Here is a 201,648-nt window from a genome sequence, read left to right as displayed (position 1 = left end):
GGGACATCCTGCCCGGAGAGATCAACTGGTCGCCCGGCAACTACCTGATCCATGGCATGGAGCCCCGCGATGGTCATGTGCGCTTTGCCGAGTGGCTGGCGGCGGTCCATCCGGAGGACCGAAGCGAGGCGACGAGGGTGGTCAGAAGGACCTTGGCGTCGCGGCGTGCCAGTTATGACGTCGAATACCGGGTCGTTCTCCCGGACGGCGGCATCCGGTGGGTCGCCGGCATCGGCAAGGCCGATTACGACGAAGCCGGCCAGCCGGTCTGGATGTCCGGCCTTACGGTAGACATCACCGATCGCAAGGCGATGGAAGTCGCCTTGAGGGCAGCAAAGGAGGAGTCCGATCGGGCAAACAGGGCGAAGGCACGCTTCCTGGCCGCCGCAAGCCACGACCTGCGCCAGCCGCTTCAGTCGATGGCTCTGTTCGGTGGCGCGCTGCACGCGCATGTGAAGGATGAGCGCGGAAAGGACATGCTGCTCATGCTGGAGCGCGGGACGGAAACCATGAAGGCGCTTCTCGACAGCCTGCTCGACGTCTCCCGCCTTGACGCCGGCGTGGTCAATCCGCAGCTGTCCAGCTTCGACTTGGACACACTCATCAAGGAAATCGCCGACTCCTACCGGCCGCTCGCTGCCACCAAGGGGCTGTCCGTCTCGAACGACGGATCGTGCAGTGGCGTGGTGGTCCGCAGCGATCGCACCATGCTCGGGCGGATCATCCGCAATCTCGTCGAGAATGCTGTCCGTTATACCGAACGTGGAGTGATCACGACCTCCTGTCGGATCGACAATGAGAATGCATGGATCGACGTTGCCGATACCGGAATCGGTATTCCTGAAGACCAGATCGCCATGATCTTCAACGAATTCCACCAAGTCGGCAATCCTGAGCGCGACCGCAGCCGCGGCCTCGGCCTGGGATTGTCGATCGTGCAGCGCCTGTCGCGAATCCTTGGCCACGAGGTCAGGGTCCGATCAAGGCTGGGAGAAGGGTCCGTCTTTTCCATCCAAGCTCCAATCGACGCCGGTGCGGACGTGGCGGAGGCTGTATCGGAGGACGACATGACGCCCCTTCCCGTTGGACGCGGCCGCTTGGCGCTGGTGATCGATGATGACACCATCGTCCTGATGTCGCTGCGGACCTTGTTGGAAGAATGGGGGTACGACACGCTGATCGCCGGCTCCTCCGAGCAGGCGGTAACCATCGTCACCGAGGCTGGACGCCGACCGGACGTGATCGTCGCGGACTATCGCCTGCGGGCCGGACGAAACGGCTGCGAGGCAATTCGGGACGTCCGCAGCCATCTGGGACAGGAAATCCCGGGTGTCATCCTGACCGGCGAGACCGGGGCCGAGTGCGCGCGCGACATTGCCCAGTATGGCCTGGGGATGATTCACAAGCCGGTCATGCCGGGCCAATTGTGGGCCGCCCTGGAGCGGCTGCTTGGCTCCACGAGCAACTCACGTCACGCACATGGAGCGGATTTCCCAACATAGTTTGTTATTGGCACGATTTATGTACATCTGCTTTGCGCTAAATAGGAAGCTTATTCCCTTGTTAGGATGTACTCTCCGCTGTAGCGTGGCGGAAATCGTCTGGCGCACCAAGGGCGCGGACCAACCAGAAATCCCACTCAATAGGCACCGGGCATCAACCGATGAAATGGCTAAAATCGCTTCTCGTCGCCGGCCTTATCCAGGTCGCCGCCGTCTCCTCCTCCGCCGCTTGGGCCCAGGCCGATCTGGACCGCATCAAGGCGGACGGTGTGCTGAAGATTGGGACCGAGGGCACATACGCCCCGTTCACCTATCATGACGCTTCCGGCGCGCTCGTCGGCTTCGACGTAGAGATCGGGCGTGAGGTCGCCAAGCGCATCGGGGTGAAGGCGGAGTTCCTGGAAGGCAAGTGGGACGGCCTGATCGCCGGTCTGGACGCCCACCGCTACGATGCCGTGATCAACCAGGTCGGCATCACCGAAGCGCGCAAGGCAAAGTATGATTTCTCCGATCCCTACATTTCCAGCCGCGCCGCTCTGATCGTGCGCGGCGACAATGACAGCATCAAGAGCTTTGCCGACCTGAAGGGCAAAAAGTCGGCCCAGTCGCTGACCAGCAACTTCGGCAAGCTGGCCGAGGCATCGGGCGCGCAGCTGGTCGGCACCGACGGCTTCGACCAATCGATCCAGCTGGTCCTGAACGGCCGGGCCGATGCGACGGTCAACGACAGCCTGTCCTTCCTGGACTTCAAGAAGCACAAGCCCGACGCCAACGTGAAGATCGCCGCGACCCAGGACAATGCCGACCAGTCCGGCATCATCGTCCGCAAGGGCGAGGCCAAGCTGGTTGCCGCCATCAACGAGGCGCTGGCCGCTATGAAGGCCGACGGCACCTACACGACGATTTCGCAGAAGTATTTCGGCGCGGACGTTTCCAAATAACCACCTGATGGTCCTCAATGCCCCCTGCTCGATCCGGGCCGGGGGCATTGTCGTTCCTTCTTCACGAGAGGCACCTTCCCCGTGCTGCACTGGCTTACCCTGATGGCGGACTCGCTTCCGTCGCTGCTGTGGGCGGCGCTGGTCTTCACCGTTCCACTGACGCTGGCGTCTTTCGCGCTCGGCCTGATCGTTGGGCTGGTGGCTGCGGTGGTCCGGCTGTTCGGGCCGGCGCCGCTTGCCGCCATAGTCCGCTTCTATGTCTGGATCATCCGCGGCACGCCGCTGCTGGTGCAGCTGTTCCTGATCTTCTACGGCCTGCCCAGCGCCGGCATCGTGCTGGACGCCTTCCCGGCCGCCCTGATCGGCTTTACGTTGAATGTCGGCGCCTATACCTCGGAGATCATCCGCGCCGTCATCGGCTCGGTGCCGAAGGGCCAGTGGGAGGCCGCCTACTCCATCGGCATGAGCTGGTCCCAGGCCATGCGACGCACCATCCTGCCGCAGGCCGCCCGCGTCGCCGTGCCGCCGCTCTCCAACAGCTTCATCTCGCTGGTGAAGGACACCTCGCTCGCCGCCGCCATCACGGTGCCGGAGCTGTTCCAGGCGGCCCAGCGTATCGTAGCGACGACCTATGAGCCGCTGATCCTATATGTGGAGGCGGCATTGATCTATCTGGTGCTCAGTTCCGTGCTGTCGGCGCTGCAGGTCCGGATGGAGCGGCGGCTCGGCCAATATGGCGGATTCTTGGAGGCCAAGTCTTGATCCGGCTGACGAACATCGAAAAGCGTTTCGGCGACCTGACCGTGCTGAAGGGCGTGTCGGTCACGGTGGAGGAAGGGCGCGTCACCGCCCTGATCGGCCCGTCCGGCGGCGGCAAGAGCACGCTTCTGCGCTGCATCAACCTGCTGGAGATTCCCACCTCCGGCACTGTGCAGATCGGGGAGGAGGAGTTGACCTTCCATTCCGGCGGCAAGCCCGGCTGGAAGGACATCCAGCGGCTGCGCGGCCAGACCGGGATGGTGTTCCAGAACTTCCAGCTCTTCCCCCACCGCACCGCGGTGGAGAATGTGATGGAAGGGCTGGTAACCGTGCAGAAATGGCCGGCGGAGAAGGCGCGTGACCGCGCCATGACCCTGCTTCGCAAGGTCGGCATGGACCACAAGGCCGACGCCTGGCCGGCAACCCTGTCCGGCGGGCAGCAACAGCGCGTCGCCATCGCCCGCGCGCTCGCCCCGTCACCGCGGGTGCTGCTGTGCGACGAGCCGACCTCCGCCCTCGATCCGGAACTGTCGGGCGAGGTGGTGGAGGTCCTTGGCACGCTGGCCGCCGAGGGCACCACCATGGTGATTGCCACCCACGACCTGCGTCTCGCCTCGCGCATCGCGCATGAGGTGGTGTTCCTCGATGCGGGACAGGTGGTGGAAGCCGGTCCATCGCAGGCGCTGTTCACCCATCCCACCCGCGAACGCACCCAACGCTTCATCGCCACCCTGACCCAGCAGGGGCAACAGGGGGAGGGGGTATGACAAGCAGGCGGGCCAAGCGTTTTCTTGAGGCGCTTTTCGAGGTTTCGTTACAAGTTTTGAAGGCGGGCGATGAGGGTCGCTGCAGGTACCAGCGCACCGTCCACAGGATCACCTCCGCCGTGAACGGCCGCCCCTTGAACGGGCTCTTTCCGCCACGCACCACCGTGTGACCCCAGCCGCCAAAAAGGGCTGGGTTTTACCCGATCGCCACCCGGACGCAAACGCTGCAACAGAACCGTCAGCGGCACTCTCATCCGACATGAAGCGCGCGCCCGAAAGCATCCAAAATCAAGACGGACTGCCGCGCACGGTAACGGAACGTCACCCGCGTCTTCCCGCTATCCTCCTCCGTCCCCTGTTCGTACAGCTGGTAAACCATGCCCCTTTTCAGTTCTTCCATAAACGCTCCGGGCACGAGCCCAAGGAGCGGAGCCACAAGTGCCGCATCGAACACGAGGCTGCCAGTGCTGTCCACTTTGGCGACCTCCATGCCGACGACTGTCTGCGGCACGCACTGAGAGTTGGTCATATGCGTCACCCAATCGCTGAGAGCGAGATACAGGAAAGCATAACGTGATCAGCAGAGGGCATCTTTGCGATCCATCAAACCTATCGTACCAAATCGTCTCAATGCCCGATCAAGCATCTGGTCGCATCATTATCCTCAAGATCAACGGGGTTTGGCCGGATCGCCGTACTGGATGGCCTGCCCCTCGCGATGGGTCTCGATGCCGAAGCGGCCGGCCATCTGGCGCAGGGCGTCGCTGTCCTTCTGGATGGCCACCAGGCTGGTGATGGCGAAGGTCGAAAGCTCGCGATCTGGCGAATTCGACGCCTCGGTCTGGTAGAGATCGACCAGCCTGTCGTGTAGCCGCAACTGGGCCTCGACATACGCTTTGCCGAAGGCCTCGCCGCTCGCCCCCGACAGCGATTGAACCGCCTTGGCGGTCAGATCCTCCCGAGCATTGGCCGGATTGGTGACGGCTCCGGCAGCACCGAAGCGGTCCGCGTCCTCCGGCTTCAGCTGGCTCGCCGGCGGCAGAGTGCGGGACGAGGTCAGACGCTCGAGTTCATTGCCAAGCGTCTTGTGGGTGTCCGCGATGCGCTGTGCCAGTGTGCGCAGGGCGTCGTCGGGTGCCTTCTCGGCGGCAAGGCGTCCCAATTCGGCCTGTCCGCGGCTGGCGAGGGCGGCTTCCTTGAGGAACAGGGCGTCCTCATAGGGGAGCGACTGGCCGGGCTGGGGCGGCACCCGCAGGTTGGAATCCGGCCGGATGTTGGCTTGCGACCAGGCGGGGGCCGGCATCAAGGCAAACCCCAACAGGGCGAGTGCGGCGATCTTGCGCATGGCGGCTCTCCTTCGGGGGTCCGTCACCCCGTCAATTGGCGGTAAAGGGCGGGCAGCGCCGCGGACAGGCGGCCCACATGCGGGAAGATGGCATAGGCGCCGGCGCCGAAGATGAAGGGAAGATAGTCGCGACCCTTCTCGTCCACCGTGACGCCGAACAGCTTCAGGCCGGCGCGGCGGGCCTCCAGCACCGCCATGCGGGTGTCCTCGACGGCGTGGCGGCCCTCGTAATGGTCGGTGTCGTTGGGCTTGCCGTCGGTCAGCACCAGCAGCAGGCGGTGTGTGTGAGGGCGATCCTTCAGCTGGGCGGTGGCGTGGCGGAGGGCCGCCCCCATGCGGGTGTAGCGGCCGGGCCGCAGCGCCTGGATGCGGCGCAGGACGCGGGCGTTCAGCGGCTGGCCGAATTCCTTCACGGTGCGCACCTCCACCCGCTGCCGGCGGTGCGAGGTGAAGGTCAGGATGGCGTGTTCGTCGCCGCAGGCGGTCAGCCCGTGGGTCAGGACCAGCAGCGCCTCCTTCTCCACGTCGAGCACGCGGCGGTCCTCCACGTAACTGTCGGTCGACAGCGACACGTCGACCAGGACGCACACCGACAGGTCGCGGGCGATGTTGCGCACGGCGGTGAACACCCGGTCCGATCCGCAGCCGCCGGCGTGGCGGTCGGCGACCGACGCAACCAGGGCAGAGAGGTCGAGTTCGTCGCCGTCGGGCTGGGCGGGCAGGCGCTGGCGCCGGGGGCGCATCGCTTCGAACTGGCGACGTACCAGGCGGATGCGGCGTAGCGCGCCGTCGTCCGGCCGCCAGTCCTCCCCTTCCGATGCGGCGGGTTCGGCGATCACGCGGCAATGGTCCGGCAAGTAGCGACGACGCTTCCAGTCCCATTCCGGATACAGGATCTCGGCGGTGAGCGGTGCAAGGTCGGCATCCGCGGGCGCAAGATCGAGGTCGAGCTTGAGGCGGGTGGCCGCCCGGCGCTCGTGTTGGCCGAGCGCGATCTCGTCGAGGTCTTCGGCGGCCTTGCGGGCATTCTCCGCGTCGTCATCCTCGACCTTGCGGTTCAGGTTGACCATCTCGGCCAAACCCAGGATTTTTTCGAAGCGGTTCAGCATCAGCGGGTCGTCGCGCTGCGTCTGGTCGCTGTTCCGCCGCGACGCCTTGTGGCGCTTGCCGTCGGCGTCCTCGCCGCTTCCGGCCTCCTCCTCCGTGCCGGCGGCGGGCGCGCTGCCGGCAGGCGGGGCCGATACCTCCCCCCACAGCGGCACCGGCAGGAAGGGACGATAGTCCGGCGCGGAGCGAATGCAGTCGAGCGGCGCCGCCGGGTCCGCGATCAAAGCCGACAGCGTCCGGTCGAGCTGGATGTCGGCGCCGAGCAGAGCCATGACCAGAGCCTCCACCGCGGCCTCCTGCCCGGTCAGGCGTCGGGCAGGCCGCGCCGCAAGAAGGGCGGCGCACAGGCGGTCGTGCAGCGGGCGCAGTCCGGCCAGGCCGTCGAGCGCCCGATCGGTTGCCATCCGGGCACTGCGCAGGCGGAAGAGGTCCGCCCGTAGAGGGTCGTCCGGGAGCGGAAGCGCGGGTGGCGCGTGGGCGAAGAAGGCGGCCAGCCACTCGTAGAGCCCGGCATTGAGCGAGCGCTCGTCGAACAGGTCGATGCGGTCCGGCAGGTGAAGCGTCACGCCGTCGTAACGCGGGCGCGGGAGTTTTTCGGCGTCCAGCCCAAGGCGCTGGCGCAGACCGAGCCGGTGGTGGGAGGTCTCGGCGGTGCCGGCGGCGAGGCGGACGGCGCCGGGGCCGCCGATCGCGCGGAACAGCACGCCAAGGCGGACGCGCATGTCATCCAACCGGACCGCGGCCTCGGGATAATGCCGGTAAGAGGCGGTGTTGCCGACGAAGCGGTGCCACAGGCCGCCGACGAATTCCTCCGGTTCCCAGAATGATGCCATGGCGTCCCTCACCCGATCGTGAGTTCGGCGGTCCGCAGCAGGGCCGCCTTCACCTCGTCGTCGTCGGTCAGCGGCTCCACCATGGCGGCCAGAACCGCCTCGTCGCGCGGCATGCCGGAGCGGATCAGCGTGGCGCAATAGATCAGCAGGCGGGTCGACACACCCTCCTCCAGATCCTGGCCCTTCAGGGCGCGAAGCGCATTGGCGAGGCGGACCAGCGGAGCGGCTTGGTCATGCTCCAGCCCGCTTTCCCGCGCGACGATGGCCGTCTCGGCCTCCGGTGCCGGGAAGTCGAAGCTGATGGCGACGAAACGCTGGCGGGTGCTGGGTTTCAGGGATTTCAGGATGTTCTGGTAGCCGGGGTTGTAGGAGACCACCAGCATGAAGTCCGGCGGTGCGTCCAGCGTCTCGCCGGTACGCTCCAGCGGCAGGATGCGGCGGTCGTCGGTCAGCGGGTGCAGCACGACGGTGACGTCCTTGCGCGCCTCCACCACCTCGTCGAGGTAGCAGACGGCGCCCTCCCGCACGGCGCGGGTCAGCGGGCCGTCGACCCAGACGGTGTCGCCCCCCTTCAGCAGGTAGCGGCCGGTCAGGTCGGCGGCGGTCAGGTCGTCGTGGCAGGACACGGTGTGCAGCGGCCGGCCCAGCCGCGCCGCCATATGGGCGACGAAGCGGGTCTTGCCGCAGCCGGTCGGCCCCTTCAGCAGCACCGGCAAACGGTTGCGGTGGGCGTGCTCGAACAGCGCCACCTCGTTCCCGGTCGCCGCATAGAAGGGGACCGCCATGCCCTCCGGCCCGGTCGTCATTCAGCCGGAGCCACCGAGGGCCGCGAGCGCCGCGGGAGCTGTTCGCGGGCCGGGCCGAACATCGCGTAGAGGAAGAGCAGCACCGACAGCGCCACGACGATGCCGGAGCCGAGCCGCATCCAATAGAACAGCGCCAGCTGTTCCTGCACCTCCATGTAGGTGATGCCCATGACGCGCTGGAGATGGACCTGGACGACGCCGGCGAAGGTCAGGGTGAAGGTCATGAAGGCCATGGCCGAGGTCATGATCCAGAAGCTCCACATGTTGAGCACCTGGTTGTAGGGCACACGGCCACGCAGGTTGGGCATGGCATAGGAGATCATCGACAGGTTCAGCATCACATAGGCGCCGAAGAAGGCGAGATGCCCATGCGCCGCGGTGACCTGGGTGCCGTGGCTGTAGTAGTTGACGAAGGACAGGGTGTGCAGGAAGCCCCAGACACCGCCCCCGAAAAAGGCCATCACCGGCGTGCCGAGCGTCCACAGGAAGGCCGCCTTGTTCGGGTGGTCGCGCCGCCCCTTCCAGGCCATGGAGAAGGCGAACAGCACCATCGCAAAGAACGGGGCCACCTCCAGCGTCGAGAAGACGGAGCCGATCCACTGCCAATAGCCGGGCGCGCCGATCCAGTAGTAATGATGCCCGGTGCCGAGCAGGCCGGAGAACAGGGCGAGACCGACGATGGCGTAGAGCCATTTCTCCACCACCTCGCGGTCGACGCCGGTCATCTTGATGACCAGGAAGGCGAGGATGGAGGCCATGATCAGTTCCCACACCCCCTCCACCCACAGATGGACGACGTACCACCAGTACAGCTTGTCCACCGCGATGTTGCCGGGATTGTAAAAGGCGAACAGGAAGAAGATCGCCAAGCCCCAGAGTCCGAGCAGCAGCACGTTGGTGACCGCCGTGCGGCGCCCGCGCAGAACCGTCAGCGAGACGTTGTAGAGGAAGATCAGCGCCGCCACGACGATGCCGATCTTGACCCAAAGCGGCTGTTCCAGGAACTCGCGCCCGCCATGGATGCCCAGCAGGTAGCTGCCGACCGCCCCCAGCGCGCCGACCATCAGGATCACCAGTTGGGCGTAGGCCAGCATTGGGCTTTCGATGTCGCGCTCCGCCTCCTCCGGGATCAAGTAATAGGCGGCGCCGAAGAAGCCCAGCAGAAGCCAGACGATCAGCGCGTTGGTGTGGATCATGCGCAGGATGTTGAAGGGCAGGATCTCCGACAGGAAGTTCGGGATCACATAGACGGTTCCGGCCAGGGCCCCGAACAGGATCTGGACACCGAACAGCGCCATGGCGCAGACGAAGTACCAATAGGCGATGCGTTGCGTGGCGAATCTCATCCGATGGTCCCTCCCTCAGCCCGCGTTGTTCGGTGGCCAGCCCTGGGTCTGCACGCGGCTGGTCCATTCCAGGAAATTGACCAGATCGTCGAGTTCCTGGTCGGTGAGGTTGAATTGCGGCATCTGGCGGCGCCCTTCGACACCGCTCGGCTGCGATTGCATCCACGCCTTCAGCGCGTCGCGTGCGCCCTGCGGATCGTCGCGTCCGCCATAGCGGACCCACACATTGCCGAGTTCCGGCGCGAAATAGGCACCCTCCCCCAGCAGCGTGTGGCAATTGATGCAGGAATTCTTCTCCCACACATGTTTGCCGCGAATCACGCTCTCAGTCAGCGTCGATTCGTCGGTGCTGACGGTTCGCATGTAATAGTGGCTGTGAGCGGTCAGAAGGACGAAAACCACAAGGAAGAATGCGGAGCCGCCGTAGAAGATGTTTCGCGTGGCCGATTTGGTCAGGCGTTCAGCCATCTTCACCCTCCTTCAGCATGCGCTGTCTCGGGTTGTAACGTGCTGAGTTGACCCTACAACTCAGCCGTGCTCACGGAAGGGTGGCATAGGGCTGACACCAAAGAGTGAAAGGGTTAAGTACTTTGATTTCATTCTTGGCGTCTCCCATCGTTGAACTGCTTGATGCCTTCCGAAAAACTCGGCGCCGTTCATTCATCAGGCGATGCTTCTGGATACCGCCTCCAGTGCCTGATCCAAATCCATGAGAAGATCACTTTCTCCTTCCAGGCCGATGGACAGCCGCAGCAGGCTGTCGTCGATGCCTGCCACCCGCCGCGCCTCGGCCCCCATACTGGCATGCGTCATCGTCGCCGGATGGGCTACGAGGCTTTCCACGCCGCCGAGAGACTCCGCGAGTGTGAACAGCCTGACCGATTCCACGAAGCAGCGTGCGCCATCGGCGCCCCCCTTGATGTTGAAACTCAACATCGCGCCAAAACCACGCTGCTGGCGCACCGCAATCGCGTGACCGGGATGGGACGGCAGCCCTGGATAGTGCACCGCCTCGACGCAGGGATGGCGATCCAGGAAGTTGGCGATGGCAATGGCGTTGCGCTGCTGGTGCTCCAGCCGGGGAAACAGCGTTCTCACGCCGCGCAACGTCATGTATGCGTCAAATGGCGAGCCGGTGACGCCGGTCGCGTTGGCCCAATCCTCAAGGCCTTTCAGGTCCTGCGGGTCCGCCGCGATGAGGGCTCCGCCCACGACATCCGAATGACCGTTGAGATATTTGGTCGTCGAATGGATGACGAAGTCCGCACCCAGGGAAATGGGTTGCTGAAGCGCGGGTGAAAGGAAGGTGTTGTCGACGGCAATCTTGGCTCCCACCGCCCTGCCCTGCTCGGCAATCCGGGCAATATCCGTGACCCGCATCAGCGGATTGCTCGGGGTTTCGAGAAGGATCAATGCAGGGCGCCGCTCGAGAGCCGCCGCCAGGCTGGCTTCGACGTTCTGGTCGACGAACACCACATCGAAATGGCCCTTTGCTGCGCGCATGGAGAGCAGACGATAGGTGCCGCCGTAGCAATCATGCGGCGCAACCACCAACTGCCCGGGACTGAGCGTCGTCAGCAGCAGATCGACCGCAGCCATGCCCGTAGCCGTGATCACGGCACCGGCGCCGCCCTCAAGTTTCACCAGGGTATCGGCAAGCTGATCGCGTGTCGGGTTCGCCGTCCGCGAATAGTCGTAAGATCCGGGTTTCTCGAAGCCGGGAAAGCGATAGGTGGTCGACAGGTAGATCGGTGGCGTCACCGCACCGAACGCCGCGTCGCTCCCGATGCCGTTGGCCGCGGCAATGGTCTGCGCAGTTTTGTTGTTTTTCATGCTCAGCCTCTTCGATTGCGTGTTCCAGCCTGTGCCGAAAGCTGAACCCCCGGTGCCTTCCGCATTTGCCGGCATCGTTGCACGGCGATCTCTGACTCCGTGCTCGGCAGTTCGTGACAGATCCTGTGAAGCCTAGGGTGCACTCGCAAAGAGCAACAGCGAATTTCCCCGATGATTCGTATCTGGAATTTCTATGGCTGGCGCTGAGGCCGGTGACGCGATCACATCAGCCTCGCCATCCGGTCCCCTCACTCCGGAAAATTGCAGTTTCTTGTCAACTCAGGGCAAGGCGTTGAGCAACGCCAGCAGCAAGGGCTTCGTTTTCCTCAGCTCATCCAGGTGGACTGCCGACAGGTCTTCCAGGACGGCTTCCGCCTGCGGCGTCAGGACAAGGACCACACGCCGCCGATCGTCGGCACTTTCCTGCCGGATGACCAAATCCGCCTTCACCAGCCGGTCTACCAACTCGCCGGCACTGTGATGGCGAACCAGAAGCTTGTCGGCCAAGTCCCCGATGCTCATTCCACCATCGCCATGCCCTTTGATCGCCAGGATTGCCTGATGCTGCTGCGGAGTAAGGCCGCTGTTCCGGGCCGCGGCTTCACTGAACGCCAGAAAGCGGCGGAGTGTGTGGCGAAACTCGGCCAAGGCTTGATAATCGCTCGACCTGATCGGGCTGTTGACCCGATCCATCCTGCTTCCGGCCGCCAATTCTGCGGCTGTCCTCTCATCGTCGCTCATTTCAACCCGACCGTTGTTCCAGCTTGAAATATATCGGATCACGATATAAACGCAAGGAACGGCGTGGGCGGCCAGTACCGCCGCTCACCCCGGATCGCCCGCATTTCCCCAACTCATTGGCTTTCTGCATGCTCCCGTCCTCAAGGGTTCAAGACCGTACGGCGCCGTCCAAGATGCTTGCCGACTTCACCACCGATCGCCGCGTCCTGATGCTGATCGCCATGGCCCTATTCGTCGGCAGCGGAGGGGCGGTGGCGGCCTGGGCGCTGATCAAGCTGATCGCCTTGGTCACCAACGTGGTCTGGTTCGGCCGCCTCAGCACCGCCGACGTGTCGCTGGGCGTGTTGGAGCCGTCGCTGTGGGTGGTGGCTGCTCCCGCCCTTGGCGGGTTAGCGATCGGACTGATGGCCCGCTTCGGCAGCGACAAAATCCGTGGCCACGGCATTCCGGAAGCCATCGAAGCGATCCTGATCGGCGGAAGCCGGCTGCAGCCGAAGGTGGCTGTCCTGAAACCGCTGTCGTCGGCGATCTCGATCGGAACCGGTGGTCCTTTCGGAGCCGAGGGCCCGATTATCATGACGGGCGGCGCGATCGGCTCGCTTTTCGCCCAATGCTTCCATCTGAGCGCCGCCGAGCGCAAGACACTGCTGGTCTCCGGAGCCGCGGCCGGCATGACCGCGATCTTCGGCACACCCGTTGCCGCGCTGTTGCTCGCGGTCGAACTCCTTCTGTTCGAATGGAAGCCGCGCAGTTTCCTTCCGGTGGTTGCCGGCTGCCTGATTTCGGCCGCCTGGCGCCCCCTGCTGTTCGGCACCGGCCCCCTGTTTCCTTTCACGGGACCGGTCGCTCTCCCCTGGTGGGGGCTGATTGCGTGCATCGGCCTTGGCATCGTCGCCGGTCTGCAATCCGGGCTGATGACGATCATGCTCTACAAGGTGGAAGACCTGTTCGATCGGTTGCCCATCCATTGGATGTGGTGCCCGGCGGTCGGCGGGATCGTTGTCGGCTTGGGCGGCTTGATCGAACCGAGGGCGATGGGCGTCGGCTATGACGTGATCCGCGACCTGCTGACACCTGGAACCGGAGTGCGCGAGGTCTTGGGTGTTCTGGTCGTCAAGCTGATCATCTGGGTCGTGGCGTTGGGTTCCGGCACGTCCGGCGGCGTGCTGGCGCCACTGCTGATCCTGGGCGGAGCCTCCGGATGGCTGGTTGGACTGGCTCTGCCCGGCGACCCGTCATTGTGGGCATTGCTCGGGATGGCGGCGATGATGGGTGGAACGATGCGCTCGCCGCTCACCGGGATCGTCTTCGCCGTTGAACTCACCGGCAACCTCGACACCCTGTTGCCGCTGCTGGCCGCGACCGCCGCGTCCTACGCGGTGACCGTCCTGTTGCTGAAGCGCTCGATCCTGACCGAGAAGATCGCACGCCGTGGCCATCACCTCACACGCGAATACAGCATCGACCCGTTCGAGCTTCTACGAACCTCCGACGTGATGGTAACGGCGGTCGACACCTTGCCGGCGACGATGACGGTGGACGAGGCCGTCGCCTTTTTCACGACCGCCGAACACCGCCATAAATCCTATCCGCTGGTCGACCGCGAAGGTCGCGTGATCGGCATGGTGGGGCGCACCGACGTCCTGCGCTGGACCGGTTCGGACCAGGATGGTGGAGCGACACTCGACGATGCCCTATCCGACCGGTCGATGGTCGTGGCGCATCCCGACACGGTGCTGGGCCGCTTGGTTGACCTGATGATCAAGCATGATGTCAGCCGGGTGCCGGTCATCGATCCGGTCAGCCGTCGTCTTCTGGGCCTCGTCTCCCGCAAGGACCTGTTCAAGTTCAGGAGCAACACGACCGAACTGGAAAATAAGCGCGCCGCATATTTCGGCCGTTCCCGGCAGCGGACCAGCGCTTAGCCGGCGGCTTTTGCCCTCGACCTAAAAACAAGCAAACAAGACGTGAGAAGACTGCGCCATGGAGACATCACGCTTTTCCGACCTTTCGCTCTCCATCCAGGAGCAGCACCGCCTCGGTCACGCTCTGCTCCATGCCGCCGCGGATGCGATTGTCTATTCAGACCGCAATGGCGTGATCCGCTTCTGGAACGCGGGAGCGGAGCGCATCTTCGGGTTCAGTGAAACTGAGGCGCTGGGGCAAAGCCTGGACATCATCATTCCCGAACGTCAACGCGACCGGCACTGGGAGGGCTATGACCGGGTCATAGCGAGCGGGCAGACCCACTATGGAAAGGGTGATCTGCTATCGGTTCCCGCCTTGCATAAGGACGGTCACCGCATCTCGATCGAGTTCACGATCATTCCGGCCTACAACGACCAGGGCATCGTGGTGGGCATGGCATCGGTGATGCGTGACGTAACGGCCCGCTTCGAGGAGATGAAGGCGTTGCGGAGGCAACTGGCCGGCCGCTAGTTCGCGGCGACGGCGTCGACCAGCTCCGCATCGACTGTGACGGCGCCGTCCGCCTGACGGTCGATCTGGTCGCCGGCGCCGATGTCCCCGCCTCCCATCATGGCCTGGATACAGAAACTGGGTTGTTGGCTCTCGTAACGGCAATCCACCACCGCAAACCAAAAGCCCGATTGCCATTGAAAGTCTGTCACCCCCAGTTCCGGATGGGCCGCCGCCGCGGGTGGAACTGGGGGTGACAGGACTCAAGACACCGCTGTTCACCAAGGGTCAAAGCGGGTCGAGCAGTCGCGGGCCCGGACCGGAGGCGGAGAGCACGTCCCAGGGATTCCGCAAGGGACAGTCACTGATCGACAGACAGCCACACCCGATACAATGGTCAAGTTCATCGCGAAGCCGTGCGAGCTTGGTGATCCGATCGTCCAGCTCATCGCGCCACGCACTTGACATCCTCCTCCAGTCCTCGGCGGTCGGCGAACGGTCCTTGGGCAATACGTCAAGGGCCGCCGCAATCGACCCCAGGGAGAGGCCGAGCCGTTGCGCGACCTTTATGACGGCAACCCGGCGAAGGACATCCCGGGTATAGCGACGCTGATTGCCATCACTGCGCCAGCTTTTTATTAGGCCTCTGTGCTCATAGAAGTGGAGCGTCGAAACCGCGACTCCTGAACGTTTTGCCACATCGCCTACGCTGAGATCCCGATCGTAGGTCACTGGATCGAGCATGGCCGGTCTCATCCCTTGTTGATCTGATGTCCGCTTGATCTGATGTCAGCCGGAAGCGGCTGACGGAACCTCCGCTGCGCCGACGGCGTCGGCTCGATGGCCATGATCAGAGGAGGCCGGCTGCACGGGCCCACTTGTATTTGGCCCCCAGCACGGCAACCGGCGTTTCGGTGGTATAGGGATAAGCGACGACGCCGTGTTCATAGAGGTAGGCGGCGGCGGCCTCCACCTGGACGTCGCCGGCCAGCGAGGCGACGATCGGTTTCTCGATTCCCTTCGCCTTCATCTCTTCCTTAACGTCGACGACGAGTTGGGCGAACACCATCGGCGGGGTGATGATCGTGTGCCAATAGCCCAGGATCAGGGCATGGATGCGGTCATCCTCCAGGCCGAGGCGGATGGTGTTCTTGTAGGTGGTCGGCGGCTCGCCCCCGGTGATGTCCACCGGATTGCCGGCGGCCCCGAAGGGCGGGATGAACTTGCGGAACGCCGTGTCGAGATCGGGAGGCATCGTCATCAATGACAGGCCGTTGTCCACGCAGGCGTCCGACAGCAGCACGCCGGATCCGCCGGCCCCGGTGATGATGACGACATTCTCGCCCTTCGGCGTCGGAAGCACCGGAATGCCGCGGGCGAACTGAAGCAGATCCTGAAGGCTGCGGGCGCGGACGACGCCGCTCTGAGCCAGGACATCCTCATAGATCTTGTCGTTGCCGGCGAGCGCGCCGGTGTGGGAACTGGCCGCCCGCGCACCCATCGAGGTGCGGCCGGCTTTTAGCACGACCACCGGCTTCTTCTTGGACACCCGCTTGGCGGCATCCGCAAAGGCCCGGCCGTCCTTCAGATCCTCGCAATGCATGGCGACGACCTGGGTGTTGTCATCCTGCTCGAAGAAATAAAGCAGGTCGTCCTCGTCGATGTCCGACTTGTTGCCGAGACCGACGATGGCCGAAACGCCCATCTTGGCCGAGCGGCTGAAGCCGATGATCGCCATGCCGATACCGCCGGATTGCGAGGAGAGGGCCGCTTTGCCCTGCACGTCATACGGCGTGCAGAAGGTGGCGCAGAGATTCTTTGGCGTATAATAGAAGCCGTAGATGTTCGGCCCCATCAGGCGCACGTCGTATTTGCGGGCGATCTCGACAATGGCGTCCTGTCCCTCGACATTGCCCGTTTCAGCGAAACCGGATGGGATCAGCACGGCGCCGGGGATCCGCTTTTCACCGACCTCGGTCAGGGCTTGCGCGACGAATTTGGCCGGGATGGCGAAGACCGCCACATCGATGTCGCCGGGCACGTCCTTGACGCTTCGGTAGGCCTTGTAGCCCAGGATGTCGTCGGCCTTGGGGTGGATCGGGTATATTTCCCCCTTGTAGCCCCCGTTGATGAGGTTCTTCATCACCGAGTTGCCGATCTTCCCGTCTTCCGACGAGGCACCGATCACCGCCACCGCGTCCGGCTTCATGATGCGGTTCATCTGCCGCACGATCTGGTCCGGCTCCGGCCGGTAGCGCGGCGTCTTCGCTTCGAAGTCCAGGACCACGCGCACGTCGGCGGCGATGGCGCCGTCCTCGCGGGCGAAGACCGGGTTCAGGTCGAGTTCCACGATCTCCGGCACATCGTCGACAAGGCGGGAGACGTTGACGATCAGGTCGGCCAGCGCGGCGCGATCGACCGGCTTGCCGCCGCGCACCCCCTTCAGCATGTCCGCGGCCTGGATACCGTCGAGCATCGCCTCGGCATCCTCCCGCGTCACCGGGGCCAAGCGGAAGGTGACGTCCTTCAGCACCTCGACCAGCACGCCGCCGAGACCGAAAGCGACAAGTTTGCCGAAGCTCTGATCGGTGATCGAGCCGACAATGACCTCGGTTCCGCCTGTCACCATCTGTTGGACCTGAACGCCGACCAACTCGGCTTTCGGATCGTAGGCGCGGGCTCGATCCATGATGGTCTTGTACCCGTTGCGCACCGCATCGGCGTCGGGAACGCCGACCAGCACGCCGCCGGCTTCCGTCTTGTGCAGGATCTGCGGCGACACGATCTTCATCACCACCGGGAACCCCATGCCTTCGGCGAGCCGGACGGCGTCATCGGCGCTGCAGGCCAGTCCTTCGCGCGGCACCGGAATGCCGTAGAGATCGCAAAGTTCCTTGGCTTCCGGTGCGGTCAAGGAGGTACGGCCTTCGGCCTTCGCGGCATCGAGAAGGCGGCGCACCACCTCGGTCGGGCGTCCGACGCGGGCCGGATCGATTAGAACAGTCATAATGGTCCCTCTCCTGTCTGTCAGTCTGGAATCCCGCAGGGCGGGCAGAGGCGAACGGTCGTTGGAAGGGGCGGAGTCTCGGTGCATGTTTTTTTGGGTCGCCGGTGCTGATTGCCCGGTCTTAATCGGCGGCGATGCGCGTCTGGGCCGGCCCCAGCGCGCCGCTTTCATGCGCCTGGATGATGCTCTGCTGATCAAAGCCCAGCACATCGCGCAGGATTTCGTCGGTGTGCTCACCCAGCAGGGGGGAGCGGGTGACCTCCGTCGGGCTGTCGGACAGCTTGATCGGGTTGCCGACCGTCAGGTAGCTGCCGCGGGTCGGATGCTCCACTTCGACCAGCGTGCCGGTCTCGTAGAGCGACTTGTCCTCGGCGATCTCCTTCATCGACAGGATCGGGCCGCAGGGAATGTCGTGCTTGTTGAGGATCTCCATGACCTCGAACTTGCTCAGAGTCTTGGTCCATTCCTCGATGGTCGCGAAGATGCTCATTAGGCGCGGCAGGCGGGCCACCGGGGTGGCGTAGTCGGGATCGGTGATCCACTCCTCCTTGCCGATGACCTTGCAGATCGACTTCCAAACCGGCGCCTGGGCGATGAAGTAGATGTAGGCGTTGGGATCCGTCTCCCAGCCTTTGCACTTCAGGATCCAGCCCGGCTGGCCACCGCCCGAGGCGTTACCGGCGCGCGGCACCGTGTCGCCGAACTCGCCGTTCGGGTATTGCGGGTATTCCTTCAGCGGCCCGTGGGTCAGACGCTGCTGGTCGCGCAGCTTGACGCGGCACAGGTTCAGCACGGCGTCCTGCATGGCGGCCAGCACCTTCTGGCCCCGGCCGGTTTCCTTGCGCTGGTAGAGCGCGGTGACGATTCCCAGCGCCAGATGCAGGCCGGTGCCGCTGTCGCCGATCTGGGCACCGGTGACCATGGGCGGGCCGTCGTCGAAGCCGGTGGTCGAGGCGGCACCGCCCGCACATTGGGCGACGTTCTCGTACACCTTGCAGTTCTCGAACGGCCCGGGCCCGAAGCCCTTGACCGACGCGACGATCATCGCGGGGTTCAGCTCCTGGATGCGCTCCCAGGTGAACCCCATGCGATCGAGCACGCCGGGGGCAAAGTTTTCGACCATCACGTCGCAGGTCTTGATCAGAGCCTCCAGCACCTCCTTGCCCTTGGGCGTCTTGGTGTCGAGGGTGATGGACCGCTTGTTGTGATTCAGCATGGTGAAATACAGGCTGTCGGCGTCCGGCAGGTCGCGCAGCTGGCTGCGGGTGATGTCACCCTCGCCCGGCCGTTCGACCTTGATGACGTCGGCGCCGAACCAGGCGAGCAACTGGGTGCAGGTCGGCCCCGACTGCACATGCGTGAAGTCGAGAATCCGCACGCCCTGAAGTGCTTTGCCCATGCATGCCCTCCCTATTACCCCAGGAGCACGCGGGTGCTCCGGAGTTTTCATTCAGCAGATTTTTTCGGAGAAACGCTCAGCGTACAGAATGTGTACAGCTGGTGATTGGAGATGGCTGAGGTGGTCCTATCGGAGCCAATCCCTTATCATTTGGATTTTCTGGTTGCCTTCATTCGTTCTGGCATATTGCAGACCGCAGTGCGTCGTGTATTCCCGAGCAAGGCCTTCTCTCACCAGATCAGTCAACATGGGCCTGACCACAACCGGCTTCAGGCGCACCGCCTGAGTTATTTCCATCAATGATGCTGTCGGTCTCAGGGCCTCAGGACCTGGCAGAGCACGCAGGGTGTTGAGCATCGTCCAATTGATAGACAACGGAGAGATCACGGAGTCCTCCTTTCGTACGGCAAAGCCGCGGCCGCCAATGGGCAAGCCAGTAAAATCGGATGGCGATCATGATCGATGGTTTTGAGCCTAGGACCTCAAGCTACCTTGAGGTCAAGGGGAGATTTCACGCACACCAGCAGGATTTTTCCGAACCCCGACATCGGTGAGAGCGTGAGGGGCAGATGCTCTGACGCAGAGAAAGAAGGTCCGGTCCTGTTGATCGGCTCGCATGCCGGGCATCATGGGTCCATTCGGCGCAAGCCGTTCCGCGAGATCTTGGCATGCAAATCGGCATGACGGCGGCGTCCACCGCGAGATGGCGGGCATTCGGGATCTTGTGGTGGCGCGGCTCGTTGGCCTTGTACGGCATCGGGTTTTCGGCGTCAGCGGGCCGCCTCTACACCCGCTCGCCCTCCCGACCGCCACCAGCCGGGCATTTTGCACCAACGTCTTGCGGGCGCCCTTCCCTTTTACCGCGATGCTTTGTCGCCGGATCAACCGAGGTTGATGTCGGAGAGCGAGAGCACCGTGCTGTTGTACACGCCGAGCAGACGAACCTCGGACGAAGCCACCTGGTCGTCGCCGTTGGTGTCGACCACCTGGTACAGAGCGGAGTTCGTGCCGTTGTTGGCCAGAACCAGCGTGCTCGCACCAGCCGACGAGTTCGTCAGCGTACCCAGAGCCTGACGGAAATTCGCCAGCGAGGCATCCGTCAGGCTGCCGCTGACCGCCGAGGACAGGCTGACCAATTCGTTGGTCATGCTCACCCCGTTGGTCGCCGCGGTCACCGTGGCCAGAGCCGCGTTGCCGTTCTTGTCCGCATCGGTCCGGGCCGCACCGGTCAACTGCACCTTGTCGGTGCCCGACTGGAAGTTCGACACCGAGATGAAGCCGGTGTTCGCACCCAGCGACGCGATGTCGCTGAAGGACGAGTACACGACCGCATCCGTGCCGCTGCCCGACGTCAGGCTGATGCTGTCGCCAGTACCACCCTGGAAGCGGATCGACCCGCTGGTCACCGTGATCGCATCGGGGCCCAAGCCGCCGATCAGCGTCTCGACACCCGGGACCGACATGGTCACGCCGGTGTTGCCGGTGGTGATCACGTCGTTGCCCGTGCCGCCGACCAGGGTCTCGATGATCTTGCCCCGGTTGGTTCTTGCGCACTTTGCGTGGATCACGCGGCCAGAAGGGTTCGTCTCCGGAGCAGATCCAGGCTGGCTCTGCCGTACATTTGACGCTTGAGCGGTTTGAGGCGGTTGATCTGCCCCTCAGCCTGCCCGCTGCTCCATGGCAATGTGAGTGCCGCCCGAACTGCAGCGCCATCCTGCTCCAAACCAGCAGCAAATGTCTGAACCGCGGTGATGCCGCAGGAACTTGCTTCGGTGAACCAAGCCTCCAGTCCGGCCGCGGCATGGTCGCTTTCCGCGGTTCGGCCGGCCGCACGCACGAGTGCCGTGAAGCGGCGCGCGAGACCGGCCACTCTGTGTGTTTCGGCATCTTGCTCGGCCTGAGCAACGGCCGCAGCCTCCTCGTCGTTGCGCGCTTCGGCCGGCTTTTCCAGAGCCCAGGCCAGACGCTTGGGCGACAGGAGGGCTGGTGGGCCGCCGGATGGGGTTGGCGTCTCCTTGCACCAGCAGTGGGGCGTCGTCTTCGCCCGGACGCTTCGGTGTTGTTGCAGCCAGAGATGCACCGCTTTTGCCCGGCCGGCGTAGCCCAGCGCACGAACCTCACGCCATAGTTCCATGCCATTCTCGTAGCCTGCAACCACACGCGCCGCCAAATGCGGGATGAAGGGGTCCAACGCGCTCCGCACCGGAGCCCGCAGTGCGCGTTCCGGAAAGCTTTGCGCTTGCACGTACTTACGGACCGTTCCCCGCGCCAAGCCCATCGACCGAGCAATGCCCAGCAGCGTCTCCCCTGCGGCATGGCGGTACCGGACCTCTTTATAGACCGCCCTCCAACGCTCGTCGCTTGCGACGCTCGCCACTCTCTCGGCACGCGGGCGCGGGAAGGCTCGGGTGCGTCGGGGTGCAATGGCCGATGCGTCGGTGTGGACCAGCGGCAACCGGCGAAGCCGACCATGGACGGCAAAGAGCCAGCGTTCAAACATCTGGCGCGTATTGGCGAGCAGATGTCGGGTAGCCGGGCTCCGTTGCCGAAGCCCAGCCCCCTCAGAACCGGACGTGACGATCTCCCGTCATCCGGCTCAAGCCTCCGCCGCCCGGTACCCGATCCGCGCGTGGTGCCCATAGTGGCACCACCGGTGTACCAGTTGTAGGTTGTCGATCTGGTCCGATCCGCCACGATGTCGCGGGATGTTGTGATGTTCGTCGATCAGAGGAAGATCCTCATCCGGATCAAAACCAACACGACACATCGCGCATTGAAAGTCTTGTCGCCGCAGCAAGGCCAATCGCATGGGAGAGTGCATCGTCACCTTCATGCGTCGTTGCTGCCGCTCTTCCCAGTAAGCCTGGTCGTCGGGATTGAGCGGGCTTCGCTTTCCTTGGACCTTGCTGTGCCGGGTGACCGGAGTGTCGTCGTGCCGAGCGAGCCGGGTACGGCCATCCACGAAATTCCATTTGGCGTCGAAGTAGCGCGACCGGACCCAGGCCGCCGACTTGGTCGGGTGGCGGCGCTTGGCCCAGTGCCACAGCTTCGCGTGGACATGATGGTCCATGGAATGGAACGTCCGCTTCGAGGCGCCATGCCGATAGTAGTTCGCCCATCCCCGGATCAGCGGGTTGAGCTCGCCGATGACTTGGCTGGCGGTTGCCTGACGATGGCTGCTCAGATAGTCATGGATGGTGCGCAGATGCTGCACCACCTTCGCCTTCTGAGGGGTCGTCAGGATCACGCCACGATACCTTCGCACGGTGAAGCCGAGGAAGTCGAAGCCCTCGTCGATATGAACGATCCGGGTCTTCTTCTCGCTCAGCGTCAACCCACGCTCTCCGAGAAATCGCGTCAGCGTGGGGACAACATACGTCTCCAAGACTTCACGTGTCGGTGCCGTCACCACCAGATCGTCGGCATAGCGCACCAGACCGAGGCCACGGTTGAGGCCGTGACGCCGGCTTGGACGAACGGGGCGGCCCCGCGTGTCTTCGGCTCCGAAGAGCCGCTCCATGCCGTCGAGGGCAATGTTGGACAACAGGGGCGACGCGATGCCACCTTGTGGTGTGCCGGCCGTCGTTGGCGTCCATGTGCCGAGTTCCACCGTACCGGCCTTGAGCCAGCGATGGATGGTGGTGGTGAACGTCGGCAGCTTCGCCAGCAGCGGATCGTGTCCGATGTTGTCAAAGCAGCCGGCAATGTCTGCGTCGAGTACCCATTCACTCGCGCCGGCAGGAGCTAGCATCGCGTGCAGGGCGACGATCGCATCCATCGTGCACCGTCCAGGCCGGAACCCGTAGCTGTTCGCCTCGAAGCGTGTCTCCCATTCGGGTTCCAGCGCCATCTTGACGAGCATCTGCAAGGCTCGATCCCGGATCGTCGGAATGCCCAAGGGCCGCTTCCGGCCGTCCGCCTTCGGGATGTACACCCTGCGGACCGGCTGTGGGCGGTAGTCCTTGAGGCTCAGATCAGTGCTCAACCTCATCCGGCCTTCGGGCGTTTTGCACACCACGCCATCAATGCCGGGAGTGTTGCGGCCAGTGTTCTGCTGGGTAACCCGGCGGACCGCCAGCCGTTTTGCGGATGTAGAGCGGACCAGGAGCTTCTGCAGGTTCTTCACCTGCCGCCCGTTCCCAGCCGCCGCGGCACGGTAGATGCGTCCTTGAAGGCGCTTCACGACCGCTTCCGTCGTGGTCCAATCGATCTCGGACCACGCCATCGTCGGCGGACGTTCACCGGTCTGTTCGGTTTGCACCATCCAACGTCTCCGGCAATTCCAAGCACCCCAAGGGGGCTCGACCGTTGAGACCATGGCGGAAGTCTGCGCCCTTTCGGGCTGGGTATTTCCTCATCACCGAGGCCCTATCCACCCCATTACAGGATGGCTTTCGCTTTCTCCGCCTTCCTCTACCCCCTTCACCATCTCCTTCCTTGCGGTTGGCATACCGTCGCCTCGCGGCAGACGGGATGAATGGGGCTTACCCTGTTGTCTGATGTGGAGAAGCGGATGGGGAGGCTGCGCCCTATGGTCCGGCGGGTCTTCGTGCCACCGTCGTCGGGGCTGGCAACCGACGATCCGACCCACGTGCCATTTTGGCGCCGGCCTGTCAGCACCTTTGGCCGGTTGCCGATGACGGACCTTAACGACGGGCATTCACATGCGTTCAGCCTTCCATCCTCTGCTGGGCCGCCTCCGGATTGGTGCTCCCAGATTGTGGCCGTTGTTCCCAGAGCTTCAGACGTCGGATTACTCCTTCGCCTGTCCAGGTAGCAGCACTTGGGTGGACAAGGTTCCTTCATAGGACACTCCAACATCAAACCTTGCGGACTGTCGGGAAGGTGTGTTTCCCGACAACCCTCAGGTCACACGCCAGCGGTCGGCAACCTGGGTCGCTTGACCAGCGCCGCTGGTGGCGGCACGAGCATATTTGGCGGATCGATCGGCCAGCAGGTCGAGATCGTGCCCCTGAGCGTGGTGTAGGAGTTGGGTCGCTCACCGGGTTCTCCGGCTGGTCTGGCCGGAATTGTCAGGCGGCCACGGCGGGCAGGCTGACGAGGGGATCATCGCCGAGCGGGGCGATTGTTTCCAGCGTCATGTAGCGTGCCCGCTGAACGGCCCATTCATCGTTTTGCTCCAAGAGGATGGCGCCGATGAGCCTCGTAATCGCTTCCTCGTTGGGAAATATGCCGACAACCTCGGTGCGCCGCTTGATCTCACCGTTGAGACGTTCAATCGGGTTTGTCGAGTGGAGCTTGGCCCGATGCTCCCTGGGAAAGGTCATGTAGGCCAGGACGTCTTCTTCCGCCTCGTCCATCAGGGTGGCCAGTTTCGGCAGCTTGGCCCGGACCTGATCGGCCACTTGCCGCCACTGCGTGCGAGCAGATGCCGCATCGTCCTGGGCGAAGGCCGTGGCGATGAAGGCCGCCACGACACGGCGCCCGCTCTTGCCGGCGTGGGCAAGCGCTGTCCTGGAGAAATGGACCCGGCACCTTTGCCACGTCGCCTGGAAGACCCGGGTGACGGCGGCCTTGATGCCGCCATGGGCGTCGGAGATCACCAGCTTGACGCCGCTCAGACCACGGCGCTTGAGCTTGCGCAGGAACTCGATCCAGAAGGTTTCCGCCTCGGACGGGCCGATGTCCATGCCCAGCACCTCGCGCCGGCCGTCGGTGTTGACCGCCACCGCGATGGTCACGGCGACCGAAACGATGCGTCCGTTCTGGCGCACCTTCACGTAGGTGGCATCCAGCCACAGGTAGGGCCAGTCGCCCTCGATGGGACGGCCGAGAAAGGTCTTCACCCGCTCGTCGATCTCGGCGCACAACCGACTGACCTGGCTCTTGGAGATGCCAGACATTCCCATCGCCTGGACCAGATCGTCCACTGAGCGCGTCGAGATGCCCTGGATGTAGGCCTCCTGGATCACTGCCGTCAGTGCCTTCTCGGCCATCCGCCGCGGCTCCAGAAAGCCGGGGAAGTAGGAGCCCTTGCGCAGTTTGGGAATGCGCAGCTCGACGGTGCCGGCGCGGGTCTCCCAGTCGCGATCCCGGTAGCCATTGCGCTGGACGAGCCGCTCGGCAGACCGCTCGCCATGACCGGCCCCGGTCAGGCCCTGCACCTCCAACTCCATCAGCCGTTCAGCGGCAAAGCCGATCATCTCACGCAGAACATCGGCATCCGCGCCCTTCTCAAGCATCGCGCGAAGCGCCATCATCTCGTCGGTCATCGTGGTCACCCTTCGGTCGGGTTGAGGTGTGGTGACCAGACTCTACCGAAGAACCGCGATGACCGCCCCGCTATGGATAACCGGCCCGCCTACGCCAGCCATCGGAGGGCGCTACGGCGGGCCGGTTCCCCACAGCTCCTACACCACCCCGTGGGGCACGACCCAGGTCGAGGACACGACGACGTTCCAGGTCGACCAAGATGGTTCTGCCATAGGTCCGCCCCTTGCGCAGCGCCCACTCATCCACGCCGACGACGCGTGGCGGTTTAACGGCCGGCAAGGGCAATGCCCGGATGACACGTAGCAGGGTGTCCCTGCTGACTGGCATCCCAAGCCCGCGGGCGAGCCGCGCCCCCGCAGCGCCACCGAGAGCAATCCCGACCCGGCCCAGCGCCTTGGCCAGACGCCAGGTGTGTCGGGCGTGAGGGGCTACAGCGCCGGCAAAGCGCTTGGCGAACGTGCGCTTGGGGCAGGTCGCTTGCCGGCAATAGAACCGCCGGACCAGCAAAACAACACGGAGCTCATGCCCAAAGGCCGCGAGGTCGGCAGGAGATCGCCGGTACCGGCTGTGAACCAAGTGGCTGACGGCGCCACAGTGCGGGCAACGAGCACTACCTCGGCGACTTTCTGCAAGAACGACAAAGGATCCGCGGCTGCCACGCTCGATCTGAAGCACGCGGCAGCCCGGAAGGAAAGAGAACATCTGCATGCTCCTTCCATGTAGGCAATACCCGATCTGCTCGCCACCGCAACCCGGACCATCCACGCAAAGTACGCAAGAGCCACCGAACCGGGGCAAGATCACTCTCTGCTTGCCCAGGCACAGGAGATCCTGGATCGCCTCGACGGGAAGTCATCCGCATAGGCGGCCGCTAAATATGGGGCTTGGCGGACAAGCTCAGGCGGCCGACGAGGTTTTCGCGGCGTCGGCACCCGACGGCGCCATCCCGGTCGAATCGGCCATGATGTCGATCTTACGCTCCAGATGCTGCCGCAGCAGAACCGCAATGGCGGCGCCGTCCCGCCGGACCAGGGCGTCCAGGATCTGTTCATGCTCGCGCACCGCCTGGTCCCACCAGTCGCGCGGCATATCGGCGACGTAGCGGGCGCGGCGGATGCGCAGCGCCAGGCTGGCGTGGGTGGCGATCAGCACCGGGTTGTTCGACGCCGTCAGGATCATGTGATGGATGCGCTCGTTCAGCCGGTAATAGGCCTGCAGGTCGCGGCGGGCATGGTGAGCCAGCATCTCGTAATGCAGCGCGCGCAGCTCGGCGATCTGTTCCTCGGTGATGTGGGCGCAGGCCAGCTCGCCGGACAGCGCTTCCAGGCAGGCCATCACCGTGAAGGTGTCCTCGATGTCCGCGCGCGTCAGGGTGGCGACGCGGGCGCCGCGGTTGGGCAGCAGCAGCACCAGCCCCTCGCTGGCCATCACCTTCAACGCCTCGCGCAGCGGGGTGCGCGACACGCCGAAGCGCTCGCACAGCTCGCGCTCGTTGATGCGCGAGCCGGGCGACAGGTCGCCGTCGACGATGGCGGTGCGCAGCCGGGCGACGACCTCGGCATGGAGGCTGCTGCGGTCGATCAGCGTCATTCCGGTCTTCTCCCCACCGCGGCCGTCCGGTCCGCCAACGCCTGTTCCAGCGCCTGTTCCAACACCAGGGCGACATGCACCGCCCGCCGGCCGGCGCCGTCCTGGATCTGGTGGCGGCAACTCGTCCCGTCGGCCACCAGGATGGTGTCCGCATCGGCGGCGCGCACCGCCGGCAGCAGGTCGAGTTCTCCCATCCTCATCGACACCTCGTGATGCTCCGCCTGATAGCCGAAGGCTCCGGCCATTCCGCAACAGGTGGATTGTAGCACCGAAACCGCAAGGTCCGGGATCAGCTTCAGCACTCTTTCCACGGGCGGCAGCGCGCCCATGGCCTTCTGGTGGCAATGGCCGTGCACCAGCGCCTTGCGTGCCGCCAGCGGCTTCAGCGGCAGGACCAGCCGGCCGGCGGCGTGCTCACGGTCGAGGAATTCCTCGAACAGCAGGGCGTGGTCGGCGATGCGGGCGTACTCCGCTCCGGGCAGCACCGCCGTGATCTCGTCGCGCAGGGTCAGCAGGCAGGACGGTTCCAGCCCGACGATCGGCACCCCGCGCTCGGCGTAGGGCATCAGCGCCTCGACCACACGCCACTGCTCCGCCCGCGCCTGCTCGACCAGACCGGCGGCGAGGAAGGTCCGGCCGCAGCACAGCGGCCGGCCACCGTCGGCCGGTGTTGCGGCGTGGACGGTGTAGCCCGCCGCCTCCAGCACGCGGACGGCCGCGCGGGCGTTGTCGGACTCGAACCAGCGATTGAAGGTATCGGCGAACAGAACCACCTCGCCGGCCGCGCCGGGTTTCGGGGCGTCGGGATGGCGGAACGGCGTCGCGTGCCAGCGCGGCAGCGACCGGTGGCGGCTCAGCCCGAGCAGGCGCTCCGTCAGCGCCGGCAGGCCGGGGATCCGCCCGTGCAGGTTCAGCAGGGGGGCGGCGACCGACAGCGCCGGGGCATAGCGCGGCAGCCACGCGACCAGCCGGTCGCGCAGCGACAGGCGGGCGCCGCGCCTGAGGCGCTGGGCCAGCACCTCGATCTTCATCTTCGCCATGTCGACGCCGGTCGGGCATTCGCGCTTGCAGCCCTTGCAGCCGACGCAGAGGTCCAGCGCCTCCATCACCCCGTCGGCGGCCAGCCCCTCGGGGCCGAGCTGACCGGTCAGTGCCAGCCTCAGCGTGTTGGCCCGGCCGCGGGTGACATGCTGCTCGTCACGGATCGCCCGGTATGACGGGCACATCACGCCTGGGTCGGACTTCCGGCAGGTGCCGTTGTTGTTGCACATCTCAACCGCGCCGAGGAAACCGTTCCACTCCGACCAGTCCAGCGCGGTGTCGATGGGCAGGGCGCCATAGCCGGGCTTGTAACGGAACAGGCGGCGGTCATCCATGCGCGGCGGATCGACGATCTTGCCGGGGTTGAACAATCCCGCCGGATCGAACAGCGTCTTGACCTCGCGGAAGGCATCGACGATGCGGCGGCCGTACATCGGCTCGTGGAATTCGGAGCGGACCAGCCCGTCGCCGTGCTCGCCGGAATGGGACCCCTTGTATTCGCGCACCAGGGCGAACGCCTCCTCGGCGATGGCGCGCATCTTCCGCACCTCCAGCTCCTGCTTGAGGTTCAGGACCGGACGGACGTGCAGGCAGCCTTCGGAGGCGTGGGCGTACCAGGTGCCGGTGGTGCCGTGGCGGTGGAAGACCTCGGTCAGCCGCTCGGTGTAGTCGGCCAGATGCTCCAGCGGGACGGCGCAATCCTCGATGAAGGAGACCGGCTTTCCCTCCGTCCGCATCGACATCATGATGTTCAGCCCGGCCTTGCGCATCTCCCAGATCGCCGCCTGGAAGGCTGGGTCGACCGCCTCCACCACCGCGCCGGGCAGGCCGAGATCGCCCATCAGCTCGCCCAGCCGGCGAAGGTTGGCCATCTCCTCGTCGCGGTCTTCGCCGGCGAACTCCACCAGCAGCAGGGCGTCGGGCTCGCCGACGATGAAGCGATCCATGGTGGCGCGGAACAGCGGGATGTCGCGGCCCAGCGCGATCATGTTGCGGTCAACCAACTCCACCGCCGCCGGCTTTAGCGCGACGATCGCCTGCGCCGATTCCATCGCCTTGCGGAAGGTCGGGAAGTGGCAGACCCCCAGCACCTTGTGCCGGGGCAGCGGCGCCAGCGCCAGCTCGATGCGCTGGAAGAAGGCCAGCGTCCCTTCCGACCCGACCAGCAGCTTGGCGAGGTTGGGGTGATCGCCGCCCAGCCGTTCGATGTTGTAGCCGCCGACCTTGCGTCGGACGGCGGGAATGCGGACGGCGATCTCGTCGGCCTCGCGGGCGTGCAGAGCCTTCAGCGCGGCTTCGAGCCGCCGATGACGCTCGGTCGACGGGGCGGATCCGTCGAAGCGCACCGGGGTGCCGTCGGCCAACACGGCGTCGATGGCGCGGACATTGTGCACCATATTGCCGTAGCGCAGCGACCGGGTGCCGCAGCTGTTGTTTCCGGTCATGCCGCCGATGGTCGCCTGAGCCGCGGTCGAGACGTCAACCGGGAACCACAGCCCCAGCGGCTTCAGCGCCTTGTTCAGATGGTCCAGCACGATACCCGGCTGCACCGCCGCCGTCCGCGCCCCGGCATCCACGTCGAGGATGCGGTTCAGGTGCCTGGAGCAGTCGAGGACCAGCGCCTCGTTCACCGTCTGCCCGCACTGCGAGGTGCCGCCGCCGCGCGGCAGGATCGGCACCCCCTCCTCCACCGCGACAGCGACCGCCGCCGCCACGTCCTCCGCATCGCGCGGGACGACGACGCCGACCGGTTCCATCTGGTAGATCGAGGCGTCGGTGCTGTAGCGCCCGCGCGTGAAACGGTCGAACAGCACCTCCCCCTTCACGGCGCCGCGCAGGCGGGCGGCCAGGGCGCTGTCACCGATGCGGGAGCCGCAGCGCGGCGGGACGTTGCGGTCGTCGAGCGGCATGGCGTGGGCTCCCCTGAAACGGATGGCGGCGGCGGATGGCACGGCCGGATCGCACCGGCAGACCGTCATTTTGAATTCAAAATTCACCTTGCGGTGACTCGTCCCTGCTAGCCGATGGATCGGAGCGTGAGCTTCAATCGTTCGCCAGACGAGCAAAATCCTTATGGGAACGCAGGATTTCTGTCGAGCCCCAGTGACATCATAGGCGCTATTGCCGATACACCCTTTCGGAAATGGGTAGGTCATGGCCGCAAATGACCGTTTGCAGAGCCCGCTATTTGAATGCAAAATTTGTTTGGTTGGCGAACCAATAGTCAGCGCATGCCGTCACCGCTCTGCGCCCGGATCCCGCGCACCGACCGGGCGCACCGATACTGCCCCCTAGTCACCGACACCGGGGTAACACCGACACCACGGCACCATCGATACAAGGGAGGAGGAGCCTTCATGGCCCATCGCAGCGGACGCCATTTCCTGCAAATCCCGGGTCCGACCAACGTGCCCGACCGCATCCTGCGGGCGATGGACCGGCCGACCATCGACCATCGCGGCCCGGACTTCGCCGCCCTCGGCCGTGAAGCGCTGGACGGAATCAAGACGATCTTCAAGACCGAGCAGCCGGTGGTGATCTATCCGGCGTCCGGCACCGGGGCGTGGGAAGCGGCGATCGTCAACACGCTGTCGCCCGGCGACCGGGTGCTGATGTTCGAGACCGGCCACTTCGCCACGCTGTGGCGCAATCTCGCCGAGCGCTTCGGCATCCACTGCGATTTCGTACCGGGCGACTGGCGCCACGGCGTCGACCTGGCCGCGGTGGAAGCCCGGCTGGCCGAAGACCGCGGCCACACCATCAAGGCGGTAATGGCGGTCCACAACGAGACCTCGACCGGCGTCGCCAGCCGCATTCCGCTGATCCGCAACGCCATCGACGCCGCCGGCCACCCGGCACTGCTGCTGGTCGACACCATCTCGTCGCTGGGCTCCATCGACTACCGCCACGACGAATGGGGCGTCGACGTGACGGTCAGCGGCTCGCAGAAGGGCCTGATGCTGCCGCCGGGGCTGAGCTTCAACGCCATTTCCGACAAGGCGATGGCGGCCAGCCGCAGCAACCGGATGCCGCGGTCCTACTGGGATTGGGCCGACATGGCCGGTCCGAACCGGGCCGGTTTCTTCCCCTACACGCCGGCGACCAACCTGCTCTACGGTCTGGTCGAGGCCATCGACATGCTGCACGAGGAAGGGCTGGACGCCGTTTTCGCCCGCCACGACCGCCACGCCGAGGCGACGCGACGCGCCGTGACCGGCTGGGGGCTGGAGGTTCTGGCGCTCGACCCGGCCGAATATTCCAGCTCGCTGACCGCGGTGCTGCTGCCGGACGGCCATGACGCCGACCGGCTGCGCCGCATCATCCTCGACCGCTTCGACATGTCGCTTGGCGCCGGGCTCGGCAAGCTGGCCGGCCGGGTGTTCCGCATCGGCCATCTCGGCGACTTCAACGATCTGACGCTGGCCGGCACGTTGAGCGGGGTGGAGATGGGGCTGGAACTCGCCGGCATCCCCCACCGCAAGGGCGGCGCCCGCGCGGCGATGGATGCCCTGCAGGGTGGAGCCGCCGCGCAGGCGGAAAGGACGGCCGCCACCGTCGCCTGACGCCGCAACGAGACACCAAACAAAAAGGGAGGGACAGTCATGAGCTACACCACCAAGGCGCTGGTCGCGTCGGTCCTGTTCGCCGGTTCGCTGATGGCGGGCGCGGTGCAGGCGCAGACCGAGATCAAGCTTGGCCATGTCGGAGAACCGGGGTCGCTGTTCGACCGCTCCAGCCAGGAATTCGCCCGCATCGCCAACGAGAAGCTGGGCGGCAAGGCCAAGGTGGTGGTCTTCGGCTCCAGCCAGCTCGGCGGTGATTCGGAGATGCTGAAGAAGCTGAAGCTCGGCACCATCGACCTGTCCCTGCCCTCCACCGTCATGTCGTCGGAGGTGCCGGTCTTCGGCCTGTTCGAACTGCCCTATCTGGTCAAGGACCGCGACCACATGGTCCGCATCCGCGACGAGATCGTGACGCCGACCCTGGTGCCGGCGGCGGAAAAGGACGGCTACCACATCCTCGGCGTGTGGGAGAACGGCTTCCGCCAGATCACCAACAGCAAACGCCCGATCACCAAGCCGGAGGATCTCCAGGGCATCAAGCTGCGCGTGCCCAAGGGGGTGTGGCGGGTCAAGATGTTCAAGGCCTATGGCGCCGATCCCAGCCCCCTCGCCTTTTCCGAAATCTTCGTGGCGCTCCAGACCGGGGTGATGGACGGCCAGGAAAACCCGCTGGCCCAGATCTACCCGGCCCGCTTCTACGAGGTGCAGAAGTACCTGTCGATGAGCGACCACGTCTACACCCCGGCCTATCTGACCGCCGGCCGCAGCTGGAAGAAATTCTCGCCCGAAATCCAGAAGGCGCTGACCGAGGCGGCGCAGGAAGTCCAGCCGACCGTCTACAAGATCGCCGCCGAAATGGACGAGGATCTGCTGAAGAAGCTGAAGGAGGCCGGGATGGAGGTCAATCAGGTGGACAAGGCCGCCTTCATCAAAGCCAGCGCCGGCATCTACAAGAGCTTCGAGGACGAAGTTCCGCAGGGTGGCGAGCTGATCAAGAAGGCGCAGGCGCTGGCCAGCAAGTCCTAGGGCCGGCACGCCGCGGGGGCGGTCATCGGCGACCGCCGCCCAAGCCCGTCGCCCGCCTCCCCGTCTCAGCCACCCCCTCCGGAGGGAACCGTCGTGATGCTCGACCGTCTGCGCACCGGCTTCGAGCGGGTGCTCGAAACCATCGTCATCCTGCTTGTCTCCGCTCTGACCCTGCTCATCATCGCCGGCTTCGTCTGCCGCTATTTCGGAAGCTCGCTGACCTGGTACGACGAAGTGGCGTCGATCGGGCTGGCGTGGCTGACCTATTACGGTTCGGCGCTGGCCGCGCTGAAGGGCGCGCACATCGGCTTCCCCGGTTTGGTCAACGCGATGCCGCCGTCCTTCCGCCTGCTGGCGACGCTGTTCGCCGAGGCCTGCATCTTCCTGTTCTTCGGCGTCCTCGCCTGGACCGGCTGGGAGGTGCTGATGGTGCTGGAAGGCGACACGCTGGTCAGCCTGCCGTCGGTGCCGCTGCAGCTGACCCAGTCGGTCATCCCGGTGGGCGCCGTGCTGTTCATGATCGCGGAAGCGCTGCGCCTGCCCAGGGTGCTGGCCGACGCCCGCGGCCATGGCTTCGTCGACCATGAGCTGGAAGACGCGCTGGGTGCCGATCTGGCGCGGCCCGAGCCGCCGCGAGCCGCCACCGGTGCCACCACCCCTATCGCCCGCGCCACCGCCTATCCGGAAGGACCGCGCCCATGACCATCGGCTTCATGCTCAGCGGGCTGTTCGCCCTGGTTCTGCTCAACGTGCCGATCGCCATCTCGCTCGGCCTCGTCGCTATGGCCGCCATCGTGGCGATCCAGGGGTCGGACAATCTGGTCAACGCGGCGCTGGTGATGTTCGACGGCGCCACCAACTTCCCGCTGCTGGCGATCCCGCTGTTCATCCTGGCCGGCGCCATCATGAATGCGTCGAGCATCTCGCGCCGGCTGGTCGCCTTCGCCTCTGCCCTGTTCGGCTTCGTCCGTGGCGGGCTTGCGATGGTGGTCATCGGCTCGTCGATGTTCTTCGCCGAGATCTCCGGCTCGGCGGTGGCCGGGGTGGCGGCGCTCGGCACCATCCTGATCCCGGCGATGAGGACGCGCGGCTATTCCAAGGAGTTCTCGGCCGCCATCTGCTCGTCGGCGTCGAGCCTCGCCATCATCATCCCGCCATCGATCCCGATGATCCTCTACGCGGTGATGGCCGAGACGTCGGTGGTCAAGATGTTCGTCGCCGGCATCATCCCCGGCGTGCTCGGCGCGATCGGGCTGGCGGTCGCGGCTTATATCCAGGCTGTGCGCTACAATTTCCCGGTGGAGGAGCAATTCCGCATCTCCCGCCTGCGCGAAACCGCGCGGGAGGCCGCCTGGGCCTTCCTGCTGCCGGTCATCATCCTGGGCGGCATCTTCGGCGGCTTCGTCACCGCGACGGAGGGCGCCGGGCTGGCAGTGGCGGCGGCGCTGTTCATCAGCATCGTCATCTACCGCGAACTCGACCTGCGCGAGCTGCGCAAGGCCTGCCTGGACGGCGGCGTGCAGACCGCCGTGGTGATGCTGCTGGTCGCGGCGTCGGCGCTGATCGGCACCTTCCTGACCGAGGCGCAGCTGCCCCAGGCGCTGGCCCGCAGCATCAGCCAGATCACCACCAACAAATACGCCGTGCTGGCCCTGCTGAACGTCGCCTTCCTGATCCTGGGCATGTTCCTGCATTCGGCGGCGGCGATCATCCTGGTGGTGCCGATCGTCATGCCGCTGATCCACGCGGTCGGCATCGACCCGGTGCATTTCGGGCTGGTGGTGACGCTGAACCTCGCCATCGGGCAGCAGACCCCGCCGGTGGCCAGCGTGCTGATCGCCGCCTGCTCCATCGCCCGCACCGACATCTGGGAAACCACCAAGGTCAACCTGCCCTTCATCGGCGTGCTGCTGCTGGTGCTGGCGATCTGCACCTATGTGCCCGCCCTCTCGCTGGGGCTGGTCGACCTGTTCTACTGAAACACTCAAACGCTGAGGACGCGTAAGCGATGGCCGATACGGAACAACGGCGCACGGGCGGACCGCTCGCCGGCATCAAGGTGGTGGAACTGGCCCACATCATGGCCGGCCCGGTCTGCGGCCTGATGCTGGCCGACATGGGCGCCGACGTGGTGAAGGTGGAGAAGATCCCCGGCGGCGACGACAGCCGCCGCATGGTGCCGCCGACCATCAACGACGAATCCGCCGCCTACATGGCGATGAACCGCAACAAGCGCGGCATCGCGCTGGACCTGAAGACCGACGACGGCAAGCAGGTGCTGCGCCGCCTGATCGCCGGCGCCGACGTGGTGATCGAGAACTACCGCCGCGGCACCATGGAGAAGCTGGGCTTCGGCTACGAGGCGATGCGCGCCATCAACCCCGGCATCGTCTTCTGCGAGATCTCCGGCTTCGGACGCAGCGGACCGCTGGCCGACCGCGGCGGCTTCGACCTGATCGCCCAGGGCATGAGCGGGCTGATGAGCATCACCGGCGAAGGCCCCGGCCGGCCGCCGGTCAAGGTCGGCGCCCCGGTGACCGACATCACCGCCGGGCTGCTGGGCGCCATGGGCGTCATGGCGGCGCTGGTCGAACGCCAGCGCACCGGCGAGGGCCAGCGGGTCGACACCTCGCTGTTCGAGGCGGGGATCATCCACACCTACTGGCAGTCGGCGATCCGCTTCGCCACCGGGGTAAGCCCGGGTCCGATGGGCTCGGCGCACCCGCTGAACGGCCCCTACCAGGCCTTCCCCACCGCCGACGGCTGGATCAACGTCGGCGCCGCCAACCAGACCAACTGGCTGCGCCTGACCGAGGCGCTGGACGCGCGTTCCCTGCAGGACGATCCGCGCTTCGCCGACAACCCCGGCCGCATGCGCCATCTGGCGGAGCTGGACGAGCTGCTGTCCGCCATCCTGCGGCGGCGCACCACCGCCGAGTGGCTGGCGGTCCTGGAGGCGGCCGGCGTCCCGGCCGGACCGGTGCTGAGCATCGCCGACATGCACGAACACCCGCACACTCTGGCCCGCGACATGGTGGTGGAGGTCGAGCACAGCCGGGCCGGGCCGGTGAAGACGCTCGGCCTGCCGATCAAGTTCTCCCGCACCCCCGGCGGCGTGCGCGGCCCGGCTCCGGCGTTCGGCGAGCACAGCCGGGCGGTGCTGGCCGAGCTCGGTTACGACCAGGATGCCGTCGAGGCGATGGAACGCGCGCGGGTGGTGGCATGACCGGAACCGATGGAACGATGACGGACGAACTGCTCTACGAGGTGCGCGACGGCATCGCCCGCGTCACCTTCAACCGGCCGCATGCGCGCAACGCCCTGACTTTCGCCATGTACGATCGGCTGGCGTCGGTCTGCGCCGAGGTCGACGACACGCCGGACATCCGCGCGATGCTGCTGACCGGTGCCGGCGACAAGGCCTTCGCCGCCGGCACCGACATCGCGCAGTTCCGGAGCTTCACGACGGCGGAGGACGCCCTGGCCTACGAAGCGCGGATCGACCGCGTGCTGGGAGCCCTGGAGCGCTGCCGGGTGCCGACCATCGCCGCGGTCGCCGGAGCCTGCACCGGCGGCGGGGCCGGCATCGCCGCCGCCTGCGACCTGCGGATTGGCGCCGCCAGCGCAAAATTCGGCTTTCCCATCGCGCGCACCCTGGGCAACTGCCTGTCGATGGGCAATTACGCCCGGCTGTCGGCGCTGATCGGTCCCGCCCGCGTCACGGAGATGATCTTCACCGCGCGCCTGATCGAGGCTGACGAGGCGAAGGCCATCGGCCTCTTGTCGGAGGTCGTCGCCGACGCGGCGGCGCTGGCGGAGCGCGCGGAAACACTCGCCCGCAGCGTGGCATCCCACGCGCCGCTGACCCTGCGCGCGACCAAGGAGGCGCTGCGCCGGCTCCGGCAGGGCGGCGATCCGGGGACCGGAGAGGATCTGATCGTGATGTGCTACACGAGCGCGGATTTTCGTGAAGGAATGGACGCCTTCCTGAACAAGCGCCCGCCGCGCTGGCGGGGTGAATAGACCCTCTCAGGACGCGGGGCTTCGGGGAGTCGCGGTGCGGTTCACTCAGCGTCGGATCATTGGCTTGAGCCAGGGAGAGATGGCGAAGACGTCGGTGAAATATCCCTGCTTGATGACTGCGCATCCCGCCTTGTGGATGTTGGCGGGCAGCGAGCCCAGCTCCCCCTTCCGGGTCACCACATGGATCGAGCGGCGGAACCCGGAAGTCGGCAACGGCAGCACGCGCATATGGTTCAGGTGCTGACGGCTTTTCACCAATGCGGTTGGCGGGAGCAGGCTCCATCCCATCTCTTCCGCCACCATCGCCATCACGGTGTCGGTCGCGTCGAAGGCGAAGCTGCGCGGCACCTCCATACCCAGGCGCCGCAGATGCTGATCCACCAGCCGGCCGAGCGCGCTGTCCGTCGTGCTGCGAATCAGCGGCAGCGTCCGGGACAGCGCCCGCAGGGCGGCTTCATCGACGACCTCGGGGCAACTGCGCGGCAGCAGCAGCACGAAGGGTTCGGTGAGCAGGCACAGGCTGTCCACCTGATCCATGTCGTCGAAGCTGTCGTTGGTGAACAGCACGTCCAGCCGACGGGCGAGGAACTGTTCGCGCAGCTGCCCGCACAGGCCCGACGCGATGCTGAAGGACGGCACATTGTCGCGCAGCCGCTGAAGCAGCCGGGGAATGAAGGGCGCCGCCAGCGTGTCGATGCAGCCGATGCGCAGTTCCGGCATGAAGGGCGCGTCCGTTCCGCCGATCACCGCCGGCAATTGCCGCGCATCGGTCAGGATGCGGTTGCTCCAATGCCAAAGCCGCTGCCCGGCGGCGGTCAGTGCCATGGGCCTGATGCTGCGGTCGAGCAGTTGGGTGGCGAAGGCGGTTTCCAGCTGGCGAACGACATGCGACACGGCCGATTGCGTCAGCCCCAGCCGCCCGGCGGCGCGGGTCATGCTTCCCAGCTCGGCAACGGCGACGAACACTTCCAGGGATCCCAGATCGAAGTCGCGATGATGCATGGGGCTCCCATCTTCGGGTTTGGTGGCGGCTGCACATTGCATACTATCTTATGCCAGATGCTCTCATGAATGCCGCTCATGCCGACCATGAAATAAATTTCTTCGGCTGACGGTAATTGTGATTTTCGCGGCAGCCTGGGGGACCTGCTTGCACGTTCCGCCGGAGACCCTGCCATGACGCTGGCCCCTGACGATCTCCCTTCCCCCACCGCCGCCGCCCGGCGGATCGGCGATTGGGTGGCGGGGTTGCAACGAAGCGATGTGCCGGAACCGACCGCTGCCGTCGCGCTGGACTGCATCGTCGACACGCTGGGGGTGGCGCTCGCCGGGACCAGGGAAGCGGCCACCCGGCTGGCGGCGGACGAAGTGCGCGAAAGCTATGCCGCGGGACCATCGCGGCTGCTGACCGGTGGCCGCCTGTGCGCGGAGGGTGCCGCCTTCGCCAATGTCGCGGCCGCCCATGCACTGGATTTCGACGACAACAGTTATGCCGGCTTCGTCCACGGCTCCGCCGTCCTGGTGCCGACGGCGCTGGCGATGGTCGAGGCGGCCGGCGGTACGGGGGGCGATCTGCTCACCGCCGTCGTGGCCGGTGCGGAGGCGCAATATGCGTTGGCGGAAGCGGTCGGCAACGGGGTTTATCACGACGGCTGGTGGACCACCGCGCTGTTCGGCACCGTCGGTGCTGCCGCCGCCAGCGCAAAGGCTCTCGGTCTGGACGGCCGGACTGCGGCAGACGCCATCGCCTTTGCGCTGTGCGGGACCGGGGGTTTGCGCGCCTGCTTCGGCACAGGTGCCAAGCCGCTGCTTGCGGCGCAGGCCGCGGCGAACGGAGTGCGGGCCGCCCGGTTGGCCGCGCGGGGGCTGACCGTGCCCCATGGGGTGGTGGAGGATCCGCGCGGTTTCGCCCGGCTGATCGCGGCGGACCGCTTCGATCCGACGGCTTTGGACGCGCTTGGCCGGCGCTGGCGCCTGCTCGACCCCGGCATCGACACCAAGCTCTATCCGGTTTGCCTGTCCGCCCATGCCGCCATCGACGCGGTGCGCGACGTGATGGCGGAAGGGGAACTCAGGCCCCGTGACATCCGGGCAATCGACTGCCGGGTTCCGCCGGTGGTGGCCGCCAACCTGACCTATCACCGCCCGGTGACAGCGGGGGAAGCCCGCTTCAGCCTGCCTTTCGCGGTGGCCTGTGCAATGCTGCACGGCACGCTGGCGCTGGAGCATCTGGATGAGGCGGCACTGGCCGATCCGGTGCTGCGCCAAGCCATGGCCTGTGTCTCGATGACAGTCGATCCCGGGTGGAACGCCGATCCCGACCGCGCCCGCACCGCACCGGAGGGCGCAGAGGTGGGCATCGAAACGACTTCGGGGGAGCGCTTCGTCCGCTTCTGCGCCTCGGCACGCGGCACGGTGGCCCGCCCACTGTCGGCGGCGGAGCATGCCACCAAATTCCGAACCTGCGCCGCCCGCGCGGTCGGGCTGGACGAAGCGGAACGCCTCCACCGGAAATTGCGCCACCTTGAGGCGGAGTCCGACCTGTCCCGCCTGTTCGACCTCACCCACCATGCCGGCTGTTCATGATGTCAATGAAAATCGATCATGGTGGGCTGCCGCTCGATCAGCAACAGCCCGCTTTTTCAACAAGCGGGCCGATCGAACCATTCGCGGAAAACTCAGGAAAACCAGCGGCTTCGTCGAGAGTGCACTGCACAATATCTATGCGATATGGTCGCTTGCCTAAGTTTTAGCCCGATTGTCGCCCGGTTTATCGCCCTCCCGCCCCCCTTTCCTCCGGCTGCGGCCTTGTGAGACCGTTTTGATCAAGCAGAAACCAAGGTCCGCCGAAAGGACCGGTAAACAGAGGGGCTTTCATGATGATGCGACGTATGGTGGCGCGGGCCGTGCTCTCGGCCATCCTCCTGTCCGGGACGGCGATGTCGGTCCAGGCCGCGGGTACGCTCAAGGTCTCCGTGGATTCGAACCTGAACACGCTGGATCCCGCCAAAATGAAGGGCGGTCAGGAGTATGTCGCCGCCTATCTGATCTTCAACGGCCTGACCGTCATCGGTCACGACATGACGGTGAAGCCCGATCTGGCCGAACGCTGGGAGCACAGCGACGACCTGAAGACCTGGACCTTCCACCTGCGCAGGGGCGTGAAGTTCCACAACGGCCGGGAGCTGGAGGCAGAGGACGTCGTCGCCACCATCGCCCGCATCCAGGACAAGGCGACCGGCTCCACCGCCCGCGTCAATTTCGAGATCGTTGAATCGATGAAGGCGCTGGACCCCTTGACCGTCCAGTTCCAGTTGAAGAGCCCCTATGCCGGCTTCGCCGAGCTGTTCGGCGAGCGGCAGGCGCGCATCGTGCCGCGCGACGCCGTCGACACACTGGCCTCCAAGCCGATCGGCACCGGTCCGTTCGAGTTCGTCTCCTTCGCCCCCGGCGACCGCATCGTCCTGAAGCGCAACCCCAACTATTTCGAGCCGGGCCTGCCGAAGCTGGACGAGGTGGTGGTGCGCATCCTGCCGGAGTCGGCCGCCCAGGTGGCGGCGCTGACCACGGGCGAGCTCGACATGGTGTGGAACCTGCCGCTGGAGGCCATCGACAAGATCAAGGCCGACCCGAAGCTGAAGATCGATTCCGTCCCGACCTCGACCTGGGACGGCGTCATCATGAACAACAAGGTGAAGCCATTCGACGATCCGCGCGTGCGCAAGGCGGTGGCGATGGCACTCGACAAGCAGGCGATCACCCAAATCGCCCTGTTCGGGCACGGCACGCCGACCCATTCGCCGATCCCGCCAAGCCACCCCTACTACAACAAGGATCTGAAGATCGCCAAGGGCGACCCGGCGGGGGCGAAGAAGCTGCTGGCCGAGGCGGGCTATCCCAACGGGTTCGAGGTCACGTTGCACACGCCGGCCGGCCGCGCCACCCGCGAACGTCTCGGCCTTGCCGTGCGTGAATTGCTGAAACCGGCGGGCATCACCGTCAATGTCCAGCGCGTGCCTTTCGACGTCTTCCTGAAGGATATCGAGGGTAAAGCCGGCTTCTACATTGACGGCTTCTTCAGCCGTCCGACCATCGATACCTCCGTCTATCCCTGGTACCACTCCCGCGGATCGTGGAACACCGCGCTGTGGAACTACTCCAACCCCAAGATGGACACGCTGCTCGACAACGCCCGCCAAGCCAAGAGCGAGGACGAGGCCAAGTCGCTCTACCAGCAGGTCCAGGCGCTGGCGGTGGAGGATTCGCCGGGCGTGATCCCCTACGTCATCAACCACATCAACGGCCTCAGCACCAAGGTGCACGGCTTCCATTCGCACCCGATGATGTTCCTCGACCTGCGCGACGTGTCGGTCGACTGAGGCCGATCGGGAACCGGCCGCGTCCATGGCGGCCGGTTCCCCCTTCCTCCTTCCGGGGATGCTGCCATGCTTGCCTACACATTGACCCGTCTCGTCTATCTGGCGCTGGTCCTGGCCGTGATGTCGGTCCTGATCTTCCTGGTGACGCAGGCGATGCCCGGCGATGTCGCCTCGATGATCGCCGGCCAGTTCGCCTCGAAGGAGGTGGTGGACGCCATCGCGGTCAAGCTTGGGCTCGACCAACCGCTGATCGTCCAGTATGGGCAGTGGGCGGCCGGCATCCTGCGCGGCGACCTCGGCCGCTCGCTGGTGCTGGAACAGCCGATCGCTCCCATCCTGATGGAGGCGCTGGCCCGCTCGCTGGTGCTGGCCGTCGTGGCGCTGGCGGTGGTGGCGGTGGTCGGCATCGGGCTCGGCGTCCTGGCGGCGGTGCAGCGCGGCAAGCTGACCGACCAGCTGGTTTCCGGCATCTCCTATCTCGGCATCGCGGTCCCCGACTTCTTCTGGGCCATCGTGCTGGTGCTGATCTTCGGCAGCTACATGAAGCTGCTGCCGACCGGCGGCTATGCCCCGATCTCCGACGGGTTCCTGCCCTGGGCCTCGCATCTGGTGCTGCCGGTCGTCACGCTGGTGCTGATGCTGCTGGCCCGCATTGCCCGGCTGACACGGTCCAGCATGATCGACGTGCTGCAGACCAACTACGTGAAGTTCGCACGCGCCAAGGGCATGCCGGAATCGGTGGTGATCCTGCGCCATGCGCTGAAGAACGCGCTGCTGCCGACCATCACCGTGCTCGCCATCGACTTCGGCCTGATCCTGGGCGGCGTGGTGGTGATCGAGACGATCTTCTCCTATCCGGGGATGGGCCGGCTTTTGCTGTTCGCCATCCAGCGCCACGACCTGCCGCTGATCCAGGCGACGATCCTGGTGGTCTCCGCCGCCTACTGCCTCGCCAACCTGACCGCCGACCTGCTCTACGCCTATGTGAACCCGAAGATCCGCCACGGCATGAAGGCCGCCTGACATGACCGACGCGTCCCCCGTCCGCCTGGCCACGCGCCGCCGACTGCCTGACCTGCCCGTCTCGCTCATCCTCGGCATTCTTCTGCTTGCCCCGCTGGTGGTGGCCGCCGTCGCCGGCTCCTGGCTCGCCCCCTACCCCTATGACGAAATGAACATCATGAGCCGGCTGCAGCCACCCGGCCCGGAGTTCTGGTTCGGCACCGATGAGTTCGGCCGCGACGTGTTCAGCCGCACCCTGGTCGGCACCGGCAGCTCGCTGGTGATGGGCGTCGCCGCCACGGCGCTGAGCCTGCTGGCCGGCATCCCGCTCGGGCTGATCGCCGGCTACAAGGGCGGGCGCATCGGCGAGGCGATCATGCGGGCCATGGACGTGCTGATGTCCTTCCCGCCGATCCTGCTGGGCATCCTGGTGCTGGCCGTCACCCAGCCGGCGCAATGGAAGGCCATCGTCGCCATCGGCATCGTCTATGTGCCGCAGGTGGTCCGCCTGACCCGCGCCATCACGCTGGAGCTGATGCAGGAGGAGTTCATCACCGCCGCCCGCCTGCGCGGGGAGAGCGCCGCCTACATCCTGTTCCATGAAATCCTGCCGAACATCTGGCCGCCACTGGCGGTGGAGGCCAGCCTGCGCGTGGTCTTCGCCATCCTGCTCGGCGCCTCGCTCAGCTTCATCGGCATGGGGGCGCAGCCGCCCTCCTCCGACTGGGGCTTGATGATCAGCGAGGCCCGCCCCTTCGTGGAACAGGCGCCCTGGATCGCGCTGTGCCCCGGCTTCGCACTGGCCACCGCAGTGATCGGCATCAACCTGCTGGGCGACGGGCTGCGTGCCCTGCTCGACCCGCGCAACACGGGAGCGCACTGAGATGATGACCGCTCCGCAAGCCCGCCCGGCGGTCCCGCCGTCGGTCGTCCGGGCGATCGCTCCCGAACCGACGCCCCTGCTGGACGTCCGCGGCCTGACCATCAGCTACGGCAACGCCCGCGGCACGCTGCGCGCCGCCAGCGACGTCAGCTTCGCCATCCGTCCCGGCGAGGTGATGGGTCTGGTCGGCGAGTCCGGATCGGGCAAGAGCACCATCGCCATGGCGATCCTCGACCTGCTGGGCGGGGGCGGCCGGGTGGACTCCGGCGAGATCCTTTTCGACGGCACCGATCTGCGCCGGTTGTCCGCACCGGAACGCCGGGCGTTGCGCGGGGACAAGATCGCCGCCGTCTTCCAGGATCCCTTCACCTCGCTGAACCCGGCGCTGACCGTCGGCCGCCAGATCGCCGAACCGCTGATCCAGCACAAGGGCTTCTCTTCGCGGCAGGCGGCGGTGCGGGTGCAGGACCTGCTGGCCGAGGTCGGCATCCGCGATCCCCGCCGGGTCGCCGCCGCCTATCCGCACGAGCTGTCGGGCGGTATGCAGCAACGGGCGCTGATCGCCACGGCGCTCGGCTGCGAGCCGAAGCTGCTGATCCTCGACGAGCCGACCACGGCGCTGGACGTGACGGTGGAGGCCCGCATCATCGATCTGCTGGCGAAGCTGTGCGACAGCCATCGGTTGAGTGCGCTGTTCGTTTCCCACAATCTCGGCATCGTCAACCGCATCTGCCAAACCGTCACCGTCCTCTATGGCGGGCTGGTGGTGGAGACGGGGCCGACCGGCCGCGTGCTGTCCCGCCCGGCCCATCCCTACAGCAAAGGGCTGGTCGCCGCCCTGCCGCGCATCACCGCCGGACGGCGCCACCGCCTGCCCTCGATCCCCGGCACTGTCGCCAAGCTGTCCGGGCCGCCCGCCGCCTGCGTCTTCGCCCCGCGCTGTCCCTTCGCCGAAGAGACCTGCCGCACCCGGCCGCAGGCGATGCTGACGGATAACTCCGGCGACGGCGTGCGCTGCTGGAAGGCCGATGCCCTGGCCGGCACGCCCTGGCCGGACGAGGATGCTGCGGCCCGCGCGTCCGCCCCGCCAGCACCGGCGCAGCGTTCCGCCCCACTGGTGGAGGTCGATCATCTGCGTAAGGTCTACGGCGCCAGCCGCTCCTTCCTGCCCTGGCTGCGCCGGGCCGGCACCGTGGCGGTGGAGGATGTCTCCTTCACCATCGGCCGCGGCGAGGTGGTGGGCGTCGTCGGCGAAAGCGGCAGCGGCAAGAGCACCATCGGCCGCGCCCTGCTGGCGCTGACCGAACCCAGCGCCGGCACCGTGCTGTTCGACGGTGTCGACCTGACCCGGCAGGTGAAGCAGGGCGACCAGGATCTGCGCCGGCGGGCCCAACTGGTCTTCCAGAATTCCGCCGCCTCGTTGAATCCTCGCAAGACCGTCGGTGCGGCGATGGACCGGCCGCTGGTGCTGGCCGGCCGGGCGGACGCGGAGGAACGGCGCAAGACAATCGCCGGCCTGCTGACCCGCGTCGGGCTGCCGGCCGCTTATGCCGACCGTTATCCGCACGAACTGAGCGGCGGCGAGCGCCAGCGCGTCAACATCGCCCGCGCGCTGGCCACCGACCCCGACTTCGTCGTCTGCGACGAGGCGGTGTCGGCGCTCGACGTCTCGGTCCAGGCCAACATCCTGAACCTGCTGGCCGAATTGCGCGACGAGATGGGGCTGTCCTATCTCTTCATCACCCACGACATCGCCGTGGTGTCGCACATCGCCGACCGCGTGCTGGTCGTCTATGGCGGCACCATCTGCGAGGAGGGCCCGATCAGCCGCGTGCTCCGCCCACCCTACCACCCCTACACCGAGGCGCTGCTGTCTGCCGTGCCGCGGCTGGCGGAGGACGGGGTGGAGGCGCCGCGCATCCTGCTGGAGGACGCCACCGCCGCCCCCGGCGGGCAGGGCTGCGCCTTCGCCGCTCGCTGTCCGCGCAAGCTGGGGGCGGTCTGCGACGAGCAGGCCCCGCCGGTCCACCAGACGGCCGACGGCCACCGCATCGCCTGCCACATCCCGCTGGCGACGCTGGCCGAACGCGCTGCGGTCTTCCCGGAACTGGCTGGCGACGCCCCGCACTGACCGGGCCTTTTCCGAACACCTTTCCTGCCGGCGCACCAGAACGGGACCGCCGGACGCCACCCCATTGCCTTCCGATCCAATCCCAAACCTAGCCAGGACTTCCGCCATGACCGTCCACACCCGCATCCGCCAGTTCAACACGAAGAAGACCTATCCGGAGCAGTCGATCGACAACGACCTGTGCCAGACCGTCGTCGCGCGCGGCACCATGGTCTTCGTCCGCGGCCAGATCGGCCAGAACCTCGACACCAGCGAAAGCGTCGCCGTCGGCGATGCCGCCGGCCAGACCGAACAGGCGATGGCCAACATCAAGATGCTGCTGGAAGAGGCGGGCTCGCAGTTGGAGCACATCTGCAAGATTACCGTCTACATCACCGATCCGCGCTACCGCGAGCCGGTCTACCGCACCATCGGCAAGTGGCTGAAGGGCGTCCATCCGGTGTCGACCGGTCTCGTGATCAGCGCGCTCGCCCGCCCGGAATGGGTGGTGGAGGTCGATGCGATCGCGGTGATCCCCGACGCCTGACGCGCCGGTCCCGCCGCCAACCGTCCCGCCAACCGACAAGAAGAACCGCCGCCATGAGCACCAGCCTGACCAACCAGCCGCGCCGCGAACTGCAGAGCTTCCTCGACTTTCCGATCTGCACCGATCTCGACCAGCTCGACGGCCATATCGGCATTCTCGGCATCCCCTACGGCGATCCCTACTCGATCGACGAGGTGACCAACGACCAGACCAACGCCCCGACCTGGGTGCGCCGCTACACCGAGCGGGCGCTGCGCAAGCTGGAGCGCTGGGACTTCGACATCGGCGGTCCGCTGCTGGGCGGCAAGGACATCAAGGTGGTGGATTGCGGCGACGTGAAGGCCGATCCCCGCAATCTCGACCTGCATTACCAGAATGCCGAGGCGGTGGTGCGGCGAATGCTGGCCAAGGGCATGTTGCCCATCGTCATCGGCGGCGACCACGGCATCCCGATCCCGGTGCTGCGCGCCTATGACGACCAGGGGCCGATCACCCTGGTTCACATCGACGCCCATCTGGACTGGCGCGACGATGTGAACGGCGCCCGCAACGGCTATTCCAGCCCGATCCGCCGTGCCGCCGAGATGGATCATATCGGCCAGATTTTCCAGATCGGCCTGCGCTCCGCCGGCAGCGCCCGGCCGGAAGAGGTCGAAGCGGCGCTGTCCTACGGAGCGGTGCTGGTTCCCGACGTCGAATTGCAGGACATCGGCATGAAGGCGGTGCTCGACCGCATTCCTGACGGCGGCCGGTATTACCTGACCATCGACGCCGACGGCATGGATCCGACCATCATGCCGGCGGTCAATGGTCCGGCGCCGGGCGGCGTCACCTATCCGCAGATCCGCACCCTGATCCACGGGCTGGTGGCCAAGGGCCGCGTCGTCGGCATGGACATCGTGGAGATCACACCGAAGAAGGATCTCAACGGCATCACCGCCATCACCGCCGGCCGCATCATCTGCAACCTGATCGGCAAGACCATCCAGGCCGGTTACTTCGACGCCAAGTGATGGGGACGGGGAGCATGGAGCGATGACCGCCGCACGCCGGCTCGACCGGCTTTTCTGCGACCGGGCGCTGCTGGCCGGCGGCTGGGCGTCGGGGGTGCTGCTGCGCTTCGACGCGCAGGGGCTGATCGCTGCCATCGAAACAGGGTTGGACAAGCCGCCTGCTGGGGTGGAGCGGGCCGCCGGGCCGGTCATCCCCGGCATGCCCAACCTGCACAGCCATGCCTTCCAACGGGCGATGGCCGGCCTGACCGAGCAGGCCGGACCGGCGGAGGACAGCTTCTGGACCTGGCGGGAGGTGATGTATGGCTTCGTCCGCCGCATCGATCCCGACGGCCTCCAGGCGGTGGCAGCGATGGCCTATGCCGAGATGCTGGAGCGGGGCTATACCTCGGTGGCGGAATTCCATTACCTCCACCACGCCCCCGACGGCCGGCCCTATGCCGATCCGGCCGAGATGTCGATGCGCATCCTGGCTGCGGCGGACACCACCGGCATCGGGCTGACCCATCTGCCGGTGCTCTACGCCCAGGGCGGTTTCGGCGGACAGCCGGCCGGTGAAGGGCAGCGGCGCTTCCTCAACACCCCCGACCGGCTGCTGGACATCGCCGCCGCCTGCCGCGCGGCACCCGGCGACCATCGCGTCGGTCTGGCCCTGCATTCCCTGCGCGCCGTATCGCCGGAGGCCGCCGAGGCGGTGCTGGACGGACTGTCTGCGCTCGACCCCACGGCCCCGATCCACATCCATGTCGCCGAGCAGACGGCGGAGGTCGACGTCAGCCTCGCCTGGTCCGGGCGGCGGCCGGTGGACTGGCTGCTCGACCGTGGTTGGCCGGGGCCGTCCTGGTGCCTCGTCCACGCCACCCACGTCACACCGGCGGAGGTGGCGGGAATCGCCGCGTCAGGCGCCGTCGTGGGGCTCTGTCCGACGACGGAGGCCGATTTGGGCGACGGGCTGTTCCCGGCACGCGAGTTCCTGGCACAAGGCGGGCGCTTCGGCATCGGATCCGACAGCCAGATCGTCATCGATGTGGCGGAGGAGCTGCGCCTGCTGGAATTCGGACAGCGCCTCGCCGCGCGACGACGCAACCTGCTGGCACCGCATCCGGGCACATCGACCGGGGCGGCGCTCTACCGGACGGCGGTCGCCGGAGGGGCGCAGGCGCTGGGCCTGCCGGAGCCGGCGGGCGGGCTCAAGGTCGGACAGCGCGCCGATCTGGTGGTGCTCGATCCGGACGATCCGCGGCTCTACGGCCGCAGCGACGACACACTCCTCGACTCCTACGTCTTCGCCGGCGCCCGCAATCCCGTGCACGACGTGGTGGCGGGCGGGCGGCTGGTGGTGCGCGACGGCCGGCATGTCGATGCCGACGCGATCCGCAACGGCTGGCGCCGCGCCGTCGACCGGCTGCACGCGGCCTGATTGATAATCCGAACGAACAGGGACGATCCAGATGACGGCGACCATCGACATCCTCGACCGGCTGGTGGCCTTCAACACCGTCAGCCGCGACAGCAACCTCGACCTGATCCGCTGGGTGCAGGTACGGTTGGAGGCCGTCGGTGCCGCGACATGGCTGGTGCCGAGCGAGGATGGACGCAAGGCCAACCTGTTCGCGACGCTGGGGCCGGCGGACCGTCCCGGCGTCCTGCTGTCCGGACACAGCGACGTGGTGCCGGTGGAGGGGCAGGCCTGGACCAGCGACCCCTTCCGGCTGACCCGCCGGGACGGCAAGCTGTTCGGCCGGGGCACCGCCGACATGAAGGGCTTCATCGCCGCGGCCCTCGCCCTGTTCGACCGCGCCGCCGGACGGACCCTGTCCCAGCCGCTGCATCTGGCGCTGTCCTATGACGAGGAGGTCGGCTGTCTCGGCGTCCGGCGGCTCATCGAGATGATGGCCGCCCTGCCCGTCCGCCCGCGCTTCTGCATCGTCGGCGAGCCGACCAGCATGCAGGTGGTTACCGCCCATAAGGGCAAGACCGCTCTGCGTGCCGAATGCCACGGCGTCGAATGCCATTCGAGCCTAGCGCCGCAGGGATTGAACGCGATCCATTTGGCGAGCGACCTGTTGAGCGGGCTTCGTCGCATTCAGAAACGACTGAGTGACGAAGGCGCCCATGACGGCGCTTACGATGTGCCCTGGACCACGATCCATGCCGGGGTCATCCACGGTGGCGAGGCGCTGAACATCGTGCCGAACCACTGCCGTCTCGACTTCGAAATCCGCCATCTTCCGCAGGATCCGGTGGAACCGTTGCTGGACGGCATCCAGGCGGAAGCCGACGCCATCGTCTGGCGCCTACGTCCCGATTTTCCGACCGCCGGTCTGACCATCTCCGAGCTTTCCAGCTATCCGGCGCTCGACACCGACGGCACCGCCGAGGTTGTCACCTTCGTCAAATCGCTGACCGGCGGCAACAGCACCGGCAAGATCTCCTTCGGCACGGAAGGCGGGCTGTTCCAGCAACGTCTGTCGATGCCCACCGTGGTGTGCGGCCCCGGCAGCATCGGCGAAGCCCACAAGCCCGACGAGTTCATCGCCGAGGACCAGTTGGCCGCCTGCGACCGGATGCTGGACGCTCTGCTCGCCCAGATGGCGTAACGGCGCTCCGCAGCCTCCCGATCAATGGGGCGCTTGGCTGACGAACTTCACCTGTTCAAAGGCCTGGAAGCCTTCGGTGCCGCCCTCCAGTCCGATGCCGCTGTCCTTGATGCCGCCGAAGGGTGTTTCCGGATGCGAGACCACCCAGTGGTTCACCACGACATTGCCGCATTCGATGTCCGCCACCAGCCGGTCGGCGAGCGCCAGATCGCGGGTGAAGACGTAGGAGGCCAGCCCGAGCGACAGGCGGTTCGCCAGCGCCACCGCCTCGTCCGCATCGCGGAAGGAGGCAATCAGCGCCAGCGGCCCGAACGGCTCTTCGCCGGCGGCCCGGCAGGCGGCGGTGACCCCGGTCAGCACCGTCGGCTGATAGAAGAAGCCGGGGCCGTCGATGCGGGCGCCGCCGGCCGCCACCGCCGCGCCGTTGCGCCGGGCATCCTCCACCAGCGCCTCGATCGCCGCCAGCCGGCGGGCATTCTGCACCGGCCCCATCTGCGTTGCGGGATCGAAAGGATCGCCCACGCGGATCGCAGAGGCGGCCTCGGCGAAAGCGGCGGCGAAGCGGTCATGGATCGTTTCATGCACATAGAAGCGGGTCGGCGACGTGCAAATCTGCCCGGAACTCCGGAACTTGGCGGCGGCGGCGCTGCGGGCCACCGCCTCGACATCCACGTCGGGAAAAACCAGCACCGGGGCGTGGCCGCCCAGTTCGAACACGCCGCGCTTCATGGTCCGCGTCGCCAGGGCTGCCAGATGCTTGCCGACGGGGATTGAGCCGGTGAAGGACACCATACGGATCGCCTCGGCTTCCAACAGCCGCTCGGCGACTGCGCCGGGGTTACCGAACAGCATGTTGGCGACCCCGTCCGGCAAACCGGCCTCGGCCAGCGCGCGGGCGATGAACAGGGCGGCCGCCGGCGTTCCTTCCGACGGCTTGATGACAATGGAGCAGCCCGCCCCCAGCGCGCCGGCGATCTTGCGCGCCGGGGTGATCGCCGGGGCGTTCCAGCCGCTGAAGGCCGCCACCGGCCCCACAGGCTCGCGCAGCGCCATCAGCCGGTGGCCCGGCGTGCGGGGCGGGATGATGCGGCCATAGGACCGGCGGCATTCCTCGGCCGCCCAGTCGAACATACCGGCCGCCGTCTCGACCTCGCGCCCGGCCTCGAGGATCGGCTTGCCCAGTTCCAGCGCGATCAGCGCAGCGAGTCCACCCGCATCCGCCCGGATCAGATCGGCCGTGCGGCGCAGCAGCGCCGAGCGCTCGACGGCACTGGTCCGCCGCCAGACCCGGAAGCCGTCGGCCGCAGCGGCGACGGCCGCATCCACATTGTCGGCGCCAGCGCTGGGCAACAGCCCAAGCGTCGCACCGGTCGCCGGGTTGATCACCGGTTCGCAGGACCGATGCCCGGCCCCGATCCAGCGCCCACCGATCCACAGGCGAAGGTCAGGATAGGTGGTGTTCGTCATCATCGCCTCTATTCAGCCAAGTTAGATGGACTCAGACGGCGGGAATCACGCCCGGATCGCAACGCCGGAAACCCGGCCCGCTGAGGTCTGCCAACCGCGCCAGCTCGGCCCTGAGCCACGACGGATCCTGGCGGGTGGCCCAGAACAGCGGCCCACCCTCCCAGGCTGGGAAGCCGTAGCCGTTGACCAGCACGAGATCGATGTCCGACGCGCGGGCGGCCACGCCTTCGGACAGCAGACAGGCAGCCTCGTTGACCATGGTCAGCAGCACCCGGCCGACGATCTCCTCGTCCGGGATGGCGCGACGGAGGATGCCCTTGGCGCTCGACGCCGCTTCGATCAGCCCGGTCACCACCGGATCCGGTTTGCCACGCTTGGCGCCGGGTGGATAGCGGTAATAGCCGGCGCCGGTCTTGCGGCCGAGCCGTCCGGACTCGCACAGCCGATCCGGAATCTCAACATAGCGGGCTGCCGGGTCCCGCGTCGCCGACTGTTGCCGCCGCATCCGCCAAGCGATGTCCAGTCCCGACAGATCGGCGACCGCGAACGGCCCCATGGCAAAGCCGAAACGTTCCAGGGCTGCATCGACCCCCGCAGGCAGGGCGCCTTCTTCGATCAGGAATTCGCATTGGCGACGGTAGGCCGCATAGATCCGGTTGCCGATGAAGCCGAAGGCGTTGCCTGCGACCACTGGCAGCTTGCCCAGCCGTTTCGCCAGCGCGAGGGCGGTCGCCAGAACGTCGGGCGAGGTCTTCGCCCCGCGGACCACCTCCAGGAGACGCATGACGTTGGCTGGGCTGAAGAAATGCAGCCCGACCACATCCCGCGGCCGGCTGGTCGCCGCCGCGATGGCATCGAGGTCCAGGTAGGAGGTGTTCGACGCCATCACGGCGCCCGGCGCCACCACGGAGTCGAGCCGGCGGAACAGGTCCTGCTTGACCTCCAGATCCTCGAACACGGCTTCGATCACCAGATCGGCGGTGCCGAGGCCCACCATGTCGGTGGTGGGATCGAGTGCCGCGAGCCGCTTCCCGGCCTCCCCGGCGCACATCTTCCCGCCATCCACCCGGCGAGCGTAGTGGTCGCGCAGCCGGGCCAATCCGACGTCCAGCGCTTGCGCGTCGCGTTCCAGCAGCGTCACCGGCAGGCCGGCGTCCAGCGCGGCGATGACGATGCCGGTCCCCATGGTGCCGGCGCCGACCACGCCGATCCGTTCCAGCCGCCGCGGCGCCACGCCCTCCAGTTCCGCAAGGCGGACCGCGTCCCGTTCGGCGAAGAACAGGTGGCGGCGGGCAAAGGCCTCCGTCTCCAGGCGCAGCCGTAGGAAAACCGCGCGCTCCTCGGCCAGGGCTTCGTCCAGTAGACGCTCTGCCGCGGCACGGACGGCACGAATCGCCTCGATTACCGGAGGACGGCCACGGCCGGCCCGCATGGCGGCCCCGGCGGCTGCCTCGATGCGCTCGGCCGGCTCGGCCGGGACAGGCTTGTCAGCCACCCGGCATTTGCATCCCGCGAGGCTCCGCGCATGCGCGACGGCAGCGGCGCGCACCGCCTCCACCCCGTCGTCGCTCGCCAGCGCGTCGACCAGCCCGAGAGCCAGCGCGTCAGCGGCGGCCACGCGCCGGCCTTCGCAGATCAGACCGATGGCGGTGGAGATGCCGACCAGACGCGGCAGGCGCTGGGTGCCGCCAGCACCGGGAATCATGCCCAGCGTCACCTCCGGCAGGCCAACCCGCGTGCCGGGCGCCGCGACGCGGGCGTCGCAGCCCAGCGCCAACTCGAACCCACCGCCCAGCGCCGCACCGTGCAGGGCGGCGACCACCGGTTTCGCGCAAGCCTCGATGGCGGCGATGACGGCGGGAAGCTGCGGCTCCTCCAGAGGTTGGCCGAACTCGCGCAGATCGGACCCGGCGATGAAGGTCTTGCCGGCGCCGATCAGAACCGCCGCTTCAACACCGGGGTCCGCCGCGACCGTCGCGATGGCATCGAGCAACCCGCGGCGCACGGCGGTGGAGCCGGCATTGACCGGCGGGTTGTCGATGACGATCACGGCCACCCCGCCGTCCCGCTCCAGCCGAACCGTTCCGCCGGACTGTGCTGGCGGTGTGCCGCTCACTTCGCCACCAGCGGGCAGCCGCCCTGATCCATCGGACGGAAGGCCTTGTCGCCGGGCACCGTCTCCAAGACCTTGTAATAGTCCCAGGGTCCCTTGGACTCCGACGGCTTCTTCACCTGCATCAGATACATGTCGCGGATCACCCGGCCGTCAGGGCGGATGGAACCGTTCTTGGTGTAGAAGTCGTTGATCGGCATCTTGCGCATCTGTTCAGCCACCTTGGTGGCGTCATCGCTGTCGATCGCCTGGATCGCTTTCAGATAATGGGTGACGGCGCCATAGACCGCCGCCTGCAGGCCGCCGGGCGCCCGGCCGTTGAAACGGTCCATGAAGCGCTTGCTCCAGGCCCGCGTCTCATCATTCATGTCCCAATAGAAGCTTTCGGCGAAGGTTAGACCCTGCGCGCTCTCCAGCCCCAGGGCATGGATGTCGGGCAGGTTGACCAGCAGTGCCGCCATCGTCTTGCCGCTGGCGGTGATGCCGAACTCGTTCGCCTGCTTGACGGCGTTGATCATGTCGGCTCCGGCATTCGCCAGCCCGACCACGGTGGCCGATGACGCCTGCGCCTGCAGCAGATAGGAGGAGAAGTCCGCAGTGTTGAGCGGTGCCCGTACTGCCCCGACGACGGTGCCGCCGTTGGCCTTGACCACACGGGTCGCCTCCCCTTCCAGCGCGTGGCCGAAACTGTAGTCGGCGGTCAGGAAATACCAGTCCTTCAAGCCACGCTTGACCAGGGCGGTGGTGGCGACGGTCGGCAAGGCATAGTTGTCGTAGGCCCAATGCACGCCGACGGGCGAACAGGCCTTGCCGGTCAACTCCGGCGTACCGGGGCCGGTCGCCAGGAACATGCGGTTCTTGTCGCGCGAAATGCCCTGGACGGAGAGCGCCACGGCGGACGACACCACTTCGGTGATCGCATCGACGCCTTCGACGTCATACCAGCGTCGCGCGATGCCGGATCCAACGTCCGCCTTGTTCTGATGGTCGGCTGAGACGATCTCGATCGCGGCACCATTGACCTTGCCGCCGAAATCCTCGGCCGCCATCTGGGCAGCAAGCACGGCTCCGGCGCCGACATTGTCGGAATAGGGACCGGACATGTCGGTCAGCACGCCGATCTTCACCGTCTTGCCTGAAATCTCGGCGGCCGCACCGCCGGCCAGACCGATGGTCAGCGCAACGACAGCCGTGGCGGTCAGCGCCCGCAGACCGGGCACTCGAACAGTGATGGCACGCATGAATGGTCCCTCCCCGGGGTATTGATGGCCGCCGCCCTTATTGGGGGCGGCGGGTGGTTATTGTCGAAGCGATGGTGGCCGGAACGCTTGCCGCCGGAACGGCACTCAGCGGTGAGCGATCTCGCTCAGAACCGGCAGCAAGTGGGCGATGAAGCCGTCCGGATCCTCGCTCATCGGGAAATGACCCAGCCCCGGCATGATCGATACGGTGGCACCGGGAATGCAGGCGGCGGTCTCCAGCGTGTCGGCCGGAGAGCAGGAATAGTCGTATTCGCCGGTCAGCAGATAGAGCGGGCAGCGGCTGGTGTCGATCTCGCTCAGCCGATGGCGGATGTCGCCGTCCACCTTGTAGAAATAGAGGTCGCCCTTGAAGATGCCCGGACCGCCCTGCATGTAGTGCCAGACCGTTTCCCAGCGGTGGGTGTCGGGCGCGTTCGGCCCGACCAGCCCGGCGGCGATGGCGGCGCAGACCTCCCCGCCGTTCACGTCCGGATGATGCAGCCAGGTCGTGTCGTAATAGGGATGGACGTGGGCCGAGGATTGCAGCCCGATGATGGCGCGGAACTCCTCGGCATGCTCCATCGCCAGATGCAGCGCGATGCGCCCGCCGATGGAGCAGCCCATCGCCACCGGCCGGTCCAGTTCCAGCGCCCGGCAGACCGTCAGGATGATGTCGGTGTAGTCGGCGCTGGTCAGCTGGTAGTCGCCGTCCTGCCACCCGGCGGGCGGCGAGGATTTGCCGTGCCAGGGCAGATCGAAGGCGATGACGCGGAAGTCGCGGGTGATGCGCGGGTCGTTCAGGATCCCGCGGAACTGGCGTCCGTCCGACCCGGCGGTGTGCAGGCAGACCAGCGGGATGCCCTGTCCCGCCTCCTCGAAATAGATTCGATGTTCGCGGCCCTTGTAGTCCAGCCGCATGTAACGTCCGGTGATGGATTCGATCGTCGCACGCATCAGGCGGTTTCCTTCGGGCTGCGCAGGCTGGCCATTACGTCCTTGATGTAGAGGAGGTTGGCCATGAAGGGCTGGAGGTTGCCGGACAGGGTCAGGTCCCCCCGCCGCAGCAGGGCGAACAGGTCGTGGAAGCCCGGCGGCGGCAGCGGCTGCCAGAAGCGCTCCAGCGCATCGGCCCGGCAGGACAGGCCGAAGGTCCAGGACGGCATGACGAACGGCCCCTTGCGCACCTCGGCGATCCGCCCGCGGTCGATGGAGATCAGATAGGCGTCGGCGCCGATGTCCAGCCGCATCACCGCGGTCAGGAAACGGCCGCGATGGACGAGCCGTTCATTGGCGTTCACAAGCTCCGGCAGTGATAGCACATCCGGCTTGGGCATTATCGGTTCCTCCCGGAACGGTTTTTAGTGTCGTCTTCTTGGGCTTGACTGTCCGCGTCCGCCGTTGCCAGCCGGACCAGCGCATCGACCGCCACCGCCCCCTGTCCGTCGGCCATCACTATCAGCGGATTGATCTCCGCCTCCAGCACGGTCACGTCGTCCAGCAGGGCAAGGCGGGAGACCGCGACCAGCGCATCGGCGACGGCGCCGAGGTCGCCGGCCGGCCGGCCGCGATAGCCAGCCAGGGCCTGGAGCGCCTTCACCTCGCCGATCATCTCCAGCGCGGTGGCCCGGTCCACCGGCGCCAGCCGCAGGGCGCGGTCGCGGTAGATCTCGGTCAGCACGCCGCCGGCGGCCAGCATCACCACCGGCCCGACCTGGGGATCGCGGCGCAGACCGACCAGAACCTCACCCACACCGCGGGTCATCGGCTGGACCAGGATTTCCCGCACGCTGACGCCCGGCCGCGCGGCTTCGACCCGGTCACGGATCGCGGCCATGGCGGCGGACAGCGCATCGACATCGGCGATGTTCAGCGCCACGCCGCCGACGTCGGTCTTGTGGGCGATGTCCGGGTGCAGGACCTTGGCGACCACCGGATAGGCGAAGGGAAGCTCCGGCACCGGCTCGCCGACCGTCAGCACCGCGATCGGCGCATGGGGAATGCCGACGCGGGCGAACAGACGATAGGCCTCGGCCTCGTCGATGGTCCGTCCGGCACCCGATCCGGCATCCGGTGGAACCGGCAGCGGCGGGGTCGCCAATTCGGGGCGGGGAACCCGGCGGTTGAATGCGGCGGCGATCACGTCGGCGGCGGATTCCGGCGCGCGGAAGCAGGGGATCCCGGCAGCATTCAGACGCAACAGTGCTTCCGGCGCCTCCGGCACGATGAAGGCGGCCAGCGGCTTGTCATGCTCCCGCGCGCTGTCGATCACCGGCGCCACCGCCAGATCGGGCTGGAATCGGGCGGAGGAGCCGACGGTCGCCAGCACCAGATCGAATTCCGGCGCAGTCTGCATCACCCCCAGCGCGGCTTTCATCACGTCGTAGCGGGTGCCGGCCAGCGTCAGATCGACCAGGCGCCCCTCTCCGGCCGTGATCCCCACCTCGGCGAGACGACGCACGGTGTCCGGGCTGGGGGCGGCGACCCGCACGCCGCGGATGGCAAGCTGGTCGATGGCCATGGCCGCGCCGCCGCCGGTGGTGGTGACCACACCGACGGCGGGTTGCCGCACGGACTTCGCCGGCATCCGGTTGAGCAGCGGCATGATCTCCAGCAGTCCGTCGAAGGACTCCACTCGGGCGATCCCGCAATCGCGCAGGAAGGTGTCGGCGACGTCGTCCTCTCCGGCCAGCGCACCGGTGTGGGAGACCGCCAGTTCCGCCGCCTCCGCCGAGCGGCCAAGCTTGTAGGCCGCCACCGGCTTGCCGCGCTCCGCCGCCGCCAGAGCGAAGCGGCGTAGCGCGTCGGCGTTGCGCATCGATTCCAGGAACAGCAGATAGCCGCCGATCTTCGGGTCGTCGAGCGTCGCTTCGCAGATTTCACCGACCGACAGGTCCACCTCGCCGCCGACCGACACCAGCCCGGCAAAGCCGACGCCACGCGCCTTGCCACGCGACAGCATGGCACCGATCAGGCTTCCGCTGTGGGAGGCGACGAACACCCCGCCTTCCGGCAGGTCTGGTTCGGCGAAGGCGGCGTTGGCGGTCAGCACCAGCCGCTCATGCAGATTGACCACGCCGATGCTGGACGGGCCAAGCACACGCACGCCGTAGGACCGCCCGATCTCGGCCAGCCGCCGTTCGCGTTCGATGCCGGTGTCGCCCGCCTCGGAAAAGCCGCCGGCCAGAATGGTCGCGACCGGGATGCCCAGACGCCCGCAGTCCTCCAGCGCGGCGATTGCCGCGTCGGTGCCGGTCAGGATGAAGGCATGGTCCGGCCGTTGCGGCAGGGCCGACAGCGATGCGAAGGCCGGCTCGCCCTGCACGGTGGCGCGGGTTGGATTGACGCTGTAGACCTCGCCGCCATAACCGGCACGGCGCAGGAAACGCAGCGGACGGGCGGCGGTCTTCGCGATGTCGTCCGACACCCCGACCAGGGCCACGGAGCGTGGCCGCAGCAAGGCCTCGGCAAGAGCTGAGCCGCTGCAGCCCTTAAGGGCGGTGCCGCTCACGACCGGCTCTCCCGCGGTGGGCGCTGATCGAAGCGACGCTCGAACAGCTCTTCGGCGATGCGGTTCTTCAGGATCTCGATGGAGCCGCCGGCGATCATCCAGCCACGCGTTCGCTTCACGCAATATTCGACCAGCGCTTCCTGGCTGTACCCGGTGCCGCCCATGATCTGCAGGGCTTCATTGGCGACCTCGAAGCCGGCGAGGTTGCAGGCCAGCTTGGCGATTGAGGTTTCATAGGCTGACGGCAGACCGTTGTCGGCATTGGTGGCGGCGCGGTAGAGCAGCAGCTGCGCGCCTTCCAGCTTCAGCGCCATGTCGGCGAATTTCCATTGCAGACCCTGGAATTCGCACAGCGGACGGCCGAACTGGGTCCGCGTCTCCGCATGGTCCTTGGCGAGGTTAAAGGCATGGCGGCCCAGCGCCAGCGCCCGCGAGGCGTTGCCGATGCGCTCCACGTTGAAGCCGGCGATCTGCTTCTTAAAACCGCCCGGCCCCAACAGGACGTTGGCCTTGGGAATCCGGCAGTCTTCGAAATAGAGCTGACACCATTCCTCGCCGCTCATAAAGGCGGAGGGCTGACCGACGGTGAAGCCCGGGGTGCCGCGTTCGATCAGCACCGAACCGATGCCGCCGACCCCGGGGCCAAAACGGACATAGATCAGGAACAGCGTCGCTTCCGGGCTGTGGGTGGAGAAGACCTTCGACCCGTTGATGACATAATGGTCGCCATCCTCGCGGGCGCTGGTCTTCAGGTCGGTGACGGCCGATCCGGCGTCCGGTTCGCTCATGCCCAGCGCCAGCAACTTGCGTCCGCCGAGCAGGTCGCCCAGCCAGCGCTCCTTCTGCTCGGGGCTGGCATATTCGGCAAAGGTGCGGATCGGCCCGAAATTGCCCGCCTGGACGACGTCGGCGCTCTTGGGGCATACCAGCGCCAGTTCCTGGATGGCGATCACCGCGTCCATCAGTGTGCCGCCGACGCCGCCGTCCTCCTCGCGGATGGTGATGCCCAGCAGCCCCATCTCCGACAGTTTCGCGGCCACGTCCCAGGGAAAGGCCGGGGAGTGGGCGCGCTTCAGCGCGTCGGCAGCCAGCTCGGCGCGGGCAAAGCGGCGCACGGAGTCGGCGAAGGCGCGCTGTTCCTGGTTGAGTTGAAAGTCCATGGCTCCGACGGGGCTATCGATTTGCGTTGCAGACAATCAATCGCATTGACGAACAAGCGGCAAATTCCTAGTTGTTGGGCATATATAACCTTTTGTAATGGAGCCGAGACGGTGCGCCCGATCCCCCCGCTCAACCCGCTCCATGTCTTCGAATGCGCGGCACGGCACGGCAGCTTCACCAAGGCGGCGGAGGAGTTGAGCGTCACCCAGCCGGCGGTCAGCCGGCAGGTCGCCCTGCTGGAGGATTACCTGGGGGTGCGGCTGTTCCACCGCGAGGCCCGCGGCCTGACCTTGACCGCCGAGGGCAAGCGATACGCCGCACAGATCGCCCCGGCCTTCCGCTGCATCGCCGAGGCTACCGACGAACTGGTGTCGGCCCGCGCCGCCGCGCCTTTGAAACTGCAAGTCTATGCGACCTTCATGGCGAAATGGCTGATGCGTCGCCTGCCGCACTTGCAAACCAACCATCCCGATCTGCGGCTGCGCACCCGAACCGCGGTGACGCCCGTCGATTTCGCCCGCGACAATGTCGATGCGGCGATCCAGTTGGGCACCGGCGATTGGCAGGGCATGGAGTCGGTTTTCCTTTTCGCCGACGAGATTATACCGGTGTGCAGTCCAACCCTGCTGGCCGACGGTCCGCCGGTGAAGACTCCGGCCGATCTGCTGCGCTACCCGTTGCTGCATTCCCATTATCGGCGGCGGGACTGGCCCGACTGGCTGGAGGCGGCCGGCGTGACGATGGTGGAGACCAAGGAACCGCTGATGTTCCCGAGTTCGCTCCTGACCTATCAAGCCGCCCTGGACGGGCTGGGCATCGCCATGGGCCAACCCGCCATGCTGGAAACCGAACTGCGCAGCGGCAGTCTGGTCTGTCCGATCGACCGGCCCTTGCGCCGCGATCTCGGCTATTATTTCGTGGTGCCGCCCAACCACCAGGACCGCGCCCGCATCGCCAAGGTGCGCAACTGGCTGCTGGAGCAGGTGGCGATTGGCTGACGCCCGGCGGCGTATCATTACCGCAGGTTATGCACCGCCAAGTTTATGTCAGTTGTCTGGCCCATCCCGGCTTCCGATAGTTGAGGCGGTGCCCGGCCGCGTTACTGCTGCCGCAAACCGCCGCCATCTCCCCACCCAACAACGCGCCCGCTCCACCCCCGAAGGTTGCGGACACCGGAAGACCCAGCCCATGACCGAAGCATTTCTGTGCGACGCCGTGCGCACGCCAATCGGGCGTTACGCCGGCGCGCTGGCGCCGGTGCGCGCCGACGATCTCGCCGCCATCCCCCTGCGGGCATTGCTCGACCGCAACCCGTCCCTGGATCCGTCGGCGATCGACGACGTGATCCTGGGCTGCGCCAACCAGTCGGGGGAAGACAACCGCAACATCGCACGCATGGCGGTCCTGCTGGCCGGTCTGCCCGAAACGGTTCCCGGCACCACAGTGAACCGCCTTTGCGGATCGGGGCTCGACGCCATCGCGCTCGCGGCGCGCGGCGTGCGCGCGGGTGAACAATCCCTGCTCCTGGCCGGCGGCGTGGAGAGCATGTCGCGCGCGCCCTTCGTCATGGGCAAGGCCGACAGCGCCTTCTCCCGTGCGATGCGGCTGGAAGACACCACGATGGGCTGGCGCTTCGTCAACCCGCGTCTGAAGGCATCGCACGGCGTTGACACCATGCCGGAAACCGCCGAGACGGTGGCCGAACGGTATGGCATCGCCCGCGACGATCAGGATGCTTTCGCCCTGCGCTCGCAGCAGCGGGCCGCCGCCGCTCAGCGCAGCGGACGCCTAGCACGGGAAATCATCGCCGTGCCGGTCGCCGGTCGCAAGGGGACGATCACCGAGGTGATGGCCGACGAGCATCCGCGGCCGGACACCACGTTCGACCAGCTCGCCGCGCTGAAGCCGGTGGTGCGTCCCGGCGGTACGATAACCGCCGGCAATGCGTCCGGCATCAACGACGGCGCGGCGGCGCTGATCGTCGCCGGAGAGACGGCAGCCAGGCGTCATGGCCTCACGCCGCGTGCCCGCATCGTCGGCGCGGCGGTGGCCGGCGTCGAGCCGCGCGTGATGGGAATCGGACCGGTCCCGGCGGTGCGGCTCCTGCTCGACCGCACCGGCGTGCCGCTCGACCGCATCGACGTGATCGAGTTGAACGAAGCGTTCGCCGCACAGGGCCTTGCCTGTCTTCGGGAGCTTGGACTGGCGGATGACGATCCGCGGGTTAATCCCAATGGCGGCGCCATCGCGCTCGGCCATCCGCTGGGGATGTCCGGAGCGCGGCTGGCTACCACCGCGTTGATCGAACTGGAGCTGCGCGGTGGCCGGTACGCCCTGTGCACCATGTGCATTGGTGTCGGCCAGGGCATCGCACTGCTGCTTGAACGGGTGTAGCAGGGATTGTTTCTTCAGAACAAAGGGCGCCTCCGTCGGGAGGCGCCCTTTTCCTGTGAGCGATTGACGCCCGATCACAGCGCCTGCTGCAGCTCCGGCACGGCCTTGAACAGGTCGGCGACAAGGCCGTAGTCGGCGACCTGGAAGATCGGCGCTTCCTCATCCTTGTTGATCGCGACGATCACCTTGCTGTCCTTCATGCCGGCGAGGTGCTGGATCGCACCCGATATGCCGACGGCGATGTACAGCTCCGGCGCCACGATCTTGCCGGTCTGGCCGACCTGATAGTCGTTCGGCACGAACCCCGCGTCCACGGCGGCGCGCGAGGCACCCACTGCGGCACCCAGCTTGTCGGCCAGAGCCTCCAGCATCGGGAAATTGTCGCCCGACTGCATGCCGCGCCCACCGGAGATGACGATGCGGGCGGCGGTCAGCTCCGGACGCTCCGATTTGGTCAGCTCGGCCGAGACGAAGCTCGACAGGGCGGGATCGGCCACGGCGGCGATGCCCTCGACCGGGGCGCTGCTGGTGGCTGCCGCCGCTTCGAAGGCGGTGGTGCGGACGGTGACGACCTTCACCGGGTCGGCCGACTGCACGGTGGCGATGGCGTTGCCGGCATAGACCGGCCGCTCGAAGGTATCGGCGGAAACCACGGCGGTGATGTCGGAGATCATCGCCACGTCGAGCAGAGCCGCGACGCGCGGCAGCACGTTCTTGCCGACGGAGGTGGCGGCGGCGAGGACATGGCTGTAGCCGGGGGCGAGCGACACCAGCAGCGCCGCGACCGGTTCGGCCATGGCGTGCTCGTAGGCGGCATCGTCGGCGAGCAGCACCTTGGCGACGCCAGCCAGCTTGGCGGCCTGCTCGGCGGCCGGGGCGGCGTTGCGGCCGGCGACGAGGAGGTGGATGTCGCTGCCGAGCTTGGCGGCGGCGGTCACCGCGTGGGCGGTGGCGGGCTTGAGGCTGGCGTTGTCGTGGTCGGCGAGGATCAGGATGGGCATGGCAGATTCCTCTGTCGGGCGGAGTGTTGGCAGTGCGGAGACTTGCCCCCACCCCGACCCTCCCCCGCTGGGCGAGGGAGGGTTAGGGTGGGGGCACCGGAGCCGGCGCTCAGATCACCCGCGCCTCGTTCTTCAGCTTGTCGACCAGCGTGGCGACGTCCGGCACCTTGATGCCGGCCTGACGCTTCGCCGGCTCGGCCACCTTGACCGTCTTCAGCCGCGGCGTCACATCGACGCCGAGCGCGTCCGGCGTGACGGTCTCCAGCGGCTTCTTCTTCGCCTTCATGATGTTGGGCAGCGAAGCATAGCGCGGCTCGTTCAGGCGCAGGTCGGCGGTGACCACCGCCGGCAGCTTCAGCTCCACCGTCTCCAGACCGCCGTCGATCTCGCGCGTCACCGCGACCTTGCCGTCACCGGCAACGATCTTGGAGGCGAAGGTGCCCTGGCCCCAGCCCAGCAGCGCGGCCAGCATCTGGCCGGTCTGGTTGCAGTCGTCGTCGATCGCCTGCTTGCCGAGGATCACCATCCCAGGCGCTTCCTTCTCGACCAGTGCCTTCAGCACCTTGGCGACGGCGAGCGGTTCGGTCGTCACGTCGGTCTGCACCAGGATGGCGCGGTCTGCCCCCATAGCGAGAGCGGTACGCAGCGTCTCTTGCGCCTGGGCCGGGCCGACGGAGACCACGACGATCTCTGTCGCCGTGCCGGCTTCCTTCAGGCGGACGGCCTCTTCGACGGCGATCTCGTCGAAGGGGTTCATGCTCATCTTCACGTTGGCGGTCTCGACGCCGCTGCCATCCGCCATGACGCGGATCTTGACGTTGTAGTCGACGACCCGCTTCACGGGGACGAGGATCTTCATGGTTTGCATCCTTATGCGGCTCTGATGTCGGCAAGGAAGCGGTTGATCTCCTGATGGAGGTCCCCCGCCTGCCGCGCGAGATCGTTGGAGGCGCTCAGCACGTCCCCCGCCGCGGTCTTGGTGGTGTCGGCCGACCGCGCGACGCTGTCGATGATGGTGGTGACGGATTGGGTGGCCTTGGCGACCTGGGCGGCATTGGTGGCGATCTCCGCGGTCGCCGTTTCCTGTTCCTCCACCGCTTCGGCGACGATGCCGGAGATGCGGCCCATGTCCTGGATCACCGCGACGATCTGGCCGATGGCGGCGGCGGCACCGTCTGTCACCGACTGCATGGTCGCGATCTGGCTGCCGATCTCGTCGGTCGCCCTGGCGGTCTGCGCCGCCAGATGCTTCACTTCGCCGGCGACGACGGCGAAGCCCTTGCCGGCCTCGCCCGCCCGTGCCGCCTCGATGGTGGCGTTCAGCGCCAGCAGGTTCGTCTGGGCCGCGATGTCGTGGATCAGTTGGACCACCGCGCCGATGCGGCCGGCCGTCTCCACCACCACGCGCATGGTCTCCCCGGCCTCGGCCGTCGCCCCGACGGCCGCCTGAGTGATGCGGCCGGATTCATCGATATAGCGGCTGATATCGGTGATCGAGGCGCTCAGCTGGTTGGCCGCCGACGCCACTGTGCCGACGCTGGCTGCGGTCTCGTCGGCCGCGGCGGTGACGCCGGTCGCCTCACTAAGCGTGCGGTCGGCACCGATGCTCATCGAGCGTGCCGTCGCCTCCAGCCCCTCGGCCGCCGCGGTCACCGCCCGGACGATGCCGCCGACACGCTGGTCGAAATCCGCCGTCATCCGTTCCAGTTCCTGCGCCCGCTCGTCGCGCAGGGCACGGACGCGCTCCTGTTCGGCATGGAGCGCGTCAGCACGGATCAGTGCCTCCTTGAAGACCTGCATGGCGCCGGCCATTCGCCCGATCTCGTCGCCCCTTTCGGTGGCGGGGATCTCCAACTGGCGATCGCCCTCGGCGAGGCGCTGCATTGCCACGCACATGGCCGTCAACGGCCGGACGATGCCGCGGGCCAGCAGGATTCCGGCGAGGCTGACGACCAGGAGCAGGGCGGCGCCCACCCCGGTCATCTGGTTGCGCATGGCGCGGACAGGAGCCAGGATTTCGTCGACCGACGCCTCGGCCAGCACCAGCCAATGCAGTCCGTCATGGCTCACCGGCCGATAGGCGGCGAGCGCCGGAGAGCTGCCGCCGAAGCGGGTGGCCTCCATAACGCCGATATGATCGGGGTCGGCCTTTGCCGCCGCGACGACGGGGCTGTCATAAGGCGCCAATATGCCCTGCCCGCCGGAGAAACGCGGCGTGCTGCGCAGACGACCATCCTCGCCGACCAGGAAGGTGTCTCCAGTTTCTCCCATGCCGTCGCTCGCCAGCATGATGCGGTCGAGCCCGCCCGCTTCGATCCTGAAAACCAGCGTCGCCAGAATCTGTTGGCGACCATCCGGGAACCGAAGGGCGACCGGCGCCGCCAGGAAGGCGGAGGCGGCTTTGCCGGCGGCATAGGGCGAGAAGTCGGCGATCATCGCCTCACCGGCCATAGTGCCCGCCGTGATGCCATCCACGAGACGACGCAGCGGGCCTTCGGCGACCGGCTTGGCGAAATCGTCGCCCTTGGCTGCGCTGTAAAGGACGGTGCCGTCCGGCGCCACCAGCAGCACATCGGCCAGGCCGCGCCGCTGCATGAGATCGCTCATCCAGCCATGCAGGCGCAGATGCGCCGTGTCGTACATGGCGTTGTCGGCCGATTTCTCCAGCTTGTAGCGCTCGACCGCCGGATAGGGATTGTCGTCGACATAGCGTTTGCGCAGCAGGGCGGTGGGATCGCCACGGTCGGCTTCGATCCGCCAACCGTTGACGAGGGCCACCGCTGCATCGCGCATGGACCGCGTGTTGGCGGTCAGCACGACGTCGCCCTCCAGACCGTCGATGTAGGACCGCACGCTGGCGGCGCGGGCATCGGCCAGCGCCACCAGCTTTTCGCCGGCCGCCGCGCGCAGGCGGCTCGATGCCGCGGAGTAGGCGAAGCCGCCGAGCAGGATCGCAGTGACCACCGCGGCGCCCACCAGCGCGCCGGGAATCCTGTGGCGCAGCAGCAGGCGCCTACCATTGAGGCGGGACATCAGCGATTCCCCTTTCCAGGCAGCCGGTGCATCAGTTCGCCGACGATGCCGCGGCGGAAGAGCAGGACGCAGACGACGAAGATGCAGCCGATCACCACCGGCACCGGCAGGCTGGTGGCGGCGAGGTAGCTTTCCAGCGTCACCACCAGTCCCGCACCCACCACCGGCCCGAACAGCGTGCCCATGCCGCCCAAGAGCGTCATCAGCACCACCTCGCCCGACATCTGCCACGTCACGTCGGTCAGACTGGCGAGTTGGAACACCAGCGCCTTGGTCCCGCCGGCCAGCCCGGCCAGCGAGGCCGACAGCACGAAGGCGACCAGCTTGTAGCGGTCGGTGCGGTAGCCGAGCGACACCGCGCGCGGCTCGTTCTCGCGGATCGCCTTCAGCACCTGGCCGAAGGGCGAATGCACCGTGCGCCAGATCAGGGCGAAGCCGGCGACGAAGATCGCCAGCACGGCATAGTACATGGTCAGCGGCTGGCTGAGGTCGAACAGCCCGAACAGCAGGCCGCGCGGCACGCCCTGGATGCCGTCCTCGCCATGGGTGAAGGGCAACTGCAGCGCCAGGAAGAACACCATCTGCGACAGCGCCAGCGTGATCATGGCGAAATAGATGCCCTGCCGGCGGATGGCAATCAGGCCGAAGACCAGCCCCAGCAGCCCGGCGACCACGGTGGCGGCGAGCAGCCCGAATTCCGGTGCCCAGCCCCATTCCTTCACCACATGCGCGGCGATGTAGGCCGCCCCGCCGAAGAAGGCGGCATGGCCGAAGCTGAGCAGGCCGGCGAAGCCGATCAGCAGGTTGAAGGCGCAGGCGAACAGCGCGAAGCACAGCACCTTCATCAGAAAGACGGGATACAGGACATAGGGCGCCAGGATCGCCAGCAGCAGCCCGGCCCCGGTCAGCAGGATCTTCGGCGAGCCGCCATACATGACAAGGCCTTCGTGCAGTGTGTCGCGGGTTTGCATGGTCATGGCTTATCTCTCCCGTCCGAACAGGCCGGCCGGCTTCACCATCAGCACCACGGCCATAATGACGAACACCACGATGTTGGACGCTTCGGGATAGAAGACCTTGGTCAGCCCCTCCAGCAGCCCCAGCCCGAGGCCGGTGACGATGGCGCCAAGGATCGACCCCATGCCGCCGATCACCACCACCGCGAACACCACGATGATCAGGTTCGACCCCATCAGCGGCGACACCTGATAGATCGGCGCCGCCAGCACCCCGGCCAGACCGGCCAGCGCCACGCCGAAGCCGTAGGTCAGCGACACCATCACCGGCACGTTGATGCCGAAGGCCTGCACCAGCGTCGGGTTTTCCGTCGCCGCGCGCAGATAGGCGCCCAGCTTGGTCCGCTCGATGGCGAACCAGGTGCCCAGGCACACCAGCAGCGATGCCACCACCACCCAGCCGCGGTAGGTCGGCAGGTACATGAAGCCCAGGTTGGTGCCGCCCTTCAGCAGGTCGGGAATGGGATAGGGCTGGCCCGACACGCCATACTGGTGGCGGAAGGCGCCCTCGAAGATCAGCGCCAGCCCGAAGGTCAGCAGCAGGCCATAGAGATGGTCGACCTTGTAGAGCCGGCGCAGCATGGTGCGCTCCAGAACCAGCCCGACGGCGCCGACCACCAGCGGCGCCAGCACCAGCGCCCCCCAGTAACCGACGCCGGCATAGCTCAGCAGCAGCCACGCCACGAAGGCGCCGACCATGTAGAGCGCGCCATGCGCCATGTTGACGACGTTGAGCATACCGAAGATCACCGCCAGCCCCAGGCTGAGCAGCGCATAGAAGGAGCCGTTGATCAGGCCGAGCAGAAGCTGGCCGAACAGGGCTTGCGGCGGAATGCCGAGCAGTTGGGACATCGGGCGTCTCTCTCCCGCTCACACGCCGAGATAGGTGTGGAGCTTGTCCATGTTGGCTTCGAGCTGGTCGTTGGGGATCATGTCCACCACATGGCCCTCCTCCATCACGTAATGGCGGTCGGCGATGGTGGCGGCGAAGCGGAAGTTCTGCTCCACCAGCACGATGGTGAAGCCGCGCTGTTTCAGCGCCCGCACGGCGACGCCGATCTGCTCGATGATGACCGGGGCGAGGCCCTCGGTCGGCTCGTCCAGCAGGATCAGGGTGGCGCCGGTGCGCAGGATACGGGCGATTGCCAGCATCTGCTGCTCGCCACCCGACAGGCGGGTGCCCTGCGTCGAGCCGCGGCCCTTCAGGTTGGGGAACAGGTCGTAGATCTGCGGCACCGTCATGCCGCCGTCCTTCACCACCGGGGGCAGCGTCAGGTTCTCGTCGACGCTGAGGCTTGAGAAGATGCCGCGCTCCTCCGGCACATAGCCGATGCCAAGGCGCGGGATTTTGTGCTGGGCCATGCCGATCAGCTCGGTGCCCTGGAAGCGGATGGAGCCGGTGCGCTTGCCCATGATCCCCATGATGGCGCGCATGGTGGAGGTCTTGCCGGCGCCGTTGCGGCCCAGCAGCGTCACCACCTCGCCGTGGCGCACCTCCAGGCTGACGCCGTGCAGCACATGGCTTTCGCCGTAGTAGCCGTGCAGGTCGGCGATCTCCAGCATGGCGGTTTTGGTGTGCATCCCGTCAGGCATGTCCGGTCCCCATATAAGCTTCCATCACCTGCGGGTTCCTGGAGACGACCTCGTACGGCCCCTCCGCCAGGATTTCGCCGCGGCGCAGCACGGTGATGGTGTCCGACAGGTGGGCGACGACCGACAAATTGTGCTCCACCATCAGCACGGTGCGGTCGGCGGCGACCCGCTTGATCAGCGCGGCGGTGCCTTCGATGTCCTCATGGCCCATGCCGGCCAGCGGCTCGTCGAGCAGCATCACCTCCGGGTCGAGCGCCAGGGTGGTGGCGATCTCCAGCGCGCGCTTGCGGCCATAGGGCAGCTCGGCGGCGGTGTGGCCGGCCCAGGGGGTGAGATTCACCGCCTCGATCAGTTCCAAAGCCCGGTCATGCAGGTCGTAGAGCGACGACTCCGACTTCCAGAAATGGAAGCTGGTGCCGAGCGGCCGCTGCAAGGCGACGCGGACATTCTCCAGCACGCTGAGGTGCGGAAACACGGCCGAGATCTGGAAGGAGCGGACCAGCCCCATCAGCGCGATGTCGGCCGGCTTGGTGCGGGTGATGTCGCGGCCCTTGTAGAGGATCTGGCCGCGCGTGGGGGTGAGGAACTTGGTCAGCAGGTTGAACACCGTGCTCTTGCCGGCGCCGTTTGGGCCGATCAGCGCGTGGATGGTGCCGCGGCGAACCTGCAGGTTCACATCCCGAACCGCCACGAACCCCTTGAACTCCTTCGTCAAACCACGCGCTTCCAGGATGATGTCGTCGGTGGGTCCGGTGGTCATTCCTGTCCTCTCCCGGTCTTGGGTCGGCCGTCCGGCGGCGGGCCGACATAGCGTGATGTCGGCCGCAGCATGCGTCCGGTCCGTTCCTGTTCGCGCACATGCGCCGCCCATCCGGCCGCGCGGCTGGCCGCGAAGAGCGGTGTGAAGCCGGCACGCGGCACACCGAGCGCTTCCAGCAGCAGGGCGGCGTAAAATTCCACATTGGTGTGCAGGGGCCGCTCAGGACGACGCGACGCCATCACCGAAAGAACCGTCCGCTCGACCGCTTCGGCAAAGGCGAGCCGACCCTCGGGTGCCCGGCTCGCGCCGGACCGCTGCAGAGCCAGCAGGCTGTCCTTCATGACATCGGCGCGAGGATCGCGGATATGGTAGGCCCGCGACCCGAAGCCCATCAGGCGCTCCCCCCGGTCGAGCGCATCCGTCACCCAGACGTCCGCATGGTCCGGCTCACCGATGGCGTCCAACATGTCGAGGACGAGCCCTGGCGCACCACCATGCAGCGGCCCCTCCAGCGCGCCCAGTGCCGCCACGACGGCGGCCGACAAGCCGCCCCCGGTCGAGGCGACCACGCGGGCGGTGAAGGTCGAGGCGTTCACGCCATGATCGACCATCGCGACCAGATAGCGGTCCAGCGCCCGCATTTCCGCCTCGCCGACCGCGGCACCATGGATCATGCGCAGCAGATCGGCGGCATGCGGCAAGGAGCGGTCCGGCGCCACCGGATTTTGTCCGTGAACCAGCCGAATGGCCGAAGCGGCGGCGACGGCGGCCCCCGCCACCAGCAGCAGCGGCGTCACCGCGCCTCCCGGCAGCGAGGCCAACAGACAGCGCTGGAGCTCGATCACCGTGAGATCGGACGGCATGGCCGCAAATTGGGGAGACAGCCGCGTGAAGGCTTCGCGCCGCGCCTCCCCAAGCGCATCCGGGCTCATCTGCGCCGGGATCTCTGCGTCCCACAGAAGCGCCACGACGTCTTCATAGGACCGGTCGATCAGGTCGGGCAGTCGATGCCCACACATCACCATTTCACCCGTCGCCGGGTCGCCCCCGCTCAGGCTGGTTTCGGCGGCCGATATCCGCTCCATCGTCATGCTGTCCGGTAAGGGGGAAAGGGCGCCACCACCGGGAGGGCTGCGGCGGATTCGGTGGGAACCCTAAGCAATTCGCCCCCCGGCTCAACTTCATTTATGTAAGCAGCGCATTACCATCGGTTATGCTTCACCAGCCTCCGAGCCTTGCGGAGCGCTGGCTACATCTTCTTGACCAGGGGGCAGTCGCTTTCCGACAGCGGCCGGAAGGCGCGGTCGGCGGGAATGCTGCGGACCAGCTTGTAATAGTCCCAGGGCGACTTGGACTCGGCCGGGGTCTTGACCTGGAAGAGATACATGTCGCGCAGCACCCGGCCGTCCTCGCGCACGGTGCCGTTCTTCGTCATGAAGTCGTTCACCGGGGTCTCCTTCATCGTCTTCATGACGGTGGGAGCGGCGTCGGTTCCGGCGGCCTTGATCGCCTTCAGGTAATGGCTGACCGCGCCGTAGACGCCGGCCTGGTAGAAGGTCGGCATCGCCTTGCGTTTCTCGAAGAAGCGCTTGGAGAAGGCGCGCGTCTCGTCGTTCATGTCCCAATAGAAGGGCGTCGTCAGCATGATGCCCTGCGTCGCCGGCAGGCCCAGCGCGTGGACCTCGCTGATGGCGAGCAGCAGCGCCACGATGTTCTTGCCCGACTGGCCGAGCCCGAATTCCGCCGCCTGCTTGATGGCGTTCTGGGTGTCGGCACCGGCAGTGGCGAGCGCCACGACCTTGGCCGGCGACGCCTGGGCCTGGAGCAGGAAGGAGGAGAAGTCGGCATTGTTGGCCGGCATCCTGACGCTTCCCACCACCTTGCCCTTCTGGCTTTCGACGACGGCGCCGGTGTCACGCTCCAGCGCGTGGCCGAAGGCATAGTCGGAGGTCAGGAAGTACCAGCTGTCGAAACCCGAGGCCACCACCGCTTCGCCGGTCACATGGGCCAGCGCATAGGTGTCGTAGGTCCAGTGGATGCCGTTCGGCGTGCAGGCCTTGCCGGTCAGGTCAGAGCTGGCCGGCGAGGAGAAGATGGCGACGCGGTTCTTCTCCTTGGTGATCTGCTGCACCGCCAGCGCCACGGCGGAATTCGGCACGTCCATGATGGCGTCGACCTGATCGACGTCGTACCAGCGCCGTGCCGTCGAGGCACCGACGTCGGCCTTGTTCTGGTGATCGGCGAAGATCAGTTCGATTGGCGTGCCGTTGACGGCTCCGCCGAAATCCTCCACCGCCATCTGCGCGGCAGTGATCGAGCCTTGCCCGGTGCTGTCGGACAGCTGGCCCGACAGATCGGTCAGGATGCCGATCTTGATCTTGCCATCGCTGTAGGCGGCGCTTTGCGCGAGCGCCGGCTGGGACAAGGTGTGGGCAAACAGGCAGGCGGCGACGGCCGCCGTCACGGCGTAACGGTTCATCAATTCCTCCCTAGGGCGTTTTTATGGATGGCCAGCTTTCTGGATGCTCAGCCGGCATCCCTGGACGCGGCGGCATGCTGGGCGGCCAGCCGGCCGAACACCGCGCCGCGCAGGACCGAGGTCGAGCCGGTATAGACCTGGTGATAGAGGCCGACCGTCTCGCCTGCCGCATAGAGTCCCGGCATCGGCCGGCCGTTGCCGTCCAGCACACGGGCATCGACGTCCACCTTCAATCCGCCGAAGGTGAAGCAATTGGCCGAGACGATGGGGAAGGCGCGGAACGGACCCTTGGTCAGCGGGCGCGCCCAGTTGGTCTTCGCCGGGTTCAGCCCGGTGGTCGCCAGACCGTCCACCCGCGTCGGGTCGAAGCGGGAGGCATCGGCGGGACAGGCGGTGTTGTAGGCGGCGACCGTCGCCAGCGTGGCGTCCAGCGGCAGGCCCAGCTTTTCGACCAGCGCTTCGAGCGTCGGCGCCTCGATGGCCGGCACGTCGCTACGGATGCTGGTGCGCCAGCGCGGGATGTCCTCCACCTGATCGTCGAACAGGACATAGGCGATCCCGTCCGGCTGATCGGCGACGATGCGGGTGATGTGGTCGTAGGTCGCGTCGGCGGTGCCCGGCGCCTCGTCGAGGAAGCGCTCGCCGCGCTTGTTGACCAGCACGCCATAGGGCCAGATGAAGATCACCGCTTCCGGCTGGCGCGACCGCGGGTCGACCGGTTCGGCATGGTAGGAGCCGAAATCGCCGGCCGCCGCCGCCCCGGCGTCGAGCGCCATGCGGATGCCTTCACCCCGGTTGTAGTAGCCGCCGCGCGCCACCGGCCGCACATGCTTGGCGCGCTGGCCCATGTAGCGGGTCATCATCTCCGGATTGCCCTGATAGCCGCCTGATGCCAGGATCGTCGACCGGCCCCGGATGGCGACGCGCAGCCCGTCCGTCCCGGTGGCATAGACGCCGCCGATGCGGCCCTGGTCGTCGCGCAGCAGATCGAGCGCGGTGGTGCGGTAGAGCACGCGGGCGCCCAGCGCCTTCGCCTCCGCCATCAGGCGCTCGATCAGGGCGAGGCCGCCGCCCTGCGCCGCGATGCGCTGGGTGTTCTGGGTCAGCAGATAGATCGGCTGCGGTTCGAAACGCAGGCCGAAGCCCTTCAGCCAGGCGATGGTCGGCGTCACCCGCTCGGCGAAGCGGGAGATCACCTCCGGATCGGGGAAGGGGTGGGCCTTCACATAGTCCGGCCAATGCTCGTAGGGTTCGGCGGCGGCGGCCAGCACGTTGGGGTCGATGTTCAGCCCGGCATTTGCGGCGAAATGCTCCTCGAAATCGTCGGCGATCTCCGAATCGTTCTTCATCCGCATATAGGCTTCAGTCCAGCGCGAGTTTCCGCCGAAATCCTCCTCGGGCGCCCGCTCCAGCAGGGTGACCGACAGGCCGGCCTGCAGCGCCGTCACCGCCGCCGAAAGCCCGGCGATTCCGCAGCCGACGATGACCAGATCGCTGATCGCGTGCTCAGACATCCGTGTTTCCTCCGTCATTTCTTTCCTCTCCGGACCTGTCCCGCATCATCCCGCGAGGCGCTGTTGATTGCTGTCGGTTTCGCTGTCGGCGACGACGATTCCGGCCTCCGTCAGCTGCTCGATCGCCGCCGGACCGTAGCCGAGTTCGGCCAGCACCGCGCGCGTGTCCTGACCGATGCGCGGCGGGTCACGGCGGATCGCCAGATCGGTGTCCGCCACGTGGATCGGCAGCCGCGGCAGCGCGGTCCGCACCCCGTTGGGCAGGGTTGTCGGCATCAGCCCGCCGGTCGCCCGCAGATGTGGGTCCTCGAACAGATCCTCCGGCCGGGCGATGGGCGCGAAAGGAATGCGGGCCCGCTCGCACACCGACACCGCCTCCTCCATCGACAGGCTGCCGAACAGCGCCGTCAACAGTGGCAGCAGGCGCGGCCGGGCGGCGATGCGGTCGTTGTTGGTGCGGAAGTCCGGATCGTCGCGCAGGTCCGGCCGGTCGATGACGGCGCAGAAGCGCTCCCAATGGCTGTCGGTGGTGATGCCGACGAAGATCGGCCGGCCGCCGGCGGTGCGGAAGGTCTCATAGACCGCCCAGGCCGACACGCGCTCCGGCATCGGCGGGATCGGCCCATCCGACTGGGCGGCGTAGCAGAGATGCTGCCCCATCAGGAACACCGTGGTCTCGAACAATGCGGTTTCGATGGTCTGGCCCTTGCCGGTGTGCTCACGCTCGCGCAGTGCCACCAGGATGGCGATGACCGCGAACATGCCGCCGGTGATGTCCACAACCGAGGTGCCTGCCCGCAAAGGCCGGCCGCTCGGCCCGGTCATATAGGCGAGCCCGGTCATCATCTGCACCACCTCGTCGAGCGCAAGGCGGCCAGCATAGGGGCCGTCGAGGAATCCCTTCAGGCTGGCATAGATCAGGCGTGGGTTGAGGCGGGCCAGCGCGTCGGCGCCCAACCCCAGCCGCTCCATCGTGCCGGGGGCGAAATTCTCCACCAGTACATCGGCCTCGGCAACCAGACGGCGCGCGATGTCGCGGCCCTCCGGCGTCTTCAGGTCGACGGCGATGGAGCGTTTGTTGCGGTTGAAATAGCCGAAATAGCCGGTGCCGAAGCCTTTCAGATGGCGGGTCGGCTCGCCGTTCGGCACCGGCTCGATCTTCACCACGTCGGCGCCGAGATCGGCGAGGATCATCGCGCAGGACGGACCCATCACCGTGTGGCCGAAATCGAGGATTTTGACGCCGGCCAGGGGAAGCTTTTTGCCAAGGGGTTGGTCGGTCATGCGCCGTCTCCTGCAACTGGACGCGGCGACGCCCCGTCATAGCGGTAGGGAATGGACGGCGGCATCGGTCCCTTGATGCGGCCGCCCTGCTGCGACTGCTCCCAGGCGTGCGCCAGGATGCCGACCGAGCGCGACAGCACGAACAGCCCGCGCCCGAGCCCCGCCGGGAAGCCGAGTTCGGCGAAGACCACGGCGGTGGCGCCGTCGATGTTCATCGGCAGCCGCTTGCCCTTGCGCGCAGCAAGCGCATCCTCCACCGCGCGGCCGATGGCGGCGGCCTCTCCGGTCACGGCGCCCTCCCCTCTCGCCTCCTCGACCAGGGCCAGCAGCCGGCCGGCGCGCGGATCGACGGGATGGAAGCGATGGCCGAAGCCGGGGATATGCTCGCGCCGCTCCAGCCGGGCGGCGATCTCGCTCTCCGCCGCCCCGGCCACGGACATGCCGTCCGCCATGCGGGCGGCGACGGCGGCGTAGAGATCGATGCATTGCTGGCCGGCGCCGCCATGGACGTCGCCCAGTGCGTTGATTCCGGACGCCATGGCATTGTTCAGTCCGACGCCGCAGGTGGCAGCCATACGGGCTGTGGCGATGGACGGCGCCTGAGGACCGTGGTCCACCGCCGCCACCAGTGCTGCACCCAACAGCCGGCCCTGCGCCGGTGTCGGCAACTCGCCGCGCAGCATCAACCAGACCATGTCGGAGAAGCCGATCGTGCCGATCAACTCCTCGATGGCGTAGCCGCGCACCCGGATCGAGCCCGGATGGATGTCGATGATCGATGTCCGCCACCAGCCGGTGGCGCTATCGATGGTCGCTTCGGACATGGGAATGCTCCCGGAGGGCTCCCTTCGCAGGCCCGGCCTCAGCCGAGCACGAAGGGGTTGGCGCGGTTGGGTTTGGTGGTGATCCAGACACTCTTGGTCTGGAGATATTCCTTGATCGCCCCCACGCCGCCCTCGCGGCCGAGACCGGAGCGCTTGTAACCGCCGAAGGGCGTGGTGAAACTGGTCGAGCGATAGTTGTTCACCCACACCGTCCCGGCGCGCAGCCGGTCGACGCAGTACATGGCGCGGTGCAGGTCTCGGGTCCACACGCCGGCCGCCAAACCGAACTCGACATCGTTGGCGATGCGCAGCGCATCATCCTCGTCCTCGAAGGGAATGACGCAGAGGACCGGGCCGAACACCTCCTCCTGGGCGATGCGCATGTCGTTGCGCACCTGGGTGAAGATGGTCGGCGCCACGAACTGCCCCTGGCCGTAGTCAGGCCCCGACAGGGCATGGCCGCCGAGCGCGCAGACCGCACCCTCCTCCTTCGCCATCTCGATCATCCGCAGGATCTTCTCCCATTGCGAACGGGTGGCGATGGGACCGATCTGCGTGTCCATCTTCGACGGGTCGCCGATGCGCGCCTCACCGGCGGCCGCCACCAGCTTCTCGATGAAGGCGTCGTGGATGGTCTTCTGGACCAACAGGCGCGAGCCGGCCATACAGGTCTGACCCGAAGCGCCGAACACGCCGGAGATGGCCCCCTTCACCGCCTGGTCGAGATCGGCGTCGTCGAAGACGATGTTCGGCGACTTGCCGCCCAACTCCAGCGTCACCTTCTTCAGGCCCGGCGCCGCGGCTTCGTTGACGCGCTGGCCGCCGATGTCACCGCCGGTGAAGGCGATCTTGGCGGTCAGGGGATGACGCACTAGCGGCTCGCCCACCTCCGCGCCGAAACCGGTGACGACGTTGACGACGCCGCGCGGGAATCCCGCCTCATGCGCCAGCTTCGCCAACTCCAGGATGGAGGCGGAGGTGTATTCCGACGGCTTGATGACGATGGTGTTCCCGGCCGCCAGCGCCGGCGCCATCTTCCAGGTGGTCAGCGCCAGCGGCGAGTTCCACGGCGTGATGGCGACGACGACGCCGAGCGGCTCGTACTTCACATAGTTGAAGACGTCGGCCTTGTTGATCGGCACGACCGCGCCCTGAACCTTGTCGGCGAGGCCGGCATAGTAATGGAACCACTGGGCGACGTTCCGCACCTGCCCGCTGACTTCGGCCATCAACTTGCCGTTGTCGCGCTGCTCGATGGCGCCCAGCCGGTCGACATTGGCCTCGATCAGCTCGGCCAGCCGGCGCAGCAGGGCGCCGCGCTGGGTCGCGGTCAGCCCGGCCCATTCCGGCGACAGGAAGGCGCGGTGCGCCGCATCCACCGCGCGGTCGGCATCGGCCTGCATGCCGCGCGGGATCTCCGCCCAGGCCCGCCCCGAAAAGGGCTCCGTCGTTTCGAACCACTCGTTGGAAACCGGATCGCACCAGTCCCCGTCGATGAACAGCTTGTAGCGTTCCACCCTTCGCCTCGCAGAAGTTCTGTTAGATAGAACCGTGTTTCATCTAAGAGAACATAGGCGTGCCAAATGCGTCAAGCCCGAACCATTCGCCTCCTCACTTTTTTCAGCCAGGGCCTTGTACCGGCCATCCTTGACGTACAATGGTGGTGTCGGGGAAAAATGCGCGCCGAGGATGCTTATGGCCCATCAGCCAACAAAGGACGCGATATGACCGATGCGAAGGCCAACATGACGACCGCATCCTCCGGCGGGGTGGAGTCCGTCGACCGGGCGCTGAGCATCGTCGGCTGCTTCCAGGCAGGCGATCACGCCCTGAGTTTGACGGAGATCGCTGCGCGGACCGGTCTTTATAAAAGCACCATCCTGCGGCTGACCGTGTCGCTGGAGAAGGCCGGCTATCTGGTCCGCCATCAGGACAAGTCCTATCGGCTCGGCCCGGAACTGATGCGGCTGGGGGGGCTCTACCAGCGTTCGCTGCGGCTGGAGGATCATGTCCGACCGGTGCTGCGCCAGCTGATGCGGGAAAGCGGGGAAAGCGCGTCCTTCTTCCGGCGCGAAGGGGCATGGCGTATCTGCGCGTTCCGCGAGGATTCGACCCAGGCGATCCGCGACCATGTCCATGAAGGCGACCGCTTGCCCCTGGACCGGGGGGCCGCCGGCCATGTGCTCACCCGCTTCGCCGGGACGGTATCGGCGGCCGACTTCGCCGCCCTTCCCCTGCGCTCCTTCGGCGAGCGCGAGTCGGAAACCGGGGCCGCCGCCGTGCCGGTCTTTTCCCAGCGGGAGGGGCTGATCGGCGCCCTGACCCTGTCGGGTCCGCTGACCCGCTTCACCGAGGACCGCGTTGCGGTGATGGCGCCCCTGTTGCTGACCGCCGGCCGCCGGCTGTCCGAGACTCTGGGCGGACACTATCCGATTTGAGATTTCGCCGGGGCTTCAAGGCCGGCGACAGGGAGTTGACATGGATACGCTGACTCAACAGGTGCGGGACGGGATCGCGGCGAACGGATTCTCGTTCATCCAGGCGCCCGACATGCGGGTTCTGCTCGGCGAGGCCGCTCTGGCGGACTGGGAAGGTTTCAGCCGCAGTTGGGACGACCTGGGCCTCGATCTCTACATGGCGGACGGCGGCCGCTACCGGCGGCGGCGTCATGCCGCCTTTGCCCTTTCGGCCGGGGACATCCGGCGCAAGCCGCACCAGCCCCATTACCAGAGCCGCGACTACAACCCGCTCAACGGCGGAATCGAACGCTGGTTCGAACCCGTCACCGACGGAATCGCGGCGCATCCCGCCCTGCGCGCGATCCTGGCGACCAGCTTCGCCCTGTTCGATCCGTTGACGCCGCCCGACGTCCGCCCCGAGGTCTGGCACACGGAAGTTCATCAGTTTCGCATCGAGGCGCGCGCGGGCGAGGCTGCCCAACCCACGCCCGAAGGCATGCATCGGGACGGCGTCGACTGGGTCCTGGTGATGCTGATCCGGCGCGAGAACATCGCGAGCGGCACCACGACAATCCACGATCTCAATGGCCACCCGTTGGGAAGCTTCACCCTGCGCCATCCGCTGGAATCGGCGGTGCTGAACGACGCGCGGGTGTTCCATGGCGTGACCCCAGTGGAACCCGCCGACCCGGGCCAACCCGCCTTCCGTGACGTTCTCGTGGTGACCTTGCGTCGCCCGTGACCGGTTCTCCCTTCCGGCCCATCAACGCTTTTCCACCGGCGCCACCTTCGGGAACAGGATAAAGGCCGCCAGCGCCGCCACGGCCGCCGCCAGCCACACCCCGCTCCAGTTCGCCCGTTCAAGGACATGGGGGATCGCCAGCGGGGCGAGGAAGTAGGCACCGAAGGCGAAGGTGTTGCCGAGGCCGAGAGCCGTGCCGGTATTCGCGATGCCCGCGATGCTGGCGAGTTCGGTGAAGGCGATGCCGTGCCAGCTGGACGCGACGACCCCGCCGGCGACCAGGGCGACGACCACCGCCACAACGAACGCACCGCCGGGCTCCGGCAGAGCGCTGTCGATCGCAACGAAGCCGGCCAGCACGCAATAGACGACGGCGGTCAGCAAGGCACATGCCTTGAGGAACGGCCGGCGATTGCCGCGACGGTCGGTGAAGTGGCCGCTCCAAACACGGACGACGGCGGCACCAAGCTGAATCGCCACGATGCTGGCGCTCACCGCAGCGGTGCCGAGATGACCGACATCGTTCAAGAAGATCGCCGCGAAGGTCACGACCGCCACCTGCGGAATACACAACGCCCCGATGCCGAAGACCGTTTTCCAAACCTGTCCGTTTCGCAGCGGTCCCTTTCCGGATATTTGCGAAGCGGTCCCCGCCGTCATCTTCGCCGCCATCACGGGAGGTTCGCTCACCCACAGCCACACGAAGCCGGTGGTGATGAGGCAGAGCGCCGCCAGCGTGCCGTAGACGCCCTGGAATCCGACTCCCTCGGCGAGCGGGGGAAGGATCAACGCCCCGGCGGCACCGCCCGCCGGCAAGGCCATCTGCCGGACGCTCATGGCGAATCCCCGCTCGCCTTCGCCGAACCACGCCATGACCGCCCGCCCGCTCGACCCGTTCAGGCTGCCGCCGATCATGCCGACCAGCAGGAAGGCGCCCGCGAGAAGCATGGTGGACGGAATGTGGCCCGGCACCGGCGAAACCAACAGCGCCATGAGCGCCAGCACCATGCCGGTCAGGCCGAGGCCCGTCAGCAGCACCTTGCGGTCGCCCCACCAGTCGGTCAGCATTCCCCACAGCAACTCGCTGCCGGCGACCCCCAGCCCCATGACCCCGATCACCAGCCCCAGATCAGTCGCCGCCAGCCCGTAATCGGCCCGCATGGAAACGGCCGTCGCCGGAAGCCCGGTCAAGGCCGCGGCGAAGCTGCCGTTGGCGGCGACTCCGACCCCCAGCACCTTCCAGCGATGGGAGTCCTTGCCGGTGGCTTTGTCGGTGGATTTCCTACCGGCACCTGCGCCGCCGAAATTTCGCAATGAGGTCCGTTGGCCCCGTTCGTCACTGGTGGTCGTCATGTCCTGAAGCCTCGATGTCGCTTGTGCTTGCCTCCTTGCTGATACCGCGCCACAATCATTCTGATAATCAGGATTATCTGCACTGTTAATCCTGAAAAACAGGACTGTTGGCCGTGAGCAAGGTGATCTTCGATCTCGACGTGCTGCGCAGCTTCGTCACCGGGATGGACCTCGGCAGTTTTGCCAAGGCCGCGGACCGGCTGGGCCGCTCGACTTCGGCCGTAAGCGCACAGATCAGGAAGCTCGAGGAACAGGCCGGCATGCCGATCTTTCGCAAGGCTGGTCGGGGCCTTGCCCTGACCGAGGCGGGGGAGACCATGCTCGCCTACGCCCGGCGCCTGCTCGACCTCAATGACGAAGCGGTCACCGCTCTTCACGGCATGACGTCCGAAGGGTGGCTGCGGGTCGGCATGCAGGAGGATTTTGCTGAAAAGCTGTTGCCGGCGGCGCTCGGTCGCTTTGCCCGTGCGCATCCCAAGGTCCGGATCGAGGCGCGCGTCGGCCGCAACAACGACCTGCTCGACCGGGTGGCGCGGGGGCAGCTGGACTTCGCCCTCGCCTGGGACAATGGATCGGCGGCGCCGTTCAAGACCGACATCGCCACTCTTCCCGTCCGCTGGATCGCGCCCGGCGCCGGCATGGCGGTGCCAACATCCGAGGACGGAGCGCTGCCGCTGGTTTCCTTCGATGACGGCTGCTGGTTCCGGGGCGTCGGCACGGCGGCGCTAGACCGTTCCGGCCGGGCATGGCGCATCGCGCTGACGAGCCCCAGCCTTTCGGGATTGTGGGCCGGCGTCGAAGCGGGGCTGGGTCTCACCCTGCGAACGTCGATCGGCCTGTCGCCCGGCGTGCGGGTGTTGGAGGAAGGGACCTACGGTCTTCCGCCGCTTCCCTCGATAAACCTTGCGATCTACCGGAAGGATGCGACGCTCGATCCTCTGGCGGAACGGCTGATCGACATCGTCATGGATGGCGTGCGGGACCTGACCTGACGAAATGCCGCAGACGCCGCGGTTGACCGTCAGCCACAGGAGCAACTACCATACCAGCAACTGGAATGGTAGTATGCAACGCCACGAACGGTCCCGAAGCGGCACCGCTCCCGACGATGGCCGGACTGCTCCAGGAAACAGTTCTGAAACGTGCGACCGCCGCCCGGTGGTGCTGCGGGAAACCCGGGTAACCGGTTCCCGCGCCTGCCCATCGGTGCGCCCGAAAACACTGGGCCAAGGCATTTGATGGACCCGAACCGGTGCGCAGATCCTGCGCAGTGGCCGGCGGCGGCGTGCGTCCTGGCTGGAGATGCCAATCATGAACGAACAGACTATTGCCGACGCCCCACCCGGCCAGTCGGCGGAACCGGTCCACAAGGCCGGCGGCATCGGCAACGCGGCGGGCAAAGCGGCGGTCACGGTAAGCAAGGCCATCGGCCGCTACCGCTGGACCATCTGCGGCCTGCTCTTCTTCTCCACCACCATCAACTATATGGACCGGCAGGTGCTGGGCCTGCTGAAGTCCACGCTGATGGGCGACATGGGCTGGACCGAGTCCGACTTCGGCGACATCGTCGCCGCCTTCTCGCTGGCCTACGCCTTCGGCTATGTCGGCTGCGGCCGGCTGATGGACAAGGTTGGCATCCGCATCGGCCTGCCTGCCGCGGTCGCCGGGTGGAGCTTCTTCGCCTGCGTCCATGCCCTGATGGGCAGCGTCCTTGGCTTCAAGGTGGCGCGCGCCGGCCTCGGCCTGACCGAGGGCGGCAATTTCCCGGCCTCGATCAAAGCGGTGTCGGAGTGGTTCCCGGCCAAGGAACGGGCGCTCGCCACCGGCATCTTCAACGCCGGCTCCAACGTCGGCGCGGTCGTGGCGCCGATCCTGGTACCGATCCTGCTCGCCCTCTATGGCTGGCAGGCCGCCTTCCTGGTCACCGGCGGCATCGGCTTCTTCTGGGTCATCGCCTGGCTGCTGATCTACCGTAAGCCGGAAGAGCATCCGAAGCTGACGGCCGAGGAACTGGCCTATATCCGCAGCGATCCCGTCGAGCCGCAGGAGAACATTCCCTGGATCAAGCTGCTGAGCTATCGCGGCACCTGGGCGAACATCGCCGGCACCTGCTTCTCGGCTCCGGTCTGGTGGTTCTACCTGAACTGGGTTCCCGGCTTCCTGAACAAGCAGTATGGCGTCAACCTGTTCGGGGCGATGCTGCCGCTGATCATTATCTATACCATGGCGGATTTCGGCAGCGTCGGCGGCGGCTGGTTCTCCTCCCACCTGATCAAGCGCGGCATGAAGCCCCTGCGCGCCCGCAAGCTGACCTTCCTGGTCTGCGGCCTGTGCGTGCTGCCGGTGTTCTTCGCGTCGACCGTGTCCAACATGTGGCTCGCCGTTCTGCTGATCGGCATCGCCGCCTCCGCCCACCAGGGCTATTCGGCCAACGTCTACACCATCGTGTCAGACACCATGCCGCGCAACGCGGTGGGGTCGGTGGTCGGCATCGGCGGCTTCTGCGCCTATTTCGTCGGCATGTTCGTGTCGATGGGCGTCGGCCGCCTGCTGGACGCCACCAACGGCAACTATCAGGTGCTGTTCGGCATCGCGTCGGTCCTCTACCTCGTCGGTCTGGCGATCATGCACCTGATCCTGCCGAAGACCGGGTCGGGCAAGACCCCGGCCGGGATCGAGGTCTGATCTCTCCGTCCACTCCACCTCGACACTCCGGGGCGCCCTGCCCCGGAGTCCTCACCAGCGACCAACAGTTTTACCGAATGACGGTGTACCGGCCACCCACACTGCCCCCGGGGCAGCGGACGGGGAGACCGCAGCGACCGCCGCGAACCGGAGCCCATCATGCCCGACGCGAACACCGCCCTGCTGGCGGCCCGTCCTTCACGAACCCGCCTATCCACTGCCACCATTGACCGCCTGCCCCTGACCGTACAGCGTCCCGCCTACGACCGCGCCGCGGTGACGCCGGGCATCGTCCATATCGGCCTCGGCGCCTTCTGTCGCGCCCATCTCGCCACCTACACCGACGACGTGCTGGCGACCGGCGACCGGAGCTGGGGCATCGTCGGCGTCGACCCGCTTTCCCCCGCGATCCGCGACGCGCTGAAGCCGCAGGATTGCCTCTACACCCTGCTGGTGCGCGAGGAGAACCGCGACCGGCTGCGCGTCGTCGGCTCCTTCCTCGACGCGCTGGCGACCGCCGACCAGTTGGACGAGGTGTTGACCCTGATGGCGAAGCCGGAAATCCGGATCGTCACCCTGACGGTTACGGAAAAGGGCTATTGCCAGGATGCCGCCACCGGTTCGCTGGACGAGGCGCATCCGCTGATCCGCGCGGACCTTGCCGACCCCACCAACCCGCGCAGCGTTCCCGGCCTGCTGGCGGAAGCGATCCGCCGCCGTCGCGCCGCCGGAGTGCCTCCCTTCACCGTGCTGGTCTGCGACAACCTCGCCCAGAACGGTGTCAAGGTGCGCGGCATCGTCGTGCGTTATGCCGAGCTGTGCGATCCGGAGCTTGCCGCCTACATCGCCGGGCAGGTCTGCTTCCCCTGCACCATGGTCGACCGCATCACCCCCGCCACCCAGGACGCCGACTGCGCCACGGTGGAGATGACGCTGGGATGCACCGATGCCTGGCCGGTGGTGAGCGAGCCCTTCAAGCAGTGGGTCATCGAGGACCGCTTTCCGCTCGGCCGCCCGGCCTGGGAAAAGGCCGGCGCCATCCTGGTCGACGACGTCCACCCGTTCGAGCTGATGAAGCTGCGCTGCCTGAACGGCGCCCATTCGCTGCTGGCCTACCTGTCGGTGATCGCCGGGATCGAGACCATTGCCGACGCCATGGCCGACCCGCAGCTGCCGGCCGTCATGCGCCGTCTGTGGACATCCGACCTCATCCCCACGCTGCCGCCGGTGCCGGGAACCGACATCCCCGCTTATACGGCGGCGCTGGAAGCGCGCTTCCGTAATCCCGGCATCCGCCACCGCACCATCCAGATTTCGTCGGACGGCTCGCAGAAGCTGCCGCCGCGCCTGCTGGAACCGGTGCGAGAGCTGTTCGCCGCCGGCAAGGCGCCGGCGGTGATCCCGCTGGCCGTCGCCGCCTGGATGCGCTTCCTGCTGGTAAAGGACGAGGCCGGCAACGGCTACACGGTCGCGGACCCGATGGCGGCGGCGCTGACCCGCATTGCCCGCGTCCATTCCGGCGATGCCGGCGCGCTGGCGGCGGCTCTGTTCGCCATCGAGGACATCTTCGCCCCCGAACTGGTGGCCGAGGACGCCTTCCGCCGGCAAGTCGTCCACCACCTCGACAGCCTGATGAACGCGGGTGTGCAGCGGACGCTGACCGCCTTTCTCGCCACCCCATGACTTACGGCGGCCATCAAGCCCGCCACCGCACCCGAATTTGAAAGGACCCCATCATGCAGGAAACCTGGCGCTGGTTCGGCCCGGACGATCCCGTCACCTTGGAGAAGGCCCGTCAGGCCGGTGCGACCGGCATCGTCACGGCGCTGCACCACATGAATCAGGGCAGCGTCTGGACTCCTGAGGAGATCCAGAAGCGCCGCGCCATGATCGAGGCCGCCGGCCTGACCTGGGCGGTGGTGGAAAGCATCGGCGTCGGCGAGGAAATCAAGACCCGCACCGGCGACTACCGCACCAAGATCGACAATTACAAGCAGTCGATCCGCAATGTCGCCCGCGCCGGTATTCCGGTGATCTGCTACAACTTCATGGTCATCACCGACTGGAGCCGGACCAACCTGATGCACCGGCTGCCGAACGGCGGCTATGCACTGCGCTACGACAGCGTCGATTTCGCCGCCTACGACCTGTTCGTGCTGAAGCGCCGCAATGCGGAGGCCAGCTACGACCCCGCCCACATCGCCGCCGCCAAGGCGCGGTTCGAGGCAATGACCGAGGAGCAGGTCGCCGAATTGGAGCGCAACCTGATCGACTGGCTGCCGGCCCGCGACTTCGCCTATGACCGCGATAGCTTCCGCGGCATGCTGGAGCTGTACCAGCAGATCGGCGTGGAGGATCTGCGCGCCAACCTGATCGAATTCCTGCGCGAGATCACGCCCGTCGCCGAGGAAGAGGGGGTGCGGCTGTGCATCCACCCCGACGACCCGTCCTTCCCCATCTTTGGATTGCCGCGCGTCATGTCCACCGCCGAAGATGTCCGGGCGCTGTTCGACGCCGTGCCGCAGGAGGCCTGTGGCCTGACCCTGTGCACGGGCTCCTTCGGGTCCAACCCGAAGAACGATCTGGTGGCGATGGCAAAGGAGTTCGCCCCGCGCATCCATTTCGTCCATCTGCGCAACACCACGCACGAGCCCGACGGCTCCTTCTACGAGGCCGACCATCTCGGCGGCGACACCGACCTGATCGGCGTGGCTGCGGCGATGATCGACGAGGAGGCCCGCCGCAAGCGGATCGGCCGCGCCGACGCCCAGATCCCAATGCGCCCCGACCACGGCCATCTGCTGGGCGATGACATCAGCCAGACGATGAACCCCGGCTATTCCTTCGTCGGGCGTTTGAAGGGTCTGGCCGAACTGCGTGGCGTCATGCGCACCATCGAAGCCTTCCGCGACAAGCGGGTGGCGTGACCGGTGGCGGGGCCCCTCCCCAGTGCGGGGGGAGGGCCCCCGCCATCCGGACACAGGCGGTCGTCTCAGCACTCACACGCTTTCTCCCTCCCCGGCCTTCCGGGCGGCCAGCGCCAGCATCAGCCCGCGGTCGCGTTCGGCCTCCAGCGTGGCGACGGAACGGCCGGCGGCTTCCTGTGCGATGCCGTCGACCAGCAGCCGGCAGACGTCGGGCGTCAGGCTCGGCGTGCCGAGAGTCGCCCAGCGCCGCTCCTGGCTCGGCCCGAGATGGTCGAGGTAATGGGCGATGCCGCCGGGTCCGCCGCCCAGGTGATAGGCCATGTGGGCGCCGATCACCGACCAGCGCAGGCCGGGACCATGCACCAGCGCGGCATCGACATCGACGACATCGGCGATGCCCTCCGCGACGATGTTCACCGCTTCGCGCCATAGCGCGGAGGCCAGACGGTTGGCGATGTGGCCCACGGCATCCTTCTTCAGTGCCACCGTCACGCGGCCGACGCCGCGGTAGAAGGTCTCGGCCCGGCTCAACGTCTCCGCATTGCCGGCGAACAGTTCGACCAGCGGCATCAGATGCGGCGGATTGAAGGGATGGGCGGTGATGAAACGGTCGCGCCGCGCCACGCCTGCCGCCAGATCGGTCCAGGTCAGCGAGGAAGTGCTGCTGGCGATCACCGCGTCGGGCGCAGCCGCGGCCTCCACCTCGGCATAGAGTGCATGCTTGATGGTGGTTTTCTCGGGCGCGTTCTCCTGAATCCAAGCGGCGCCCCGGACTGCCTCGGCGACCGATGGCGCGACGGACAGGCGGCCGGGCCGGTCGGCGGTGGACCCAAGCGCCTGCAATTGCCCGAGCAGCGGCTCCACGCGTTCCGGCAGGGCGGCCAGCACGCAGCCGTCGGGATCCCAGGCGACCACATCCAGCCCATGGGCCAGAAACAACGCCGACCAGCTCTGCCCGATCAGTCCGCAGCCGAGCACCGCAACGGACGAGTTCGGCAGCGGGTATGACGGCATTGGGAACTCTCCTGCGCGGTGATGTCGGCCAAGACGTGGGATACGGAAACATAGGGCGGCTGGAGTTCGACTTCGCCCGCCACCGCATCGTGATGATGCATCATACAGCAAAATCTCACGGGTAAAAGAACGCGTTGGAACCGGACAACGCCCGTGTGGGGGTCCTGTCAGCCTTCGCGCCAGCTTGTTGAATCATCTCGGTCTCACCGCGTGACGGGGCATGGAGCGGCGCATGCGGGGAGCCGCCGATCCACCAGAATACGCGATTCCCCGTATGGGCGAACGGCGGAGCGGATCATTTCATCCAACGCAATAATGAAATGCCAAGGCCGGTCATTCCCGCCGTCTTGCGGATGCAGCAGTCTGGCGGTGGGGAACGGTCCCGTCCACCGGATCGCTCGCTCCCTTCCCTGCCCTGTTTTCATCCAACCCGAAGGAACCCGCCATGTCCCGTCCGCCGCTTCCCCCCTTCACCGAAGCGTCCGCCATCGAAAAGGTCCGGCTCGCCGAGGATGGCTGGAACAGCCGCGATCCGGCGAAGGTCGCTCTCGCCTACACCGAGGACAGTCGGTGGCGGAACCGCGCCGAGTTCGTGACCGGACGCGCCGAAATCCAAGCCTTCCTGACCCGGAAGTGGAACAAGGAGCTTGGCTATCGGCTGATCAAGGAGCTTTGGGCCTTTGCCGGGAACCGCATCGCCGTGCGCTACGCCTACGAATATCACGACGACAGCGGCCAGTGGTTCCGTGCCTACGGCAACGAGAACTGGGAATTCGCCGAGGACGGGCTGATGCGCGCCCGGCACGCCAGCATCAACGAACACCCGATCGCCGAGACGGAACGCAAGTTCCATTGGCCGCTCGGCCGCCGGCCCGACGATCATCCCGGTCTCAGCCATTTCGGCTTCTGACCCCGACCTTCGCCGATAGAAACGGCTGGGTCGTTCCAACGTCCGCCGGCACGCGGAGCAGGCTTGCGATGCCACCCGCCAGGGTGAGGACGGCCGCCACGGCTAGCCCGATCCGGGGCGCCTCCACCGGGCTGGAAATCAGGGAAAAGAGCAGTGTCATGGTCACCGCACCGGCAGTCTGTCCCACCAGCCTCGCGGTGCCCTGCATCCCTCCGGCCGCGCCGCTGCGCGCCTTCGGCACCGTGAGCAGCATGTTGCGGTTGTTGGGCGTCTGGAACAGGCCGAAGCCGAAGCCGCTGATCACCATGAAGGCCAGCAGGGGCAGCGGGTCACGCTGGAGCGGCCAGAGTGCCGACAGGGCGAGCCCGGCGGCAAGCAGCAGACCGCCGCCGGCGCACAGCCAGCCCGTCGGCAGGCGATCGGAAAGCCGGCCCGCGACCGGCGCCGCGACGGCGGTCGCGAGTGGCCATGGCACCATGAACAGCCCGGCGGTGAAAGCGTCCTGCCCCAGCCCGTTCTGCAGGTAGAAGGGCAGCGCCACGGTGCTCGCCATCTGGCCCGTGAAGCAGAGGACGGAGGCGACCACCGACAGGCGGAAGGAGCGCACCCGCAGCAGGTCGAGCGGGATCAGCGGCGACTCCTGCCCGTGCTCCCGCCGGATCAGGCCGGCAAGGCAGAGCGCCGCGACCAGCAGCAGCGCGCCGCCGGCCCCGACCTGGGACGCGACGGTCTCGGCTCCCATCACCAGCGCCACGAAGAATCCCGCGTTGAGGACGACGCTGACGGGGTCGATCCGGCGCTTCACCCCCTCGACTGCGGGCAGCGCGCGTGCGGTCAGCAGCACGATGGCGCCGATCGGAATGTTGACGGCGAACAGCAACGGCCAAGGGGCGACGGCGAGGATGGCCGCCCCGACGGTCGGCCCCGCCGCCGCCGATAGGGCGATGACCAGGGCATTCCAGCCGATGGCGGCCCCCAGCAGCCGCGGCGGATAGACGAAGCGCAGCAGGGCGACGGCGAGCGCCATCACCGCGGCGCCGCCCAGGCCCTGTATCAGCCTTGCGGCCACCAGCCAGGGAAGCGTCGGCGCCAGGGCGCAGCCGGCCGAAGCGGCGGTGAACAGAAGCACGCCGCCGGCGAACACCTTCCGATACCCCAGGCTCTCGCCGAGGGCACCCGCCGGCAACAGCGCGACCACGAGCGCCAGCTGGTAGCCGGTGACGACCCAGACGGACCCGGCTGGCGCGACACCCAGCGTGTCGGCGATGGTCGGCAAGGCAATGTTGACGACGGCGCCATCGAGCACGACGAGCACGAGAGCCGTCAGAATGGACACGACGGCGGCGACGCGGCGGAAGCCCGACAGCCCCTCCGACGGTGGGGAAACGGCCGGCCGGGCGGCAGTGGATTGGGGCATTGCATGTCTCCAGGAAGTCTCGGAGACCAGTATGGCGACGCCGCGACATGGCGGTAGACGCAGCCCATGCAGAGTATTCCTGCATGATACGCCATGTGTTAGCGTTTGTGCCCATGGCCGATCCCGATTTCAACCTCCTCGTCGCGCTGGATGCACTGCTTGCGGAAGGCAGCGTGGTCAATGCCGCCCGACGGCTCGGTCTCAGCGATTCCGCCATGAGCCGTACATTGGCGCGCCTGCGGGACGCCACCGGGGATCCGCTGCTCGTCCGGGCCGGACGCGGGCTGGTCCCGACGCCGCGGGCCATCCAGCTGCGGGCGCGGGTGCATGATCTCGCCGACGAGGTGCGCGCGGTTCTGCGTCCGGCGGCGGCGATCGACATTGCCGGGCTGGAACGCACCTTCACCCTGCGCGCCAGCGAAAGTTTCATCGAGGTCTTCGCCGCCCGATTGGTCAGCCGGGTCACCGCAGACGCGCCGGGAGTTCTGCTGCGGTTCGCGCCGAGGACGGATCGGGGTGTGCAGGCGCTGCGCGATGGCCGCATCGATCTGGAGATCGGCGCCCATGCGGAAACCGCGCCCGAGCTGAAGGTGCAGAAACTGCTCGGCGACCGGCTGGTCGGCGCCGTACGGGACGGCCATCCGCTGCTGCGCGACGCGGTGACGGTCGACCGGTATGCCGCCTGCGGTCATGTCGTCACCTCGCGCAACGGCCGGCCGAGGGATCAGGTGGATGATGCCCTTGCCGCCCTCGGCCTCTCCCGCAAGGTGGTCGCCGTGGTGCCGAGCTTCCCGGCCGCCCTGGCGATCGTCCGCGCCTCGGACCTCGTCGCCCTGGTGTCGGAGCGGCAGGTCGCCTCCGGCATAGCCGGGGTTCGCACCTTCCCGCTCCCGGTGCCCATGGGGGACGTCACGGTGACCCAGATGTGGCACCCGCGCCAGGATGCCGATCCGGCCCACCGCTGGCTGCGCGGTCAGGTGCTCGCCGCCTGCCGGGGGACCGACGACGGAGCCCGGTCAGGGACAAGTGGCTGATGAATCGGCCTGCCCTCAACTCCGGGATACCGGACGGACGGTGATCTCGTTGACCCCGACATCTCGCGGCTGTTCGATGGCGAAGAGGACGGCCCGTCCGATCGCTTCAGGCTCGATCGCGTTGCGGCGGTACTCCACCATCGCCCGCGCGGCCGTTTCGTCGGTGATGGTGTCGGCAAGTTCGGAGCGGGTCACGCCGGGATAGATGCAGGTCGTGCGGATCGTTTCGCTTTCCTGCCGCAAGCCGTCGGTGATCGCCCGCACTGCGAACTTGGTCGCGCTGTAGACGGCGGAGGTCGGCACCACCTCGAAACTGCCGACCGAGCCGATGTTGACGACGTGTCCGCTCCCCTGCGCCTCCATGACCGGCAGGACGGCCGCGATGCCGTGGAGGACGCCGCGGATGTTGACGTCGATCATGCGGTCCCATTCCTCGACCTTCAGCGAGGCGAGCGGGGACAGCGGCATCACGCCGGCATTGTTGACGAGGACGTCGATCCGGCCGAAGCGTTCGCGCGCCTCGGCGACGAAGCCGTCCATGCTGGCACGGTTGGTGACGTCGAGGGCGCAGGCGGCGGCTCTGCCGCCCTTCTCCGTGATTTCCCGGACGAGCGCGTCGAGCCGGTCGGTCCGCCGCGCTCCCAGCATCAGGGTAGCGCCGGCCTCGGCAAGGACGCGCGCGGTGGCTTCGCCGATGCCGCTGGAGGCACCGGTGATGAGAACGACCTGATCGATGGTCATGGCTGTCTCCTGTGAGTTATTGATTGCAGCCGTCACTGCGCCGTATAGCCGCCGTCGACGAAGAGCTGTGCGCCGGTGATGAAACTGGAGGCCGGCGAAGCCAGGAAGGCGATGGCCTCCGCCACCTCCTCCGGCCGGCCGATCCGCCCGACCGGGTGGGCCTCGCCGAAGCTCCGCAGCATCTCCCGGCCGTTCTCGACCACGCCCTCCATGATGTCGGTGTCGATGACGCCGGGCAGGACGACGTTGCAGCGGATGGCGCGGCGGCCGTATTCGACGGCGACGATGCGGGCAAGCTGCGCCGATGCCGCCTTGGACGAGGCGTAGGCAGCCTGCGTCGGGAAGGCCGTCGTCGCCGACAGCGAGGAGTTGATGACGACGGCACCGCCGCCGCCCTCCTCCATCAGCGGCACCGCGGCGCGGATGGTGACGAAGGCGCCGCGGGCGTTGATCTGGAAGATGCGGTCGTATTCCTCGACGGAAGTCTCGCTCAGCGGCTTGTTCAGGGTGCGCCCGGCATTGCAGACGACGATGTCGAGCCGGCCGAAGCGCTCGCGGGCGAGATCGACCGAGCGCCGGGCAAGCTCCTCGTCGGATACGTCGCCGACCAGCGTGGCGATGTCGGCGGAGTCGAGCGACCGGACCTCGTCGGACAGGTCGGAGGCGACGATCCGCGCACCACGGGCCCGCAGCAGGTCGAGCACGGCGCGTCCGATGCCGCGGCGGGCGCCGGTCACCAGCGCCACCTTGCCGGTCAGATCATAAGCGCTTGCGGCGTTTGGCAGGTTGGTCATTGCGGTCTCCTTGAAACCGGCGAAGCGATTTGTGCGCCCGCCGTCCATGGCCAGAAGGTGGCATTGGACCGCTGTCGAGATAACTTGCTATTAATTGGACGTTGTGGTTAGAGCGGCTAACCAATGCGGATCGACCTGAACCTGTTGACCCTGTTCACCGCGGTGGCGGAGACCGGCAATTTCCGTGCGGCGGCGGATCGCCTCGGCGTGACGCGCTCGGCTGTCAGCCAAGGCGTTAAGCGGCTGGAGGCCGCTCTGGGGCAGGCGCTTTTCCTGCGCACCACCCGCAGCGTGCGGCTGACCGAAGCCGGCGAGCGGTTCCTGGCACGGGTCTCCGCCCCCCTGGCCGAGATCGCGGGCGCCATCGACGCGGCGTCCGGTTCGGCGGAGGAGCCCCGTGGTCTGCTGCGGATCGCCGTCACCTCGATCGCCGAGCGGTTCCTGTCTGGGCCGCTGATCGCCTCCTTCAGCGAGGCGTATCCCGGCGTTGCGCTCGACGTGACGGTGACGGATCTGGAGTTCGACATCGTCGCCGCCGGCTTCGACGCCGGCGTGCGCCTGGGCGAGGTGATCGAGCGCGACATGATCGCGGTGCCGCTGACCGGCGACCAACGTCAGATCGCGGTGGCGACGCCCAGCTATCTGGCGCGCCACAGCACGCCGGAGCACCCGCGCGATCTCGTCCGCCACCGCTGCATCGGCTGGCGTCCGCAGCCGGAGACCGCCCCCTATCGCTGGGAGTTCGAAAAGGACGGACATGCCTTCGACGTCTCGGTCGAGCCGCAGATCACCACCAACGACATGCTGCTGATGCTGCGCACGGCGCTGGCCGGCGCCGGCATCACCTTCGGCATGGAAGAGACGTTCCAGCCCTACCTCGAACGCGGGGAACTCGTCTCGATCCTCGACGACTGGCTACCGCCCTTCGCCGGCTTCTTCCTATATTTCCCGAGCCGGCGGACGGTGACGCCCAAGCTCCGCGCCCTGATCGACCACGTCCGGCGCCACCGCGAAGGACCGAAGGCTGGATAGCGTCACCCCTCGACATAGGCCGCGAGTTCGTCGGCGGTCCCTTGCGGAAAGGCCGCTTTCAGATAATCGAGAAAGGCGGAAACGCGGGCGTTGAGCAGCCGCCGTGTCGGATAGAGGACCCACAGCGCCGTCTCATACCCGATCACATCGCCCCAACTCACCAGCCTGCTGGCGGCCAGATCGTGGCTGGCGAGCGACAGCGGCAGGCGGGCCGCCCCCACACCCATGCGAACTGCATCGCGGATCATGACGAACGAGGAAAGGCTGAGAACCGGCTCGACCGCGATGCTTGCCGGTCCCGAGGGTGTCGTCACCTCCCATATCTCCGGCTGGCCCAGCGATCCGCGGGTGACGGCGGGAACGGTATCGCGGCCGGTGGGCGGCGGCAGATCAGGGCTCGCCGCCACGACCAGCCGGTCACGAAGGAAGATGCGGCCGACAAGGTTCGCATCGGGGTTCGGATTGACGCGGATGACCAGATCATAGGCCTCTTCGATCATGTCGACGGCTCGGTCTTCCGTGGTGACCTCAAGCCGGACCTCTGGATACTTGCGCATGAATCCCGCCGCCAGCTTCCCCATGGCGGTCTGCGAGAACAGCAGCGGCGCGCTGATCCGCAACCGGCCGCGGGGGCTCTGGCCACCGGAGGCAATTGCCTTCGCCGTCTCGTCAAGCTCGGTCAGCAATACGCCCGTCCGCTCGAACAGGGCCCTCCCTTCCGCCGTGAGTTTGAGCGAGCGGGCGCCCCGCTCGAACAGACGCAGGTCGAGGCTTGCCTCCAACTCGGCCACCCGTCGCGACAGGGTCGCCTTCGGGCGCCCGGCCGCACGCGCGGCCTTTCCGAACCCGCCATGGCGGGCGACCAGATTGAAATCGGCCAGGGCGAGCAGGTCCATCCGTTCCACCAGTGAGACGATGCGTCCAAATCCGGCGTCTATCGGGCTTGCTGTGGATCGCTATTGTCAAGGACATCTTCTGACACCGAAACCGGAGTGATCCCCATGACCATCCTCGTTACCGGAGCCACCGGCCGCGTCGGCCGCAACGTCGTCGAGCAGTTGGTGAAGCGCGGCGCCGCCGTGCGCGTGCTGACCCGCGACCCGTCGAAAGCCGCCTTCCCCGCCGGGGTGGAGGTCGCCCAGGGCGACATGCTGGACATCGATGCGATGCGTTCCGCCTTCCGCGGTGTCCGTACCCTGTTCCTGTTGAACGCCGTCACCGGCGATGAATTCACCCAGGCGCTCATCACCCTGAACATTGCCCGCGAGGCGGGTGCGGAGCGGGTCGTCTATCTGTCGGTGTTCGAAGCCGATCACGCGGTGAACGTGCCGCATTTCGCGGTGAAGTTCGGCGCCGAGCGCATGCTCGACCGGATGGGCTTCAGCGCCACCATCCTGCGCCCGACCTACTTCATCGACAACGAGGTGATGATCAAGGACGTCGTCCTCAATCACGGCGTCTACCCGATGCCGATCGGCAGCAAGGGCATCGCCATGGTCGATGCGCGCGACATCGCCGAGGTTGCGGCCATCGAACTGATCCGTCGTGACCAGGCGCCGGGCAAGCTGCCGATCGAGACCATCAACCTGGTCGGTCCCGACACGCTGACCGGTTTGCAGGTGGCCGCGATCTGGTCCGATCTGCTGGGCCGCACCGTCGTCTATGGCGGCGACGATCCCAGCGGGTTCGAGCAGACCATGATGTCCTTCCTGCCGAAATGGACCGCCTATGAGATGCGCCTGATGGCAGAGCGCTATGTCAGCGACGGAATGATCCCTGAAGCCGGCAACGTCGAACGTCTGACCGATCTGCTGGGACGCCCGCTGCACAGCTACCGCAGCTTCGCCGCCGCGATCGCCGCCGGCTGAGGTCCCATGCGACCACCGCCAATGTCGGCGCGGTTCACGATGCGAGATGGCAGGCCACCCGATGCGATGCATCCGTCGCCGATCCCCGAGGGGCGAGCGGCGGTGTCGTCTCCCGGCAGATCGGGCCCGCCATTGGGCAGCGGGGGTGGAAGCGGCAGCCGGCCGGGGGGTTGTCGCGCTCGGCGGATCGCCGAACGGGAGGGTGCGCGTGGTCCTGGCGCGTGGTACGGGGACCGGCGCCGCCGACAGCGGCATCCTGACGTAGGGGTGCTGCGGGTCAGTGAACAGCGTCTCGCACTCCGCGATCTCGACGTTGCGCCCCAGATACATCACCGCAACCCGATGGCTGATGCGGCGGACCACGGCGAGGTGGTGCGCGAGGAACAGGTACGAGATGCCGAACTCCACCTGCAGATCCATCAGCAGGTTGACCACCTGTGCCTGCACCGAGACATCAAGCGCCGACACGAGCTCGTCGCAGACGATCAGCTTGGGGTTCAGCGCGAGCGCCCGCGCGATCCCCAGCCGCTGACGCTGACGGCCGGAAAACTCGCCGGGGAGCTTGGCCATCGCTTCCGGCCGCAGGCCGACCTTCGAGAACAGCCAGGCCAGTCGGTTGCGGAGGGCACCCGCCCCGCGCCATGCCGGATCGTCGAAGTTGCGCATTGGCTCCGCCACGATCTCGGAGGCCGACAGGCGCGGGTTCAAGGAGGCGTAGGGATCCTGGAAAATGATCTGCATGTCGCGGCGATGCGCACGCATCCGTGACGGCGCAAGAGTCAGCAACTCCTCCCCCTCCAAACGGATGGACCCGGCAGCGGGTTCGATCAGCCGCAACACCGACTTGCCGGTCGTGGTCTTGCCGCAGCCAGAATCTCCGACCAAGGACAGCGTTTCGCCGCGGTTCAGGGTAAAGGACACCCCATACACAGCCTTCACCCCGCCTGCCCTGCCCGGCTTTGCCGCCGACATGGAATTGCTTGGTCAGGTCCGACACATTGAGAAGGGGGCGATGCGGACGGCTTCGCTGCAGAGTGCGGATTCGGGTGCGGGATCATGTACGGTCTCCGGCGTGGCGATGCAGGGCGACGGGCTGGTGAAGGGCCGGCGCGGCATGGAAGCAGGCGACGCCGTGATCGGGAGCGGCGGCGGTGAAGCCGGGCACCGCTCGGTGGCAAGCGGGCTACGGGGAGCGAAGGCGCAGCCGGTGCCCAGCTCCTGCGGGGGCGGAACCATGCCAGGGATTTCGGCCAGCCGCCCTCCCCTTCTCTGGAGCGAAGGCCCCTGGAGAGACGGCATGGAAGCCATCAGCGCGCGGGTGTAGGGATGCAGGGGCGATTCGAACAGGTCGGCGACTGGCGCTTCCTCCACTTCGCGGCCCGCATACATCACCGCCACACGATCGCAGCATTCGGCCACCGCGCCCAAATCATGCGTGATCATGACGATGCCCATGCCCAGCTTCGCCTGGAGGTCGCGCTGCAAGTCCAGGATTTGCGCCTGGATGGTCACGTCGAGCGCCGTCGTCGGCTCGTCGGCGATCAGCAGGTCGGGATGACAGGCCAGAGCCAGGGCGATCATCACCCGCTGTCGCATGCCGCCTGACATCTGGTGCGGATACTCGCCGGCCCGTCGTTCCGGATCGACGATCTGTACCAGCCGCAGCATCTCCACGGCACGGTCTTGCGCCTCGCGCCGGCTGACCTTCTGATGCAGCATCACCGCTTCGGCGATCTGGCGCCCGACGGTCAGCACCGGGGTCAGCGAGGTCATCGGTTCCTGAAAGATCATCGAGATGCGGTTGCCGCGAATCCGGCGCATCTCGCGTTCGCAGAGGTCGAGCAGGTTGGTGCCCCGCGGATCTCGCCCCCGGCATAGCGTGCCGGCGGCGTGGGCAGCAGGCGCAGCACCGACATGGCGGTGACGCTCTTGCCGCAACCGGACTCGCCGACGACGCCGAGCGTCTCGCCGGCCTCCACGCGGTAGGGCACGCCGTCCACCGAGCGCACGGTGCCGTCAGGGATATCAAAATAGGTGCGCAGGTCGCGGATGTCCAACAGCGGCGGCGGACCGAATGCGTCGGTCCGGGTGAAGGGAAGGGTCATGGGGCTTTCTGCCTCCATGCCATCTGTCCTGCAGCATGCCCGATCTCCGGCAGTGATCTTGCTCCGGCCCGATTGACACCCGGCACCGCTTTCCCGCACCTTGCTCCCTGTTTGACCGGTCAAACAGGGAGCGGCATCGTGCCAGTAATCGCAATAGCCACCACCAAAGGTGGATCGGGGAAAACCACGCTCGCGGCCGGCCTCGCCGACCTTCTCCGCAGGCAAGGCCGAGGCGTGGAATGCATCGACACCGACCCCAACCGCAACCTTCACGACTGGCTGTCCGATCCGCGAAACGGCATCCCGTGCACGCCGGTCGAGGAGGAAGCGGTGATCGACAGCGTGGCTGGCGCGGTCGAACGCTCCGACTATGTGCTGATCGATGTCGCCGGCGCCCTGCAGAGAGGCATGCTGTACGCCATCAGCGCCGCGGACTTCGTGCTGATTCCGTGCAAAACCGACCGGAAGGACGTGGTCGAGGCGGTGCGCACCCAGGAACTGATCGAATCGGCCGGCAAGATGGTCCGCCGTAAAATCCCTCACGCCACCGTGCTGACCCAGGTCAACCGGCGTGCCCAGGTGACCGGCCACACCCGGGCTCAGCTCGAGGTGATGGGCGTGCCGGTGCTGAGCGCCGCCCTGCCGGCCCGCACCGCCTATCAGCAGGCCTCCTGGAATGGCGCGCCGCTCGCAGCACCAGAGGCACGCGAAGACTTCGGCGCCATCGCCGCCGAAGTGGCGTCCCTGATGGAGGCGGAGCATGGCTAAGCGGCCCCCCCTCAAGCTGTTCGACGCGGACGAAATCAAACGGTCCATCGCCCCGCTGGCGCAACGCCTGCCGTCGAACCGTGCGTCCGGCCGCGATGGCGCACTGCCCCCGGAACCCACGACGCCGGACGAGTATGTCGAGACCATCGACCGCTTGTGGGAGGAGGCACAGAAAAGCTTCCTTGCCATCGGACGCTATCTGGACGAGGCGCAGAAGAAGCTTTCGGCGGAGCAGTTTGCCCAAGTGATCGAGCGCCTGCGCTTCGGCAAGGTCGTCCGCAGCCAGATCATGACCGCCTACCGCGCGGTGGCCGCCGGCCTGTTGCCGCCGGGTGTCGAGGCAGCCGGCTATTCGGTGGTCTATCATGCCGCAACGCTTTCCGACACGGAGCGTGCCCAGGCCGTCGCCGAAGGCGTGATCCGCCCCGACATGCGCCGCACCGAGATCGTCGCTTTCAAGCGGCGCATCCGGACGAACGCAGCACAGCGCGATGACGACCGCAGGACGATGCTGAAAGCGGAAAAGCAGCGGCTTCTTGCCCGTGTCGCCGACATCGACCGAGAGCTTTCGGCGCTCGCCTGACGTTTTAGTGGTGCATCCGCTAAGTTGATTGGAACTCCAGGGCTTCGGAGCGGTTGGTGAGGGAAACCCACCGCCCTGGAGCCGGGCCATGGCCATCTGCGTGCAGGGCTTGAGCGACGAGGAGCTGGAGAAGTTGAGGACGATGGCACGCTTGCGCACGTTGGGTGCCGGTCTCGTCCGGCGGGCGCAGATCGTCCTGCATTCGGTCGAGGGCCTGACCGCGCCGGCCATCTCCGAGCGCATGGACCTGTGCGGCGAGACTGTCCGCCACTGGCTCAAGCGCTTCAAGGCCCGCGGTCTCGACGGCCTGGAGGAAGACGTGCGGTCGGGGCGCCCGCCCACCTATACCGTGGCCGAGCGCAGCGCCGTGATCGACACCGCCCTGACCCCGCCTGCGGAGCTGAGCCTGCCCTTCGCGTCGTGGACGCTGGACCGCTTGGTGGCCCACCTGTCGGAGAAAGGGATCGGGATGAAGCGCAGCCGCATCGCCGAGATCCTTGTCCAGGAGGGATTGACGTGGCGTCAGGAGGAGACGTGGTTCGGGGCGCGGGTTGATCCGGACTTCACTAAAAAAAGGGGCCGATTGAGCAGCTCTACACCGCCCCGCCGACGGGCTGCGTAGTCGTCTGTCTCAACGAGATGGGGCCGCAGGCGAGCAAGAGCTATCCGGGCCGCCGGCCCGAAGGCCGAGCGCGCCAAGCAGGAGATCGACTACGGCCGGCGGGACGTGGCCGGGTACGTGGTCGGCGCCTTCCGCCCGGCCACGGGAGACGCCCTCACGGCGACCTATGAGGGCTGGACCACCGCGAATTGGATCGACTTCCTGGGCCGGGTCGAGGCTTGGATCGACCCCGCGGCAGAGCGGGTCTACGCCGTGCTCGACAACCTGAACTGCCACTCCGGCCCGGACGTGCTGCTGTTCAACCTCGCCCACCCGCGTTGGGAGTTCGTCTTCCAGCCCAAGTACGCCGCCTACCTGAACCTCATCGAGCCCTGGTGGAAAGTGCTGCGCTCACTGGCGCTGAAAGGGCGCCGGTTCGATGCCTGGGTCGAGATCGAGGCGGCGGTGGAACGGGCCACCGCCTACTGGACCGTGCACAAGCACCCCTTCGTCTGGGGCAGGCGCAGGCGCCATCGCGCGCCGAGCCGACTGGGTGTCGCCGCGCTCCCGAATGTCTAAACAACTTGGTGGATGCACCACTAAGCGCTTCATTTTTACCTTCTGATGCCCTGTGCTTTACGATGTTGAATCTCTTGCTCGCCCTGTGTCAGCCGCCGGCCTTCATCCTGGCGCTGACTCCGCTCCTGGCCCTGCGTCTGAGGCTTGCGCGCCTGCGCCAGCTCGGCCGCCATGCGCTGCCGCTCGCCCCGCGCCAGCCCGGCCGACACCTGCTCGAACAGCACCGCTTGCCCCTGCGCGCGCGCCAGATCGTTCCAATCGGTGCCCCGGTCATCCGGCCGGAACGTCGGCAGCAGCACCGTTCCCCCGACCCTGGCCGCCGCGTCCTCGGCCTTCTCCCGCCCGACATTCGGCTTGCCCTGGCGTTCCTTGACGTGGTCGTTGTCGCCGGCAATCACTAGCGGCTTGTCCGGATACCGCTGGCGCAACGCCTCAGCCACCGACCGCAAATTGCCGGCGTTGAAGGCCACCGCCACCGCAAGCCCGGTTTCCCGGTGCAGCGTCGCCGCGGTGGCATAGCCCTCCGCCACCAGCACCGACTTTGAGGCCGCGGCATCCCCGATCAGGAAGTGCCCCCCTTGGGTACGGGCATCCTTCTGAAAGCTCTTGCGCCCCTCCGCGGTGATCGCCTGCACCGAGATGACTTTGCCATCCATGCCCTGGATCGGCACCAGCAGGTTCCCCTCGCGGTCCTGGCGCAACCCGTAGGACGGCACATCCTTCGACAGCAGATAGGGATGATCGTCAGTCGCCGGCTCGGCCTGGGCAAGCCGCACCTCGGCGGCGTCCGCCGCCCGCTCCTGCACCAGCTCGCGCTCCTGCGCGCGGGCCTGCCGACGTTGAGCCGCCTCGGCGGTCAAGCGGGCACGGTCCACCGTGGTGGCGGCCTGTGTGCGGCTCGGTGCCTTCCAGTTCCGTTCCACCCCCGTCTTGTGGTTCTTGATGTAGCCGGCCGGGTGCCCATCCATGTGACCGACATAGGCGCCGCTGCGCTCGCCCGGCTTGTCGCCCTCCACTCGCACTCGCCGCATCTGGCCGTCCATCTCCGGCGGCCCGTCCAGGTGCAGCCCCGCCTCCCGCAAGGCGGCGGCGAACTCGGCGCGTGGGTCGCGGCCACCGTCCACATGTAGATCAGTATGCCCTGGCCTCCATTTTTCCAGCGGCGCCAGATCGACACCGGGCGGCGCATACCACGTTTTCTGCTCGCGGTCCCACCGTGCGCCCAGCCCCTTCGCCTCGTCCTTTTCCGCATAGGGCACCGCCAGATAAACCCGCTCGTCGACCGTCTGCATCGCCAAGGCCTGCGTCTCTGTGATGAGTACCGGCATTTTGACCTGCCCCCCCTCGTCCTGGCCCTGCGCCGGCACCGACGTGTGGTCGCGGCCTTGCTGCTGACCCTGCTCCTGGCTGAGCTGCTGCCCCAGTCCGTTGAGGTGCTTCACGATCTTCTCGGCGTCGGCCGCCGCGCGGAAAATCTCCCGCGGGTCCTCCTGTAAGGCTTCGATCCACGAGCCGATGTAGGCGACATGCTGGCCAGGGTCGTGGCCGATTTCGAGCTGCTGCCCCAGTACCATGGACGCGATTTCCGCCCGCAATTCCTCCTTGGCGTATCCTGCCGAGCCGAATGGGTGCGACAGGTCGCGGTCCAGGCGGGAGCTGTGTCCGGTCCAATGCCCCTTCTCGTGGAGCGCAGTCGCATAGAAGCCGTCGGCGCTCGGAAACTGCGAGCGCTCCGGCAGCACGATGTGATCCCACACTGGGCTGTAGAAGGCGCGGTTGCCGCCTTCATGGAGGATCTTCGGATCGCCGGCCGACAGCAGGCGCTCCGCCTGCTTGTGCCGCTGCCACTCCGGCAGCACCGGCCTCGCCTCGGCCTCCGGCAGGCCGTCGATCTGCGCCGCGTTGAACACCACGGCGGAGAGGACGCGGGGCCGCTCGTAGCGCACTATCTGCTTGAGCGGCTGACCGTCCTCGCCGGTCACCGGCTTGCCGTCCTGCCCCAGCACCGGCTCCAGGCCCTGCCATTTCCAATACTGGACGCCGGTGCCCGTCTCCCCCTTGCGCACCTGGGCGCCTGTGTCCTGGGCTTGGTTGTATGTCATCCAACGCGGATCGCCGTAGCCCCTGGCCTGCCCCACCGCCATCAGCCACAGGGTGTTGGCGCCGCGATAGTCTTTGCCGGTGGTTGGATTGTAGGGCAGATGCCGCTCGCCCGGCCTCCACGGCTTGATCCAGGGCGCCGTTCCCTCCTTGAGCTGGTCGATGATGGTGTCGGCGACGGTCTGGACGAACTCATTCGACGCCATGGCCGTGGCCCTCCAGCGCGTCGCCTAAGTCGGCGTTCGACTCCCAAGCGTCGGCCTCTGTCAACGCAGTTTCCTCGAACGCGCCCAGCGCCTCAGCCTCGTCGGGATCGACCTCGACCACCACCCCTGACGTGCCGAAGTCCGACAGGCTGGTGGAGAGGATCGCATCCTGCTGGATGCGGATCGGCGCCTGCTCGGCGTCATTGGCCGCTGGGGGGCGTGCCCCGCTGGTCAAGCTGCTGTTGGACATTGGTCGTCCTCCGGTAAGCCGTGGTGTCAGCGTGATAGGGATCGGCCGACGCCGCCTCGGGCGCCGGCTGGGGGAGGGGTTGGCGCGGCGGGGCCGCGTCACCCGAAGCAGCGCCGGCCGCGAAGGTCACACCCGCGCCGTAGTAGCGGGCGACATAGCCGTTGCGGAACCCGCGCTCGAAACTGCCGGTGTTGTAGGCGCTGAGCGCGGCCTTCAACGCCTCCTGGCCGGGGCCATGGCGCTCGACTGCCCGTCCATAGTTGGCGGTCAGGATCGCCGCCCCAGCTTTCAGATTGGTGCAGGGGTCGAACATCTGCTCGACCGTGTAGCCGAGCCTCGACAGGTTGGCCGAGTTCACCTGCATCAAGCCGAGATCCACTGTGTAGCCGGCGGCCATTGCCGAGCTGGCGAGCTTCACCGCCTCGGCCATGTCGATGGCCGGCCGCGCCAGCGACGCGCCGTTGATCTTGATCGCCAGCGGATTCCGCCCGCTCTCCACCCGGATGATCTCCTGCACGGTCTGCAGCGCCACGTCCGGCGCACAGGCAAGGATGAGGTCGATCATGACGCCCCCTGCACAAGGATGGGCCGCGCGGTCCCCTGGATGTTCTCCAGCGGCAGCGCTCCGAAATAGCGGCTGTCGAAAGACGCCGGGTGATGGGAGGACATCACCCACACGGTGCCGACCTCGACCCGGTAGCGGCCGGGCGGCAGCACCGGCATCGGCCGGCCGGCGCCGTCCGCGGCGAGCGGCCGGCTGTTCACCAGCAGCACGCCATTCACCCGCACCCCCTCGGCCGTCAGCTCCACCTCGTCGCCGGCCTGGGCGACGATGGGCTTGAACAGCGGTTGATAACCGCCAGGGCAGGACCCCGCCGGCACATAGCCACGCTCACGCGCCAGCCGGAACGGTCCGCTGTCGGGCGGGCACAATTCGACCACCACGCCCTGCGTTACGGCGCCGGCCACATCGACCCGCCACAGCCCGACCGGCAGGGATGGCGTGGCGTTGATCCGCCAGCCGGCCGTGCCGGCGGCGGTGGTCGCCACCGTGGTCAGGATCGCGGCGCACCACACCCTCACGGCAAAGCGCCGGCCACGATTGGGCCGGCTCATAGCACGAACGCCTTGCCCGGCTTCCGGCCCCGCAGCCGATCAGTTGGTGGAGCTGGAATCTTGGCACGGTCGGTGAAGACCGGATCGCGGAAGTAGAGGCTCTGCGTGCCATAGACCGGGGCATGGCCGGCGGCGAACACCAGCACGTCGCCCGGCTCGCTGATCCGGCCGGCCTCGTCTTTCACCGGAGCTCTTAGCCGCATCACCTCGTCGGGCGTCAGCAGCGGCCGGCTCACCTCGTGATAGGAGCGCGTGACGTTCTGCAAGACGGCGCCGAAGCGCGACCCGCTGGTGGAGATGTCTTCTTTCACAATCGTCGTGGTGCCGGTCATCTTCGACAGCCATTCGGCCGTCTCGACCTTATTCGGCGCGTAGGCCACCCGGACATGGCAACTGGACAGGATGCTCTCGTCCTTGCCGTAGAGGCTCCACAGCTGCGCCACGTCCTGAACGATCACATACGCCTTGATGCCGTAGCCGGTGATGAAGGACAGCGCCTCTTGGAAGACCTCCAACTTGCCGAAGCTGGCGAACTCATCCAACAGCAGCAGCAGCCGGTGTTTGTGAAGCGCCTGCTCCAGGCCGCCGACAAAGGCCATTTCGTCACGCACCAGCACCCTGACGATCTGGTTGATGACCAGCCGCATCAACGGCTTCAGCCGATCCTTGTCGGCGGGACGAACAACCAGGTAGAGCGACACTGGCCGCTCATGGTCCATCAGGTCGCCGACCATGAAATCACTGCGCCCGGTGTTCTGCTCCACCAGCGGATCGCGGTAGAGACTGAGGAAGCGCCGGGCGGTGGAGAGGATCGAGGCGCGTTCCTCGTCTTCGGTGTTCAGCATGTCGCGGGCCGCCGCCGCCACCACCGGATGGGCGACGGCCTCGCCTGTCTCCGCTTTCCACAGATGCCGGTTCTCCAGCATCTCCTCGTACAGCTCGATCACCGGCCGCTCCGGGTCTGACAGGGCCTGCGCCACTGCCGGCAAGGTGACAGCCCGTCCGTCCTTGGCTTCCTTGTAGCTGAGATGGAGGATGACCCCGGTCAGCAGCGCATGCGCCGATGCCGCCCAGTGGTCCAACTGCCCGGTGCCCTGGGGATCAACCATGATGGTGACGACGTTCTGCACGTCGCCCACCTCATAGAGCGTGCCGAAGCGGATTTCTGCCAGCGGGTTGAAGGCAACGCTGCCCTCTGCCGCCGCCGGATCGAACTTCATCACCACTTGGCCCTGCGCCTTGCGCCAGCCCGCCGACATCGCCCACAGCTCGCCCTTCATGTCGTGGGCCACGACGCTGTGCGGCCAGGACAGCAGGGTGGGGACCACCAGCCCGACGCCCTTGCCGGATCGCGGCGGCGCGATGGCGGCGATGTGCTCCGGCCCGTTGTGCCGGAGGTAATGCAGCCGGCCGGTTGCCGGATCGGTCCAGCCGCCGACATAGACGCCGGCACCCGGCTTGTCCGCCGCCGGCAGCAGCCCGCTGCGCTCCACCTCGCTCCGGCCCGCCCAATGGGCGGTGCCATGCACCCCCTCGTGCCGGGTGGCGCTGCGGGTTGCAAGCCCAACGGCCAGCACAGTGGTCAGGATGCTGGCGCCAAGTCCGCCGAGAAAGCCGAGATTTGCTGTGTCGAACACCGCCTTGGCCGACCAGTACCAGTCCATCTGCCACCGGAACCAAGCCCACGGCGGATAGACCACACCGATCAATGGCTCCCCTAGTGCCGGATGGTAGCCGAGACTCTGCGCCACATACTGGGTGCAGACGCTCGACAACCCGACCGCCGTCCCGGCCAGCAACAGCGGCCCGAACAGCCGCGCCCGTGATCGCTTGCGCTTGGGTTGGAGAGTCGGACTTAAGGGACCGGCCGTCGTCATCGCTTGCGCCCTCTCGATGGGGAAAGGAGGCGGCCCCCGCTGTTCAGCTCGACCGTCTGCCCCACCCGCCATGTGCTCGCCTTGGCGGCTTGGGCGGGGGTGACCGGCTTGACCAGCGTCTCGCCGCCTCGATGCAGCAGCACCACCTCGGCACCGTCTTGCAACCTACGGCGGCCTTGGTAGACCACCGGGCCGGCGTCGCTCGGTGTCCAGAGGCGCGTATAGTCTATCGACGTTACGATCTCTCTCCTATTGTTCCGGCGGGAGATGAAGGCGGTGACGGATGTAGATCCTTCGGCCTGGGTCATAGGCTTGGCCATTCGAGCGCGCTCCCGCTCGAGCTCGGGGTCGGCAAAACGCACCTCCAGCCCCTTCACCGCCGCGAGCTGCGCCACCTGCGTTTTGAAGGCATCAGAGCCCTCCACGACCAAGGCCTGGCCACGGAAGCGGTCGTCGGCCAGCGACAGAGCGAGAAAGGTCGCCCCGGCGGTGACCTCGGTCACCCGCACCTGGGTTGCCTCGTCGCTCACCACCCCACCATCCTCCACCCGGTAGACCAGCGAACCGTCCTTGCCGGCATTCGGGCGCAGCCGTTCATAGACGATGTGCCGGGCAACATCGGCGTCGGCCGCAGTCAGCAGGGTCTCCGCCATGCGGCGCTGCCGGCGAGAGCGGCTGCGCAACACCGCCACCGCCATCTCGTTGCCCCGGCTGGCTTCTGCCGTCAGGAAATCTTGCCAGCGTGGCAAGCCCTGCCCTGCCACCTGCTGGCGCTGCCGGGCTTGCTCCTGGCGCCGCGCTGTGGCGTCGGCCCGGCGCTGGTGGGCCAGCATCGTGTAGGCATGCCGGCGCTCGACCGCTGTCAACACTGGACTGCGCTTGATCTCCGCCCGCCGTGCCGCATACCACGCCGCCAGTTCCTTGGCGTGTTCCGCCTGGGCCTGACGCAGCGCTGCCTGCTGGGCGGCCCGTGCCTTGAGCAACGCCTCGCGCTGTGCCTTGTACTCTTGGTACAGCCCCTCGCTGTTGCCATGCCGGAGCAGCGGCACTCTCTGGTAGCCGTGCCCTAGCTGTGCGGGAGTGTCGCCTTGGGCCCCGTCACTGGCCGCCACGCTCGGCCGGCGCTGGTTCTGCGCCTGGGATGGCTCATAAGCTCCCAGTCTCTTCGTCAGCGATTTGGCCGACAGGCTGCGGTCGACACTGCTCGCCTTTACGCCAAGCCCTATCGCCTCCTGCACGATGGCCAGCCCGGCGCCCTTCGGCCGGATCACCAGCCCATAGCGCTCCAGCACCGCATGCAGCTCGCCCCAACTTGCCGCCTTGACTGCCCCCTCCACGAGCTCGGCGCCGGCGGTCTCCTTCACCCACCGCAGGAACGACGCCTCACCGGAATGCGCCTCCATGTCGCCCGGCCGGCCGGGCAACGTCGGGCCGTCCATCGGGTGGAGCTGAAGGCCATGCTTTTGCTCCAGCGCCCGGCACAGCCGGAACAATGTCGGGTGGTCGTAGAACGGCTCGACGCACCGCAGAGTGCGGGGATGCACCCGGTTGATCGCGATGTGAATGTGGAAGTGCTGGGTGTTGGTGTGGGCGGCACTGATCCGCTGATGCTCGGCATAACCGATGCCGGCGCACAGCGTGTCCTCGATGTCCTCTAGTTGGGCCCTGGTCGGCACCTCCCCCTCGGGGAAGCTGACGATCAGGTGATAGGTCTTGTCGCCCTTCGCCCGCTTGTTGCGCTCCTGTGTCACCAGGATCTCGCGGATCGCCCACCCCGGTTCGTCACTGGTGCAGTTGGTGATGCACGACCACGCCAGCTTTTCCCCGCCGCCTTTGGCGTCCAGAATGTAGTCCGCCGTCCGCGTCCATAACTGCGCCGCCGCCTCGGTCTTGGCCGCCAGAATATAACGACCCAATCTTGCAAAATCGGACGTCGCCTTGGTGCGCTTGACCCGCTTGGCGATCATAATCGCGTCATCGCATGGCGAAGCTCGTCCTGCGTATCCTTGATGTATCCCAGCAGCTCACGCACGTCGGCAACCGCTGCCCCCCGCCCTGGCGTGTCGGTCAGCCACAACTTTAGGAGGCCGCCCAACCGCCCCAGGTCAGCGTTCACTTTTATCAGCTGCTCAACCGCATCGAGGTCCACCACGCTGCGCGGCTGGTGCCCCAGTCCGACGTTCCGCAGATAGGCCGACACCGACAGTCCGGCCGCCTCCGCCTGCGCCTCGATCCGCGCCCGCTCGGCCGCATTCACCCAGACCTTCAAGGGCCGCTGCCGGTCGCGGGTCTCGCCCGCATTGGGTGCCGTCATGGTGGTTTCCTCCCTGGCGTTCAAAGCGGCGGCAGCCGCCGTATGCCTCGCAGAGCAAGATCAGCGTCGAGCCCAAAGGGCGAGTAAGCGCGGGTGTTGTAGGACTGCACGGCTCTGCCGTGTAGTCCTACAACACATATCTTGTCAGCCAAAACTCTGCGAAACTCTGCAATAGTCTGCAACACTTTGCGAAGGACTATCCCACCTGGGTCAAAATCACAAAGATTTGCAGAGCCTCTAAAACCTTCGCAATGGTTCGCAGAGTTTCGCAGTCTATACCGTCGGAGAGTTTGCGAAACTCTTTGAACCTTTTGCGAGACTAGGGTCTCGGTAGCCGCTGAGAGAGCCGATGATGGACAAGCCGGACAGTGCCGGCCCTGCGCGCCACTGGGGCGCCGGCCGGATCGCCTTCCTGACCATCCTTGAAACCGTTCGCAAGGACGTGACCCAGGGTTACCCGCTGACGGTGATCCACCAGCGTTACGCCGCCAGTCTGGGCGTCAGCTACTCAAGCTTCGCCCGCTATGTGCAACGCTACATCACTGAGGTGGACACCGCAGAAAGCCGGCGACGAAAGAGCGACAAGGACGTGACCGCTCCTCCCAATAAGGCCGACCTACCCGCTTCCCCTACGCCGCGGCCGCCTTCCGATCCGAACGCCGGTCCCATGATCCGTCATTTTAAATACAATCCGCGCGCGAAAAACCCCGAGGACCTGATTTAAGGAGTCACCGATGACGACGAAGGTCAAACAGGTCACTAATGAGGTCGCGGCGTTACCCGAAACGCCTTCCCAAGTTCACATGACACTCCAGGGAAAGGGGGGTGTCGGAAAGTCCATGGTCTCGTCCTTCCTGGCACAATACCTCATCAACCATAACCGGCCCGTCACCTGCATCGACACCGATCCCGTCAACGACACCCTCTCGGGCTATACCGCGCTCAACGCCCGCCGCCTCGACCTCTTGCAGGGCAATCAGATCAACACCCGTAACTTCGACACCATGATCGAGTTGCTGGTGTCAGAGGACGCCAGCGTCGTGGTCGACAATGGTGCCGCCTCCTTTTTGCCCCTCATCAGCTATATGCTCGAGAACGGCGTTGCCGACCTCCTGGCCGCTTCAAGAAGGCAGCTCGTCGTCCATACCGTCGTCACCGGTGGTCAGGCCATCATGGACACTCTTACCGGCTTTGATCAGCTCGCCCGCCAGCTTCCCGAAAGCGCCCAGATGGTGGTGTGGCTCAACGAGTATTTCGGCGACATCGTCGCCGACGGAAAGAGCTTCGAAGAAATGAAAACCTTCCACCTCAACCGGCATCGGGTGAAAGGGCTGGTGCAAATCAAGCGCTATACCAGCGAAACCTTTGGAAAAGACATGGAGATGATGCTGGATCGCAAACTCACATTTGATGAGGCGGTCAGCAGCCCCGATTTTGGCCTGATGGCGAAGCAACGTCTGACGATGATGAAACGTGATATCTTCAATCAGATCGCTCTTGTCGTCTGACCGCCATGGATGTCCAACGCCTGATCGGTGAAGTTGCTAAGCGGCACAACGTGCTGCTCGGCCCCTCTGACCCGATCCTCGTCACCCTCACCCTCAACGAGTTGGTGCTCGCCCAGTATATCGAGCGACTGACTGCCACGCTTGAACAGGCAGAGGACCGGACGGCTGCGGGGGCGGCCCAGCAGATCGCCGCGGCCCGCGAGTTGGCCGGCAAGCTCGTCACCGAGACCGGCGGCTACGTGGCCGGACAAGTCGAGGAAGCCGGCAGGGCCGTCCAGGCGCAGCTTCTCGCTTCGCTCGACCGGCAGGTGCAGGCAGCACGGGAAGCCGCCCAGCAGGCCGCTATGGCCCGCCGAACGGCCCTTTACGCCGCCTTGGTGGCTGTGGGGGCCGTCTGTAGCCTCGTCGGCTTGCTGGTGGGAGCGATCACCTTGTAGCGCCGCCTGCCTCCAAGTCACTCACCCGACGCTCACATGTCTGTTTGATGCCAGGGGGATGTTGAACTAGGGCTCGAGCAGCTCATACAATGGCTTTCCCACCACACGCGCAAGCAATGCCATGTAGCTGAGGCTGGGGGAGTGGCGGGCATTCTCAATAACACTGATATAGGCTTGACCTATCCCAGTTAGTGCCGTGATATCATTTTGAGAGAGGCCTGCTTCCAAACGAGCCCTTTTGAAGTTTCGCGCAAATGTCAGCAGCTCAGGCGGCGTATTTTCCTTCGTAATGCGCCGCTTGTGTGTCTTGGGCGGACCACCTGCATCTTGGTTGTCACTGGTCAATGCCTGATCCCCTTCATTTGCCGGGGGACGGCTTTAAGAGTTCATGCAAAGGTTTTCCCACCACACGGGCCAACAAAGCCATGTGGGTCAGGCTTGGATCAACCACAGCCCGCTCCACCTCGGACACATAGGCCTGCGAAACGCCAATTCTCTTGGTGATGTCAGTTTGAGTCAGCCCTGCGGCAAGGCGGGCTTGTTTGAAGTTATGTGCAAATATCAACAACTCAACCGGCTTGTCTTTATGGGACGCTCGGCGCTTGCGAGAGGCTGGTTCTGGTTTTTCGTCAGGATCAACCACGTCAGTCACTCGCCCTTATTGCTCTGCATGGCTCAATCCGGAATATCTAATGCAGATAATGTGCCAAATCCTAGCGGAATAGACTTGATACTTAATCCAACCGGTTCGCGGAGTGGGTATTCTCATGTAACGGCGTAAGCCTCACCCCTTCGACCTCAAGACAGAAGCCAGACATATCTCTCACCCATTCAAAACAACTTCGAGGCACAAGCCTGCGTTCACCTTACTGTTTGATTTCTAAAACACAAGGACGCTGCGCGTCCGATCTGCTACACAATCGGCATACCCAAATATGCATTTATTCTTGAACAATCGGTCACAGGGACTCTCTTGCAGTTGCCCTACCCGTTTGTACGCACAACCTGGCCACGACCAAGGTGAGGTCTCCCTATACCCTTTCAGTCATTCTGGAGGTCATTCGATGACGGCTATAGTGAGTGCTGCCGCAGATACGCAACGAACGACCCCGGGAGATGCCGATGGCTGTGGTTGCTACCGCTTCATACCAGCAAGAGCACGACCGGCGCGTGCAGGAGAAGTTGCGCCGTGAGCTTGGCCAGTTGGTGTGTGGTTTTCTGGCCGAAGCGGATGTCGTGGAAATCGCGCTGAACCCGGACGGCCGGCTATGGGTCGAGCGGCTGGGGCAGGACATGAAGCCGGTCGGCACCATGTCGGCCAGCCAAGCGGAGTCGCTGATGACCACGGTGGCGGCGGCTCTGCGCACCACCATCACCCGCGACACCCCGATCCTCGAATGCGAGCTGCCCTTTGACGGCTCCCGTTTTGAGGCCCTGATTCCACCGGTTGCTGCCGCTCCCACCTTCACGATCCGCCGCAAGGCGTCGCGCGTCTTTACGCTGGAGGAGTATGTCGAGCTCGGCATCATGACCGAGCGCCAGCGGGCGATGCTGGTCGAGGCCGTCGCTGCCCGCCGCAACATCCTGGTGGTCGGCGGTACCGGCACCGGCAAGACGACGCTGACCAACGCCCTCATCAAGGAGATCGAGCGCGCCACCCCGCACCACCGGCTGATCATCATCGAGGACACGGTGGAGCTTCAATGCAGTGCGCCGAATGCGGTGCCGCTGCGCGCCACCGAGCATGTCAGCATGCTGCGGCTGCTCAAGGCGACCATGCGCCTGCGCCCCGATCGCATTCTGGTGGGCGAGACGCGCGGTCCGGAGGCATTGGCGCTGCTCAAAGCCTGGAACACCGGCCACCCCGGCGGCGTCGCCACCGTTCACTCCAACACCAGCGACTGCGCCGGCACCGCCGGCTTGGTCCGCCTAGAAAGTCTGATTGCCGAAGCCACTCCGACGCCGATGCACACGCTGATCACCGAGGCGGTCAACCTGGTGGTCAACATCGAAAAGACCTCGTCCGGCCCGGGCCGGCGCATCGCCGCCGTTCTCGCCGTCGAGGGGTTCGACGGCAGCAATTACGTCCTCTCACAACTCGGATAAAGCTTCCATGCGCAATCCCCTCTTACGCGGCGTCTCAGCCGCCACCCTGACGGCTGCCCTCACGGTTCTGCTGACCGATCCCCAACCGGCGCTCGCTGCCGGCGGTGGCGGCGGTGGGCTTCCCTGGGAAGCGCCGCTCCAGACCTTCGTCAACTCGCTGACCGGGCCGGTTGCCTTCGCCATCTCGCTGCTCGGCATCGTCGTCTGCGGCGCCATGCTGATCTGGGGCGGCGAGATCAACGAGTTCGCCCGCCGCTTCGTCATGCTGGTGCTGGTGGTCGCCCTGCTGGTGTTCGCCACCAACATCCTGACTCAGCTTTTCGGCGTCGGCGCGGTGATCGCTTCGGCCGGGGCTGGGGTGGTGCTGGCGTGACCGGCGGCGCCAGCGGCCTGCGTCGGACCGAATTCCGCCGGGCGCTGCACCGTGCCAACCTGCTGATGGGCGGGGAGCGCGAGCTGGTGATGTTCACCGCTCTAGTGGCCGGCGGCCTGATCCTAACGGCGCAGAACTGGATCGCCGCGGCGGTTGGTCTCAGCGTCTGGTTCGGCCTGATCGGCTTTTTGCGGACCATGGCCAAGGCCGATCCCCGGCTGAGCCACGTCTACACCCGCCACCTCCAGTACCAAGCCTACTACCCGGCCCGGTCGCGGCCTTCCCGCGACCGATAAGGAGCGGCCATGCTGGCTCTCAAGACCTACCGTGACAAAGCCAAAGGCGTGCCTGATCTGCTCGACTGGGCTGCTCTGGTCGATGACGGGATCGTCCTCGGTAAGAGCGGCGCCCTGCTCGCCGGCTTCTACTACCGGGGGCCGGACACCGCATCCTCGACCGCCGATGAGCGCAACTATGTGACGGAGCGGGTGAACGCCGCCCTCGCCCGGCTGGGAAGCGGCTGGGTGAGTTGGTTTGAGGCCGCCCGCCTGCCCTCGGCCGGCTATCCATCGGCCGAGGCCTCGGCGTTCCCCGATCCGGTCAGCCGCCTGATCGAGGCGGAGCGCCGCCGCCAGTTCACCACTCACGGCGCGCACTACGAGTCCGACTATGCCCTGGTGGTGCAATACACCCCGCCGCTGCGGCGCAATACCAAGATCCAGGATTACCTGTGGGACGAAGACCCGACCGCGGCGCCGCAGTCCCCGGCCGACCAAACGCTCGCCGCTTTCCGGAAAGCTCTGGACGATTTGGAAGACGCGCTCGGCACCGTGCTGACGGTGCGCCGGATGGGCAGCTACACCCATGTCTGCGCCCAGGGCCGCGAGCACCTGCGCGACGAGCTGGTCGACTATCTGCATTTCTGCCTGACCGGCGACGACACCCCGCTGACCCTCCCGCCGGACGGGATGTATCTCGACGCGGTGATTGGCGGGCGCGAGCTGTGGACCGGCGACACCCCGCGCATCGGCGAGCGCTACATCGCCTCCGTCTCGCTGGAAGGCTTCCCCGGCGCCTCACACCCCAACATCCTCGACGTGCTGGAGCATCTGCCGGTGGCCTATCGCTGGTCCTCACGCTTCATCCATCTCGACCAGCATGAGGCGGTGTCCCACCTCCACCGCTACCGCCGCAAATGGAAGCAGAAGGTGCGGGGCTTCTGGTCTCAGGTCTTCCGCACCCAGGGCGGCGTCATCAACGAGGACGCCCTGCTGATGGCCGGAGAGGCCGAAGCGGCAATCACCGATGCCAGCTCGGCACTGGTCACCTTCGGCTACTACACCCCGGTCATCGTGCTGATGGGCGAGGACCGCGCCCAGCTGCTCGACAGCGCCCGGCTGGTGTCGCGCGAAGTGCAGCGCCTTGGCTTTGCCTGCCGGCTGGAAACCATCAATGCGGTGGAAGCGTGGCTGGGCACCCTGCCCGGCCATCCCAACCCCAACGTCCGCCGGCCGCTGATCCACACCCTCAACCTCGCCGATCTGCTGCCGCTCGCCAGCGTGTGGGCCGGGCTGGATGCCGCCCCCTGCCCCTTCTATCCGGAGGCGTCACCACCGCTTTTGTATGGTTCTGCCCCTGGATCGACGCCTTTTCGGCTCAATTTGCACGTTGGCGACGTTGGACATACCCTCGTCTTCGGTCCGACCGGCGCCGGCAAATCCACCCTGCTGGGCACGGTGGCGGCCCAGTTCCGCCGCTACCCTGGCGCCACCGTGGTGGCCTTCGACAAGGGCCGCTCCATGCTCGCTCTGGCGCTCGCCTGCGGCGGCGCCCACCACGACATCGCCGATGAGGCCAGCCGGCTGTCCTTCGCTCCGCTCGCCGCGCTCGACACCGCCGGGGATCTCGCCTGGGCGGAAGACTGGATCGAATCCTGCTACCAGCTGCAGAGTGGCATGCCGCCGACCCCGGCCCAGCGCGAGGAAATCCACCGCGCCATGCGGCTGCTGAGCCAGGAAAAGGGGCTGGAGGAACGTTCCCTGACCGACTTCCTGCTGACGGTACAGGACGAAAAGCTGCGCTCGGCCCTGACGCCCTACACCATCAGCGGCCCGCTTGGTCACCTGCTCGACAGCACCCGCGACGGGCTGGGAGAGGACGCCTTCACCGTCTTTGAGATCGAGGAGCTGATGGGGATGGGCGAGAAGAGCCTGATCCCGGTGCTGCTCTACCTGTTCCGTCGGTTTGAGAAGTCCCTGCGGGGTCAGCCGGCGCTTCTGCTGTTGGACGAGGCCTGGGTCATGCTCGGCCACCCGGTGTTCCGCGAAAAGATCCGGGAATGGCTGAAGGTGCTGCGCAAGGCCAACTGTGCCGTGGTCCTCGCCACGCAAAGCCTGTCGGATGCGGTGCGCTCGGGCTTGCTCGACGTGCTGTTGGAGTCTTGTCCCACCAAGCTGCTGCTGCCCAATGAGGAAGCCGACAAGGGCGGCACGCCACAGGTTCCGGGACCGCGCGACCTCTACACCTCCATCGGGCTGAACGAGGTGCAGATCGGCATCCTCAAGAGCGCGGCCAAGAAGCGCGACTACTACTACCTGTCGCCGGAAGGCCGCCGGCTGTTCTCGCTCGCCCTTGGGCCGGTGGCCCTCGCCTTCGTCGGCGTCTCCGACAAGGAGAGCGTGGTGCAGGTGCGCGAGCTGTCCGCCAGCCATGGCGCCGACTGGCCTTTCCAGTGGCTCCAGAAGAAAGGGGTGCGCCATGACCACCTTCTGTAAAGCCGCGACCGCTGCCAGCGCGCTGCTGGCCGGCCTCGCCCTGCTGCCGGCGCCGGCTCGGGCGGATGACTGGGGCTGTCAGGTCCTGCTCTGCATGAGCAACCCAGGCGGCCCGACCCAGTTTTCGGAATGCGTGCCGCCGATAGACCGGCTGTGGCAGCATCTGCGCCGTGGCGGCAGCTTTCCGACCTGCGACATGGCCGGCTCGCCGGAAAGTGGCGGCTCCTACGTGGAGCAGGTGTTCGATCCCTATGACCTCTGCCCCGCCGGTCTCCAACCAGCATCGGCCGGCCAATGGGTCGGCAGCAGCTCGCAGTTTGAACTCTTACCGCTTGGGGGCCTACCGGCGGATGGGAACACCGCGCGGCCGGCCCAGTCGGAGGCGTCGATCACCAGCGACCACGGCGGCAGCCTGGGGCCGCGCGCCTGTGTCGGCTCGCTGATGGGCACCACCGTCCAGGGCGGCTCGGACGATGAACGGATCACCGTCCACGTCTACGACGCTGTGCAATGGCTGCAACCGAAGTCGCCGCAAGCCTTTGACGTCTACATCGACTCTCGCCTCTTCCACCGCGTTCGCATGCAGTAGGTGACCCGATGCGCAAGCCCCTCACCGCCCTTCTGCTGTCCGCCTTGATGTTCCACACCCTGCCGGCGCAGGCGCAAGGCATCCCGGTGATCGACGTCTCGGCCATCGCGCAGATGATCACCCAGGTCGCCAACCAGATGGAGCAGATCAGCAATCAGGTTCAGATGATCGAGAACCAAGCCCGCACGCTCCAGACGCTGGGCGGCGGCAGCTTCGGCGAGCTGAACGGCAACCTCACCCAGCAGGTGGGCCAGCTCAACGCGGTGATGAACCGGGTCCAGGGGATCGGCTACCAGCTCGGCGGCATTGAGCAGGAATTCAACCAGCTTTTCCCGCCGGGAACGAACTGGCAGTCGGTGCCGACGCAAGACGTGGCGCCCTATTACCAGCGCTGGTCCAGTCAATTGCAGGACGCCTCGCGCACGGCGATGGACAGTCAGGGCGTGGTGCGCAACGTCCAGCGCAACGTCTCGGCCGCGCAAGGCATCCTGGCCGATGCACAAGCCTCGGACGGCGAGGTGCGCCAGCTCCAGGCCACGAACGAAATGCTGGCCCTGCTGGCGACCCAGCTCGGCGACATGACCATGACTATGGCGACCACCGGCCGGGTCACCGCGAGTGCGGCGGTGGCGGCGCAAACACGCTCTGACGCTCAGACTGAGCTTCTGCGTCGCTTCACCGCTCCCGCCACCGTGCCAACTGGTGATGGCAAAGCCTTCTAAAAGGAAAGTGGAATGATCCAAGTAAAGACGTACGTCGCCATTCTCATTCTTGTGGGTTCAATCGCTGGTTCTGCGGTCATCACACATATTGTAACTCGCTACAGTGTGAGCGTTACCTGCGCAACCGCTGAGCCGGCTCCTACGCGGCGATTGCCGATTGGTCCAGGCCCAACGGTAAACACCAGGGATGGCAAAGCATTCTAAAGGGAGGGTAAGATGCGGCTGAAGACAGTCCTTCAATGTCTTGCTATTGCAGCCTCCTGTGCCGTCATCCTGACTGTGGGTGATGCTCTTGCGCAAGTGAGCAACAACTCTCTTGATGAAATTACAACGCTGTATCAGGAAAGGTCGGCGGCGTGGCAAGCAACCTTGCGGAATGCGGCTCTCAATCTCTTTTGGCTTTTGGCAGCGATCGAGTTCGCCTGGGCCGCTATCCGTCTTGTGCTGCGGGGTGCCGATTTTGGCGAATGGGTAACAGAGGTTGTCAACCAAGTCCTTTTCATCGGCTTTTTCCTGACCCTGTTGCTCAACTCGGCCGACTATGCCCAAGCGATTGTCGATAGCTTCCGGCAAGCCGCCAATCAGGCGAGTGCGGCCAGTGGTGGTATGCAGCAGATTACACCATCGAACATTTTTGACGTTGGCCTGAGACTGGCTACCCGTATTGTTGACCAAGTCTCGCTTTTCTCCCCTGGTGATAGCGCTGGATATGTTTTGGCGGCGCTGATCGTCCTCATTTGCTTCGCCCTGATCGCTGCCTTCATGATCCTGGCCCTGGTGGAGAGCTACATCGTCATCTCTGCCGGCGTTCTGCTGATGGGTTTTGGCGGCTCGCGCTGGACCAAGGATTATGCCGTCAAAGTCATGGTCTACGCTATGGCGGTGGGCGCCAAACTATTCGTCCTCCAACTGCTCGTTGGGCTTGGACAAGCAATGATTCAGAGCTGGGAAGACCGGCTCGTCAACACCACCTCCGATATCTTTGTCATTGTCGGTTCCGGCGTTGTCATGCTGGCAATCACCAAGGTGGTGCCGGACATGGTCCAGAGCCTCGTGAACGGCACGGCCCCCAGCGGCGGTGGTGCCCTGGTCGGTGCTACCGCAGCAGTCGGCGGGGCTGCAGTTGGGGCCCTGGCCGGTGCGGCCGGCGCCGGCATGGCGGTCGGCGGTGCCTCCAAGCTTGCGAGCGCCCAGCTCGCCAGCTCCGGCCTATCATCGTCCCCTCCGCCCGCTTTTGCCGCCCGCATGGCCGCTCGTACTGCCGGCAACCTCGGCCAGGCGGCGGTACAGGATGTTGGCCGCCGCCTGTCCGGCCGTCACCACGGAACCATGGGTGGGCGTATGGGCGAAAGCATGATCCACAAGGCCCGTGAACTGCGAGCCGCTGCCGAAAAGCCGCAGGCACCCCAGGCTCGGCAAGCCCCCCAGCAGGGGCAACCGACGGGCCAACCTGACAACGTGATCCGCCCCGAATAGGCGTTCGGTTTTGAACGCCAGGGGGATGGAGTCCTTCGATCTATAGGCAATCGACTATGAAGACCCACGCCTTTCGCAAGCCGAGATCACCACAGAAACTGTCTGCCGAGACTCCCTACCTCTCGGCCCGGCGCGAGTGGAACGAGCGCTACGGCTCCTACATCGCCCGCGCCAATGCATGGCGCCTCACGGCGCTGTCCAGCCTCGCCATTGCCGCGCTGGCGGTCGGGGGCGTGGTGTGGATCGGCAGTCAGAACCGCCTCGTTCCCTATGTCGTAGAAACCAACAAGCTCGGCGATACGGTCGGGGTCCGGCGGGCCGATCAGATCTATGTGCCCAACGAGCGGGTGATCCGCGCCCAGCTCGCCCGCTGGGTCAGCAACATCCGCTCCGTCTATGTCGATGCCGCGGCGGAGCGCGCGCTGATCGACGAGGCCTTCGCCATGCTCAACAAGCGCGGCGCCGCCTATCCGCAAATCCTCGAACACTTCCGGTCCAACGACCCGTTCAAGCGGGCAGAAAGCGAAACGGTGACCGTCGAGGTGCAGTCGGTGCTGCCGATCAGTCAGGACACCTGGCGGATCGAATGGCGGGAAAGCGTGATGAACCGGGACGGCTCGGTCAAGCAACCACCGCTGTTCTGGCAGGCCACGGTGACGATCAGCATCGCCCCGCCGGCCACCGAGCAGGCGATCCTCATGAACCCGATGGGGGTCTACGTGAACAGCTACTCCTGGTCCCAGCGGCTTATCTGACAGGTGCCCCCATGCTCAAGGAAACCTTCATCCTGACCGCCCTGGCGGTGACCGTAGCGGGACCGGCGCTTGCTCAGCAAGTTCCGGCCATCCAGACGGCGCAGACGGAAGCGCCCGGCGCGGCACCGCCGGCCGGCCATCCCCCGGCTGTCCTGACCCGCCGCACCGGCACCCCGCCGCCGGTCAACCTGATGTCGGGCAAGGAGGCCGAGCTGAACGCCAAGGAACAGCGTGGTGTCGCGCTCTCTGGCGAGTGGCGCGGCGGCAAGGACCATCCGGCACGCGGGCAGGCCGGCCGCGTCACCTTCACCTACGGCTCCACCCTGCCCTCCGTCGTCTGCGCCCCTCTGCGAGTCTGCAACCTCGAACTCCAGCCGGGTGAGGTGGTGCAGCAGATCGACCTCGGCGACATTGCCCGCTGGAAGGCCACCCCGACCGCCTACGGAACCGGCGCCAACCAGACCAGTGTCATCGTCATCAAGGCGAGCGACAGCGGGCTGACCACCACCATGACCATCGCCACCGACCGGCGGATCTACGTGGTCCAGCTCGTCAGCCGCACCAAGGACTGGATGCCGCTGGTGGCCTTCGTCTATCCGGAAGATGTCCAGCAGGAATGGGATGCCTACCGGGCGGTGGTGAACCGACGTCAACAGGCCACCACCCTCTCCGATGGCCTGAACGCTGCCAATCTCGATTTCAACTTCGCCATCCGTGGCGACACCCCGTCCTGGCGGCCGGTGCGGGTCTACACCGATGGACGCAAGACTTACATCCAGTTTCCTAGCGAGATGCGCTACGACGAGTCCCCCGCCCTGGTGGCGATCGGCGCGGACGACAAGAAACAGCTGGTCAACTACCGGGCCAGCGGCGACCGCTATGTGGTCGACAAGGTGCTGCGCCATGCGGCGCTGATTTCCGGTGTCGGCAGCGACCAGACCAAGGTCGAGATCCTGCGCGAAAGGAACTGAGCCATGCGGCACCCCCTGCAAGCCGCGGCGGTCGGCGCGATGTTGCTGCTCGGCGGCTGTGCCGGCGTCGGTCCGCGCTCCTCCTACGTCGAGGCGGTGACGCCGGCCGATGCTCCGGTGCTGGCGGCCGACATCGCCGGCTTCGTGGCGGAGCGCCTGCCGGCGGCCGCCACCACCCTGGCGCTTGATGCACCGGCCGGCGAGCTGGCCAGCGACAGCCTGACACCGGTCCTGCGCGGCGAGCTGCGGCGGATCGGCTTCGGGGTGGCGGACGCCGGCCAAAAAGCACCAGGTGCCCTCCCCCTGCGCTATCTGGTGACGCCGCTCAATGCCGGAGTGCTCGTGCGTCTCCAGGTCGACCGGACCACGGCCTCGCGCCTGTGGCTGCGCAACAGTGCCGGCACCCTCCAGGCCGGCTCGCCCTTCACCGTGCGGGAGGACGCCGCAGAATGACCGACCAGACGCAGCAACCGCCGACCGATGCCCCCGACCGCTCGCCCGATTTCCTCGCTGGCCCGACTCTGCGGCAGACCGGTGGCCGGCGCCTGACCCGTGTGCCGATCTACATCCTGATCGGCATTTCCGCTCTCGTGGCTATCGCCATCGCCTACACGATGAACGAACGGGCCAAGCGCCGGGCGGCCGGCGCCGGCAGCACCGAGGTGGTGGCGGCACCGGAGCCGGTGGACGCCAAGCCGCTGTTCGGCGTGGCGCAGAACGCCGGCATCATCGAGGCGCGGCGGGCAGCCCCGCCCCCAACCACCCCGGCGGCGCCGCCTGCGATCACCCCCGCGACCATGCCAGGGGCACCACCGGACCCGATGGGGCGCGGCCCTGCCGCCAATGGCGGCCGGACGCCGGAGGACGACGCCCGGATGCGGGCTTGGCAGCAGTATGATGCCGAGATCCGGCGGATCGAGGAACAGCGCCGGGCGGCGCTCAAGGCTGCTCTGGAAGCGCCGACCACCGTCCCCAGCAACCGCACCCAACCCGGGCAGATGCAGCAGCCGGCCGCGGCCGGTCCTGGCGCCGCCGGCACCAGCTCACAAGCGCTCGCCCAGCTTGCCAACGGCTTTGGCAGCTCGGGGTCGAGCGGCGGCCTGGGCGCGGCCGGTGGGACTGGTGGCGGTGATGGCGGCTATGGCAGCGGCCAAAGGCGTGGGGGACAGGGCACCGGCCCAGATTCCAAACGCAACGTCCTCAATCAGCAGCCGGCGCGCGGCTCGCACTACCTCGCCGGCACCCGCGAGGCGGCACTGTCGCCCTATGAGGTGAAGGCCGGCACCATCATCCCTGGTGTCATGGAAAGCGGCATCAACTCGGACCTGCCGGGCATCATCAAGGCGCGGGTGCGCGAGAATGTCTACGACACCGCCACCGGGCAATATCTGCTGATCCCCAAGGATTCCATGCTGATCGGCAGCTACGACAACGGGGTGGAGATGGGCCAGGAACGGGTGCTAATCGCCTGGAACCGGATCATCTATCCCGACGCCTCGTCGCTGGATCTCGGCAGCATGCCCGGCGCCGATCAGGGCGGCTATGCCGGCGTGTCTGATCAGGTGAACAACCACTATTTTCGGACCTTCGGCAACGCCCTGTTGCTGTCGATCTTCTCGGCCGGCGTCCAGCTCTCCCAGCCGCAGCAGCGCGGCGACACGCGCGGCGGCTATGATGCGCAGCAGATCATCGCCGGCAGCCTCGGCCAGCAGATGGGCCAGCTCGGCGCGGAGTACGCCCGGAAGGGCTTAAACGTCGCTCCGACCCTGGAAATCCGTCCCGGCTACCGCTTCACCATCATGGTGACCAAGGACATGATCATCCCGCCTTGGCAGGGGTGAGTGCATCAGGATCACAGCAAGAGGACCGGGGTGTCTCAGGTCCTTTTGCTTTTTGGCTCATCGCCACAGTCTTCCCATCAGGCTCTTGCCGTTCACCCCGCTTGTGGACCTTCTGCCTGAACCACGCCGGGCTTTCTGAAGGTTCCCTCTTCGCAGGAAGCGAGGCTTCCGGAAAATTCGATGCCGTTCAGTGGTACAGATCCCGAAAGCCAGGGGACGCTGGGCGCGAAAACCGCGAGGGTGCATAGGGCGTTCGACATGCTCGCGGCTGACATCATGGCGCCCGCAACTGCCAACTCGGCCTGACCATTCAGGCGTTCTGCATGGTCTCCGCGCTATGAAGGGATGCTGGTTGAAACCCAGCCCTTTCCAGGGAGCCAACGAGCGTTCAGCGCCTCTGCTGTGCGTGCCGCCGCGATGGGAGGTTGCAGGAACGTGAGCAACGCCTCCTGCAGTGCCTCGAACGACGCGAACTTGACGGCGAGTGTGTTGCGGCGAATGAATGCGTCCCAGTTACGCTTCGTCGTGTCCAGATTGGCGAAGGCCGGCATCAGACTTGGTGGGTCCGCCTCCGGGAGGTCGGTTTTGCGCCGGGCAAAGGTAGCGGCAATCGCTTTGGCCATGATGTTCCCGTTGATCTTGAACGTGCGGCTGATAACCCCAAGATCGTAGAAGTCTTTGAGTCGCCCGTTGATGTCGCCCAAGGAAATGGTGGCTTCAAGTTTTTCTGCGATGACCGTCTCAGGCGGATAGGAGAGCACGTGCGGCGCGGGCTGGTCCAGCAGCGTAGGGAAGTGGATTTCCTGAGTGCCGGGCGTGATGGCATCACCGAAGCCGATATCGACCTGGATCGGAAAGCGTGCTCCGGAGATTGTTGCGTTTGTTGTAACGCGCACGCCATCGTATTCGTCTTCGGGGCGTATTCGCGTTGCCTCAATGGCCGTCAGGTCAAACTGGACGCCGTCCTCCGCGGGGAGAGACAGGATGCTCTGGAAGGCTTTCTTTATCTCATCGGTGTCACTGCTACCGAAGGAAAGGAAATCGGCGTCCCGGGTGGAACGAGCCGTATCCGCCTGCCACGCCAGGAAAAGCAGGCCACCTTTCAGGATAAAGCGATCCCTGTGCTCGGAAATGCTGATGCGGTAAAGCAAGCGTTCCAGACTGTACTGCGTGCCGATCTGTTGAAAATCGGCAGCGCGGACTTTAGCCACGTTGAGCAGCTTCTGCCGTACTGAGGCAGCGATGTTTCTGGGGGCCTTAATCGTCACTGATGCAGGCCTCGAGATACGGGCGAACAATCTTCGCAACCCTCAATTCAGAGGCGTGGTCGAGAATCTCTTGGGGTTTGGCTTTGCGCTTTCTCAAAGCCAAACGCATTCCCTCGATTGCCACATCGACACCCACCAGCGAACGAAACTTGAAGCAATCGGCGACGGTCTTGGCTGGTGAGAAGATCGGCACCAGTACCCCTTCGATCTTATAGTGTTCCACTCCGGCGCTGATCGCCGCCCTTGCCATGTGGACGGTTTTGACGGGGGGATAGGCGAACTGGGGTCGCCAAGTCCCTTGCGGCAGAGCAAGCCAAACGCGCGATGGCATCTGCAAGGTCAAGCCATGATACACGAGGGCGGAAATGAGACAGATAACGCCTTTGGGAACCAGTCTTGCCACTTCAGCGAGGCTGTGCGCGGCGTCGAAGTCGGTGTCCGGCAACTGGTAGAGACCTCGAGCGAGTTGGACCACATCGCCCGTTTCGACCATCCGCATCAGTGTTGAAGGGGGCACTCCAAGCGCCCTGATGTCACGGGATCGTGCAATTCCATGCTCCCGCAGAAAGGCAACAACCTGCTCCCGCCTGGTGGAGCCCATGGTACGAACCCTCAATATTTTCCAACAAGTATATAGGATTTGTACCAGATGGGAAGACCTCAAAACGGTGACCCGTTCCCCAGCTTGGTTCTTGTCAACCGATGTAAGCCGCAGGATGGGAGGCGCGTAACTAAGGTTCAAATCAGGCCGGATTGATGGGAGCAATCAGCTCCGGCCGATCGTTCCGGACGTTTCCGACATCGCGGTGGACGGGCCACAGGCGCGTCTGGTCCGCCGGGTAGGGGCGCATCAGTGCCACCAGATCATCGGCGCCAACCTCCTCCTCGCCGAGCCACGCGGGCCAAGCCGACGGCGGCAGGATCACCGGCATGCGGTCATGGACAGCCGCCGTGACCTCGTTGGCCGTTGTGGTGATGATCGTGAAGGTATGCAGCCATTCGTCGGAGGCCGGGTCCTTCCAGCCTTCCCACAGGCCGGCGAAAGCGTCCGGCTTCTCGTTGCTGGTGGTGCCGATCGCGTAAGGGTGTTTCGTCTTCCCCTCGACCCTCCATTCATAGAAGTTGTCGAACGGGATTAGACACCGGCGCTTGCGGAACGCCGACCGGAAAGACGGCTTGTCGGGGACCGACTCCGCGCGGGCGTTGATCATCCGTGCCGCACCGGCTGCGTCCTTGGACCACACCGGCACCAAGCCCCAGCGCAGCAGGCTGAGCGTACGCTCCTTCGTCTCTGGACGGGTCCGGATCACCGGCAGCATCTGCAACGGCGCCGCATTGTAGCGTGAGCCGAACTCGGGCAACTGGCCGACCACACCGAAGCGGGCAGCGATCTGATTGGCCGGGCTGTGGATGGCAAAGCGTCCGCACATGTGGCCAGGATGATCGTCGGGATTGATTGCGTCAACCAGGCCGGCCGGCTTGGCGACTGCCCATCCGCGCCGCCGGCAAAAGGGACAGGGCAGAGCGTCGCGCAGCTCGGCAATCCGAATGTCGGGCCCCAGACGCTGGATGGTGTCGATGACGTCGACGTCCCACCGCCGCCGGCAGGCTCCGCAGGTTGCGGTGAGCTGGGCGCGCACTGTCATCAGATCGCCGACCCGGGCACCGTAGCGTGACAGGTGCGAGGACGATGTCCATGACGATTCTCCCCAATGCGCGCAGCGGGCGCACGCCATGCCTGAAATCGCTTCCTTCAGGAAGGCATGCGGCCCCACCCGACCCATCAATTCCGCACCATCGATGCCTTCCTGATGGCCGCATCGATGGCAGAGCCAGACGACCTCCACCGTCTGGCGGAGAAGGTCACGGAGGTGGAGGATGGGGAGCAGTAGGATGGCACCCGGTTTGCTCATGCGTTCCTCATACGTTCTTATCAATGAGAAGCGTCAGCGGAAACTGGAGTCAAGGGGAGCGAACCTCAACTGGGCCAGGCGCTGGTCGCCGCTTTCCGAACCGTCGGCCAAGGGTAGCTCGCCCATGCGGGAGGACAGGCGGATGGAGCCGGAGAACCCCATGGGGTCACTACACGGAAGTCTGCAGATTGTCCGGGATGTGGGAGGAGATCGTGTCCCTGGCCGTGGTGTAGGAGCGGAGAGGCGCTCATGGTCTCCGGGTGGTCTGGCCGGGATTGTCAGGCGGCCACAGCGGGCAGGCTGACGAGGGGATCATCGCCGAGTGGGGCGATGGTTTCCAGCGTCATGTAGCGCGCCCTCTGGACAGCCCATTCGTCGTTCTGTTCCAAGAGGATGGCACCAATGAGGCGCGTAATCGCCTCCTCGTTCGGAAATATGCCGACAACCTCGGTGCGTCGCTTGATCTCGCCGTTGAGACGTTCAATCGGGTTTGTCGAGTGGAGCTTGGCCCGATGCTCCTTGGGAAAGGTCATGAAGGCCAGGACGTCTTCCTCCGCCTCGTCCATCAGGTCGGCTAGCTTCGGCAGCTTTGGACGGACCTGATCAGCCACTTGCCGCCACTGCGTTCGGGCGGATGCCGCATCGTCCTGTGCGAAAGCAGTGGCGATGAAGGCCGCCACGACGCGCCGGCCGCTTTTGCCGGCATGGGCAAGCGCGGTCCTGGAGAAATGCACCCGGCACCTTTGCCACGTCGCCTGGAAGACGCGGGTGACCGCCGCCTTGATGCCGCCATGGGCGTCGGAGATCACCAGCTTGACGCCGCTCAGCCCCCGGCGTTTTAGCTTGCGCAGGAACTCGATCCAGAAGGTCTCGGCCTCCGACGGGCCGATGTCCATGCCCAGGACCTCGCGGCGGCCGTCGGTGTTGACCGCCACCGCGATGGTGACGGCCACCGAGACGATGCGCCCGTTCTGGCGGACCTTCACGTAGGTGGCGTCCAGCCACAGGTAGGGCCAATCGCCTTCGATGGGACGGCCAAGAAAGGTCTTCACCCGTTCGTCGATCTCCTCGCACAGCCGGCTGACCTGGCTCTTGGAGATGCCCGACATCCCCATGGCCTGGACCAGATCGTCGACCGAGCGGGTCGAGATGCCCTGGATGTAGGCCTCCTGGATCACCGCGGTGAGCGCCTTCTCGGCCATCCGCCGCGGCTCCAAAAAGCCGGGGAAGTAAGACCCCTTGCGCAGCTTGGGAATGCGCAACTCAACAGTGCCGGCGCGGGTCTCCCAGTCGCGATCCCGGTAGCCGTTACGCTGGACGAGCCGCTCGGCAGACCGCTCGCCATGACCGGCCCCGGTCAGGCCCTGCACCTCCAGTTCCATCAGCCGTTCGGCGGCGAAGCCGATCATCTCACGCAGAACATCGGCATCCGCGCCCTTCTCAAGCATCGCGCGAAGCGCCATCATCTCGTCGGTCATCGTGGTCACCCTCGGTCGAGGTTGTGTTGTGGTGACCAGACTCTACCGAAGAACCACGATGACCGCCCGCTGTGGATAACCGGCCCGCCTACGCCAGCCATGGGAGGGCGCTGCGGCGGGCCGGTTCCCCACAGCTCCTTGTATGTCGCGCGGTTCCATATTCAGACCTGGGCGGTTGGCGACGACCAACCGCCCAGGTTGGCCGACCCCGCCAGCTCCTTGGCCGGAAAGCCGTGGTGTAGCTTGAGGGCGACCAACCTTCCTTGAAGTCCGAACGGTTGCGTGAGCCTGAGCTCGCACTACAAGGAAGGATCACGAGGATGTCTGAACAAACACGGGTGGCCGGCATCGATTGCGGCAAGGACTTTCTGGATATTGACGTCTTTCCCGACGCGGCCCCGCTCCGGGTGGTCAATTCTCCCCAGGGGCACCAGGAGGTGGTGGCATGGTTCACCGAACGAAAGGTAACCGTGGCCGGCCTGGAAGCCAGCGGCGGCTATGAGCGGCCGATCCGTGATGCCCTGCGGACGGCTGGTGTCGAGGTCCGGATTTTCGATCCGGCGCGGGTACGCTTTTTCGCCAAAGCGAAGGGGCGGCGGGCCAAGAATGATAGCCTTGACGCCGCGGTGATCGCTGAGTTTACCGCCAGCCAGACGACTGTTCCCTCGCTCCCCGACGATCCCGTTCGCGAGGAATTGGCCGGCCTGATCAAGGCGCGCCGCCTACTCGTCGACAAGCGGGCCGATCTGAACAAGAGCATCGCCCATGCCCCGGTGGCGGCGCAGGAGGCGCTGTCCCGTGCCGTCGAATATCTGACTCGCGAGGTTGATGCATTGGACGCGGCCATTTGCCAGACGGCCAAAGCTCAGCCGGTCCTCTCACAGACGATCCAAGCTCTCCAGACCGCGCCAGGGGTGGGTCCCGTGACGGCGGCAACTCTAGCCGCCCTGTTGCCTGAATTGGGGAGGACGTCGGGTCGAAAGATTGCCGCCCTCGTCGGTGTTGCGCCCTTCGATCACGATAGCGGAAAGATGCGGGGACACCGCCATATCGCCGGTGGGCGTGCCGATGTTCGGCGCGCCCTCTATCTGGCGGCGCTTTCCGCCGCCACCAACACAAAGGGCGTTATCGCGGATTTCTACAACAGCCTGATTGAGCGCAAAAAGCCATCCAAGCTCGCCTTGACCGCCTGCGCACGCAAACTGGTCGTCCGCCTCAACGCCATGCTGGCCAAAGGCGCAACCTGGGAGGCCAACCCCGCCTGAGAGTGCCGACGGTCGGCGCTCGTCGCCGACCGCATGCCAAACCAAACGAACCGGGAGCGCGGACGGGTCAAGGCCGCCGCCGCCCAAAGGGCGGGCGCGCGCCAGCGCGAGCCTTGACGCGGAGCACGCCCGGTTCACGAACTTTCCTCGCTAGACACGGTTGCTACACCACCCCGTGGGGCACGACCTGGGAGGGTGAGACCGTGTGTTCCGACGTCCCGCGGTGCCGGCTTGTCATAACGCCCGAAGGCTGTTTTACGGGCGGTCGGTCAGCGGGGAGATCTGCAGGCTCAGAATATCCCCTCGGGATGCGGAATTTGTTCATTGACAGAGAAGATCTCCATCGCCGCTATGGGTGATCAGCGCATGGACTGCAGGAACACGCACCCGCGAGCGATCTGTGCATGGTCTGCACGCCCTCTCGCGCCGGCCGTGGTGACGTTTCGGTTCTTGCCCGCACGATTAGGGAGTGACTTGCTATGTCAGACCTTCTCCTGACCGGCCTCACCGTTCTGATCGCTGAGGATGATCCCCTGATCGCAATGGAGTTGGAGGATCTGCTCACCGACTACGGCGCGACCTGCCTCGCTCCGGTCGGCTCAATCAGCAGCGCTCTGACGCTGATCGCAGCAAGCCGCTTCGACGTGGCGCTGCTGGACGTCAACCTGCGTGGCGAGCGGATCGATCCGGTGGCGGACTGCCTAGCTACCGTGGGAACTCCTTTTCTCTTCACCACGGGTTATGGTGAGGATGGTTTGCCCAGCGCGCATCGCCACCGGCCGGTGATCGCAAAGCCATTCAGTGCTTCAGCGATTGTCAGCGCTCTGGCACGGCACCGTCCAAGCTGAAACGCTGCCTGCTGGGGGCCGGAGCAGGCGGGGGAACCTGTCAAAGAGTGCCCCCTCGCTCTCGGTTGCGGAGAGGCATTTCCATATATTTTGTTTGGCGACCAAACGGATTGCGCAACACAAGCCGCGGAGAAGCTGTTCAAGATCTGTCGCCCTTCTGTCTGTGACAGACCAACCCGCGCTGAAAACCTCATGTCAGCACACAACCCGATCTTGCTGGTGGAGAACAACGCCAAAGACCGAGACCTCTTCTTGGAGGCCTACCGGGAAACCGGGCTTGTTCATGATCTTGTCGTGGCGCGGGATGGTGAGGAGGCGCTCAAGCTCCTTCTCCCGTCACCCGATGCTTCCGCCGCCCTCCTGCGTCCCGCTGTCGTCGTCCTTGATCTGAACCTCCCGACCCTCAGCGGGTACGGCGTGCTGCGGCGGCTCAAATCATATCCGGCGACCCGACCGATCCCGGTGGTTGTCTTCACCAGCTCGCAGGATCCGCGGCATCGTGCGCTTTGCTACCGGTTGGGTGCCAACGCCTACGTTGCGAAACCGGTGCGGTTTTCCGGGCTCGCCACGGCCTTGCGGGTGCTGGGCCGGTTCTGGACTGGCTTAAACCGTCTTCCATCGTACGAGGAAGCGGCCCTTCCCTTGCCATGATGGCGGGTCAACGGGGGAGCGGCTTGCACGGGGAGCGGCGGCGAGAGCAATCCATGACAGGGTAGGTGCAGCGCGGAAAGCGGCAGGCGTCGCCTATCGCGTCGGTGGCGAGGGTGGCTAGTGGTCCGCGCCGAACGGGCAGTTACGTTCTACAAAGGATGCTGGCAGGCTGCGGGGCATGGATGTCTCGCAATGGGCCATTGACCTGAAGCTGGCGCCTGCCGACCGGAATCGGTTGGAGGCCCTTGTCCGCAGCGGCAACACGCCGCAGAAGTTGGTGCCGCGCGCCCGGATCACTCTGCTGAGCGACGGCATGCGCCTGAACGGCGCCATTGCCCGGGAGGTCGGCGTCGCCTTGTCGACCGTGCACCGCTGGCAACACCGCGTTCAGGAGCAGGGCGTGGACGGGCTGGTGCGCGACAAGACGCGCCCGTCGCGCATCCCACCCCTGGCACCCGACGTCGTCGAGCGTGTGGTGGAGATGACGCTCCAGGAGCCGCCCGGCGAAGCCACGCACTGGAGCAGCCGCACGATGGCGGCGGCCAGTGGGGTGAGCGCCACCAGCGTGCGCCGCATCTGGCGCGCTCACGGCCTCAAGCCGCATCGGGTGCACACCTTCAAGCTGTCGCGCGATCCCAAGTTCGTCGAGAAGGTCCAGGACGTGGTCGGGCTGTACATGGACCCGCCCCAGCATGCCTTGGTGCTGTCGGTCGATGAGAAGTCGCAGATCCAGGCGCTGGAGCGCACCCAGCCGAGCTTGCCGCTGGCCAAGGGGCAGCCCGCCACGCAGACCCACGACTACACCCGCCATGGCACGACGACGCTGTTCGCGGCGCTCAACGTGCTGGACGGTACCGTGCTCGGCCAATGCGCGGCGCGGCACCGGCATCAGGAATTCCTCCGCTTCCTCAACGCCGTCGAGGCGGCGGTGCCGGTCGGCAAGGTGGTGCATGTCATCCTGGACAACTATGCCACCCACAAGCACCCGAAGGTCCGCGCCTAGCTGGAAAAGCACCCGCGGTGGGTCTTCCATTTCACGCCCACCTCGGCGTCGTGGCTGAACGCGGTGGAGGGCTTCTTCGCCAAGCTGACAACCAGACGCCTGCGGCGAGCCAGCTTCCGCGGTATCGTGGATCTGCAAGCCGCCATCCACCGCTTCATCGCTGAGCACAACAAGACGGCCAAGCGCTTCGTCTGGACCGCCGATCCTGACCATATCATCGCCAGCATCAACAAAGCTAAACAAGCGTCAGGCGCGGACCACTAGTACGTAGCGCACGGCTGCGGCCACGGCGGAGGTCGAGGCGTCCCGCGTCGGGATAGCGGAGCCATGGCTTATTGGCCAACGGTAAACCATTGCAGGGCCCTATCGGCGATGAATCCGAACTCCGTCGCCGCCGATGAACTCGGCGCCGTCCTGATCTTCTGCAGGGTGTCGTATAGGGCCGGGTGCCCCTTCTCGATCCGCGTGACGGTGTTGACGTTCACGCTGGCAAGCTCCACCACTTGGCGCACTGTCATCTCCAAGCCGGCTCGCGCCATGCGCAACTGCATCCCCGTCACTGTGCCCTGTCCTGTACTTAGCATTCGAGGAAATGGTATCGAGACAGCGTCTCGGCCATAGGGACGGTCAAACTTGACCGCAAAAAGGTAGTATATGCACAGAACAGTGGCACCGTTCACATTGTATTAACTTGTAGAGGCCCATGTTGCTTCCAAGTTCTCGTTTCCTCCCGAACCAAAACTAAAGGCCGCCCCTTCTTGGAAGCGGCCTTTTTCTTTGTCTGCAATCTTGGGAGTGGTCCGCTGGGGTCAGCGCAGGAAAGCCTCAGCATGTTGAGCCAACGTGGACAGGGAGAAAGGCTTGCGTAAGACAACCAGATGGCCCGGCTCATCGTCGAGAAGGTCTTCGCTGTACCCAGTCATAACAATGATCGGAAGGTTGGGGCGCTTCGCCCTCAGTGCTTCGATCAATGCTCTCCCACCAAGGATCGGCATCTGCATATCTGTCACCAATAAATCGGCAGGATCCAATATATCAGCGTCTATAGCTTCTTGCCCATTATGAGTTACAGTGACCCGGAAGCCTTCTTCTTCCAACACGTCCGTTAAAGCCATTGCAACGAGTTCTTCGTCCTCAGCGACGAGGATGTGCACTCTACCTGTCATGGCCCATCCCCATCGGTAAAGATCCCATTTGTTTCAAATATTGGAGCGACGCAGCTCCGTCTAGTGGGGATCTTGTCTCTCAGCAACAGCTGCGCACTCAACTCGTCATGGAATGCCTATTCACTTGTAAAAGTGTACCATTCGGACTCTCTAATGCCTATAGCTTCAGGACAGGGGAACATATCGCTATCACTGATTGTTCAGAGAGTGAACCAATTGGGTTCATATCTATGGCTCGTTCCTCCCGCTCAATACTGAAGGCCGCCTACAGCTCCCGCTAGGCGGCCTTCATTTTGCTCACGCACCGCACAGCATCGCCTCAATAGGGCGCGCCCTAATGAGACGTCTCACGGAGGCGTTGCGGGTGATCTGAGACCGGAAAATTCCTCCAGGAATGGGTAAAGTCCGTCATCGAGTGACCGCCGGCGCCAGGAGCCTGTCCAGTTCATCCGGGTCGATGAGCGCTGTCTGTGCCATGCCCGACCCTCCATTGGAGCGTCCATCGGCATGCGGCAGATGGATCCAGGTCGCAGTGCGCCGGTACACAGGGAAAGAGAGCGAGTCGATCAGCTCCTCATCGGTTTCCACGACGTAGCTTCCCGCCGGCTGCACTCCGTCCATGCCGTTCAATTCGAAGGGACCGGTGAACGTCACAGTCCTGGTAGTTGTGCGGGTAAATGCGGTGCTCATCGAACGGTGCTCCCATGCGTGTCCGGCGGTTTCTGAAGGTACCTTCCAGGTCAGACCGCCGGTTTGACGAGTGACCCGATAATCGCATCTCGATGAAGAGGCGGGATGTGCCCGTTCGAAGTGACGGGCTTGCGGCGGATGGCGTCCTGCAGATGCTCTCCGGGTGGTCGAACGCAGCCGTCGTCTTTGCAGGACGTTCATCTTGCAGCAGACACGCTATCCGCTGAAACCCGAAAACGCCAACCCTGCAAGAAAGCCGACTGACATGCCAAGTGTCAGATTGGCCATACTTTTCCATTTCGGTGCGGACAAAGCCCAGGCTGCACGCTCTCAAGCAGTCCACTCTGACAGCGACGTATTCCTGAGTGTCATCGCAACCTCCTGGTACGAGCTTCATAATGAATATGGTGGCTATAGTTTATATCGCAATGATCGGCATCAAATATTTATAACAAATCTCATTTGATAGCAAATCCTGTCCGCTTTGGTCTCCTTAATTCATACGCGATTTTATTGTCTCGATGTGGAGCGCGATCATTTTCCACCGCTCCATCGGGGCAGGCCGCGGCGATGCCGTTGCGATTCCCGGCTCAGGACGCCATGAACCGGACCGCCTCGACCGATTGCCAGATGGTGAAAGCCCCGACCAGGATCACGGCGGCGGCTGCCGTCAGGGACAAGGCCAGCAACACCCCGTCCTCCTCGAGATAAGCCAGGGCGATCAGCATGATCGTCACGGCCGGAACGACGTTGCTCAGGGGAACCGGCACGAAGAAGACACTTGTCAGCGCGAGAACGACAAGCCCGACCACGCGCGTCGTTGCTTCGAACGGAGTTCCAGCGCGGGTGTATGACCGTCTCCATGCGCCTCAACACCGGCACGGCACGATCGACCAGACGGACCAGACGCCGTGTCGAAAAGCGCCGGGAAGCGATGATCCGGGGGAAGGCTGGACTCTCGCGCGCCAGGATCATCTGGATCGCCGGGATCGTCAGCACCAGGCCGACGACCGGTGACGTTCCCGGCGCCAGCCCGATCAGCGCCAGCAGCAGCAGAACGATGCCGAAGGAGCGCTTGTGGAGTTTGTCCAGCAACCAGCCGAACGACACCCAGTCGGCTGGAGCCTCGGCCAGCAAGCCACGCAGAACCTCGGATGTCGGGATATGCTGGTTTATGACCGGGTCCATGGCGGCATCGCTCCTGGCCTTTCCGGCAGCCGGCACCGGGCCGGTCACGCCGGGATCGACACCGTGACGGTCGTGCCTTTGTCGGACCGGACGGTCACGCCGCCGTCGATCTGCCCGGCCAGCAACTCCATCAAGGTCAGACCGAGCGAACCGGAGCGTCTGTTCTCGGGCATACCGACGCCGTCGTCGGCGATGCCCATGCGCAGAAGACTGCGCGAGGTATGGCGGAACGAGACGGCGATGCGGCCGGATCGACCGCCTGGGAACGCGTATTTCAACGCATTGATCATCGCCTCGTTGGCGATCAGGGCGAGCGGGATGGCTTGGTCCGGCTTCAGAAACGCTTCGTCGGCGTCGATATCCAAGACCACCTGCAGGCCTTGTTCGGTCTCGAAGGACGCCAGCAGATCACGGCACAGCATCCCCAGATACCCGCCGAACTCGATCTCCTGCAGGCCCTGCGCCCGGTAGAGCTTCTCGTGGATCTCGGCCATGCGGTCCAGCCGTTCCACGGCGCTGCGCAGCGCCTCCTGCACGGCCGGCTCCTGGTTCCGTGTGGCGTCTAGCTGGATGCGCAGGAAGGACGACGCCATCTGCAAGGTGTTCTTGACCCGGTGGTTCACCTCCCGCATCAGGTCGTCCTTCTCGCGCAGCAGCATGTCCTTGTCATTGAGCGTATTGCGCAGCACCCGCTCCACGTCGACGCGGCGCTCAACCTCGGCGGTGAGTTGGCGGTTTAGCTCGTCCAGCCGGCCGGTGCGCAACGAGACGCGGCGGTCCAACTCCTCGTTGAGTTGTCGCAGTTCATCTTCCGCCGCCTTGCGCGCGGTGATGTCGACAAAGGACGCGAAGTGATAGCGGATGCGGTCTTCCTCGAAGACGGGAGCGACATGCTGGAGTACCCACAGCTCCTTTCCATCCTTCCGGTAGAGCTGCACCTGGCGCACGATGGCCTCTCCGGCGCGCAGCGCCAGGTCGATGGCACGCGCCACCTCCGGGTCGGTGTCGGAGCCGGACAGGAGGTGATAGCTCCTGCCCAACACCTCCTCCCGCGCGTATCCGCTGAGTTTGATGAAGGCGGCATTGACGAAGACGATCGGTACATCCGGCAGGGTCGGATCGGCGATCAGCATTGGCATCAGAGTCGATTCCGCGGCCACCACAAAGGGACCGCCACGCGCCTCCTCGTCCCTGACCATCTTCTCTGCGTCCTTCTGGTCGCGGGAATTACCGGGCATGCAACGCTCCTTGGTCCAATCGTTTCTGCTGAAAGGATATAGCTGCGGAGCGCAGCCTTCCTAGGCGAAGAGGTACAAAGCACCCTCCGCCGCCCGTTCCCTCGAAGAGTCAAATATATCAATGGATGCGCCGATGATTTTTCCTGAGCTTCTTATATACACAGAAATTCAATTTTTAAACAATCAAAAGGACATCTTCTTTTTATTCTGCTATTAATCGCCGTTTTTTTCAATTTATATTTCAAGAGACATTGATATTTTGCGTCGCAGCATAATATAAGCTTCAGTCATTCAGGTCGAGCACAGCGCTCCCGGAAACCAGACCCAAACAGATATGGAATTGATATGGACGACGGCACACACACCGCTCCCACGACCCGCCCGACCATTCGCAGCGCAAGCGACGAAACCGTGGCGCGCAACGATGGGCCGAAGGGCGCCACCATTCGAAGCGCCAGCGAGGAACACGCGCCGAAAGCCGGCCGAGGCTTCGGCCAGCAGCCGAGGCCCTGGCCGCCGACGCTGCCCGGCGCCTCGGGCAACCAGGGCTTCCCGGAAACCGTCCAGGCCGCCGGCCAAAGGTTCAAGCGCGCGTTCAACCAGGGCGTCGAAGACAGGGGCGCTCGGACGATGGCACTCGGCGGTGCCCTGATGGCCAGCTATGGAACGGCCTTTTCCGAAGCCGTCTCCTTCATGAACAAGGCCGTCGAGCGTCAGAACGAGATGATGGGCAGCATGCTCCAGGCTCGCGGTCCGCAGGACATCGTGACGGCGGGGAACCGCTACCTGCTCGGCGGGTGGCTGGCCTTCTTCGAGATCAATGTCCGCGTCGCCCAGGCTGCCTCCCGTCTGACCCCGGACGCCAGGCAAAACCCTGACGCCTGACGTCGCTCCAGCAACCGCAGCCCCGGGAACCGCAGGAGGATCTCCGTTGACCAGTTCGGAAAACGGGCCGCAGACGCTTCTCACCGTCGAAGAGCAGGTGGACGTCGCCAAGCGCCGGCAGGTCACCGGGACCGTCCGCGCCCGCACCCTCAGCCATGAGTGGGAACAGCCGGTCGAAACCGATCTGTCGGTGGAGACGCTGGAGGTCGAACGGGTGCCGATCGGACGCTTCGTCGATGGTCCGATCCCTAACCGCCAGGATGGCGACACCACCGTCATCTCGGTGATCGAGGAGGTGGCGATCGTGGAGGTTCGCCTGAAGCTGGTGGAAGAAGTCCGGATCACCCGCCGCACCGAAAGCCGCAGGATGACCGAACACGTCACGTTGCGCCGTCAGGACGTGGTGATCGACCAGGATCCCGCGCCGAACGACCCAGAGGCCTGACCGGGCCAGACCGCTTCAAAAATCCTAAACAGTCGAAATCCCACTGGAGAACATCATGAGCACGATCGTCGTTGGACTTTACACGGAAACCGGTTCCGCCAAGAGGGCCTTCCAGGCACTGATCGCCGCAGGCTGCCAGGAAACGGACATCGAGACCTTCGATGGCGCCAACAGCGCCGACAAAGCCGCCCTGAGCCTGCTGGGGCACGGCTTCGAGAAGGAACTGGCGGAACAGTATGGCGCTGCCCTCCGTCAGGGCCATACCCTGGTCGCGGCCGATATCGCTGACCAGGACGCCGATGCGGCGGAGGCGATCCTCGACGAGAATGGGACCATCGACCTGCCCGAGGCTCCCGCAGCGCATAAGCTGGCCCAAAAGGCGGGCAATGGCGACACCGTCGCGCAGGAGACCCTCCAGTCGGTGAAGGAGGAGGTTGAGATCGGCAAGCGCCGGGTCTCCAAGGGTGGAATGAAGCTCACCTCGGAGGTCACCGAGACGCCGGTCAAGGACACCGTCACGCTGCGCGACGAGACGGTGGATGTGGAACACCGCAAGGTTGACCGCCCCCTGAGCCCCGACGAGGAGAAGGCCGCCTTCGGCGAGAAGACCGTCGAACTGACGGCGACCTCCGAAACGCCGGAGATCACCAAGGAAGCCCGCGTCGTCGAGGAGGTCGTGTTGTCCAAGACGGCGTCCGAACGGGAAAAGACCGTGGAGGCGAGCGCCCGCCGCACCGACGTCAAGGTGGAGCCCGTCGGCGGCAAGTCCGGCAACAAGCGCTGACCCAAAGCGCGCATACCCTGACGGGGCGGCGATCCGGCCGCCTCCCGCCGCAGCCGGCTTGAGCTGTGGTGTAATGAACTGCGGGGCGGTGGAGATTTCGCGGAGTTTTCAGCGCCCCTTTTTTGAAAATTCAGAGCAAACAAGCACAGAAGGTCGACTGGTGATAAATCATAGATAGCCAGGACTTTTGTATAATTTTCATTGCAAACTGTCTTGTGGATCACCATTCCCAATTTAATGAAGCCACCCCAGTCTTGCTCTTTTTTGCTGTGGTCCGCAAATCCGAGACCCGTCCTGGTGTGACTCGATCAGGACGGCATGGCCGTTGCCATCGCCGACACGAACCGGCCCACATCGGAGACCGCCCCATGGATACCCGCACCAGGCTTGCCTTTTTCATTCTGAAAATCCACACCGGCTGGATCGTCCGTGTGGATGGGTTCGTCTATCCGCCCTGCGCAAACCGGGCCAATGCGCTTGCTAAAGCCATTCGCGAAGCGCGGGCGGCGGATGGTTTCGCCAGCGTCGTGCTGGCGCAGTCGGCGCCAGGGGAACGCTGCCATGTCTGCTGGTGCTGTGCGGGTATCGGCGGAGTGTCGCAGGCGATTGCCGGCTCATCGCATCCAGCGGTTCCAGGCATGCCGGACTTCCTGACGCCAACATACGCACCGGAGGAACGCCCATGACACCGCTGTTCCGCTCCATTGAAGGGCGATGCCCCCGCGGCGCTGACGTGCTGCGCGAACAGTTGCGCTGGACGAATGCCGAGCGCCGGTGGCATCCCGCGTTCCACGACACGCCATCCGACCTTCTTCCCCCCGCTTTTTCGCCGCCGGGACAAGCCAGCTTGATGCGGGGAGCCGTGCTGACCCGTCTCACCATGGCCCGCGCCGTGGCCGGCGCAACCACCCTCAAGGATCTGTGACCTCATGAGTCTCTCAGCCCATTACATCGTGTCCTACATGACCATGGAAAGCCTGAACGAGCTGTGCCACGCTTCAGACACTGACCCGCTGCACATCGCAGCCGAGTAGATCAGCAGCTTCAGCTCGCCGAAGAGCACACAGGCCCACTCAGACACCACGTCCTGGGACACGATTCGAGGCCGAGCGCAACGCGGCGCGCGACGCCCGCAAGGCTGCCGAGCAGGAGGCCCTGCAAGCGGAACAAACCAAGCGGGCCGCCCGCGAGGCGCTGGAGGCCCAGGAAACCGCCGAGCAGGTCGCACGTCAATTGGCCATGCCAGCGGAAGCGAAAGCCGCCCGCGACGCCCGCTATGCAGCCCGCAGGGCCAGGAATCGCTGACGGTCCGCAGCGTCGAGAAGGCGGTGTTCAAGCGGTGCCAAAGCCGTCTGGACCGGACGCCAAACGTCTCCGGACCGGGTGGCGGGAGATGAAAAACAGACGATGAGAAAAGCCGTGATCATCGGGCTCCAAGTCGTCATCGCCAATGTGTAAAATCTTGCGCATGGCTGACAAGCGTCAGGCTTCGCTCCTAATCACCGAATAACCTTGATATTACAGCGTTATGTGATATTATACAGATATTGATCGCTGGAGGCTTAACCGTCTCTTGAGAGAGACGCGGTAGGTTTCTTGGCGTGGCCCTCTGCCGCGCTCCTCAGCAAGTCGCAACTCCCTCTTTCGACCTCCTCCTGGCGAGATCGCCGGCGCTTGACCGTTCCCCAACCGGGGGCGTGGTCCGCTTTGCGCCGTCATGCGTGTGGAAGGTCCCACTCCTTGTCCGAAGATTTCGTTTCCGAACAAACGTTTGCTGATCTCGGCATTCATTCCAAAATCGCCCAGGCTCTGGGTGAGCATGGCTATACCACGCCAACACCCGTTCAGGCGGCGGCTATCCCGCCGGCGTTGGCCGGCCGCGACATCCTCGCCACCGCCGAAACCGGCACCGGCAAGACCGCGGCCTTCATGCTGCCGGCCCTGACCCGCATTGCCGAACTGCCCCCTCCCACAGTCGCCGCGCCGCGCATCCTCGTGCTTGCCCCGACGCGTGAACTGGCAAGCCAAGTTACCCAGGCGGCCCGCAAATACGCCAAGCCGCTGCGCATGAACATCATCGACGTGGTCGGCGGCATGCCGTACGGCGAGCAGCTTCGCATGCTGTCGCACCCGGTGCATGTCGTGGTGGCGACCCCCGGCCGCCTGCTCGACCACATCGAACGGCAGCGCATCGACCTCAGCGCCGTCGAGGTGCTGATCCTCGACGAGGCGGACCGCATGCTGGACATGGGCTTCCTTGATGACGTCGAGCGGATCGCCGACGCCTGCAAGGCCAGCCGCCAGACGCTGCTGTTCACGGCGACGCTGGACCGCCGCATGAGCCAGCTCGCCGGCAAGCTGCTGCGCAACCCGGAACGCGTCGCTGTCCAGAGCCAGGCGACCGCGATCAACGTGGAACAGCGCCTGCACCACACCGACGACATGGAGCACAAGCGCCGGCTGCTGATGCACTTCGCCGGCCAGGGCGAGGTCGGCAAGGCGATCATCTTCGCCGCGACCAAGCGCGACGCCGACGCACTGGCGGAGGAACTGAGCGCTGCCGGCCATGCCGCCGCCGCCCTGCACGGCGACATGGATCAGTCCAAGCGCAACCGCACCCTTCAGCGGCTGCGCACCGGCCAAGTCCGTCTGCTGGTGGCGACCGACGTTGCCGCCCGCGGGATCGACGTGCGCGACATCACACACGTCATCAATTTCGACCTGCCGCGTTCGGCCGAGGATTATGTCCACCGGATCGGCCGCACCGGCCGGGCCGGTGCTTCGGGCATCGCTGTGTCCTTCGCGTCGCGCGCCGATCGCGAGACGCTGTCCCGCATCGAACGCTTCACCGGTGCGACGCTGGCGATCCATACGATCTCCGGCATGGAGCCGCAACGCTCCTTCTCCGGCGGCACGGGGCGGCCAGCAAGCCGCCCGGCCAATCGCGGCGGAGCGAGACCATGGCAGCGCGATGGCGGCCAGGACAGGCCACAGGCCCGCGCCGGACGCTGGTAAACGCGTTCGAGCGAGCCGACCAGATCAAGCGCGGTCTTTCAGGACCGCGCTTTTTTTGTCTTCATGCCCCGAGGCCGGCACCAAGCAGCCGTCTGGCTGTGAATAGGAGGGCAGCGCGATAAGTGTCAGCAAAACGGGGTCACCACTGATAGGGATGACAACGCCCAGCCCCCCTGCTCGCGGAAGCAAGCTATTCCGGAGCGGACGTACTCTCCCTGGGGACGAGGAAGACGTTCTTGCATCGGTCAGGCTGCTCTATGCCTGAAGCCACTCCTTCAGCTTTGACCACCGGCGCCCTTCCTGGTGTGATCGTACCGCTATTCCAAGCGCCTTCCGCTGCCCCACGATGACGACCAGTCGCTTCCCACGGGTGACGCCGGTGTAGACGAGATTGCGCCTGAGCATCGTCCAATTTTGCATCGCCAGCGGGATGATGACAGCCGGGTACTCGGATCCCTGGCTCTTGTGGATCGTCGTCGCATAGGCCAGCGACACCCGGTCGAGTTCACCGAAGTCGTAGGTGACCTCACGACCGTCGAAGTCGATCAGCAGTTCACTGTTCTCCGGATCCATCGCGGTGATGACGCCCAGGTCGCCGTTGTAGACCTCCTTCTCGTAGTCGTTCTCGGTCTGCATCACCTTGTCGCCGACACAGTAGGTCCAGCCGAAGCGCTCCACCCGGACGTCGCCTGGCGGGTTCAGGACCGCCTGGAGTTCCACGTTCAGCGACCGAGCACCGAGGCCTCCGCGGTTCATCGGACAGAGCACCTGGACATCGCGCACGGGGTCTAGGCCGAAGCGCTTCGGGATCCGGTTGCGAACGACCTCGATGAGCTTGCGGACACCGTCCTCGGGCTCCGCCGCCTTGACGAAATAGAAGTCCGAACCCTCTACGGGTGTCAGATCCGGCATCTGACCTTGGTTGATGCGATGGGCATTGACGATGATGCGGCTGGCCGCCGCCTGCCGGAACACCTCGGTCAGGCGCACCACGGGCACGGCGCCGGATGCGATCACGTCAGCCAGCACCTGCCCCGGCCCCACCGACGGCAACTGGTCGACATCGCCGACCAGGACCAGGGCCGACCTGTCGGGGGTCGCCTTCAGCAGCGCGTTCATCAGCGGCACGTCGACCATGGACGTCTCGTCGACGACGAGCAAGTCGCACTCCAGCCGGTTCTCCTCGCTGTGCTTGAAGCCTCCGGCAGCCGGGTCGAAGGCGAGCATCCGGTGGATCGTCCTGGCCTCCATTCCGGTGCTCTCCGAGAGCCGCTTGGCCGCTCGGCCGGTCGGGGCGCACAGCAGGATGCGGATGTGCTTGGCGGCCAGGATCTTCAGGATGGAGTTGACCAGCGTCGTCTTACCGACGCCCGGGCCGCCGGTGATGACCATCACCTTGGATGCCAGGGCAAGCCGGACAGCCTCCCGCTGGCTCGGCGCCAGCGTCAGTCCCGTCCTCCCCTCCACCCACTCCAGCGCCTTCTCCATGTCGATGGCAGGCCAGGGCAGCGTCCCGCCCGCAAGTCCCCGCAGCCGGGCGGCGATGGCCTGCTCGGCCCGGTACAGCCCGGCCAGGAAGACGCAGTCCCTGCCCTCCAGTTGGTCGGCGATGACGGCACCATCATGAAGCTCGTCCGTCAGCGCCTCGGCCACCAAGTCGGTGCCAACCTCCAGGAGGTCGCTGGCCAGCTTCTCCAGGTCCTCCACCGGCAGGCCGCAGTGCCCCTCGTCCATTGCCTCGGCCAGGGCATAGCCGATGCCCGCCCGGACTCGGACCATGGCCGTCTTCTCGATGCCCAGCTTGGCCGCGATGGCATCAGCGGTCTTGAAGCCGATGCCACGGATGTCCCGGGCCAGCCGGTATGGGTTCTCAGTGATGAGTTGAATGGCCTCTTGCCCGTAGGTCTTGTAAATGCGGACGGCCCTGGAGGTCCCGACGCCGTTGGCGTGCAGGAACAGCATGATCTCCCTGATCGCCCGCTGGTCGGCCCATCCTTTGACGATGCGGTCGGCCCGCCTGGGCCCGATGCCCGTGACCTCGCGCAGGCGACCGGGTTCGGCCTCGATGACGTCGAACACCGTCTCACCGAACGCCTTCACCAGCTTCCTGGCGTAGACCGGGCCGATGCCCTTGATCATGCCGGAGCCCAGGTACTTCTCGATGCCCTCCAGCGTCGTCGGCTGAGTCGCCTTCAGGAAGGTGGCCTTGAACTGGAGGCCGTGGGTGCGATCGTTGACCCAGCTGCCGCTTGCCTGGATCCATTCCCCGGCCGAAATCATCGCCGCGTGGCCGACCACCACGACAAGTTCCCGATGCCCGCGGACCTTCACCCGGAGCACGCAAAAGCCGGTCTCGGCGCTGTGGAAAGTCACGCGCTCCACCAGCCCGGCTAGGGACTCCGTCGATGACACGATGGCTTGCCCGCTCATGCCGGGATTATGCTGGAATCCTGAACGCCGGGCCAGCCGCATGTGGATCGGTGCGCAACGTCAGCCATACAGATCAACAAGCTATATCTCTGATTAGCTTGAAGAGTTTCCTATGTAGGGTAGACCAGTATCGATGCCGATGGAGAACCGTCCAACAAGCGTTCTCCTTCGATAAAGCAACAAGATGACCGAATACAGATGCTGGTTGGTGTTGGGCGCCGATCCACCGTCCTGAGTGCTATTCGGGCTTTATGGGGCCGCCCTACTCGGCTCGGGTTTTGATGATGTCGAAGGTCCAGCCACCGCTGCCCTTGACAAACGGGGCGCCGTTGAACGGCAGGGAGCTGTCGGTTTGGTGGTCGGGAGCATTGACCAACGCAGCAGCATCCAGCATAAACACTCCGTAAAGAGCATCCTGAGACTGTAATGAGCGAGACAGAGACAGTCCTGGCCGAAGTCATCAAGGTTCGAAAAGCTCCTGTTGGTGGGAAGCTTCTCGCGTTGGTTGACGTCGTCATTGTCATTCACGGCATCGAATTTAAGGTCCGAGGCCTCCGCGTTTCGAGAGAGATCATGGATGGCAATCATGCCACCTCTGTCACCTCGCCCCTTCATCGGGACATTGATGGACAGTGGAGCCCGACGGTTACCTTTCCCGAGGAGCTTCATCAGCCGCTCACCGACATTGTCTTGGCGGCTTGCATTGACGCGGGTGTTTGTCAGGAGGCCTGACCCACGGACACTCGAGATCATAGATCGCCGCCAGGACCATCGACGGTGTGATAGACTCTGGCGACGCCAAGTCACGAAAGCGCAAATGCTCGATGGCTGAGGAGCGTCATTGGATCGTCCAAGCCGTCCCTTTAGTTTCTCCAAGACACCCGATAGGTTAGATGTCAGCACTCATCCCCCGCAGTGGCCAAGCGTCTCAACCCAGGGTCAGCACGGCACGGTCTGCCGGTGCCGGTGGAGTCCGTCCTGCGCCGATCCGGGTCACCGGATCGGCTGTCCAGAAGCAGGCCCAGTGGCTTGGCCGGGCCGCTGATGCCGAGCGCACCGGAGATGGCGTGGAGGCGGAACTGTGCCGGCAGTATGCCGAACATTGGTTCCGCGTCTCACGCGGACAGGACTGAGGGAGATAAACCGGTGAGCGACACCACCTTGACGCCACGGGAGCGGGCCTTGATCCGCAACGAATTCATGGTGCGCTTTGCCCAGGCCCCTCGGCTGGAAAACGGCATCCTGGTGAAGCGGTGGGCGACCAGGCCGAACAAGGGACAGCCCAAGCCCGGAGCGGTCATTCAGGGGATGCTGGACCGTGGACTGCTGGAGCTGCGGGATGACGGTGCCCATTGGCTGCGGGCGCGGTTCACCGAGGCCGGCCTCGCTGCCTTGCGGCACATGGCGGAGGATCCACGCGCGTTGCCACCGGGCGAATACCAGCATGTCCTGGACGAACTCGGACGCGCGCAGCCAGCAGATCACAACGTCGCGTCCTCGGGCCTCTCTGGCTCGACACCCATCGCGTGAGGGAGAGAGAAAGACCAACAGGGCTCCCCCTCTTTACACCTCCGTAGCCTGTTTCTACTTAGTGGTGCATCCGACAAGTTGATTGAAACTCCAGGGCTTCGGAGCGGTTGGTAAGGGAAACCCACCGACCCGGAGCCGGGGCATGGCCATCTGCGTGCAGGGCTTGAGCGACGAGGAGCTGGAGAAGTTGAGGACGATGGCACGCTCGCGCACGTTGGGCGCCGGTCTCGTCCGGCGGGCGCAGATCGTCCTGCATTCGGTCGAGGGCCTGACCGCGCCGACCATCTCGGAACGCATGGGGCTGTGCGGCGAGACCGTCCGCCACTGGCTCAAGCGCTTCAAGGCCCGCGGTTTCGACGGTCTGGAGGAAGACATGCGGTCGGGGCGCCCGCCCACCTATACCGTGGCCGAGCGCAGCGCCGTGATCGACACCGCCCTGACCCCGCCTGCGGAGCTGGGCCTGCCCTTCGCGTCGTGGACGCTGGACCGCTTGGTGGCCCACCTGTCGGGGAAAGGGATCGGGATGAAGCGCAGCCGCATCGCCGAGGTCTTCGTGCAGGAGGGATTGAAGTGGCGTCAGGAGGAGACTTGGTTCGGGGAGCGGGTTGATCCGGACTTCGCCAAAAAAGGGGGCCGATTGAGCAGCTCTACACCGCCTCGCCGACGGGCTGCGTAGTCGTCTGTCTCAACGAGATGGGGCCGCAGGTGAGCAAGAGCTATCCGGGCCGCCGGCCCAAAGGCCGAGCGCGCCAAACAGGAGATCGACTACGGCCGGCGGGACGTGGCCGGGTACGTCTTCGGCGTCTTCTGCCTAGCCACGGGAGACGCCCTCACGGCGACCTATGAGGGCCGGACCACCGCGAATTGGATCGACTTCCTGGGCCGGGTCGAGGCTTGGATCGACCCCGCGGTAGAGCGGGTCTACGCCGTGCTCGACAACCTGAACTGCCACTCCGGCCCGGACGTGCTGCTGTTCAACCTCGCCCACCCGCGTTGGGAGTTCGTCTTCCAGCCCAAGTACGCCGCCTACCTGAACCTCATCGAGCCCTGGTGGAAAGTGCTGCGTTCACTGGCGCTGAAAGGGCGCCGGTTCGATGCCTGGGCCGAGATCGAGGCCGCGGTGGAACGGGCCACCGCCTACTGGACCGTGCACAAGCACCCCTTCGTCTGGGGCAGGCGCAGGCGCCATCGCGTGCCGAGCTGCCTGGGCGTCGCCGCGCTCCCGAATGCCTAAACAATTTGGTGGATGCACCACTTAGGCACCGTCCCCAGAACTCCCCAGCGTTCCTCGCCCACCAACCTGCGGCTGATGGGCTGGAGATGGCTCCGGTAGCATTCCGTAACACTACTCTGGGTCGTGCCCCACGGGGTGGTGTAGGAGCTGTGGGGAACCGGCCCGCCGCAGCGCCCTCCCATGGCTGGCGTAGGCGGGCCGGTTATCCACAGCGGGCGGTCATCGTGGTTCTTCGGTAGAGTCTGGTCACCACAACACAACCTCGACCGAGGGTGACCACGATGACCGACGAGATGATGGCGCTTCGCGCGATGCTTGAGAAGGGCGCGGATGCCGATGTTCTGCGTGAGATGATCGGCTTCGCCGCCGAACGGCTGATGGAACTGGAGGTGCAGGGCCTGACCGGGGCCGGTCATGGCGAGCGGTCTGCCGAGCGGCTCGTCCAGCGTAACGGCTACCGGGATCGCGACTGGGAGACCCGCGCCGGCACTGTTGAGTTGCGCATTCCCAAGCTGCGCAAGGGGTCTTACTTCCCCGGCTTTTTGGAGCCGCGGCGGATGGCCGAGAAGGCGCTCACCGCGGTGATCCAGGAGGCCTACATCCAGGGCATCTCGACCCGCTCGGTCGACGATCTGGTCCAGGCCATGGGGATGTCGGGCATCTCCAAGAGCCAGGTCAGCCGGCTGTGCGAGGAGATCGACGAACGGGTGAAGACCTTTCTTGGCCGTCCCATCGAAGGCGATTGGCCCTACCTGTGGCTGGACGCCACCTACGTGAAGGTCCGCCAGAACGGGCGCATCGTCTCGGTGGCCGTCACCATCGCGGTGGCGGTCAACACCGACGGCCGCCGCGAGGTCCTGGGCATGGACATCGGCCCGTCGGAGGCCGAGACCTTCTGGATCGAGTTCCTGCGCAAGCTGAAACGCCGGGGGCTGAGCGGCGTCAAGCTGGTGATCTCCGACGCCCATGGCGGCATCAAGGCGGCGGTCACCCGCGTCTTCCAGGCGACGTGGCAAAGGTGCCGGGTGCATTTTTCCAGGACGGCGCTTGCCCATGCCGGCAAAAGCGGCCGGCGCGTCGTGGCGGCCTTCATCGCCACTGCTTTCGCACAGGACGATGCGGCATCCGCCCGAACGCAGTGGCGGCAAGTGGCTGATCAGGTCCGTCCAAAGCTGCCGAAGCTAGCCGACCTGATGGACGAGGCGGAGGAAGACGTCCTGGCCTTCATGACCTTTCCCAAGGAGCATCGGGCCAAGCTCCACTCGACAAACCCGATTGAACGTCTCAACGGCGAGATCAAGCGACGCACCGAGGTTGTCGGCATATTTCCGAACGAGGAGGCGATTACGCGCCTCATTGGTGCCATCCTCTTGGAACAGAACGACGAATGGGCTGTCCAGAGGGCGCGCTACATGACGCTGGAAACCATCGCCCCACTCGGCGATGATCCCCTCGTCAGCCTGCCCGCTGTGGCCGCCTGACAATCCCGGCCAGACCACCCGGAGACCATGAGCGCCTCTCCGCTCCTACACCACGGCCAGGGACACGATCCTCACTCTGCGCAGCAGGCCCCTTGCTGGGCCTACTGGAACGCGAACTGGTCAGGCAGCCCGAACCTGCGCTGTAAAGGCGTCGACTTCGCTTTGCAGACGCTCTGCCATTCGCGACAGCTCATTGGCGGCCAAGAGGACCTGACCTGATGCCGTACCGGCCTCGGCCGCACCCTGGCTTACGCTCATGATGGTGCCATTCATCTCCTGAGCGCCATGCGCCACCTGCTGGACATTGCGCCCGATCTCCGCCGTCGTGGCGCTCTGTTCCTCGACCGCGGCGGCAATCGTGCCGGAGATCTGATTCACCTGTATGATGGTTCGGCTGATGCTACGGATCGCTTCCACTGCTCCGCCGGTCTGCGTCTGGATTTCGGAAATCTGGGCGGCGATATCGTCCGTGGCTTTGGCGGTCTGGTTTGCGAGCTGCTTAACCTCGCTCGCCACCACCGCGAAGCCCTTGCCCGCCTCTCCGGCTCGCGCCGCCTCAATGGTGGCGTTGAGCGCCAGCAGGTTGGTCTGGGTGGCGATGTTTTGGATCAGGCTGACGACATCGCCGATACGCTGAGCGGCGACCGCCAGCCCCTCGACCGTGGCGTTGGTGCGCTCCGCCTCGCCCACGGCCTCCTTCGAGATGCGGGAAGCTTCGGTCACCTGCCGGCCGATCTCGCTGATGGAGCTGTTCATCTCCTCCGATGCCGCGGCCACGGTCTGGAGATCGGCCGCTGCATGCTCGGTCGCAGACGCTACCGACGTGGACTGCTGCGCGGTCTCCGCGGCGATGGCCGACATGCTCTTGGCGTTGGACTGCAACTGCGTCACTGCCGAGGACACGGCCTGAACAACACCCTTGACGCTCGCTTCGAACTGATCGGCCAGCTGCTGCATGGCCGCCTTGCGCTCCCGATCGACGCGTTCCGCGACGTCCTTGGCCAGCTCCTCCAAGGCATGCGTGCGGATCAGGTTGTCCTTAAACACCTGCACGGCCGCGGCCATACGGCCGATCTCGTCCCGGCGGTCGGTGCCGGGAATCGCGACGGTCAGCTGTCCTGCGGCAAGCGCGTGCATGCGCTCGGTCATCGCCGCCAGCGGCGCCGTCACGCCGCGCGTGATAGCGAAGGCCCCCAGGCCGGTGACTACCAGGATGGCGGTTCCGATCGCCGCAAGATGCATCGCCTGCTGCCAAAATTCGGCGTCGACGTCGTCGATGTAGATACCGGTGCCGATCACCCAGTTCCACTCTGGTAAGCCCTGGATGTAGGAAACTTTCTCGCGTGGCTGCGGGTCTTGCGAGGTTTGCCACCAGTAATGGTAATAGCCACTTCCCTTCCGGCGGACGATGTCGATCATGTCGGCGAAGATGTTGTGACCACGTGCGTCCTTAAGGTCGAGGATACTGGTACCGACAAGCTTCGGGTTCAGTGGATGCATGAGCATCTCGCCGGACATGCTGTTGATCCAGAAATATTGGTTCCCGCTGTAGCGCAACGCCGAAACGGCCTGCATGGCCTCGGCCATCGCGGCGTCCTTGCTTTTGCCCGCCTTGACACCGCTGTCGGCGATCGCGCGGACCAGGGATGTCGCCGTCTCTATCTGTTCCTTGGTCTTCGCTTGCCTCTCAGAAATGATACTGGTCTTGAGGTTGTCCAACGTCACGGCTCCGAAGATGAGAAGGCCGATCGCTCCCAACACGACGACGCTCATGAGCCGGTAGGCGATTTTGATGTCAGCAGCGCGCATGGCAGAAGTCCTGAGAAAGATGTGTCGGGACCGAGCCCCCGACGTTCTTGGTGTGGCCGGAGGTGCAGCTATGGTTGAGGGCGCCCACTGCTTTGCGCATAAGTCCGCCGTGGGATAGAAATTCCGAGTCTATGTTGCTCGATTTTATTTTGAATTAAGGCTAAGTCACGTGCAAATTTGACGCACCCGCGCGCAGGAGACGATATTTCTTTCCCTGAGTTCGAATAGATCCGCACGGGCTCAGGTCAGCGGCACCTAAGCAGCTTCGCCTATATCTCACGAACCCTGCATCTTCGAAGGCTTACGGCAATCGTGTAGTCGCGGCGCGCCTCGTTGGGTTCTGAAAACATCAATTAGCGGACGGTTTGTAAGGCGGAAGCATCACCGAAGTGGTGGCACCAGAGATCACCCCCGCCACAACGCCGAGGGCGCCACCGGAACCGAGTGAGCTCAAACCGACCGCCAACGGTGGCCACACGCCGGAGGATGACGTCCTGATGCGGGCATGGCAGCAGTATGACCCGAAGTGCGGCGGGTCGAGGAACAGCCCCGGACGGCGCTGAAAGCGGCTCTGGAAGCGCCGACCACGGTCCCCAGCAACCGCACTCAGCCCGGATAGATGCAGCAGCCGGCTGCGGCCGGGCAGGGTTTCGCCGGCACCAGCTCCCAAGCTTCTCAATCAGCAGCCGGCGCGCGCTTCGCACTATCTCGCCGGCACCCGCGAGGCGGCACTGTCACCCTATGAGGTGAAGGCCGGCGCCATCATCCCTGGTGTCATGGAAAGCGGTATCAACTCCGACCTGCCCGGCGTCATCAAAGCGCTGGTACGCGAGAATGCCTACGATACCGCCACCGGGCAATATCTGCTGATCCCCAAGGACTCTATGCTGATCGGCAGCTACGACTACGGGATGGGGATGGGGCAGGAACGGGTGCTGATCGCCTGGAACCAGATCATCTACCCCGACGCCTCGTCGCTGGATCTCGGCAGCATGTCCGGCGCCGATCAGGGCGGCTATGCCGGCGTCTCCGATCAGGTCAACAACCACTATGTTCGGACCTTCGGCAACGCCCTCTCGCTGTCGATCTTTTCGGCCGGCGTCCAGCTCTCCCAGCCGCAGCAGCGCGGCGGCTACGACGCGCAGCAGATCATCGCCGGCAGCCTTGGTCAGCAGATGGGCCAGCTCGGCACAGAGTACGCCCGCAAGGGGCTGAACGTCGCTCCGACTCTAGAAATCCGTCCCGGCTATCGCTTCACCATCATGGTGACCAAGGACATGATCATCCCGCCCCGGCCAGGATAACTCTGACAGTACGTCACATCACCTTGCTGGTAGATTCCACTCAGGCTTCCGGACGAACTAACCAGGTGCTGGTAGATTCCACTGATACTGCCGTTGCCGGTTTGCTGGTAGATTCCACCGCCGGCTAGTGCACTGACACAGACATAGGATTCACAACGGGCGGGCAACGTGCGATTCTGTCGGCATGGCCCAGACCGTCAGCGTTATCATTGGAGCGGAGGATCGTGCGCGTTTGGCCGCGATCCTCGCTGACCGCAATCGCCCGCAGAAACATGCGCAACGGGCGAACATCGTTCTGCTTTCGGCCGAGCGACTGCCCGTGCTGGAGGTGGCCCGTCGGGCCGACGTCAGCCGCCCGGCGGTGTGGCGCTGGCAAGTGCGCTACGCCGAACAAGGCGTCGACGGGCTGTTGCGCGACAAGACGCGCAAGCCCGGCCGGGCGCCTCTGCCGACCGCCACCGTGGCCAAGGTGCTGGCGCTGACGTGTTCGGAACCACCCGGCGCCGTCACCCATTGGACCGGTCGAGCCGTGGCCAAGATCATCGGCATCAGCCTGCGTGCCGTTCAGCGCATTTGGGAGGCCAACCGCCTCCAGCCCCATCGCATCCGTACCTTCAAGCGCTCCAACGATCCGGCTTTCGCCACCAAGGTGGAGGACATCGTCGGCCTCTACATGGACCCGCCGTGCCATGCGGTGGTTCTGTCCATCGACGAGAAGAGCCAGATCCAGGCACTTGACCGCACCCAGCCGGGTTTACCGCTGAAGCCCGGCAAGTGCGGAACGATGACGCACGATTACAAGCGCAACGGAACCACCACGCTGTTTGCCGCGCTGAACACCCTGGACGGCACCGTGGTGGGGCGCTGCCTGCCCAAGCACACCCACAAGGAGTTCATCAAGTTCCTCAACGCCGTCGAGCGCGTCGTGCCGGTCGGCAAGGTGATCCACGCCATCGTCGACAACTACGCCACCCACAAGCATCCCAAGGTGCTGGAATGGTTGGCCGATCATCCACGATGGGTCTTCCACTTCACGCCGACCTCGGCATCCTGGATCAACGCCGTCGAGGGCTTCTTCTCCATCATCACCCGCCGGAGCATCCGACGCGGCGTGTTCAAGTCCGTGGCCGATCTCCAGGACGCCATCACCCGCTACATCCGCGAGCATAACAGGGCATCCAAGCCCTTCGTCTGGACCAAGCCAGCCGACGACATCCTCGATAAACTCAGCCGTTTTCCTGCACCTTCTGAATGAGTCAGTGCACTAGGTACAGAAGGCAACCCCGAGTCGCATGCGCTGATACATTCCACCGCTGAGAAGACTCCGATTCGGCCAACCGCGCTGGTAGATTCCACTGGACGGTCAACGCACCAGCAGCCGGAGTATAGTTGCTCAGTGGAATCTGAAAGCCAGATGGGTGGAATTTACCAGCACAGTACCGAGTCGCTCAGTGGAATCTGCCAGACAAGCAAATAGGTTGAACCAAATAGCTCCAAATAGCCTGCGCTGGTAGATTCCACCGTTGACGATCCCTCAGGTCGATGAGGAAATGGGTCACATGAGGAACATTCATAAGCTGCTGATTGATCATGGCCTCGAAGCCGCTCGCGAACTTGTCGTCGACAAAGCCGAGCGGCGCCAGTTAGAGATCGCCGCTGCTGTTTTGGCAGAAGAAAGCGAGACGCTCGGTATTTGTCATGCCGGCTTTGCTCTGACTTCATTACCTCACAAGGACATTATAGAGCCTTTCTGGCGCCGTGAGGGCCATCGGATTACCTTGATGGTCGAATCAGGCCGTGACCGTCAAGGAAATGTGGTCGGCATCCCGTATGGGTCAAAAGCCCGCATGATTCTCATCTACCTTCAAACCCAAGCTGTCCGTACTCGATGCCGTGAAGTCGAACTCGGCGGATCCCTTAAGGGCTGGATGAAGAACATGGGAATGGCATCCATCGGCGGAGCCACATATAAGATGGTTACTGAACAGGCCCGGCGTATTTCCGCATGCCGCCTAACCTTCTTCACCGATCACGGCCACGCCGATCGGGTCGCTAAAGGTGCCTTTGTCGAAGAATACTTTGATTTAGCCGGAATGCTGAACGATGACAACCAACCGACCCTTTGGCAGGACAAGGTAACCCTAAACGACGCCTTCTACCGCTCCCTGATAGACCATCCGGTGCCGGTCAGCGAAACAGCTCTCCGGGAGATCGGCAACAAGTCCATGGCGATCGATATCTATGTTTGGCTCGCCTATCGCCTTCACAGCCTTAGCAAACCCACGCCAGTCTCTTGGCCGGCACTAATGGCCCAGTTCGGCGCTGGGTTCAACGCGATGCGCAATTTTAAGCCTGCTTTCACTGAGGCGCTTCGCATGGCATTGGCGGCCTACCCTGATGCCAAAGTCCAGGTGGAATCTACCAGCATCACCCTATATCCAAGTGCGCCGCCAATCGCCAAATCTCGCGACAGGCTCGGGGTATTGTAAGGCGCCTGCGGCGTTTTCGCCACGCTACCCCCTCAGGTGGCAGTCTGCAGCCAGAAAGCGTGCGCACTTTACGCAGGCGCTATTCTCCGATGAGCTTTATTGCCTGTGCCTACGGAGACCCGTGTGAGCATCATCGTCTCGGCCTCCACAAAAGGAGGCCCAGGCAAGACTACGCTCGCGATGTGCCTTGCCAGCCACTGGCACGACGCCGGCGTTTCGGTAAAGTGTAAAGACGCAGATCCCAACAAAGAACCTCTCCCAGTGCCTCGGCCGTGCTGGACAGCCCTTCCCCCGCCCAGTCGTTGGTGATGATGAAGTGGTGCAAGAAACAGAGACAGCTAGCGAGGCGTTCGACGTCGTCATCATCGACGTTGCCGGCAGCCAGAGCCAGGCGCTTGTCTACGCGGCCGGTGTGGCCGACTTGGTATTGACCCCATACGGCCGGACTTCAAGGACATCAAGGAAGCAATCCCCACGCAGCAATTTGATAAGAACGCCGAACAGATGATGCGCCGTCGGATACCGGACTTCCGGAAGCCTCATTTTGCTGTTCTGACCCAAGTGAATCGTCGCGCGGTGGTGGCGGAGCACAGCTGCAACCAACTCGATTCCCTTTGCTTGTCAGCGCTCGATGCCGACCTTCCTTCGCGTACCGCCTACAGCCAGTCCTCCTTTGCCGGCGCATCGCCTCTCACGGATGCCTATCAACATCATTCCGAGACTATGATGAGTGAGATCGAAACCGTCACTGCTGAAGTCATAGCGGTCCGAAAGGCCCCTTTTGGTGGAAAGCTTCTGGCGTTGATCGATGTCGCCATTGCCATTCATGGCATCGAGTTCAAGGTTCGGGGTCTCCGTGTATCAAAAGAGATCATGAATGGGAATTACGCGACGTCGGTTTCCGCGCCGTTCCATCGGGATATTGATGGACAGTGGAGCCCCACCGTCACCTTTCCCGTTGAGCTTCAACAGCCGCTGTCTGATATCGTGTTGGCAACCTGCATCGAAGCTGGGGTCTGCTGCGAGGCGTGAGACGCCAACCTACGATGACTGAGTTGCACTCTTAGGGCCCCCTGAAGCTTTCATCCCGTTCTCGAACCAACCCGATAGGCTGTATGGCACCTCCCACCCCCCGAAGCGGCCACCCACCCCGACCGACTTTCAGCAAGTTGCGGTCTTCTGGCTCAGGCCCAGCCGGTGTTCGCCCAGCGCCGGTGCGCGTCAATGGCTCAGCCGTTCAAAAGCAGGCTCAGTGGCTTGCTCGAGCAGCCGATGCCGAGCGCAGTGGCGATGGTGTGGAGGCTGAACTCTGTCGCCAGTACGCCGAGCACTGGTTCCGCGTGTCACAAGGGCAGGACTGACGGAGATGAAAGCATGACCGACACCGTCCTAACCACACAGGAGCGGGCCCTGATCCGCAACGGGTTTATGGTGCGCTTCGCCCAAGCACCGCGCCTTGCCATGGGCATCTTAGTGAAGCGGTGGGCAACCGGCCCGAACAAGGGCAAGCCCAAGCCTGGAGCCGTCATTCAAGGGATGTTGGATCGCGGTCTGCTGGAGCTCCAGGATGATGGGGGCCATTGGCTGCGCGCCCGGTTCACCGAGACCGGTCTCGCTGCTCTGCGGCAGATGGCAAAAGATCAGCGCGCCCTTCCGCCGGGCGAGTATCAGCACCTGCTTGAAGAGCTCGGCCTTGGGCAACCGGCAGATAATGACAACGCTTTACAAGGCGGCTCTGGGCCTGGGCCTCTCGCATGATTTAGTGGTGCATCCGCTAAGTTGATTAGAACTCCAGGGCTTCGGAGCGGTTGGTGAGGGAAACCCACCGCCCTGGAGCCGGGCCATGGACATCCGCGTGCAAGACTTGAGCGACGAGGAGCTGGAGAAGTTGAGGATGATCGCACGCTCGCGCACGTTGGGCGCCGGTCTCGTCCGGCGGGCGCAGATCGTCCTGCATTCGGTCGAGGGCCTGACCGCGCCGACCATCTCGGAACGCATGGGGCTGTGCGGCGAGACCGTCCGCCACTGGCTCAAGCGCTTCAAGGCCCGCGGTTTCGACGGTCTGGAGGAAGACGTGCGGTCGGGGCGCCCGCCCACCTATACCCTGGCCGAGCGCAGCGCCGTGATCGACACCGCCCTGACCCCGCCTGCGGAGCTGGGCCTGCCCTTCGCGTCGTGGACGCTGGACCGCTTGGTGGCCCACCTGTCGGAGAAAGGGATCGGGATGAAGCGCAGCCGCATTGCCGAGATCCTTGTCCAGGAGGGGTTGACGTGGCGTCAGGAGGAGACGTGGTTCGGGGAGCGGGTTGATCCGGACTTCGCCAAAAAAGGGGCCGATTGAGCAGCTCTACACCGCGCCGCCAACGGGCTGCGTAGTCGTCTGTCTCGACGAGATGGGGCCGCAGGCGAGCAAGAGCTATCCGGGCCGCCGGCCCGAAGGCCGAGCGCGCCAAGCAGGAGATCGACTACGGCCGGTGGGACATGGCCGGGTACGTGTTCGGCGCCTTCCGCCCGGCCATGGGAGACGCCCTCACGGCGACCTATGAGGGCCGGACCACCGCGAATTGGATCGACTTCCTGGGCCGGGTCGAGGCTTGGATCGACCCCGCGGTAGAGCGGGTCTACGCCGTGCTCGACAACCTGAACTGCCACTCCGGCCCGGACGTGCTGCTGTTCAACCTCGCCCACCCGCGTTGGGAGTTCGTCTTCCAGCCCAAGTACGCCGCCTACCTGAACCTCATCGAGCCCTGGTGGAAAGTGCTGCGTTCACTGGCGCTGAAAGGGCGCCGGTTCGATGCCTGGGCCGAGATCGAGGCCGCGGTGGAACGGGCCACCGCCTACTGGACCGTGCACAAGCACCCCTTCGTCTGGGGCAGGCGCAGGCGCCATCGCGTGCCGAGCTGCCTGGGCGTCGCCGCGCTCCCGAATGCCTAAACAACTTGGTGGATGCACCACTAAGGCATGTCATTGATGCGCGCCAGCACGTCGGCGAGCCACGCCTGGGGATTGACGTCGTTGAGTTTCGCGGATTATGCCGCATGCGGCATAAGCAGGTGGTGACCAGGCTGTGCATGATGGCGGCTCGCCGGCCGCCCCCGCACGGACGGCGACAGGTGGAAGACACCCTACCCGGTACCGAAGAGCTGACGGACGACCTCACGCTGCGGGCGCCGGCCGCGCGCATCGTCGCCGACTATGTCGTCCATAACACGCTGCCCACCGCGACCTCGGGCCACTCATCGGATACGTGCAGTCTTCCCTGCGGTTGCTCGGTCAGCAACAGTGCGATCACCTGCCTGGAGTGGGGTCGGAAGCAGACGACCCTGCGCCGGCATCTGGCCACTGCCCACGGTCTGACGCCGGACACTTACCGATTCCGCTGGAGCTTGCCCGACAAGCACCCGACGACCGCTCCAGCCTACGCAGCAGCGCGTTCCGAACTCCCCAAGGCGGCGGGGCTTGGGCACAAAGGTGGGCACAGGCGCAAAGCCTGACCTCCCATCACGGGGCGCTGAGAGGTTAAGCGATAGCCCGCGATTGTCGGGAGCGGCGGGACCGATGCAGATTGCGCCCAATAAAGCCGAGCCTGATCGATCGGGGGCTTTGGTGGACTGGGAAGACTCTCCAACTTTATTTGACACCATCCAGCAGAGGGATCTGCCCGTCGCCACCATTGGGCAGCGCAGCCCGTCGGCGCCGACGGCTTTGACTGGCCACTTCGGGAGTAACAGGCACGAACCGCTTGGGGCGTCCTGCTTCGTCGAGATCCTCGTTGTTGACCACCAGGGAGAGTTCGCGCTCGTTGACGACGCGCTCCGCCACGGCCCGCCGGATCTGATCGAGGAAGGACTGCGAGGGAGAGAGGGTGTACTCGACGTCGACGTATTTCCGCCCTTCCTTGATCTCCTCAATTTCAATGCGGTCGAGAGCTCCGATCTGCGTATCGGCAAGCGCTTTCACGACGTCGTGAATCCGCAGCCGCATGTCGCGGAACCGCGACCACTCCGACATCCCAGAGTCACGAATGATGTCGCGGGCGGTGATGTGTACGACCGACTGCGAGGGATCCTGCCTCAGCGTTTCCGCAATGCGCTTGAAGAGCCAGCGCGAGAACGGGTTGCGAATCTTCATCAGGGCTTCATAGGAGATCGAGTGCCAGTCGACCCGGCGGATCGCCTCGCGGAGCATCATGTTGAATTGCACGAAGGTCTCGGCATCGCTGCTCTCGTCATCGAGGATGGAGGCGTCATCGGCATCGTCCACCTCACTGGGACGCTGCCGCAGTCCGAGACCGGCAAAGATGCCCGAGTCCATCATGACCTTGCGGCGCCCACGGCGCTCGATCTGAATCGTGCAGCGCCGCATGACCATCAGCGCTTCCTTGATTTCCGGAATGCTCAGGGTGTGTCGGACGGAGCGCAGTTCCTGCCAGACCTCATACAGCGAGAACCGCAGGATCGCTTCGCCGTTGTCCACCGACAGACGTGACGGATCCGAGGCCAACTTGCGGATCACATCCTCGATGATCTGTTCGCGCTCGCCAGGGTAGGCATCGATCTCCTCCACCACGTGAGCCCCACTGGTGTCGCGAATGAAACGGCCGTCCTTGCTCTTCACACGGCGTTGGATGCGAGCGGGAACGACCGTGAGATGGTAGATCTGTTCAGCAAAGGAGAATTGCCGGTGGATCATCGGAAGCCGGTCATCCTGAGCGGCGGCGTCCCTCGGTTCCAGGCTGTGCGCCGCCTGCCCGTTGGCCTTCGACTCCGGACTGTCGAAAACGTACTTGGGAGCCAGGTCGTACAGCGACACCATGTTGACGTTGTGCCGCCGTCCCGTGGCGGCGTCGATGTGTTCGAACAGCGTGCCTTGGAGGGTCTGCCCCTGCGTCTCTGTACGACGCTGCCTGACGACGATTTGCCCCGACATCCGGTGCCCCTCCGCAATCCTGAACCTCAAACCTATGTCGCTTCCCCTGTCCGGTGCAACGCCATCGCATGCGGAGCGGTAGGTGACAGGCGCAGTTCCGGTTGGCGACAGACGCGCTTGCGGTAGGTCACAGGCGCGTTTGCGCAAACCACAGCCCGGCATAGGGCCGAATCGGACAGCTCGCCTCTTTCAGCAGAAACGGCTTGCCTTCGCATTGTTGGCGTCGACGCGCCAGGACGCCTATCGGGCGTCCCTCGCACCATACACCCTGCAAATGCCACCCTGCGTTAGAACGCGCCTGTGACCTACTGGTTTGGCTCTGGCCGTTGAACGCGCCTGTCACCGACAGGGTTGACCGAGTCGAAGCGCGCCTGTGACCTTCTTGCACGGTTGGGGTTCAAACGCGCCTGTGTCCTACTGCACCAAACCGGGAGCGCGCCTGACACCTACAAGATGCGGCAACGCTGTCGGTCTCAGTGGCGTTTCCATAGGACACAGGCGCGTTTTGATGCTTCCCGAGTCGCTGGCGTAACCGCGCCTGACGCCTTCATGTCCGCGTCCGCCACCTGTAGGAAATGCGCCTGCGGCCTCGGCAAGCGCGCCTGAGACCTACTACGAGCGCGCCTGCTACCTCTCGGTAGGAGACGGGCGCGCTTTGGAGACCCCGGCGCATCTGGGGAATCCTACCCGCAAGACCGCCGGCACCTGCCGGTTCCATAGATTTTGCGGGAGCACCCGATGACCATCACGACCGACATCACCAGCCGCTGGGGCAAGATCCCCGCCTGGTGGCTCGACCACCCCGATCTCGACGCCGACGGGTTCGCCGTCCTGGCGGCGCTCGCCACTTTCGCTGATGAGCAGGGCGTATGCTGGCCATCACAGTCGACACTCGCCGCGAAACTCAAACGGTCGCGCCCGACGATCAACCGAATTCTGCAGCGCCTGGACGACATCGGTTTGGTCAGCATCGAGCACCGCCGCGGCCGCGACGGCTCCCGGTTGTCCTGCCTGTACCGGCTGCGCGTTGAGCGAGAGGAGGCATTGGCCGCAAAGGGCGCGGTTTGCCCTGTTCAGGCAGACGACAGGGATGACTCCCTGGTGGACGCCCCCTGTCCGTCAGCGAGTCAAGAACACCTCCAGTCCGAACAGAATCCAGACTCGCTCGCCTCGGGCGAGCGCGGGCCGATGCGCGACGTGCCTGCCGATTGGATGCCGACTGCCGATGACATGGTCTGGGCCGGGAGCCGCTTCGGCGCCGTCGACCTCGGCCGCCATGTCGAGGGGTTCGTGCTGCGCTGCAAAGCACATGGCTACCGGTACCGCAACATCTCAGCCGCTTGGCGGGCTTGGCTGGCTCAGGATGCGGCGGCCGGAAGGGCACCGGCATGGAAAGCCGCCATGCCTGCCGGAGCCGCTGGCGCGACCGCAGGCAATCCTCGCCAAAGTGCCGCTGAACAGCGAGTCAGCGCCTGGATGGCCGTCGCCGCACGGTTGAAAGGCACCCACCCCAGCTTCCGCTCCTGAGGAGGGTTTGATGTCCGCCGCCGTAATGCCCCTGCCGGACCGTTCGCCGCTGCCTTTCGATCCCGCAATGGCGCCGGCTGAGCGCCACAGGCTCCTCATCGCCGCGTTCCCGGAGACATTGCAGCAGGTCATGGCCTCGGGTCGGCTGGAACAGCGACCGTGTTTCAGTGACAACGGCTTCGAGAGGCTTCAGGAAATCTGGTCACCGCCGCCGACCGTCTCAGCCCGCCAGGCCGGCATGGCACAGCGGGTCCTGAACGACCTGGAAGATTCCGTTCTGGTACCGGCTGAGCCCGATCGCCTGCTCGGCCGTGTGCTGGCGCTGCTGTCCCACTTCCCGGCCAAAGGATTGACGCCCGATGTCGAGCAGTTGGTGGCGATTGACTGGGTGGAGGATCTCGGCGAGTTTCCGGCCTGGGCCATCGATGCGGCCGCGCGCACATGGCGCCGGACGAGGAAGTGGAGGCCAAGCATCGCCGAGATGCGAACGCTGTGCGAGGAGGCCTGTGCCAACGAGCGCGCCATGGCGCAACGGCTTCGACAGATCATCCGTGCGTTCCAGGGCTCCACGCCCAAGATGGGGCTGGCGGAGGGGCGCCGGTTTCCATAACGCGGCTGATTCGGAACGGGCTTAGGCAGCCTAGGTGACCTCAGCAGAAATCCCGATGTTGATGCAAACCAGGTGCTGTCAGCGCGAGATGCCATCAACATCACTCATTCCGCATACGCAATGAGCAAGGCTGCATTGGAGCTGCTGTCGTTGACGGGTGTTGATGCACCAGGACCGTCTCCGCCAAGGCTTGACGGCATGATCGACCGCCGCCTATGAGGAAGAGATGTCGGTTGTCGGAGGGGGATCATGCGCGGCGAGGATATGAAGGCGTTCCGGGAGCGGCGCGGACTGACGCAGCCGGATTTCGCACTTTGGCTGAACGAGCGTTTGCAGCGTCGCTACGACCGCTCCAAGATCAGCCGCTGGGAGAGCAACAGCGAAAAAATTCCGGGGCAGGTCGCGCGCTTTCTCGTTCAAGAGGTGGCCGGCCCGGAAATCAATCATGGTCCGGCGCTGACGCTTGTGTTCGCCAACCGGAAGGGCGGTGTAGGAAAAACGGTGTCGAGCGTCAACGTCGCGGCCGGGCTGGCGCAGCGTGGATATTTGGTGTTGTTCGTCGATTCTGACCCGCAAGCGAACGCCACAATGCACTTCGGCCTCAACCCCATTCACCAGGACAAGATCAACCAGACGCTTTACACGCCGCTGCGCGCGGCGATGCTGGACTCGCCGGGTGCGACCACCCTCGCGGAGAGTACGGTGCAGACCGGCGAGGGCAGCCTTCACGTCGTTCCGTCGGGTATGCGACTTGGTGATGCCGAAACGGAGTTGCTCGGCAAGCCAGGCAGCGACTTCACGTTACGCGAAATCCTGACGGATGCGCGCCGTGTTTATGACTTCATCGTCATCGACACCCCACCCCATTTCGGCGCGCTTACCATCAATGCGCTCACCGCTGGCGACTGCATCGTCGTCCCTTGCCAGACGGAAGCTTTTTCGGTGACAGGAGTGGAGTTCCTGCTGAAGAACATCGACGCCATTCAACGGCGTTCCAACCCGCGCTTATCCGTTATCGGGCTGCTGCCGACGATGTACGATCACCGGCTCGTCCAGGACCGTGCCTCGCTTGAGGACATGCATCGGATTTTCGGCAAGATGTTGCGCATCTTCCCGCCCATGCCTAGGGCGACCGTCTACGCCCAGGCCGCCGCCGCAGGACGCACCGTGGCTGAGGCCCTGCCGGACGCGCCGGGCATGGCGGTGTACGAGGAGGTGGTCGCTGCAGTCGTGGAGAAGCGTAAGCAGATGGTGGAGGCGACCCATGTCGTCGCGTAAGTTTGGCAGGCAAGGGGTGACGGCGGTTCTCGCGTCCGCCGAGGAGGATCGTGTGGCGCAGACCTTCGGCCTCAACAGCCCCACCGACCGACGTGTGGTCGAGGTGCCCCTCGAGCGCATCGTTCCCAATCCTAGTCAGCCGCGGCGGCACTTTGATGCCGAGGAATTGGAAGGCTTGGCCAATTCCATGCGCGAAAAGGGACTGGTCCAGCCGATCGGCATCAAGCCGCTTGATGACGGACGTTTCCAGCTGGTCTACGGCGAACGACGTCTGCGCGCCGCCAAGATCATCGGGCTGGAGAAAATCGTGGCGGTCACCGTGACCGGTGACGACGACGAACTCGCTCTTCTGGAAAACGTCCAGCGCAGCGACCTCGATCCCTTCGAGGAGGCCGATGCTATCGAGCGCTTGCGGCGGAAGTTCGACTACTCCTATGCTGTCCTTGGCCGAGTTCTTGGCAAGAGCAAGTCGGAGATTTCCCGCGCTCTCCTGCTGCTGAAACTGCCGCGGGTGGTGCGCGACGAGTATCATCTGCACAAGCCGACCAAAAAGCAACTTTGGGCCATCGCGGAAATCGAAGATGTCGATGCGCAGGGCCGGATGTGGGACGCTATCAAGTCCGCCATTGGTGGTCCGGCCTTGCTTTCGCCCTCTGCTCCCGAGAGGGACGATAAGGGTAATGACCTCGACCCCGCCGCTCAAGCTGGGGCTCGGGGTGATAATCCGGATGTTGCTCTCAGCGCCCTTCCGAAACGGCTTGCCCGCCGCATCCAGCAGGCGCACGAGGTCCTGAGTGCCCTTCGCTTTGAGCCGAGGCCGTTGTGGAACAGCGATTTGGAGATGCTCAAACAGTTGCGGGATGACCTCAACGCGGTGATCGAAGGGGCGACGAAAGGTTAGCGTTCCACAGTGGAACGCTATTCCCAACAGGGCATAGCGTTCCACTGTGGAACAGCGACAACCTAGCTCCAGAAGTGACCCAACCCGGTCGAACCTGACCGACCGTGGCAAATCTGGCACCAAGTACCACGTGGCCGTCTCGCCCGGCGGCCACGCCGGTGGCGGTAGTCCCTTCGCCCGCCAACGTGCATGACACCAAGTTCGTTCCGGACTTGCTGCGCTTGGCTCAGGTTGTCTGCATCGCTCTCAGCAGGCTGTACGCCGAAACAGGCTATGACAGCGCCGACAAACACTGGTTCTTTTTATGCCATGGGGTTCAGCCACACATCAGTAAGATCGACGAGCCTCACGGCTCTGGGCAGGGAAAAGTCCGCTGCCTCGTCGAGCATGCCCGCACTTGGCTGCAGGCCAACAAACGCCTGGATCGACAACAGGATCGGTTGGGGCGCATTAACTTTGCCTTGCTCACCGCGGCGGCCATTTTCATCATCGCAAATCGCTTACTGACGTCCGAGAACTGTCCCTTAGCGGTGCATCCACCAAATGGCCCGAGAACACTGGACTTTCGCACCTGTTGAGGGGGCATCGGCATCGGTTCGGGAGCCGGACCAGGACGCTTCAACTGCGGGAGTTGAGCGAGGACGAGCGGACGGACGTGTAGGGGGGATCACACGCTCGCACACTCTCGGAGCTGGGCTGGTCCGGCGTGCCCAGATTATCGCACATACCATGAGCGGCCTGAAAGCGGAGCAGAGCGCGACCCGCATGGACCTATGCGGCAACACGGTGCGCTCAGGCTGAACCGCTTCAAGGCATGTGGCCTGGATGGGCTGAAGGAGGATGTGCGCACCAGGTGCCCACCGACCAATTCGGCCGCGCCGCGCCGTCATCGCCGCCTCCCTGACCTGCCCATCCAAGCTGGGCCTGCCCTTTGCAACCTGGACGCTGGATCGCCGGGTCGCCTATCCGAGCGAGCAGGGGGCGCTATGCGCCGCAGTCGGATCAGCGAGATCGTCATCCGAGAAGGCCTGAAGTGGCGCCAGCAGGCGACGTGGTAAGGCGCGTGGGTTGATCTCGACTTCGCCAAAAAAGGGGTATCGACCATCTCTACATGGCGCCACCAGCCACCCAGGCCAGCGGCTCGTTCTACCGGCTGCACCGAAGGCCGATCAGGAAGGCGAATAGGCGGCGGAGTTGCGCCGAGATCCGCAGCAGATCCTATACGCCGCAGTGGTTCAGGCGAAGATGCTCCTTGACGAGCAGAGCGGCAAACAGGCCGGAGGGGCGGCAGGCAGGGCGGACGTACTTGCTCAGACGTAAGGGAAGCGCGCGGCGCGCCACAGCGTGGGCCAGCCGCGCAAAGTACAACAGATGATTCTCCATGATACCCGTCAGATGAGCATCATACCGTTAGACGGCGAAGCTTTCGACACAGCAAGGTGTGGTCAGGTGAGAGCGTTCGGCGTCTCATCCGTTCGCCGATGTCACCCGTCGATAGGAGCCAGGAGGAAATCGAGGTCGTCTGCGGTCAGCAGTTCCTCCGCCGTCTGGCCCCGGTCGTAAACCGCCTCCCCCAGCCGGCGCTTGCGCTCTTGGAGTTGTACCATCCGTTCCTCCACTGTGCCGCTGGTGACCAGCTTGTAGACGAAGACCGGCTTGTCCTGGCCGATGCGGTGGGCGCGGTCGGTCGCCTGATCCTCGACCGCCGGGTTCCACCAGGGATCATAGTGGATCACCGTGTCGGCGGCGGTCAGGTTCAGCCCGGTGCCGCCGGCCTTCAGGCTGATGAGGAATAGCGGCACCTCGCCTGCCTGGAAACGCCGGACTGGGGTCTCGCGGTCCCTTGTGTCACCGGTCAGTTCGACGAAGGGGATGACGAGTCGGTCGAGCTCCGGCCGGATCAGGTCGAACATCGAGGTGAACTGCGAGAACAGCAGGATGCTCCGACCGTCGGCCAGCAGCTCCGGCAGCATCTCCAACAGCCGTTCCAGCTTGGCCGACGCCGCCCCCTTTGCCACCCGCTTGCAGGCGCTTTCGAGCTTCACCAGCCGCGGATCGCAGCAGACCTGCCGCAACTTCAACAGCGCATCAAGGATGGTGATGCGGCTGCGGGCCAGCCCTTTGCGCGCCACCTCGTCACGCACGCGCTGGTCCATGGTCAGGCGGATGGTCTCGTAGAGGTCGCGCTGGCCGCCGCCAGGCTCCACCGCTTCCAGGATTTCGGTCTTGGGCGGCAGTTCCGCCGCCACCTCCTCCTTGGTCCGGCGCAGCAGGAAGGGACGAACGCGGCGGGCCAGCACGCGCTGGCGATCGGCATCGCCGTGCTTTTCAATGGGGGTGCGGAAGGTCCGGCGATAGCCAGTGCGGTCGCCGAACAGCGAGGGCACGCTGACGGCAAACAGCGCCCACAACTCGTCCAGAGTGTTTTCCACCGGCGTACCGGTCAGGCAGAGGCGCTGGCGTGCCTCCAGTGCCTGTGCCGCCTTGCTCGCTTGGCCAATGGGATTCTTGAGATATTGCGATTCATCGAAGATCGCTAGGTGCCATGGCTGGGCCTCCAGCACCGCGCGGTCGCGCGGCAGTAGCGCGTAGGAGGTTACCACCAAGTCGTACTCGGTCAACGAACCCTGCGCCGCCTTGCGCTGGGGCCCGTGCAGGACCAGCGTGCGCAAGCTGGTAGCGAAACGCTGCACCTCCGCGCGCCAGTTGCCGAGCACACTGGTCGGCGCCACCAGCAGGCTGGGGCGGTCAAGCCGGCCAGCCTCCTTTTCCACCAGCAGATGGGCCAGCGCCTGCAAGGTCTTTCCTAACCCCATGTCGTCGGCAAGGATGCCGCCGAAACCGTGGGCGGCGAGGAACTGCAGCCAGTCGAGCCCCGCCTGCTGGTAGGGGCGCAAGGTGGCGTGCAGCCCCTGTGGTGGGGGCACCGTTGGCACGCCGCCCGCTTCGCGCAGGGTCTTGGCCATGCCGCGGACGGCGTCGGCGCCGAGCAGCGGGATGCCGGCAGCCGATGCTGCCTCCTCCAGCGCCGACAGGTCGCCCAGATGGGACCGGCCAATGCGCAGTTCGCCGCCGCCAGGCTGCAGGCCGAACAGCTCCATCAGCACGCCGATCATCGGCGCCACCCGCTCCACCTCCAGCGGGATGTAGCGGGTGGAGCCGATTCGCACGAACATTGTTCCGGAAGGCGCCAACTGCTCCAGCACCGCCGCCAGCCCCGGCGTCCGGCCATCCGTCCTAGCGGCGCCCTCCTCTCCATCGGCATCCTCGTCGTCGAAATACTCATCGTCGAGCAGGTCCGGGTCGATCCGGGCGAGCGCATCAATCACCTCGCGCAGCACCGGCAGCAGATCGATGCGCTCACCGCCAATGTCGACGCCAAGCGACAGGCCAAACCAGTCGATCCCGGAGCCATCCTCAATCTCAAACGCCCAGTCCTTGGGCGCCTCCAGGACCTCGAAGGGGAAATCGGGAGCGATCTCAATGATCCAGCCGGCGGCCCGCAGGTCGGGAAGCACCGAATGGCAGAAGCTCAACCAGATCGACCGTTCATCGAGGTCGTCACCGGGGGCGGCGAACAGCTCGTCGCGGACCGGTGAGGCGCCACCGACGCTGAGCGGCAGTGGCGGGATGGCGAGGCCAGCCTCCACCAGTCGTTTGATCGCCGTCTTCTCCTCTTTCGGCTGAGGCTTGGCGATGACGAGGACACCGTCCTCCATCCATTGCAGCGGCGGTCCTCGCCGTTTCCAATGCAGCCGGGTGCCGGCATAGTCGAAATGGAGGTCGGCGACCGGGAGTTCGGGCATCCCCATCATCCCATAGGCCGAGGGGTACAAGGAGGACAGCCCCGCCGGCCGGGCCATGCTCAGCCGCAGCACCGGCCGCGGCACAATACGGCGATGTTCGGTCCGCGCCGGGGCGTCCGGCAGCACTGGCAGCCGGTCGCCGAGCCGTTCCGCCTCAGCCCGGAAGGCGGCCACCTCGCCCGGCGGTAGCGGCGGGGCCGTCAACAACGCCACGGCGATCTGCGGTGACACCGTCGCGGCCTCGACAGAACCGCAGATGGCGTTTGTGGGATCGACATAGAGCAGCGGCACCGTCGGCAGCACGATGGCCGGCAGCGCTTCGACGGTGTTCGGCTGGAGCGCAATGGTGAAGCGCTGGCGGCCGGCGCCGTCGGTCTGCCAACGCGGCGTTCCGGTCAGGACAGGGCCTGAGCGCAGCGCTCTGCCGCTGCGGAAATCCTGCCAATAGAGCCGGCCAGTGGGCAGCATGCGTTCGATCAGCCAAGGAGCGACGTCGGCCGACAGCAGGAACCCGTGCGGACCGGCTTGTGCGTTGCGCGACACGGCATTCAGCACCGCGTGGTCGGCCGGGGTGACGAACTTCGCCGAATTCAGCGTGCCAAACTGATAGGCATCATAGGCCTTGTCATCGTTGGCGAACTGGCCATCCTTGCGCAAGGTGGCCGAGAGGATACGGAGCAGGAGCCTGCGGTCGCCGGAGGGGGTGTCATCAAGGTGCAGGACAAAGAGCAGCCGTTTACGGACGGTGTCGGCATACTGCTCTGCGGTTTCACGCAGCACCGCCGCCGTCAGCCGCGACAGCAAATCCTTCACCGGAGCCGAGAGCCCGGGTTCCCCAGGCGGCGTCTTGTCCTGAACGGCAACAGCCGACGGCGACGGCAATGACGGGGCGTACCGAGCGGAGGATGGCCGTTCAGACGGTTGGCCGGCGGCGGTGGCGCTGCGCTCTGCCCAGGCCAGCAGCGCTGCGGCGACATGCTTGCAATTGTACCCCACCGGACAGTCGCACACCCCCTCCACCTGCCGCAGCACGCCATTGACGAGTTTCACCGTGATGTCCTGGCCGTAGAGCGCGCGACCCGAGCCCCGGACCATTGACGTCACGGTCCAGCCATCCCCTCGGCGCCGTTGCGCCTCAATGGTCTGGACGCGGCCGTCAGCCCAATAGTGCCGGCCCCGTTCGAGCGAGCCGGCATCGATAAAGCGGCGGAGGTCAGAGGGGGAAAGCACGCGGTACGTCTCCTCGCACGTGTCCAGATGTGGTTGGAACGGACGCCCTGCAATGAAAGAAGGTGGCGCATTATCCGCAGCCAACTCCTCGGTCGCAAGCCGCGTCGGTGCAATATGTGACACTCCCAAATGTGGTTGGGGCCGGGGCAGTGTATAGACGGCACAGAATTGATGGGGGGCCGAATGCGTGAACGAAACCGTAAATACTACCATGCTCCTCAGGGAACTTATGGTGAGGCGGTCGGCGAAGTTTGGGAGGATGGAACCGGAGCGATGTAGGCTGGAAACGGAGAGTATGCGACGCGTGTAAATTACAACCCCTTCACCGGGCAACCCGCACGGTCTCCCTTTGCCCTGATCAAAGCCAAGCCGGATGGCTACAGCGCTCCGAGTGGCATAGCCTTTACCTGAAGTGAGTGACTGCAAACAAACAGGCCTAAGATTAGCTGACCGACGTTGAGGATTTGGTTTTTACTCCTTTAGTTCGTATATCTTTCGCTTTTTATTGAGAGTTTGCCCACTGTTTCACCGTAGCCGTCTGGTTCATCAATGGATTGAAACCACCGCCATGGGGCGGGAAGCTTTCTTGCGACGACATGCGCTCGCATAGGGCGGCGCGTTCTGCTGATCCCGGCCCCTTCTTCCGACAATTAGCGTGTGGTGTCGGTAGGACCGCCTCATCATCGTGGGATGTCATGGCGTGGATCCTTGCAGTCACATGGGCCGACGTATTGGCCATTTCGGTCAGGGAGCCGGTGAGTCAGAGCGGGTTTGCCGCCGGGCCGCCGGGCCGCCGGGCCAGTGGGAGCGGCGCTCGGTCCACGGCGTCCGGTGAGGCCGGCGCCCGGGTCGGGGTGACGTCGAGTACAACGGCGTCGGCGAGCCCCGCCGTACGCGGGCGGCTGACGGCGTCGGCATCGATAGTACGGCCGAGCAGGCGCTCAAGATCACGCCGGGTCACTGGCTGGCGATAGGCGGTGGGGCGCATCGTCCGGGGCACCGAAGGGCGAAGTGAAGATCACCGCCTCAACCCGACTCATCCACTCCCGCCACTGCCGCTCGGGCGGTAAATTGGCCAAGGCCCGGTCGAACGACAGGTTATCGGCGGCTTTTTCGGGAGGCGGTGCCATGGTCCCTTACTTAGAGCCCGTAGAGGTGGGCGGTGGTTCGCCCTGCCAACTCGCGGACGGCATCGAGGGCGACCAGTCGATTGAACCGGCGGCGGGCTGCGCACTCGGGGACGAGGTCGGGCATCCTAGCGATCGCGAAGATGTTACTGGTACCGAGCGTGGCGTGCCCGACTGCGATGGTGGCTGCTTCTACAACAACACCGCGGTCGAAGTTTGGCGCGACTGTGCGACGGTGACGACTTGGCCAACGAACGGTGGTGTCGAGCGGACGATCGTCGAGATCAATGCAGCAACTTTCGCTGAGATCGAGACGATTATGGAGCGGCACAGCTTCGGCGATGCCAACCCTGTCGTCGAGGTGCAGCGGGCCATCGGGCACATGCCTTCCTGACCGGCTGGTGACGAACGCGGGAGGACGTTCGGCCGCGGGCGAGCTGGTGGCTTGAATCCCATTGCGTCATGTGTCACTTTTGAGGCGACAGATGACGGAGAACACCATGGCCGCGGTCGGGTCCGACACTGAACGGGGTGAGACGGGAACCTATCAGCGCGTCATCGACCTGCTCGGTGGTTCGCGGGTATTCAAACGCCCAGTGGTGACGCAACTCGATGCCCATAATGCCATCAAGACTGGCTTGCCTGGTGGCGCGCTGCACCATCTCGTGACCCACTTGCGGGTCCTCACGCCGGCAAGCATCGAGTCCGCCGTGGGGATGAGCGTGCGCACCTATCAGCGCCGCAAGGGGGCACCAGACAAGCCGCTCAGCCCCGAGCAGGGTGGCCGGACCTGGAAGCTGGCCGAGGTTCTGGCCCAGGCCTCCGAGGTCTTCGGCTCCCAGGAGGAGGCCGAGCAGTGGCTGGAGCGTCCGGCCATCGGGCTGGACAACAACCGTCCGCTGGACCTGCTGGACACCCCCACCGGGGTCGAGATGGTCGAGGATTACCTGGGGCGGATGGCTTCCGGGGTCTATACGTGACGCCATTGCCTGCGGCGCTGGGCGGCAGTGAACTCGTCGCGTGGCGTCTCGACCCGGAGCCCTTCCGCACGACCTGGGACAGCGGGGAGGGGGCCTTCCGCTTCGGCGGCCGCTGGAACAGCAAAGGAGTTCGCGCGGTCTACTGCTCTCTCGATCCGGCAACCGCGATCCTCGAGGTTGCGGTCCACAAGGGCTTCAAAGCGCTCGACACCGTCCCGCATGCGCTGACGACCCTGACCATCATCGACCCTGCCGCCGTCCATGTGGTCACACCGGCCGAGGTGTCTAACCCCAACTGGCTTCGTCCCGGCATCCCCAGCTTTGGGCAGCAGCAGTTCGGCGATGCAGTGCTGAGCGCACACAAGTTTGTCCTCATCCCAAGCGCCGTGTCCTCGCACAGCTGGAACCTCTTGTTCGTCGCGTCTCTGGCGGCGGGGGCGTACACGATGCGCTCCCAGGAGCGGTTTGCGCTGGACACGCGGTTGCACCCGCCGCCCACCTGACGAAGAGGCGTCCACCGCTCGCCTCCAGTCTGGCGGTGCACGCACGACCGCCTGGTCAGCCCGTCAACGACAGGGTCGTCAGGGCGTCGCGGAGTCCGTCACCGGCTCTTCAGCAGAAGTTGCACGCGTTCGACGACCCAGTTGGTATCGGCGAGCAGGGTGTCGAGTGCGGCGTAGTCGACCTCCAGGCGCTCCGAGCGGGTGGGCATCACGATCTTCGGCCGTCCCCGCCGGTGTCTGTAGCGGCGCGGCCCGGCGGTTTCGCCGCGAATGCCCTCGGTGCCCAGCAGAGGCCGTACAGGGGTATGGCCCGGCGCTGGCAGTGGCTTGTAAGGGCGATTAAAGCCAAGTTTTCCGCCATGTTGGCAGAGAGTTCTCCCTCGGCGACTGCCAAGATGGAGGCTCGCAGCCACATCGGCCCATCACGGCGTCACCTGCTGAGGAGGATGACCGGTTGGCGCTACTCCGGAGGAGGCGGGTGTCGCCTCCGTCCAGCGGTGCAGCGGGGATCCGCTTATGCTATCATACCTTTAGCGCGAGAAGGCGGAGACCATTGCGATGGCCATTGATCCCGAGGATCCCGGTACGCTCGATTTGCTCGCGGGGATTACCCCGGCGGCCCCGGATGCTCTGCCGACAGTGGCCTCATCCATTGGAGCCGCGTCACATGAAGCCGAGTTAGCGGCGCTGCGGGCCGAAGTCGACCGGCTGACGGTTGAGAATGCGACGTTGCTGGAGCGGACCCGCGTCGCCGAAGCCGAAGCTGTTGCCCTGCGCGCCCGCCTCGCGCGGCGTCACCCACTCTTTCCCGATGACGGTTTGGACGACGGGACCGGGGGACTGCTGCCAACGCCGCAGCCGCGCGGCCTTGCCGACCTTGGCAATCTGCTGTTCACGTTGCGCGGCCGCTGACCCCCGCCCAGCCGAGCCCATTGCATCGCCGCCGGTCTGCAACCGTTGGGCTGTTCACGCAGCTATGCCAAGCCGCTTACGCAGCCCTGTGTCACAGAGAAATGGCTATGAACTGCCCTATCGACCCCTCGATTACATGCTGCGCATGTCCTTGACCCATGGTCGGTTTCTGCCGAAGATTTTCGCTCCGTTACGCCGTCAATGGATCAACGCATCAACGGCTTCGATCCAACCCTTGCGGCGGAAAGGCTTCTTACCGCCTCGCCTGCGATCTTCTCATGGCGTCAGGTAACGGTCGGCCGATGCACATGCGCCATGGCCTATTGGATGAGGCCCGGCCGCTCAGCGACCGGGCGGCAGGAAGCTGAGGTCGCAGGCCCAGACCCGCTCGCCGCCGCGGTCGGCGATGTCGCGCACCACGCCGGCCTTGGCGAGCTGCTCCACCAGTAGATGCACCCCGCGCAGCGACAGGCCGCACCGCCCCTTCAGTTCGCCCGCCACCCGGCTGATGGTGAAGGCCGGACGGTCGTGCAGCCAGTCGAGCACGTCGGGCAGACGCGAGCTGCTGCGCCGCGGCGTGGCGGCCAGCCGCGCCTCCCAGTGCTCCTGCAGCAGGTCGAGGTGAACCGCGCCGGGTTTTCCGGAGGCCGCCGACTTACGTGTCCGGTGGCGACATCGGCATTCCGCCTGTTAAGCCGTGTAGGCGAAGGCGACATTTCAGCCCTCGGATGCGGTTTAACCGGTTCGTGTTCCTCAACCTTCCAGCACTTCAGCCTCGGGGACCATCTTGGCGTAACGGCTTCGCCTCAATCCCCTTGTCCCGCGGGCTACGTCACCCTGCCAGTTGACGGCAGGTCACCGCCGCTTGGGCTCATGCCCTCTTACAGCAGAGGGCAAGGCGTTCATTCAGTTCCTCCTTTCTCTTCAGCATTCCAGACACACGCACCCCGGACCATCCGGGTCGAGGCGCACCGTACGTGAAATCGGCCACCCACAAGGCATTCGGGCGCGACGCCTGGAACTGGCGGTTCACTCGGTCCTGCGGACAGGGCGCTGCCCGGTCGCTGATCGTGGTGCGCACCGCCTTGCCGCGTGTCGCGCCCTTCAGGCCCATCTGCTTCATCAGTCGGGCCACCGTGCAGCGCGCCACGTCGAGGCCCTCCCGCCCCAACTGCCGCCACACTTTCCTCACCCCATAGACCTGGAAGTTCTCAGTCCAGACCCGTCGGATAGCCAAACTCAGCTCCGTGTCGCTTCGCGAACAGGCCGGCGCCTTGGACGGATCAGCCCGTCGGGCGGCATGGGCGTGGTAAGTCGACGGGGCGATCGGCAACACCCTGCAGATCGGCTCGACCCCATGGACAGCACGGTGCACGTCGATGAACGCAATCATTTCTTGAATGGGCGGTCGAGCTCCGCCTGGGCGAAATACGCCGACGCCTTGCGTAGGATCTCGTTCGCCTGGCGCAGTTCCCGAACCTCACGCTCCAGCGCCTTGATCCGCTCCTGCTCGTCCGTTGTCGGACCGGGTCGCTTGCCCTGGTTACGCTCGGCCTGCCGAACCCAGTTCCTCAGCGTCTCGGGATTGCAGCCGATCTTCGCCGCGATCGAACTGATCGCAGCCCACTGCGAGGGGTTCCGTTGCAAAGTTTGACGGCGGATGCGGTGAGCCGCGGTATCGACACCGTCAGGCGACCGCTCCGAACAAGCTCGCGACGAAGGCCGCCTGGGAGGGCATGTCGTTGACGGGAAGGGCGGCGACCTGCCCTTTGCGCACCATCGCCAGGATCTCGTAGCCGGCGAGCGTCCGGCGCGCCGTGTGAAAGCCCTGGAACCCGAGCCCCGGCCGGACCAGCCGTTTGATCCGTCGGTGATCCTGTTCAACAATATTATTGAGGTACTTGACCTGGCGCAGCTTGGTAAAGCGCCACAGCTCGCCGGCCTGCTTCATCGTCTTGGTCGCGCTCGGGTAGGCAGCGTTCTTGTCCACTGTTAGGGTGCGTGGGTTCACCGTGTGCGCCTGCTTCAGCGCCTTGCGGAAGAAGCGCCGGGCGGCGGCCGCATCGCGCTTGGCGCTGAGTAGGAAGTCGATGGTCTGCGGGAGTGTCAGGAATTCCGTGCTTGGCGGAGCGTGTTGAGTATCAGGCGTTCATCGCCTTCGCGAAGCGCTCTCCGAAGATGACGGCCATCTGAGCCTTTGCGGCCGTCCACTCCCGTGGCGGCATCTTCCAGTCTTTCTCGGCGCGGTTCAAGACGAGAAACAGGAGCTTCAGCGCGGCCTCGTCATTGGGGAAATGCCCCCGGGCCCGCACCGCCCGGCGCAGCTTCGAGTTGAGCGCCTCAATAGAATTCGTTGTGTAAAGGATGCGTCGGACCTCGCGGGGAAAGGCAAAGAAGGGGATGACCTCCTGCCACGCCCGCCGCCACGCCTTGCCGATGGCCGCATACTTTTCGCCCCAGGGGCCGTCCTCGAAGGCGCTCAGGGCCACCTCGGCGGCCTTGTCGTCGACGGCATCGTAGACCGTCTTCAGTGCGGCGGCGATGGCCTTGCGGTCCTTCCAGGACGCGAACTCCATGCTATGGCGTAACAGATGAACGATGCAGGTCTGGACAATCGTCTCGGGATAGGCGGCGGCGATCGCCTCGGGAAAGCCCTTCAGCCCGTCGACCACTGCCAGCAGGATGTCCTCCACGCCGCGGTTCTTCAGTTCGTTCAGCACGCGCAGCCAGAACTTGGCGCCTTCGTTCTGCTCAATCCACAGCCCCAGCACCTCCTTGCCGCCGTCGGCGCGCACACCAATGGCAACATGGATGGCCTTGTTGCGCACCAAGCCTTCGTCGCGGATCTTGACCCGGATGGCATCAAGGAACACCAGAGGATAGATCGCCTCCAGGGGCCGGTTCTGCCAGGTCGTCACCTCCTCGATCACCGCGTCCGTTACCGTGGAGATCAGGTCGGCCGACACCTCGATGCCGTAGAGTTCCCGCAGGTGTCCGGTGATTTCCCGCGTCGACATGCCCCGCGCGTACATCGACACGATCTTCTCGTCGAAGCCGGGGAAGCGGCGCTGGTATTTGCCGATCAGCGCCGGATCGAACGTCCCGGTCCGATCGCGCGGGATGGACAGGCCCATCGAGCCACCCTCGGTCAGCACCGTCTTGTGGCCGTAACCGTTGCGGCGGTTGCCGCTCTCGTCACCGGCCAGGTGATGATCCAGCTCCGCCTTCAGGGCTCGCTCCGTCAGCGCCTTTTTCAGCTGGTCGAGCAAGCCGTTCTGATCGAAGGCCGTCTTGGCGTCAGCTCCAGCCAGCAGCTGGTCGAGGATCGCGTCCGGGATAACAGGCTCTTTGCGTCGGGCCATGGCGGGTCTCCTTCCATGTCAGGATAACCCCGCCAAGCACGGAATTCCTGACACTCCCTGGTCTGCCCGTGCGCATCGACGGCGCGGTACAGATACATCCATCGCCCCTTCACCTTCACGTAGGTCTCGTCCACCCGCCAGGAGCCGGTGGTCATCCGCAGGTATGGGCGGATGCGCTTGTCCAGTTCCGGGGCGTAGGCCTGGATCCAGCGGTAGAGCGTCGTGTGATCGACGGCCACACCGCGGTCGGACAGCATCCCCTCCAGATCGCGGTAGCTGATCGGGAACTGCAGATACCAGCGCACCGCCCACAGGATGACCGCTGCCGTGAACTGCCGGCCCTTGAACGGGCTCTTCGTGCTCCGCATCACCGTGTCACCTCAACGCCGAAAGGGCTGGGTTTTACCCGATCTCCGCCCGCCGGCAAACTTTGCAACGGAACCCTCTGGAGGCCGGACACATGACCGCACCCGCCCGCATTGCCAACCGCACCGATTTCCCTTGCACCGCAGCGGTCGTCCACACATGACTCATATCCAGCCTCGCGAGGCAACGGCCCGTTAGAGGCACCTCCGACCCAGCTTAAGCCCGGCCACTCTCTTTACCGGCCAGCCCCCTGAGCAATTACAGGTCAGGCGTCCAGCTTCAACATCACCCGCGACATGCGGGGCGAGGCGCGCCTCGTCGAACGCGCCTTCAACCTTGGACCCTGTGTGCTCGCCGAGGCCGTCCAGTTCATCAGCCAGAAACTCGAACTTCAGGCGGCGTAGCATCGGCGGTGATGTTCGTAACCATCATCTCGCGCCTGCCGGCAAACTTTGCAACAGAGCCGAATGCCGGTCTCACGCAAGCTCGCCTGAAACCCAGGAGATAGCGGGCAGCTTGCTCGCAGTCCGATTTATGCAACAACACCACTTAAAGTGCCTTCCTTGCGTCGATCACCTGGAAATATTCGGAAGGAGCGATCCCAAGCGCGCGCCGGAACATGGCACTGAATGCACTGGGGCTCTCATAGCCGAGGTCCATAGCGACCATTGAGATTGCCGAGCCCTCAGCGAGCATGCGAATGCCACATAGCAATCTGGCCTGCTGACGCCATTTCGAGAATGTCATGCCTGTCTCCAGAGGGAACATCCGCTCCAGTGTACGTTGGCTGGCGCCCGTCTGTTTGCCGAATTCCGACAAGTTGGTGGTACAGCTGGGCTCCTCCAGAATGGCATGGCAGATCCTCAATAGCCTTCGGTCACTGGGCAGGGGCAGATCAAGTGGCAGGACCGGCGCCGGGCGAATTTCGTCCAGAATCAGACTCATAATCCTGTCCTCCCGCCCGCCGTCCGAATAGTCGTTATCGAATTTGACGGCAGCAACGATCAATTCCCGTAAGAGCGGGCTGACCGCCACGACGCAGCAGCCTTTCGGCAAGTTCCGGCAGGCGTCAGGATCGACGTAGACCGTTCGCATTTCAACGCGGCCCGAGGTTTTCATCTCGTGCTCTACGCCGCCGGGTATCCAGACGGCCCGGAGTGAAGGAACCACCCAAGTACCCGCCATGGTCGTCACCGTGATAACGCCGCTGCAACCGAAGATCAGTTGGGAACGGTAATGGCTGTGCATGGGGATCACAAACTGGTCCGGAAGATCCCTGGCCATGGCTGCAACCGCACGGGGAGTGTTCTGGTAGTCGCTCCGGTCTTCGCTTTTGCCGAACATATCCCCTCCTGCTGCAAGAGTTGGCGTGTTTGAGGCATAAATTGGCGAGAGTGCGGGGGCAATGCCCCCGCAGTGTGTGTACTGTATCACTATAAACAAAACATCAAGCTTGGGGAAGTGCCCAATGAACGTCTATCGTAACTTCACGCAAGAACAGCTCGACATGGAATATAATGTCCGCGCTGGTATTCCTGATCATCTTGACATTTTCAACCGTTGGAAAAGCGACAGTGAAGAGTTCCGTGGGTCTGCAAGACTTCATGAGAATCTCCAATATGGTACTGATGCGGCCCAATCCATCGACCTGTTCCTCTCGGCTGAGATAAACGCTCCGATCGTGGTGTTCATCCACGGCGGCTATTGGCAATCCCTCGACAAGTCGGATTTCAGCTATATCGCAAAGCCATATATTGAAGACGGGTTCAATTTCGCTGCGGTTAATTACCGGCTGGCTCCCTCGGTGAGTATGGCCGAAATTGTCTCTGACGTGCAAAACGCCATGCTCTGGCTCTATCGGAATGCCCGGTCCTACCGCTGCGATCCCGAACGGATTTACGTCACCGGAAGCTCTGCCGGCGGCCATTTGACGGCCATGATGATGTCGACCGACTGGCAGAGCCTGTTGGCACCATCCGACCTCGTGAAGGGTGGCTGCGCCTTGAGCGGTCTTTACGACCTGGAGCCGATTCGGCTGTGCTACCTCAACCAAAAGGTTGGCCTGGATCAGCAAAGCGCGCGGGAGTACAGCCCGATCCTCCGCATCCCCGCGGTGGCGCCGCCGCTGCTGATTGCCGTTGGGGGCGACGAATCCAGTGAATTCCACCGCCAGCAGGCCCTCTATGTCCAGGCATGGCGAGAAGCCGGCCTCTTCGTGCAGGAGATCGATCAGCCCGATGGCCACCATTTCGACATGTGCGATCGACTGGGCGACCGCCGCGAACCGCTTTACCAAGCGGTCGTCGGGATGATCCGGGCGCATAGCGCGGCCTGAGGATTCCCTCCCTCTTGTCCGGTCGATAACCGGAAGATGGCGCGCTCCGGGCATTCCTCACCCGGAGCGCGTGGTCGTCCGTCAGTCGGCGAAGGGGTCCGTCATCAGGATGGTGTCGTCGCGTTCCGGGCTGGTCGACAGCAGGGCGACCGGAGCCTGGATCAGCTCCTCGATGTGGCGGACATACTTGACGGCCTGGGCCGGCAGCTCCGCCCAGGAGCGGGCGCCGCGGGTGGTGTCCTTCCAGCCTTCGAAGGTCTCGTAGATCGGCTCGACGCGGGCCTGGGAACCGGAGTTCGACGGGTAATAGTCGATCTCCTTACCGTCCAGCTTGTAGCCGACGCAGACCTTGATCTCGTCGAAGCCGTCCAGCACGTCCAGCTTGGTCAGCGCGATGCCGTCGATACCGCCGGTCTTGACCGCCTGACGGACCATGACGGCGTCGAACCAGCCGCAGCGGCGCTTGCGTCCGGTATTCACGCCGAACTCCTTGCCCTTCTGGCCGATCAGTTCGCCGATCTCGTCGGTCAGCTCGGTCGGGAAGGGGCCGGAGCCGACGCGGGTGGTGTAGGCCTTGCAGATGCCCAGCACATAGCCAACGGCGCGCGGACCCATGCCGCTGCCGGCGGCGGCGTTGCCGGCCACCGTGTTGGATGAGGTGACGTAGGGATAGGTGCCGTGGTCGATGTCCAGCATCGTGCCCTGGGCGCCTTCGAACAGGATGCGCTTGCCGGCGCGGCGCAGCTCGTCCAGCTGCTTCCAGACGACGGCGGCGTAGGGCAGCACCTGCGGCGCGATCTCGCGCAGGGGATCCAGGATGTCGGCCGGGGTCATCTCCGGCGCGCCCAGCGCGCGGAACAGCACGTTGTGGTGAGCCAGCAGGGCGTCGACCTTCTCCACCAGCACGGCGGCGTCGGTCAGGTCGCACAGGCGGATGGCGCGGCGGGCGACCTTGTCCTCATAGGCCGGACCGATGCCGCGGCCGGTGGTGCCGATCTTGCCGGCGCCCTTGGCCTCCTCCCGCACTTGGTCCAACGCGCTATGCACCGGGAGGATCAGCGAAACGTTCTCGGCGACGATTAGGTTTTCCGGCGTGACGGAGACACCCTTGTCCTTGATCGCGTTGATTTCGCGGATGAATGCCCACGGGTCGAAGACGACGCCGTTGCCGATGACCGACAGCTTGCTCTGGCGCACTACGCCGGAGGGCAACAGGTTGAGCTTGTACGTCACGCCCCTGATCACCAGTGTGTGGCCGGCGTTGTGACCGCCCTGAAAGCGCACCACCACATCGGCCCGGCTGGACAGCCAGTCGACGATCTTGCCCTTGCCCTCGTCGCCCCACTGGGCGCCGACAACCACGACGTTGGCCATGGGATTCTCCGTTGTGATGTCAAACCGTTATTGAAGGCTCCGCACCTCCCGGCCGCGGTGCTGCATCGCGACCAGAGGTGCGGTGTCTTTCTCGCCCAGTCGGCACCGGCTGAACGCCGATGCGGATGCCACTTTGCTGTGCACCGCTCTTGCGGCCGAAGCCCGGCGGCCGAATGGGGCCATTTGTATTCAAAGCGACTGAAGCCTTGATTTAGGACTTGAACCGGTTGGGGTCGAAGGCGCCCGGCGGCAGCGATGACAGGGCTGCCGGTGGTGGGAACGGGTACCGCAGATAGGGCGCCTGCGGCTGGCCGGGAGGCGAATATTGACCATCGGCGAGAATGCGCTTCTTCGCGGACATCTGCACGACCTTGCAGCGGAAGGTCGTGATCTGTGCCGGTGCAAAATCATCGATCGGCGTGTAGTCGCGTTCCGGGCGGTATTTCTCCAGCACCTCATATTGCTGGCGCCGCACGGCCTCGAGGTCCTCCGACGGATCGACGTGGCATCGTGCGAGCACGCTGTAATATTCGAAGCTGGTGTTTTGCCCCTTCGGCGCCTTCAGCAGAGCGACCAAATGGTCGACCTCGATGGTCACGTGCGGATTGCTGTGGATCAGTCCGGCCATTCGTCCGAAGCGGGAGCAGTGAAGTAGAAACACCCCGTCAATAAACCGGTAGCTCTGAGCCAAAACATAGGGAAAGGGATCGTCATGGATTGCGATACGGCAGACGACCTGGTCGGCAAGAAATTTCGAAATGGCCTCCCAGTCGTTCCATGCAAGGTCGGAACGCCGCATGCCATTGTCGAAATAGGCCGGTAGGGCAGTGGAGCTGTTCATTCTGCTTCGTCCCGATCAGCGGATGGCGAAGATGCCCTCGACCTCGACGGGGGCATCGAAGGGAAGGCTCTTGACGCCGATGGCGATGCGGGCGTGCTCGCCCCGCTCGCCGAAGGCCGAGGTCATGATCTGCGAGGCGGCGTTGATGATGGTCGGTGCATCTGCAAATCCTTCATCAGCGGCAACGAAACCACCCAGCCGGATGCAGCGTTCGACGCGGGTGAAATCGCCCTGGCAGGCGTGCTTCAACCAAGCCAGGACATTGAGGGCGCACAGTTCAGCGGCCTCCCGCGCCTGATCGACGGAGACGGCACCCGGAACGCGGCCGACGCAGACCGGCTTGCCGTCCCTGACCGGCAATTGGCCGGACACATGAACGATTCCTCCATGTACGACATAAGGTTTAAAGGCTGCCGCAGACATTTGGATGTCGGGCACGTTTCGAAGAAGATCGTGGTTCAAAACCATGTGAAGCCCACCTTGCAGATATAATGAATTGTCGGAGCACGTAACAATGACAGTCCCGCCGCGCCGCCGCGCGCGCGCGGGCGCCATGTTTGCGCGTTCTCTCGCCAATCGGGATGCAAGCCCCGCGACAGCCAAATGGTCGCGCCCTGTCGGAGTGCAGTTTGGCATTCTTGCGACAGAGGTTGGCGCCGGCTCGCGAGCAGGCGCATCAGAAGCCGGATAGTCTCCTGTACGAACAGTTATGGGAGGCCACAATGAACATCTGCGCGAGCGATCGGCTTGAGAGACTGCCGCTTTGTAGTTATCACCGGTTCCTTCTTCTGATCATTGGCCTAGCGTTCTTCTTCGATAATCTTGATCTGGCCATGATGACCTACCTTCTGGGGTCGATAAAGGCGGAGTTCGGGCTTACGACGGCTGAAGCCGGAATGTTAGGGAGTGCCAGTTTCGTCGGCATGGCGATCGGCGCGGTTTGTTCGGGCTTGTTCGCGGGCCGGTTCGGAAGGAAACCGCTCTTTCAAATGAGCATGATCGTGTGGGGCGTGGGAAGTTATCTGTGCTCGACAGCGACGGACCCCCTGACGCTCGGAGTGTACCGGTTCATCCTCGGGATTGGCATGGGGATGGAGTTGCCGCTGGCGCAGACGCTGCTTTCCGAATTCATTCCAGCGAAGCGGCGCGGCAAGTATCTGGCACTCATGGACGGAAACTGGCCGATCGCGTTCATCTGTGCCGGATTGATCTCCTACATGGTGTTGCCGAGCTACGGCTGGCGCACGATGTTCGAAATCGGCGCGGTTCCGGCGCTCTTCCTGTTCGTCATACGGCGTTTCGTGCCGGAGTCCCCCCGGTGGCTGGAATCGCGGGGACGGGCCGCCGAGGCTTCGGCCATCGTGGACGGCATTGAAGGCACCGTAAAGAAGCGACTGAAGCTCACCGTACTGCCCCCGGTGATCGCCAGAACGGCGGGCAGCGCACCGGCATCGATCGGTCTGCGTGATCTGTGGAGCGGCGTCTACCGCCCCCGCCTCCTGACGGCATGCGCATTGTGGTTCTTCGCGCTTCTCGGTTTCTACGGGCTCAGCACTTGGCTCGGCGCGCTTCTGCAGCAATCCGGCTACGACGTGACGAAGTCGGTTCTCTACACGGTCTACATTTCGACCGGTGGTATCCCCGGGTTTCTCTGGGCGGCCTGGGCCGTCGAGCGCTGGGGGCGCAAGCCGACCTGCATCATCACGCTGCTCGGCGGAGCCCTCGCGGTCATGACGTACGGTTACGTCGCTCTGGGGAACCTGGGCATTCCGGCCCTCTTCGCATCCGGTTTCTCAATGCAGTTCTTCCTGTTCGGTATGTGGGCCGTTCTCTACACCTACACGCCGGAACTCTTCCCGACCGGGGCGCGGGCATCCGGTTGCGGCCTGTCTTCCACGGCCGGTCGCATGGGGTCCCTCATCGGCCCGACCACCGTCGGCATCATCCTGCCCGTCGCCGGAACGACTGGGGTGTTCGGGCTGGGCGCGGCTTGCTTCGTCATGGCGGCGCTTGTCATCTACAAATTCGGCATCGAAACCCGCGGTATGTCGCTGGAAGAAATTGCCACACACACGGAAGAGATGAATGTCGAGCCTGCTCTCGCCGGTTCCCGGCAGCAGTCGACCTGATGGCCGCACTGGCCGGTCCTGCACAACCCGGCGGAACTTGGGGGTAATAACAGGGTCGGCGGGGCGCAGTCATGGCCTAATGGCTTTGCCATTCCGGTCAAAGCCATGATTGGCGGGGGAGCGTGCAAACTTGGCGTTCTCCCGCGCGCAGGCACAGGGCGGACCGGGCACAATCGGGCCTGAGTACCGGCGGCGTCATCTCCATGAGCCATGCCGCCGATGTTGCCAGCCGATAGAGAAATTTACTTTGGAATGCTCCAGGCCCGAAGAATGCCTGAATGAGCCTCAAGGAAGTTACTGTCGAAACCCACCCCGAAAGCGAGTTTTTACCATGACGAGAATGACGGCGGCGGAAGCGGCGGTGCGGGTGCTGGAGCGGGAGGGCATCGACGTCTGCTTCGGCGTCCCCGGCGCCGCGATCAACCCCTTCTACGCGGCGATGCAGCGGCGCGGCACGATGCGCCATGTCCTGGCCCGCCATGTGGAGGGCGCCTCGCACATGGCCGAAGGCTACACCCGGGCCAATGCCGGCAACATCGGCGTGTGCATCGGCACCTCCGGCCCGGCCGGCACCGACATGATCACCGGCCTCTATTCGGCGATCGCGGACTCGATCCCGATCCTGTGCATCACCGGACAGGCGCCGCGCGCCCGCCTGCACAAGGAGGATTTCCAGGCCATCAACGTGCCGGACATCGCCAAGCCGGTGACCAAGTGGGCGCTGACCGTGCTGGAGCCGGCGCAGGTGCCCTACGTCTTCCAGCAGGCCTTCCATCTGATGCGCAGCGGCCGGCCCGGCCCGGTGCTGATCGACCTGCCGATCGACGTTCAGATGGCGGAGATCGAGTTCGACGAAGAGGCCTACGAGCCGCTGCCGGTCTACAAGCCGGCGGCCACCCGCCAACAGGTCGAAAAGGCGCTGGCGATGTTCGCCGCGGCGGAGCGTCCGCTGGTGGTGGCCGGCGGCGGCATCATCAACGCCGATGCGTCCGACAAGCTGGTGGAGTTCGCCGAGTTGCTGGGCGTGCCGGTCATCCCGACGCTGATGGGCTGGGGCACCATTCCTGACGACCATCCGCTGATGGCCGGCATGGTGGGGCTGCAGACCGCCCACCGCTACGGCAACGCCACCATGCTGAAGTCCGACTTCGTGCTGGGCATCGGCAACCGGTGGGCCAACCGCCACACCGGCTCGGTCGAGGTCTACACCAAGGGCCGCAAGTTCGTGCATGTCGACATCGAACCGACCCAGATCGGCCGCGTCTTCATGCCGGACCTCGGCATCGTCTCTGACGCAGGCGCGGCGCTGGACATGTTCATCGCGGTGGCGAAGGAGTGGAAGGCCGCCGGCAAGTTCAAGGACCTCGGCGCCTGGGTCAAGGACTGCCAGGGCCGCAAGCGGTCGATGCACCGCCGCAGCGACTTCGATCAGGTGCCGATGAAGCCGCAGCGCGTCTATCAGGAGATGAACAGCGCCTTCGGTCAGGACACCACCTACGTCACCACCATCGGTCTGTCGCAGATCGCCGGCGCGCAGTTCCTGCACGTCTACAAGCCGCGCCACTGGATCAACTGCGGTCAGGCCGGCCCGCTGGGCTGGACCCTGCCGGCGGCGCTGGGCGTCCGGGTGGCCGATCCGAAGCGGCGCATCGTGGCGCTGTCCGGCGACTACGACTTCCAGTTCATGATCGAGGAGCTGGCGGTCGGCGCCCAGCACAAGCTGCCCTACATCCATGTGCTGGTAAACAACGCCTATCTCGGCCTGATCCGGCAGGCGCAGCGCGCCTTCCAGATGGACTTCCAGGTGCAGCTGTCCTTCGAGAACATCAACGCGCCGGAGATCGGCGTCTATGGCGTCGACCATGTCGCGGTGGCCGAAGGGCTGGGCTGCAAGGCGATCCGCGTCACCGAGCCGGACCGCATCCAGGACGCCTTCGCCCAGGCCCAGGCCTGGATGGACGAGTATCAGGTGCCGGTCGTCGTCGAATTGGTGCTGGAGCGGGTGACCAACATCTCCATGGGCACCGACATCGACAACGTCACCGAGTTCGAGGAGACGCTGGACCTGCCGGTGGAGGAGAGCGAGACCGTGCTGGTCTGACGGGCCAGAAGGTGAATTCCCTCCTGTTCACGAGAAGAAGAACCATGCCCAGATTTGCCGCCAATCTGACGATGCTTTATAACGAACACGTGTTTCTCGACCGATTTGCTGCCGCCGCACAGGATGGCTTCAAAGGCGTGGAGTATCTCTTCCCCTATGCCTATCCGAAGGAGGAATTGGCCGAGCGCTTGCACAGATACGGACTGACGCAGGTTCTCCACAACCTTCCGGCCGGCGATTGGGACGCCGGCGAGCGTGGTATCGCCGTGCTGCCGGACCGTGTCGGTGAATTCCAGGATGGGGTCGGACGGGCAATCGATTACGCGACCGCCCTCGGCTGCGCCCAGATCAACTGCCTCGCCGGCAAGACTCCTGCGGACGTTCCTGCCGATGTCGTGGAGCGCACGTTGGTGAACAATCTTTCCTTTGCAGCCGATGCCATGAGGAAGGTTGGGATTCGCCTTCTGATCGAGCCGATCAATACCCGCGACATTCCCGGATTCCATCTTTGCACCACCGCCCATGCGAAACGCGTGATGGATGCGGTCGGATCCGACAACCTCTTCCTCCAGTACGATGTTTATCACATGCAGATCATGGAGGGAGACTTGGTGCCGACCATCGGCCTGCTGATCGACCGGATCGCCCACATCCAGATTGCCGATAACCCCGGCCGCAACGAGCCGGGCACCGGAGAGATCAATTATCCCTTCGTCTTCGATGCAATCGATCGCCTCGGCTACGAGGGATGGATCGGCTGCGAATACAAGCCGACCGCCGGCACCAGCGCCGGCCTGTCCTGGCGCCCCGCGCCGGACCGGACGGGTCAATAAACAGCGGACAATTCGACAGGAGGAAAACAACATGAAAGTCGGATTCATTGGTCTCGGTATCATGGGCGCCCCGATGGTTGGGCACCTGCTCGACGCCGGCCACACCCTGCACGTCTACGACATCAATCCGGTTCCGGAAGACCTGACCGGCAAGGGCGCGACCGCCTGCGGCTCCAGCCGCGAGGTCGCGGAGAAGGCTGACATCGTCTTCACGATGGTCCCCGACACCCCGCACGTCGAAGCCGCCCTGTTCGGCGCCAACGGCGTCGCGGAAGGGCTGACGCCGGGCAAGATCGTGGTGGACATGTCGTCCATCTCCCCCATCGAGACCAAGTCCTTCGCCAAGCGGATCAACGACCTGGGCTGCGACTATCTCGACGCGCCGGTGTCGGGCGGCGAGGTTGGCGCAAAGGCCGCCTCGCTGACCATCATGGTCGGAGGCCCGGACAAGGCGTTCGAGACCGTCAAGCCGCTGTTCGAGAGAATGGGCAAGAACATCACGCTGGTCGGCGGCAACGGCGACGGCCAGACCACCAAGGTCGCCAACCAGATCATCGTCGCGCTGACCATCGAGGCGGTGGCCGAGGCCCTGCTGTTCGCCTCCAAGGCCGGCGCCGACCCGGCGAAGGTGCAGCAGGCACTGATGGGCGGCTTCGCCTCCTCCCGCGTGCTGGAGGTGCACGGCGAGCGCATGGTGAAGCGCACCTTCGATCCGGGTTTTCGCATCGAGCTGCACCAGAAGGACCTGAACCTCGCACTGAGCGGCGCCCGCGCGCTCGGCCTGTCGCTGCCGAACACGGCGACGTGCCAGGAGTTGTTCAACGCCTGCGCCGCCAACGGCGGCAAGGCCTGGGACCATTCCGGCATTGTCCGCGCCCTGGAACTGCTCGCCGGCCACGAGGTCGGCCAGAACCACCGCGCGGCTTTCTAATCACGGTGGTCTGCATGGGGGCGGCAAACCCTCGGGGACCCGGCGGCGTCGCCTGTGTGCGGAGGGCCGATACGGCGCCGGCCAACATTCCCCTAGCCAACATTCCCAATGAACGGTCACTTTGAGAATGCAGCCAAAAGAGCTTTTGCAGGCGATGTTCCGGGCCGCGGTCGCGGCGGCGTCGCCCGATCAATGCGTTCCGCCACATCTGCCCGATCCGCCCAGGGGGCGCACCGTCGTGGTCGGTGCGGGAAAGGCGGCCGCCGCGATGGCGCGGGCGGTGGAAGGCCATTGGTCAGGCCCCTTGTCCGGCTTGGTAATCACCCGCTATGGCCACGGAGTGCCGACCCGTGTCATCGAGACGGTTGAGGCTGGCCACCCCGTGCCCGATGCGGCCGGCGAGGCGGCAGCCCGCCGCATCCTGGCGCTGGCCGGTGAGTTGGGGCCTGACGATCTCCTGCTTTGCCTGATCTCCGGCGGGGGCTCCGCCCTGCTTGCCCTGCCGGCGCCGGGAATGTCCATCGCCGACAAGCAGGCCGTGGGTAAGGCGCTGTTGCGGTCCGGCGCGTCGATCGGGGAGATGAACTGCGTGCGCAAGCGGTTGTCGGCCATCAAGGGCGGCCGGCTGGCCGCCGCCACGCGTGCGCGGGTCGTCTCCCTGGTGATTTCCGATGTGCCGGGGGACGATCCCGCGGTGATCGCCTCCGGCCCTACGGTGCCCGATCGGACCACCACCGCCGACGCGCTGGCGATCCTGCGGAAATACGCGATCGAACCGCCGCCGGCGGTGGTTCGACACCTGTCGGCGGCGCGCGTCGGTGGCGATGAGCCGAGCGAAATGCGCGGGGATGTGAAAACCATTATGATTGCGACGCCGCAAATGGCGCTGGAGCGCGCCTCTGAAGTGGCATGGGGCGCCGGCTATACGCCGCTGATCCTGGGGAACGCCATCGAAGGCGAGGCGAGCCAGACCGCGCTGGTCCATGCCGGCATCGCGCGCCAGGTGGCGGAACACGGCCAGCCGGCCCCTGGGCCCTGTGTGCTGCTGTCTGGTGGCGAGACCACCGTGACCGTGCGTGGCCGTGGCCGTGGCGGGCGCAATGCCGAATTTCTGCTTGCGCTCGCCGTTGCGCTCGACGGCATGCCCGGTGTGCACGCGCTGGCCGCCGACACCGACGGCATCGACGGGACGGAGGACAATGCGGGCGCGCTGCTCGCCCCCGACACTCTGAAGCGCGCGGCCGCGCTGGGCGTCAATGCCAAGGCGCGTCTGGCGGACAACGACGGGTATGGGTTCTTTCAGGCGCTTGGCGACCTTGTCGTGACGGGGCCGACGCTGACCAACGTGAATGATTTCCGAGCCATTCTGATCGACGGCCGCGCGCCGCCGTCCAAAGGGGAGGGGTGAGCGATGCGCCGTCAGCGAAGCACCAAGATCGTGGCCACCCTCGGCCCCGCGAGTTCGACACCCGAGACCATTCGTGCGCTCTATGATGCGGGCGTCGATGTCTTTCGGCTCAATTTCAGCCATGGCGGCCATGACGATCATGCGCTCCGCCACACCATCATCCGCGCCCTGGAACGGGAGGTGAAGCGCCCGATCGGCATCCTCCTCGATCTTCAGGGGCCGAAGCTGCGCATTGGCCGTTTCGCCGACGAGCGGGTGCGGCTGGAGGTGGGGCAGCGTTTCCGGCTCGACACCGCGAACGCACCCGGCGATGCCTCGCGCGTGACGCTTCCGCACCGGGAAATCTACGACGTGCTGGCGCCCGGCGTCGAAATCCTTCTGGACGACGGCAAGATGCGGTTGCGGATCGAGCGCTGCGGTGGCGATTTCGCCGAGACGGTCGCGGTCACCTCCGGCGTCCTGTCCGATCGGAAGGGGGTGAACCTGCCTGGCGTCGTCTTGCCGTTGTCGGCCCTGTCCGACAAGGACAGAGGCGATTTGGAATTCGGCCTTCGCCTGGGCGTCGACTGGATCGCCCTGTCTTTCGTGCAACGTCCGGAGGATGTGGCCGAAGCGCGGGACCTGATTGCCGGGCGGGCCGGGATCGTCGCCAAGATCGAAAAGCCGGCGGCGATGGCGGCGCTGGGCGCGATCATCGAGATGTCGGATGCCGTGATGGTGGCGCGCGGCGATCTGGGCGTGGAGATGCCGCCGGAGGACGTTCCCAGCGCCCAGAAGCGCATCGTCGCCCAATGCCGAACGCTCGGCCGTCCGGTGATCGTTGCGACGCAGATGCTGGAATCGATGACGGCCGCGCCGGCGCCGACGCGGGCGGAAGCCTCCGATGTGGCAACCGCCGTCTATGACGGCGCCGACGCCGTGATGCTGTCGGCGGAATCCGCCTCCGGCGCTTATCCGGTGGAGACCGTGGCGATGATGGACCGCATCGTCCGCCGGGTGGAACAGGACCCGCTGCACCGCCGGATCACCGACGCCGCCCGGCCCGAGCCCGAGGCAACTACCGCCGACGCCATCACGACCGCCGCGCGGCAAGTTGCCGCGACGGTTGGGGCCGTTGCGATTGCGGCCTACACCACGTCGGGGTCGACGGCGTTGCGCGCTGCCCGCCAGCGGCCGGGGGTCCCGGTGCTGGGTCTGACGCCGGCCCTGTCCACCGCACGCCGCCTATCGCTGGCGTGGGGGGTCCATGCGGTGCACACCGCTGACGTGGGCGATTTTTCGGAAATGGTTCATCGGGCCTGCAGGACTGCGGTGCACGAGAACCTGGCCGGTCCAGGCCAGCATCTGGTCATCACCGCTGGGGTGCCTTTTGGCACGCCGGGCGCCACGAATGTTCTGCGGGTGGCCATTGTCAAGGCCAGCCATGGCCTATCCGACGAGGCGTCCGTCGTATGAACCGGCCCTAGGACGACGCTTTACGATCGCAGCCCCTCATGCATGTGCCAGTCTGATCTTGCCCTGGTTCGGAGGTTCTTGCGCACTTTGCGTGGATGGTCTGGGTTGCGGTAGCGAGCAGAGCGGGTATTGCCCACATGGAAGGAACATGCAGACGTTCTCTTTCCTTCCAGGCTGCCGCGTGCTTCAGATCGAGCGCGGCAGCCGCGGCTCCCTTGTCATTCTCGCAGAATGTCGCCGAGGTAGTGCTCGTTGCCCGCACTGTGGTGCCGTCAGCCGCGTGGTTCACAGCCGATACCGGCGATCTCCTGCCGACCTCCCGGCCTTTGGGCATGAGATCCGTGTTGCCTTGCTGGTCCGGCGGTTCTACTGCCGGGGTCGCGTCCCACGAGGTGGTGTAGGAGCTGTGGGGAACCAGCCCGCCGCAGCGCCCTCCGATGGCTCGCGTAGGCGGACCGGTTATCCACAGCGGGGCGGTCATCGCGGTTCTTCGATAGAGTCTGGTCACCACACCTCAACCCGACCGAAGGGTGACCACGATGACCGACGAGATGATGGCGCTTCGCGCGATGCTTGAGAAGGGCGCGGATGCCGATGTTCTGCGTGAGATGATCGGCTTTGCCGCTGAACGGCTGATGGAGCTGGAGGTGCAGGGCCTGACCGGCGCCGTCCACGGCGAACGGTCGGCCGAGCGGCTGGTCCAGCGCAATGGCTATCGGGACCGCGACTGGGAGACCCGGGCCGGCACCGTCGAGCTGCGCATTCCCAAACTGCGCAAGGGCTCTTATTTTCCAGGCTTTCTGGAGCCGCGGCGGATGGCCGAGAAGGCACTGACGGCGGTGATCCAGGAGGCTTACATCCAGGGCATTTCGACCCGCTCGGTGGACGATCTGGTCCAGGCGATGGGAATGTCCGGCATCTCCAAGAGCCAGGTCAGCCGACTGTGTGCGGAGATTGATGACCGGGTGAAGACCTTCCTCGGCCGTCCCATCGAAGGCGATTGGCCCTACCTGTGGCTCGACGCCACCTACGTGAAGGTGCGCCAGAACGGGCGCATCGTCTCGGTCGCCGTCACCATCGCCGTGGCGGTCAACACCGACGGCCGCCGCGAGGTCCTGGGCATGGACATCGGTCCGTCGGAGGCCGAGACCTTCTGGATCGAGTTCCTGCGCAAGCTGAAACGCCGGGGGCTGAGCGGCGTCAAGCTGGTGATCTCCGACGCCCATGGCGGCATCAAGGCGGCGGTCACCCGCGTCTTCCAGGCGACGTGGCAAAGGTGCCGGGTGCATTTCTCCAGGACCGCGCTTGCCCATGCCGGCAAGAGCGGCCGGCGCGTCGTCGCCGCCTCCATTGCCACCGCCTTCGCGCAGGATGATGCGGCATCCGCACGCACGCAATGGCGGCAAGTGGCCGATCAGGTTCGGGCCAAGCTGCCGAAGCTGGCCAACCTGATGGATGAAGCGGAAGAAGACGTCCTGGCCTACATGACCTTTCCCAGGGAGCATCGGGCCAAGCTCCACTCGACCAACCCGATTGAACGTCTCAACGGCGAGATCAAGCGACGCACCGAGGTTGTCGGCATATTTCCGAACGAGGAAGCGATCACGAGGCTCATCGGTGCGATTCTGCTGGAGCAAAACGATGAATGGGCCGTTCAGCGGGCGCGATACATGACGCTGGAAACCATCGCCCCGCTCGGCGATGATCCCATCGTCAGCCTGCCCGCTGTGGCCGCCTGACCACCTGGCCAGACCGGCCGGAGAACCTGATGAGCGAACAAGCTCCTACACCACGCTCAGGGGCACGATCTAGAGCTTTTGGCGCAGCACCGATAGCTGCCCTCCGACATCTAAAGGCAGGCTGCTGACAGCCCGCCTCTTTCAGCCATCGAGCACAGGGCCTTCCTGCAATTTCCCGGTGCTTTGTCTTCTACGGGGCGCCCATAACGCCCTTCTGGAGGAGTCCCGACAGGCACCGCGCAGGAGGAACGGTTCGCGCAGCCTGACAACACTGGCCGGGATGGCGGGCGCCCCGTTTGCCCAGGCGAAAACAACCAACAACCTGCGCTTGGTTCATGTGAGCCTGTCCTGAACGGCCCAATCAGCTGTTCATGCGGGCCAGCACACGATCGACCATGACACCGGACTGTCCTAGGTAATTGGCCGGGTCGCACAGTTTGGCCAGTTCGGCGCGGCTGAGGCAGGCGCTGACTTCCGGCGTCTCGGCCAGCAGGTCGAGCAGCGGCCGGTTCTGCCGCACCGCCTCGCGGCACAGGTCGTAGACGAGGTCGTGGGCGTATTCGCGGCCGATGTGGCGGCCGAGCCCCATCATCACCGCCTCCGATGCCACCAGCCCGTTGGTCATGTCCAGATTGGCGCGCATCCGTTCGGCATCGACCTCCATGCCGCTGACCACGAACCGCGCCTGCTTCAGGGCGCCGGCCAGCAGGCAGAAGGCTTCCGGCAGGACGATCCACTCGATCTCCCACGGACCGGTCGACCGCTCGTGGTCGGCCACCATGGCGTCGAGCAGGGCCGCCGTGTGCTGGCGCACCACGGAGATCGCAGCGTGAATGTAGCAGCTGGAGATCGGGTTGCGCTTCTGCGGCATGGTGCTGCTCGACCCGCGGCCGTGCGCATAGGGCTCGTAGACCTCACCGACCTCCGTCTGCATCATCAGCTTCACGTCCATCGACAGCTTGCCGAGCGTACCGCCGACCAGACCGAGGAAACAGCCGACTTCGGCAATGGTGTCGCGGATGGTGTGCCAGGCGATCACCGGCTGGGCGAGCCCCAACTCCTCCATCAGCCCGGCCTGGGTTTCCATGGCGCCATGCTCCAGGGACGCCAGCGTGCCGGACGCACCGGCGAATTCACCCATCAGCACGCGTGGGCGGAGCTGCGCCAGCCGCTCGCGATGGCGTTCGACCGCCGACAGCAGCCCGGCCATCTTATAGCCGAAGGTCACCGGAACCGCCTGCTGAAGGTTGCTGCGGCCGATCATCGGCGTGTCGCGGTGGCGCTTGGCCAGATCGGCCAGCGACGCCGACAGGACGGCCAGATCCTCGCTCACAAGGTCCAGCGCCTCGCGCATTTGCAGGACCGTCGCCGTGTCGGTGATATCCTGCGTGGTGGCGCCCCAGTGGCAATATTCGCCGAGCCGGTCGCGGCAGAGCGCGTTGAGCTGCGAGACGACGCCCAGCACCGGATAGCCGATGCGTTCGGTCTGCGCCTTCAGCTTCGCCATGTCGATCTTGTCGAAGGAGCAGTTGGCGACGATCTCGTCTGCCGCCTCCTGCGGGATGATGCCCAGCCGGCCCTGGACGCGGGCGAGTGCCGCCTCAATGTCCAGGTACTTGCGGGTGCGGTTTTCGTCCGACCAGACCCCACGCATGGCCTGGGTGCTGAAGATGTCGCCGAAGATGGCGGAGTCGATGAGTGTGGACGGCATGGGTCTGCTCCTCCCAAGGAAAATTTGTCAGTTAGCGACGCGGTCGAGGATGGACTGCGCCTTCTGCAGCACGGGGCGGTCGACCATGTGGCCGTCGACCTGCACCGCACCCGCGGCGTCCCCGGTGGCGTTCCGGGCCGCCACGATCACCCTCCGGGCCCAGGCGACCTCCGTCTCGCCGGGTGCCATCGCCCGCCGGACGGCTTCCACTTGGCGGGGGTGGATGCACAGCTTGGCGGTGCAGCCGACGGCACGCGCCCAGGCGACGTCGCGGGCGATCGCGTCGTCGTCGCCGATCTCCGCCGTAACTCCGGCGATCGGTGGCGCCCGATCGGCGCAGCGCGAGGCGACGGTGATCGCCAGGGCCGGTCCGGTCAGACCACGCTCGTCCCCAGACAGGTTGAGATCCACGGCGAAGTCGAGCGTGCCGAAAGCGAGGCGCTGGACGCCGTCGGTGGCGGCGATCTCATCTACGGCGCGCAGGCCGCGGGCGGTCTCGATCAACGGAACCACGCTTCCACCGGTAGAGGCGAGCGCCGCGCCGACCCGAGCGACCTGCCCGGCGCTCTCGGCCTTGGGCAGCATCACGCCGGAGATGCCGCGCTGGTGCAACAGCGCGAAGTCATCGACGAACCAGGGCGTCGTCTCGTCGTTTATGCGGACCAGCACCGGCGTTTCGCGGCGCGGACCGGCGTCCAGCCAATCGCGCACCGCGGTGCGTGCGATGGCCTTCGCGCCGGGCTCCACGGCGTCCTCCAGGTCGAGGACGACCGCATCGGCACCGGAGCCGACCGCCTTGTCGAAGCGGTCCGGCCGGTTGCCCGGCACAAACAGATAGGTGACGGGGAGGGCCATGGATCAGATCGCCTTCTCACTGCGCAGCCGGGCGATGTCGCCGGGCGCGTAACCCAACTCGGCCAGAATTCCATCCGTGTGCTGGCCGAGCGCCGGCACAGGGTCCATACGCTCATCCCCCGGACCCCCCACCATGCCGGGCGGCAGCAGGGCCGGCACCGGCCCGTACTGGGTCTCCACCGTGCGCCAACGGTTTCGGGCCGCCAGTTGCGGGTGATGCCAGACGTCCTCCATGGTGTTCACCTGGGCGTTTGCGATGGAGGCTTTCTCCAGCCGGGTGACCACCTCCTCGGCGGTCAGGCCAGCGAAGGCCGCCACGATGATTCCGCGTAGTTCGTCGCGCGCCGCGTTGCGACGGGAGTTGCTGGAGAAGCGCTCCTCCCGCGCCAGTTCGGGGCATTGCAGCACCGTCTCGCAGAAGGCCACCCACTCGCGCTCGTTCTGCAAGCCGAGCAGCACGGTCTTGCCGTCACCGGCCGGAAAGGGTCCGTAAGGGTAGATGGTGGCATGGCTGGCGCCGGTGCGGGCCGGCGGCGGTGCGCCCTCGAATGCGTAGTAGAGCGGGTAGCTCATCCACTCCACCAGTGACTCCAGCATGGAGACGTCGATTTTGCAGCCGCGTCCGGTCTGCTGGCGTTGCAGGAGCGCCGCCAGGATGTTGCTGTAGGCGTACATGCCGGCGGAAATGTCGGCGATGGACGGGCCGGCCTTGGACGGCGTTTCCGGCGTGCCCGTCACCGACAGGAAGCCGGATTCGCCCTGGATCAGCAGGTCGTACGCCTTCTTGTCGCGGTACGGTCCGTCGCCGCCATAGCCGGAGATGTCGCAGACGATGATCCCCGACTTCCCAGCGGACAGCGCCTCGTAGGACAGGCCGAGGCGGGCGGCCGCACCGGGGGCGAGGTTCTGCACCACCACGTCGGCTTGCTCGTGGATCAGGCGTTTGAGGATCGCCTGCGCCTCCGGGTGTTTGACGTCGAGGGTCAGGCTTTCCTTGGAGCGGTTGGTCCACACGAAATGCGAGGCGACACCCCGCACCCGCTCGTCGTAGCCGCGGGCGAAGTCGCCGACGCCGGGGCGTTCCACCTTGATGACGCGGGCGCCGAGATCGGCGAGCTGGCGCGTCGCGAAGGGGGCGGCGATGGCGTGTTCCAAGGTGACGATGGTGATGCCGTTCAACGGTTTCATGGTGGCGGCTTTCATGATCTCCTCCTCACTTCAGGACCGCGGTGGCGTCCATGGTCAGCCAGCCCTCATGGTCCTCGGCCCACAGGCGGAGCGTCTTGCCATCGGCCGATGGCGTGCCGCACACCGAGAAGGGGTTGATGTCGAAGGTCGGCCGCACCGCCTTGAAGCTGTAGGAGGCGACCTCGGCCTCCGGCCGCTGGTGGCGCAACAGGTCGAGCAGCAGGGTAGCGATCAGCGGTCCGTGCACGATCAGCCCCGGATAGCCCTCCGTCTCCGTCACATAGCGCCGGTCGTAGTGAATTCGGTGGCCGTTGAAGGTCAGTGCCGAATAGCGGAACAGCAGCACGTCGTCGGGTACCCAGCGGCGCTCCCAGGCCGCGTCCGCCAGAGCCGGCCGCGGCTCCGGCGGCGTATCGCCGGGCGTGGCGGCCTCGCGGTAGACGATATCGTGGAACTCGGTCAGCGCGACGTCGGTCTCGCCGGTGCGGCGGATCTCGTGGCGGACCTTGACGAAGACCAGCGGACCGGTGCGGCCGGATTTCTCGGTCACGTCATGGATGGTGGAGGTCCGGGTCAGGATATCGCCGACGCGCAGGGGGCTGTGGAACTCGAACTGGCTGCCCGCCCACATGCGGCGGGGCAACGGCACCGGAGGCAGGAAGCCGCCACGCTTGGCATGCCCGTCCGGCCCGATCTCCGACTGGCGGTGCAGCGGCAGGAAGTAGAGCCAGTGCCACAGCGGCGGGAGCGGAGTGCCGGCCGCGGGGCGCTCGGCGGGCCGGTCCAGCGTGGCCGACAGCGCGGCGTAGGGGGTGGCGGTGACGGTGTCGGACACGGTCTCGGTCCGGCCGATCCAGTCGTTCGCGGTCATGGTCGGGGCGTTCATGGTGGCGTCCTCGAACTTGCTTGCGGCTTCCGGGCAGAGCCCCCTTGGGGGCGATCTTCGGGGGATCAGTGCGACGGCTGGGCGGGAGCCCGGGTGTTCAGTTGCAGGGCGGCGATGTCGCCCTTCTCCTCCAGGGTCCGCTCGGTGCTGGCGTAGCTCTGGTTCAGCTCGCGGTGCAGGACATCGCGGTCGCAGGCGTTCTCCCAGATCGAGACGACGATGCTGGCCACGCAGTTGCTGATGATGCTGGTCAGGGCACGGGCCTCGGACATGAAGCGGTCGATGCCGACGAGCAGCGCGACGCCGGCCACCGGAAGATCCGGCATCACCGTCAGCGTGGCGACCAGGGCGACGAAACCACTGCCGGTGACGCCGGCGGCACCCTTGGAGGTCAGCAGCATGACGCCGAGCATCGTGAAGATCTGGCCGGCCGACAGGTGGATGTCGCAGGCCTGGGCAATGAACAGCGAGGCCAGGGTCAGATAGATCGCCGTGCCGTCCAGGTTGAACGAATAGCCCATGGGCAGCACCAGGCCGGAGACGCCCTTCTTGCAGCCCAATGCTTCCAGCTTTTGCAGCACGCGCGGCAGGACCGGTTCGGAGGACGAGGTGCCGAGCACGATCAGCAGTTCCTCGCGGAAGTAGCGCAGGATCTTCCACAGGCTGAAGCCGTGCAGCCGGGCCAGTGTGCCGATGATCGCCACCAGGAAGACGCCGCAGGCGACGTAGAAGGTGAGGATCAGCAGGCCGAGCGAGCCGATGCTTTCGATGCCGTACTTGCCGACGGTGAAGGCCATCGCGCCGAACGCGCCGATCGGGGCCAGCTTCATGATGAAGCCGAAAGCGGCGAACAGCACGTGGGAGAAGGACTCGATGCCTTGGACCACCGGCTCGCCGGCCTTGCCGACCCGCGTCAGCCCGAAGCCGACCAGGACGGAGATCAGCAGCACCGGCAGCACCTCGCCCTCGGCGAAGGCACCGAAGAAGGAATGCGGGATGATGTGCAGCACGAAATCGGTGAAGCCGACCGGCGCGGCCTGTTTGGCGAAGCGCGCGGCCACCGCGGGGTCGAGCGAAGACGGCGACACGTGCATGCCCACGCCGGGTTCGATGATCAGGACCGTCGCCAGTCCGATGAGGAGTGCCGCCACCGTCAGCGCGTAGAACAGCGCCATCGATTTGACCAGCGTCTTGCCGATCTCGCGGGTGTCGTTGAGGCTGGTGATGCCGCTGACGATGGTGCAGAAGACCACCGGGGCGATCATCATCTTGACCAGCTTGACGAATCCGTCGCCGAGCGGCTTCAGGGAGGCCCCGATGTCCGGCCAGAAATGGCCCGCCAGGATGCCGAGGGTCAGGCCGACGACGACCTGGAAATAGAGGGCCTTGTAGATGGCCTTGGACTTGGCAGGCGTCGGGGTATGAGCTCCCGTTTGTAGACGCATGGCGTTTCCTCCTCTGTAATGCTGTGGGGTCAGGCCGCCATGGCGGCCCGCGGCGGGGTCGAGGGCCGTGCGAACACGGTTCCCTCGAATAGGCGCCGCGCGGTGCGCAGGATGCCGGCGACGGGGGCAGCTCGGCCGACACCCGCTTCAAGGCGGACGGTCAGCCGCCCGGCCGGATGTTCGAAAGTGACGTCGCCGGGCATGGCAAGCAGCCCACCCAATGCGGCGGCCACGGTTCCGGGAATGGTGCAGGCTGTGGCGGTGGCGACGGCGCCGGTGATGGCCATCGCCCGGTGGCAGTCGTGCGGCATGAAATAGCGCACGCTCAACGTGCCGCCGCGCGTCGGCGGGGCCAGCAGGACGGGCTTGGGGATCACCATCCCAGCCGTGTTGGGGAACCCCATGCGGCGGCCGGCTTCGACGCGCAGCGCCTCCAGCCGGGTCATGAACTTCCGATCGGCCCGGTAGCTGTCGGCAGGTTCATAGCCGGTCTTGCCGAGGTCGGCGGCATGGACCAGCATCACCGGGATGGCCGCGTCGATGCACGAGACCTCAATACCGTCAATCACGTCGGCCGGCACACCGGTGGGCAGCAGCCGGCCGGTGTTGGCGCCGGCAGCATCCAGAAAGGCGAGGTGGATGGGAGCGGCGGTGCCGGGCACACCGTCGATCATGGCCTCGCCCTCATAGACGACTTGGCCGCCGGGGGTCTGGACACGCGCCTCGATCAGCTTGCCGGTGTTGACGTTGTGGATGCGCACCACCGTGACGCCGTCCGTCGTTTGAACCAGCCCGGACTCGATGGCGAAGGGGCCGACGGCGGCCAGCATGTTGCCGCAGTTGGGTGAGGTGTCGACCACGCCTTCCTGCACCCGCACCTGGGCGAACAGGTAATCCACATCCGCACCGGCCCTGGTGGCGGGTCCGACAATGGCGACCTTGCTGGTCAGCGGATTGCCACCACCGATGCCGTCGATCCCGAGATCGTTCCCCGCTCCCATCACCGAGAGCAGGAGAGCATCACGCTCCGCCGGAAGGGCGGGAAGGTCGGATGCGAGGAAGAAGGGTCCGCGGGAGGTCCCGCCGCGCATCATCACGCAGGGAATGCCGATCTGGCGGTTCATCAGATGGGTCATGGCGCTTGGTTTCTCTTGATTTCGCCGGCAGCGAAGAAAGCCGATGCACCGATATTCCGACTTCGAACCATATTTGTGAAATGCATTGATTCGCGATATTATTCCATTATACGCATCAATCCAGGTGCGGGCGGAGTTGGCCATGAATTTCGAACTGGTGGATCTGAAGGCGTTCGTGGCGGTGGCCGAACTGGGCAGCTTCAATCGCGCTGCCGAGTTGCTGAACCTCTCGCAGCCGGCGCTCAGTCGCCGCATCCAGAAGCTGGAGGATACGCTGGGCGTCGCCCTGTTCGAGCGGTCGACGCGCCATGTCGCGCTCACCATGGTGGGACGCGACTTCATGCCCAAGGTCCGGCGCTTCCTGGACGAATTCGAGTCATCGCTGCTGGGGATCAGCGATCTGGGCGTCCGGAGCGGCGGGCAGATCACCATCGCGTCCGTTCCGACGGCGGTGTTCTACTTCTTGCCGAACGCGATCAGCCGCTTCAGCGTCGCGTTTCCGCGCATCCGCATCCGCATCCTGGACCTCGGCGCCAACGAGGGGCTGGAGGCGGTGGCCCGTGGCGAGGCCGATTTCGGCATCAACTTCATTGGCACGTCACACCCGGACATCGAGTTCACGCCGCTGGCCGAGGACCCGTTCGTCGTCGCTTGCCGGCACGATCATCCGCTGGCGTCGCAAAAAGTGGTGAACTGGGAGGAATTGGCCGCCCATCGGGTCATCACCGTGGGCCGGACCAGCGGCAACCGGGCGCTGATCGACAACGCCCTGGCGCAGCACGGTCTGAAACTGAACTGGTCCTACGAGATCACGCATCTAGCCAGTTCGCTTGGACTGGTTGAGGCGGGGCTTGGCGTCGCGGTGCTTCCCAAGCTCGCCACCCCAGCCTCCGGCCATCCCATCATCCGGACCATCCCGCTGAGCCACCCGAAGATTTCTCGGACGATCGGCGTCGTCCAACGACACGGCGCCATCCTCTCCCCGATGGCGGCGCGCTTTCTGGGGGTGCTGCTCGGTTCCTGGAAAGCCTGATGCCCTTATGCAATGCCGCGTCGCGTTGAAAGCCGTCGAAGGACGGCTGCTGGCACAATGCGGTTCCAGTCCAACTTCCGCTTCGGGTCAAAACCTGCCTTCAGAGAACGGCCTCTACATTGGCTAAGTGAGTGCTGTCGACCGCCTCGTTGATCAGTGGCCACAAGCGCTCGGCCGGCTGTCGCTCCGGGGCGTAGCGGGGCAGGAACTCCAGAATGATGCTGTCCGGGATCTCCACCTCGCCGGCGCCATCCCGGCCCGCGCCATCGAGCACCAACAGAACGCGCTTGTCCGCTTCCCCTCCAACCGGTCCCCGCCGTGACGTGGAATTCGGGTGCCGGTGGGGGCGTCATCGGCGCCACTTCAGCGCGGCGCTCGTTATAGCTACTCTGGTAGCCCGGCAGCACGCAACGCATCACCAAGTGATGTCGCAAGTGCTGGATCACAATTGACGCCTAAAAATTGGCGGCTGTACCGAAACGTAGGGTGCAGTTCCAGGACCCTTGCCGCAGCGACCCTGGCTTCTTCCAGTCGTCCAAGTTTGGTGAGCGCTGCGGCCAATTGCACATGGGTGATGCTGTGTGCCGGGTTGGCCTGAACGGACCGATATGCTGCATGAGCAGCTTCCTCATAACGGCCGCGGTGGAAATGGCTCATTGCCTGTGCGTCAAACGCGGCCCAAGCCCAGGAATCGAACGGGCTGAGACGCACACCCTGCTCACTCCATTCTATCGCGCGCTCAGCCTCCCCACTCCATCCAAGAATGACGCTTCCGAGAATGTAGGTTAGGGCCGATGACGAACTGATGGCGAGCGCCGCTTCCAAGGCCGTGAATGCTGCGGCACGATCATGCCCATCCATACCAAGAGAAAACCCGGCCCAAGTCAGAGCAAGCGCATCGTCCTGTCCATGGATGATCGCCGATCGGGCATGGCGGATCGAAGCGGTGCGGTTGACCTCCTGCAGGCCAGCGCGCAGGAACAAGCAATGGTGGCACATTGCGGCGTTGCCGTGCGCAAGCGCATAAGAAGGATCAAGGGTGATCGAACGTTCAAGAAGCACCAGTGCTCTCGTCACCTGCTCCGGCATGCCCGAATCGACATCAGGCTGGGCTCGCAGGACAAGGTCATAGGCATCGAGGCTGTCGGGCCGTTTGCGCTTGATCCTATTGATTTCCGCGCGTCGCAGGCTCGGCGCGATGGCGCCAACGACCGACAGTGCGATTTCATCCTGAAGAGCGAAGATGTCATCGGACCTGTAATCATAACGCTCGGCCCAAATATGCGCTCCGGTCGACGCGTCAATCAACTGACCGGTGATGCGCACGCGTTCGCGTATTTTGCGAACACTGCCTTCAAGCACGTAACGCACCCCGAGTTCGCGGCCAACCTGCTTCACGTCCACCATCCGGTCTTTGTAGGTGATGCTTGAATTTCGCGCGATGACAAACAGCCAGTTGATGCGCGACAGGCCGGTGATGATGTCATCGACCATACCGTCGGTGAAGTAATCCTGGTCCGCGTCACCGCTCAAATTCGAGAACGGCAAAACCGCAACCGACGGTTTGTCAGGTAATGTCAGGGCCGGCGGGGTCAGCAGACCAGGAGCTCGATCCGGGTCCGCCGCAACTGCCGGGCCGACATAGCGGTAGCCCCGGCGCGGCAGGGTTTCGATCCAACCCGCGCCCCCTGCCAAGTCTTCAAAGACCCGCCGCACGGCGGCGATCTGAACCGTCAGATTACTGTCCTCAATCGCGAGACCCGGCCACGCGGCCTCGATCAAGGTTTCCTTTGAGAGCGGCGCGCCAGCTTGCTCCACGAGTACGGCAACAAGCGCCACCGCCCGCTGGCCGAGCCGGGTCGGTGCGGTGCCGTAGAACAGTATCCCTGCATCGACGTCGAGGCGGAATGGACCAAACTCGAGGATCGTCGCCATCGATAAAGGGGACGCTCTTTACAAGTTCTTTGCAACAATTTCGGATCGGCTTCAGGACTCTCTGACGGGGTACAGCCATCATGGGGGCGTTGCTTCATAGGAAGAAGCAGTGAGCCATGGAGGATGAGATGTGTGCCACACCTGTCATTCGCATGCCTGCCGAGGACAAGGGGGTCACGCTGGGTGGCCATCCGATGGTCTTCCTCGTGACAGGGAAGGATACGAAGCACACCAGCATGTTCGATTGGACGATCCCGCCAGAGTTTGCCACCGGCGTCCACGTTCACCGCGTGCAGGAAGAAACCTTCTACATGCTGGAAGGCGAATGTGAATGGTGGGTCGGCGACCAAGTGGTCCGGGCCACGCCGGGAACCTACCTGTTCATTCCCCCTGGCGTGCCGCACAACATCACCAACATCAGCGGAAAGCCAGCCCGCGTGCTCATGACCGTCTCGCCACCGGGACACGAGCACTACTTCGAAGAACTTGCGAAGGTGGCTGCTCGGGGCGGCCCCCCAGATGCGAAAGCCATCGGTGACTTGCGAGCTCGCTATGACACCGATCAACTGTCGGAGTTGACGACGAAAACGTAGGTTTGATCGGTGACAGGTACGCTATCGAAAATGAAGGGTCCCAAGGGTGGCGTGCGCGTCGGACGACCTCAGGGCCGACCGCACACCCCACAGCAACGGCTGCGCTGCCCATGGACTTTGGCGCACAAATCGGCGTACCGGCGGATTTCGCCCTTTCCCGGAATGTTCAGGCGACGCGGCGTGACACCGGCCTGCCGAGGCTGGTCATGACGTTGAGGACTCGGCAGCCGGCGGCGGCTTCGGTCTTCTGCGCGGGCAGAGTCCTGGCCCTCAGGCCGCGTCCGATCAGGGCCTTGTAGCGCAGTACCGCCACCTCAACCAGAGAGCGCTTTCCATAGCCGACGGCCCGTTGCCAGCCGAGCCGACCCTTTTCGGCGATCAGCTGAAGATGTCGGTCGCGTCGGGTCGGTGCCGTTTCGGCCGTGTCGCTCAACACCGCGGTTTTCCGCGGTGGGATGATCACCGCGGCTTCAGCTGAGTGCGCCGCCACGGCCCGGTAGACGGGATCACCGTCATACGCGCCGTCCGCAAGAACTGCGGTGATCTCCTGCGGGACATTTTCCAGCAGGGCGCTGACCAGAGAGGCATCGCCGTCGTCTGTGGTCGTCAGTTCGGAGGCGAGGATGTCACCGGTGTCCGGATTGACGGCCAAATGCAATTTCCTCCAGGTCCGGCGCGGTTTGCCGCCGTGCTTCTCCTGCTGCCATTCGCCGGCGCCGAACACCTTCAGCCCCGTAGAGTCGATCACCACGGTGACCGGCCCGGCTCTGTTGCAAAGTTGGCCGGCACGCGGCGGAATGGCTGGACGTTGGAGGGAGCCAAACCGTGTCGGACTTCAAGGGTCGCCATTTCGAAGGCGAGATCGTGCTGTGGGCCGTGCGCTGGTACTGCCGGTACGGGATCAGCTACCGTGACCTCGAGCAGATGATGGCCGAGCGCGGCGTCACGGTCGACCACACCACTATCTACCGTTGGGTCCAGAAGTATGCCCCCGAGATCGAGAAACGGCTGCGCTGGCAGTGGCGCTGCCCACGATCGACCAGTTGGCGGGTCGATGAAACCTATGTGAAGGTCGGTGGCAAGTGGGCCTACCTGTACCGGGCCGTCGACAAGCACGGCAACACCATCGACCTCTACCTTTCGCCGACGCGGAATACCGCGGCCGCCAAGCGTTTCCTCGGCAAGGCGCTGAACGGCCTGAAGGATTGGGAGAAGCCGATGGTCATCAACACCGACAAGGCGCCCACCTATGGGCCAGCGCTAGCGGAGCTGAAGGCCGAGGGCAAATGTCCCGAGGAGATGGAACATCGGCAGGTCAAGTACCTGAACAATGTGGTGGAGGCCGACCACGGCAAGTTGAAGCAGCTGATTCGGCCGGTGCGGGGCTTCAAGACCCTGAAGACGGCTTATGCGGCGATCAAGGGGTTCGAGGTGATGCGTGCGCTCCGCAAAGGGCAGGCGGCCGCCTTCAACCTGACCCGCGACATGCACGGCGAGGCGCGCCTTGTCGAGCGCGCCTTCAACGTCGGCCCCTGCGTGCTCGCCGAAGCCGTTCAGCTCGTCAACCAGCAGCTCGAACTCAAGGCAGCGTAGCCTCCGGCAGTGATGCCGGTCGTCATCATCACGCGCCTACAGGAAGAATTTGCAACAGAGCCATGGCCCCTGCCTCATCGCGTACCGGCGTATAGGAAAAGGCGAAGTGTGTCTCCTCCAGGTAGCCGCGGCGCTCCATCATGAGTGTGATGTCATCCATGTGGACGGGCTCACCGTTGTAGGCCTGCTCGACAATGGGCAGCAGATCGGCCTGGATTTCATGCCAGACCTCGAGAAAGTCGCGGGCCAAGGAAGCCGGATGCTTCCGTGCAAGGATTTCGGCGTAGGCATCGTTGTAGAGCAACGTGCGGTCCGGACCCCAGGTGACGAACATCGGCTGGATGGAACTCAACATGACCCCGACCAAGGTCTTGAGGCCGGAGGGCCAGACGGTGGGCTCCCCGAGCGGCGTCGCCGCCCAGTCGTGGGCTCGGATGAGCGCCGCCATCTCGCCTCCACCAGAGAGGAAGTCCAGTCTGCTGTTCGGTCCAAGGCTGCCGTGCATCGCGTTCGATCTCGTTGGTGCGCTGGATGGTGAGCCGGTATGGACGAGCTCAAGCCAATCCAGGCAGGATGCCATTCCCGGCTCACGGAAGAAGGCGTGAAATGGGAAACCGAGCGGGGGCTGTAAAGACGCCGTGCGAACGTTGGCTTCATCTTGCTTCGCTGCGACCGGCATCTCCAGAGGACGCCTGAGGCCGTAAAATTCCATGCATTGTCGAGATGTAGTGCCTGCAGCCCGTCAGAAGCTGCCCAGGGGTCGGCCTGTGCCCCGGAAACGGCAAAGGCCGGCGACTGAACGCCGGCGGCCTCGCTGTCGCGGAAAGGTGGCAGACATTAACGGGCCATGACTTCTACGCCGATCCATAGGCCGCCGCCAGTCCCGCATCCCTACACCACGCTGGCTGGGATGGAAAGCGGACGGTCCGCCTTAGTCGATGTCTTGGATCAGTCGGATGCGCGGGGTTCGATCAGGTCCCAGAGATTTCCGTAGAGATCCTCGAACTTGGCGACCATCCCGTACGGCTCCGATCTCGGTGGTTCGCGGAATACGATGCCCGCCGCGAGGTAACGGGCATGATCGCGGGCAAAGTTGTCCGTCTCAAGGAACAGGAAGACCCGACCGCCGCCCTGTCGGCCGACGGTGGCGCTCTGTTGTTCCCCGATGGCTCTTGCGAGAAGGAGCGAGGCGTCGCCTTTGGCAGGGCCAACGACGACCCAACGCTTGCCGTCTGCCAGCTTGGTGTCCTCCCGCAGCTCGAATCCGAGTTTGCCGACGCAGAAGGCGATCGCCTCGTCATAGTCTCGGACCAGCAGCGTCGCGAGGGACAGGCGCCGTTGTCCCATTCGATCGTCAGCCGTCATCGGCTGTGGTCTTTCATGTCTGACACCCCTCGACCGATGAAGTCGCGAAGGAGATCCGGCATCAGCCTGGTCTTTTTCAGCGCCGGATCGTCGGCCCGTAGATCAACGTAAAGGTCGATGCAGGCTTCGATGGCGTCCCTGACCGAAGCGACGTCGTGACGAGCGAGGGTCGTCGCCAATCTCTCATGCTCGTCCAACCGCAGAAGCTCCAAGCGTCTTACACCCCGCTGGTTCTTGCCGGCACGTCGATGGAACAGGGGGCCGAGCACCTGTTCGCGGAAGAAACCAAGCATGCCGATCGCCTCATAGAGTTCACCACGAGCGAGCTTGGTGGCCGCGTAGTGCAGCCAGATCCAGGCGCGGGATTCGAACCATTCGGAGGGTAGGTTCGGCCATTCGACCCGACCGGACCGAACACGCCTCTCAACTTCCGCATTGTCCCGGGCGAACAGGATGGCACGGCGTTCAATTTGGTGGTCGAGGTCGGCAGCCAGGACGAACTTCAAATCTACGTGCAGAAGTGGCGGACCGTAGAGACAAATCAGAAGCCGCGGCTCACCGACATGCTCGCCCGTGAAGGCACCAAGGAGATCGGGCAACGCTTCGGCAAAGGCCATACGCGACGCCATGACGTCTGAGTAGCTGTCATCTTCAACGACGATCAAGAAGTCGAGGTCGGAGTGCTCATCGAAGCCTCCGTGTATGTACGAGCCACCAATCAGAAGGGCGCTGAACCGATCGTCGGATGCAACCGCATCGCGAAAACATTCAAGAAACGTGGCATGAGGATGGGGAAGGGTGCTGGGCATGTTTCTCTCCTAGCCAGCACCTCAGGATGCAATGATCAGAGGTGCCTTTGCAAGCTGTCAGAACCTGTTCGTAGACGTTACACGCTGACCTCTTGGGGAACGAGCCGCTTCAGGCGCCTGGAGAGGATGGAGATGAAAGCGATCTGGACGAAGGCAACGAGGTGTTCCTTCGTTTGCTCAACGAGCGTGTTCAATCGCCGGTAGCGGCTGATCCAACTGAAGGAGCGCTCCACCACCCAGGCGATTTCGGTGGGGATGAACACCCCGTCGCGCCCGCGGGCGATCGGCTTGACAGCACTGCCGAACGTTTCCGCGGCTTTGGCCAGGGGTTCGCCGCGATAGCCGAGATCGCCGATGGCGGGACCTTGGAACCCGCAGCCAGCGAGTTGGCGCAGTACCGGCACGATGCTTTTGGTGTCGTGCACATTGGCCGGCGTGGCGTCGATCGCCAGCGGAATGCCGTACTTCTCGACGGCGATGCTGACCTTCACGCCGCGGATCTTCTTGCCGCCGTCCACACCCCGCGCGAAGCAACTCGGGGCCGAAGGGCAGGTGCGGCTGTCGATCACCACCGTGCTCGGTTCAGCCGTGTCGCCGCAGGCCAGCCGCCACGTGCGGCGCAGTCGATCGAGAAGGCGGCGCCACAACCCGAGCCGGGTCCAGCGGGCAAACAGAGTGTATAGCGTGCCGAACGGGATGCCGGAGAGCTGACCGATGGCGCGCCATTGCATGCCACAGAAGCCAACACACCAGATGGCCATAATCGCCTTGCGCAGCGCGGCTCCGGTGAGAGACGCTTTGGGCCCAGGGCGAGTTGGACGTGTGCCGTCGGTCGCCATCGCCGTCAGCTCGACCAGCACCTCCTCGAAAAAAGCATCGACGTCCGAGAACGCGTCCCAGGACGCCGGCGTGGTGCTTGCGGGACGAACGGCAGTGCCCATAAAATGCTGGCCTGATGGCTGTTTGTGACGGCCACAGCCCTACCAGACCGCGCCTCCAGCGCAATACCTCTCTTCAGCTTAAAGTAGCATACCGGTCAGCACCGGCTGGGACGTACCCGCTACGAACAAACTCTGAG

Annotated in this window: 186 protein-coding genes, 8 pseudogenes and 1 other annotated feature (1 of these 195 cut by a window edge); of the genes and pseudogenes, 99 read left to right on the top strand and 95 right to left on the bottom strand. The window is 65.4% G+C overall.

What is annotated here, in order from left to right; translation table 11 throughout:
• The 4 genes from M5E06_RS15635 to M5E06_RS15620 all read left to right on the top strand — a co-directional run.
• Nucleotides 1-1,502: the 3' portion of a PAS domain S-box protein gene (locus M5E06_RS15635; protein WP_252138949.1), read on the top strand. The gene continues 1,771 nt to the left of window position 1, outside the view; only the last 1,502 of its 3,273 coding nucleotides appear in the window; its start codon lies beyond the left edge, outside the window; its stop codon occupies nucleotides 1,500-1,502.
• 161 nt (nucleotides 1,503-1,663) lie between these two features.
• Nucleotides 1,664-2,443: an amino acid ABC transporter substrate-binding protein gene (locus M5E06_RS15630; RefSeq protein ID WP_109154699.1), complete on the top strand. Its 780-nt coding sequence runs from the start codon at nucleotides 1,664-1,666 to the stop codon at nucleotides 2,441-2,443.
• Between the two features lie 81 nt (nucleotides 2,444-2,524).
• The gene (locus M5E06_RS15625; protein ID WP_109154700.1) at nucleotides 2,525-3,205 is read left to right on the top strand and encodes an amino acid ABC transporter permease; all 681 of its coding nucleotides are present in this window, start codon (nucleotides 2,525-2,527) and stop codon (nucleotides 3,203-3,205) included.
• Nucleotides 3,202-3,969: an amino acid ABC transporter ATP-binding protein gene (locus M5E06_RS15620; RefSeq protein ID WP_252138948.1), complete on the top strand. Its 768-nt coding sequence runs from the start codon at nucleotides 3,202-3,204 to the stop codon at nucleotides 3,967-3,969. The genes M5E06_RS15625 and M5E06_RS15620 overlap by 4 nt, the downstream gene beginning before the upstream one ends.
• 250 nt (nucleotides 3,970-4,219) lie before the next feature.
• Here M5E06_RS15620 and M5E06_RS15615 read toward each other — a convergent pair whose 3' ends face one another.
• The 8 genes from M5E06_RS15615 to M5E06_RS15580 form a co-directional block, all read right to left on the bottom strand.
• Nucleotides 4,220-4,498 (bottom strand): DUF6522 family protein, encoded by a 279-nt coding sequence (locus M5E06_RS15615; protein WP_252138947.1) that lies wholly within the window; start codon nucleotides 4,496-4,498, stop codon nucleotides 4,220-4,222.
• A gap of 141 nt (nucleotides 4,499-4,639) precedes the next feature.
• Nucleotides 4,640-5,314 carry a DUF4142 domain-containing protein gene (locus M5E06_RS15610; protein WP_252138946.1) on the bottom strand — a complete coding sequence of 225 codons (675 nt, stop codon included), beginning with the start codon at nucleotides 5,312-5,314 and terminating at the stop codon, nucleotides 4,640-4,642.
• A 23-nt stretch (nucleotides 5,315-5,337) separates the two neighbouring features.
• Nucleotides 5,338-7,254: a nitric oxide reductase activation protein NorD gene (locus tag M5E06_RS15605; RefSeq protein ID WP_252138945.1), complete on the bottom strand. Its 1,917-nt coding sequence runs from the start codon at nucleotides 7,252-7,254 to the stop codon at nucleotides 5,338-5,340.
• Between the two features lie 8 nt (nucleotides 7,255-7,262).
• Nucleotides 7,263-8,060, bottom strand: coding sequence for a CbbQ/NirQ/NorQ/GpvN family protein (locus M5E06_RS15600; RefSeq protein WP_252138944.1), 798 nt, complete (start codon nucleotides 8,058-8,060; stop codon nucleotides 7,263-7,265).
• Entirely contained in the window at nucleotides 8,057-9,406 is a 1,350-nt protein-coding gene (locus tag M5E06_RS15595) for a cbb3-type cytochrome c oxidase subunit I (protein ID WP_252138943.1), read from the bottom strand. The genes M5E06_RS15600 and M5E06_RS15595 overlap by 4 nt, the downstream gene beginning before the upstream one ends.
• Nucleotides 9,407-9,421: 15 nt before the next feature.
• On the bottom strand, nucleotides 9,422-9,874 hold the full coding sequence (locus M5E06_RS15590) for a c-type cytochrome (RefSeq protein ID WP_109154707.1): 453 nt from the start codon (nucleotides 9,872-9,874) through the stop codon (nucleotides 9,422-9,424).
• Nucleotides 9,875-10,069: 195 nt separating this feature from the next.
• Nucleotides 10,070-11,239: a cystathionine gamma-synthase gene (gene metB, locus M5E06_RS15585; protein ID WP_252138942.1), complete on the bottom strand. Its 1,170-nt coding sequence runs from the start codon at nucleotides 11,237-11,239 to the stop codon at nucleotides 10,070-10,072.
• 279 nt (nucleotides 11,240-11,518) lie between these two features.
• Complete coding sequence (locus tag M5E06_RS15580) at nucleotides 11,519-11,980, bottom strand: MarR family winged helix-turn-helix transcriptional regulator (protein ID WP_252138941.1); 462 nt, start codon at nucleotides 11,978-11,980, stop codon at nucleotides 11,519-11,521.
• A 209-nt stretch (nucleotides 11,981-12,189) separates the two neighbouring features.
• Here M5E06_RS15580 and M5E06_RS15575 point away from each other — a divergent pair, with 209 nt between their 5' ends.
• Together M5E06_RS15575 and M5E06_RS15570 are read left to right on the top strand one after the other, a co-directional pair.
• Nucleotides 12,190-13,905 (top strand): chloride channel protein, encoded by a 1,716-nt coding sequence (locus tag M5E06_RS15575; protein WP_252138940.1) that lies wholly within the window; start codon nucleotides 12,190-12,192, stop codon nucleotides 13,903-13,905.
• Between the two features lie 58 nt (nucleotides 13,906-13,963).
• On the top strand, nucleotides 13,964-14,419 hold the full coding sequence (locus tag M5E06_RS15570; protein ID WP_252138939.1) for a PAS domain-containing protein: 456 nt from the start codon (nucleotides 13,964-13,966) through the stop codon (nucleotides 14,417-14,419).
• Nucleotides 14,420-14,686: 267 nt separating this feature from the next.
• Here the strand turns inward: M5E06_RS15570 and soxR are convergent, their stop codons facing one another.
• From soxR to M5E06_RS15525, 10 genes are all read right to left on the bottom strand, one after another.
• On the bottom strand, nucleotides 14,687-15,142 hold the full coding sequence (gene soxR, locus M5E06_RS15565; RefSeq protein WP_109154711.1) for a redox-sensitive transcriptional activator SoxR: 456 nt from the start codon (nucleotides 15,140-15,142) through the stop codon (nucleotides 14,687-14,689).
• 106 nt (nucleotides 15,143-15,248) lie between these two features.
• Nucleotides 15,249-17,405 (bottom strand): acetate--CoA ligase family protein, encoded by a 2,157-nt coding sequence (locus tag M5E06_RS15560; protein WP_252138938.1) that lies wholly within the window; start codon nucleotides 17,403-17,405, stop codon nucleotides 15,249-15,251.
• 121 nt (nucleotides 17,406-17,526) lie between these two features.
• Nucleotides 17,527-18,804, bottom strand: a complete 1,278-nt coding sequence (gene frc, locus M5E06_RS15555; RefSeq protein ID WP_252138937.1) for a formyl-CoA transferase — start codon at nucleotides 18,802-18,804, stop codon at nucleotides 17,527-17,529.
• Nucleotides 18,805-19,685: 881 nt separating this feature from the next.
• Entirely contained in the window at nucleotides 19,686-20,372 is a 687-nt protein-coding gene (locus M5E06_RS15550; protein WP_252138936.1) for a calcium-binding protein, read from the bottom strand.
• Nucleotides 20,369-20,938: a transposase gene (locus M5E06_RS15545; protein ID WP_502801991.1), complete on the bottom strand. Its 570-nt coding sequence runs from the start codon at nucleotides 20,936-20,938 to the stop codon at nucleotides 20,369-20,371. The genes M5E06_RS15550 and M5E06_RS15545 overlap by 4 nt, the downstream gene beginning before the upstream one ends.
• A gap of 462 nt (nucleotides 20,939-21,400) precedes the next feature.
• Nucleotides 21,401-23,068: a group II intron reverse transcriptase/maturase gene (ltrA, locus tag M5E06_RS15540; protein ID WP_252138646.1), complete on the bottom strand. Its 1,668-nt coding sequence runs from the start codon at nucleotides 23,066-23,068 to the stop codon at nucleotides 21,401-21,403.
• A gap of 769 nt (nucleotides 23,069-23,837) precedes the next feature.
• Nucleotides 23,838-25,037, bottom strand: coding sequence for an IS256 family transposase (locus M5E06_RS15535; protein WP_252138668.1), 1,200 nt, complete (start codon nucleotides 25,035-25,037; stop codon nucleotides 23,838-23,840).
• A 70-nt stretch (nucleotides 25,038-25,107) separates the two neighbouring features.
• Entirely contained in the window at nucleotides 25,108-25,740 is a 633-nt protein-coding gene (locus M5E06_RS35865) for a transposase family protein (RefSeq protein WP_353654344.1), read from the bottom strand.
• Nucleotides 25,741-25,935: 195 nt separating this feature from the next.
• Nucleotides 25,936-26,628, bottom strand: a complete 693-nt coding sequence (locus tag M5E06_RS15530) for a GntR family transcriptional regulator (protein WP_252138934.1) — start codon at nucleotides 26,626-26,628, stop codon at nucleotides 25,936-25,938.
• On the bottom strand, nucleotides 26,625-29,579 hold the full coding sequence (locus M5E06_RS15525; RefSeq protein ID WP_252138933.1) for an FAD-binding and (Fe-S)-binding domain-containing protein: 2,955 nt from the start codon (nucleotides 29,577-29,579) through the stop codon (nucleotides 26,625-26,627). The genes M5E06_RS15530 and M5E06_RS15525 overlap by 4 nt, the downstream gene beginning before the upstream one ends.
• Before the next feature lie 447 nt (nucleotides 29,580-30,026).
• Between M5E06_RS15525 and M5E06_RS15520 the strand changes: the two genes are divergently transcribed.
• The 6 genes from M5E06_RS15520 to M5E06_RS15495 all read left to right on the top strand — a co-directional run bounded on the left by M5E06_RS15520 (nucleotide 30,027) and on the right by M5E06_RS15495 (nucleotide 36,281).
• On the top strand, nucleotides 30,027-31,232 hold the full coding sequence (locus M5E06_RS15520) for a pyridoxal-phosphate-dependent aminotransferase family protein (RefSeq protein WP_252138932.1): 1,206 nt from the start codon (nucleotides 30,027-30,029) through the stop codon (nucleotides 31,230-31,232).
• A gap of 39 nt (nucleotides 31,233-31,271) precedes the next feature.
• The gene (locus M5E06_RS15515) at nucleotides 31,272-32,258 is read left to right on the top strand and encodes a TRAP transporter substrate-binding protein (protein ID WP_252138931.1); all 987 of its coding nucleotides are present in this window, start codon (nucleotides 31,272-31,274) and stop codon (nucleotides 32,256-32,258) included.
• Nucleotides 32,259-32,354: 96 nt separating this feature from the next.
• The gene (locus M5E06_RS15510; protein ID WP_252138930.1) at nucleotides 32,355-32,960 is read left to right on the top strand and encodes a TRAP transporter small permease; all 606 of its coding nucleotides are present in this window, start codon (nucleotides 32,355-32,357) and stop codon (nucleotides 32,958-32,960) included.
• Nucleotides 32,957-34,237: a TRAP transporter large permease gene (locus M5E06_RS15505; protein ID WP_252138929.1), complete on the top strand. Its 1,281-nt coding sequence runs from the start codon at nucleotides 32,957-32,959 to the stop codon at nucleotides 34,235-34,237. The genes M5E06_RS15510 and M5E06_RS15505 overlap by 4 nt, the downstream gene beginning before the upstream one ends.
• Nucleotides 34,238-34,266: 29 nt before the next feature.
• A complete protein-coding gene (locus M5E06_RS15500) occupies nucleotides 34,267-35,484 on the top strand; it encodes a CaiB/BaiF CoA transferase family protein (protein ID WP_252138928.1) in 1,218 nt (405 codons plus the stop codon).
• Nucleotides 35,481-36,281 (top strand): enoyl-CoA hydratase/isomerase family protein, encoded by an 801-nt coding sequence (locus M5E06_RS15495; protein WP_252138927.1) that lies wholly within the window; start codon nucleotides 35,481-35,483, stop codon nucleotides 36,279-36,281. Before M5E06_RS15500 ends, M5E06_RS15495 begins: the two co-directional genes overlap by 4 nt.
• Nucleotides 36,282-36,326: 45 nt before the next feature.
• On the opposite strand, the gene M5E06_RS15490 is transcribed toward M5E06_RS15495, so the two are convergent.
• The gene (locus M5E06_RS15490; RefSeq protein ID WP_252138926.1) at nucleotides 36,327-37,283 is read right to left on the bottom strand and encodes a LysR family transcriptional regulator; all 957 of its coding nucleotides are present in this window, start codon (nucleotides 37,281-37,283) and stop codon (nucleotides 36,327-36,329) included.
• Between the two features lie 174 nt (nucleotides 37,284-37,457).
• Between M5E06_RS15490 and M5E06_RS15485 the strand changes: the two genes are divergently transcribed.
• From M5E06_RS15485 to argE, 9 genes are all read left to right on the top strand, one after another.
• Nucleotides 37,458-38,867: an MmgE/PrpD family protein gene (locus M5E06_RS15485; RefSeq protein WP_252138925.1), complete on the top strand. Its 1,410-nt coding sequence runs from the start codon at nucleotides 37,458-37,460 to the stop codon at nucleotides 38,865-38,867.
• Nucleotides 38,868-39,157: 290 nt separating this feature from the next.
• Nucleotides 39,158-40,660: an ABC transporter substrate-binding protein gene (locus M5E06_RS15480; RefSeq protein ID WP_252138924.1), complete on the top strand. Its 1,503-nt coding sequence runs from the start codon at nucleotides 39,158-39,160 to the stop codon at nucleotides 40,658-40,660.
• Between the two features lie 66 nt (nucleotides 40,661-40,726).
• Nucleotides 40,727-41,683 (top strand): ABC transporter permease, encoded by a 957-nt coding sequence (locus M5E06_RS15475; protein ID WP_109154817.1) that lies wholly within the window; start codon nucleotides 40,727-40,729, stop codon nucleotides 41,681-41,683.
• Between the two features lies 1 nt (nucleotide 41,684).
• Nucleotides 41,685-42,545 (top strand): ABC transporter permease, encoded by an 861-nt coding sequence (locus M5E06_RS15470; protein WP_109154818.1) that lies wholly within the window; start codon nucleotides 41,685-41,687, stop codon nucleotides 42,543-42,545.
• 1 nt (nucleotide 42,546) lies between these two features.
• Complete coding sequence (locus M5E06_RS15465; RefSeq protein ID WP_252138923.1) at nucleotides 42,547-44,676, top strand: dipeptide ABC transporter ATP-binding protein; 2,130 nt, start codon at nucleotides 42,547-42,549, stop codon at nucleotides 44,674-44,676.
• 106 nt (nucleotides 44,677-44,782) lie between these two features.
• Nucleotides 44,783-45,202, top strand: coding sequence for a RidA family protein (locus M5E06_RS15460; protein ID WP_252138922.1), 420 nt, complete (start codon nucleotides 44,783-44,785; stop codon nucleotides 45,200-45,202).
• 53 nt (nucleotides 45,203-45,255) lie between these two features.
• Nucleotides 45,256-46,215 carry an agmatinase gene (locus M5E06_RS15455; protein ID WP_252138921.1) on the top strand — a complete coding sequence of 320 codons (960 nt, stop codon included), beginning with the start codon at nucleotides 45,256-45,258 and terminating at the stop codon, nucleotides 46,213-46,215.
• Between the two features lie 22 nt (nucleotides 46,216-46,237).
• Nucleotides 46,238-47,635, top strand: coding sequence for a formimidoylglutamate deiminase (locus tag M5E06_RS15450; protein WP_252138920.1), 1,398 nt, complete (start codon nucleotides 46,238-46,240; stop codon nucleotides 47,633-47,635).
• A 31-nt stretch (nucleotides 47,636-47,666) separates the two neighbouring features.
• A complete protein-coding gene (gene argE / locus M5E06_RS15445; protein ID WP_252138919.1) occupies nucleotides 47,667-48,815 on the top strand; it encodes an acetylornithine deacetylase in 1,149 nt (382 codons plus the stop codon).
• Nucleotides 48,816-48,836: 21 nt separating this feature from the next.
• Here the strand turns inward: argE and M5E06_RS15440 are convergent, their stop codons facing one another.
• From M5E06_RS15440 to M5E06_RS15410, 7 genes are all read right to left on the bottom strand, one after another.
• A complete protein-coding gene (locus tag M5E06_RS15440; RefSeq protein ID WP_252138918.1) occupies nucleotides 48,837-50,285 on the bottom strand; it encodes an NAD-dependent succinate-semialdehyde dehydrogenase in 1,449 nt (482 codons plus the stop codon).
• A gap of 28 nt (nucleotides 50,286-50,313) precedes the next feature.
• Nucleotides 50,314-52,398, bottom strand: coding sequence for a 3-hydroxyacyl-CoA dehydrogenase NAD-binding domain-containing protein (locus M5E06_RS15435; protein ID WP_252138917.1), 2,085 nt, complete (start codon nucleotides 52,396-52,398; stop codon nucleotides 50,314-50,316).
• Nucleotides 52,395-53,636, bottom strand: coding sequence for an ABC transporter substrate-binding protein (locus tag M5E06_RS15430; protein ID WP_109154826.1), 1,242 nt, complete (start codon nucleotides 53,634-53,636; stop codon nucleotides 52,395-52,397). The genes M5E06_RS15435 and M5E06_RS15430 overlap by 4 nt, the downstream gene beginning before the upstream one ends.
• Before the next feature lie 105 nt (nucleotides 53,637-53,741).
• Nucleotides 53,742-54,590, bottom strand: coding sequence for an alpha/beta fold hydrolase (locus M5E06_RS15425; protein WP_252138916.1), 849 nt, complete (start codon nucleotides 54,588-54,590; stop codon nucleotides 53,742-53,744).
• Nucleotides 54,590-54,970, bottom strand: a complete 381-nt coding sequence (locus M5E06_RS15420; RefSeq protein WP_252138915.1) for a hypothetical protein — start codon at nucleotides 54,968-54,970, stop codon at nucleotides 54,590-54,592. Before M5E06_RS15420 ends, M5E06_RS15425 begins: the two co-directional genes overlap by 1 nt.
• Nucleotides 54,970-57,144 (bottom strand): acetate--CoA ligase family protein, encoded by a 2,175-nt coding sequence (locus M5E06_RS15415; RefSeq protein ID WP_252138914.1) that lies wholly within the window; start codon nucleotides 57,142-57,144, stop codon nucleotides 54,970-54,972. Before M5E06_RS15415 ends, M5E06_RS15420 begins: the two co-directional genes overlap by 1 nt.
• Entirely contained in the window at nucleotides 57,141-58,304 is a 1,164-nt protein-coding gene (locus M5E06_RS15410; protein WP_252138913.1) for an acyl-CoA dehydrogenase family protein, read from the bottom strand. Before M5E06_RS15410 ends, M5E06_RS15415 begins: the two co-directional genes overlap by 4 nt.
• A gap of 111 nt (nucleotides 58,305-58,415) precedes the next feature.
• On the opposite strand from M5E06_RS15410, the gene gcvA reads away from it, so the two are divergent.
• Nucleotides 58,416-59,303 carry a transcriptional regulator GcvA gene (gene gcvA / locus M5E06_RS15405; protein ID WP_252138912.1) on the top strand — a complete coding sequence of 296 codons (888 nt, stop codon included), beginning with the start codon at nucleotides 58,416-58,418 and terminating at the stop codon, nucleotides 59,301-59,303.
• A 190-nt stretch (nucleotides 59,304-59,493) separates the two neighbouring features.
• Nucleotides 59,494-60,699, top strand: a complete 1,206-nt coding sequence (gene pcaF / locus M5E06_RS15400; RefSeq protein ID WP_252138911.1) for a 3-oxoadipyl-CoA thiolase — start codon at nucleotides 59,494-59,496, stop codon at nucleotides 60,697-60,699.
• A 74-nt stretch (nucleotides 60,700-60,773) separates the two neighbouring features.
• Here the strand turns inward: pcaF and M5E06_RS15395 are convergent, their stop codons facing one another.
• The 13 genes from M5E06_RS15395 to M5E06_RS15335 form a co-directional block, all read right to left on the bottom strand.
• Nucleotides 60,774-61,700 carry an electron transfer flavoprotein subunit alpha/FixB family protein gene (locus M5E06_RS15395; RefSeq protein ID WP_252138910.1) on the bottom strand — a complete coding sequence of 309 codons (927 nt, stop codon included), beginning with the start codon at nucleotides 61,698-61,700 and terminating at the stop codon, nucleotides 60,774-60,776.
• 109 nt (nucleotides 61,701-61,809) lie between these two features.
• Nucleotides 61,810-62,559, bottom strand: a complete 750-nt coding sequence (locus M5E06_RS15390; protein WP_252138909.1) for an electron transfer flavoprotein subunit beta/FixA family protein — start codon at nucleotides 62,557-62,559, stop codon at nucleotides 61,810-61,812.
• An 11-nt stretch (nucleotides 62,560-62,570) separates the two neighbouring features.
• Entirely contained in the window at nucleotides 62,571-64,733 is a 2,163-nt protein-coding gene (locus M5E06_RS15385; RefSeq protein WP_252138908.1) for a methyl-accepting chemotaxis protein, read from the bottom strand.
• Nucleotides 64,733-65,668 (bottom strand): branched-chain amino acid ABC transporter permease, encoded by a 936-nt coding sequence (locus M5E06_RS15380; protein WP_252139359.1) that lies wholly within the window; start codon nucleotides 65,666-65,668, stop codon nucleotides 64,733-64,735. Before M5E06_RS15380 ends, M5E06_RS15385 begins: the two co-directional genes overlap by 1 nt.
• Before the next feature lie 45 nt (nucleotides 65,669-65,713).
• Nucleotides 65,714-66,601, bottom strand: a complete 888-nt coding sequence (locus tag M5E06_RS15375) for a branched-chain amino acid ABC transporter permease (protein ID WP_252138907.1) — start codon at nucleotides 66,599-66,601, stop codon at nucleotides 65,714-65,716.
• An 18-nt stretch (nucleotides 66,602-66,619) separates the two neighbouring features.
• Nucleotides 66,620-67,342, bottom strand: a complete 723-nt coding sequence (locus M5E06_RS15370) for an ABC transporter ATP-binding protein (RefSeq protein WP_252138906.1) — start codon at nucleotides 67,340-67,342, stop codon at nucleotides 66,620-66,622.
• Nucleotides 67,335-68,102 (bottom strand): ABC transporter ATP-binding protein, encoded by a 768-nt coding sequence (locus M5E06_RS15365; protein WP_252138905.1) that lies wholly within the window; start codon nucleotides 68,100-68,102, stop codon nucleotides 67,335-67,337. Before M5E06_RS15365 ends, M5E06_RS15370 begins: the two co-directional genes overlap by 8 nt.
• Nucleotides 68,099-69,187, bottom strand: a complete 1,089-nt coding sequence (locus tag M5E06_RS15360) for a citrate synthase (protein ID WP_252138904.1) — start codon at nucleotides 69,185-69,187, stop codon at nucleotides 68,099-68,101. Before M5E06_RS15360 ends, M5E06_RS15365 begins: the two co-directional genes overlap by 4 nt.
• A gap of 164 nt (nucleotides 69,188-69,351) precedes the next feature.
• The gene (locus M5E06_RS15355) at nucleotides 69,352-70,581 is read right to left on the bottom strand and encodes an ABC transporter substrate-binding protein (RefSeq protein WP_252138903.1); all 1,230 of its coding nucleotides are present in this window, start codon (nucleotides 70,579-70,581) and stop codon (nucleotides 69,352-69,354) included.
• 47 nt (nucleotides 70,582-70,628) lie between these two features.
• Nucleotides 70,629-72,095: an FAD-dependent oxidoreductase gene (locus M5E06_RS15350; protein WP_252138902.1), complete on the bottom strand. Its 1,467-nt coding sequence runs from the start codon at nucleotides 72,093-72,095 to the stop codon at nucleotides 70,629-70,631.
• A gap of 45 nt (nucleotides 72,096-72,140) precedes the next feature.
• The gene (locus M5E06_RS15345; protein ID WP_252138901.1) at nucleotides 72,141-73,379 is read right to left on the bottom strand and encodes a CaiB/BaiF CoA transferase family protein; all 1,239 of its coding nucleotides are present in this window, start codon (nucleotides 73,377-73,379) and stop codon (nucleotides 72,141-72,143) included.
• Nucleotides 73,376-74,203: a citryl-CoA lyase gene (locus tag M5E06_RS15340; protein ID WP_252138900.1), complete on the bottom strand. Its 828-nt coding sequence runs from the start codon at nucleotides 74,201-74,203 to the stop codon at nucleotides 73,376-73,378. Before M5E06_RS15340 ends, M5E06_RS15345 begins: the two co-directional genes overlap by 4 nt.
• 38 nt (nucleotides 74,204-74,241) lie before the next feature.
• Nucleotides 74,242-75,720, bottom strand: coding sequence for an aldehyde dehydrogenase (locus M5E06_RS15335; RefSeq protein WP_252138899.1), 1,479 nt, complete (start codon nucleotides 75,718-75,720; stop codon nucleotides 74,242-74,244).
• A gap of 207 nt (nucleotides 75,721-75,927) precedes the next feature.
• Between M5E06_RS15335 and M5E06_RS15330 the strand changes: the two genes are divergently transcribed.
• Together M5E06_RS15330 and M5E06_RS15325 are read left to right on the top strand one after the other, a co-directional pair.
• Nucleotides 75,928-76,641: an IclR family transcriptional regulator gene (locus tag M5E06_RS15330; protein ID WP_158282454.1), complete on the top strand. Its 714-nt coding sequence runs from the start codon at nucleotides 75,928-75,930 to the stop codon at nucleotides 76,639-76,641.
• A 40-nt stretch (nucleotides 76,642-76,681) separates the two neighbouring features.
• Entirely contained in the window at nucleotides 76,682-77,404 is a 723-nt protein-coding gene (locus M5E06_RS15325; RefSeq protein ID WP_252138898.1) for a 2OG-Fe dioxygenase family protein, read from the top strand.
• A 21-nt stretch (nucleotides 77,405-77,425) separates the two neighbouring features.
• On the opposite strand, the gene M5E06_RS15320 is transcribed toward M5E06_RS15325, so the two are convergent.
• Nucleotides 77,426-78,757, bottom strand: a complete 1,332-nt coding sequence (locus M5E06_RS15320) for an MFS transporter (protein WP_252138897.1) — start codon at nucleotides 78,755-78,757, stop codon at nucleotides 77,426-77,428.
• A 113-nt stretch (nucleotides 78,758-78,870) separates the two neighbouring features.
• Here M5E06_RS15320 and M5E06_RS15315 point away from each other — a divergent pair, with 113 nt between their 5' ends.
• The 4 genes from M5E06_RS15315 (at nucleotide 78,871) to uxuA (ending at nucleotide 84,369) form a co-directional block, all read left to right on the top strand.
• Entirely contained in the window at nucleotides 78,871-79,749 is an 879-nt protein-coding gene (locus M5E06_RS15315; protein ID WP_252138896.1) for a LysR substrate-binding domain-containing protein, read from the top strand.
• Nucleotides 79,750-80,068: 319 nt separating this feature from the next.
• Nucleotides 80,069-81,442, top strand: a complete 1,374-nt coding sequence (locus M5E06_RS15310) for an MFS transporter (protein WP_252138895.1) — start codon at nucleotides 80,069-80,071, stop codon at nucleotides 81,440-81,442.
• A 159-nt stretch (nucleotides 81,443-81,601) separates the two neighbouring features.
• On the top strand, nucleotides 81,602-83,125 hold the full coding sequence (locus M5E06_RS15305) for a mannitol dehydrogenase family protein (protein ID WP_252138894.1): 1,524 nt from the start codon (nucleotides 81,602-81,604) through the stop codon (nucleotides 83,123-83,125).
• Between the two features lie 53 nt (nucleotides 83,126-83,178).
• Complete coding sequence (gene uxuA / locus M5E06_RS15300) at nucleotides 83,179-84,369, top strand: mannonate dehydratase (protein WP_252138893.1); 1,191 nt, start codon at nucleotides 83,179-83,181, stop codon at nucleotides 84,367-84,369.
• Nucleotides 84,370-84,441: 72 nt separating this feature from the next.
• On the opposite strand, the gene M5E06_RS15295 is transcribed toward uxuA, so the two are convergent.
• Nucleotides 84,442-85,383: a 3-hydroxyacyl-CoA dehydrogenase NAD-binding domain-containing protein gene (locus M5E06_RS15295; protein WP_252138892.1), complete on the bottom strand. Its 942-nt coding sequence runs from the start codon at nucleotides 85,381-85,383 to the stop codon at nucleotides 84,442-84,444.
• A gap of 445 nt (nucleotides 85,384-85,828) precedes the next feature.
• Between M5E06_RS15295 and M5E06_RS15290 the strand changes: the two genes are divergently transcribed.
• Nucleotides 85,829-86,293, top strand: a complete 465-nt coding sequence (locus M5E06_RS15290) for a nuclear transport factor 2 family protein (RefSeq protein WP_149201781.1) — start codon at nucleotides 85,829-85,831, stop codon at nucleotides 86,291-86,293.
• Here the strand turns inward: M5E06_RS15290 and M5E06_RS15285 are convergent.
• Nucleotides 86,274-87,710, bottom strand: coding sequence for an MFS transporter (locus tag M5E06_RS15285; RefSeq protein WP_252138891.1), 1,437 nt, complete (start codon nucleotides 87,708-87,710; stop codon nucleotides 86,274-86,276). The two genes, M5E06_RS15290 and M5E06_RS15285, sit on opposite strands and share 20 nt — an antisense overlap.
• 113 nt (nucleotides 87,711-87,823) lie before the next feature.
• Here M5E06_RS15285 and M5E06_RS15280 point away from each other — a divergent pair, with 113 nt between their 5' ends.
• Nucleotides 87,824-88,744, top strand: coding sequence for a LysR family transcriptional regulator (locus tag M5E06_RS15280; protein WP_252138890.1), 921 nt, complete (start codon nucleotides 87,824-87,826; stop codon nucleotides 88,742-88,744).
• 15 nt (nucleotides 88,745-88,759) lie between these two features.
• Here the strand turns inward: M5E06_RS15280 and M5E06_RS15275 are convergent, their stop codons facing one another.
• The gene (locus M5E06_RS15275) at nucleotides 88,760-89,485 is read right to left on the bottom strand and encodes an SDR family oxidoreductase (RefSeq protein WP_252138889.1); all 726 of its coding nucleotides are present in this window, start codon (nucleotides 89,483-89,485) and stop codon (nucleotides 88,760-88,762) included.
• A 32-nt stretch (nucleotides 89,486-89,517) separates the two neighbouring features.
• On the bottom strand, nucleotides 89,518-90,279 hold the full coding sequence (locus M5E06_RS15270) for an SDR family NAD(P)-dependent oxidoreductase (RefSeq protein WP_252138888.1): 762 nt from the start codon (nucleotides 90,277-90,279) through the stop codon (nucleotides 89,518-89,520).
• A gap of 123 nt (nucleotides 90,280-90,402) precedes the next feature.
• Here M5E06_RS15270 and M5E06_RS15265 point away from each other — a divergent pair, with 123 nt between their 5' ends.
• Nucleotides 90,403-91,311, top strand: a complete 909-nt coding sequence (locus M5E06_RS15265) for a LysR family transcriptional regulator (protein ID WP_252138887.1) — start codon at nucleotides 90,403-90,405, stop codon at nucleotides 91,309-91,311.
• 2 nt (nucleotides 91,312-91,313) lie between these two features.
• On the opposite strand, the gene M5E06_RS15260 is transcribed toward M5E06_RS15265, so the two are convergent.
• Nucleotides 91,314-92,207, bottom strand: a complete 894-nt coding sequence (locus M5E06_RS15260) for a LysR family transcriptional regulator (RefSeq protein WP_252138886.1) — start codon at nucleotides 92,205-92,207, stop codon at nucleotides 91,314-91,316.
• 105 nt (nucleotides 92,208-92,312) lie between these two features.
• Here M5E06_RS15260 and M5E06_RS15255 point away from each other — a divergent pair, with 105 nt between their 5' ends.
• Nucleotides 92,313-93,179, top strand: coding sequence for an SDR family oxidoreductase (locus tag M5E06_RS15255; protein ID WP_252138885.1), 867 nt, complete (start codon nucleotides 92,313-92,315; stop codon nucleotides 93,177-93,179).
• Nucleotides 93,180-93,213: 34 nt separating this feature from the next.
• Here the strand turns inward: M5E06_RS15255 and M5E06_RS36060 are convergent.
• The 4 genes and pseudogenes from M5E06_RS36060 to M5E06_RS36050 form a co-directional block, all read right to left on the bottom strand.
• Nucleotides 93,214-93,345 (bottom strand): annotated as a pseudogene (locus tag M5E06_RS36060) (peptide ABC transporter ATP-binding protein); the annotation flags it as partial.
• A 362-nt stretch (nucleotides 93,346-93,707) separates the two neighbouring features.
• Nucleotides 93,708-94,151, bottom strand: a pseudogene (locus tag M5E06_RS35860) (ATP-binding cassette domain-containing protein); the annotation flags it as partial.
• A gap of 12 nt (nucleotides 94,152-94,163) precedes the next feature.
• On the bottom strand, nucleotides 94,164-94,952 hold the full coding sequence (locus M5E06_RS36055; protein WP_502801983.1) for an ABC transporter ATP-binding protein: 789 nt from the start codon (nucleotides 94,950-94,952) through the stop codon (nucleotides 94,164-94,166).
• A 14-nt stretch (nucleotides 94,953-94,966) separates the two neighbouring features.
• Complete coding sequence (locus tag M5E06_RS36050) at nucleotides 94,967-95,284, bottom strand: ATP-binding cassette domain-containing protein (protein WP_502801982.1); 318 nt, start codon at nucleotides 95,282-95,284, stop codon at nucleotides 94,967-94,969.
• Nucleotides 95,285-95,422: 138 nt separating this feature from the next.
• On the opposite strand from M5E06_RS36050, the gene M5E06_RS15240 reads away from it, so the two are divergent.
• From M5E06_RS15240 to M5E06_RS15225, 4 genes are all read left to right on the top strand, one after another.
• Nucleotides 95,423-96,052 (top strand): ParA family protein, encoded by a 630-nt coding sequence (locus M5E06_RS15240; RefSeq protein ID WP_252138883.1) that lies wholly within the window; start codon nucleotides 95,423-95,425, stop codon nucleotides 96,050-96,052.
• Entirely contained in the window at nucleotides 96,045-96,635 is a 591-nt protein-coding gene (locus M5E06_RS15235) for a hypothetical protein (RefSeq protein ID WP_252138882.1), read from the top strand. Before M5E06_RS15240 ends, M5E06_RS15235 begins: the two co-directional genes overlap by 8 nt.
• Nucleotides 96,636-96,723: 88 nt before the next feature.
• Nucleotides 96,724-97,257: a helix-turn-helix domain-containing protein gene (locus tag M5E06_RS15230; RefSeq protein ID WP_252138881.1), complete on the top strand. Its 534-nt coding sequence runs from the start codon at nucleotides 96,724-96,726 to the stop codon at nucleotides 97,255-97,257.
• A gap of 42 nt (nucleotides 97,258-97,299) precedes the next feature.
• The gene (locus M5E06_RS15225) at nucleotides 97,300-97,815 is read left to right on the top strand and encodes a transposase (protein WP_353654343.1); all 516 of its coding nucleotides are present in this window, start codon (nucleotides 97,300-97,302) and stop codon (nucleotides 97,813-97,815) included.
• Between the two features lie 35 nt (nucleotides 97,816-97,850).
• Here the strand turns inward: M5E06_RS15225 and M5E06_RS15220 are convergent, their stop codons facing one another.
• The 7 genes from M5E06_RS15220 to M5E06_RS15190 are packed head-to-tail and all read right to left on the bottom strand — an operon-like array spanning nucleotide 97,851 to nucleotide 105,678.
• Nucleotides 97,851-100,121, bottom strand: a complete 2,271-nt coding sequence (locus M5E06_RS15220) for a zincin-like metallopeptidase domain-containing protein (RefSeq protein WP_252138880.1) — start codon at nucleotides 100,119-100,121, stop codon at nucleotides 97,851-97,853.
• Nucleotides 100,108-100,371 (bottom strand): hypothetical protein, encoded by a 264-nt coding sequence (locus M5E06_RS15215; protein ID WP_252138879.1) that lies wholly within the window; start codon nucleotides 100,369-100,371, stop codon nucleotides 100,108-100,110. The genes M5E06_RS15220 and M5E06_RS15215 overlap by 14 nt, the downstream gene beginning before the upstream one ends.
• Nucleotides 100,322-100,936 carry a lytic transglycosylase domain-containing protein gene (locus tag M5E06_RS15210; RefSeq protein WP_252138878.1) on the bottom strand — a complete coding sequence of 205 codons (615 nt, stop codon included), beginning with the start codon at nucleotides 100,934-100,936 and terminating at the stop codon, nucleotides 100,322-100,324. Before M5E06_RS15210 ends, M5E06_RS15215 begins: the two co-directional genes overlap by 50 nt.
• Nucleotides 100,933-101,487 carry a conjugative transfer signal peptidase TraF gene (gene traF / locus M5E06_RS15205; protein ID WP_252138877.1) on the bottom strand — a complete coding sequence of 185 codons (555 nt, stop codon included), beginning with the start codon at nucleotides 101,485-101,487 and terminating at the stop codon, nucleotides 100,933-100,935. The genes M5E06_RS15210 and traF overlap by 4 nt, the downstream gene beginning before the upstream one ends.
• On the bottom strand, nucleotides 101,484-103,364 hold the full coding sequence (locus tag M5E06_RS15200) for a type IV secretory system conjugative DNA transfer family protein (RefSeq protein ID WP_252138876.1): 1,881 nt from the start codon (nucleotides 103,362-103,364) through the stop codon (nucleotides 101,484-101,486). Before M5E06_RS15200 ends, traF begins: the two co-directional genes overlap by 4 nt.
• Nucleotides 103,361-105,331 (bottom strand): TraI/MobA(P) family conjugative relaxase, encoded by a 1,971-nt coding sequence (gene traI / locus M5E06_RS15195; RefSeq protein ID WP_252138875.1) that lies wholly within the window; start codon nucleotides 105,329-105,331, stop codon nucleotides 103,361-103,363. The genes M5E06_RS15200 and traI overlap by 4 nt, the downstream gene beginning before the upstream one ends.
• Complete coding sequence (locus tag M5E06_RS15190; protein WP_252138874.1) at nucleotides 105,328-105,678, bottom strand: plasmid mobilization protein; 351 nt, start codon at nucleotides 105,676-105,678, stop codon at nucleotides 105,328-105,330. The genes traI and M5E06_RS15190 overlap by 4 nt, the downstream gene beginning before the upstream one ends.
• Before the next feature lie 349 nt (nucleotides 105,679-106,027).
• Here M5E06_RS15190 and M5E06_RS15185 point away from each other — a divergent pair, with 349 nt between their 5' ends.
• From M5E06_RS15185 to traM, 3 genes are read left to right on the top strand one after another with little or no spacing between them, the layout of a single operon-like run.
• Nucleotides 106,028-106,402, top strand: a complete 375-nt coding sequence (locus M5E06_RS15185) for a TraK family protein (protein WP_252138873.1) — start codon at nucleotides 106,028-106,030, stop codon at nucleotides 106,400-106,402.
• Between the two features lie 10 nt (nucleotides 106,403-106,412).
• Nucleotides 106,413-107,186 (top strand): nucleotide-binding protein, encoded by a 774-nt coding sequence (locus tag M5E06_RS15180; RefSeq protein WP_252138872.1) that lies wholly within the window; start codon nucleotides 106,413-106,415, stop codon nucleotides 107,184-107,186.
• 5 nt (nucleotides 107,187-107,191) lie between these two features.
• On the top strand, nucleotides 107,192-107,623 hold the full coding sequence (traM, locus tag M5E06_RS15175; RefSeq protein ID WP_252138871.1) for a conjugal transfer transcriptional regulator TraM: 432 nt from the start codon (nucleotides 107,192-107,194) through the stop codon (nucleotides 107,621-107,623).
• A gap of 66 nt (nucleotides 107,624-107,689) precedes the next feature.
• Here the strand turns inward: traM and M5E06_RS15170 are convergent, their stop codons facing one another.
• Both M5E06_RS15170 and M5E06_RS15165 read right to left on the bottom strand, forming a co-directional pair.
• Entirely contained in the window at nucleotides 107,690-107,968 is a 279-nt protein-coding gene (locus M5E06_RS15170; RefSeq protein ID WP_252138870.1) for a helix-turn-helix transcriptional regulator, read from the bottom strand.
• 13 nt (nucleotides 107,969-107,981) lie between these two features.
• Nucleotides 107,982-108,266 carry a helix-turn-helix transcriptional regulator gene (locus M5E06_RS15165; RefSeq protein ID WP_252138869.1) on the bottom strand — a complete coding sequence of 95 codons (285 nt, stop codon included), beginning with the start codon at nucleotides 108,264-108,266 and terminating at the stop codon, nucleotides 107,982-107,984.
• A gap of 479 nt (nucleotides 108,267-108,745) precedes the next feature.
• On the opposite strand from M5E06_RS15165, the gene trbB reads away from it, so the two are divergent.
• The 11 genes from trbB (at nucleotide 108,746) to M5E06_RS15110 (ending at nucleotide 119,230) form a co-directional block, all read left to right on the top strand.
• Nucleotides 108,746-109,729 (top strand): P-type conjugative transfer ATPase TrbB, encoded by a 984-nt coding sequence (gene trbB, locus M5E06_RS15160; RefSeq protein ID WP_252138868.1) that lies wholly within the window; start codon nucleotides 108,746-108,748, stop codon nucleotides 109,727-109,729.
• 7 nt (nucleotides 109,730-109,736) lie between these two features.
• A complete protein-coding gene (locus M5E06_RS15155; protein ID WP_252138867.1) occupies nucleotides 109,737-110,102 on the top strand; it encodes a TrbC/VirB2 family protein in 366 nt (121 codons plus the stop codon).
• Nucleotides 110,099-110,398 carry a conjugal transfer protein TrbD gene (locus M5E06_RS15150; protein ID WP_252138866.1) on the top strand — a complete coding sequence of 100 codons (300 nt, stop codon included), beginning with the start codon at nucleotides 110,099-110,101 and terminating at the stop codon, nucleotides 110,396-110,398. The genes M5E06_RS15155 and M5E06_RS15150 overlap by 4 nt, the downstream gene beginning before the upstream one ends.
• Nucleotides 110,399-110,407: 9 nt before the next feature.
• Nucleotides 110,408-112,876, top strand: coding sequence for a VirB4 family type IV secretion/conjugal transfer ATPase (locus M5E06_RS15145; protein ID WP_252138865.1), 2,469 nt, complete (start codon nucleotides 110,408-110,410; stop codon nucleotides 112,874-112,876).
• Nucleotides 112,860-113,465, top strand: a complete 606-nt coding sequence (locus M5E06_RS15140; protein ID WP_252138864.1) for a hypothetical protein — start codon at nucleotides 112,860-112,862, stop codon at nucleotides 113,463-113,465. Before M5E06_RS15145 ends, M5E06_RS15140 begins: the two co-directional genes overlap by 17 nt.
• Before the next feature lie 8 nt (nucleotides 113,466-113,473).
• Nucleotides 113,474-114,187: a type IV secretion system protein gene (locus M5E06_RS15135; RefSeq protein ID WP_252138863.1), complete on the top strand. Its 714-nt coding sequence runs from the start codon at nucleotides 113,474-113,476 to the stop codon at nucleotides 114,185-114,187.
• A gap of 216 nt (nucleotides 114,188-114,403) precedes the next feature.
• Nucleotides 114,404-115,663, top strand: coding sequence for a P-type conjugative transfer protein TrbL (gene trbL, locus M5E06_RS15130; protein WP_252138862.1), 1,260 nt, complete (start codon nucleotides 114,404-114,406; stop codon nucleotides 115,661-115,663).
• Between the two features lie 56 nt (nucleotides 115,664-115,719).
• Complete coding sequence (gene trbF / locus M5E06_RS15125; protein WP_252138861.1) at nucleotides 115,720-116,418, top strand: conjugal transfer protein TrbF; 699 nt, start codon at nucleotides 115,720-115,722, stop codon at nucleotides 116,416-116,418.
• 11 nt (nucleotides 116,419-116,429) lie between these two features.
• Nucleotides 116,430-117,389 (top strand): P-type conjugative transfer protein TrbG, encoded by a 960-nt coding sequence (gene trbG / locus M5E06_RS15120; RefSeq protein ID WP_252138860.1) that lies wholly within the window; start codon nucleotides 116,430-116,432, stop codon nucleotides 117,387-117,389.
• A gap of 3 nt (nucleotides 117,390-117,392) precedes the next feature.
• Nucleotides 117,393-117,842, top strand: coding sequence for a conjugal transfer lipoprotein TrbH (locus tag M5E06_RS15115; protein WP_252138859.1), 450 nt, complete (start codon nucleotides 117,393-117,395; stop codon nucleotides 117,840-117,842).
• Entirely contained in the window at nucleotides 117,839-119,230 is a 1,392-nt protein-coding gene (locus tag M5E06_RS15110; RefSeq protein ID WP_252138858.1) for a TrbI/VirB10 family protein, read from the top strand. The genes M5E06_RS15115 and M5E06_RS15110 overlap by 4 nt, the downstream gene beginning before the upstream one ends.
• Before the next feature lie 335 nt (nucleotides 119,231-119,565).
• On the opposite strand, the gene M5E06_RS15105 is transcribed toward M5E06_RS15110, so the two are convergent.
• The 4 genes from M5E06_RS15105 to M5E06_RS15090 all read right to left on the bottom strand — a co-directional run bounded on the left by M5E06_RS15105 (nucleotide 119,566) and on the right by M5E06_RS15090 (nucleotide 123,889).
• Nucleotides 119,566-120,441: a nucleotidyl transferase AbiEii/AbiGii toxin family protein gene (locus M5E06_RS15105; RefSeq protein ID WP_252138857.1), complete on the bottom strand. Its 876-nt coding sequence runs from the start codon at nucleotides 120,439-120,441 to the stop codon at nucleotides 119,566-119,568.
• Nucleotides 120,442-120,487: 46 nt separating this feature from the next.
• Nucleotides 120,488-121,099, bottom strand: a complete 612-nt coding sequence (locus M5E06_RS15100) for a type IV toxin-antitoxin system AbiEi family antitoxin domain-containing protein (RefSeq protein ID WP_252138856.1) — start codon at nucleotides 121,097-121,099, stop codon at nucleotides 120,488-120,490.
• Between the two features lie 142 nt (nucleotides 121,100-121,241).
• Nucleotides 121,242-122,411 (bottom strand): SOS response-associated peptidase, encoded by a 1,170-nt coding sequence (locus tag M5E06_RS15095; RefSeq protein WP_252138855.1) that lies wholly within the window; start codon nucleotides 122,409-122,411, stop codon nucleotides 121,242-121,244.
• A gap of 278 nt (nucleotides 122,412-122,689) precedes the next feature.
• Entirely contained in the window at nucleotides 122,690-123,889 is a 1,200-nt protein-coding gene (locus M5E06_RS15090) for an IS256 family transposase (protein WP_252136941.1), read from the bottom strand.
• A gap of 320 nt (nucleotides 123,890-124,209) precedes the next feature.
• Here M5E06_RS15090 and M5E06_RS15085 point away from each other — a divergent pair, with 320 nt between their 5' ends.
• From M5E06_RS15085 to M5E06_RS15070, 4 genes and pseudogenes are all read left to right on the top strand, one after another.
• Nucleotides 124,210-125,154, top strand: coding sequence for a transposase (locus tag M5E06_RS15085; protein ID WP_252138854.1), 945 nt, complete (start codon nucleotides 124,210-124,212; stop codon nucleotides 125,152-125,154).
• A gap of 479 nt (nucleotides 125,155-125,633) precedes the next feature.
• Nucleotides 125,634-126,002: a response regulator gene (locus tag M5E06_RS15080; protein ID WP_252138853.1), complete on the top strand. Its 369-nt coding sequence runs from the start codon at nucleotides 125,634-125,636 to the stop codon at nucleotides 126,000-126,002.
• A gap of 192 nt (nucleotides 126,003-126,194) precedes the next feature.
• Nucleotides 126,195-126,653 carry a response regulator gene (locus M5E06_RS15075; RefSeq protein ID WP_252138852.1) on the top strand — a complete coding sequence of 153 codons (459 nt, stop codon included), beginning with the start codon at nucleotides 126,195-126,197 and terminating at the stop codon, nucleotides 126,651-126,653.
• Nucleotides 126,654-126,831: 178 nt separating this feature from the next.
• Nucleotides 126,832-127,920 (top strand): annotated as a pseudogene (locus tag M5E06_RS15070) (IS630 family transposase).
• A gap of 68 nt (nucleotides 127,921-127,988) precedes the next feature.
• Here M5E06_RS15070 and M5E06_RS15065 read toward each other — a convergent pair.
• The 3 genes from M5E06_RS15065 to M5E06_RS15055 all read right to left on the bottom strand — a co-directional run bounded on the left by M5E06_RS15065 (nucleotide 127,989) and on the right by M5E06_RS15055 (nucleotide 129,512).
• Complete coding sequence (locus M5E06_RS15065) at nucleotides 127,989-128,174, bottom strand: hypothetical protein (protein WP_252138851.1); 186 nt, start codon at nucleotides 128,172-128,174, stop codon at nucleotides 127,989-127,991.
• A 291-nt stretch (nucleotides 128,175-128,465) separates the two neighbouring features.
• On the bottom strand, nucleotides 128,466-128,810 hold the full coding sequence (locus M5E06_RS15060) for a response regulator (protein ID WP_252138850.1): 345 nt from the start codon (nucleotides 128,808-128,810) through the stop codon (nucleotides 128,466-128,468).
• A gap of 420 nt (nucleotides 128,811-129,230) precedes the next feature.
• Nucleotides 129,231-129,512: a hypothetical protein gene (locus M5E06_RS15055; protein WP_252138849.1), complete on the bottom strand. Its 282-nt coding sequence runs from the start codon at nucleotides 129,510-129,512 to the stop codon at nucleotides 129,231-129,233.
• Nucleotides 129,513-129,714: 202 nt separating this feature from the next.
• Between M5E06_RS15055 and M5E06_RS15050 the strand changes: the two genes are divergently transcribed.
• Nucleotides 129,715-129,978 (top strand): hypothetical protein, encoded by a 264-nt coding sequence (locus M5E06_RS15050; protein ID WP_252138848.1) that lies wholly within the window; start codon nucleotides 129,715-129,717, stop codon nucleotides 129,976-129,978.
• Between the two features lie 124 nt (nucleotides 129,979-130,102).
• On the opposite strand, the pseudogene M5E06_RS15045 reads toward M5E06_RS15050, so the two are convergent.
• Both M5E06_RS15045 and M5E06_RS15040 read right to left on the bottom strand, forming a co-directional pair.
• A pseudogene (locus M5E06_RS15045) lies at nucleotides 130,103-130,700 on the bottom strand (exopolysaccharide biosynthesis protein).
• Between the two features lie 44 nt (nucleotides 130,701-130,744).
• A complete protein-coding gene (locus tag M5E06_RS15040; RefSeq protein WP_252138847.1) occupies nucleotides 130,745-131,938 on the bottom strand; it encodes a sensor histidine kinase in 1,194 nt (397 codons plus the stop codon).
• Between the two features lie 345 nt (nucleotides 131,939-132,283).
• Between M5E06_RS15040 and M5E06_RS15035 the strand changes: the two genes are divergently transcribed.
• From M5E06_RS15035 to M5E06_RS15005, 7 genes are all read left to right on the top strand, one after another.
• Nucleotides 132,284-132,823: a hypothetical protein gene (locus M5E06_RS15035; protein ID WP_252138846.1), complete on the top strand. Its 540-nt coding sequence runs from the start codon at nucleotides 132,284-132,286 to the stop codon at nucleotides 132,821-132,823.
• Nucleotides 132,824-132,869: 46 nt separating this feature from the next.
• Complete coding sequence (locus tag M5E06_RS15030) at nucleotides 132,870-133,268, top strand: YsnF/AvaK domain-containing protein (RefSeq protein ID WP_252138845.1); 399 nt, start codon at nucleotides 132,870-132,872, stop codon at nucleotides 133,266-133,268.
• A 55-nt stretch (nucleotides 133,269-133,323) separates the two neighbouring features.
• Nucleotides 133,324-134,052: a YsnF/AvaK domain-containing protein gene (locus tag M5E06_RS15025; RefSeq protein WP_252138844.1), complete on the top strand. Its 729-nt coding sequence runs from the start codon at nucleotides 133,324-133,326 to the stop codon at nucleotides 134,050-134,052.
• Nucleotides 134,053-134,420: 368 nt separating this feature from the next.
• A complete protein-coding gene (locus M5E06_RS15020) occupies nucleotides 134,421-134,738 on the top strand; it encodes a hypothetical protein (RefSeq protein ID WP_252138843.1) in 318 nt (105 codons plus the stop codon).
• The gene (locus M5E06_RS15015; protein ID WP_252138842.1) at nucleotides 134,735-134,977 is read left to right on the top strand and encodes a hypothetical protein; all 243 of its coding nucleotides are present in this window, start codon (nucleotides 134,735-134,737) and stop codon (nucleotides 134,975-134,977) included. The genes M5E06_RS15020 and M5E06_RS15015 overlap by 4 nt, the downstream gene beginning before the upstream one ends.
• An 80-nt stretch (nucleotides 134,978-135,057) precedes the next feature.
• On the top strand, nucleotides 135,058-135,357 hold the full coding sequence (locus M5E06_RS15010) for a DUF6481 family protein (protein ID WP_252139357.1): 300 nt from the start codon (nucleotides 135,058-135,060) through the stop codon (nucleotides 135,355-135,357).
• 435 nt (nucleotides 135,358-135,792) lie between these two features.
• Nucleotides 135,793-137,067 (top strand): DEAD/DEAH box helicase, encoded by a 1,275-nt coding sequence (locus tag M5E06_RS15005; RefSeq protein WP_252138841.1) that lies wholly within the window; start codon nucleotides 135,793-135,795, stop codon nucleotides 137,065-137,067.
• A gap of 255 nt (nucleotides 137,068-137,322) precedes the next feature.
• On the opposite strand, the gene recD2 is transcribed toward M5E06_RS15005, so the two are convergent.
• Both recD2 and M5E06_RS35570 read right to left on the bottom strand, forming a co-directional pair.
• Nucleotides 137,323-139,539 carry an SF1B family DNA helicase RecD2 gene (gene recD2, locus M5E06_RS15000; RefSeq protein WP_502801981.1) on the bottom strand — a complete coding sequence of 739 codons (2,217 nt, stop codon included), beginning with the start codon at nucleotides 139,537-139,539 and terminating at the stop codon, nucleotides 137,323-137,325.
• Between the two features lie 220 nt (nucleotides 139,540-139,759).
• Entirely contained in the window at nucleotides 139,760-139,891 is a 132-nt protein-coding gene (locus M5E06_RS35570; protein ID WP_286208818.1) for a hypothetical protein, read from the bottom strand.
• Nucleotides 139,892-139,923: 32 nt separating this feature from the next.
• Between M5E06_RS35570 and M5E06_RS14995 the strand changes: the two genes are divergently transcribed.
• The 6 genes from M5E06_RS14995 to M5E06_RS14970 all read left to right on the top strand — a co-directional run bounded on the left by M5E06_RS14995 (nucleotide 139,924) and on the right by M5E06_RS14970 (nucleotide 143,742).
• Complete coding sequence (locus M5E06_RS14995; RefSeq protein WP_252138840.1) at nucleotides 139,924-140,229, top strand: SpoVG family protein; 306 nt, start codon at nucleotides 139,924-139,926, stop codon at nucleotides 140,227-140,229.
• 161 nt (nucleotides 140,230-140,390) lie between these two features.
• Complete coding sequence (locus M5E06_RS14990; protein WP_252138839.1) at nucleotides 140,391-140,630, top strand: DUF4167 domain-containing protein; 240 nt, start codon at nucleotides 140,391-140,393, stop codon at nucleotides 140,628-140,630.
• 13 nt (nucleotides 140,631-140,643) lie between these two features.
• A complete protein-coding gene (locus tag M5E06_RS14985; protein WP_252138838.1) occupies nucleotides 140,644-141,027 on the top strand; it encodes a hypothetical protein in 384 nt (127 codons plus the stop codon).
• A gap of 142 nt (nucleotides 141,028-141,169) precedes the next feature.
• On the top strand, nucleotides 141,170-141,703 hold the full coding sequence (locus tag M5E06_RS14980) for a helix-turn-helix domain-containing protein (protein WP_252138837.1): 534 nt from the start codon (nucleotides 141,170-141,172) through the stop codon (nucleotides 141,701-141,703).
• Between the two features lie 42 nt (nucleotides 141,704-141,745).
• Nucleotides 141,746-142,261, top strand: coding sequence for a transposase (locus M5E06_RS14975; protein WP_353654342.1), 516 nt, complete (start codon nucleotides 141,746-141,748; stop codon nucleotides 142,259-142,261).
• A 281-nt stretch (nucleotides 142,262-142,542) separates the two neighbouring features.
• The gene (locus tag M5E06_RS14970; RefSeq protein WP_252136941.1) at nucleotides 142,543-143,742 is read left to right on the top strand and encodes an IS256 family transposase; all 1,200 of its coding nucleotides are present in this window, start codon (nucleotides 142,543-142,545) and stop codon (nucleotides 143,740-143,742) included.
• Nucleotides 143,743-143,862: 120 nt separating this feature from the next.
• On the opposite strand, the gene M5E06_RS14965 is transcribed toward M5E06_RS14970, so the two are convergent.
• A complete protein-coding gene (locus M5E06_RS14965; RefSeq protein WP_252138835.1) occupies nucleotides 143,863-145,551 on the bottom strand; it encodes a methyl-accepting chemotaxis protein in 1,689 nt (562 codons plus the stop codon).
• 746 nt (nucleotides 145,552-146,297) lie between these two features.
• Between M5E06_RS14965 and M5E06_RS14960 the strand changes: the two genes are divergently transcribed.
• The 8 genes from M5E06_RS14960 to M5E06_RS14925 all read left to right on the top strand — a co-directional run bounded on the left by M5E06_RS14960 (nucleotide 146,298) and on the right by M5E06_RS14925 (nucleotide 152,278).
• On the top strand, nucleotides 146,298-146,855 hold the full coding sequence (locus tag M5E06_RS14960; RefSeq protein WP_353654332.1) for a TrbI/VirB10 family protein: 558 nt from the start codon (nucleotides 146,298-146,300) through the stop codon (nucleotides 146,853-146,855).
• A 184-nt stretch (nucleotides 146,856-147,039) separates the two neighbouring features.
• Nucleotides 147,040-148,110 (top strand): IS630 family transposase, encoded by a 1,071-nt coding sequence (locus M5E06_RS14955; protein ID WP_252138833.1) that lies wholly within the window; start codon nucleotides 147,040-147,042, stop codon nucleotides 148,108-148,110.
• A gap of 304 nt (nucleotides 148,111-148,414) precedes the next feature.
• On the top strand, nucleotides 148,415-149,344 hold the full coding sequence (locus M5E06_RS14950; protein WP_109156425.1) for a replication protein RepA: 930 nt from the start codon (nucleotides 148,415-148,417) through the stop codon (nucleotides 149,342-149,344).
• Between the two features lie 504 nt (nucleotides 149,345-149,848).
• Nucleotides 149,849-150,376 (top strand): hypothetical protein, encoded by a 528-nt coding sequence (locus tag M5E06_RS14945; protein WP_252138832.1) that lies wholly within the window; start codon nucleotides 149,849-149,851, stop codon nucleotides 150,374-150,376.
• An 83-nt stretch (nucleotides 150,377-150,459) separates the two neighbouring features.
• Nucleotides 150,460-150,705 (top strand): DUF4167 domain-containing protein, encoded by a 246-nt coding sequence (locus M5E06_RS14940; RefSeq protein WP_252138831.1) that lies wholly within the window; start codon nucleotides 150,460-150,462, stop codon nucleotides 150,703-150,705.
• A 13-nt stretch (nucleotides 150,706-150,718) separates the two neighbouring features.
• Nucleotides 150,719-151,102, top strand: coding sequence for a hypothetical protein (locus M5E06_RS14935; RefSeq protein WP_252138830.1), 384 nt, complete (start codon nucleotides 150,719-150,721; stop codon nucleotides 151,100-151,102).
• Nucleotides 151,103-151,187: 85 nt separating this feature from the next.
• Nucleotides 151,188-151,685, top strand: a complete 498-nt coding sequence (locus tag M5E06_RS14930) for a helix-turn-helix domain-containing protein (protein ID WP_252138829.1) — start codon at nucleotides 151,188-151,190, stop codon at nucleotides 151,683-151,685.
• Between the two features lie 77 nt (nucleotides 151,686-151,762).
• Nucleotides 151,763-152,278: a transposase gene (locus M5E06_RS14925; protein ID WP_353654341.1), complete on the top strand. Its 516-nt coding sequence runs from the start codon at nucleotides 151,763-151,765 to the stop codon at nucleotides 152,276-152,278.
• Between the two features lie 23 nt (nucleotides 152,279-152,301).
• On the opposite strand, the pseudogene M5E06_RS14920 reads toward M5E06_RS14925, so the two are convergent.
• A pseudogene (locus tag M5E06_RS14920) lies at nucleotides 152,302-152,444 on the bottom strand (transposase domain-containing protein); the annotation flags it as partial.
• Between M5E06_RS14920 and M5E06_RS14915 the strand changes: the two are divergent.
• A complete protein-coding gene (locus M5E06_RS14915; RefSeq protein WP_353654331.1) occupies nucleotides 152,416-152,838 on the top strand; it encodes a MucR family transcriptional regulator in 423 nt (140 codons plus the stop codon). The pseudogene M5E06_RS14920 and the gene M5E06_RS14915 sit on opposite strands and share 29 nt — an antisense overlap.
• Nucleotides 152,839-152,974: 136 nt before the next feature.
• On the opposite strand, the gene M5E06_RS14910 is transcribed toward M5E06_RS14915, so the two are convergent.
• Complete coding sequence (locus M5E06_RS14910; RefSeq protein ID WP_252138828.1) at nucleotides 152,975-154,273, bottom strand: plasmid replication protein; 1,299 nt, start codon at nucleotides 154,271-154,273, stop codon at nucleotides 152,975-152,977.
• Nucleotides 154,274-155,011: 738 nt separating this feature from the next.
• Here M5E06_RS14910 and M5E06_RS14905 point away from each other — a divergent pair.
• The 5 genes from M5E06_RS14905 to M5E06_RS14885 all read left to right on the top strand — a co-directional run bounded on the left by M5E06_RS14905 (nucleotide 155,012) and on the right by M5E06_RS14885 (nucleotide 159,167).
• Nucleotides 155,012-155,800, top strand: coding sequence for a helix-turn-helix domain-containing protein (locus tag M5E06_RS14905; RefSeq protein ID WP_252138827.1), 789 nt, complete (start codon nucleotides 155,012-155,014; stop codon nucleotides 155,798-155,800).
• Between the two features lie 10 nt (nucleotides 155,801-155,810).
• Nucleotides 155,811-156,410 carry a hypothetical protein gene (locus M5E06_RS14900; protein WP_252138826.1) on the top strand — a complete coding sequence of 200 codons (600 nt, stop codon included), beginning with the start codon at nucleotides 155,811-155,813 and terminating at the stop codon, nucleotides 156,408-156,410.
• Between the two features lie 249 nt (nucleotides 156,411-156,659).
• Nucleotides 156,660-157,688 (top strand): AAA family ATPase, encoded by a 1,029-nt coding sequence (locus M5E06_RS14895; RefSeq protein ID WP_252138825.1) that lies wholly within the window; start codon nucleotides 156,660-156,662, stop codon nucleotides 157,686-157,688.
• Nucleotides 157,675-158,589 (top strand): ParB/RepB/Spo0J family partition protein, encoded by a 915-nt coding sequence (locus M5E06_RS14890; RefSeq protein WP_252138824.1) that lies wholly within the window; start codon nucleotides 157,675-157,677, stop codon nucleotides 158,587-158,589. Before M5E06_RS14895 ends, M5E06_RS14890 begins: the two co-directional genes overlap by 14 nt.
• A gap of 158 nt (nucleotides 158,590-158,747) precedes the next feature.
• Entirely contained in the window at nucleotides 158,748-159,167 is a 420-nt protein-coding gene (locus tag M5E06_RS14885; RefSeq protein ID WP_252138823.1) for a transposase, read from the top strand.
• 906 nt (nucleotides 159,168-160,073) lie between these two features.
• On the opposite strand, the gene M5E06_RS14880 is transcribed toward M5E06_RS14885, so the two are convergent.
• The gene (locus M5E06_RS14880) at nucleotides 160,074-163,490 is read right to left on the bottom strand and encodes a DEAD/DEAH box helicase (RefSeq protein ID WP_252139353.1); all 3,417 of its coding nucleotides are present in this window, start codon (nucleotides 163,488-163,490) and stop codon (nucleotides 160,074-160,076) included.
• Between the two features lie 1,146 nt (nucleotides 163,491-164,636).
• Between M5E06_RS14880 and M5E06_RS36045 the strand changes: the two genes are divergently transcribed.
• From M5E06_RS36045 to M5E06_RS14860, 4 genes are all read left to right on the top strand, one after another.
• Nucleotides 164,637-165,146 carry a hypothetical protein gene (locus M5E06_RS36045; protein WP_252138822.1) on the top strand — a complete coding sequence of 170 codons (510 nt, stop codon included), beginning with the start codon at nucleotides 164,637-164,639 and terminating at the stop codon, nucleotides 165,144-165,146.
• A 91-nt stretch (nucleotides 165,147-165,237) separates the two neighbouring features.
• Complete coding sequence (locus M5E06_RS14870; RefSeq protein ID WP_252138821.1) at nucleotides 165,238-165,732, top strand: Xre family toxin-antitoxin system antitoxin; 495 nt, start codon at nucleotides 165,238-165,240, stop codon at nucleotides 165,730-165,732.
• Nucleotides 165,729-166,235, top strand: a complete 507-nt coding sequence (locus M5E06_RS14865) for an RES family NAD+ phosphorylase (protein WP_252138820.1) — start codon at nucleotides 165,729-165,731, stop codon at nucleotides 166,233-166,235. Before M5E06_RS14870 ends, M5E06_RS14865 begins: the two co-directional genes overlap by 4 nt.
• Nucleotides 166,236-166,793: 558 nt before the next feature.
• Nucleotides 166,794-167,147: a hypothetical protein gene (locus M5E06_RS14860; RefSeq protein WP_252138819.1), complete on the top strand. Its 354-nt coding sequence runs from the start codon at nucleotides 166,794-166,796 to the stop codon at nucleotides 167,145-167,147.
• Nucleotides 167,148-167,489: 342 nt separating this feature from the next.
• Here the strand turns inward: M5E06_RS14860 and M5E06_RS14855 are convergent, their stop codons facing one another.
• From M5E06_RS14855 to M5E06_RS14825, 6 genes and pseudogenes are all read right to left on the bottom strand, one after another.
• On the bottom strand, nucleotides 167,490-167,693 hold the full coding sequence (locus M5E06_RS14855) for a hypothetical protein (RefSeq protein WP_252138818.1): 204 nt from the start codon (nucleotides 167,691-167,693) through the stop codon (nucleotides 167,490-167,492).
• A 427-nt stretch (nucleotides 167,694-168,120) separates the two neighbouring features.
• Nucleotides 168,121-168,809 (bottom strand): annotated as a pseudogene (locus M5E06_RS14850) (IS3 family transposase); the annotation flags it as partial.
• Nucleotides 168,466-168,582, bottom strand: a sequence feature (AL1L pseudoknot). It overlaps the preceding pseudogene by 117 nt.
• 25 nt (nucleotides 168,810-168,834) lie before the next feature.
• On the bottom strand, nucleotides 168,835-169,239 hold the full coding sequence (locus M5E06_RS14845; protein WP_252139352.1) for a DDE-type integrase/transposase/recombinase: 405 nt from the start codon (nucleotides 169,237-169,239) through the stop codon (nucleotides 168,835-168,837).
• 49 nt (nucleotides 169,240-169,288) lie between these two features.
• Nucleotides 169,289-170,509: an IS256 family transposase gene (locus tag M5E06_RS14840; RefSeq protein ID WP_252136767.1), complete on the bottom strand. Its 1,221-nt coding sequence runs from the start codon at nucleotides 170,507-170,509 to the stop codon at nucleotides 169,289-169,291.
• Between the two features lie 59 nt (nucleotides 170,510-170,568).
• Nucleotides 170,569-170,877: pseudogene (locus M5E06_RS14835) on the bottom strand (IS6 family transposase); the annotation flags it as partial.
• A gap of 547 nt (nucleotides 170,878-171,424) precedes the next feature.
• Nucleotides 171,425-172,219, bottom strand: coding sequence for an AraC family transcriptional regulator (locus M5E06_RS14825; protein WP_252138817.1), 795 nt, complete (start codon nucleotides 172,217-172,219; stop codon nucleotides 171,425-171,427).
• A 124-nt stretch (nucleotides 172,220-172,343) separates the two neighbouring features.
• Here M5E06_RS14825 and M5E06_RS14820 point away from each other — a divergent pair, with 124 nt between their 5' ends.
• Entirely contained in the window at nucleotides 172,344-173,210 is an 867-nt protein-coding gene (locus tag M5E06_RS14820) for an alpha/beta hydrolase (protein ID WP_252138816.1), read from the top strand.
• An 81-nt stretch (nucleotides 173,211-173,291) separates the two neighbouring features.
• Here M5E06_RS14820 and M5E06_RS14815 read toward each other — a convergent pair whose 3' ends face one another.
• The 3 genes from M5E06_RS14815 to M5E06_RS14805 form a co-directional block, all read right to left on the bottom strand.
• Nucleotides 173,292-174,584: an adenylosuccinate synthase gene (locus M5E06_RS14815; RefSeq protein ID WP_252138815.1), complete on the bottom strand. Its 1,293-nt coding sequence runs from the start codon at nucleotides 174,582-174,584 to the stop codon at nucleotides 173,292-173,294.
• Between the two features lie 211 nt (nucleotides 174,585-174,795).
• Nucleotides 174,796-175,425, bottom strand: a complete 630-nt coding sequence (locus tag M5E06_RS14810) for a pyridoxamine 5'-phosphate oxidase family protein (RefSeq protein WP_252138814.1) — start codon at nucleotides 175,423-175,425, stop codon at nucleotides 174,796-174,798.
• Nucleotides 175,426-175,440: 15 nt separating this feature from the next.
• Complete coding sequence (locus tag M5E06_RS14805; RefSeq protein ID WP_252138813.1) at nucleotides 175,441-175,893, bottom strand: RidA family protein; 453 nt, start codon at nucleotides 175,891-175,893, stop codon at nucleotides 175,441-175,443.
• Between the two features lie 254 nt (nucleotides 175,894-176,147).
• Between M5E06_RS14805 and M5E06_RS14800 the strand changes: the two genes are divergently transcribed.
• From M5E06_RS14800 to M5E06_RS14770, 8 genes are all read left to right on the top strand, one after another.
• Entirely contained in the window at nucleotides 176,148-177,554 is a 1,407-nt protein-coding gene (locus M5E06_RS14800; RefSeq protein WP_252138812.1) for an MFS transporter, read from the top strand.
• Nucleotides 177,555-177,885: 331 nt separating this feature from the next.
• Nucleotides 177,886-179,655: a glyoxylate carboligase gene (gene gcl / locus M5E06_RS14795; RefSeq protein ID WP_252138811.1), complete on the top strand. Its 1,770-nt coding sequence runs from the start codon at nucleotides 177,886-177,888 to the stop codon at nucleotides 179,653-179,655.
• A gap of 44 nt (nucleotides 179,656-179,699) precedes the next feature.
• On the top strand, nucleotides 179,700-180,488 hold the full coding sequence (gene hyi, locus M5E06_RS14790) for a hydroxypyruvate isomerase (protein WP_252138810.1): 789 nt from the start codon (nucleotides 179,700-179,702) through the stop codon (nucleotides 180,486-180,488).
• Between the two features lie 31 nt (nucleotides 180,489-180,519).
• Nucleotides 180,520-181,419 carry a 2-hydroxy-3-oxopropionate reductase gene (glxR, locus tag M5E06_RS14785; protein WP_252138809.1) on the top strand — a complete coding sequence of 300 codons (900 nt, stop codon included), beginning with the start codon at nucleotides 180,520-180,522 and terminating at the stop codon, nucleotides 181,417-181,419.
• Nucleotides 181,420-181,546: 127 nt separating this feature from the next.
• Nucleotides 181,547-182,827 (top strand): glycerate kinase type-2 family protein, encoded by a 1,281-nt coding sequence (locus M5E06_RS14780; RefSeq protein WP_252138808.1) that lies wholly within the window; start codon nucleotides 181,547-181,549, stop codon nucleotides 182,825-182,827.
• A 3-nt stretch (nucleotides 182,828-182,830) separates the two neighbouring features.
• A complete protein-coding gene (pyk, locus tag M5E06_RS14775; RefSeq protein WP_252138807.1) occupies nucleotides 182,831-184,282 on the top strand; it encodes a pyruvate kinase in 1,452 nt (483 codons plus the stop codon).
• Nucleotides 184,218-184,859 (top strand): transposase family protein, encoded by a 642-nt coding sequence (locus M5E06_RS35850; protein ID WP_353654330.1) that lies wholly within the window; start codon nucleotides 184,218-184,220, stop codon nucleotides 184,857-184,859. Before pyk ends, M5E06_RS35850 begins: the two co-directional genes overlap by 65 nt.
• Nucleotides 184,822-186,021 (top strand): IS256 family transposase, encoded by a 1,200-nt coding sequence (locus M5E06_RS14770; protein WP_252138806.1) that lies wholly within the window; start codon nucleotides 184,822-184,824, stop codon nucleotides 186,019-186,021. Before M5E06_RS35850 ends, M5E06_RS14770 begins: the two co-directional genes overlap by 38 nt.
• 361 nt (nucleotides 186,022-186,382) lie before the next feature.
• Here the strand turns inward: M5E06_RS14770 and pcaB are convergent, their stop codons facing one another.
• From pcaB to M5E06_RS14740, 6 genes are all read right to left on the bottom strand, one after another.
• Nucleotides 186,383-187,732 carry a 3-carboxy-cis,cis-muconate cycloisomerase gene (gene pcaB / locus M5E06_RS14765; RefSeq protein ID WP_252138805.1) on the bottom strand — a complete coding sequence of 450 codons (1,350 nt, stop codon included), beginning with the start codon at nucleotides 187,730-187,732 and terminating at the stop codon, nucleotides 186,383-186,385.
• A 27-nt stretch (nucleotides 187,733-187,759) separates the two neighbouring features.
• The gene (locus tag M5E06_RS14760) at nucleotides 187,760-188,587 is read right to left on the bottom strand and encodes an HpcH/HpaI aldolase/citrate lyase family protein (protein ID WP_252138804.1); all 828 of its coding nucleotides are present in this window, start codon (nucleotides 188,585-188,587) and stop codon (nucleotides 187,760-187,762) included.
• A gap of 3 nt (nucleotides 188,588-188,590) precedes the next feature.
• Nucleotides 188,591-189,790 carry a CaiB/BaiF CoA transferase family protein gene (locus tag M5E06_RS14755; protein ID WP_252138803.1) on the bottom strand — a complete coding sequence of 400 codons (1,200 nt, stop codon included), beginning with the start codon at nucleotides 189,788-189,790 and terminating at the stop codon, nucleotides 188,591-188,593.
• 10 nt (nucleotides 189,791-189,800) lie between these two features.
• Nucleotides 189,801-190,661 carry an HTD2 family dehydratase gene (locus tag M5E06_RS14750; protein WP_252138802.1) on the bottom strand — a complete coding sequence of 287 codons (861 nt, stop codon included), beginning with the start codon at nucleotides 190,659-190,661 and terminating at the stop codon, nucleotides 189,801-189,803.
• A gap of 65 nt (nucleotides 190,662-190,726) precedes the next feature.
• The gene (gene dctA / locus M5E06_RS14745) at nucleotides 190,727-192,106 is read right to left on the bottom strand and encodes a C4-dicarboxylate transporter DctA (RefSeq protein ID WP_252138801.1); all 1,380 of its coding nucleotides are present in this window, start codon (nucleotides 192,104-192,106) and stop codon (nucleotides 190,727-190,729) included.
• A 29-nt stretch (nucleotides 192,107-192,135) separates the two neighbouring features.
• Nucleotides 192,136-193,242, bottom strand: a complete 1,107-nt coding sequence (locus tag M5E06_RS14740; RefSeq protein ID WP_252138800.1) for a 4-oxalomesaconate tautomerase — start codon at nucleotides 193,240-193,242, stop codon at nucleotides 192,136-192,138.
• 142 nt (nucleotides 193,243-193,384) lie between these two features.
• Here M5E06_RS14740 and M5E06_RS14735 point away from each other — a divergent pair, with 142 nt between their 5' ends.
• Complete coding sequence (locus M5E06_RS14735) at nucleotides 193,385-194,275, top strand: LysR family transcriptional regulator (RefSeq protein WP_252138799.1); 891 nt, start codon at nucleotides 193,385-193,387, stop codon at nucleotides 194,273-194,275.
• Between the two features lie 100 nt (nucleotides 194,276-194,375).
• Here the strand turns inward: M5E06_RS14735 and M5E06_RS14730 are convergent, their stop codons facing one another.
• Both M5E06_RS14730 and M5E06_RS14725 read right to left on the bottom strand, forming a co-directional pair.
• Nucleotides 194,376-194,552, bottom strand: a complete 177-nt coding sequence (locus tag M5E06_RS14730) for a hypothetical protein (RefSeq protein ID WP_252138798.1) — start codon at nucleotides 194,550-194,552, stop codon at nucleotides 194,376-194,378.
• Between the two features lie 107 nt (nucleotides 194,553-194,659).
• A complete protein-coding gene (locus tag M5E06_RS14725; protein WP_252138797.1) occupies nucleotides 194,660-196,210 on the bottom strand; it encodes a winged helix-turn-helix domain-containing tetratricopeptide repeat protein in 1,551 nt (516 codons plus the stop codon).
• A gap of 116 nt (nucleotides 196,211-196,326) precedes the next feature.
• Here M5E06_RS14725 and M5E06_RS14720 point away from each other — a divergent pair, with 116 nt between their 5' ends.
• Complete coding sequence (locus M5E06_RS14720) at nucleotides 196,327-196,803, top strand: cupin domain-containing protein (RefSeq protein ID WP_252138796.1); 477 nt, start codon at nucleotides 196,327-196,329, stop codon at nucleotides 196,801-196,803.
• Between the two features lie 166 nt (nucleotides 196,804-196,969).
• On the opposite strand, the pseudogene M5E06_RS14715 reads toward M5E06_RS14720, so the two are convergent.
• A pseudogene (locus M5E06_RS14715) lies at nucleotides 196,970-197,566 on the bottom strand (IS5 family transposase); the annotation flags it as partial.
• A 62-nt stretch (nucleotides 197,567-197,628) separates the two neighbouring features.
• Between M5E06_RS14715 and M5E06_RS14710 the strand changes: the two are divergent.
• Nucleotides 197,629-198,396, top strand: coding sequence for an IS6 family transposase (locus tag M5E06_RS14710; protein ID WP_252138795.1), 768 nt, complete (start codon nucleotides 197,629-197,631; stop codon nucleotides 198,394-198,396).
• Between the two features lie 28 nt (nucleotides 198,397-198,424).
• On the opposite strand, the gene M5E06_RS14705 is transcribed toward M5E06_RS14710, so the two are convergent.
• The 4 genes from M5E06_RS14705 to M5E06_RS14690 form a co-directional block, all read right to left on the bottom strand.
• Complete coding sequence (locus tag M5E06_RS14705) at nucleotides 198,425-199,075, bottom strand: PAS domain-containing protein (RefSeq protein WP_252138794.1); 651 nt, start codon at nucleotides 199,073-199,075, stop codon at nucleotides 198,425-198,427.
• Nucleotides 199,076-199,344: 269 nt separating this feature from the next.
• A complete protein-coding gene (locus tag M5E06_RS14700) occupies nucleotides 199,345-199,761 on the bottom strand; it encodes a VOC family protein (RefSeq protein WP_252138793.1) in 417 nt (138 codons plus the stop codon).
• Nucleotides 199,758-200,570, bottom strand: a complete 813-nt coding sequence (locus tag M5E06_RS14695; RefSeq protein ID WP_252138792.1) for a nucleotidyltransferase domain-containing protein — start codon at nucleotides 200,568-200,570, stop codon at nucleotides 199,758-199,760. Before M5E06_RS14695 ends, M5E06_RS14700 begins: the two co-directional genes overlap by 4 nt.
• A 77-nt stretch (nucleotides 200,571-200,647) precedes the next feature.
• Entirely contained in the window at nucleotides 200,648-201,511 is an 864-nt protein-coding gene (locus tag M5E06_RS14690; protein WP_252138791.1) for an IS5 family transposase, read from the bottom strand.
• Nucleotides 201,512-201,648 lie beyond the last annotated feature (137 nt).

The organism is Azospirillum sp. A1-3 (genome assembly GCF_023806445.1).
Lineage (GTDB): Bacteria > Pseudomonadota > Alphaproteobacteria > Azospirillales > Azospirillaceae > Azospirillum.
This window is presented reverse-complemented; position numbering and strand designations above follow the sequence as displayed.

Bases quoted from the DNA above. Each gene is read 5' to 3' on its own strand.
- M5E06_RS15260 (WP_252138886.1), bottom strand. From the start codon at position 92,207: ATGGACCTGCTCGCCCTGGCCGATTTCAATCTGGTCGCCCGCCATGGC.
- M5E06_RS15395 (WP_252138910.1), bottom strand. From the start codon at position 61,700: ATGCCCATCCTGATCCTCGCCGACCACGACAACGCCAGCCTCAAGCCC.
- M5E06_RS15085 (WP_252138854.1), top strand. From the start codon at position 124,210: ATGTCTGAACAAACACGGGTGGCCGGCATCGATTGCGGCAAGGACTTT.
- M5E06_RS15180 (WP_252138872.1), top strand. From the start codon at position 106,413: ATGACGACGAAGGTCAAACAGGTCACTAATGAGGTCGCGGCGTTACCC.
- M5E06_RS15055 (WP_252138849.1), bottom strand. From the start codon at position 129,512: ATGAGCACCGCATTTACCCGCACAACTACCAGGACTGTGACGTTCACC.
- recD2 (WP_502801981.1), bottom strand. From the start codon at position 139,539: ATGCGGCTGGCCCGGCGTTCAGGATTCCAGCATAATCCCGGCATGAGC.
- M5E06_RS15385 (WP_252138908.1), bottom strand. From the start codon at position 64,733: ATGTCCCGCCTCAATGGTAGGCGCCTGCTGCTGCGCCACAGGATTCCC.
- glxR (WP_252138809.1), top strand. From the start codon at position 180,520: ATGAAAGTCGGATTCATTGGTCTCGGTATCATGGGCGCCCCGATGGTT.
- M5E06_RS15320 (WP_252138897.1), bottom strand. From the start codon at position 78,757: ATGACGACCACCAGTGACGAACGGGGCCAACGGACCTCATTGCGAAAT.
- M5E06_RS14800 (WP_252138812.1), top strand. From the start codon at position 176,148: ATGAACATCTGCGCGAGCGATCGGCTTGAGAGACTGCCGCTTTGTAGT.
- M5E06_RS15455 (WP_252138921.1), top strand. From the start codon at position 45,256: ATGAGCACCAGCCTGACCAACCAGCCGCGCCGCGAACTGCAGAGCTTC.
- M5E06_RS14980 (WP_252138837.1), top strand. From the start codon at position 141,170: ATGGCCATCTGCGTGCAGGGCTTGAGCGACGAGGAGCTGGAGAAGTTG.
- M5E06_RS15020 (WP_252138843.1), top strand. From the start codon at position 134,421: ATGGATACCCGCACCAGGCTTGCCTTTTTCATTCTGAAAATCCACACC.
- M5E06_RS15440 (WP_252138918.1), bottom strand. From the start codon at position 50,285: ATGATGACGAACACCACCTATCCTGACCTTCGCCTGTGGATCGGTGGG.
- M5E06_RS15270 (WP_252138888.1), bottom strand. From the start codon at position 90,279: ATGACCAACCTGCCAAACGCCGCAAGCGCTTATGATCTGACCGGCAAG.
- pcaF (WP_252138911.1), top strand. From the start codon at position 59,494: ATGACCGAAGCATTTCTGTGCGACGCCGTGCGCACGCCAATCGGGCGT.
- M5E06_RS15325 (WP_252138898.1), top strand. From the start codon at position 76,682: ATGGATACGCTGACTCAACAGGTGCGGGACGGGATCGCGGCGAACGGA.
- M5E06_RS15235 (WP_252138882.1), top strand. From the start codon at position 96,045: ATGGCTAAGCGGCCCCCCCTCAAGCTGTTCGACGCGGACGAAATCAAA.
- M5E06_RS14840 (WP_252136767.1), bottom strand. From the start codon at position 170,509: ATGGCCCGACGCAAAGAGCCTGTTATCCCGGACGCGATCCTCGACCAG.
- M5E06_RS15355 (WP_252138903.1), bottom strand. From the start codon at position 70,581: ATGAACCGTTACGCCGTGACGGCGGCCGTCGCCGCCTGCCTGTTTGCC.
- traM (WP_252138871.1), top strand. From the start codon at position 107,192: ATGGATGTCCAACGCCTGATCGGTGAAGTTGCTAAGCGGCACAACGTG.
- M5E06_RS15370 (WP_252138906.1), bottom strand. From the start codon at position 67,342: ATGCCTGACGGGATGCACACCAAAACCGCCATGCTGGAGATCGCCGAC.
- M5E06_RS15630 (WP_109154699.1), top strand. From the start codon at position 1,664: ATGAAATGGCTAAAATCGCTTCTCGTCGCCGGCCTTATCCAGGTCGCC.
- M5E06_RS15305 (WP_252138894.1), top strand. From the start codon at position 81,602: ATGCCCGACGCGAACACCGCCCTGCTGGCGGCCCGTCCTTCACGAACC.
- M5E06_RS35850 (WP_353654330.1), top strand. From the start codon at position 184,218: ATGTTCTGCGGGTGGCCATTGTCAAGGCCAGCCATGGCCTATCCGACG.
- M5E06_RS14740 (WP_252138800.1), bottom strand. From the start codon at position 193,242: ATGACCCATCTGATGAACCGCCAGATCGGCATTCCCTGCGTGATGATG.
- M5E06_RS15100 (WP_252138856.1), bottom strand. From the start codon at position 121,099: ATGGGCTCCACCAGGCGGGAGCAGGTTGTTGCCTTTCTGCGGGAGCAT.
- M5E06_RS15365 (WP_252138905.1), bottom strand. From the start codon at position 68,102: ATGACCACCGGACCCACCGACGACATCATCCTGGAAGCGCGTGGTTTG.
- M5E06_RS15580 (WP_252138941.1), bottom strand. From the start codon at position 11,980: ATGAGCGACGATGAGAGGACAGCCGCAGAATTGGCGGCCGGAAGCAGG.
- M5E06_RS15345 (WP_252138901.1), bottom strand. From the start codon at position 73,379: ATGACCGACCAACCCCTTGGCAAAAAGCTTCCCCTGGCCGGCGTCAAA.
- dctA (WP_252138801.1), bottom strand. From the start codon at position 192,106: ATGCGTCTACAAACGGGAGCTCATACCCCGACGCCTGCCAAGTCCAAG.
- M5E06_RS15215 (WP_252138879.1), bottom strand. From the start codon at position 100,371: ATGTCCAACAGCAGCTTGACCAGCGGGGCACGCCCCCCAGCGGCCAAT.
- M5E06_RS14770 (WP_252138806.1), top strand. From the start codon at position 184,822: ATGACCGACGAGATGATGGCGCTTCGCGCGATGCTTGAGAAGGGCGCG.
- M5E06_RS14955 (WP_252138833.1), top strand. From the start codon at position 147,040: ATGGCCCAGACCGTCAGCGTTATCATTGGAGCGGAGGATCGTGCGCGT.
- M5E06_RS15475 (WP_109154817.1), top strand. From the start codon at position 40,727: ATGCTTGCCTACACATTGACCCGTCTCGTCTATCTGGCGCTGGTCCTG.
- M5E06_RS14695 (WP_252138792.1), bottom strand. From the start codon at position 200,570: ATGCCCAGCACCCTTCCCCATCCTCATGCCACGTTTCTTGAATGTTTT.
- M5E06_RS15615 (WP_252138947.1), bottom strand. From the start codon at position 4,498: ATGACCAACTCTCAGTGCGTGCCGCAGACAGTCGTCGGCATGGAGGTC.
- M5E06_RS14910 (WP_252138828.1), bottom strand. From the start codon at position 154,273: ATGTCGGGGCAAATCGTCGTCAGGCAGCGTCGTACAGAGACGCAGGGG.
- M5E06_RS14895 (WP_252138825.1), top strand. From the start codon at position 156,660: ATGCGCGGCGAGGATATGAAGGCGTTCCGGGAGCGGCGCGGACTGACG.
- M5E06_RS15110 (WP_252138858.1), top strand. From the start codon at position 117,839: ATGACCGACCAGACGCAGCAACCGCCGACCGATGCCCCCGACCGCTCG.
- M5E06_RS15420 (WP_252138915.1), bottom strand. From the start codon at position 54,970: ATGCCCAAGCCGGATGTGCTATCACTGCCGGAGCTTGTGAACGCCAAT.
- M5E06_RS15605 (WP_252138945.1), bottom strand. From the start codon at position 7,254: ATGGCATCATTCTGGGAACCGGAGGAATTCGTCGGCGGCCTGTGGCAC.
- M5E06_RS15500 (WP_252138928.1), top strand. From the start codon at position 34,267: ATGGCCGATACGGAACAACGGCGCACGGGCGGACCGCTCGCCGGCATC.
- M5E06_RS14690 (WP_252138791.1), bottom strand. From the start codon at position 201,511: ATGGGCACTGCCGTTCGTCCCGCAAGCACCACGCCGGCGTCCTGGGAC.
- M5E06_RS14750 (WP_252138802.1), bottom strand. From the start codon at position 190,661: ATGAACGCCCCGACCATGACCGCGAACGACTGGATCGGCCGGACCGAG.
- M5E06_RS14915 (WP_353654331.1), top strand. From the start codon at position 152,416: ATGATGGCGGCTCGCCGGCCGCCCCCGCACGGACGGCGACAGGTGGAA.
- M5E06_RS14735 (WP_252138799.1), top strand. From the start codon at position 193,385: ATGAATTTCGAACTGGTGGATCTGAAGGCGTTCGTGGCGGTGGCCGAA.
- ltrA (WP_252138646.1), bottom strand. From the start codon at position 23,068: ATGGTGCAAACCGAACAGACCGGTGAACGTCCGCCGACGATGGCGTGG.
- M5E06_RS15155 (WP_252138867.1), top strand. From the start codon at position 109,737: ATGCGCAATCCCCTCTTACGCGGCGTCTCAGCCGCCACCCTGACGGCT.
- M5E06_RS15470 (WP_109154818.1), top strand. From the start codon at position 41,685: ATGACCGACGCGTCCCCCGTCCGCCTGGCCACGCGCCGCCGACTGCCT.
- M5E06_RS15530 (WP_252138934.1), bottom strand. From the start codon at position 26,628: ATGACGCTGATCGACCGCAGCAGCCTCCATGCCGAGGTCGTCGCCCGG.
- hyi (WP_252138810.1), top strand. From the start codon at position 179,700: ATGCCCAGATTTGCCGCCAATCTGACGATGCTTTATAACGAACACGTG.
- M5E06_RS15140 (WP_252138864.1), top strand. From the start codon at position 112,860: ATGACCACCTTCTGTAAAGCCGCGACCGCTGCCAGCGCGCTGCTGGCC.
- M5E06_RS15360 (WP_252138904.1), bottom strand. From the start codon at position 69,187: ATGGAGCGGATATCGGCCGCCGAAACCAGCCTGAGCGGGGGCGACCCG.
- pyk (WP_252138807.1), top strand. From the start codon at position 182,831: ATGCGCCGTCAGCGAAGCACCAAGATCGTGGCCACCCTCGGCCCCGCG.
- M5E06_RS14720 (WP_252138796.1), top strand. From the start codon at position 196,327: ATGGAGGATGAGATGTGTGCCACACCTGTCATTCGCATGCCTGCCGAG.
- M5E06_RS14995 (WP_252138840.1), top strand. From the start codon at position 139,924: ATGAGCGAGACAGAGACAGTCCTGGCCGAAGTCATCAAGGTTCGAAAA.
- M5E06_RS15275 (WP_252138889.1), bottom strand. From the start codon at position 89,485: ATGACCATCGATCAGGTCGTTCTCATCACCGGTGCCTCCAGCGGCATC.
- trbF (WP_252138861.1), top strand. From the start codon at position 115,720: ATGAAGACCCACGCCTTTCGCAAGCCGAGATCACCACAGAAACTGTCT.
- M5E06_RS14780 (WP_252138808.1), top strand. From the start codon at position 181,547: ATGCAGCCAAAAGAGCTTTTGCAGGCGATGTTCCGGGCCGCGGTCGCG.
- M5E06_RS14950 (WP_109156425.1), top strand. From the start codon at position 148,415: ATGAGGAACATTCATAAGCTGCTGATTGATCATGGCCTCGAAGCCGCT.
- M5E06_RS15485 (WP_252138925.1), top strand. From the start codon at position 37,458: ATGACGCTGGCCCCTGACGATCTCCCTTCCCCCACCGCCGCCGCCCGG.
- M5E06_RS35570 (WP_286208818.1), bottom strand. From the start codon at position 139,891: ATGCTGGATGCTGCTGCGTTGGTCAATGCTCCCGACCACCAAACCGAC.
- M5E06_RS14935 (WP_252138830.1), top strand. From the start codon at position 150,719: ATGACCGACACCGTCCTAACCACACAGGAGCGGGCCCTGATCCGCAAC.
- trbB (WP_252138868.1), top strand. From the start codon at position 108,746: ATGGCTGTGGTTGCTACCGCTTCATACCAGCAAGAGCACGACCGGCGC.
- M5E06_RS15280 (WP_252138890.1), top strand. From the start codon at position 87,824: ATGGCCGATCCCGATTTCAACCTCCTCGTCGCGCTGGATGCACTGCTT.
- M5E06_RS14900 (WP_252138826.1), top strand. From the start codon at position 155,811: ATGTCCGCCGCCGTAATGCCCCTGCCGGACCGTTCGCCGCTGCCTTTC.
- M5E06_RS15390 (WP_252138909.1), bottom strand. From the start codon at position 62,559: ATGAAGATCCTCGTCCCCGTGAAGCGGGTCGTCGACTACAACGTCAAG.
- M5E06_RS15600 (WP_252138944.1), bottom strand. From the start codon at position 8,060: ATGACGACCGGGCCGGAGGGCATGGCGGTCCCCTTCTATGCGGCGACC.
- M5E06_RS14870 (WP_252138821.1), top strand. From the start codon at position 165,238: ATGACGGAGAACACCATGGCCGCGGTCGGGTCCGACACTGAACGGGGT.
- M5E06_RS15200 (WP_252138876.1), bottom strand. From the start codon at position 103,364: ATGACGACGGCCGGTCCCTTAAGTCCGACTCTCCAACCCAAGCGCAAG.
- M5E06_RS15425 (WP_252138916.1), bottom strand. From the start codon at position 54,590: ATGCGTGCGACGATCGAATCCATCACCGGACGTTACATGCGGCTGGAC.
- M5E06_RS14705 (WP_252138794.1), bottom strand. From the start codon at position 199,075: ATGCCGGTCGCAGCGAAGCAAGATGAAGCCAACGTTCGCACGGCGTCT.
- traF (WP_252138877.1), bottom strand. From the start codon at position 101,487: ATGAGCCGGCCCAATCGTGGCCGGCGCTTTGCCGTGAGGGTGTGGTGC.
- pcaB (WP_252138805.1), bottom strand. From the start codon at position 187,732: ATGCCGTCCACACTCATCGACTCCGCCATCTTCGGCGACATCTTCAGC.
- M5E06_RS15190 (WP_252138874.1), bottom strand. From the start codon at position 105,678: ATGACGGCACCCAATGCGGGCGAGACCCGCGACCGGCAGCGGCCCTTG.
- gcl (WP_252138811.1), top strand. From the start codon at position 177,886: ATGACGAGAATGACGGCGGCGGAAGCGGCGGTGCGGGTGCTGGAGCGG.
- M5E06_RS14880 (WP_252139353.1), bottom strand. From the start codon at position 163,490: ATGGTCCGGGGCTCGGGTCGCGCGCTCTACGGCCAGGACATCACGGTG.
- M5E06_RS14940 (WP_252138831.1), top strand. From the start codon at position 150,460: ATGGCACCTCCCACCCCCCGAAGCGGCCACCCACCCCGACCGACTTTC.
- M5E06_RS15495 (WP_252138927.1), top strand. From the start codon at position 35,481: ATGACCGGAACCGATGGAACGATGACGGACGAACTGCTCTACGAGGTG.
- M5E06_RS15210 (WP_252138878.1), bottom strand. From the start codon at position 100,936: ATGATCGACCTCATCCTTGCCTGTGCGCCGGACGTGGCGCTGCAGACC.
- M5E06_RS14805 (WP_252138813.1), bottom strand. From the start codon at position 175,893: ATGGTTTTGAACCACGATCTTCTTCGAAACGTGCCCGACATCCAAATG.
- soxR (WP_109154711.1), bottom strand. From the start codon at position 15,142: ATGCTCGATCCAGTGACCTACGATCGGGATCTCAGCGTAGGCGATGTG.
- M5E06_RS15145 (WP_252138865.1), top strand. From the start codon at position 110,408: ATGCTGGCTCTCAAGACCTACCGTGACAAAGCCAAAGGCGTGCCTGAT.
- M5E06_RS36055 (WP_502801983.1), bottom strand. From the start codon at position 94,952: ATGACCTCGCTGACCCCGGTGCTGACCGTCGGGCGCCAGATCGCCGAA.
- M5E06_RS15375 (WP_252138907.1), bottom strand. From the start codon at position 66,601: ATGTCCCAACTGCTCGGCATTCCGCCGCAAGCCCTGTTCGGCCAGCTT.
- M5E06_RS15570 (WP_252138939.1), top strand. From the start codon at position 13,964: ATGGAGACATCACGCTTTTCCGACCTTTCGCTCTCCATCCAGGAGCAG.
- M5E06_RS36050 (WP_502801982.1), bottom strand. From the start codon at position 95,284: ATGACCCTTCCCTTCACCCGGACCGACGCATTCGGTCCGCCGCCGCTG.
- M5E06_RS15350 (WP_252138902.1), bottom strand. From the start codon at position 72,095: ATGTCTGAGCACGCGATCAGCGATCTGGTCATCGTCGGCTGCGGAATC.
- M5E06_RS15545 (WP_502801991.1), bottom strand. From the start codon at position 20,938: ATGGAACTATGGCGTGAGGTTCGTGCGCTGGGCTACGCCGGCCGGGCA.
- M5E06_RS15465 (WP_252138923.1), top strand. From the start codon at position 42,547: ATGATGACCGCTCCGCAAGCCCGCCCGGCGGTCCCGCCGTCGGTCGTC.
- metB (WP_252138942.1), bottom strand. From the start codon at position 11,239: ATGAAAAACAACAAAACTGCGCAGACCATTGCCGCGGCCAACGGCATC.
- M5E06_RS15290 (WP_149201781.1), top strand. From the start codon at position 85,829: ATGTCCCGTCCGCCGCTTCCCCCCTTCACCGAAGCGTCCGCCATCGAA.
- M5E06_RS15575 (WP_252138940.1), top strand. From the start codon at position 12,190: ATGCTGATCGCCATGGCCCTATTCGTCGGCAGCGGAGGGGCGGTGGCG.
- M5E06_RS15450 (WP_252138920.1), top strand. From the start codon at position 46,238: ATGACCGCCGCACGCCGGCTCGACCGGCTTTTCTGCGACCGGGCGCTG.
- M5E06_RS15220 (WP_252138880.1), bottom strand. From the start codon at position 100,121: ATGGCGTCGAATGAGTTCGTCCAGACCGTCGCCGACACCATCATCGAC.
- M5E06_RS15610 (WP_252138946.1), bottom strand. From the start codon at position 5,314: ATGCGCAAGATCGCCGCACTCGCCCTGTTGGGGTTTGCCTTGATGCCG.
- M5E06_RS15535 (WP_252138668.1), bottom strand. From the start codon at position 25,037: ATGACCGACGAGATGATGGCGCTTCGCGCGATGCTTGAGAAGGGCGCG.
- M5E06_RS15330 (WP_158282454.1), top strand. From the start codon at position 75,928: ATGACCGATGCGAAGGCCAACATGACGACCGCATCCTCCGGCGGGGTG.
- M5E06_RS15075 (WP_252138852.1), top strand. From the start codon at position 126,195: ATGTCAGCACACAACCCGATCTTGCTGGTGGAGAACAACGCCAAAGAC.
- M5E06_RS15560 (WP_252138938.1), bottom strand. From the start codon at position 17,405: ATGACTGTTCTAATCGATCCGGCCCGCGTCGGACGCCCGACCGAGGTG.
- M5E06_RS15185 (WP_252138873.1), top strand. From the start codon at position 106,028: ATGATGGACAAGCCGGACAGTGCCGGCCCTGCGCGCCACTGGGGCGCC.
- M5E06_RS14860 (WP_252138819.1), top strand. From the start codon at position 166,794: ATGGCCATTGATCCCGAGGATCCCGGTACGCTCGATTTGCTCGCGGGG.
- M5E06_RS35865 (WP_353654344.1), bottom strand. From the start codon at position 25,740: ATGTTCTCTTTCCTTCCGGGCTGCCGCGTGCTTCAGATCGAGCGTGGC.
- M5E06_RS15035 (WP_252138846.1), top strand. From the start codon at position 132,284: ATGGACGACGGCACACACACCGCTCCCACGACCCGCCCGACCATTCGC.
- M5E06_RS14990 (WP_252138839.1), top strand. From the start codon at position 140,391: ATGTCAGCACTCATCCCCCGCAGTGGCCAAGCGTCTCAACCCAGGGTC.
- M5E06_RS14930 (WP_252138829.1), top strand. From the start codon at position 151,188: ATGGACATCCGCGTGCAAGACTTGAGCGACGAGGAGCTGGAGAAGTTG.
- M5E06_RS15285 (WP_252138891.1), bottom strand. From the start codon at position 87,710: ATGCCCCAATCCACTGCCGCCCGGCCGGCCGTTTCCCCACCGTCGGAG.
- M5E06_RS15080 (WP_252138853.1), top strand. From the start codon at position 125,634: ATGTCAGACCTTCTCCTGACCGGCCTCACCGTTCTGATCGCTGAGGAT.
- M5E06_RS15065 (WP_252138851.1), bottom strand. From the start codon at position 128,174: ATGACAGTGCGCCAAGTGGTGGAGCTTGCCAGCGTGAACGTCAACACC.
- M5E06_RS15115 (WP_252138859.1), top strand. From the start codon at position 117,393: ATGCGGCACCCCCTGCAAGCCGCGGCGGTCGGCGCGATGTTGCTGCTC.
- M5E06_RS15255 (WP_252138885.1), top strand. From the start codon at position 92,313: ATGACCATCCTCGTTACCGGAGCCACCGGCCGCGTCGGCCGCAACGTC.
- M5E06_RS14725 (WP_252138797.1), bottom strand. From the start codon at position 196,210: ATGGCGACGATCCTCGAGTTTGGTCCATTCCGCCTCGACGTCGATGCA.
- argE (WP_252138919.1), top strand. From the start codon at position 47,667: ATGACGGCGACCATCGACATCCTCGACCGGCTGGTGGCCTTCAACACC.
- traI (WP_252138875.1), bottom strand. From the start codon at position 105,331: ATGATCGCCAAGCGGGTCAAGCGCACCAAGGCGACGTCCGATTTTGCA.
- M5E06_RS14810 (WP_252138814.1), bottom strand. From the start codon at position 175,425: ATGAACAGCTCCACTGCCCTACCGGCCTATTTCGACAATGGCATGCGG.
- M5E06_RS15015 (WP_252138842.1), top strand. From the start codon at position 134,735: ATGACACCGCTGTTCCGCTCCATTGAAGGGCGATGCCCCCGCGGCGCT.
- M5E06_RS15095 (WP_252138855.1), bottom strand. From the start codon at position 122,411: ATGAGCAAACCGGGTGCCATCCTACTGCTCCCCATCCTCCACCTCCGT.
- M5E06_RS15525 (WP_252138933.1), bottom strand. From the start codon at position 29,579: ATGCCGCTCGACGACCGCAACGTCCCGCCGCGCTGCGGCTCCCGCATC.
- M5E06_RS14820 (WP_252138816.1), top strand. From the start codon at position 172,344: ATGAACGTCTATCGTAACTTCACGCAAGAACAGCTCGACATGGAATAT.
- M5E06_RS15090 (WP_252136941.1), bottom strand. From the start codon at position 123,889: ATGACCGACGAGATGATGGCGCTTCGCGCGATGCTTGAGAAGGGCGCG.
- M5E06_RS15505 (WP_252138929.1), top strand. From the start codon at position 32,957: ATGACCATCGGCTTCATGCTCAGCGGGCTGTTCGCCCTGGTTCTGCTC.
- M5E06_RS14905 (WP_252138827.1), top strand. From the start codon at position 155,012: ATGACCATCACGACCGACATCACCAGCCGCTGGGGCAAGATCCCCGCC.
- M5E06_RS15135 (WP_252138863.1), top strand. From the start codon at position 113,474: ATGCGCAAGCCCCTCACCGCCCTTCTGCTGTCCGCCTTGATGTTCCAC.
- uxuA (WP_252138893.1), top strand. From the start codon at position 83,179: ATGCAGGAAACCTGGCGCTGGTTCGGCCCGGACGATCCCGTCACCTTG.
- M5E06_RS15380 (WP_252139359.1), bottom strand. From the start codon at position 65,668: ATGTATGGCGGCTCGCCGAAGATCCTGCTGACCGGGGCCGGGCTGCTG.
- M5E06_RS15410 (WP_252138913.1), bottom strand. From the start codon at position 58,304: ATGGACTTTCAACTCAACCAGGAACAGCGCGCCTTCGCCGACTCCGTG.
- M5E06_RS15310 (WP_252138895.1), top strand. From the start codon at position 80,069: ATGAACGAACAGACTATTGCCGACGCCCCACCCGGCCAGTCGGCGGAA.
- trbL (WP_252138862.1), top strand. From the start codon at position 114,404: ATGCGGCTGAAGACAGTCCTTCAATGTCTTGCTATTGCAGCCTCCTGT.
- M5E06_RS15430 (WP_109154826.1), bottom strand. From the start codon at position 53,636: ATGCGTGCCATCACTGTTCGAGTGCCCGGTCTGCGGGCGCTGACCGCC.
- M5E06_RS15340 (WP_252138900.1), bottom strand. From the start codon at position 74,203: ATGTCCGAAGCGACCATCGATAGCGCCACCGGCTGGTGGCGGACATCG.
- M5E06_RS14965 (WP_252138835.1), bottom strand. From the start codon at position 145,551: ATGCGCGCTGCTGACATCAAAATCGCCTACCGGCTCATGAGCGTCGTC.
- M5E06_RS15460 (WP_252138922.1), top strand. From the start codon at position 44,783: ATGACCGTCCACACCCGCATCCGCCAGTTCAACACGAAGAAGACCTAT.
- trbG (WP_252138860.1), top strand. From the start codon at position 116,430: ATGCTCAAGGAAACCTTCATCCTGACCGCCCTGGCGGTGACCGTAGCG.
- M5E06_RS14700 (WP_252138793.1), bottom strand. From the start codon at position 199,761: ATGACGGCTGACGATCGAATGGGACAACGGCGCCTGTCCCTCGCGACG.
- M5E06_RS15265 (WP_252138887.1), top strand. From the start codon at position 90,403: ATGCGGATCGACCTGAACCTGTTGACCCTGTTCACCGCGGTGGCGGAG.
- M5E06_RS14815 (WP_252138815.1), bottom strand. From the start codon at position 174,584: ATGGCCAACGTCGTGGTTGTCGGCGCCCAGTGGGGCGACGAGGGCAAG.
- M5E06_RS15490 (WP_252138926.1), bottom strand. From the start codon at position 37,283: ATGCATCATCGCGACTTCGATCTGGGATCCCTGGAAGTGTTCGTCGCC.
- M5E06_RS15515 (WP_252138931.1), top strand. From the start codon at position 31,272: ATGAGCTACACCACCAAGGCGCTGGTCGCGTCGGTCCTGTTCGCCGGT.
- M5E06_RS15230 (WP_252138881.1), top strand. From the start codon at position 96,724: ATGGCCATCTGCGTGCAGGGCTTGAGCGACGAGGAGCTGGAGAAGTTG.
- frc (WP_252138937.1), bottom strand. From the start codon at position 18,804: ATGGGCAAAGCACTTCAGGGCGTGCGGATTCTCGACTTCACGCATGTG.
- M5E06_RS14825 (WP_252138817.1), bottom strand. From the start codon at position 172,219: ATGTTCGGCAAAAGCGAAGACCGGAGCGACTACCAGAACACTCCCCGT.
- M5E06_RS15510 (WP_252138930.1), top strand. From the start codon at position 32,355: ATGCTCGACCGTCTGCGCACCGGCTTCGAGCGGGTGCTCGAAACCATC.
- M5E06_RS14945 (WP_252138832.1), top strand. From the start codon at position 149,849: ATGATGCGCCGTCGGATACCGGACTTCCGGAAGCCTCATTTTGCTGTT.
- M5E06_RS15025 (WP_252138844.1), top strand. From the start codon at position 133,324: ATGAGCACGATCGTCGTTGGACTTTACACGGAAACCGGTTCCGCCAAG.
- M5E06_RS15040 (WP_252138847.1), bottom strand. From the start codon at position 131,938: ATGCCCGGTAATTCCCGCGACCAGAAGGACGCAGAGAAGATGGTCAGG.
- M5E06_RS14970 (WP_252136941.1), top strand. From the start codon at position 142,543: ATGACCGACGAGATGATGGCGCTTCGCGCGATGCTTGAGAAGGGCGCG.
- M5E06_RS14760 (WP_252138804.1), bottom strand. From the start codon at position 188,587: ATGGCCCTCCCCGTCACCTATCTGTTTGTGCCGGGCAACCGGCCGGAC.
- M5E06_RS15480 (WP_252138924.1), top strand. From the start codon at position 39,158: ATGATGATGCGACGTATGGTGGCGCGGGCCGTGCTCTCGGCCATCCTC.
- M5E06_RS15295 (WP_252138892.1), bottom strand. From the start codon at position 85,383: ATGCCGTCATACCCGCTGCCGAACTCGTCCGTTGCGGTGCTCGGCTGC.
- M5E06_RS15590 (WP_109154707.1), bottom strand. From the start codon at position 9,874: ATGGCTGAACGCCTGACCAAATCGGCCACGCGAAACATCTTCTACGGC.
- M5E06_RS15520 (WP_252138932.1), top strand. From the start codon at position 30,027: ATGGCCCATCGCAGCGGACGCCATTTCCTGCAAATCCCGGGTCCGACC.
- M5E06_RS14890 (WP_252138824.1), top strand. From the start codon at position 157,675: ATGTCGTCGCGTAAGTTTGGCAGGCAAGGGGTGACGGCGGTTCTCGCG.
- M5E06_RS15595 (WP_252138943.1), bottom strand. From the start codon at position 9,406: ATGAGATTCGCCACGCAACGCATCGCCTATTGGTACTTCGTCTGCGCC.
- M5E06_RS14755 (WP_252138803.1), bottom strand. From the start codon at position 189,790: ATGAAAGCCGCCACCATGAAACCGTTGAACGGCATCACCATCGTCACC.